At 57.6% G+C, this 214,113-nt stretch carries 203 protein-coding genes, 3 tRNA genes and 3 pseudogenes (1 of these 209 cut by a window edge); 128 read left to right on the top strand and 81 right to left on the bottom strand.

Features of this window, described 5'->3' with window-relative positions; genetic code table 11:
- Nucleotides 1-232: 232 nt before the first annotated feature.
- Together CU102_RS30935 and CU102_RS02725 are read right to left on the bottom strand one after the other, a co-directional pair.
- Nucleotides 233-355 (bottom strand): hypothetical protein, encoded by a 123-nt coding sequence (locus tag CU102_RS30935; RefSeq protein WP_245520328.1) that lies wholly within the window; start codon nt 353-355, stop codon nt 233-235.
- 99 nt (nt 356-454) lie between these two features.
- Nucleotides 455-827 (bottom strand): annotated as a pseudogene (locus CU102_RS02725) (allantoicase); the annotation flags it as partial.
- Nucleotides 828-954: 127 nt separating this feature from the next.
- Here CU102_RS02725 and galE point away from each other — a divergent pair.
- Nucleotides 955-1,947, top strand: a complete 993-nt coding sequence (galE, locus tag CU102_RS02720) for a UDP-glucose 4-epimerase GalE (RefSeq protein ID WP_106709391.1) — start codon at nt 955-957, stop codon at nt 1,945-1,947.
- Nucleotides 1,948-2,380: 433 nt separating this feature from the next.
- Here galE and CU102_RS02710 read toward each other — a convergent pair whose 3' ends face one another.
- On the bottom strand, nt 2,381-2,998 hold the full coding sequence (locus CU102_RS02710) for an FMN-dependent NADH-azoreductase (RefSeq protein WP_106709389.1): 618 nt from the start codon (nt 2,996-2,998) through the stop codon (nt 2,381-2,383).
- Between the two features lie 131 nt (nt 2,999-3,129).
- Between CU102_RS02710 and CU102_RS02705 the strand changes: the two genes are divergently transcribed.
- The 4 genes from CU102_RS02705 (at nt 3,130) to CU102_RS02690 (ending at nt 6,701) form a co-directional block, all read left to right on the top strand.
- Nucleotides 3,130-4,032: a LysR family transcriptional regulator gene (locus CU102_RS02705; RefSeq protein ID WP_106709388.1), complete on the top strand. Its 903-nt coding sequence runs from the start codon at nt 3,130-3,132 to the stop codon at nt 4,030-4,032.
- A gap of 111 nt (nt 4,033-4,143) precedes the next feature.
- Complete coding sequence (locus CU102_RS02700) at nt 4,144-4,854, top strand: GntR family transcriptional regulator (protein WP_166648281.1); 711 nt, start codon at nt 4,144-4,146, stop codon at nt 4,852-4,854.
- 76 nt (nt 4,855-4,930) lie between these two features.
- On the top strand, nt 4,931-5,788 hold the full coding sequence (locus CU102_RS02695; RefSeq protein ID WP_106709457.1) for a BtpA/SgcQ family protein: 858 nt from the start codon (nt 4,931-4,933) through the stop codon (nt 5,786-5,788).
- A 1-nt stretch (nt 5,789) separates the two neighbouring features.
- A complete protein-coding gene (locus CU102_RS02690; protein ID WP_166648282.1) occupies nt 5,790-6,701 on the top strand; it encodes a PfkB family carbohydrate kinase in 912 nt (303 codons plus the stop codon).
- A gap of 48 nt (nt 6,702-6,749) precedes the next feature.
- On the opposite strand, the gene CU102_RS02685 is transcribed toward CU102_RS02690, so the two are convergent.
- Together CU102_RS02685 and CU102_RS02680 are read right to left on the bottom strand one after the other, a co-directional pair.
- A complete protein-coding gene (locus tag CU102_RS02685) occupies nt 6,750-7,382 on the bottom strand; it encodes a sulfotransferase family 2 domain-containing protein (protein ID WP_106709385.1) in 633 nt (210 codons plus the stop codon).
- A 211-nt stretch (nt 7,383-7,593) separates the two neighbouring features.
- A tRNA-Thr gene (locus CU102_RS02680) sits at nt 7,594-7,668 on the bottom strand.
- A 153-nt stretch (nt 7,669-7,821) separates the two neighbouring features.
- Between CU102_RS02680 and CU102_RS02675 the strand changes: the two genes are divergently transcribed.
- Together CU102_RS02675 and murA are read left to right on the top strand one after the other, a co-directional pair.
- Nucleotides 7,822-8,016 carry a hypothetical protein gene (locus CU102_RS02675; RefSeq protein WP_106709384.1) on the top strand — a complete coding sequence of 65 codons (195 nt, stop codon included), beginning with the start codon at nt 7,822-7,824 and terminating at the stop codon, nt 8,014-8,016.
- Between the two features lie 119 nt (nt 8,017-8,135).
- Nucleotides 8,136-9,425: a UDP-N-acetylglucosamine 1-carboxyvinyltransferase gene (gene murA, locus CU102_RS02670; RefSeq protein ID WP_106709383.1), complete on the top strand. Its 1,290-nt coding sequence runs from the start codon at nt 8,136-8,138 to the stop codon at nt 9,423-9,425.
- Nucleotides 9,426-9,669: 244 nt separating this feature from the next.
- On the opposite strand, the gene CU102_RS29340 is transcribed toward murA, so the two are convergent.
- Nucleotides 9,670-9,990, bottom strand: coding sequence for a hypothetical protein (locus CU102_RS29340; protein ID WP_133624349.1), 321 nt, complete (start codon nt 9,988-9,990; stop codon nt 9,670-9,672).
- A 130-nt stretch (nt 9,991-10,120) separates the two neighbouring features.
- Between CU102_RS29340 and CU102_RS02660 the strand changes: the two genes are divergently transcribed.
- The 7 genes from CU102_RS02660 to yacG all read left to right on the top strand — a co-directional run bounded on the left by CU102_RS02660 (nt 10,121) and on the right by yacG (nt 14,071).
- Entirely contained in the window at nt 10,121-10,558 is a 438-nt protein-coding gene (locus CU102_RS02660; RefSeq protein ID WP_106709381.1) for a DUF2948 family protein, read from the top strand.
- Nucleotides 10,559-10,569: 11 nt separating this feature from the next.
- Complete coding sequence (gene hisD / locus CU102_RS02655) at nt 10,570-11,862, top strand: histidinol dehydrogenase (RefSeq protein ID WP_106709380.1); 1,293 nt, start codon at nt 10,570-10,572, stop codon at nt 11,860-11,862.
- A 7-nt stretch (nt 11,863-11,869) separates the two neighbouring features.
- Nucleotides 11,870-12,355, top strand: coding sequence for a UPF0262 family protein (locus tag CU102_RS02650; RefSeq protein WP_106709379.1), 486 nt, complete (start codon nt 11,870-11,872; stop codon nt 12,353-12,355).
- An 8-nt stretch (nt 12,356-12,363) separates the two neighbouring features.
- Entirely contained in the window at nt 12,364-12,840 is a 477-nt protein-coding gene (locus tag CU102_RS02645) for an arsenate-mycothiol transferase ArsC (protein ID WP_245425124.1), read from the top strand.
- Nucleotides 12,841-12,968: 128 nt separating this feature from the next.
- Complete coding sequence (infA, locus tag CU102_RS02640; RefSeq protein WP_008122731.1) at nt 12,969-13,187, top strand: translation initiation factor IF-1; 219 nt, start codon at nt 12,969-12,971, stop codon at nt 13,185-13,187.
- Between the two features lie 33 nt (nt 13,188-13,220).
- Nucleotides 13,221-13,847 carry a Maf-like protein gene (locus tag CU102_RS02635; protein WP_106709377.1) on the top strand — a complete coding sequence of 209 codons (627 nt, stop codon included), beginning with the start codon at nt 13,221-13,223 and terminating at the stop codon, nt 13,845-13,847.
- Nucleotides 13,848-13,861: 14 nt separating this feature from the next.
- Entirely contained in the window at nt 13,862-14,071 is a 210-nt protein-coding gene (gene yacG / locus CU102_RS02630) for a DNA gyrase inhibitor YacG (protein ID WP_106709376.1), read from the top strand.
- Here the strand turns inward: yacG and CU102_RS02625 are convergent.
- The gene (locus CU102_RS02625; protein WP_166648283.1) at nt 14,068-15,153 is read right to left on the bottom strand and encodes a Gfo/Idh/MocA family protein; all 1,086 of its coding nucleotides are present in this window, start codon (nt 15,151-15,153) and stop codon (nt 14,068-14,070) included. The genes yacG and CU102_RS02625 overlap by 4 nt on opposite strands.
- A 191-nt stretch (nt 15,154-15,344) precedes the next feature.
- On the opposite strand from CU102_RS02625, the gene CU102_RS02620 reads away from it, so the two are divergent.
- The 10 genes from CU102_RS02620 (at nt 15,345) to CU102_RS02575 (ending at nt 24,630) form a co-directional block, all read left to right on the top strand.
- A tRNA-Phe gene (locus CU102_RS02620) sits at nt 15,345-15,420 on the top strand.
- A 188-nt stretch (nt 15,421-15,608) separates the two neighbouring features.
- A complete protein-coding gene (locus CU102_RS29335) occupies nt 15,609-15,845 on the top strand; it encodes a hypothetical protein (protein ID WP_133624351.1) in 237 nt (78 codons plus the stop codon).
- A gap of 220 nt (nt 15,846-16,065) precedes the next feature.
- On the top strand, nt 16,066-16,425 hold the full coding sequence (locus CU102_RS02610) for a hypothetical protein (protein ID WP_106709373.1): 360 nt from the start codon (nt 16,066-16,068) through the stop codon (nt 16,423-16,425).
- A gap of 377 nt (nt 16,426-16,802) precedes the next feature.
- Entirely contained in the window at nt 16,803-18,830 is a 2,028-nt protein-coding gene (locus CU102_RS02605; protein ID WP_106709372.1) for an AfsR/SARP family transcriptional regulator, read from the top strand.
- Between the two features lie 30 nt (nt 18,831-18,860).
- Complete coding sequence (locus CU102_RS02600) at nt 18,861-19,112, top strand: hypothetical protein (protein WP_106709371.1); 252 nt, start codon at nt 18,861-18,863, stop codon at nt 19,110-19,112.
- A gap of 108 nt (nt 19,113-19,220) precedes the next feature.
- Nucleotides 19,221-19,649, top strand: a complete 429-nt coding sequence (locus tag CU102_RS02595) for a hypothetical protein (RefSeq protein ID WP_106709370.1) — start codon at nt 19,221-19,223, stop codon at nt 19,647-19,649.
- Nucleotides 19,650-19,719: 70 nt separating this feature from the next.
- Nucleotides 19,720-20,976 (top strand): YcaO-like family protein, encoded by a 1,257-nt coding sequence (locus tag CU102_RS02590; protein WP_166648284.1) that lies wholly within the window; start codon nt 19,720-19,722, stop codon nt 20,974-20,976.
- An 8-nt stretch (nt 20,977-20,984) separates the two neighbouring features.
- Nucleotides 20,985-21,725: a TfuA-like protein gene (locus CU102_RS02585; RefSeq protein WP_106709368.1), complete on the top strand. Its 741-nt coding sequence runs from the start codon at nt 20,985-20,987 to the stop codon at nt 21,723-21,725.
- Nucleotides 21,726-22,090: 365 nt separating this feature from the next.
- Nucleotides 22,091-23,317: a glycosyltransferase family 4 protein gene (locus CU102_RS02580; protein ID WP_106709367.1), complete on the top strand. Its 1,227-nt coding sequence runs from the start codon at nt 22,091-22,093 to the stop codon at nt 23,315-23,317.
- A 14-nt stretch (nt 23,318-23,331) separates the two neighbouring features.
- Nucleotides 23,332-24,630 (top strand): glycosyltransferase family 4 protein, encoded by a 1,299-nt coding sequence (locus CU102_RS02575; RefSeq protein ID WP_106709366.1) that lies wholly within the window; start codon nt 23,332-23,334, stop codon nt 24,628-24,630.
- Between the two features lie 350 nt (nt 24,631-24,980).
- Here the strand turns inward: CU102_RS02575 and CU102_RS02570 are convergent, their stop codons facing one another.
- The 3 genes from CU102_RS02570 to CU102_RS02560 all read right to left on the bottom strand — a co-directional run bounded on the left by CU102_RS02570 (nt 24,981) and on the right by CU102_RS02560 (nt 27,991).
- Complete coding sequence (locus CU102_RS02570; protein ID WP_106709365.1) at nt 24,981-25,247, bottom strand: hypothetical protein; 267 nt, start codon at nt 25,245-25,247, stop codon at nt 24,981-24,983.
- A gap of 79 nt (nt 25,248-25,326) precedes the next feature.
- A complete protein-coding gene (locus tag CU102_RS02565) occupies nt 25,327-26,004 on the bottom strand; it encodes a sugar transferase (protein WP_106709364.1) in 678 nt (225 codons plus the stop codon).
- Nucleotides 26,005-26,428: 424 nt separating this feature from the next.
- Nucleotides 26,429-27,991: a glucosamine inositolphosphorylceramide transferase family protein gene (locus CU102_RS02560; protein ID WP_106709363.1), complete on the bottom strand. Its 1,563-nt coding sequence runs from the start codon at nt 27,989-27,991 to the stop codon at nt 26,429-26,431.
- A 266-nt stretch (nt 27,992-28,257) separates the two neighbouring features.
- On the opposite strand from CU102_RS02560, the gene CU102_RS02555 reads away from it, so the two are divergent.
- From CU102_RS02555 to CU102_RS02545, 3 genes are read left to right on the top strand one after another with little or no spacing between them, the layout of a single operon-like run.
- Nucleotides 28,258-29,778: an oligosaccharide flippase family protein gene (locus CU102_RS02555; RefSeq protein WP_106709362.1), complete on the top strand. Its 1,521-nt coding sequence runs from the start codon at nt 28,258-28,260 to the stop codon at nt 29,776-29,778.
- A 50-nt stretch (nt 29,779-29,828) separates the two neighbouring features.
- Nucleotides 29,829-30,530, top strand: a complete 702-nt coding sequence (locus CU102_RS02550; protein WP_106709361.1) for a N5-glutamine methyltransferase family protein — start codon at nt 29,829-29,831, stop codon at nt 30,528-30,530.
- Nucleotides 30,531-30,565: 35 nt separating this feature from the next.
- The gene (locus CU102_RS02545; protein ID WP_106709360.1) at nt 30,566-31,669 is read left to right on the top strand and encodes a hypothetical protein; all 1,104 of its coding nucleotides are present in this window, start codon (nt 30,566-30,568) and stop codon (nt 31,667-31,669) included.
- 22 nt (nt 31,670-31,691) lie between these two features.
- On the opposite strand, the gene CU102_RS02540 is transcribed toward CU102_RS02545, so the two are convergent.
- The gene (locus tag CU102_RS02540; protein WP_106709359.1) at nt 31,692-32,174 is read right to left on the bottom strand and encodes a hypothetical protein; all 483 of its coding nucleotides are present in this window, start codon (nt 32,172-32,174) and stop codon (nt 31,692-31,694) included.
- A 4-nt stretch (nt 32,175-32,178) separates the two neighbouring features.
- Nucleotides 32,179-33,006, bottom strand: a complete 828-nt coding sequence (locus CU102_RS02535; RefSeq protein WP_106709358.1) for a response regulator transcription factor — start codon at nt 33,004-33,006, stop codon at nt 32,179-32,181.
- Nucleotides 33,007-33,641: 635 nt separating this feature from the next.
- Between CU102_RS02535 and CU102_RS29330 the strand changes: the two genes are divergently transcribed.
- The 4 genes from CU102_RS29330 to CU102_RS02505 all read left to right on the top strand — a co-directional run bounded on the left by CU102_RS29330 (nt 33,642) and on the right by CU102_RS02505 (nt 40,243).
- Nucleotides 33,642-34,565, top strand: coding sequence for a hypothetical protein (locus tag CU102_RS29330; RefSeq protein ID WP_133624353.1), 924 nt, complete (start codon nt 33,642-33,644; stop codon nt 34,563-34,565).
- A gap of 113 nt (nt 34,566-34,678) precedes the next feature.
- Nucleotides 34,679-36,727 carry a hypothetical protein gene (locus CU102_RS02515; RefSeq protein WP_106709354.1) on the top strand — a complete coding sequence of 683 codons (2,049 nt, stop codon included), beginning with the start codon at nt 34,679-34,681 and terminating at the stop codon, nt 36,725-36,727.
- A 32-nt stretch (nt 36,728-36,759) separates the two neighbouring features.
- Nucleotides 36,760-38,886 carry a type I secretion system permease/ATPase gene (locus tag CU102_RS02510; RefSeq protein WP_106709353.1) on the top strand — a complete coding sequence of 709 codons (2,127 nt, stop codon included), beginning with the start codon at nt 36,760-36,762 and terminating at the stop codon, nt 38,884-38,886.
- 19 nt (nt 38,887-38,905) lie between these two features.
- The gene (locus CU102_RS02505) at nt 38,906-40,243 is read left to right on the top strand and encodes an HlyD family type I secretion periplasmic adaptor subunit (protein WP_106709352.1); all 1,338 of its coding nucleotides are present in this window, start codon (nt 38,906-38,908) and stop codon (nt 40,241-40,243) included.
- A 24-nt stretch (nt 40,244-40,267) separates the two neighbouring features.
- On the opposite strand, the gene CU102_RS02500 is transcribed toward CU102_RS02505, so the two are convergent.
- From CU102_RS02500 to asnB, 6 genes are read right to left on the bottom strand one after another with little or no spacing between them, the layout of a single operon-like run.
- Nucleotides 40,268-41,722, bottom strand: a complete 1,455-nt coding sequence (locus tag CU102_RS02500; RefSeq protein WP_106709351.1) for an O-antigen ligase family protein — start codon at nt 41,720-41,722, stop codon at nt 40,268-40,270.
- A gap of 12 nt (nt 41,723-41,734) precedes the next feature.
- Entirely contained in the window at nt 41,735-42,778 is a 1,044-nt protein-coding gene (locus tag CU102_RS02495) for a glycosyl hydrolase (RefSeq protein ID WP_106709350.1), read from the bottom strand.
- A gap of 21 nt (nt 42,779-42,799) precedes the next feature.
- Nucleotides 42,800-43,813, bottom strand: a complete 1,014-nt coding sequence (gene nadE, locus CU102_RS02490) for an NAD(+) synthase (protein WP_106709456.1) — start codon at nt 43,811-43,813, stop codon at nt 42,800-42,802.
- The gene (locus CU102_RS02485; RefSeq protein WP_106709349.1) at nt 43,813-45,351 is read right to left on the bottom strand and encodes a class I adenylate-forming enzyme family protein; all 1,539 of its coding nucleotides are present in this window, start codon (nt 45,349-45,351) and stop codon (nt 43,813-43,815) included. Before CU102_RS02485 ends, nadE begins: the two co-directional genes overlap by 1 nt.
- Before the next feature lie 21 nt (nt 45,352-45,372).
- Nucleotides 45,373-45,642 (bottom strand): acyl carrier protein, encoded by a 270-nt coding sequence (locus CU102_RS02480; RefSeq protein WP_106709348.1) that lies wholly within the window; start codon nt 45,640-45,642, stop codon nt 45,373-45,375.
- 11 nt (nt 45,643-45,653) lie between these two features.
- Nucleotides 45,654-47,603, bottom strand: a complete 1,950-nt coding sequence (asnB, locus tag CU102_RS02475) for an asparagine synthase (glutamine-hydrolyzing) (protein ID WP_106709347.1) — start codon at nt 47,601-47,603, stop codon at nt 45,654-45,656.
- A 349-nt stretch (nt 47,604-47,952) separates the two neighbouring features.
- On the opposite strand from asnB, the gene CU102_RS02470 reads away from it, so the two are divergent.
- Genes CU102_RS02470 through CU102_RS02460 form a run of 3 tightly spaced genes read left to right on the top strand, consistent with a single transcriptional unit; the run spans nt 47,953 to nt 52,596 of the window.
- Nucleotides 47,953-49,341, top strand: coding sequence for a polysaccharide biosynthesis/export family protein (locus tag CU102_RS02470; protein WP_166648285.1), 1,389 nt, complete (start codon nt 47,953-47,955; stop codon nt 49,339-49,341).
- Nucleotides 49,342-49,365: 24 nt separating this feature from the next.
- Nucleotides 49,366-51,654: a GumC family protein gene (locus CU102_RS02465; RefSeq protein WP_106709345.1), complete on the top strand. Its 2,289-nt coding sequence runs from the start codon at nt 49,366-49,368 to the stop codon at nt 51,652-51,654.
- A gap of 21 nt (nt 51,655-51,675) precedes the next feature.
- On the top strand, nt 51,676-52,596 hold the full coding sequence (locus tag CU102_RS02460; RefSeq protein ID WP_106709344.1) for a glycosyltransferase family 2 protein: 921 nt from the start codon (nt 51,676-51,678) through the stop codon (nt 52,594-52,596).
- 63 nt (nt 52,597-52,659) lie between these two features.
- Here CU102_RS02460 and CU102_RS02455 read toward each other — a convergent pair whose 3' ends face one another.
- The gene (locus tag CU102_RS02455) at nt 52,660-52,803 is read right to left on the bottom strand and encodes a DUF1127 domain-containing protein (protein ID WP_106709455.1); all 144 of its coding nucleotides are present in this window, start codon (nt 52,801-52,803) and stop codon (nt 52,660-52,662) included.
- A gap of 190 nt (nt 52,804-52,993) precedes the next feature.
- Between CU102_RS02455 and CU102_RS02450 the strand changes: the two genes are divergently transcribed.
- The 7 genes from CU102_RS02450 (at nt 52,994) to CU102_RS02425 (ending at nt 58,813) form a co-directional block, all read left to right on the top strand.
- On the top strand, nt 52,994-54,304 hold the full coding sequence (locus tag CU102_RS02450; protein ID WP_106709343.1) for an amidase: 1,311 nt from the start codon (nt 52,994-52,996) through the stop codon (nt 54,302-54,304).
- A gap of 137 nt (nt 54,305-54,441) precedes the next feature.
- Nucleotides 54,442-54,753 carry a Dabb family protein gene (locus CU102_RS02445; protein WP_106709342.1) on the top strand — a complete coding sequence of 104 codons (312 nt, stop codon included), beginning with the start codon at nt 54,442-54,444 and terminating at the stop codon, nt 54,751-54,753.
- Nucleotides 54,754-54,758: 5 nt separating this feature from the next.
- A complete protein-coding gene (locus CU102_RS02440; protein WP_106709341.1) occupies nt 54,759-56,015 on the top strand; it encodes a glycerate kinase type-2 family protein in 1,257 nt (418 codons plus the stop codon).
- A gap of 96 nt (nt 56,016-56,111) precedes the next feature.
- Nucleotides 56,112-56,306, top strand: a complete 195-nt coding sequence (locus CU102_RS29325; protein ID WP_133624355.1) for a hypothetical protein — start codon at nt 56,112-56,114, stop codon at nt 56,304-56,306.
- 474 nt (nt 56,307-56,780) lie between these two features.
- The gene (locus tag CU102_RS02435) at nt 56,781-57,140 is read left to right on the top strand and encodes a hypothetical protein (protein ID WP_106709340.1); all 360 of its coding nucleotides are present in this window, start codon (nt 56,781-56,783) and stop codon (nt 57,138-57,140) included.
- Nucleotides 57,141-57,477: 337 nt separating this feature from the next.
- On the top strand, nt 57,478-57,675 hold the full coding sequence (locus CU102_RS02430; RefSeq protein WP_106709339.1) for a hypothetical protein: 198 nt from the start codon (nt 57,478-57,480) through the stop codon (nt 57,673-57,675).
- 124 nt (nt 57,676-57,799) lie between these two features.
- On the top strand, nt 57,800-58,813 hold the full coding sequence (locus tag CU102_RS02425) for an LLM class flavin-dependent oxidoreductase (protein ID WP_106709338.1): 1,014 nt from the start codon (nt 57,800-57,802) through the stop codon (nt 58,811-58,813).
- Here CU102_RS02425 and ureG read toward each other — a convergent pair.
- The 5 genes from ureG to ureC are packed head-to-tail and all read right to left on the bottom strand — an operon-like array spanning nt 58,796 to nt 62,825.
- Entirely contained in the window at nt 58,796-59,419 is a 624-nt protein-coding gene (ureG, locus tag CU102_RS02420; RefSeq protein WP_106709337.1) for an urease accessory protein UreG, read from the bottom strand. The genes CU102_RS02425 and ureG overlap by 18 nt on opposite strands.
- Nucleotides 59,416-60,129, bottom strand: coding sequence for an urease accessory protein UreF (locus tag CU102_RS02415; RefSeq protein ID WP_106709336.1), 714 nt, complete (start codon nt 60,127-60,129; stop codon nt 59,416-59,418). The genes ureG and CU102_RS02415 overlap by 4 nt, the downstream gene beginning before the upstream one ends.
- On the bottom strand, nt 60,077-60,592 hold the full coding sequence (gene ureE, locus CU102_RS02410) for an urease accessory protein UreE (RefSeq protein WP_106709335.1): 516 nt from the start codon (nt 60,590-60,592) through the stop codon (nt 60,077-60,079). The genes CU102_RS02415 and ureE overlap by 53 nt, the downstream gene beginning before the upstream one ends.
- A complete protein-coding gene (locus CU102_RS02405; RefSeq protein ID WP_106709334.1) occupies nt 60,589-61,101 on the bottom strand; it encodes a DinB family protein in 513 nt (170 codons plus the stop codon). Before CU102_RS02405 ends, ureE begins: the two co-directional genes overlap by 4 nt.
- An 11-nt stretch (nt 61,102-61,112) precedes the next feature.
- The gene (gene ureC, locus CU102_RS02400) at nt 61,113-62,825 is read right to left on the bottom strand and encodes an urease subunit alpha (RefSeq protein ID WP_106709333.1); all 1,713 of its coding nucleotides are present in this window, start codon (nt 62,823-62,825) and stop codon (nt 61,113-61,115) included.
- 175 nt (nt 62,826-63,000) lie between these two features.
- Between ureC and CU102_RS02395 the strand changes: the two genes are divergently transcribed.
- A complete protein-coding gene (locus CU102_RS02395) occupies nt 63,001-63,381 on the top strand; it encodes an invasion associated locus B family protein (RefSeq protein ID WP_106709332.1) in 381 nt (126 codons plus the stop codon).
- Nucleotides 63,382-63,476: 95 nt separating this feature from the next.
- On the opposite strand, the gene CU102_RS02390 is transcribed toward CU102_RS02395, so the two are convergent.
- The 6 genes from CU102_RS02390 to CU102_RS02365 all read right to left on the bottom strand — a co-directional run bounded on the left by CU102_RS02390 (nt 63,477) and on the right by CU102_RS02365 (nt 68,154).
- Nucleotides 63,477-63,782, bottom strand: coding sequence for an urease subunit beta (locus CU102_RS02390; protein WP_106709331.1), 306 nt, complete (start codon nt 63,780-63,782; stop codon nt 63,477-63,479).
- Nucleotides 63,783-63,791: 9 nt separating this feature from the next.
- Entirely contained in the window at nt 63,792-64,094 is a 303-nt protein-coding gene (locus CU102_RS02385; RefSeq protein WP_106709330.1) for an urease subunit gamma, read from the bottom strand.
- 36 nt (nt 64,095-64,130) lie between these two features.
- On the bottom strand, nt 64,131-64,961 hold the full coding sequence (locus CU102_RS02380; protein WP_106709329.1) for an urease accessory protein UreD: 831 nt from the start codon (nt 64,959-64,961) through the stop codon (nt 64,131-64,133).
- 37 nt (nt 64,962-64,998) lie between these two features.
- Nucleotides 64,999-65,814 (bottom strand): pyrroline-5-carboxylate reductase, encoded by an 816-nt coding sequence (gene proC / locus CU102_RS02375; RefSeq protein ID WP_106709328.1) that lies wholly within the window; start codon nt 65,812-65,814, stop codon nt 64,999-65,001.
- Nucleotides 65,815-65,882: 68 nt separating this feature from the next.
- Nucleotides 65,883-67,190: an O-antigen ligase family protein gene (locus tag CU102_RS02370; protein ID WP_106709327.1), complete on the bottom strand. Its 1,308-nt coding sequence runs from the start codon at nt 67,188-67,190 to the stop codon at nt 65,883-65,885.
- Nucleotides 67,159-68,154: a glycosyltransferase family 2 protein gene (locus tag CU102_RS02365; protein WP_106709326.1), complete on the bottom strand. Its 996-nt coding sequence runs from the start codon at nt 68,152-68,154 to the stop codon at nt 67,159-67,161. The genes CU102_RS02370 and CU102_RS02365 overlap by 32 nt, the downstream gene beginning before the upstream one ends.
- Before the next feature lie 123 nt (nt 68,155-68,277).
- Here CU102_RS02365 and CU102_RS02360 point away from each other — a divergent pair, with 123 nt between their 5' ends.
- From CU102_RS02360 to CU102_RS02350, 3 genes are read left to right on the top strand one after another with little or no spacing between them, the layout of a single operon-like run.
- Entirely contained in the window at nt 68,278-69,468 is a 1,191-nt protein-coding gene (locus tag CU102_RS02360) for a glycosyltransferase family 4 protein (protein ID WP_106709325.1), read from the top strand.
- Nucleotides 69,465-70,235 (top strand): WecB/TagA/CpsF family glycosyltransferase, encoded by a 771-nt coding sequence (locus CU102_RS02355; RefSeq protein WP_106709324.1) that lies wholly within the window; start codon nt 69,465-69,467, stop codon nt 70,233-70,235. Before CU102_RS02360 ends, CU102_RS02355 begins: the two co-directional genes overlap by 4 nt.
- Nucleotides 70,232-71,092, top strand: coding sequence for a DUF6492 family protein (locus CU102_RS02350; RefSeq protein ID WP_106709323.1), 861 nt, complete (start codon nt 70,232-70,234; stop codon nt 71,090-71,092). The genes CU102_RS02355 and CU102_RS02350 overlap by 4 nt, the downstream gene beginning before the upstream one ends.
- Before the next feature lies 1 nt (nt 71,093).
- Here CU102_RS02350 and CU102_RS02345 read toward each other — a convergent pair whose 3' ends face one another.
- Nucleotides 71,094-72,347 (bottom strand): lipopolysaccharide biosynthesis protein, encoded by a 1,254-nt coding sequence (locus CU102_RS02345; protein ID WP_106709322.1) that lies wholly within the window; start codon nt 72,345-72,347, stop codon nt 71,094-71,096.
- A gap of 266 nt (nt 72,348-72,613) precedes the next feature.
- Between CU102_RS02345 and CU102_RS02340 the strand changes: the two genes are divergently transcribed.
- Nucleotides 72,614-74,818 (top strand): GumC family protein, encoded by a 2,205-nt coding sequence (locus tag CU102_RS02340; RefSeq protein WP_106709321.1) that lies wholly within the window; start codon nt 72,614-72,616, stop codon nt 74,816-74,818.
- A gap of 44 nt (nt 74,819-74,862) precedes the next feature.
- Here the strand turns inward: CU102_RS02340 and CU102_RS02335 are convergent, their stop codons facing one another.
- Nucleotides 74,863-76,116 (bottom strand): sarcosine oxidase subunit beta family protein, encoded by a 1,254-nt coding sequence (locus CU102_RS02335; protein ID WP_166648286.1) that lies wholly within the window; start codon nt 76,114-76,116, stop codon nt 74,863-74,865.
- Between the two features lie 202 nt (nt 76,117-76,318).
- On the opposite strand from CU102_RS02335, the gene folD reads away from it, so the two are divergent.
- Entirely contained in the window at nt 76,319-77,218 is a 900-nt protein-coding gene (gene folD, locus CU102_RS02330; RefSeq protein WP_106709320.1) for a bifunctional methylenetetrahydrofolate dehydrogenase/methenyltetrahydrofolate cyclohydrolase FolD, read from the top strand.
- Nucleotides 77,219-77,256: 38 nt separating this feature from the next.
- Nucleotides 77,257-78,219 (top strand): GlxA family transcriptional regulator, encoded by a 963-nt coding sequence (locus CU102_RS02325; RefSeq protein ID WP_106709319.1) that lies wholly within the window; start codon nt 77,257-77,259, stop codon nt 78,217-78,219.
- On the opposite strand, the gene edd is transcribed toward CU102_RS02325, so the two are convergent.
- From edd to zwf, 3 genes are all read right to left on the bottom strand, one after another.
- Nucleotides 78,220-80,043 carry a phosphogluconate dehydratase gene (gene edd, locus CU102_RS02320; protein WP_106709318.1) on the bottom strand — a complete coding sequence of 608 codons (1,824 nt, stop codon included), beginning with the start codon at nt 80,041-80,043 and terminating at the stop codon, nt 78,220-78,222. It lies immediately after the preceding gene.
- A 69-nt stretch (nt 80,044-80,112) separates the two neighbouring features.
- Nucleotides 80,113-80,817 (bottom strand): 6-phosphogluconolactonase, encoded by a 705-nt coding sequence (pgl, locus tag CU102_RS02315; RefSeq protein ID WP_106709317.1) that lies wholly within the window; start codon nt 80,815-80,817, stop codon nt 80,113-80,115.
- Between the two features lie 18 nt (nt 80,818-80,835).
- Complete coding sequence (zwf, locus tag CU102_RS02310) at nt 80,836-82,311, bottom strand: glucose-6-phosphate dehydrogenase (protein WP_106709316.1); 1,476 nt, start codon at nt 82,309-82,311, stop codon at nt 80,836-80,838.
- A gap of 155 nt (nt 82,312-82,466) precedes the next feature.
- On the opposite strand from zwf, the gene CU102_RS02305 reads away from it, so the two are divergent.
- From CU102_RS02305 to CU102_RS02290, 4 genes are all read left to right on the top strand, one after another.
- Complete coding sequence (locus CU102_RS02305) at nt 82,467-83,942, top strand: aldehyde dehydrogenase family protein (protein WP_106709315.1); 1,476 nt, start codon at nt 82,467-82,469, stop codon at nt 83,940-83,942.
- 43 nt (nt 83,943-83,985) lie between these two features.
- Nucleotides 83,986-84,735, top strand: coding sequence for an SDR family oxidoreductase (locus CU102_RS02300; RefSeq protein ID WP_106709314.1), 750 nt, complete (start codon nt 83,986-83,988; stop codon nt 84,733-84,735).
- 124 nt (nt 84,736-84,859) lie between these two features.
- On the top strand, nt 84,860-85,702 hold the full coding sequence (locus CU102_RS02295; protein ID WP_106709313.1) for an oxidoreductase: 843 nt from the start codon (nt 84,860-84,862) through the stop codon (nt 85,700-85,702).
- Between the two features lie 156 nt (nt 85,703-85,858).
- A complete protein-coding gene (locus CU102_RS02290; protein WP_106709312.1) occupies nt 85,859-86,983 on the top strand; it encodes a beta-ketoacyl-ACP synthase III in 1,125 nt (374 codons plus the stop codon).
- Here the strand turns inward: CU102_RS02290 and CU102_RS02285 are convergent.
- The 4 genes from CU102_RS02285 to aceA all read right to left on the bottom strand — a co-directional run bounded on the left by CU102_RS02285 (nt 86,980) and on the right by aceA (nt 91,496).
- Nucleotides 86,980-88,266: an NAD(P)/FAD-dependent oxidoreductase gene (locus CU102_RS02285; RefSeq protein WP_106709311.1), complete on the bottom strand. Its 1,287-nt coding sequence runs from the start codon at nt 88,264-88,266 to the stop codon at nt 86,980-86,982. The two genes, CU102_RS02290 and CU102_RS02285, sit on opposite strands and share 4 nt — an antisense overlap.
- A 2-nt stretch (nt 88,267-88,268) precedes the next feature.
- The gene (locus CU102_RS02280; RefSeq protein ID WP_106709310.1) at nt 88,269-89,696 is read right to left on the bottom strand and encodes a glutamine synthetase family protein; all 1,428 of its coding nucleotides are present in this window, start codon (nt 89,694-89,696) and stop codon (nt 88,269-88,271) included.
- Nucleotides 89,697-89,876: 180 nt separating this feature from the next.
- Nucleotides 89,877-90,110: an SMc00767 family acetate metabolism repressor gene (locus CU102_RS02275; protein ID WP_100000043.1), complete on the bottom strand. Its 234-nt coding sequence runs from the start codon at nt 90,108-90,110 to the stop codon at nt 89,877-89,879.
- A gap of 96 nt (nt 90,111-90,206) precedes the next feature.
- The gene (gene aceA / locus CU102_RS02270; protein WP_106709453.1) at nt 90,207-91,496 is read right to left on the bottom strand and encodes an isocitrate lyase; all 1,290 of its coding nucleotides are present in this window, start codon (nt 91,494-91,496) and stop codon (nt 90,207-90,209) included.
- Nucleotides 91,497-91,743: 247 nt separating this feature from the next.
- Between aceA and CU102_RS02265 the strand changes: the two genes are divergently transcribed.
- Nucleotides 91,744-93,186, top strand: coding sequence for a helix-turn-helix domain-containing protein (locus CU102_RS02265; protein ID WP_106709309.1), 1,443 nt, complete (start codon nt 91,744-91,746; stop codon nt 93,184-93,186).
- Nucleotides 93,187-93,223: 37 nt separating this feature from the next.
- On the opposite strand, the gene CU102_RS02260 is transcribed toward CU102_RS02265, so the two are convergent.
- Nucleotides 93,224-94,093 (bottom strand): LysR family transcriptional regulator, encoded by an 870-nt coding sequence (locus tag CU102_RS02260; protein WP_106709308.1) that lies wholly within the window; start codon nt 94,091-94,093, stop codon nt 93,224-93,226.
- A gap of 95 nt (nt 94,094-94,188) precedes the next feature.
- Between CU102_RS02260 and CU102_RS29645 the strand changes: the two genes are divergently transcribed.
- The 6 genes from CU102_RS29645 (at nt 94,189) to CU102_RS02235 (ending at nt 99,588) form a co-directional block, all read left to right on the top strand.
- The gene (locus CU102_RS29645) at nt 94,189-94,344 is read left to right on the top strand and encodes a hypothetical protein (RefSeq protein WP_166648287.1); all 156 of its coding nucleotides are present in this window, start codon (nt 94,189-94,191) and stop codon (nt 94,342-94,344) included.
- An 82-nt stretch (nt 94,345-94,426) separates the two neighbouring features.
- Nucleotides 94,427-95,362 (top strand): DMT family transporter, encoded by a 936-nt coding sequence (locus CU102_RS02255; protein ID WP_106709307.1) that lies wholly within the window; start codon nt 94,427-94,429, stop codon nt 95,360-95,362.
- Nucleotides 95,363-95,537: 175 nt separating this feature from the next.
- Entirely contained in the window at nt 95,538-96,629 is a 1,092-nt protein-coding gene (locus CU102_RS02250) for a polyamine ABC transporter substrate-binding protein (RefSeq protein ID WP_106709306.1), read from the top strand.
- A gap of 67 nt (nt 96,630-96,696) precedes the next feature.
- Complete coding sequence (locus CU102_RS02245; RefSeq protein ID WP_106709305.1) at nt 96,697-97,842, top strand: ABC transporter ATP-binding protein; 1,146 nt, start codon at nt 96,697-96,699, stop codon at nt 97,840-97,842.
- 14 nt (nt 97,843-97,856) lie between these two features.
- On the top strand, nt 97,857-98,768 hold the full coding sequence (locus CU102_RS02240) for an ABC transporter permease subunit (protein WP_106709452.1): 912 nt from the start codon (nt 97,857-97,859) through the stop codon (nt 98,766-98,768).
- A 1-nt stretch (nt 98,769) separates the two neighbouring features.
- Complete coding sequence (locus CU102_RS02235; protein ID WP_106709304.1) at nt 98,770-99,588, top strand: ABC transporter permease; 819 nt, start codon at nt 98,770-98,772, stop codon at nt 99,586-99,588.
- Between the two features lie 508 nt (nt 99,589-100,096).
- Here the strand turns inward: CU102_RS02235 and CU102_RS02230 are convergent.
- The 3 genes and pseudogenes from CU102_RS02230 to CU102_RS02220 all read right to left on the bottom strand — a co-directional run.
- Nucleotides 100,097-101,977 carry an AsmA family protein gene (locus tag CU102_RS02230; RefSeq protein ID WP_106709303.1) on the bottom strand — a complete coding sequence of 627 codons (1,881 nt, stop codon included), beginning with the start codon at nt 101,975-101,977 and terminating at the stop codon, nt 100,097-100,099.
- A 117-nt stretch (nt 101,978-102,094) separates the two neighbouring features.
- A complete protein-coding gene (locus CU102_RS02225; RefSeq protein WP_106709451.1) occupies nt 102,095-102,655 on the bottom strand; it encodes an NAD(P)H-dependent oxidoreductase in 561 nt (186 codons plus the stop codon).
- A gap of 91 nt (nt 102,656-102,746) precedes the next feature.
- Nucleotides 102,747-105,095 (bottom strand): annotated as a pseudogene (locus CU102_RS02220) (histidine kinase dimerization/phospho-acceptor domain-containing protein); the annotation flags it as partial.
- A gap of 1,209 nt (nt 105,096-106,304) precedes the next feature.
- On the opposite strand from CU102_RS02220, the gene CU102_RS02215 reads away from it, so the two are divergent.
- From CU102_RS02215 to CU102_RS02205, 3 genes are all read left to right on the top strand, one after another.
- Nucleotides 106,305-106,760, top strand: a complete 456-nt coding sequence (locus CU102_RS02215) for a phasin (RefSeq protein WP_106709301.1) — start codon at nt 106,305-106,307, stop codon at nt 106,758-106,760.
- A gap of 220 nt (nt 106,761-106,980) precedes the next feature.
- Nucleotides 106,981-107,057 (top strand) — tRNA-His (locus CU102_RS02210).
- Between the two features lie 213 nt (nt 107,058-107,270).
- The gene (locus CU102_RS02205) at nt 107,271-107,741 is read left to right on the top strand and encodes a hypothetical protein (protein WP_133624357.1); all 471 of its coding nucleotides are present in this window, start codon (nt 107,271-107,273) and stop codon (nt 107,739-107,741) included.
- A 79-nt stretch (nt 107,742-107,820) separates the two neighbouring features.
- Here the strand turns inward: CU102_RS02205 and CU102_RS02200 are convergent, their stop codons facing one another.
- From CU102_RS02200 to CU102_RS02190, 3 genes are all read right to left on the bottom strand, one after another.
- A complete protein-coding gene (locus CU102_RS02200; RefSeq protein ID WP_342588732.1) occupies nt 107,821-108,294 on the bottom strand; it encodes a lysozyme inhibitor LprI family protein in 474 nt (157 codons plus the stop codon).
- Nucleotides 108,294-109,775: a DUF1254 domain-containing protein gene (locus CU102_RS02195; protein WP_245425122.1), complete on the bottom strand. Its 1,482-nt coding sequence runs from the start codon at nt 109,773-109,775 to the stop codon at nt 108,294-108,296. The genes CU102_RS02200 and CU102_RS02195 overlap by 1 nt, the downstream gene beginning before the upstream one ends.
- 204 nt (nt 109,776-109,979) lie before the next feature.
- The gene (locus tag CU102_RS02190; RefSeq protein WP_106709298.1) at nt 109,980-111,686 is read right to left on the bottom strand and encodes a SulP family inorganic anion transporter; all 1,707 of its coding nucleotides are present in this window, start codon (nt 111,684-111,686) and stop codon (nt 109,980-109,982) included.
- 451 nt (nt 111,687-112,137) lie between these two features.
- Between CU102_RS02190 and CU102_RS02185 the strand changes: the two genes are divergently transcribed.
- Entirely contained in the window at nt 112,138-112,635 is a 498-nt protein-coding gene (locus CU102_RS02185) for a hypothetical protein (RefSeq protein WP_106709297.1), read from the top strand.
- Nucleotides 112,636-112,749: 114 nt separating this feature from the next.
- Here the strand turns inward: CU102_RS02185 and CU102_RS02180 are convergent, their stop codons facing one another.
- Nucleotides 112,750-113,571 (bottom strand): helix-turn-helix domain-containing protein, encoded by an 822-nt coding sequence (locus tag CU102_RS02180; protein WP_208113781.1) that lies wholly within the window; start codon nt 113,569-113,571, stop codon nt 112,750-112,752.
- Between the two features lie 278 nt (nt 113,572-113,849).
- Between CU102_RS02180 and CU102_RS02175 the strand changes: the two genes are divergently transcribed.
- Complete coding sequence (locus tag CU102_RS02175) at nt 113,850-114,467, top strand: cysteine hydrolase family protein (protein WP_106709296.1); 618 nt, start codon at nt 113,850-113,852, stop codon at nt 114,465-114,467.
- A gap of 73 nt (nt 114,468-114,540) precedes the next feature.
- Here CU102_RS02175 and CU102_RS02170 read toward each other — a convergent pair whose 3' ends face one another.
- On the bottom strand, nt 114,541-116,310 hold the full coding sequence (locus CU102_RS02170) for an adenylate/guanylate cyclase domain-containing protein (protein WP_106709295.1): 1,770 nt from the start codon (nt 116,308-116,310) through the stop codon (nt 114,541-114,543).
- A 391-nt stretch (nt 116,311-116,701) separates the two neighbouring features.
- Here CU102_RS02170 and CU102_RS02160 point away from each other — a divergent pair, with 391 nt between their 5' ends.
- A complete protein-coding gene (locus CU102_RS02160) occupies nt 116,702-118,465 on the top strand; it encodes an adenylate/guanylate cyclase domain-containing protein (RefSeq protein ID WP_106709293.1) in 1,764 nt (587 codons plus the stop codon).
- A 40-nt stretch (nt 118,466-118,505) separates the two neighbouring features.
- Here CU102_RS02160 and CU102_RS02155 read toward each other — a convergent pair whose 3' ends face one another.
- Both CU102_RS02155 and CU102_RS02150 read right to left on the bottom strand, forming a co-directional pair.
- A complete protein-coding gene (locus CU102_RS02155; protein ID WP_106709292.1) occupies nt 118,506-118,898 on the bottom strand; it encodes a hypothetical protein in 393 nt (130 codons plus the stop codon).
- 286 nt (nt 118,899-119,184) lie between these two features.
- A complete protein-coding gene (locus CU102_RS02150) occupies nt 119,185-120,087 on the bottom strand; it encodes a LysR family transcriptional regulator (protein ID WP_106709291.1) in 903 nt (300 codons plus the stop codon).
- Between CU102_RS02150 and CU102_RS02145 the strand changes: the two are divergent.
- Nucleotides 119,978-121,261 (top strand): annotated as a pseudogene (locus tag CU102_RS02145) (aminotransferase class V-fold PLP-dependent enzyme). The gene CU102_RS02150 and the pseudogene CU102_RS02145 sit on opposite strands and share 110 nt — an antisense overlap.
- Before the next feature lie 171 nt (nt 121,262-121,432).
- A complete protein-coding gene (locus CU102_RS02140; RefSeq protein WP_106709449.1) occupies nt 121,433-122,203 on the top strand; it encodes a pyrroline-5-carboxylate reductase in 771 nt (256 codons plus the stop codon).
- A 60-nt stretch (nt 122,204-122,263) separates the two neighbouring features.
- On the opposite strand, the gene CU102_RS02135 is transcribed toward CU102_RS02140, so the two are convergent.
- The gene (locus tag CU102_RS02135; protein WP_106709448.1) at nt 122,264-122,998 is read right to left on the bottom strand and encodes an SDR family oxidoreductase; all 735 of its coding nucleotides are present in this window, start codon (nt 122,996-122,998) and stop codon (nt 122,264-122,266) included.
- Nucleotides 122,999-123,199: 201 nt separating this feature from the next.
- Between CU102_RS02135 and CU102_RS02130 the strand changes: the two genes are divergently transcribed.
- The 5 genes from CU102_RS02130 (at nt 123,200) to CU102_RS02110 (ending at nt 126,981) form a co-directional block, all read left to right on the top strand.
- The gene (locus CU102_RS02130; protein ID WP_245425120.1) at nt 123,200-124,093 is read left to right on the top strand and encodes an AraC family transcriptional regulator; all 894 of its coding nucleotides are present in this window, start codon (nt 123,200-123,202) and stop codon (nt 124,091-124,093) included.
- 167 nt (nt 124,094-124,260) lie between these two features.
- Complete coding sequence (locus tag CU102_RS02125) at nt 124,261-124,539, top strand: Atu4866 domain-containing protein (RefSeq protein WP_245425138.1); 279 nt, start codon at nt 124,261-124,263, stop codon at nt 124,537-124,539.
- A gap of 64 nt (nt 124,540-124,603) precedes the next feature.
- A complete protein-coding gene (locus CU102_RS02120) occupies nt 124,604-125,509 on the top strand; it encodes a helix-turn-helix domain-containing protein (RefSeq protein WP_106709289.1) in 906 nt (301 codons plus the stop codon).
- Between the two features lie 153 nt (nt 125,510-125,662).
- The gene (locus tag CU102_RS02115) at nt 125,663-126,409 is read left to right on the top strand and encodes an SDR family oxidoreductase (RefSeq protein ID WP_106709288.1); all 747 of its coding nucleotides are present in this window, start codon (nt 125,663-125,665) and stop codon (nt 126,407-126,409) included.
- A gap of 110 nt (nt 126,410-126,519) precedes the next feature.
- The gene (locus tag CU102_RS02110) at nt 126,520-126,981 is read left to right on the top strand and encodes a GFA family protein (RefSeq protein ID WP_106709287.1); all 462 of its coding nucleotides are present in this window, start codon (nt 126,520-126,522) and stop codon (nt 126,979-126,981) included.
- On the opposite strand, the gene pepT is transcribed toward CU102_RS02110, so the two are convergent.
- A complete protein-coding gene (gene pepT, locus CU102_RS02105; RefSeq protein ID WP_106709286.1) occupies nt 126,973-128,202 on the bottom strand; it encodes a peptidase T in 1,230 nt (409 codons plus the stop codon). The genes CU102_RS02110 and pepT overlap by 9 nt on opposite strands.
- A 163-nt stretch (nt 128,203-128,365) precedes the next feature.
- On the opposite strand from pepT, the gene CU102_RS02100 reads away from it, so the two are divergent.
- From CU102_RS02100 to CU102_RS02090, 3 genes are read left to right on the top strand one after another with little or no spacing between them, the layout of a single operon-like run.
- Nucleotides 128,366-129,043, top strand: a complete 678-nt coding sequence (locus CU102_RS02100; RefSeq protein ID WP_106709446.1) for a response regulator transcription factor — start codon at nt 128,366-128,368, stop codon at nt 129,041-129,043.
- A complete protein-coding gene (locus CU102_RS02095; protein WP_245425118.1) occupies nt 129,030-130,433 on the top strand; it encodes a sensor histidine kinase in 1,404 nt (467 codons plus the stop codon). The genes CU102_RS02100 and CU102_RS02095 overlap by 14 nt, the downstream gene beginning before the upstream one ends.
- Nucleotides 130,430-131,527: an ABC transporter substrate-binding protein gene (locus CU102_RS02090; protein WP_106709285.1), complete on the top strand. Its 1,098-nt coding sequence runs from the start codon at nt 130,430-130,432 to the stop codon at nt 131,525-131,527. Before CU102_RS02095 ends, CU102_RS02090 begins: the two co-directional genes overlap by 4 nt.
- 184 nt (nt 131,528-131,711) lie before the next feature.
- Here CU102_RS02090 and xseA read toward each other — a convergent pair whose 3' ends face one another.
- The gene (gene xseA / locus CU102_RS02085) at nt 131,712-133,295 is read right to left on the bottom strand and encodes an exodeoxyribonuclease VII large subunit (RefSeq protein WP_106709284.1); all 1,584 of its coding nucleotides are present in this window, start codon (nt 133,293-133,295) and stop codon (nt 131,712-131,714) included.
- A 107-nt stretch (nt 133,296-133,402) separates the two neighbouring features.
- Here xseA and CU102_RS02080 point away from each other — a divergent pair, with 107 nt between their 5' ends.
- Nucleotides 133,403-133,993, top strand: coding sequence for a DUF2585 domain-containing protein (locus tag CU102_RS02080; protein ID WP_106709283.1), 591 nt, complete (start codon nt 133,403-133,405; stop codon nt 133,991-133,993).
- Nucleotides 133,994-133,999: 6 nt separating this feature from the next.
- Here CU102_RS02080 and CU102_RS02075 read toward each other — a convergent pair whose 3' ends face one another.
- Nucleotides 134,000-134,956: a LysR substrate-binding domain-containing protein gene (locus CU102_RS02075; protein ID WP_106709282.1), complete on the bottom strand. Its 957-nt coding sequence runs from the start codon at nt 134,954-134,956 to the stop codon at nt 134,000-134,002.
- On the opposite strand from CU102_RS02075, the gene CU102_RS02070 reads away from it, so the two are divergent.
- The gene (locus tag CU102_RS02070; protein WP_133624359.1) at nt 134,930-135,448 is read left to right on the top strand and encodes a DUF1127 domain-containing protein; all 519 of its coding nucleotides are present in this window, start codon (nt 134,930-134,932) and stop codon (nt 135,446-135,448) included. The genes CU102_RS02075 and CU102_RS02070 overlap by 27 nt on opposite strands.
- Before the next feature lie 125 nt (nt 135,449-135,573).
- On the opposite strand, the gene CU102_RS02065 is transcribed toward CU102_RS02070, so the two are convergent.
- The 6 genes from CU102_RS02065 to CU102_RS02040 form a co-directional block, all read right to left on the bottom strand.
- Entirely contained in the window at nt 135,574-136,716 is a 1,143-nt protein-coding gene (locus CU102_RS02065) for a DUF937 domain-containing protein (RefSeq protein ID WP_106709280.1), read from the bottom strand.
- 65 nt (nt 136,717-136,781) lie between these two features.
- Nucleotides 136,782-137,720 carry a phosphoribosylaminoimidazolesuccinocarboxamide synthase gene (locus CU102_RS02060; RefSeq protein WP_106709279.1) on the bottom strand — a complete coding sequence of 313 codons (939 nt, stop codon included), beginning with the start codon at nt 137,718-137,720 and terminating at the stop codon, nt 136,782-136,784.
- An 86-nt stretch (nt 137,721-137,806) separates the two neighbouring features.
- Entirely contained in the window at nt 137,807-138,550 is a 744-nt protein-coding gene (locus tag CU102_RS02055; RefSeq protein WP_106709278.1) for an SDR family oxidoreductase, read from the bottom strand.
- 16 nt (nt 138,551-138,566) lie between these two features.
- Nucleotides 138,567-139,940, bottom strand: a complete 1,374-nt coding sequence (locus CU102_RS02050) for a glutamate--cysteine ligase (RefSeq protein ID WP_106709444.1) — start codon at nt 139,938-139,940, stop codon at nt 138,567-138,569.
- Nucleotides 139,941-140,044: 104 nt separating this feature from the next.
- On the bottom strand, nt 140,045-140,779 hold the full coding sequence (locus tag CU102_RS02045; protein WP_106709277.1) for a 16S rRNA (uracil(1498)-N(3))-methyltransferase: 735 nt from the start codon (nt 140,777-140,779) through the stop codon (nt 140,045-140,047).
- 22 nt (nt 140,780-140,801) lie between these two features.
- Nucleotides 140,802-141,239: an Lrp/AsnC family transcriptional regulator gene (locus tag CU102_RS02040; RefSeq protein WP_106709276.1), complete on the bottom strand. Its 438-nt coding sequence runs from the start codon at nt 141,237-141,239 to the stop codon at nt 140,802-140,804.
- Between the two features lie 132 nt (nt 141,240-141,371).
- Between CU102_RS02040 and CU102_RS02035 the strand changes: the two genes are divergently transcribed.
- Complete coding sequence (locus tag CU102_RS02035) at nt 141,372-142,271, top strand: DMT family transporter (protein ID WP_106709275.1); 900 nt, start codon at nt 141,372-141,374, stop codon at nt 142,269-142,271.
- Here the strand turns inward: CU102_RS02035 and CU102_RS02030 are convergent.
- Nucleotides 142,261-142,881 (bottom strand): hypothetical protein, encoded by a 621-nt coding sequence (locus CU102_RS02030; RefSeq protein WP_106709274.1) that lies wholly within the window; start codon nt 142,879-142,881, stop codon nt 142,261-142,263. The genes CU102_RS02035 and CU102_RS02030 overlap by 11 nt on opposite strands.
- Nucleotides 142,882-142,962: 81 nt before the next feature.
- On the opposite strand from CU102_RS02030, the gene CU102_RS02025 reads away from it, so the two are divergent.
- Together CU102_RS02025 and CU102_RS29640 are read left to right on the top strand one after the other, a co-directional pair.
- Nucleotides 142,963-143,658, top strand: a complete 696-nt coding sequence (locus CU102_RS02025; protein ID WP_106709443.1) for a type 1 glutamine amidotransferase — start codon at nt 142,963-142,965, stop codon at nt 143,656-143,658.
- A 190-nt stretch (nt 143,659-143,848) separates the two neighbouring features.
- Nucleotides 143,849-143,989, top strand: a complete 141-nt coding sequence (locus CU102_RS29640) for a hypothetical protein (protein WP_166648288.1) — start codon at nt 143,849-143,851, stop codon at nt 143,987-143,989.
- 9 nt (nt 143,990-143,998) lie between these two features.
- Here the strand turns inward: CU102_RS29640 and CU102_RS02020 are convergent, their stop codons facing one another.
- Both CU102_RS02020 and CU102_RS02015 read right to left on the bottom strand, forming a co-directional pair.
- Entirely contained in the window at nt 143,999-144,736 is a 738-nt protein-coding gene (locus CU102_RS02020) for a metallophosphoesterase family protein (RefSeq protein ID WP_106709273.1), read from the bottom strand.
- Nucleotides 144,733-145,509: an FCD domain-containing protein gene (locus CU102_RS02015; protein WP_106709272.1), complete on the bottom strand. Its 777-nt coding sequence runs from the start codon at nt 145,507-145,509 to the stop codon at nt 144,733-144,735. Before CU102_RS02015 ends, CU102_RS02020 begins: the two co-directional genes overlap by 4 nt.
- Before the next feature lie 205 nt (nt 145,510-145,714).
- Between CU102_RS02015 and CU102_RS02010 the strand changes: the two genes are divergently transcribed.
- Entirely contained in the window at nt 145,715-147,022 is a 1,308-nt protein-coding gene (locus CU102_RS02010) for a DUF3422 family protein (RefSeq protein ID WP_425351509.1), read from the top strand.
- Here CU102_RS02010 and CU102_RS02005 read toward each other — a convergent pair whose 3' ends face one another.
- Nucleotides 147,023-147,922 carry a LysR family transcriptional regulator gene (locus tag CU102_RS02005; RefSeq protein ID WP_106709270.1) on the bottom strand — a complete coding sequence of 300 codons (900 nt, stop codon included), beginning with the start codon at nt 147,920-147,922 and terminating at the stop codon, nt 147,023-147,025.
- Between the two features lie 139 nt (nt 147,923-148,061).
- Between CU102_RS02005 and CU102_RS30205 the strand changes: the two genes are divergently transcribed.
- Genes CU102_RS30205 through glcF form a run of 3 tightly spaced genes read left to right on the top strand, consistent with a single transcriptional unit; the run spans nt 148,062 to nt 152,106 of the window.
- Nucleotides 148,062-149,558, top strand: coding sequence for an FAD-linked oxidase C-terminal domain-containing protein (locus tag CU102_RS30205; protein ID WP_106709269.1), 1,497 nt, complete (start codon nt 148,062-148,064; stop codon nt 149,556-149,558).
- Nucleotides 149,552-150,772, top strand: coding sequence for a glycolate oxidase subunit GlcE (gene glcE, locus CU102_RS01995; RefSeq protein ID WP_425351508.1), 1,221 nt, complete (start codon nt 149,552-149,554; stop codon nt 150,770-150,772). The genes CU102_RS30205 and glcE overlap by 7 nt, the downstream gene beginning before the upstream one ends.
- A gap of 2 nt (nt 150,773-150,774) precedes the next feature.
- Entirely contained in the window at nt 150,775-152,106 is a 1,332-nt protein-coding gene (gene glcF, locus CU102_RS01990) for a glycolate oxidase subunit GlcF (RefSeq protein ID WP_106709267.1), read from the top strand.
- 74 nt (nt 152,107-152,180) lie between these two features.
- Here the strand turns inward: glcF and CU102_RS01985 are convergent, their stop codons facing one another.
- Nucleotides 152,181-152,972, bottom strand: coding sequence for a L,D-transpeptidase (locus CU102_RS01985; RefSeq protein WP_106709266.1), 792 nt, complete (start codon nt 152,970-152,972; stop codon nt 152,181-152,183).
- 179 nt (nt 152,973-153,151) lie between these two features.
- On the opposite strand from CU102_RS01985, the gene CU102_RS01980 reads away from it, so the two are divergent.
- The 6 genes from CU102_RS01980 (at nt 153,152) to msrA (ending at nt 158,578) form a co-directional block, all read left to right on the top strand.
- Complete coding sequence (locus tag CU102_RS01980; RefSeq protein WP_106709265.1) at nt 153,152-153,808, top strand: DNA-3-methyladenine glycosylase I; 657 nt, start codon at nt 153,152-153,154, stop codon at nt 153,806-153,808.
- 109 nt (nt 153,809-153,917) lie between these two features.
- A complete protein-coding gene (hisS, locus tag CU102_RS01975) occupies nt 153,918-155,432 on the top strand; it encodes a histidine--tRNA ligase (protein ID WP_106709264.1) in 1,515 nt (504 codons plus the stop codon).
- A gap of 6 nt (nt 155,433-155,438) precedes the next feature.
- Complete coding sequence (locus tag CU102_RS01970) at nt 155,439-156,569, top strand: ATP phosphoribosyltransferase regulatory subunit (RefSeq protein ID WP_106709263.1); 1,131 nt, start codon at nt 155,439-155,441, stop codon at nt 156,567-156,569.
- A complete protein-coding gene (gene hisG, locus CU102_RS01965; RefSeq protein WP_106709262.1) occupies nt 156,566-157,261 on the top strand; it encodes an ATP phosphoribosyltransferase in 696 nt (231 codons plus the stop codon). Before CU102_RS01970 ends, hisG begins: the two co-directional genes overlap by 4 nt.
- A 115-nt stretch (nt 157,262-157,376) precedes the next feature.
- A complete protein-coding gene (msrB, locus tag CU102_RS01960) occupies nt 157,377-157,871 on the top strand; it encodes a peptide-methionine (R)-S-oxide reductase MsrB (RefSeq protein ID WP_106709261.1) in 495 nt (164 codons plus the stop codon).
- Nucleotides 157,872-157,888: 17 nt separating this feature from the next.
- Entirely contained in the window at nt 157,889-158,578 is a 690-nt protein-coding gene (msrA, locus tag CU102_RS01955; protein ID WP_106709260.1) for a peptide-methionine (S)-S-oxide reductase MsrA, read from the top strand.
- Nucleotides 158,579-158,636: 58 nt separating this feature from the next.
- Here msrA and CU102_RS01950 read toward each other — a convergent pair whose 3' ends face one another.
- A complete protein-coding gene (locus CU102_RS01950) occupies nt 158,637-159,023 on the bottom strand; it encodes a DoxX family protein (protein WP_106709259.1) in 387 nt (128 codons plus the stop codon).
- Nucleotides 159,024-159,132: 109 nt separating this feature from the next.
- Nucleotides 159,133-160,524 (bottom strand): class II fumarate hydratase, encoded by a 1,392-nt coding sequence (fumC, locus tag CU102_RS01945; RefSeq protein WP_106709258.1) that lies wholly within the window; start codon nt 160,522-160,524, stop codon nt 159,133-159,135.
- 289 nt (nt 160,525-160,813) lie between these two features.
- On the opposite strand from fumC, the gene CU102_RS01940 reads away from it, so the two are divergent.
- Nucleotides 160,814-161,224 (top strand): SRPBCC family protein, encoded by a 411-nt coding sequence (locus tag CU102_RS01940; RefSeq protein ID WP_106709257.1) that lies wholly within the window; start codon nt 160,814-160,816, stop codon nt 161,222-161,224.
- Nucleotides 161,225-161,232: 8 nt separating this feature from the next.
- Nucleotides 161,233-161,586: a VOC family protein gene (locus CU102_RS01935; RefSeq protein WP_106709256.1), complete on the top strand. Its 354-nt coding sequence runs from the start codon at nt 161,233-161,235 to the stop codon at nt 161,584-161,586.
- A gap of 9 nt (nt 161,587-161,595) precedes the next feature.
- Here CU102_RS01935 and CU102_RS01930 read toward each other — a convergent pair whose 3' ends face one another.
- On the bottom strand, nt 161,596-162,273 hold the full coding sequence (locus tag CU102_RS01930; RefSeq protein WP_106709442.1) for a glutathione S-transferase family protein: 678 nt from the start codon (nt 162,271-162,273) through the stop codon (nt 161,596-161,598).
- A 55-nt stretch (nt 162,274-162,328) separates the two neighbouring features.
- Nucleotides 162,329-162,889, bottom strand: coding sequence for an NADPH-dependent FMN reductase (locus tag CU102_RS01925; protein WP_106709255.1), 561 nt, complete (start codon nt 162,887-162,889; stop codon nt 162,329-162,331).
- Between the two features lie 89 nt (nt 162,890-162,978).
- Between CU102_RS01925 and CU102_RS01920 the strand changes: the two genes are divergently transcribed.
- From CU102_RS01920 to arsH, 6 genes are read left to right on the top strand one after another with little or no spacing between them, the layout of a single operon-like run.
- Nucleotides 162,979-163,386 (top strand): winged helix-turn-helix transcriptional regulator, encoded by a 408-nt coding sequence (locus tag CU102_RS01920; protein WP_106709254.1) that lies wholly within the window; start codon nt 162,979-162,981, stop codon nt 163,384-163,386.
- 60 nt (nt 163,387-163,446) lie between these two features.
- Entirely contained in the window at nt 163,447-163,806 is a 360-nt protein-coding gene (locus CU102_RS01915) for an ArsR/SmtB family transcription factor (RefSeq protein WP_106709253.1), read from the top strand.
- Nucleotides 163,799-164,323 (top strand): arsenate reductase ArsC, encoded by a 525-nt coding sequence (locus tag CU102_RS01910; protein ID WP_106709252.1) that lies wholly within the window; start codon nt 163,799-163,801, stop codon nt 164,321-164,323. Before CU102_RS01915 ends, CU102_RS01910 begins: the two co-directional genes overlap by 8 nt.
- 2 nt (nt 164,324-164,325) lie before the next feature.
- A complete protein-coding gene (gene arsB / locus CU102_RS01905; protein ID WP_106709251.1) occupies nt 164,326-165,390 on the top strand; it encodes an ACR3 family arsenite efflux transporter in 1,065 nt (354 codons plus the stop codon).
- Nucleotides 165,387-165,803, top strand: coding sequence for an arsenate reductase (glutaredoxin) (gene arsC, locus CU102_RS01900; RefSeq protein ID WP_106709250.1), 417 nt, complete (start codon nt 165,387-165,389; stop codon nt 165,801-165,803). Before arsB ends, arsC begins: the two co-directional genes overlap by 4 nt.
- Nucleotides 165,796-166,503 (top strand): arsenical resistance protein ArsH, encoded by a 708-nt coding sequence (gene arsH, locus CU102_RS01895; protein ID WP_106709249.1) that lies wholly within the window; start codon nt 165,796-165,798, stop codon nt 166,501-166,503. Before arsC ends, arsH begins: the two co-directional genes overlap by 8 nt.
- Nucleotides 166,504-166,572: 69 nt before the next feature.
- Here arsH and groL read toward each other — a convergent pair whose 3' ends face one another.
- The 5 genes from groL to CU102_RS01870 form a co-directional block, all read right to left on the bottom strand.
- A complete protein-coding gene (gene groL / locus CU102_RS01890) occupies nt 166,573-168,219 on the bottom strand; it encodes a chaperonin GroEL (protein WP_106709248.1) in 1,647 nt (548 codons plus the stop codon).
- A gap of 63 nt (nt 168,220-168,282) precedes the next feature.
- A complete protein-coding gene (gene groES / locus CU102_RS01885; RefSeq protein ID WP_027230208.1) occupies nt 168,283-168,579 on the bottom strand; it encodes a co-chaperone GroES in 297 nt (98 codons plus the stop codon).
- Between the two features lie 304 nt (nt 168,580-168,883).
- Nucleotides 168,884-169,198 carry an ArsR/SmtB family transcription factor gene (locus tag CU102_RS01880; RefSeq protein WP_106709247.1) on the bottom strand — a complete coding sequence of 105 codons (315 nt, stop codon included), beginning with the start codon at nt 169,196-169,198 and terminating at the stop codon, nt 168,884-168,886.
- Entirely contained in the window at nt 169,195-170,217 is a 1,023-nt protein-coding gene (locus CU102_RS01875; protein ID WP_245425116.1) for a cation diffusion facilitator family transporter, read from the bottom strand. Before CU102_RS01875 ends, CU102_RS01880 begins: the two co-directional genes overlap by 4 nt.
- Nucleotides 170,218-170,335: 118 nt before the next feature.
- Entirely contained in the window at nt 170,336-171,040 is a 705-nt protein-coding gene (locus tag CU102_RS01870) for a glutathione S-transferase family protein (protein ID WP_106709246.1), read from the bottom strand.
- 136 nt (nt 171,041-171,176) lie between these two features.
- Here CU102_RS01870 and CU102_RS01865 point away from each other — a divergent pair, with 136 nt between their 5' ends.
- From CU102_RS01865 to CU102_RS01825, 9 genes are all read left to right on the top strand, one after another.
- Entirely contained in the window at nt 171,177-171,512 is a 336-nt protein-coding gene (locus tag CU102_RS01865; protein ID WP_106709245.1) for a winged helix-turn-helix transcriptional regulator, read from the top strand.
- 113 nt (nt 171,513-171,625) lie between these two features.
- Nucleotides 171,626-172,474, top strand: coding sequence for a TIGR01459 family HAD-type hydrolase (locus tag CU102_RS01860; RefSeq protein ID WP_106709440.1), 849 nt, complete (start codon nt 171,626-171,628; stop codon nt 172,472-172,474).
- 8 nt (nt 172,475-172,482) lie between these two features.
- Entirely contained in the window at nt 172,483-173,463 is a 981-nt protein-coding gene (locus CU102_RS01855) for a bifunctional riboflavin kinase/FAD synthetase (RefSeq protein ID WP_106709244.1), read from the top strand.
- A 100-nt stretch (nt 173,464-173,563) separates the two neighbouring features.
- The gene (locus tag CU102_RS01850; protein WP_106709243.1) at nt 173,564-174,406 is read left to right on the top strand and encodes a MipA/OmpV family protein; all 843 of its coding nucleotides are present in this window, start codon (nt 173,564-173,566) and stop codon (nt 174,404-174,406) included.
- 273 nt (nt 174,407-174,679) lie between these two features.
- Entirely contained in the window at nt 174,680-177,595 is a 2,916-nt protein-coding gene (gene ileS, locus CU102_RS01845) for an isoleucine--tRNA ligase (protein ID WP_106709242.1), read from the top strand.
- Nucleotides 177,596-177,793: 198 nt separating this feature from the next.
- The gene (locus CU102_RS01840) at nt 177,794-178,465 is read left to right on the top strand and encodes a hypothetical protein (protein WP_106709241.1); all 672 of its coding nucleotides are present in this window, start codon (nt 177,794-177,796) and stop codon (nt 178,463-178,465) included.
- A gap of 296 nt (nt 178,466-178,761) precedes the next feature.
- A complete protein-coding gene (locus CU102_RS01835) occupies nt 178,762-180,396 on the top strand; it encodes a hypothetical protein (protein ID WP_166648289.1) in 1,635 nt (544 codons plus the stop codon).
- A complete protein-coding gene (locus tag CU102_RS01830; RefSeq protein WP_166648290.1) occupies nt 180,387-181,349 on the top strand; it encodes an autotransporter outer membrane beta-barrel domain-containing protein in 963 nt (320 codons plus the stop codon). The genes CU102_RS01835 and CU102_RS01830 overlap by 10 nt, the downstream gene beginning before the upstream one ends.
- A 96-nt stretch (nt 181,350-181,445) precedes the next feature.
- Entirely contained in the window at nt 181,446-182,432 is a 987-nt protein-coding gene (locus CU102_RS01825) for an Lnb N-terminal periplasmic domain-containing protein (protein WP_106709238.1), read from the top strand.
- Here the strand turns inward: CU102_RS01825 and CU102_RS01820 are convergent.
- Nucleotides 182,429-182,860, bottom strand: a complete 432-nt coding sequence (locus tag CU102_RS01820; RefSeq protein WP_106709237.1) for a nucleoside deaminase — start codon at nt 182,858-182,860, stop codon at nt 182,429-182,431. The two genes, CU102_RS01825 and CU102_RS01820, sit on opposite strands and share 4 nt — an antisense overlap.
- Before the next feature lie 125 nt (nt 182,861-182,985).
- On the opposite strand from CU102_RS01820, the gene CU102_RS01815 reads away from it, so the two are divergent.
- Genes CU102_RS01815 through CU102_RS01795 form a run of 5 tightly spaced genes read left to right on the top strand, consistent with a single transcriptional unit; the run spans nt 182,986 to nt 189,122 of the window.
- The gene (locus tag CU102_RS01815) at nt 182,986-184,812 is read left to right on the top strand and encodes a pseudouridine synthase (protein WP_106709236.1); all 1,827 of its coding nucleotides are present in this window, start codon (nt 182,986-182,988) and stop codon (nt 184,810-184,812) included.
- Nucleotides 184,813-184,824: 12 nt separating this feature from the next.
- On the top strand, nt 184,825-185,382 hold the full coding sequence (gene rsmD, locus CU102_RS01810; protein ID WP_106709235.1) for a 16S rRNA (guanine(966)-N(2))-methyltransferase RsmD: 558 nt from the start codon (nt 184,825-184,827) through the stop codon (nt 185,380-185,382).
- Nucleotides 185,383-185,430: 48 nt separating this feature from the next.
- A complete protein-coding gene (locus CU102_RS01805; RefSeq protein WP_106709234.1) occupies nt 185,431-186,909 on the top strand; it encodes a M16 family metallopeptidase in 1,479 nt (492 codons plus the stop codon).
- Nucleotides 186,906-188,204, top strand: coding sequence for a M16 family metallopeptidase (locus CU102_RS01800; protein WP_106709233.1), 1,299 nt, complete (start codon nt 186,906-186,908; stop codon nt 188,202-188,204). The genes CU102_RS01805 and CU102_RS01800 overlap by 4 nt, the downstream gene beginning before the upstream one ends.
- Nucleotides 188,205-188,219: 15 nt before the next feature.
- A complete protein-coding gene (locus CU102_RS01795) occupies nt 188,220-189,122 on the top strand; it encodes a patatin-like phospholipase family protein (protein WP_106709232.1) in 903 nt (300 codons plus the stop codon).
- Between the two features lie 6 nt (nt 189,123-189,128).
- Here the strand turns inward: CU102_RS01795 and CU102_RS01790 are convergent, their stop codons facing one another.
- Nucleotides 189,129-190,967 (bottom strand): monovalent cation:proton antiporter-2 (CPA2) family protein, encoded by a 1,839-nt coding sequence (locus CU102_RS01790; protein WP_106709439.1) that lies wholly within the window; start codon nt 190,965-190,967, stop codon nt 189,129-189,131.
- Nucleotides 190,968-191,107: 140 nt separating this feature from the next.
- On the opposite strand from CU102_RS01790, the gene CU102_RS01785 reads away from it, so the two are divergent.
- Genes CU102_RS01785 through lpxK form a run of 6 tightly spaced genes read left to right on the top strand, consistent with a single transcriptional unit; the run spans nt 191,108 to nt 196,719 of the window.
- Entirely contained in the window at nt 191,108-192,451 is a 1,344-nt protein-coding gene (locus CU102_RS01785; protein ID WP_106709231.1) for a TldD/PmbA family protein, read from the top strand.
- Nucleotides 192,438-193,247 carry a 3'(2'),5'-bisphosphate nucleotidase CysQ gene (locus CU102_RS01780; protein ID WP_106709230.1) on the top strand — a complete coding sequence of 270 codons (810 nt, stop codon included), beginning with the start codon at nt 192,438-192,440 and terminating at the stop codon, nt 193,245-193,247. Before CU102_RS01785 ends, CU102_RS01780 begins: the two co-directional genes overlap by 14 nt.
- A 54-nt stretch (nt 193,248-193,301) precedes the next feature.
- Nucleotides 193,302-193,550 carry a DUF4170 domain-containing protein gene (locus CU102_RS01775; protein ID WP_106709229.1) on the top strand — a complete coding sequence of 83 codons (249 nt, stop codon included), beginning with the start codon at nt 193,302-193,304 and terminating at the stop codon, nt 193,548-193,550.
- Between the two features lie 31 nt (nt 193,551-193,581).
- A complete protein-coding gene (locus CU102_RS01770) occupies nt 193,582-194,355 on the top strand; it encodes a lysophospholipid acyltransferase family protein (protein WP_106709228.1) in 774 nt (257 codons plus the stop codon).
- Nucleotides 194,352-195,674 (top strand): lipid IV(A) 3-deoxy-D-manno-octulosonic acid transferase, encoded by a 1,323-nt coding sequence (gene waaA / locus CU102_RS01765; RefSeq protein ID WP_106709227.1) that lies wholly within the window; start codon nt 194,352-194,354, stop codon nt 195,672-195,674. Before CU102_RS01770 ends, waaA begins: the two co-directional genes overlap by 4 nt.
- 13 nt (nt 195,675-195,687) lie before the next feature.
- Nucleotides 195,688-196,719: a tetraacyldisaccharide 4'-kinase gene (lpxK, locus tag CU102_RS01760; protein WP_106709226.1), complete on the top strand. Its 1,032-nt coding sequence runs from the start codon at nt 195,688-195,690 to the stop codon at nt 196,717-196,719.
- Here lpxK and CU102_RS01755 read toward each other — a convergent pair.
- The 3 genes from CU102_RS01755 to mutL all read right to left on the bottom strand — a co-directional run bounded on the left by CU102_RS01755 (nt 196,714) and on the right by mutL (nt 199,328).
- A complete protein-coding gene (locus CU102_RS01755) occupies nt 196,714-197,142 on the bottom strand; it encodes a hypothetical protein (RefSeq protein WP_133624361.1) in 429 nt (142 codons plus the stop codon). The genes lpxK and CU102_RS01755 overlap by 6 nt on opposite strands.
- Before the next feature lie 23 nt (nt 197,143-197,165).
- A complete protein-coding gene (locus CU102_RS01750; protein WP_106709224.1) occupies nt 197,166-197,402 on the bottom strand; it encodes a DUF2093 domain-containing protein in 237 nt (78 codons plus the stop codon).
- 63 nt (nt 197,403-197,465) lie between these two features.
- Nucleotides 197,466-199,328 (bottom strand): DNA mismatch repair endonuclease MutL, encoded by a 1,863-nt coding sequence (gene mutL, locus CU102_RS01745; protein ID WP_106709223.1) that lies wholly within the window; start codon nt 199,326-199,328, stop codon nt 197,466-197,468.
- A gap of 123 nt (nt 199,329-199,451) precedes the next feature.
- Between mutL and CU102_RS01740 the strand changes: the two genes are divergently transcribed.
- Entirely contained in the window at nt 199,452-200,642 is a 1,191-nt protein-coding gene (locus tag CU102_RS01740; RefSeq protein ID WP_106709222.1) for an acyl-CoA dehydrogenase, read from the top strand.
- Between the two features lie 45 nt (nt 200,643-200,687).
- Here CU102_RS01740 and CU102_RS01735 read toward each other — a convergent pair whose 3' ends face one another.
- Together CU102_RS01735 and CU102_RS01730 are read right to left on the bottom strand one after the other, a co-directional pair.
- Nucleotides 200,688-201,986, bottom strand: a complete 1,299-nt coding sequence (locus CU102_RS01735) for an aspartate aminotransferase type Ic (RefSeq protein WP_106709221.1) — start codon at nt 201,984-201,986, stop codon at nt 200,688-200,690.
- Nucleotides 201,987-201,992: 6 nt separating this feature from the next.
- On the bottom strand, nt 201,993-202,331 hold the full coding sequence (locus CU102_RS01730) for a protein tyrosine phosphatase family protein (protein ID WP_106709220.1): 339 nt from the start codon (nt 202,329-202,331) through the stop codon (nt 201,993-201,995).
- A gap of 361 nt (nt 202,332-202,692) precedes the next feature.
- On the opposite strand from CU102_RS01730, the gene urtA reads away from it, so the two are divergent.
- The 9 genes from urtA to fdhF all read left to right on the top strand — a co-directional run.
- On the top strand, nt 202,693-203,943 hold the full coding sequence (gene urtA / locus CU102_RS01725) for an urea ABC transporter substrate-binding protein (protein WP_425351507.1): 1,251 nt from the start codon (nt 202,693-202,695) through the stop codon (nt 203,941-203,943).
- A 106-nt stretch (nt 203,944-204,049) separates the two neighbouring features.
- Complete coding sequence (gene urtB, locus CU102_RS01720) at nt 204,050-205,675, top strand: urea ABC transporter permease subunit UrtB (RefSeq protein WP_106709218.1); 1,626 nt, start codon at nt 204,050-204,052, stop codon at nt 205,673-205,675.
- Complete coding sequence (gene urtC, locus CU102_RS01715) at nt 205,672-206,856, top strand: urea ABC transporter permease subunit UrtC (protein WP_106709217.1); 1,185 nt, start codon at nt 205,672-205,674, stop codon at nt 206,854-206,856. Before urtB ends, urtC begins: the two co-directional genes overlap by 4 nt.
- Before the next feature lie 3 nt (nt 206,857-206,859).
- Entirely contained in the window at nt 206,860-207,606 is a 747-nt protein-coding gene (gene urtD / locus CU102_RS01710) for an urea ABC transporter ATP-binding protein UrtD (RefSeq protein ID WP_106709216.1), read from the top strand.
- Nucleotides 207,607-207,677: 71 nt separating this feature from the next.
- Nucleotides 207,678-208,373, top strand: coding sequence for an urea ABC transporter ATP-binding subunit UrtE (gene urtE / locus CU102_RS01705; RefSeq protein ID WP_106709215.1), 696 nt, complete (start codon nt 207,678-207,680; stop codon nt 208,371-208,373).
- 61 nt (nt 208,374-208,434) lie between these two features.
- Nucleotides 208,435-209,331 (top strand): LysR family transcriptional regulator, encoded by an 897-nt coding sequence (locus CU102_RS01700; RefSeq protein WP_106709214.1) that lies wholly within the window; start codon nt 208,435-208,437, stop codon nt 209,329-209,331.
- A 103-nt stretch (nt 209,332-209,434) separates the two neighbouring features.
- Nucleotides 209,435-209,908 carry a formate dehydrogenase subunit gamma gene (locus tag CU102_RS01695; RefSeq protein ID WP_106709213.1) on the top strand — a complete coding sequence of 158 codons (474 nt, stop codon included), beginning with the start codon at nt 209,435-209,437 and terminating at the stop codon, nt 209,906-209,908.
- Nucleotides 209,905-211,473, top strand: a complete 1,569-nt coding sequence (locus tag CU102_RS01690; protein ID WP_106709212.1) for a formate dehydrogenase beta subunit — start codon at nt 209,905-209,907, stop codon at nt 211,471-211,473. The genes CU102_RS01695 and CU102_RS01690 overlap by 4 nt, the downstream gene beginning before the upstream one ends.
- 10 nt (nt 211,474-211,483) lie before the next feature.
- On the top strand, nt 211,484-214,113 hold the 5' portion of the coding sequence (gene fdhF, locus CU102_RS01685) for a formate dehydrogenase subunit alpha (RefSeq protein WP_106709211.1). 250 nt of this gene lie beyond the right edge of the window; 2,630 of the gene's 2,880 nt are visible here — the first part of the coding sequence; the start codon lies at nt 211,484-211,486; the stop codon falls past the right edge of the window.

Raw genomic sequence — 214,113 nt, 5'->3', positions numbered from 1 at the left:
GCGCGCGGAAATTTTCCCACGATCCGTTCCAGATTAGCAAAGACCCGGTAGCGCTTTTCAGCGTGCAACTGGTCAATCGCGTCTTCGAAAAACCGACGATAGTCCATGAATTGCTCCTGTATCATGAACTTACTAGCGTTTTTGCCCGGCAAAATCCATGATGAGAATATGGGCAATTTGCCACGGCTTTGATGAAACTCTAAGCTCTAAATATTGAAGCTGGCGAAAATCATCAAACTGTACCGAAAATACGCAAACGACTCACACCCCCGTCTGGAAAAATGTTCAGGCGCACATGGGTGACCCGATTTGACCCGATCAAACCACTCGCACCGAAATCGTGTACCGCGTCCATTGAGCGTTTCTTTTCCGATAGAATTTCTGGCCAGAACATCGACGATGTGACAACCGATTGTGCCAGGTCTCCGGAGATCTGGCCGAGGTTGCTTGAGAACCCGAGTGGGCTTTGGGGCAAGATCTCCGTCCACAGGGTTGAATCGTTCGGCCGTTGTCGATCCAGCAGGCCTCGATCGAACAGGCCGGCGGAAAATTGCCGGTGAAGTGACTTGTATCGACATCGTAGCCGGAGCTGCCAGCTTTACAACCGCGAAGTCGTGGCCAGGGCCGCGCCTGCGGCGTGATTCCCAGCCGTCCATCCATTTTCCGTGATCATCATATTTGTCTGGAGCAGGGGCATCATAGAGCACGCGGTCCACCGGGGCGAAGAAGTCATCCGTCGCAAAAATGGCCTACGCACCAAGACCGGCTGATGCCAGGTTGATGCGCTTCGCTACGAATTCCGGTCGTGTATCGACGGAAGCGGCCATCCTTGTCCTTCACATCGCCCAAGATTGTTGTTGCATTATAACTACTTCGGCGTCAGCTTTGCACACCTGTTTAAATGCGGCAAGTTGCGTGCGGAATGGCACAATAGGAGATTGAGGGGCTGTGGCTATGACAGTGCTTGTGACCGGTGGTGCCGGGTATATCGGCAGCCATATGGTCTGGGAATTGCTTGATGCAGGGGAATCCGTCGTTGTCCTTGATCGGTTGTCCACCGGTTTTGACTGGGCGGTTCCCACTGAAGCGAAGCTGATAGTGGGCGATATCGCCGATCAAAGTCTCGTCCGCCACACGATCGAACGCAACTATGTTGATGCGGTCATTCATTTTGCTGGATCGGTCGTCGTCCCGGACTCCGTCCGGGACCCGTTGGCCTACTACGAAAACAACACGTCCAAGACGCGGTCACTCATCGAGGCTGTCGTCAAATCCGATGTAAAAAACTTCATCTTCTCGTCTACTGCGGCAGTGTACGGCGACGGCGGTATCGAACCTGTTGCCGAGGACACCATACCTCAGCCGCAATCCCCCTATGGCGTTTCGAAGCTCATGACTGAATGGATGTTGCGCGATACCGCCGCCGCGCACGATTTCCGATATACGGCTCTGCGCTATTTCAATGTTGCCGGCGCTGATATCAAGGGACGTACAGGGCAATCAACGCGCGGCGCCACGCATCTGATCAAGGTCGCTTGCGAGACGGCGTTGGGCAAGCGCCGTTTTATGGAAATCTTCGGTCATGACTATCCGACGCCGGATGGAACGTGTGTGCGGGATTATATTCATGTGAACGATCTCGTTGCTGCGCACCGGCTGGCCTTGGACCGTCTTCGCACTGGGGGGAGCAGCATGGTCGCAAATTGCGGCTACGGTCGCGGCTATTCTGTGAAGGAAGTGATCGAGAGTGTCGAACGTGTACACGGAAAGCCCATCGATGCCCGCTTGACGATCGCTCGTCCCGGCGATGCGGCATCGGTCGTTGCTGACAGCACAAAGGCTCGCAATCATCTGGGTTGGGAGCCGAGATACGATAATCTTGATACGATTGTTGAGTCCGCCCTGAATTGGGAGAAGGCGTTGCAGCATCGCAACAGTGGGCGGTAACAGTCAATCCTGCCGGATCCCGGGCCGGTCTTTCAGTACTTGATAGATGTCAATAAACGGCAGGTGCGGCGGACAGCCACATTGTCACAAAAGCTTCAAGTCTAGAAAAAGGGAACCAACTTTACAGAGATGGGGTTTTAGTCTGTGAAGCAAAGTTGGAGTTTGGCAAACATGGACGGTATCGACCGTACCTACGAAAAACAACTGTCACGGATCCTGAGGCGACAAATCTCCCAAGCGTCGTACAGGTCTGCAATACGCGCAGCGGGCGTATACAAGATCGAAGAAACGGTTCCCGAAAGTCTTCTTGATCAACTCAGAAGGCTCGATAAGGTTGAGCGGGCTCAGCGCAAGTAAGGCTGGAGCTGCGTATTCAAAAAACAAAAAGAGGCGGGCCAAAAAGCCCGCCTCTTTCGCGATCAGCGCCTAGCCCTTAGGCGGCAAGCGCCAGGTCGCTTGTTTGATCAAGGGCAGAAGAAATCGCCTTGGCTTCAGCTTCAGGTCCCATCGCAACGCCCTCGATACGAACCACTTCGACATCGGTCATGCCGAGAAAGCCAAGAGCGGTCTTCAGGTAAGGGGTCGCATGGTCGAAAGCAGCAGCCGGACCATCCGAGTACACACCGCCAGATGCGATCACCACATATACTTTCTTATCGGTCACCAGTCCCTTCGGGCCATCGGCGCCATAGCTGAACGTCCTGCCGGCGCGGGCAATATGGTCGATCCAGGCCTTGAGCGTCGAAGAGATGTTGAAGTTGATCATGCCGGTGGCGATGACAACGGCATCAGCGGCAAATAGTTCGTCGACGACCGCGTCCGATACGCCAACAACGCTCTGCTGCTGGACGGAGCGCGACTCTGCGGGTGTGTAGATGCCCGAAGCGTAATCTGCGTCGATATGAGGAAGCGGGTTACTTGCGAGGTCGCGGGTGACAATCTTGGCGCCCGGCGTTTTCGCCTGCAGTTTCTGGGCGAGTTCTGTTGCGACTCGCGTCGAGTGGGAAGCAGCACCGCGAGGGCTCGATGTTACGAGAAGTATAGAAGACATAGCCTAAGTTCCTTCAGTTTGATTTGTCTCGGGAGAGAACAATCCGATGGCTGTAATTTGGTTCTCGACATCCATTTAGAAAACTGGGAAAATATCGATCTAATCCATCTAAATGTTAGATAGGTATTGCCATGCAGCCCAACCCCACGCTCGATCAACTACAGGTCTTTGTCGCTGTAGCGGAGACTGGAAGCTTCTCGGCGGCCGCGCGGCGGCTCAATCGTTCGCAATCAGTCGTCAGCTACACGATTGCCAATCTGGAAGCGCAGCTTGAGTTACAGCTGTTCGAACGCGGCGGCACACGCGAGCCACGCCTGACCGAGGCGGGAAATGCCATGCTGGAAGATGCACGGAGGATGGTCTCTGTCCTGCAGGGCATGAGGTCACGCGCTGAAGGTCTCAAGCATGGCCTGGAGGCCGAAGTGGCCGTGGCAGTTGACGTTTCGCTGCCATCGCCGGTACTGACGTGTGTGCTCAAGGCATTTCAAACTCAGTTCCCGACAGTCAGCCTGCGATTGCATGTTGGGGCACTCGGGATGGTCTGGGACCTCGTTTTGAAAGGGCAGGCGGATTTCGGGATTGGCGGGCCACCGATGCAAGTCCACGACGAGCTTGTATTGGTCCAGGTCGGGCAAACGGCGATGACGCCTGTTGCCGCTCCCGATCACCCGTTGGCCCTTTATGAGGGACCTGTGCCGCTCTCCTTCATTCGCGACCATATCCAACTGGTGATCACCGACCTGAGCGAGCAGACAAAAGGGCGGGACTTTGGTGTGTTTGCCTACAAGACCTGGCGATTGACAGATGTGAGCACCAAGCACGATTTGATGCTGGCCGGCCTGGGCTGGGGTGGGCTGCCGAAGTGGATGGTAAAGGACGACCTTGCCGAGGGAAGGCTGGTGCTCCTCAATCTCGAACCCTATCCGGAGGCCGCCTACCCACTGTTGGCATTGTATCCTGTGGCCAGCCCACTCGGACCGGCTGGCTCCTGGCTGGTCGAACGCTTCAAGCAAGAACTGGAACGATTTGGCTAATCGACGACGATTGTGAATTCAAGGCGAATAGTGCTTGCTCTAAATGTCATGACGTCATATCGTTTAGGGATGATGTGGCATGAAAAGGAACTCGTGGGCGGAGCAGCGCCAATGTGGTCGCAAATCGCGGAGCGATTACGGCGCGCGATTGAAGACGGAAATTTCAAGCCGGGTGAGGTCTTGCCCGGAGAGGCGGAACTAAACAGGCGATTTGGCGTGAGCCGGACAACGTCGCGCGCGGCCCTCGACCATCTTGAGACGGCAGGATTGATTACGCGCAAATCGGGTCGCGGATCGATTGTGAATGAACATCGTGTTGAACGCCCACTGAATTGCCTGTCTTCATTCTCCGAAGATATGCATGCCCGGGGCTTGAAACCCAGCTACAGCACCCGATCTGTCCAGCTCACAATGGCCAGCGCTGCCGTTGCAGCAGAACTGAACATCACACCAAATTCCCCTGTTCTGGAGATCGACCGCACTCTGCTCGCAGATGCCAGCCCGATGGCAACGTCGCTGACCTACCTCGTCCCGAAAGTGTTCGAGCGAAGCGGGTTGCCGACAGTCGCCGATCTGGACGGCGGGTCGCTCTATGCCTGGCTCAAGGAGGCTGCGAGCATTGTCCTGGCAGGCGGGCACGAACGGATCGAAGGGGCCATCGCCGATGCGGCAACGTCGCGAAGCCTTGGATTGAAACGGCCCGCTCCGGTGCTGGTTTGTTACCGCACCTCGTGGAGTGTGGCAAATGATCCTGTCGAGTTCGTCACTTTGCGCTACCGGGCGGACCGATACAGTTTTCGCGTTGGGCTGGTCCGGCCATGACGCGCTAGTATCCAGATATGCATTTAACGGAGCAACCTCTCCAAAACGAATGCGCGATGCGCAGGAAAGCTTAGTTATGAATACCGTTTCACAACCGAAATCCATCTACCGCACCAAGCCGAACGCCATCCAGGAAATCTTTGGCCGACGTAAGGCCGTCATCGGTGTGATCCATTCGCTGCCCCTGCCAGGCTCGCCAAACTACGACGGAGATTCCATGGACGACATCGTCACCTTTGCAGTGGCGGAAGCTGTCCGCTATCGGGACGGTGGTGTCGATGGGCTGATCGTCGAGAATCATGGCGATATTCCTTTCGCCAAGCCAAATCATCTCGGTCCAGAAACCGCTGCCGCCATGGCTGTTATGACGGACGCAGTTCGCCGCCATAGCGGTTTGCCTATCGGGGTCAATATCCTCGCCAACGGGGCGGTCCAGGCGATCGCCGTTGCCAAGGCCGCCGGGGCTGCATTCGTGCGGGTCAATCAATGGTCGAACGCCTATGTCGCCAATGAAGGGCTCATGGATGGCCCTGCCGGGGAGGCTGCGCGCTATCGGGCGTGGTTGCGTGCGAAATCAGTGCGCATTTTCGCAGATGTGCATGTCAAGCATGGCGCGCATGCGATCACGGGCGACCGAACCATCACCGAACTGGCGCGCGACAATGAGTTCTTCGACGCAGACGTTGCCATCGCCACGGGCCAGCGGACGGGCGACTCGGCGACGATGGAGGAACTGCAGACCATCGCCTCGGGTACCTCTCTGCCGGTCGCGGTCGGCTCGGGGGTTACCCCAGACAATATTGGTGACATTTTCACCGTAGCGGACGCCGTCATTGTTGCGAGTTGGCTGAAGCATGAGGGCGCCTGGTGGAACCCGGTCGATCCCGAAAGGTTGCACGTGTTCATGCAGGCAGTCAAAAGAGCGCGAAACTGACATGGGGCGCGTCCTCGTTCTCGGCAATGCCGGGCTCGATCTGACCCTCCGGCTGCCGCGACTGCCGTTGAAGGGTGAGACCCTGCTCGGTGACAGCACTGGCCGCGCGCCTGGCGGCAAGGGTCTCAATCAGGCGGTGGCCGGCGTACGGACGGGCGTTCCGGTTGTGTTTCACACACCGGTTGGACACGATGCTCAGGCCGAAGAAATCGAGGCGGCGCTGAAGGCGGAAGGCTTTGCCGGGCTTGAATTGCACCGCATGCCCAATGCCAGCGATTTTTCGTTGCTGATGGTGCTGCCAGACGGCGAAAACAGCATAGCGAGCGCGGGAAGTTGCGCAGCGGCGTTCACGGCGGCAATGGCCCAAACTGTCGGCGCAACAGCGGTACCCGGCGATGTCATGGTAGTGCAGGGCAATCTGACGAGTGCGAGCACCGAGGCCACTCTGATTGAGGCATCGGACCGCGGCGCAATCACGCTGTTCAATCCTGCGCCACTCTGGTGGGATGTCGACCCGCTATTGCCATACTGCGATATCGTCGTCGTCAACCGGGGGGAAGCTCAGACCATCACCGGCCGTTCCGAGCCCGCGGAAGCTGCCGCCGACCTGTGTGATCGGGGCGCAAGGTTTGCCGTCGTCACGCTTGGAGCGGATGGATGCCTCACGCTTGATGGCGGCAGACTTCACCAATATCCGGCGCCGGTGATTGAGGCCGTGGACACAACTGGCTGCGGCGACACGTTTTGCGGCGTGCTTGCGGCAATGCTGGCCGGAGGCCGCGATCGCGAGGCAGCTGTCGCTCTTGCTCAACGCGCCGCTGCTTTGACGGCGCAACGCCCGGGTGCCTTCGCAGCCTTGCCGAACCGCGCGGAATTTGCTGCGTTGGTTGCACTATACGATGCGGGCCAGTAGCGGCAGGCGCGGACAGCAACGCGGCAGGCGTCGTGATGTCGGCTAGCGCTAAAACTCGTATCCGAATTTTTCGAGATCACGGGCCCATATCTGCTCGACCAGCTTGCGCTCGACCGGCGTATAGTAATCCTGGTAGGGACCGCGCTGGCTGGCATTCTTGCGGGCAAGTTTCGGGGACACTGGCAGGTCCAGCCGGGTGACGATATCGGCGAACGCCTCTTCCATCTGTTCGAAGCGGTAGACCTGGTCGACCAGCAATTGACCGCCGTAATCGCACAGCATCGCACTTTGGTCCCGCGGACGCCACGACGCGCGACGGCGCTCCATGCGCAGGAAATCGGCGAAACTCTGCGACTGCGCATCTTTGTGTCGGTGGTGGTCGCCCTCGCCGCGAACGAAGGCGTATCGGGAGACAGCGAGGTCGTAAGGATTGCGCACCAACCCGAATTTGAAAGCGCCGTCGAAGAAGGTGCGCGGCAGTTTTAGTTTTGCCCAGCGGATCGAGGCATGCGGGCCGAACTGAGCGTCCATACTCTCTTGGATTGGCAGATGCGACAGCAGCCGCCGCCATTGGCCGCGGGCTTTCCGCACAGCATAGGGGCGCAAAGCCTGCTTCAACGCCTGGCCACCAGTCTTGGCAACGTGAACGAAGATGAAGTTCTTCTCGACCGAAACGTACATTCACCACCTTCTTAGAGGGCTGCCTGCTAGCCGATTGAACCAGCCTGTAATCCTTGACCTGAGAATGTCCCAAAGTTTGTTGAACTACAGCGAACGCTACGCGGCCAGCCAATTTCATGTCTTCCCGCCCATGCTCAATCACCCATTGTGCAACAGAAATGGAATAGCCCCTTAAAAGTCAATTACTTTGAATGTTTTCAAGGGGATGGGATGGTGCTGCGAGAGAGGATTGAACTCTCGACCTCTCCATTACCAATGGAGTGCTCTACCACTGAGCTACCGCAGCCGATTTGCGAACGCGGCGGACTTCTGCCATATCATTACCGAAATCGCAAGCAAGCAATCGTAATCTGCGCTGCAAATTATGTGCAATGGCGCTAAACGCTGGTTCTAACAGCTGAAATGGCGCCAAAAATTCTCGGAGTTTGGAAGACAGCTTATGACTTCGTCGTCGAAAAGCCCGAATCTGGAGCAAATCAACCGCGAGAAGCGTCGCTCGGAACAATTGCGTGCGAATCTCGCGCGGCGAAAGCAGCAATTGCGCTCGCGCCGGGCGGGTAGTGCCGACGAACGCGACGAGGGAATTGTTGCAGCTGCCGAAAAACCTTCCGATTCCTCCCAAGAGGAATCATGAAAGACCCAAAATCGGGTCATAAGCCTTTCTTGAACCATTCCGTGGGATGGTTTACAGCAACCGGCTCTGCAAAGGGTCTCAACGACAGGACGGGTACTTTCCCGCGAAAGTGACACAATATGGATCGCATCAAGATTGTTGGCGGTAATAAGCTCAATGGCGTCATTCCCATTTCGGGTGCCAAAAATGCGGCCTTGCCGTTGATGATCGCGTCGCTCCTGACGGACGATACGCTGACGCTGGAAAATGTGCCGCATCTGGCCGACGTCGAACAACTCATCCGCATTCTCGGCAATCATGGGGTCGATTATTCCGTCAATGGCCGCCGCGAACGCCAGGATGGCGCCTATTCGCGAACCATCCATTTCACCGCTCGCAATATTGTCGATACGACCGCGCCCTATGAGCTGGTCTCCAGGATGCGCGCAAGTTTCTGGGTCATTGGCCCGCTTTTGGCGCGCATGGGTGTGGCTACGGTTTCGCTGCCAGGCGGATGTGCGATCGGTACCCGTCCGGTTGATCTGTTCATCGACGGCCTGCGCGTGCTCGGCGCTGACATCGAGATTGAGAACGGCTATGTCAAGGCCAGCGCCAAGGGCGGCCTTGTCGGCAACCGCTACACCTTCCCGAAGATTTCAGTCGGCGCCACCCATGTGTTAATGATGGCGGCGACCCTTGCCAAAGGCGAGACTATCCTCGAAAACGCCGCGCAGGAACCGGAAGTTGTCAATCTTGCCGACTGCCTCAACGCCATGGGCGCAAGGGTTCGAGGTGCGGGTACGCCGACAATCACGATCGAGGGCGTCACCAGCCTTTCGGGGGCACGCGTTCGCGTCATTCCGGATCGCATCGAGACAGGTACCTACGCCATGGCTGTGGCCATGACAGGTGGCGACGTCATTCTCGAAGGTGCCGACGGCAACCTCCTGAGCGCCGCTTTGGTAACGCTCGGCCAGGCGGGTGCGGAAATTTCCGAGACCAACTCCGGCCTGCGTGTTGTTCGCAACGGCCATGGCATCATGCCGGTCGATGTAACGACGCAACCTTTCCCCGGCTTCCCCACGGACCTTCAGGCGCAGTTCATGGGGCTGATGACCAAGGCAAAGGGAACATCGCATATCACCGAGACGATCTTCGAAAACCGCTTCATGCATGTGCAGGAGCTGGCGCGTCTTGGCGCCAGGATTTCCCTTTCGGGCCAGACTGCCAAGATTGAAGGCGTCGAACGCCTGAAGGGCGCTCCGGTCATGGCGACTGACTTGCGTGCTTCGGTGTCGCTCGTAATCGCCGGCTTGGCCGCTGAAGGAGAGACCACCGTAAACCGCGTCTATCATCTCGATCGCGGGTTTGAGCGTCTTGAGGAAAAGCTGACACGCTGCGGCGCAGTCGTTGAACGCATCAGTGACTGAGAGGGTCGCGCGGTTCGGTCAAGCCGGCATATAACAGTTGCCTGTCAGCCCTTGGCTCACGTGGCTGGGACAGAGTTGAGCTTCTTGTAATACTCATCCAGTTTGGAGTGTGGTTGCGCTCATCCCTTTGTTCTGGCGATGTCGGTCAACACCAGATTGCGATTGCGGAGCGCCTCGATCTCAACCCGTTCCGGGGACTTCGGATCCATCAAGAAAAGTGCCGGCCAGAACAGAACAGCGCCAGTTACACCAAACACGATGTTCTTTGCGTCTGCGCCGCTTTTCTCTTTGTTGATCGCAATGACCGAACTCTCATTGGCTTCGAACTCGCGCGCAACGCCAGCGCAATCGAATTGGGAATCGGTGCATTGGTCGTGGCAATTGGATGCGGCTCCCGTCCCGCACAGGCAGAAATGATCACAATCCCGCAAAAGCTGCCAATGGAAAGAACGCGCGAAATCTCTTCGAGTGAAAACTGAAAAAACGTGCTTTGAATACCGCCTGAAATACAAAAAGGAAATTGGAATAGTTGGAAAATATGGAATTCAAAAACCGTCTCGGCCACGCATCCTTCCACCATCATCCGATTCTACCAAGAGTATAATTCCATTTGTCTGCACTTTCCTCTAACAGGGAAGTGAACGTTGTGCCCAAGGGGCACCGCGACACCCGGTAAGTTGTTCAAAAGGGTATACATGGATACGCTGAAGCTCATCGCGCTTGATGAGGAAGACCTGCAAATTCTTTCCGCACATCTCCAGGATGCTGTTCTGAAGGTGGGTGATATCGAGTATCTGGCCGCCGAGAAAAAGCTCGTTCTCGGCGCCAATCGCTTTGTCTGGGAGTTGGCGGCCGACGGCAAGCGCCGCCGCAGCTTTGAACGCCGCCGTTCGGCATTGCTTTTCGACCGTGTCGGCAAAGTCCAGGTCACGGGCATCGACCGGCGTCACACCAACGATATCCTTGCGCTTCTGACAATCAGTTTCATTGTCACAGATGCGCCCTCTGGTTTCATCGAACTGACATTTGCCGCCGGCAAGGCGCTGCGGCTGGAAGTCGAGGCCATCGAGGCGCAATTGACCGATCTCGGGCCAGCATGGGAGACATCGTTCAAACCAGAGCATGAAGACTAGGAGCATGTAACGTGGCATCTGTGCTGAGGCAGTCCGATCCCGATTTTGAGCAGCGATTTTCCGCATTTCTTGCGACCAAACGCGAAGTGTCGGAGGATGTCGACCGCGCGGTCGCCGACATTATTCATCGGGTTCGGTCCGAGGGTGATAAGGCTTTGATCGACTACTCAAAAGCGTTCGATCGGGTCGATCTGGTCCAGCATGGCATAGCAATTACACCTGCCGAGATCGACGCCGCGGTCGCTTCTGCACCCGCCGCAACTGTCGAGGCGCTGAAACTGGCGCGGGATCGCATTCACTCGCATCACGCGCGGCAGGTGCCTCAGGACGATCGGTACACCGACGCGCTGGGTGTCGAGCTTGGCTCGCACTGGACGGCCGTTGAATCGGTTGGGCTCTATGTGCCGGGTGGCACCGCGAGTTATCCAAGTTCCGTTCTGATGAACGCTGTTCCGGCACAGGTTGCAGGCGTAGAACGCATCGTCATGGTCGTTCCGTCGCCGGACGGCAGACTGAATCCGCTTGTGCTGGTTGCAGCCCGCCTCGCCGGTGTCTCCGAGATCTATCGTGTCGGCGGGGCGCAGGCGATTGCAGCGCTGGCCTATGGCACCGAGACAATCGCGCCGGTCGCAAAGATTGTCGGACCAGGCAATGCCTATGTCGCGGCAGCAAAGCGTCGGGTATTCGGCACGGTGGGGATCGACATGATCGCCGGCCCGTCCGAGGTCCTTATCGTAGCCGATAGCGACAATGATCCCGACTGGATCGCCGCTGACCTTCTGGCACAGGCGGAACACGACAGTGCGGCGCAGTCGATCCTGATTACAGATGACGAAGGCTTTGGCAACGCCGTGGTCAGTGCCGTCGAACGCCAATTGCAGACGCTTCCACGGACAGCGACCGCAAGCGCGAGTTGGCGTGATTATGGTGCGGTGATTTTGGTGCAGGATCTCGACGCCTCGTTGCCGTTAGTCAATCGCATTGCTGCCGAGCATCTGGAGATCGCAACGGCTGATCCAGAGCGGCTTCTGGCCGGCGTGCGTAACGCGGGGGCGATTTTCCTCGGTCGTTATACACCCGAAGTGATCGGCGACTATGTGGGCGGGTCCAACCATGTTTTGCCGACGGCACGATCGGCTCGTTTTTCGTCCGGCCTTTCAGTGCTTGACTATGTGAAGCGAACCTCCATCCTGAAGCTGGGTGTAGAACAGCTGCGCGCACTGGGTCCGGCGGCCATTGAATTGGCCCGTGCCGAAGGACTTGATGCGCACGGCAATTCGGTCGCGATTCGGTTGAACCTATAGGAAGATAATGACAGCAACGGGCGATACCGATGCACGGCTGATCGATGTAGAGCTGGACGAGACCATCGGCCGTTCGACGCCGGATGTCGAGCATGAGCGCGCCGTCGCAATTTTCGACCTGATTGAGGAAAACACCTTCCGTCCCGTGAACGATGAGGGCGCGGGACCCTATCGCCTCAAGCTTTCACTCATCGAATCGCGTCTCATCTTTGCTGTTGCCCGTGAAAATGGCGACGATGTCGTCACACACATTCTCTCGCTGACGCCGTTGCGCAAGGTTGTGAAGGACTACTTCCTGATATGTGAAAGCTATTACGAAGCCATCCGCGCCTCGAGTCCAAGCAAGATCGAAGCCATTGATATGGGTCGCAGGGGATTGCACAACGAAGGCTCGCAGGCATTGATGGACCGATTGAGCGGCAAGATCGATGTTGATTTCGACACGGCGCGCCGTCTCTTCACATTGGTATGTGTGCTTCATTGGCGGGGATAGGCGAACCCATGCAGGTTGAGCCAGAGAAAGCCCGGGACGACCAGGAGGCCGCCAAAGCGGCAATACCGAGCGCGGTCTTGTTCATTTGCGGCATGAATTCCATTCGCTCGCCTATTGCCGAGACATTGGCACGCAGTCTGCTGCCGTCGACAGTCTATATTGCCTCGGCGGGTGTAGAGAAAGGCGAGCCGGATCATTTTGTCGATGAGGTGCTTGCGGAGATTGGGCTGAAACGAATCTCGGCCCTTCCCAAGACATTCGACGAGCTCGAAGATCATTATTTCGACTTGATCATTACATTGTCGCCCAAGGCGCACCATATGGCACTGGAGTTGACCAGAACGACCTCAGTACATGTGGAATACTGGCCAACACCCGATCCCACACTTGTCCGCGGCCGTCGCAGCCAGATATTGGATGCCTATCGCGATGTTCGTGAGCATCTGAGACGTCACATTCAGGAACGTTTCGGACAACCGTTCTGAGCGTCCAACAAATGCGGCGCATTTGCATCGAACTCCCTTGTTCACAAATGGTGCGCAATACTATAGGTTCCGCCCAAAATTGCGGTCGAGCACGGCCACAAATTGCCTCATCGGAGATAGAACTACGCATGGCGAAAGAAGAAGTACTGGAGTTTCCTGGCCTCGTGACGGAGCTGTTGCCCAACGCGATGTTCCGGGTAAAGCTTGAAAATGATCATGAAATTATTGCTCATACCGCTGGCCGCATGCGCAAAAATCGCATTCGCGTTCTCGCTGGCGACAAGGTCCTCGTCGAAATGACACCCTACGATCTGACCAAGGGTCGTATCACCTACCGTTTCAAATAATCAGCTCCGCGTCCCTCCGCAGGAATTGTTTTCATGAGCGATCAGCACAAATTCGTTCTTGCATCGGGCTCGCCGCGGCGTCTCGCGCTGTTGAGCCAGATCGGCATTGAGCCGGATCGCCTTTTTCCTGCGGATGTGGATGAAACGCCTCTGCGCGCGGAACATCCGCGCTCGCTGGCGCGCCGCCTTTCGCGGCTGAAAGCCGAGAAGATTGCCGAAGAGCTGAAGGGCGATGCTGATTTGGGCGAGTCTTATATCGTCGCGGCCGATACGGTCGTTGCCGTAGGGCGGAGAATTTTGCCGAAGGCGGAAATCCTCGACGATGCGACGGCCTGCCTGCGGCTGCTTTCCGGCCGTTCGCACCGCGTCTATACCGGATTGTGCCTGATTACGCCCAAAGGTAAGCTGCGTCAGGATCTGATCGAAACCCGCGTTCGCTTCAAACGGCTTTCGCGCGAAGAGCTGGAGAGTTATCTTGCCTCCGGTGAATGGCGCGGCAAGGCTGGCGGCTACGCAATCCAGGGACTCGCGGGCGGCTTCGTCGTCAAGCTGGTCGGCTCCTACAGCAATGTCGTTGGCTTGCCGCTCTACGAAACCGCGAGCCTTTTGCATGGTGAAGGCTATCCGGTCTATGCCAACTGGCAGGCTTCAAAGCACTGAACAGGACTACCCCATTGACTGACGAAAAGAAAAGCACGGGATCGGTAACGCCTCTGCGGCCGACCCGGCCTTGCCCGGAATGCAAGCGTCCCTCGCAACGCGAACATTACCCGTTCTGCTCGGCGCGCTGCCGCAACATTGATCTTAACCGGTGGCTGACTGGTGCCTATGTGCTACCGGCAGTCGAAAGCGCTGACGACAGCGACCAGGACGCGGACAATTAGAGCTTGATCACCCGCGGGGTTGCGGGTTGTGAGAGTACGATGCTGATGGCGCGTAATGCGCTTACGCTGTTGGCGAGCGGCATGACCTTCGAAGACTTTTCGCCCGTTCTTATCGCGTCCATCACCGCCATGGCCTCGAATTGCAGGCCGTTTCCCTCAAACGGGTATTCCTCGCCCTTTCTTCCGGGAACCGGAAGCCGATCGAGGATTGTCCCGACAATGCCAACCGCTCCCGGCAGCGGTCCAAAGGGTGGCCTCTGTGAGAAGCCGCGATAGCTTGTCAGCCTCGTCGCCTTCAGGAAAGGCGCGTTCAATCGCAGTGCCCCATTGGTTCCCTCAATAACGAAGTGATTTGCACCGTCCCGGTCGAATCCGCAGGAAAGTTGTGCTTCCACGCCATCATAGTGGAGCGTGATATCCGAGCGCATATCCACTCCATTGGGAGCCGCATGCCACAGACCCGAAACCTTCTGTGGCTGACCGAGGAAATGCATGGCAAGCGACACGCAATAGATCCCGAGATCGAGACTGGCACCGCCGCCGAGCGACCGGCTGAAGAAGCGGCTCTCCGGCTCGTATTCCCGCGCATGGGCAAGCTCGGCTGTAATCTTGCGGATCGTGCCGATCTCTCCCGCATCGATTTTGGCCTTGGCCGCGACGACAGCCGGCAGAAACAACGTCCAAAGCGCTTCCATGGCAAAGACATTCACCCGTGAAGCTTCGCGCTGGATGACGGAGGCTTCGGTGTGGGACGGGGCGAGGGGCTTTTCCGTCAGGATTGCCTTGCCGGACCTCACCGCCTTCAGAGCCTGAGCCAGATGCAGCGAATTGGGCGTGGCGATATAAACCGCATCGATGGCCGGATCGGCCATGAAGGAATCAAGATCGGAATAGGCACGCCGGCTACCGAATGCTTCACGAAAGTTTTCGGCTTTGGCCAAGGTGCGGGAGTGATTGGCGGTAAGCACCGCATTGGGAACGAGTGCAAGATCTGACGCGAATCGCTGGGCAATTTCCCCGCTGCCAATAATTCCCCAGCCAAAAGTCTCACTCTTGGCCGCTTTCTCCCCCATTTCATTCATGCGATGCGAATCCCGTCTCCAACACACCCAACAACGCATCAATGCATGCCCTTTGCAAGAGGCAGAAAAACGGCAAAAAATTCGCGAGTTGATGCTGGACAGTACGATTTTTAGTGTTATAACCCACGCGCTTCTGACGGAAAGCCAAGCCGTCGCCAAGGCTTGCCGGATAACGGAAACGCCGTTGAAGTGCCCAGATAGCTCAGTTGGTAGAGCAGCGGATTGAAAATCCGCGTGTCCGTGGTTCGAATCCGCGTCTGGGCACCACTCCCCTTCCAGATTCCTTGCATTCAGCCCTTACCTTCTGAATTTGTCCCACCGTCTTGTTTGCCGAAGGCTTGAAGACACCGAAATTCAACTTGCCTTCGGCGCCGCTGCATTGTGTTATCGCCGCGGCGATAATTATTTTGATCGAATGTGGAGGGCCTTTCGCCAGCCCTTTGTTGGAGAACTGGATGCGAACGTCTTTGGCTGCATTACTCGTGTTGATTTTGGCCGGTTGCCAAACCTCCCCGGATGGTATGACAAATCCGGGTGATCTTGAGCAAGCGCATGATGCGGAATGCCGGTCATTCGGCGTCCAGCCCGGCTCAACCCAGTACGATCAATGCCGCGAAACGCTCGCTACAGACGCTGCAAACGAAGCGCGGCGGCGCCAGGCTGCACCGCCCGGGACGTCGATACCGGGGTAGTAATGCCTTCACCATCTGCCACCGCCGGATATCCACATACCGAATTCGATTGAGTTGACCGAAGCGGGGCTGCCTCGGCATTATCGTAGGACACATACGAAGCGCTGACACTTTGGTTGATTCGCCTGGTGCGGACGGTCAGCACAATAATTCGCCACGTGATGAGCGATATGATAAAACAGGTGTTTGCTCGGATGTGCATCTGCAAGGAGGCGGGAACATGGGGATGTTCGGATTTTCGACGAGAAGCCTCGGGCGGGACCGAGAGACCGATTTTTCGCGCTTCACACGCATGCAGACGACACTCGGCCAGGTGCTTGCCGAAATCGAACGCGAAAAGGCCGGGTTGCGCAAGCGATTTACCGACACATCTGCGGATGCAGCCCTCACGCTGGAAGCAATGTCAGGCCAGAACGACACCAATGCCTACGAATCGCGTCTGGATGACCTGACGGTTTCAATTCAGGGTTACGAACAGCGTATCATGTTTCTTGATACGCAGCTGGAGTTCGTCGAGGGGATTCTCGGCAGCATCGGCTCGTTTGTTCGAGAGCACAGGTTGATGGGCAATAACAGCTAGGGAAGCAGGCTGTTCAGTACAAACATAGTTTCCGAGGGAAACAAAACAAGCTTCTGTTGAATACTTGCGTCCATAGTAATTTGCGTTCGGGAGGTATGCTCCCGACACTTTCATAGATCGCTGACAACTCAGCTTAACGGCAGCACCTTGTTTCAACGAAGGTGTGCTCAAAGTTTGTTTGCGCGCTTTTTTTGGAGGGAGCAAAACGCATGAAAAGCAGTGGCGCTGTTAATGCCAATTTATTAGACTTTTGTATAACATACCCTATAGAGAACTACTTAAAGCTATAGTAGAGTTAAATTGCATGGTGCATAAAAATAATGAATTCGCAGGAACTGAATACGTAAAAATCAAATAAAATCCAAGGTTTAGAACGAATGAAGCTGGCGGTTTTTGGAGAGGCAACTGTTAGTCTGGGCGGGCAACTGGTCCCGCGCGTACCCGCGAATTTTTTGCGGATCGTGGTCTACCTGCTACTGGAAAATGAAAACCATTCCGTTTCGCGTGGTAAGCTCTCGCAAATCTTCTGGTCCGACACCGATCAGGCCCACGCTTCCATGAACCTGCGCCAGAGCCTGGCGCGCATCCGCAAGTTCCAGGAACAGTACGGATTGAACCTCATCGAGGGCGATGCAACCTACGTTTATCTGAACCTGTCGCAGGTCAAGTCCGAGCTGCTTCGCATCGATCTGCTCGACTACATCAACTACGCGCGCAAGGGAGATATCGAGTCCGTCCTCGGCCTGTGCGATATCTATGCCGGCGATCTCCTCGGCCAGAACGAACCGCAGAATTCCGATTTCGACGAATGGCTGGATGTGGAGCGCGTCAGGTTGCGCGACGATCTGATCACCATGCTATTGGGGATGGTCAACAAGCCCGTCGGCGTCAGCATCGATGAAAAGCGCCAATGCGCCCGCAAGCTGATCGAGATAGATCCCTATCAGGAAGTCGGCTATCGCACATTGATGCAGACCGCATCGCAGCTCGGGCTGATTGCCAAGGTTGAGCGCACCTTCCGCGAATGCACGAAGAAGTTGCGTGATGACTTGGATGTGGAGCCCGAAGAAGAGACCATTGAGCTCTATCAGCAACTCCTGCCCAAGCTTTCGCCAGCAACAACGCGCGGGCTCATAATACCGGCGCAGCCAATCAGCCCGCTGCAGGGCAACGGCACGGAAATCCAGCTGCCACATTCGATACGTGCTGCAACCCAGATTGAACAGAACAAAGAGGCCGGGCTGCCGAGGGTGATGGTGCTCTATATGCCACGCAATCCGGCCGATCCGATGGAACAGCTCGCGGCCTCGCTGGTCGACGATATCACCATCGGCCTTTGCCGCCTGCGCACGCTCTCGGTCGTTGCACCCTATACGTCGAAAAGAGTGGTGACGGAGTCGACTGTAGATAACTTTTCAGGGCTAAACGTGCAGTTCGGTGTCAATTATGCTGTCGACAGCAAGATCGTGCGCCGCGACGGCTTTTGCTTTCTGTCGGTTAAGCTCATCGACGTTGCCACCCAGGAAATCGTCTGGGCCGAGAAACAGAAATTCGACTATGTTCTGCCCGAACAGCAATACAGGCAGCTGTCGATCCGCATCATCCTGTCCGTCGTTTCGGTTATCGAAAAATCGGAACTCGATCGTTACAACAAGCTGTTCCAGGACCCGAATGCCTACTATTGGTATCTGATCGGCAAGAGGGATTTCGAAAAGCTTGATCTGGGGAAATTGCGCCAGGCACGGCAATCTTTCAAGAATGCTCTTACCGCCTCGCCGGATTTTGTGCCGGCGCTCAGCGGTATCGCACGAACCATGCAACGAGAATGGCTTGTAAAAGCGCGAAGCGAGAAGGATATCTTGCTTGAAGGCGAGCAGATTGCCAAGAGGGCGGCGCCAGCCGATCCGGACGACGAGCGACCCCTGCGCGAACTCGGTACAATCAGCATGTACCTGGGCAAATTTGATGAGAGCCTGGAATATTTCGACCAAGGCGAGGCGATAAATCCACAACACGCTGATCTTCTGGCCGATTATGCCGATGCGTTGACGCACTATGGAGCACTCGATCAGGCACTTGAGAAGATTCGTCAAGCGATCGCTCACAATCCGCTTGCGCCGGACTATTATTATTGGGTTGGCGGTGGCGCATTGCATAACCTTGAACGGCATTCCGAAGCTATTGCCCTGCTCGAACAGATGCAAAATCCTCGCGTGGCGTCCCGTCTTATGGCGGCCTGCTGGGCCATGTTGGGAGAGCGGGAAAAGGCCAATGAGTTCAGGACTTATGCGCTCGAGGATAATCCGAATTTTCGTATCGATGACTGGATAAAAGGATTGGGCGTCAGACTGCCTGAACAACGACAAAGATACGAAGCATCGCTGCGACAAGCAGGGTTCCAGTAATCTTAAATTTCTCAACAGAAGGACTACAGCATGGCGAAGTATTTCATTATCGGTGAGACCGGAAGCGATGAACTATGGCTGATCGATGTGGATAAGCGTAGCGCAGAGCCGCTGACACAAGCTTCAAATGCAGCCAACGCTGATATTATTCAGATTATCAATAAGGCACGAAAGAACGGTATTGCCACGACGAAGGGCGTAACCATTGCTATCGCCACCAATAGTCGCTCAGATATCCAGGCTCAAATGTTCTCAGAAGATCCCGTGGGGAGTAAAAAATAAATAAAAATATTTGCTGAAATTGATGACAATGCGATTCTTCTTCTTGATCTGAATTAGAATCGTCATACCCTTGCCACGTGGGCTCTCCTTCATAGAAAGGTTATTCGCATGGCAAAGTTTTACATCGTGAATGATTCAAACAGCAACAAGCTTTGGCTTGTGGACATGGAAACACGCAGCGCAGAATGTCTCGATCGGGATGTGATCGAATCTTTGGGGCTGGCTGGCCATGAATTTCTGAACTCGATTAGCGGTTTAACCGGCAACGACATGGTTGCTAGGGACGGCCGCAGCGATCCATCGGAACGAATTTTTGCGTTCGATGGCCGGACCGATCCGTCGGAACGGGCCTTCTCGTTTGATGCCCGCAGTGATCCATCGGACCGGGCCTTCTCGTTTGACGGCCGTAGCGGTCCGTCGGACCGGGCCTTCTCGTTTGACGGCCGCAGCGATCCATCGGACCGGGCTTTCTCATTTGATAGTCGGAGCAATCCGTCGGAGCGTATGTCTTCAGCGAGCCCCGCCGGGCTAAATTGAGCTGTATGACTGTCCGGATTTTCGGATAGTTTTGTAATGGATGCGTAATTGGCAGGCTGATGGAGTGGCAATGAAACCATTAGCCGGGGTTCCGGTTCCTGACCGGCTGGCGGCAGACGAAGCAAATCTTCGCTCTGCTTTCCGCCCGGGTGAACCATCGTCTACGCGATTGATTGATGCGGATGAGACCGTGAACCGGTTGCGCCCGCATTTTTCTCGCTTGGGTATCGTGCGCATGGCCGAAGTCACCGGCCTTGATCGCATCGGCATTCCAGTCTGGATGGCCGTCCGTCCCAACAGTCGCACACTCGCCGTCAGCCAGGGCAAGGGCGTCAGCGCCGCTCACGCTCGCGCTTCCGCTGTGATGGAAGCCGCCGAGATCGCCATTGCTGAAGATGTTCCGGTCACGTCCTTTGCCGCCAGCCGCCGCGAATTGCGCGACGCTGGCCATGACGTGTTTGACGGCCGTATGCTGTTGATGCGCGGAGCTGACGAGGCCGGCCCCGAAGAGACAGACTATTGGGTCGAAGGTTTCGACCTCATAAAACAAAAGCCGGTATTCGTGCCGCGCGAACTTGTCTCGCTCGATTTCACCTCGGCGCGGCGATCCTTTCGCTACTCCCAGTCGACGGACGGCCTTGCCTCCGGCAATTGCCTGCTTGAAGCCGTCATTCACGGATTGTGTGAACGCGTCGAGCGCGACGCGACCGAACTCTGGCGCTTCCAGCGCGACGCCGGGGTAGAGGCGCGTTGCGTCGATCCTGCGGTGTTTGCCGATAGCGGCATTCATTGGCTGGCAGAGCGGATCGCTGCGGCCAACTTTGTCCTGCGGCTGTTCAACGTGACGTCGGACATCGGCCTGCCGGTGTTCATGGCGACGATCAGCCCTGCGACACACCACGCAACCTATCTGCATTTCGACCTCGCTGCCGGCTATGGCTGCCATCTGTCGCCGCGGGTGGCGGCGATGCGGGCGGTCACCGAGGCAGCGCAGACGCGTATCACCAATATTTCCGGCGCGCGTGACGATTTCGATCCGTCGGAGTATCACCAGCGTCTCGCGCCCGATCTTTCCGTCTATATTCACGCCAAACCCGCCGATCATTGGCGGTTCGATGAACCCGAACCGCATTTGCGCGCCAATCTCGAAACCTATCTCGAGCCGCTGCGCCAGCGCGGCATTACCAGCGTCGTTGCCGTGCCGCTTGGCGGCGAGGAATATGACATGTCGGTGTGCCGCGTATTGGTCAACGAGCTCGAAAGCCCGGCCGGCATACGCAAGCACCGCTTCGGCGGGCGGGCGCTCAACGCCATGTTGCGGCAATAGGAGCGGCGATGAAAATCCTGTTTGCAGGTCCAAGCCTTTCCGGAACAGAGTTCGTGCCGGTACGTGCCGGCGAAGATCGTGTCCTGCCCGAATATGCGCTGACATGCCGTGGCCCGGCGAAATGCGGTGACATTACCCATGCCGTGGATCAGGGCTTTCGCGTCATCGGCCTGGTCGATGGGCGCTTCGAGGATGTCGCCGCCGTCTGGCACAAGGAAATTCTTCACGCGCTGTCACAGGGCGCCGTCGTCTATGGCGCCGCCAGCATGGGCGCCTTGCGCGCTGCCGAATGCCACCTCTTTGGGATGATCGGTATCGGCAAAGTGTTTGAGCGTTATGCGTTTGGCGGTTTGGAAGACGATGCAGCGGTTGCCCAGGTGCACGCGCCGGCTGAATTCGGTTACGTCGCGTTCAGCGAGGCGATGGTCACGGTCGATGCAACGCTCGATGCGGCATTGGCGGCCGGAGCGATCAGTGCCGATGAGCGCGACCTCGTTCGCGCCAAAGCCGATGCTGTGTTCTTCAAGGAACGCACGTGGCGGCGCATCTTCGATGCTGTTTCGTCCGATATCGATCACGCCGCGGAGCGGCTGAAACCGCACATCCGCAATATCAAACGTGAGGATGCGGAGGCATTGCTTGATGCGCTGCTGGAGCGGAAACGTTTTGCCCCGCTCGGAGAGGTGGCCACCGATTTTGCCGGGTGGCAATTCAATGAAACCTCGCAATGGCGCAAGCTGCGCGTTTAGAAGCGTTTAGGTTGGCCTTACCCGATCGACGTACAATCCTATTGATTAGGCTGAAAATAACTAAAAATCGACGAAATTACCTTTGAGTCACGCTTGCGTAACGGGGGTGCACCTAATTTTGATCTCGTGGTCGCAAGTTTAAACGCATGAAAAAGTAATAAGAAAATCAGAACGTGTGTGGGAGCAAGCGGGCAGTCAGTGGGGGACCTACGCCGGAATTCTATTAGAATTGAATTTGGAATTCCGGCGTAGCACTACACATAATCCGTCCAGCTTTACCAATACAAAATAACAACGAAACCAGCCGCATTCTGCGCGCCTTCCCGGTGCGCGGCAGGGCTAGGTTTCAGCTGAGGGGCGATGTCGTGAAAGTAGCAATTGTCCATTACTGGCTTTTGTCGATGCGGGGTGGGGAAAAAGTACTGGAAGCTCTTAGCGAGCTCTATCCGGACGCCGACATTTTCACGCTGGTCTATAATCCGGACGCGATCTCGGGCCGCTTGAAGAACCACAAGATCACCACCTCATTCCTGCAAAAAATCCCGGGCTCCAAGAAGTACTACCAAATGCTTCTCCCTATCATGCCATTGGCGCTGGAGAGCATGAATCTGACCGAGTACGATCTGGTCATCTCTAGCGAGTCCGGTCCGGCAAAGGGGATCATACCCAAGCCCGATGCGGTGCACGTGTGCTATTGCCATTCGCCGATGCGCTACATCTGGGATCATTACTTCTTCTACCATTCGAGCGCAGGCTTCGTGAAGAAACTGTTCATGCCGTTCATCGCATCGTGGCTACGGCAGTGGGATGTATCGACCAGTGCCCGGGTAGATTGTTTTGTGGCCAATTCGCGCCACATCGCCAACCGTGTACAGAAATATTACCGGCGCGATGCGGTGGTTATCCATCCGCCGGTCTCAGTTGATGATTTCGCAATTTCCGACACCACAGAAGACTTCTATCTGTGTGCAGGACAACTTGTCGGGTACAAGCGTGTCGACCTGGCGGTCGATGCATTCACCGCGATGAACAAGAACCTCGTCGTCATTGGTACCGGCGAGGAAATGGAAAAACTGAAGAGCCGTGCCGGGCCAACCATTCGGTTCCTCGATCATCAACCCTTCGCATCGTTGAAGAGCCATATGGCGCGGTGCAAGGCTTTGATCTTCCCGGGCGAAGAGGATTTCGGCATTGTTCCAGTTGAGGTGATGGCAAGCGGTAGACCTGTGATTGCTTTTGGGCGGGGTGGAGCAGTTGATACCGTTATCGACGGTCTCTCGGGCGTATTGTTTTTCGAGCAGACCGTCGATAGCCTCACCGAGAGCGTCAAGCGCTTTGAAGCCATGGCCGACAGTTTCTCGCCGGCGGCGATCCGCGCCCATTCATTGCGGTTCAGCAAGGATAATTTCAAGAAGAAGATCGCTGCCCTTGTTCGCAAGGAGTTCGAACGGCGTGCGGTTCAGGCCACAGTGGATCAGATCGAGGCCAACGCGCCTGCGGTCGGCGAAACTTGGGTCAGGACGAACGGCCTGGTCCTGTCGATGAAAACCAAACCACAGGCCAATTCGAACGTGATGCGTCCGATCTTATAGCTGCGGAGGCTGCAATGACTCTGGAACGTGTTGTCATTATCAACGACGAGGCAGTAGCGAGCGGCGGAGCGGCAGCGCTAGCTCTCTTGTCCGCACGGCTCTTGTTTGAGGCCGGCATTCCCGTGACTTTTCTCAGCGGCGATTCCGGTGCGGATTTTTCTTTGCATGACGATGAGATCGAGGTTGCTGGGCTTGGCAGCGCACCGCTGCTGAAATTGCCCATACACAAACGCATCATCAACGGCGCCTATAATGTGGCAGCTCATAAGGCGATCCGCCGTTACATTCAGCACAACGACACGCCGGGCACCATCTATCATGTCCATGCGTGGGCGCAGATCCTGTCACCGTCGATTTTCTCTGCGCTCAAGCCCGTGCACGACCGATTGGTCGTATCGGCTCATGATTTCACGCTGGTATGCCCGAACGGCAGCTACGCCAATTTCAAACAGAACACCGTTTGTGAATTGACGCCTTTGAGCGGGAAATGCCTCGTCTCCAATTGCGACAAAAGGCGCTATGCAGACAAGTTGTGGCGTTTCACGCGCTCGTGGCTGCGCACGCAATTGCTGGACCTGTCGAATTCCTACTGCACGATCGCATCGATCCATCCAATGATGAACGCTTGGCTGGAGCGGGGTGGCATCCCCAGGGAACGCATCAAGACTGTGCTCAATCCAGTCAAGCCATTCGCAAAAGCACGCGTTACGGCGGAGAAGAACAGCGATATCTTCATCATTGGCCGGCTGGAATTCGAAAAAGGCGTTGATATCGCCGCTGAGGCTGCGCGCCGTGTCGGCCGCAAACTTCGCGTCATCGGTGATGGAGCATTCCGCACAGAATTGCTGCAGCGCTACCCCGATGTCCAATGGGAGGGATGGCGCACGCATGAAGAAATCAACCGGTTGTTGCAGGACGCGCGGTTTGTCGTCATGCCGAGCAGGCTACCCGAGCCCTTTGGGTTGGTAGCCCATGAAAGCCTGCAAAGCGGTATTCCAATTGTGGCCTTCAAGACCGCCTTCGTGGCCAACGAAGCCCACCAACTGGGTTGCGGTATCGTTGCTCAACAGCCAAACGCGTCAAGCCTGGCCGACGCCTTTGCCAAACTGGATGACGACATGGTGGTTCATAAAATGAGTGAGCTCGCCTTTGAGCTCTCGCCAAGATTGGCAAATACGCCCCAGAGCTGGTGCAACGAATTCATTGCTCTCTATCGTTCGCGTCTCGCCGAGCAAGAACGACTGGACGCAAATTCTTTCCAGGTTCGTCCGCCGGCCGCGCAATCGGCTCAGCCATTGTCGGGTTCGCTGTAGTTTTTTGGACACTATGGATTACACATTTTGAGGATACCACGTTGAACGGGCCCCTACGGCTATCCATTTATTCATATTTATGGCTTATAGTCTGTATTGAGGGGTGAGAGAGGTGATTAAATCCTTGGCGCGGCCAACATTTGGCCTAGTTCAGGATTAGATCAGCGATCTTGATCGACGAGTCCTAACTCCAGAGATCGATGCAAAATTCATCAGAGAATTTGAAATCATCCGACGACCGTCGGTCGAAGTCTTTTTTCGACATGGTCGAGGAAAAGTATCTGATTCGTTGGGCAGCCCTTTTGATCTGCGTAATTTTCTGGACTGTGGTCTGGCGCCTTATCTGACCGCTACTCTTTGGGCTCCGGTTCAGGAGCCTCGTTCTCTTCGCCTGGATCTTCGTCGTCGCCGGCCGCGAGCCATTCTTCCAGAATTGCCACAGACATCGGACCGAGATTGGGTATCAGGTTCAGATCCAGCTGCGACGCCCAAGCGCGATCCGGTTCCCAATCGGGCGGCATATTCCAGGGTGTGCCACCATTCTCGATCCACAGGGCATTCACGATGCGCGAATGCACCGTTTTTGAAGGACAAAATGTCTGCAGGCGGTGACGCATAAATACCCCGGGCAATAGTAGTTGTGTGAAATCGCATTGTCTGGTCGTACCGTCGCCGCGAGAAGGCAGGTGCTTTGCTTTAGCAACTGCCTTTCGCTAGGAACACGACCCAGGCCGTGCGTATCATGATCCTTAAATCGACCCAGATGGATCGCGTCTTGAAATAGTCGGTGTCGAGTTTAACCCTGGCTTCATAGCCGGTGCTGCTCCGGCCGCTGACTTGCCACAAGCCGGTTATTCCGGGCTTCATCGCCTTGTAGTAACGGTACGAGTCCCCGTAACGGCAGATTTCGTTCATCACGATAGGTCGCGGCCCGACAATGCTCATTTCGCCGCGAATGACATTGATGAACTGAGGCAGCTCGTCGAGGCTTGAGACGCGTAAAAATCGTCCAAGTCTGTGTATTCTCGGATCGGTCTTGAGCTTTTGGCTTTCCGTCCATTCACGCAGTATTTCCGGAGACTCAGCGAGCAATGCCGCCAGGCGCGCGTCTGCATCTTTCGCCATGGTACGGAACTTGTAACAAGTGAATTCTTTTCCGTTCAACCCGATACGTCGCTGTTTGAAGACGACCGGAAAGCCGTCATGCATTGCCAGCGCGACAATGATGCCAACCAAAACGGGGAAGAGAAAAATGAGCGCAGCGATCGCAAAAACAATATCGAGCGTCCTCTTGGCCGTTTCATAGAGAAACCGGCTTTTTACCGGCGTGTTTTCGGCCCGCTGTTCAATCAGCGGTTCTGATATGTACGACATGATGTTGGCCCCGACCCACCCTTTCGAATTTTTGAACGCCCTTCAAGCACGTTGCTTTCAGATCGTGAGATTGTCACTCCGCGATCAGCGTCACTCGTTGATACCCCAAGAACTATCAAAGCTGGATACAATACCAAGACAAGTTATACGCAATATGTACAAGTATTGTCGTTAGTGTATTGTTATAGTGTTCTTTTTTATGATTCTGCTTGTGCAAATAAGGTATAGTATATTGGTTTTCCGTCAATAATTAATAGTGATTAACGGCATACTCCCGAGCCCTAGCAATAATTACTAATGATTCGGGGGAAGATTTATGGTTGATAAAATAATCGTGAAATACTCGTCAAAAAGTCTTCAGAATCGGCAATAAATACCGGTCAAACTTCCGCTTTCGGATGGGCCGCTGCTGAATTGCCGGGTATTATTTGGCTTTGCACAGATCAATGACAAAGCGATCGCCAAGAACGTCGATGTGGTGGCATCCGACAATTCCGGACATGAAATCAGGTCTTACAAGCCTGACAACGCTCTCGGCATAATTATCGCTATCGATTTTCGTGATTTCCTGGATGTTGAGTCCGTAGCCATAGGTGCCGTTCGAATTGCATTGGGATGGCCGCAGCAAACGGCCGTCCACCATGTGGACGCGACCGGCATTTCGGGCAACGTCGCTGCCAATAAGGACGGGATTGCGCTTGTGCGGAACAACTGAACGTAGCGCTGGGCCATCGACAGCAAATGCATAAAGTTCACTGCAGTGATCCATGTAGGCGTAATGATCCGACAGCGACGTGAGCAGCCACCATTGTCCATGGGCTCGGAACATGATTGTGTCGGCCGGGCTCTGACCCTCCAGTGTCGTCGCATAGAGTTCCCATCGTAGCGGGAATTGCGTGCAACGCCACACCTCGACACGATTTGTCTGATGCGTTTCAGGTATCATGAAGATGTCGCCACCATCATTGAAGATGAATGGATATGACAAATGATAGCTCGTCCGCAAACAGGTGCCGAGCAGCTCGACCTTATTATCCGTCAATTTCGCAACTGAGATCCAGGCGTTCTGGCGGTTATTCGGAAAGCATTCGAAGAAAATATAGTCTTCGTTGTTCCAGCGGAATAGGAAAGGATCCGCGGCCCACATGCCGTCAGCGAGCTTTAGCTCGGTTGTTTGCCCGGGAGAGAAGTTCTCGACCGTCCCACGCCCGATATGGACACGCCAGCTTCTTGCATCGAGACCAAGCCTGGATCTGGCCTGGATCATGATTTTTCCAAGAACATTGCCTCCCAGTCTGAACAGGTAGGCGGCGGCATCGAGCGTGCCTGGCATGGCAGTTTTGGCTTTCAATCGCTCTTGCCGTTGAACCTTGAGTTCACGCGTATCCGCAAGCCGCCTCAATTCGCGCATCATCAGAATGACTGACTTTTCTTCGACGAACGCGCCGTTCAGTGCGGCACTGAACTTGGTGTTATAGGCTGCTGTCGCAAGTGTCTTGGGCTCGGTTTCGGAAGCCTGACGTGCATTCACTGCGGTGATCGTCAAAGGCGCTTGTTCTTTGACCTCCCAAAATCCTGTCCAATCAAAGGTTGAAGACTGTGTCTCGGTGAAACTCAAAGTCCATTCGCCAAAGCGGATGCTCTTGAGCAATTCATCCGCAAGCGGCTCGGCCGCAAGGCGGATGACAACGTCGAGATTCAAGTTCGATAAGTCATCGCCGTCAAGAAGGTTCACAACCGGTCGGGTTCGCAAGCGGGATAGCACCTGCTTGGCAGGATAAGGCGGCTGACGCGCAAATACCCGCTTATCCAAACTGTACAGCATCCGGCCTAACAATGGTGCGGCTGGTGCCGCGAACGGTTTGGTCAACAGAACCGCGCAAAAATCGAGCTGATCATCAGTCAGAATGTCGTTGAGAAGTTTGAGTTCCCAATTCCGCAATTGATCCATTGATGCCGCTAGAACGCCAATGCGAAGCTTCGACATATCGCCCCCAAAAGTCCAGTGTACTCAGGCCCCAAAAGCGCGTTTTTTTACGTCGCAATTTTTTTGGCTGAACACGATCCCAGCCTGAATGTCACACTTTACGTGGTGGTCGTCTAGGACTCCTAATCTAATTGATTAGCAAGATAGTTCCTGAATAAAGACCGCTAATCTGGTATCAATTATAGAGCGCTCATTTATGGGCCAGAGACAAAATCTCAAATGAAAACAATAAGTCAGCACGTCTATTGACCCGGTGCCATCGGAGTTTGGGCGAAATTGGGGATACTGTCCTGAAACAGGTCGTACAGAAGAACACGGAAAGCGTCTCCGCTAAAAAAGCGGCTGTGATGGGCTTTGCTGCAATGGCGTCGCGAGTTTCGGCGCAGCTTGCGCAGGTGGCTGTTTTTATCCTCGCCGCGCGGATGCTTTCGGCCGCTGAATTCGGCGTTTATACGCTAACTCTTGCTGTGGCAATTTTTTTGACGCGGGTATCCGAGGCTGGGTCCCGCGAGTTTCTCATGAGCTGTCGGGAAGACCGCTCCTTGTTTGACCAGATTGCCACCGCTGCGCTCGTGAGCGGCGCCATAGCCATGTGTGTTGGAACGCTGGCGTCCGCTGTCATGTATGATTTTTTCGATATGATCCTTGCTGGTGAGCTCCTGGCGCTGTTCTCTGTCTGGGTGGTGTTTTCAACATTGAGCGCCGTCTATGCCGGACTACTGGTACGACAGAGCCGCGCCGAATTACACTCCATTTTTCTCATGGTGGGCGAGGGCGTTGGCCTACTGGCGGCATTGTTTGGCCTCATGTCCGGCTGGGGGATATTCGCCCTGGCCTTCGGCAAATTCTGCATGCAGATTACCTACCTCGCTTGCGCGATTGTGGCGACGAAATGGATTCCGCACCTGCGCTTGCATTGGGTTGTCGTGCGCGAGCTTGCCGAATTCTCCCGCTATATTCTCGCGACGAGAATGGTTGCTTATTTCCACACCTACGCAGTGACTTTCATCATTGGCATTTTTCTCGGCGCGACCAGCGTCGGTTATTACCGGGTGGCAGAGCGCCTTGGCTCTTCCTTTGCCGAATTGATGGAAGAACCGGCCCGTCTGATCGCTTGGGTTAGTCTCAGGCGTGCCGTACGGGAAGAGCATAGCGAGAGTGAACTGAAACGAAATGTTGGTAGGGAGGCGGCGGTATTCCTGCCGGTCCTGTTGGCTCTTGCAACGCCAATCTTCATTGGACTCGCTCTCGTTTCTGAGAACCTTGTTGTGCTCCTTCTTGGCGAACAATGGCATCCAGCCGCTCCGCTCACCTCGATCCTCGCCCTCGTTTATATGCTCTATGTTCCAAACGTCCTGACCGAACCCTTGCTGTCCCTGACGGGACAGGTGCGCCGTCTGCCATTCATTTCGCTTTTGAATGCGGCCATCGCAGTGACATTCATCCTGGCTTCTGTGCCGTTTGGTACAGTTGGCGTTGCAATCGGTCAGCTGATGGCTGGATTGATTACAATTTGCGTGACGATCTGGTTGCAGAGCCATTACGGCGGTGTTGCTTGGAAGACGGTCGGAGGTAACGCCTCGATCGTTGCACCAGCGCTGATTGCGATGGTGGCAGGTGTCATCTGGGTCTCGAGTCTTCCGATTTCACCAGAAACACAGCTTGGCCTGCAGATTTTGACAGGAGCCGCGATTTACTCCGGCGTGCTCGGGACGCTGTATCTTTGTTTTTTTGGAAGCATCCACGGTTTTTTATTGAAAGGCAGCAAGGCACCCAATGAACTCTAACCGGCCGCGTCGATAGAAATCGCCCGACCGCTGACGACAGGAGAGGAACAATGCAACAGACAACGCGGACAACAGAATTTGCATCGGGCATTCCCACAGGTTCGGCGAAACTACACCGATTCCTTGGTGTGGAACTTGAGATTGCACCAGGCGTCCTCGTGCCGCGCGAAGAGACCGAATTGCTTGGACTTACTGCGATTAACATTCTGGCGAAGGAACCAACTGGCCCACTTGTCATCGACATGTGTTGCGGATCTGGAAATCTCGGCCTTGCGGTCGCTGGTGCGATAGCCAACGCGCGGGTGCTGGGAGCGGATCTTACTGATGAAACAGTTGATCTTGCTCGCCGGAACGTCGAGAGATTGGGTTTTGACCTGCGTGTTAAGATATTTCAGGGTGATTTGTTCGACGCGATGAACGGGCAAGCATTGACCGGCAAAGTGGATATGATCATTTGCAATCCGCCTTACATTTCGGCGCGGCGTCTGGAGGATGGCCTGTCGCATCTTCTCGTCAACGAGCCGCGGGAGGCATTTGACGGCGGGCCGTTCGGCATATCGATCCTTCAGCGAGTTGTGCGCGACTCGGTGCCGTTTCTTCGGCCGGGTGGCATCCTGACCTTTGAATTCGGCGAAGGACAGCATCAGCAAGTCGCGCACCTCCTCTCAAGGGCTGCAGCGTATGATCAGATCTCGTTTGTCGACAATGAGGCGGGTATCCCGCGCGTCGCGGTCGCCCGAAAACAAGTATGATTGATCAAGGAGTAGAGTGCTTGGACAGGATTGCGATGAGTGAAGTCAGAAGCATCACGCCGCGGGACATTCCTGCGGTCGCAAACATGTTCTGGAATATGTTCAAGACCTCGAAGGCATTCGTGCCTCAATCGCTCGTCGATTACCTGTCCAAACTCTACCTCAATCCGTCGCGTGGTGATTCAGACATTATTTCCCAAGTGCACATTCGCAGCGATGGTGTTCTGAACGGCTTCATCGGTTCGATTCCGCTCAGAATGTCGCTCGACGGTTCGCTTGTTCGCGCAGCCATTTGTGGTCCATTGATGGTCGAAGATCATGCCGACGACCCGCTTGCGGGGGCGCGTCTGCTGCGAGCGTTTCTGGCAGGCCCACAGGACGTCTCGCTAAGTGAGACCGCCAATGAGACTTCGCGTATCATGTGGAGCAAATTGCGCGGCACAGTGCTGCCGGCCTACAGCCTGGAATGGGTCAGAGTGTTCCGGCCAACAGCCTTTGCTATCGAACTTGCCGCCGGCCGATTTCAGGGGATGCGCCGTCTGGCGCCTTTGGCCAGGCCGCTTGATGCTCTTGGTTTCAAGCTGGCCAATGGCAGTCATCCGGAATCGGCTCCGGTTCCCGAGCTGAACGGATTTGTCGACAGTGATATCGACTACGACTCGCTTGTGGGCATTATTCCATCACTGTTGGAGCGCTTTGGCTTGCGTCCCGTCTGGGACGCACCGGATCTTAGACACATCCTGAATGAGGCGACAACCAAGTCGACCTACGGTGCAATGCACAGCCGGGTCGTCCGATCGCGGAATGGCGTGCCGATCGGAGCCTATCTCTACCACGGTTCTCCTGGACGAATTGCACGGGTGCTGCAAATTCTGGCTGTGAAGGAACGAGAGGGGGCCGTGCTCGACAGCCTGCTAAACCATGCGCGCTCCTTGGGCGTCGCGGCCATACGTGCCCGCACGCAACCACATCTCCTACAGGCAATGATGGTGCGGCAAGGGATATTTTTTCAGCGGTCGTCCACGGTTGTGCATTCACGCGATCCGCGCGTGCTGGATGCATTCTCGGATGGAAATGCGTTCTTCAACGGCCTGGCCGGCGAGGCCTGGAACCGACTGAATGGCGATGATTTTCTTTGAGAGGCTTCTCTGTGAGAGCGCTCTAAACGCTGATGTTCTTGAGCCTTATGAAGGACCAGATGGACTTGTTGACATCTACAATCGCATCGATCGTTGATTGAATTCTCAACATTTCCGCATCGTCCAGCGCTTCGACTTTTCCGTATTTCAAATTGTCGTTCATGTCGACGATGCGCATCAACTGCGTTGATGCGTTGTGTCCAGTTTCGTCGAACGAATAGATGCAGTGATTGTATTTGTTGCGCAGGCGCTGCTCACGGGTCATTCGGCTGGTGATCTGCAGCACAGCCGCCTTGGTTTCAGGCGGTGTTGATCTGATTTTCGCCAGCCGCTCAAGTAAGTCAATTCTTGCCCTGGTCGTATTCAGCGTCAGGAAAATGACCGTTGCTGCTTCCTTATTTGTGTTGAGCAGGTGGGCAATCAAGTAGATGAACAGACTTTCGGTGTTCGTCCACGTGTAATTGAGTTTGCCCACCAGCATCAGCACCTCATTGATGCGGGACATTGTTTTATACGACCCGGCCCATTTCTAGGGAACTATCTAACCGCCCGATCGGGGGGGTGTAGCCCCTAAAAGGGGGCTGGAACGCCTCCTGGTCCATGCTGTTCCGATATACCGCAGCAGCTTGTGTGCGGTTGTGAACGCGCAGCTTGCGGATAAGGTTGTGGACGTGGACCTTGACCGTGTGTTCCGAGAGCGTCAGCCGATCGGCTATGATCTTGTTCTGCAAACCCTCCGAGAGAAGTTCCAGAATCTGGTGCTCGCGTAGCGTCAATGTCTTGATCGGTCTGCCACCATTCAGGGTGTTCTTGATCTGGCCATTGTACAACTGAGGTTGACCACCGTTGCTCAAGGGCTTTTCCATCGAACGAGCGATGGTGGAAGGATAGTATTCACCGCCATTCAATAGCAGCCAGATGACTGCCAGCCAGATATCGAGTTTCAGACTGAATGGGAGAAGCCCCTGAACCAGGCGCTGATCGAACAGGCTGTTCAGCTCGTGCATGCCGGTGCTGTGCTCATCGATCATCAATGTCACAGAAGCGTTCGGAAAGCGCTGCTTGCAGCGTGCAATGCACTCATTAAGTTCGATGACGAAACCAGTGTGGACCAGAACGAGGCCAATGTCCTCGTCGAACTCATCCGACTCCAGCAGCTTGCTGGACAGGTTCACCCGAATTTCGGGGAATGTCCGTTCTAGAGATTGTACCAATCCCTGGAAAACGGCCCCTGCTTCAGCATAAATGAAGATGCCACTCTTGAACTTGGAATCACCATCAATTTTTGATCCATACTGGATATGGTCGCCGATTGTACGCGGTATATTTCCAGACATAATTGCCCCCTACGCCCTTTGATGAGAAGTATTTCTCTCAGGATTTATTTGCGTTTTCGATTTTTAGTTTCTGTAAGTTCTTTTGTTCAGTTTCTTCACCACGTCTTTAAGCCCCCGGCTAGACGTGTTGATTAACAGAGGATTAATAAAAGGAGCGTGACGCGGCCGTGACATGAGTCAAAGGGTTTGTATATTTATCGGTTCGATACGCTAGCTGCGTCGGGGAAGACAACGGCCACATTTACTTAGACCTTTACCTCGACAATATTGATTATAAATCATACAAATTGCTTCATGCCGATTTTGGGTCGATTGGGCCTCGTCCCCGCAAGCGACTGAAAAGTTGTGGTATTTCACGATTTCTGACGCGTAGCGAATTGCCGCCAAATCCCTCATTTCGGGACTAATCAGAATTGCTAGCTTACTGTATCGCTCTTTGAGTCTTAACGTTCATTGGCTTGGATATCGTGGTTTTTAGTGGGGGCATCCAAGCAACAGCACCGTAAACATCAGTCTTGTATTGCGTCTTTAGTATCCGGCTTCGCGCTGAATGCTGAATGAATGGTTGATGTTTGCTTAACGAAGAACGCTTTTCGGGCTCGCACTATAACCTCGTTGGAAATGCATAGAGGCTTTTGCTTGCTCCGAGGCACATCGGAGGATTTGTTATGTCTAACAAGAACAATCATTACAATTATCATCCAGGTGATGCATCCGCTGACGCCGATGCTGCTGCCTTCGCAGCTGCGCTGGGTCTTCAATTGCAAGCCCAGGAACAGGAACAGGAGCAGGAGCAGGAGCAGGAACAAGAGCAGGATCAGGATCAGGATCAGGATCAGGAACAATATTCCAGCTCAGAGAACTGGAATGGCAATGGCAATCTCAATGGCAATCTAAACGGCAATCTAAACGGCAATCTTAATGCCAACGGCAATCTCAACATCAACAAGAACAGCACTGAAGTCGATGTCGACGTCGACGTAGATGTAGACCTTGATGGCTATCTGCCGACCGATGATGACTTTGCCGATCTTGATCTGCACGGCAATACCTTTGATAATATATTTATCACGGAAAGTGGAAATATCGACTACGACCCAGGTAATGACGTCAATTTCTCGAACGTCTTCAACGACGCATTCGGTGGTGGAGGTAATGACACCGGTTTTGCTCTGAATCAGGTTATCGACCTCGTCGATAACGATCAGGCTCACCAGATTAGTCAGACCAATTCGGGCAGCGTATCGCTGACCGGAACTGGCGGCACGGCTCATGCCGGCGACGGCATTGACAGTGGTAGCGGCGGCTGGGGCGGCTGGGGCGGCTTGGAAAGCAGCTTCTTTGGTGGCGGCCATGGCAACAGCGGCTCTGACGGCGGCATCGAAGCAGGTCACGATGTGAACGGCTCCAGTGCAGCAAGCGCAGCAGTCAACCAGACAGCAACTGCCTTCACACAGGAAATCGTTATGGGCGCAAATCTTTCCCAAAACGCTTTCGATGCATCTGTCATCAACGGCAGCTACGAGTCCCACACCTCTGGCGACGACACCGAGGCATAACAGCAACAAGAAACAGGCAACCCTGCCTGATGTGACAATGGTCTGCGCAGCATATGCGCAGACCGCTTGTCCGAGGTGTTGCAGATTGCCAGCTAATCGGTGGGAGAATCGAAATGCTCGGATTTGGTGGTCAGATATCAGAATCCATCGCGCACTTCGTGGGCTATTTTCACACATCAATCGAGGCAGCGAGGGCGCGGGTCGAATACCGTGAGTTCGAAGCGGCGCCAGATAGCGAACCGCATCTCAATGACATCCTGACAATTCAAACGGATCCGGGCCAAAGGCTGGATCTTGGATCATTCCAACCCAATTTGAACTACGTTCCTTCACCGTGGTCTCTGGTTGGAGAGGTGGTGATGCCTTGGGTGAACTTTGATCCCATTGAACTGGACATCTCGGCGCCAAGACTGCATCAGCCCGTGGTGAAGCTGCATACATCTGGCTCCGCCGACTCAAACTCAATTTCAACCTCAGATTCGGGCTTTCATACTTCAGGTCAGGTAATTCCGAATTTCGGACCTGGCCCATCGGAGACATCGCTTGCACTCAAGCAAACCAACCACATGGAAGACAACGATGTTGTCATCATGGGCAATCATGCGCCCGTAAGCATGGATTTTGCCGACGAGGCCGCTTTCAACAGCTTATCGGAGAGCGCACTCTCGATTTCGGAGCCGTTTACTCAAGATTCCATACCTGGAACCAGCGCCGAGTTGGCGCAATTCTTTGCCAATCAATCGGCAAACATCCAGGCGGCAGCGGACGGCCCGCTCGCAACAACACCGGGTGTGTCCGTCGTCACCGCACCGGCAGGTCTCTACGTCAACGGCGCTGTAACAAACGAAGCCCCGAAGCTTGACGACTATATCCCGGAGCAACTCAAACACACCGACCAAAACGATTCGCCGGCGACGGTGACAACGACCCAATCCGTCGTCATAAACGGCGCCGAAATTGTCGGATCGGTTGAAGTTCAGGCTGGCTGCAATCTCATGATCAATGAGGTTGTCTTGACCAGTCTCGACTCCGTTGGCGCGCATTTTGCAGTGACCGGCAGTTATTATCGCATTGATGCGATAATCCAGACCAACGCCTATAGTGACAACGATACATTCGAGAACGGTTTCGGGGCGCAGCAGTCTCTCGGCCAGCCGTCAACGAATGCGATGAACGTCGCAAATTTCTTGCTGCAAGCTGACGATAGTCTGTCAGATGGTCCGTCTGACGATGCGCCAGTATTCCCGCAAGCCTGGCAAATTACTGTTTTCAATGGCGATCTGATTCAGATGAACTGGGTTTCCCAGTACAGTTTCCTCTCCGACAACGATGCCCATGTCCTCTCGGCCACTGGCTCCTATACGACAATCGTGACGGGTGGGAATATGATGTTCAACTCGGCGTCATTCGCCGAACTGTGCAATTCCTACGATCTCGTCATGATTGGCGGAAGCATGTACAACGGCAACTTCATCTTCCAGACCAACATCCTGTTTGACAATGATACCTTCACAACGGGTGGCGCTGCCGGGGCATATGACGGCGAACTGTCGACGAGCGACAACTTGCTGTGGAACGAAGCGAGCATTCAAAGCGGCAGCCCAACCAACTGGGTCACAGGGCTTCCCGAACACTACCTTCAGGCCATGAACGGGCTGTCAAATGGCAGCTTTGGTATGCCCGCCGGTTTCCACGGCGACCAGGCTCTACAAGGTATCGAGGGCCTGAGGGTTCTTTACATCTCCGGTAGTGTCTACGACGTGAACTATATCGAACAGACCAACATTCTCGGCGATGCGGACTATGTCGCGCATTACGAAGGTGCACTTTTGACCGCCTCTTCGGAAACAGTATGGGATATCAGCACCGGCTCGAATACCTTGATCAATATTGCCTCGATTGCCGACAGCGATCCGGGGGGCGGAGGGACTTCCTATGTTGGTGGTGGTGTCTACTCCGATGCTATTCTGATCCAGGCTGACATTATCTGTGTGCTGCCGGATACTGGTCAGGCTACCGGTCAAGGTCAGCAACTCGCCAACGAAGTCGTGGCATTCCTCGAAAACGAAGCAGATTCACCATGCAATGATGATCACGCTCCGCCCGTTCACGTCCCAGACACGTGCCAGTCGGTCGATGTCATGCAGACAGTTCTCGCATAGAAAAAGAAGAATGCGCGAGGAGCGCGGGAAGCATGAAATATGATGAGCAGGCTGACTTGCGGGTCATCTCCCAGAACTCGCGGCGGGCTATGGCGGGGCGGGAGCCCGAGCGAATTCAGTTGGATGAATTGTTGGCGGAGATGGAAAGCGCGATTTCCAGGATCTCACGCGAGGAAACCGAGTCGATGCAACGCGTGGAGGCCACACCGCAGGAAATTGACGATGAGCCGATAACGGAAGTTGAAGCCCCTGTCGCCGAGACCGCGCCGAATTCCGAACGGTTGATATCCGCAATTCCGGCCAGCGCGGAAGTCGGCAAAGTTATCGAAGGTGATCGTGGCCCTGTGCAGGCGCGGGCTGTCAGTTCCGGTGGGAACGGCTCCGGAAACGATCAGAACATCGTTGGCAATGGCGGTAATGGCGGCAGTTTTCATAAGCGCTCGACCACCATCAATTTTAGCGAGAGCTTCAAAAACGGCGTCAATGCCGTGCGCCGGAATCTCATTATCGCCATGGGGTTCACAATATTCCTGAATGTCCTGGTTCTTGCCATTCCCATCTATCTGTTCCAGATATCCGACCGCGTTCTCACGAGCCGGTCGACAGACACGCTTGTGATGCTGACGATTGTCATCGTGGGCGCCGTTATCGTTCAGGTAATACTTGACGCGATACGGCGCTTTATCATGATGCGGACGGCTGTCGAGGTGGCAGTCCAGTTGGGTGCTCCCATCTTGAGCGCCGCAGCGCGTGCATCCCTTCACGGCAACGGTAAGGACTATCAGGTGCTTGGCGATCTGCAGCAACTGCGCTCATTCCTCACCTCTAGTACCTTGCTCTCGTTTTTCGATGCACCGATCGCTCCGCTTTTCGTACTTGCGGTGTTCCTTGTTCATCCGCATCTCGGCTATATCGTGGTTGTTTCTGCGGTGCTTCTGTTAGTTGTCGCGGTCATGAACCAGCGCGCGACGGCAGCGTCCTTTGCCGATGCGACTACCTTCCAAAGCCGCGCCATGCTGCACCTCGACTCTATGTCGAGGAACTCACAGATTATCAATGCGCTGGCCATGATCCCTGAGGCTGTGCGCATCTGGGGACGGGACATGGCCGGCTCGTTGCGATCGCAGGTCAAGGCGCAAGATCGCAACATCGTCTTCGCAACCATATCGAAATGTTCGCGCTTGTTGACGCAGGTAGCAATGCTGGGGTGGGGTGCCCATCTGGCCATCGATGGACAGATAACGGGTGGTATGGTGATCGCCGCATCGATCATTGCTGGCCGCGCCTTGGCACCAATTGAAGGCGCGATCGAAGGGTGGAACAATTTTATACAATTCCGCTCCGCCTTTGGCCGGATTCGCAATCTCTTGCAGAACTCGCCTCTTAACTTTGAACGGTTGAGATTGCCGGATCCGCAGGGCCGCCTCGACGTCGAACGTATCCTCTACGTTCCGCCTCCCAACAAGAAGGTCATTTTGAACGGCATTTCCTTCACGCTAATGCCAGGCGAATCCATGGCCATCATCGGCAATTCCGGAGCCGGCAAAACCACTCTCGGCAAGATGCTCGTCGGATCCATTCTGCCAACGTCAGGAGGTGTCAGATTGGACCTGATGGATCTGCGCAACTGGGATCAGCGGCAGTTCGGCGAGAATATTGGCTACCTCCCTCAGGATGTGCAGCTCTTTCCGGGATCCATCAAGGCCAACATCGCCCGCATGCGCGAGGATGCCAGCGACCAATCAATCTTCGATGCTGCAATGCTTGCCGACGTGCACGAGCTGATTTCGAGCTTTGCTCAAGGCTATGAGACGATGGTCGCAGCTGATGGTGCCCCGCTATCGGGCGGACAGAAACAGCGGATAGCGCTTGCCCGCGCGTTTTTCGGAAACCCAAAACTTGTTGTGCTGGATGAGCCGAATTCAAACCTTGACTCTCAGGGCGATGCTGCTCTGACCAAGGCGCTATTTCATGCAAAGAAGCACAAGATCACCGTGGTCACAATCACACAGCGTCCTGCACTGCTAAACTGTGTCGACAAGATCATGGTCCTGAACAACGGCAGCGTTACCATGTTCGGCACGCGCGCGACTGTCATGGAAGCACTCAAGAAAAACAAACAACCAGGTTCGGTACCGAGCATTAGCGCTGCCGAATAATTGCGGAAGAGGCACGAGTATGGCCACCACAAGTGCATTGAATGATCTGGATTGGTATGAGGGCGTTCCACGTTCAATAAAGCCCTACACCAAATTCGGCTTGGTGATGGTTGTTGTCTGCTTTGGTGGATTTGGAACTTGGGCTGCGACGGCGCCTCTGGCTGCAGCCGTAATCGCTCCAGGCAGCTTCGTTGCTACTGGCCAGAACAAGGTCGTTCAGCATCTCGAGGGGGGAATTATCAAGGAGCTTCTCGTGCGCGAAGGGGATCGCGTTGCCGAGGGCGACCAACTGGTCCGGCTTGACGAGACAGCCGCCCGCGCAAACTCGCAGCAATTGTTCTTTCGTCAGGCGCGTCTCGAAGCAATCCTGGCACGGCTACACGCAGTCGTTCGCGGCGATGACCGGTATCAGCCGCCACAGATCATTCTGGACAATTTGGCCAATCCCGAAATACGGGCTGTGAATGACAGTCAGAGCGACAATTTCGAGGCAGCTCACGCAAAATATGCCAACGAGCTACAGATGATGCAGCGCAATATCTCGGCGCTGGAGTTCCGCCGCATTGGACGCAACGCCCAGATCGCCGCAACTCGGACACAAGTTGGCCTGTTGAAGGATGAATACCAGGCGAAATATTCCCTTTACAAAAAAGGCCTTATGGCCCGTTCCGAAGTCAGCGTCCTTGAGCGTGCGGTTGCAGACGGCGAGGGAACGATATCCCGCCTCGAGGCCGAAATCATGGAAGTGAATGCTCAGATTGAAAAATTTCAAAAGGAAATAATCCAAACCAAGGACACCGAAAAACAAGCCGCGCTTGATGAAATACAAAGTGCCGAAGCCGAACTTGACGCCATTCGCGAACAAATTCGGCAGGCTGACAGTGTTCTTACCCGCACGGTAGTGAAGGCCCCGGTATCCGGTACTGTTGTGAGAATGCATTACCATACAGCGGGCGGTGTTATCGAAACCGGCAAGCCAATCATTGAAATTCTGCCTACGGGCGTCCCCTTGATCATCGAAGCACAGATCCCGCGTATGCAGATAGACGAAGTGAAAGAGGGACAGGAAGCCCATGTGCGCTTGAGCGCTCTTAACCAGAGGACAACACCCGTGATCAATGGCCGGGTCGATTACGTCTCAGCCGATGCGATGACGGATACGACGACTGATGTGAAGCAGGAGATTTATCTGGCTCGTGTCAGCATTCCCGCCGAACAGCTCGCCCGTATCCACGGCTTCACACCAACGCCAGGCATGCCGGCTGATATTCTCATCCAGACTCATGAACGTACATTTTTCGAATACCTTGCCAAACCGGTCCTCGACAGTATGTCGCGGGCGTTCAGGGAACAATAAGAGAAAAAGTTCAGGAATTCGGGGTTAGCCAACAAGTCGGCCCGCGTGATGTAGCGGCTTCTGAGCGGGACCAGCCTGCCCGTCCTTTGATGCTGCCGGTGCACGGCGAACGGATGGGAAAACAGCCACAGCTGCTCCCCCGGCAAGCACATAGAACAGCATTCCGAGATCAAAGACTGTGGCGACCAGGATCGCGGCGATCAGGCTGGCTGTCATGCCGCATCGGATGGCGCGAATAATGAAATGATCCTGTGAACTGGCCTGCGGAACGGTCCGCCGGAAGAGCGTGGATAGAACGAAAAGGGCGAAACATATTGCGCCCGGGAGCCCGACATTCGAAAGCAGAACGAAGATATAGCTGGAAGCGCGCGCGCCGCCGATACCGACGCCTAGACCGAAACTGTCGATGAAATTGGTCCAGGCAACTTCGTTCCAATGACCGCGTTCGCGGCCCGAGTCGCTCGACAGCTTTCCGAACAGGCTCTCGTCGAAGAAGGTTGCAATTGCTTCCACAAACTCAGGCGAAAGTACCGCGACAAGCAGAACGATGGCGAGCACAGACAGGCTGCCAGCATAAATCAAGAGCGGCTTGCGCATTCGTCCGCCATGCATGACCGGCGCTACGGATTGGAGCATCAGCAGGGCCAGAACAATGACGAGCCCGACATATGCGGTGCCCGACGTCGACAATGCCAGTAGGATCAGGAAGGCGAGGGCAAAGAACCCTGACAGGAACGGCCGGACATTGTCGAGATAGAGACTGGCCGCAATGGCAAAAAGGATGAGGGTGAAGCTGGCAAATGCCGACGATTCGGGAAACGTCCCTGAGATACGCTTGAGGCCGCCCATTTCAACCCCGGTCATCAACGAATAATTCGCCGTGTGAATGAAATCCATCAGGTCAGCCGTTCCGGTCGCAAAGGTAACAAGGTCCAGCACGGCAAAAATGACGTTCAACCAGCAAAGCAGGAAAAAGGCACCGAGAAAATACTGATAGGCGCTCCGCATCCGGAAGAAGGCAAAGGAGGCTGCAAAACACATGACGCTGCCCAACGCATAGACCGTCTGTGTGACGTGCGTGCCGGAAAAGCCCAGGGGGTTAAGGCTGATGCGGCTTAGACCGCCGGGAAGGCGTTGCACGACCATGGTTTCGGTCATGCCAGCCATCAGCCGCGGGAAGAAAACAGTCGCCACCAAGCCGTAGACGATCAGGAGCAATAGCCAGAAGCCGGTGCTCGGATAGAGCAGGCTGCTTACCGCAGGCGCAAATCCTGTTATTCGCATAATCCGCAGCGCAAAAAAGACCATGAAGACGTTTGCAACCAGGATGGAGGCGCCACCCATTGCTGGCAATGTCACAGCGGCTGCTGCTCCGAAGAGTGTCAGCGCAAGCATGCCATAAATAGCGTACTTGTGATGCACGAACTGGATCACAAGGCCGAAGAGTATGACCAGGACACCGAAGACGTTAGTTGCCATATTTGATCCGCATCATTGGCTTTCGCTCCCGACCAGGTGCTCTCTGCGGATGACATCTCGCACGACATTATAGGCGGGTTTCGGTCCTCCGGGACGCCAGCCGCCGGCGCCATCGCTGTCGAGATGGATCAAGCCCATATAAGCCTCGAAATCCGGCGCCCAATATGTTTCGTCCATCAGTTCGTAAATATGCGCGGCCTCGATTGGGTACGTTGTGCGCAGCTCCTGGATTCGCTTCATAGCCTTTTTCAAGCCGGCCGCCTGGGCGTCTTCGCCATCGGTGCTGCCTTTGGGGTGGTTGAATTCGGTGATCCATATCGGCTTGCCAAACTTGGCCAACGCCTTGAGCGCCCATTCCGGATCTTCGCCATAGAAGTGCCAGACGGAAATATCCCACTTGATGTTGTCCTGCTGCATGCGTTGAAAGGCACCCATATGACCCCAGCCGGCGGTACCCATTGCCGTGCGGAATTGTCCCCCAGCAGCCGTCAATCCATCCGAGAGGCCCCGCAGCACGGCCCGCACCTTGTCCCAGCGTGGACCATAATAATCGAGAGGATCAAGTCCGCCCGCCGGGCCCCACTCGCAAGGATATAGCGTACCATCGTCACGCATTTCGCACGGCTGGATGATGGCAAAGTTTTCAAGCTCGTTGCCAAGTTCCCAAACCTTGATCCTGTCTTTGAGATGCGATGCGGTCACGAAAGCCAATGCGCGGGACGTAGTATAGATCGTTTCCGTGGATGCTTCTTTCAGATCAAGCGCTGGCGTGAGAACCGGCAGGATCGTGATTCCGCTGTCGGTAGCCATACTGACGAGACGATCGAGCTCTTCGAGCTGATCAAGCTTTTGAACATCAACGCGGTAAGACTTCAGGCCGAGTTCCTTGAGGTAGGCGACTTGCTGCTCCTCGGATACGCCATGATACGAGGCAAGCGGATGTCCGTTGATACCCCATGTGAATTCGGACGACCCTGCGGAGGCGGGGGGCAGCGGCAGAAACGCCGCTGCAACCATGATGATAGCGCTAAGACGCGAAAGCAGTAACTTTTTCATGGTCTTGCCCCACTTCTCTGCCTATTCGCCGTGAAAATCGGCGATTGGCGTGACCAGTTGCGGACCGAGATGGAGATAGCGTGTTGCTTTGCGCTTTGCCTTGATATCCCGCCAGACTCTGAGCACCTGCTCCTCTGTCAGTGAAGCGGCGAGCGCCACCGTGGCGGCCGGAATGCCCTCGTTCAATCCGTGCAGGCATTGGTCCATCTGGGCGTAGGGGAGGGCGAAATAGAACTCTTCCTGGGTCTGAGCCAGCTGATAGGTATCGGTCGTGGGCGGCCGGGCGCGAATTTCGGCCGGTACGCCAAGATGGGCAGCCAACTGGTAGACCTGAGACTTATAGAGATGGGCAATAGGCTTCAGATCCGCTGCGCCGTCACCGTTCTTCACGAAGAACCCCTGATCGTATTCCAGGAGGTTTGGCGTGCCAATCACCGCATAGTTCATGCGATCTGCGTGATAATACTCGATCTGTTTGCGTGTACGCTGCTTCATGTTGGTTGCGGCAACAATTCCGAGATAGACGGAACTCGGCATACGCAACTTTTCGGTACTCCCGTCCGGCCGCTGCAAGACGAGGGATGAGATATTGTAACCGTCACTCGCCAGGGCGTTGGCAATAACGATTTTCGAGGCCCAGCCCGGGCCGAATTCTGGCTCAATCTCCTTGATGAATGCATCGCGCCGCGCATAGCATCCCATGACTTCGAGCGACGCGCCAATATCTTCAATGACGCTTGCCAGTCCAAACGTATCCGCCACAAGTTTGCCGAGCCGTAGGCTTTCAGGGTCGGAGTCGTTTTCGGGCATGAACAGGCAGAGCACGTTCTGTGCGCCGACTGCACGGGCGGCGAGTGCTGCGCATACGCTTGAATCGACGCCGCCCGACAGCCCAAGCACGAGCCCGCGCTTGCGCAGCGTATGCCGCAACTGTTCGCGCATCGCATTGACGATCCGCGTCGTCTCCGCCTCGACGTCGATCTCAAGTGATAGTGGCGATGCAGAAGCGATCGTCCGGATTGTCTGGTCGTTCATCATAGAGACTCCTGTGGCTCTGCGGCCAATCTGCGGCTCACCTTGCCGGTGTCCGTCTTGGGCAAGCTCGTTCGAAATTCAACGGATTTTGGCACCATGAAATCTTCAAGGTTCTTTGAGCAGTGGCGTATGATCTCGCGATCCGTCAGCGACGGGTCGCTCAACACCACGATAGCGCGAATGGCTTGGCCCAGCACAGGATCCGGAATGCCAATGACTACAGCTTCGGCAATGCCGGGATGGGAGTGCAATACCGTCTCGACTTCCTTCGGTGCTACCTTTTCGCCGCGTGTCTTGATGATGTCATCCTTGCGGCCGACGAAGTAGAGATAGCCATCGCCGTCCATGGAGAACAGATCGCCCGTATAGAGAACTTTCTCCCATGGATTGAGACCGGGACGAAGCATACGGGCCGTGGCCTCGTCATTTTCCCAATAGCCCTGCATGACATGCGGGCCGCGGATGACCAGTTCGCCGACGACCCCAGGCGCTACCGCTTTGCCCTCGTCGTCGACCACGAAGGTCTCCGTGTTCGGAATGGCGATCCCGACGGAGCCAGGGCGATGATCAAGTTGCTGGGGAGGCAGATAGGTACAGCGCTTGCATTCGGTCAGGCCATACATCGAATAAAGCCGGACGCCCGGAAACAGTTCGCGCAGCCGGGCGATGTGTGCTGGGGGCAGTGCGGCGGCCGTATTGGTGATATAGCGCAGATCCGGCAGGAATCCCGGTTCGATGTCGCGCATCTGCAGGATCAGCGCCGCCATTGTCGGTACCAGCGGAAATCCCGTGACGTGCTCACGCCGCATAACATCGAAGATGGCTTGCGGGAAACTGAAAGAGGTTTCCAGAACCAGAGTTGCCCCGGTGCGGATTGTCATGAACAACTGGTAAAGGCCATAGTCGAACGCCAGCGGCAGCACATTGAGAATGATGTCATCCTCGACGTTTTGCACGTATGTCGTGATGGAAGTTGCTGCAGCTTCGATATTGCGGTGGTTCATCATCACGCCCTTCGGACGTCCGGTAGAGCCCGACGTATAGATCAGCATGGCGAGATCAACGTCGATGCCGCCATGCGGAACGGGCATGGGCTCGACTTGCAGCAGGCTGTCGAACGAACGGGCATAGGGAGCTGCGAGCGTTTCGTTCTTCGTCGTGACGATGAGATCGCAAGATGTTCTGTCACCCATTGCCTCGACAGCGACAGGCGCGAGCTTTTCTTGCGCAATGATTGCCCGCGCCCGGCAATTCTCGATGATGTAAGCGAGCTTGTCGGCCTTTGTTGACGCATTGATCGGGCTGAACACCGCACCGGCTTTCAGGATTGCATAGATCGCAACCGTCGCTTCCCAGCAATTGTTCATGAAAACGAGCACGCGATCACCGCGTGTGACGCCCTGCGACCACAATGCGGCTGCCAGCCGGTCGGATAGATCATCGAGCTCGGCATAGGTCAGTCGCTCGCCACCTGCGACGAGGACCGTTTTGTCGCTCAACCGTCTCGCATTCTGACGCAGAATTTCCTCGACACGCATGACAAAACTCGACTTTCCCGATCAGGCGACCGATTTTTGAGGAACAGCCTTGGTTGCGACAAAGGCGCTGATGCTGGTGATCGAATCGAGGTTGGCCGGGACAATCTCGGCGTCCTGGATGCTGATCTGGAAAGTGTCTTCCAGGTAAGTGACCAGTTCGAGAACGCCGGTTGAGTCGATGATGTCTGTTTCGATCAGCGAAGTGTCATCCTCGAGTGGATGGCTGGTGTCGCCAAATAGGTAGTTTTCAACAATGAAGTTTCTGATTTGTGCCTTGATACCCGAAGTCATGTCCGTTCCTTTCAAGCCGCTGCAACCGTTTGCCGGTTTGTCTGATTTGTGAATTTCTGGTGCCATAATTGCGTGGAAAGAATGCCGACAAACGCAGAATCGTCTCGATATCCCGTGGGAGCATTGCGCGTGCATTTTTCCAGCAATTTCGCCACGGCAGGCGCATTGAACAGTCCGGTATCAGCTATGGCGTCTGATCCCATGTGCTCCCGCACGTAGTCAGGCAGTCCGTCAGCCGTGAAAGACTGGCTGTCCGGAGCGCGGTAAGGCTGCTTCTGACGCGCCGTGATCGACGCCGGCACCAAATCTCGCGTTGCCTGTTTGAGAATGTGTTTTTCGCCTAGTCCTTTGAGCTTCATGCCGACCGGCACCCGGGAAGCAAATTCGACGAGGCGATGATCAAGGAAGGGGAAACGGCCCTCAAGGCCATGAGCCATGGCCATTCGGTCGCTCTGGCAGCAAAGAATGTAGCCTGGCAGCAGGAGAGAGGTCTCCAGATATTGCGCCTGATGCAGAGGATGCCAGCGCGCATAATCCTTTGGCAGCCCCGATGCGAGATCCTCTGTCGCATCGTAGCCCTTCAGAGCATCGCGCAGTTCCGGGGAGAAAAACATCTTCGTCGCAGCGGTTCCACGGAAGCGTGGGCGATGCGAATGTAGCGGATCGTCGAGGCCATCGACGCCTGCACCGAAGAATGCCGCCAGATACTCGGGCGTCTGTTGCTTCAAACCCGGCAGATAGGGGTAGAGCTTGCGGAATAGATGCGGGCGGATGCGCGACTGAGGTTGGCGCGCGCAAAACCGCCTGACCTTGGCTTCGCGGAAAATATCGTAGCCCGCGAAAACTTCGTCAGCGCCTTCGCCTGTCAGGACGACCTTGTAGCCTTCGCTATGGGCAAGATGCGAAAGAAGATAAAGCGGTGCCGGTGCCGTCCGGAGAATTGGCCGCTCCGTATGCTCGACGACCGCCGGAAATATGGTGGCTATATCGCTCTTGCTGCAGGACAGCGAGGAATGCCTGGTGCCGAGTGCCTCTACCATCTGCATCTGGAAGGCTGTCTCGTCATGCTCCACCGTATCGAAGCCAATGGAGAAGGTCCGCAGCTGGTCTGGGACAATGCGCGCAGCAATCGCCGATACAACTGATGAATCCAATCCGCCCGAAAGGTAAGACCCGACGGGAACGTCAGCCCTGAGGCGAATGCGCGTTGCATCGGTCAGGAGGTGTCTGAGTTCCTCGCTGACGTCGCTTTCCGAACGTCCAGCACTCACTGAGTCCCGATCCGGATAGTCCAAATTCCAATAGGGAGTCGTCTTGACCCGTTGATCTTCGACGATCATCAGGTGAGCTGGCCGCAACTCGGATATGCCCTTGAACATCGTGCGTGGAGCAATGGGTGTCCACAATGTGAATATCTGGTCAAGCGCATATGGATCGATTTCGGCGGTCATGCCCGGAACCCGCAGCAACGCCTTGATTTCCGAAGCGAAGAAGAACGTGCCTTCGTGCCAGGTGTAGAACAGCGGCCGCACGCCCATCCGGTCGCGGGCAAGCATCATGCGTCGCCGCTTCTTGTCCCATAGAGCAAATGCGAAATCGCCGTTGAGTTTCTTGACACAGTCCGGCCCCATCTCCTCGTAGAGATGCAGGATGACTTCGGTGTCACTGCCGGTGCGGAATCGGTGTCCCTGCGCAATCAGGTCGTCACGAAGTTCAACATAGTTGAAAACTTCGCCGTTGTAGCTGATGACCAGATTTCCGCTGGCGCTTTCCATCGGCTGCTGGCCATCGGTCAGGCCAACAATCGACAGGCGCATATGGCCCAGCCCCGCGCCGTCGGCTACATAGGTTCCGTTCTCGTCGGGCCCGCGGTGAGCAATCGCCCGGATCATTTGGCGCAACAGCGACGTGCCGTCCTGAGAGACGCTAACCGCTCCGCAATAGCCCGCAATCCCACACATCTGCGCGATGCTCCCCAACCATTCTTTTTGCCCACTTAGAGACCCTTGGAGAAGGGTATAATATGGACCTCAGGGGTCAATAAATAATTGGAGTTAAACGTCATGGTAATACTAGGTAGAGGAGTAACTTTTAAGCAAAGCAATTGCTCAAAACTTGGGTTTTTGCACGAGATTCCACTGGTATAATCAAAAAGGATTAAGTTGCTCGCACAATATTTGATATCAAAAGAAAATTCAGATTCTCATACGCCGAATTCATTACAGTAAATCTATGTTTGATTAATTGTCACCTGTGCTGCGCCTTATAATATTGATGGCAGATTCGGTGGCGATTGTTGTGGGGCAAAGTATGATGGGGCTAAGGTTTACAGGGTCGATCTGTTTGATCGCTCGGACCATTTTGACTGCCGCGATCGTAATACTTGCGTTCGCCGTATTCCCTGTGCCGTCACAGGCGGACGACGCCTATAGGCTTGCTCCCTACACGCGAGTAAGGTTGACGGTTGTCGAATGGGTTGCCTCGCGCGGTGAATACCGGGAATGGACGGCATTGAACGGCGAATACGCGATCTCGGAATCGGGAACCGTGCTCTTGCCGCTGGTCGGCACCATCGAAGTTTCGGCCATGGATACTGCTACCATGGCAACAGAGGTGGCAAAGCGCATCCAGAAGACCACCGGTCTCGTCGCCATGCCCAACGTCGCTGTCCAAATCGTCGAGTATCCGCCAGTGTTTCTTGTCGGCAATGTTGACCGGCCGGGAGAGTATCGGTTCCGTCCGGGGCTAACTGTTCTGCAGGCCGTTGCACTTGCGGGTGGGCGCTACCGGCCGCGCGAAGAGGCCAGGACAGTCGAGCAGATTCAGTATCTCGGAGAATTACAAGCCGTACACGGCGAGATGGTGCGTACTCTTGCCCGTATTGCCCGCTTGAAGGCAGAGGTCGCTGGCGAAAAGGAAATACAATTCCCTGACAATTTGACCGAGATGGCCGATAGCGCCAGCATCGACGCAATCTTTGCCGAGGAGCGTGCTGTCTTTGCCGCCCAGTCGAATGGGGTGGATCGCCAGCTCGAAAACCTCGAAGCATTGCGCAAGCTTTTCGCCGATGAGATCGAGGTGTTGCAGGAAAAGGTTACGGGACAAGAAAAGCAGATCAAGTTGATGGACGAGGAGCTGGAGGCTGTTAAGCCGCTCGTGGAGCGCGGCATTGCAACGACTTCCCGTCAGTCGGAACTGCAACGCATCATCACGGCATTGCAATCTGACCGCCTTGACCAGGTGACTGCGATCATGCGGGCGCGCCAGAACATCAGCCAGGCCAGCCGGGACTCGCAAAACCTCATCAGCCAACGTCAGACAACCGCCTCTACCGAACTTCAGACGGCTCAGGCAGCGCTGGACCAGCTGAAGGTGAGGCAGGAGACTGCACAACGGCTGCTTGTGGCAGCCGGGTCTATCATTGCCGGTCAGAAGCTGGGAGAAAAGCAGGAGCCGGATCTTGCATTTACAATTGTCAGAAAGACGGACGGGCTGCCCGTTGAGATGGCAGCTGATGAAGATACCGTTCTTGTCCCGGGGGATGTGTTGAGAGCATCACTCAACGTGAAATTCTCTGGAAGGACAACAGCAAGTGCCACGCCGGCGAGCCCTTCACAATCGACAAAGGGTGTCGCCGTCGCTTTGCCAATCCCTGCTGCAGCCAGCATCGGCGAGCAGCAAAATAAAAACACCCAATAAGCAATAGGGCTTTGGAAGACGTGCATGCAAAGACAAAGGCAAACTGAAGTTTCGTCGGACGACACCCAGGCCGAAGCCAACCTCATTGGTCTGCGGGATATCGTCGGGTTCCTCGTACGCAACTGGAAAACGATTGCCGGTTCGGCGATGGCATTTACGCTCTTCGGTATCGCGTACCTTTGGGTTGCGGAGCCGACATTCTCGGCCACCGCGCGTATTGTGATCGACCCCGAGCAGGCCCGTATCGCCTCGCAGGACGCCGTTTCAGGAACGATTGTGATTGAAACAGGCGAGGTTGAAAGCCAGGTGGAAATCATCCGGTCCGAAGCCATGGCCAAGAGCGTTATCGAAGAGCTTAATCTGACCGAGGATCCAGAGCTGCAGGAAGGGCTGTCATTACTGTCCTATCTTATGTTTTGGCGTCACGACGATGAGGCCGAGCCGATCGCACCTGAGTGGACAATGCGCAAGACTGTCGCTGGATTTCTGGAACGCCTGCGGGTCTGGCGCGTCGGTCAGTCTTATGTTCTCGATGTCGCCTATACATCAACGGATCCGGTTAAAGCAGCGTCTGTAGCCAATGCCACGGCGCAAGCCTATATCAAGGCCGGTCTGGAGGCGAAATCAACAGCCGCCAAGAGCGGCGCCGGCTGGCTCGAAGCGCGTCTCGCCGAAATCAGCAAACAAGCCAATGAGTCGGCACAGGCGGTCGAGGATTTCCGCAATCAGAATCATATTTCGCAGGCCGGGGCTACGTCGCTCGATGAGCAACAGCTCGCCGAAACGAATACGCAGCTTTCGGCGGCTAAAGCAGACACCGCCGCCGAAAAAGCCAAGCTCGCCATGATCGAGCGATTCTTGCAGTCGGAAACGCCGGTCGATGGTTACGTGGATGAGGCGTTGCGCAGCACGCAAATCACGGCGCTTCGTGAGCGTCTGAACGCGGCTTCAACCCAGCTTCAAGAATTGAAAAGCCGTTATGGCGATAGCGGCGTCGCAGTTCAGGCCGCAGAAGAGGAAATTGCGCGGTTGAAAGGCGAGGTGCGCCAGGAACTGGTTCGCATCGGCCAGGTCTACAGATCCAACCTGGAAGCTGCCCAGCGCCGCGAACAGTACGTAAACGAGCAGTTGCAAGCCACGATTCAGTCGGGTCTGAACAAAGGCATGGCCCGTGTCCAGCTCGGTGAGTTGGAGAGCCGGGCCGCCACCTATCGGCAGATGTACCAGAGTGTCATGCAGCAGCTGATATCGGCCTTGCAGCAGGAGTCCTTTCCGGTGGGCGACTCGCGATTGGTCTCGGCTGCTGCGACCCCTCTCGGCAAGTCATGGCCCAAGGGTTCGCTTATTCTCGCGCTTTCAATTGTACTTGGCAGCCTTGCCGGCCTTGCAATTTCGGCAGTGCGCGAAGTGAGCGACCGCAGGATCAAGACGGATAGCCGGTTGCGCCGGGAACTCGGTTTGAACCGGCTTGGCACACTGCCTTATGTCCCTGCTAGGGCGATCTCGAAATCTCCGTCGCAAGACCAGTTCAAATTGCTGAACTATGTCATGGATCATCCAAACGAAGCCTTTTCTGATGCCGTTCGCAGTACCAAGGCGTCGCTCGATCTCATAATGCGCCGCCAGGGTGCAAGAGTAATCGGCATCACGTCTGCGTTGCCGGGTGAGGGAAAGACGACGATAGCCAGCAATCTTGCCCAGCTCTACGCCGCCACCGGTTCACGAACGATGTTGATCGATGCCTGTGCGTCGAACCCAACATTGAGCCGCGTTTTTGCAACCCTTGCTCAGCCAATGCATCATCTGACTGAAGAGGTGGTCCCGACGATCGGCAAGGGTCGTAGCCGGCGCCTCGGAGCCGACAAAGACAACAACCATCAAGGTGTTGCCAAGGCAGCCGAACCTCGATCCGACGAGCCCTATCCTTCAGTGTCCGTAATCACCCCGCCCGCTTTGATGGGGGTGGATGAGATTACCCACAGCTCAAATCAATCATACCGATACCTCAACCTCCAGGCACTCGAAGCGCATCTGGACAGGCTCCGGGAACAGCACGATGTCATCATTCTTGACCTCCCTGATCTGAAGTCGACGGCCGATGCCCGTATTGTCAGCGCGATAGTCGATTGTGTTGTGCTGGCAGTTGGTGATCAGCAGCGGGTGACGCTTGATGTCCTCAACGCAGCAATCGCCAGCTGCGGAGGGCTCGACACAGACTCTGTTGGGGTCGTGTTCAACACGCTCCGGACCAGCAGGGCAACGGCCCCTGCTCCGGGATGGATCAAAAAGCAGCATGCTAAAATGTTCAACTAGCTTGTAAGGGTGGAGTACGACATGGCGTCTAATGCGAAACGTCGGCTGAGAATTGGAGTTGGCATACCTTCAACAGGACGGGCTGACATACTGGCCGCCACCGTTCCGTTGATCGACAAGCAGACGCGTCTGCCTGAGAAAATCGCTATTTGTACCCTGAAGCCGTCAGATGTTCCGGAAAATGTCGGCGATGGAATGACCGTGCCCGTCACGACACTGATTTCTACATCCGGATTGGCCAAGCAACGCAACGAGATTCTGAAAGAACTCGGCGATATGGATGTCCTCGTCTTTCTTGATGATGATTTTCTCATGGCACCCAACTATATCGCCGAAGTTGAGCGGCTATTCCTCGAGCAGACGGATATTGTCGTTGCGACAGGTGACGTGCTGGTCGATGGTATCGGGACACCCGGAATTCAGGTCGCAGAGGGCTCAGTCATCCTTAAGGCGTTCCTCCAAAAACCGGAGGAAGGTCCGGAAATTCTCGAAGAAGTCTATAACGGCTATGGTTGCAACATGTCCCTGCGCATGGACATCTTGAGGAATGAGGACATTCGGTTTGACGAGAATTTGCCGCTTTATTGCTGGCTGGAGGATGTGGATCTGAGCCGCCTGCTTGCAAAACACGGGCGCATCGTAAAATCCAACAAACAGCGAGGAATCCATTTGGGCGTCAAGAGTGGGCGAACCTCCGGTATCAAACTGGGTTATTCACAGATTGCCAATCCCCATTACCTTGCTCGAAAGGGAACAATGCTGACCTCAAAAGCCTTGGCCATGGCGACCAAAAACATCCTGGCCAATGCGGTAGGAAGCTTGTCACCGGAGTCTTGGATAGACCGGAAAGGGCGCTTGAAAGGAAATGGATTGGCGCTCCTGGATCTGGTCCGGGGCAGGATTTCGCCGGGCGGCATCCTCACCGTGGAAAAAACTGACTAGCGTCCAACGCAAACGGCGCCCGAGAGAATTATGCGGGCGCCGTCACTTGATTCCACGATGCAATTAGTTGCAGGCGGCCCAGGCGATGCGGCGAATATCGGTGCGCGCAATGCCGAGATCAGCAAGGTTGCGATCAGTGCAAAGCCGGAGCTCGTAAAGGTTCTGCCGGTACTGGCGATACTTTTGGATGCGGTGGCGAAGGCTCATTTTCATACCCCTTTGTTTTTTTGCCCTCCCTGAGAAATAATGTTGCGATTTGTATCGATTGAAAATTGCCAATGTTGCAAGGCAGCATTGATGATGCTGCATAGCAACAAGCTTTTGCGTGGGGCTTCACCCGTCAGCGTCCTCCGGCTATAGAGGGGAGAGCAGACTCTAGCATCTCAGAGAAGCGACCTTGTCAAATCAGCTACCGTCAGCCCGCGAGCGTCTCGAACACATTCTGGCCCGCCTTACCGAGCGTGCAGGCGATGAGCGGATTTTTGCAAAGCTTTATCCCGATACCGCCCGCGAGGAGGCAAATGCTGCCGACAAGCGCATGGCAGATGGTGTGCCTCTGGGGCCGCTCGACGGCAGGATTGTTTCGGTCAAGGATCTTTTCGATATCGCTGGCGAACCGACACTGGTTGGTTCGATCATTCGCAAGACCGCTGCACCTGCGCCGAGCGATGCTGAGGTCGTCGCCAGACTCCGTAGTGCCGGAGCAATCATCATCGGCAAGACTGTCATGACGGAATTTGCCTTCACCGCAGTAGGGCTCAACCCGCACTATCCGGATGCAGGCAACGCTGTCGACTCCACGAAAATTGCCGGCGGTTCATCGACAGGTGCTGGCATATCGGTGGCGGAGGGCACGAGCGAAATCGCCATAGGCTCTGATACGGGCGGCTCCGTGCGCATTCCAGCAGCACTAAATGGCGTAGTCGGCTTCAAACCCACTGCAAAACGCGTGCCACTGCGGGGCGCATTCCCCTTGTCACCCAGCCTCGATTCCGTTGGCCCGTTGGCGCGTTCCGTTGCGGACTGTGCGATTGCCGATGCCGTCATGGTAGGGGAAATGATCAAGGTCCTTGAGCCCATTTCTCTTGTCGGCCTGCGGATTGGGGTGCCGCGCGGGTACTTGTTAGCGTCGATGGACGATCCGATTGCCAGGGCTTTCGAGCGCAGCGTTGAAGCATGCGAGCAGGCAGGGGCAATCATCGCCGACTGCTCCATCGATGATCTGATCAATGCTATGGCGGACGCCACGTCGATCGGTTCGATTGCCGGCATTGAGGGGAGCCGGATCCATGCTGAATGGCTGCACGATGAAACGCTGGACGTCGACCAGCGCGTCAGGCGGCCGCTTCTGCGGCGCTTGAACGTGACAGAATCCGAATACATCAATGTCATGCAGCAGCGGCAGGAGCTCGTTCGAGAAATGGATCGGCGGATGGCCGGTTACGATCTGCTTGCACTGCCCACAACGCCTATCCTGGCGCCATCAATAGCCTCGGTCACCGAGGACGACACCTATTACAAGCAAACGGAGTCGCTGCTCCTGCGCAACACGCAGATCGCCAATCAGTTCGATCTGACTGCGATCAGCCTGCCGATGCCTGGTCTGTCGAGTCCGGCCGGGCTGATGCTTATCGCGCAGCACGGCGCGGATCGTCGGCTCCTTGCTATGGCCCTGTCCGTTGAACAGCTTCAATCCAAAGCGATGTAGTCAACGCATTGGCAAATGTTAATTTGGGACGATTGGAAATAGCGCTCGCAATTTCCGGTTATCTGGTCAGGATGCGCAACCAATATGTCAGTACGGCATTTTTCAATCGCGTCCCCGGCTAAGAGAAAGTTGCTCCCGTGATCCGCCATTGTGTGTTTCTCCGTTTCCGTGATGATGTTCCGACGACTGATCGGCAAGCCATCTATCTGGCACTTGAGGCTCTGTGCACGAAGCTGCCTGGTGCACTTGCGACGAAGGCGGGAGCGAATGTCAGTCCTGAAGCTGGAATGGACAAGGGTTTTTCCGAAGGCTTTATCCTCGATTTTTCTGATGCCGCCGCCCGTGACGCCTACCTCGTTGACCCCGAGCACCAGACGATTGCCAAAAACATCGTGGCAGCGACGGTAGGCGGTACCGACGGTGTTATCGTATTTGACATGGAAGTTTGACGCTCATGCAGGACAAGGAATTTTTCACGAAACTGTTTCAAGCGGCTGTCGACGCCGCCGACCCTGCACGGACAATCGCCGCGCATCTGCCGCCGAGACCAAAGGGACGCACCATTGTCATTGGCGCGGGCAAAGGTTCAGCGCAAATGGCCAGTGCGTTTGAGAAAGTCTGGGACGGACCGCTTGAAGGCATTGTGGTCACCCGTTATGGCTTTGGCGCTCCATGCAAGCATATCGAGATTATCGAAGCGTCGCATCCGGTTCCGGATGCTGCGGGGCTGATTGCCTCCCGGCGTCTGCTTGAGACGGTGTCGGGTTTGACCGCTGACGATCTGGTTGTCGCTCTCATTTCCGGGGGCGGCTCCGCATTGCTTCCCTCGCCGCCGGAAGGCATGACGCTGGAGGACGAAATTGCCGTCAACAAGGTCCTGCTCGCGTCAGGGGCGCCGATCTCGGCGATGAACGCAGTCCGCAAGCATTTGTCGACCATAAAAGGCGGTCGCCTCGCGGCCGCTGCTCATCCGGCACGGGTATTTTCGTTGATTGTCTCGGATATTCCCGGCGACAACCCGGCATTCGTCGCCTCCGGGCCAACCGTCACTGATGAAACCACGCGGGACGATGCCCTGCGGATCGTCGCGCGCTACAATCTTGCTCTGCCCGAGGCCGCCTTGGCGCACCTTCGGTCAGCGAAAGCAGACGCCCCCAAACCTTCCGATGCGGCTTTTGCCGGGCATGAACATCACCTGATCGCCTCTGCAGCCGTATCGCTCGAAGCGGCCGCGAAGACGGCGCGTCGAATGGGCGTTGAGGCCGTGATCCTGTCCGATGCCATCGAGGGTGAGGCGCGCGAAGTCGCCCATGTTCATGCTGCGCTTGCCAAGCAAGTGCTGGCGAAGGATCAACCCTTCACCAAGCCAGCAGTCATCCTCTCAGGCGGTGAAACGACCGTGACCGTGCGTGGCAAGGGCAAGGGCGGTCGCAATAGCGAATTCCTGCTGTCGCTTGCCATTGATATCGACGGCGCAGGTGGGATAAGCGCCTTTGCAGCAGATACCGATGGCATCGATGGATCTGAAGACAATGCCGGCGCCTTTGCCGACAGCACCACCATCGCCCGGCTGCTCGCCAAGGGTCATGATGCCTTGGGCCATCTTAACAGCAATGATGCCTGGACTGCCTTCAACGCGATCGATGACCTGTTCGTGCCTGGTCCTACCGGCACGAATGTCAACGACTTGCGCGCCATCCTGATTCGCTGAACTCTCGGATTGACGCGGTATCGCCATGATTGAATGGTCAACCGGAGCCGATTCTCTCCAGAGCCCCCGCGTGGCGCATATGCAAAGGAATGTCGAATGCGAGTAGCACTGCCCCTGGTTGCCCTGTCTCTCATGGTTATTGCAGGTTGTACAACGCAGCCAAAGGAAACCGCCTCTGGTCCATTGCCGGCCAAGGATACGTATTATGTCCCCCCGCCCAAATCATTGACGGCGCGTGCAACGCCGGAGGCGACGGCAAAGACGGCAACCAAACCTGCAGCCACACAGTAATCATATATCGATCTTTCAGCGCCGCCTTCGATCCAATCGCAGGCGGCGTTTTTGCGTCGACTGCCGTTCGCTCTCTGGCGCACAAAGTGGGGCCACGACGATGAATTTGACGTGTGTGGGGGGCAGAAACAACAAAACCCACCGCGGGAGGAGGTGCGGTGGGTTTCGTTGGTTATGGAAGGCCTTCTGGGAGGAGAAGAGGCCGTCCGTTTCGACAGTGCCGGGAGGAGGTGACGCTGCCGAAAATTCCTGATTTGAGAATAACTCAACTGCCCTGATTTAATACAGACAATATTGCATAGCAGCAATGCGTTTGGTGCAATGCAGCAATTTCTGTCATCGAAGCGTCACGCTCCAATCACGGGCAATTGACTATGCATCAGGAACGGAAAAGTCCCCCATCCGTTAATTATCTGTAAACGAGGCAAATCGCGGTCAGCGTCGGTCTCAAGATGTGATGGAAGGGGCAGGATCATGCGTTTCTCAAATTCCACGATACCCATTCTGGCAGCGGGATTGTTGGCCTCGGCTGCATTGATGCCGTCCGCCAACGCTTTCAGTATCAAGGACAAGGCGCCGGCAGCGGAAGAAATCAGCGACATCAGCAATAAAAAGTTTGAACGAGCAGCCTTGCTCGAGGCCAGAGCCTACATCTGCGGCACTGACGAAGCCAGTGACGCTACCATGAGGGCAGGCATGAAAGAGACCGGGCTGCCGGAAGACATTGCGGTCGAAATCGTATCTGATCTTGCTTCAGGGATTATCGACAAGGCCGAAGAATCCGGATCAACAGCAATATGCGGAAAAGCCAAAGTTCAACTCTCAGGCTTTTAGCATGATTTTTCGGTGGCCGAATTAAATATATTAATGCATTCATCGGCTTATGTATATTCTCGTAAAGTTTTAATTAAATTTGATACTCTCATTGAGTATTCACAAATGTCTGAAACAAAAAACGGTGTTTTCAAATCATATATTTTAAGATTAATGTGAGATATAAAGTCTTATTGTTATCAGCAAGCACAATTAACCATTGACAGAATTTTCAGCGAAAGCATCACGGAATTTGTTGATAAGCACATTGGTCGTATGGCTATTGCCTGCTCGCTGATGGAGAAGACTTTGTGCGCGTATTGACGACTGCGGTTCACGGGATGGTGGAGAGAACAGCATGACAAAGAGGGCCAAAACACTGGAATTATTAAAAGCGGAACTCTCGAAGCTGTGCACGGTTGCCGATAATGAGGGTTTTGAATTGATCGCCTATTTCATTGAAACTGCGATACGCGAAGCCGACGAGCAATTGTCGCAGGAAACCCGTGCGGTCATGGGCCTCGAATTACGTTTGCAGTCATCGCGCCCACTGTAGTTCCAGTCATACTGGTCGTAGATAGCCGGGACATTTTTCCCCATTCAACAGAGCTTCAATTTTTGTGAATCATGAAATCGTGTGCTGTCATTGTGCGCGTTAAGCGCTCGCCTATATGAGGCCAATGACCCCTTTATCCGTTCTTGACCTTTCACCGATTGCTGTTGGCAGCAACGCCGCGCAATCCCTCCGCAATTCGCTGGATCTGGCACAGAATGCCGAACGCCTGGGCTACAACCGCCTCTGGCTTGCCGAGCATCATAGTATGCGCGGGATCGCCAGTGCGGCGACCGCCGTGGTGATCGCTCATGTCGCCGCCGGTACATCGAAGATCCGCGTTGGTGCGGGCGGCATCATGCTGCCCAACCACTCCCCTCTGATGGTGGCGGAGGCATTTGGAACACTGGCATCGTTGCATCCGGACCGGATCGATCTCGGCGTTGGCCGCGCGCCTGGCACGGATCAGGTCACGGCCCAGGCGCTGCGCCGCAATCTCGATCAGGACATCAACGGCTTTCCGCAGGACGTGGTCGAGTTGATGGGCTATTTCCGCGAGCCTGAACCCGGTCAGCGTGTCATCGCCGTACCTGGAGCTGGGCTCAAGGTTCCGGTGTGGATTCTGGGGTCGAGCCTGTTTGGCGCGCAACTTGCCGCTGCACTTGGTCTTCCCTACGCTTTTGCGTCGCATTTTGCCCCGGCTGAAATGGAACGCGCCATCGAGATCTATCGCGTACGCTTCGAACCATCTGAGTACCTCAACAAACCCTATGTCATGCTCGGGCTCAACGTTTTCGCGGCGGCAACCGATGCGGAGGCGAGGCTATTGCAGAGCTCGCAGCAGCAGGCTTTCGTCAATCTGCGCACCGGCAAGCCGGGACCGCTCCCGGCACCTGTCGAAGGCTATGAGGACACGCTTGATCTGCACGCAAAGGCGATCTTGCGTCAGGCACTGTCATGCAGCGTGGTCGGTTCGCCGGAAACGGTGAAATCAGGCGTTCAGGATTTTATCCAGCGCACGGGCGCTGATGAAGTCATGGTGACCGGACAGATATTCGATCACAACGCACGGATACGCTCATACGAGATTCTGGCTGAGGTCATGATCAATCCGGCCGGGGCCTCAAGCCGCCTGGCGTAATCCACCTGCGGCTTCGATGAAGGCAATAACGTCGTCGAGGCCTTTCCGGCGCAGCATGTCGGTGAAGACGTAAGGTTTGGCGCCGCGCTGTGCCTTCGTATCTGCGTCCATCACGTCGAGATCCGCGCCAACATACGGCGCCAGATCCTTCTTGTTGATGATGAGGAGGTCTGATCGCGTAATGCCCGGGCCACCCTTACGCGGTATCTTTTCGCCCTGGCACACGGAAATCACATAAATCGTGAGGTCAGCAAGATCTGGCGAGAAGGTCGCAGCAAGATTGTCGCCGCCCGACTCGATGAAAACGATGTCGAGATCGGGGTGACGCTTGTTCATCTCGGCGATGGCCTGAAGGTTGATCGTCGCATCCTCGCGAATGGCAGTATGCGGACATCCACCGGTCTCCACGCCCATGATGCGATCCTCCGGCAAGGCCTGGAGCCGGTTGAGAATCAGCGCATCCTCCTTCGTATAAATGTCGTTGGTGACCACAGCGACCGAGTAGCGGTCCCGAAGTGCCTTGCACAACATTTCGGTGACCGTGGTCTTGCCCGAGCCAACCGGCCCGCCAATGCCAACCCGAAGTGGTCCGTTTTGCGAGATCATGAGCGAAATACCCTCGAATATTGTGTTTCATGTTGCATGGCCATGATGTCGGACATGATGGCCGCAGAACCTAGATCATTCAGGCTCGAACTGGTGGCACGCGCTGCGATCGTCAGGATCGGCTTCTCCATGTTTGCCATGAGGGCAACGCCATGGCTTTGGCCGAGCGGTACCAATCGCACCGCAGCCTGAATGAGATTGGAAAGCACCGCATGCAGGTAGGCCGCAACGGCCGGCTCCAACGCAACGCCATTCCTGGCTGCGACGGCAGCAACCGCGACAGGATAGGGGATCTCGCCTGAGGGGCCAGAGCTTTCGGCATCCCAATGCCCGATAGCCAGCAGGAACGCGTTGCCCTGCAGCATAGTCTCCATATGCCGCTCTTTCGATCCCGCCATCGCTTCGCCGAGCATGGCAATGTCTGTGACATCCGCGCCGGCGTTCGCCTCGCGCCAGCTTGCCGCAAAAAGAACGGCGTCGTTCCACACAGAGCCGTAGTTCAGGAGATCGCTCAGCCAGTTCTGCAACGAGGCCCTGTCATGGATCAACCCTTCATCCACGGCCCGTTCTACCCCATGGCTATAGGAGAATGCCCCGACTGGAAAGGCGGGAGAAAGCCATGTCATCAGGCGCAAGAGCGCCGTGTTTGAGGCAGGGTCAGCCGTGCGCATGATGATGGTGGTGTTGATGGCCGTGATCGTGGTGATCATGCGTATGGGAATGACCATGACCGCTGTGATAGGCCCCACGCAATGGCTGGAATGGCGCGACGATCTCGGCAACCTGGGCACCAAGTCCTTCCAGCATTGCCTTGATCACGCGATCGCGGAGAATCACGATCCGGTGCTCTTCAAGTTGCGCTGGCAGATGCCGGTTGCCGAGGTGCCAGGCCAATTCCGTCAGATGCTGCCGGTTGCGTGGCGTGACCTCGTAGAGCGCTTCTTCCGCTGCGATGATCTCCGCCGTCCGCCCGTCTTCGAGAACGAGCAGGTCGCCATGGCAAAACGCGATGGCTTCGGGCAAATCGACCAGAACTTGTTCGCCCTTGGACAAGGTCAGCACTTTGCGGCGCAAATGCCGTTCGTCATGCGCCAGTACGACGTGATCGAATGGGGGAACGGGGTAGCGCCCGGCGTGGCCCCCGGCATGGGCATGGTCCGTCACACGCTTCATTTATAGTCCTCCTCCTTGAAATCGTGATTCATGCACAGGAAGAAATCGATTGGCGGTGCATCGCCGGTCAATTGCGACAGGAGCGTATGCACCTGCCCGCGATGATGCGTCTGATGGTTGAAAATCTGAGTCAGCGCGCGATCGAGAGTCGATGTATAGGGTTCGCCTTCGGTGGTGATCCATCGAAGGATGCCCGTGAGTGATGCCTCGTCCATGCCTTCGATCACGTCGACGATGTGATCATCGAGGGTAATGCGTGAAGCATGAAGGTCTTCAAAGTTATCGTGAAGAATGACGTCGAGGGACGGTATGGCGTAGAGATTGCCCGTGAAACGCCCGAACCACAGCTTGTCGATTGCCATGATGTGATTGAGCGTGCCATGCACGGATTTGAAGAATGCGCGCCGGTCAGCAAAATAGTCTTCGCGGTCGAGCGCCCCCGCTGCCGCATAGATCCGCCCGTTGGCCCATTTGTTATAATAGGCGAGCCGCCTGAATTGATCCTTCATCGTGTCCTCTCTCAGAACAGGAAATAGCGCTGCGCCATTGGCAGCACGGTTGCCGGCTCGCAGGTGAGAAGTTCGCCATCGGCTCGTACCTCATAGGTCTCCGGATCCACTTCGACATGCGGCGTCGCATCATTGTGGATCATTGAAGCTTTGGAAATACCGCTGCGGGTGTTTTCGACGCCGATCAATTGCTTGTCGACGCCGAGCGACTGGCGCAGCCCGGTCTCAGCTGCGGCTTTGCTGACAAAGGTCACCGACGAATTGGCGATATTCTTGCCGAAACCGCCGAACATATAGCGGTAATGAACCGGCTGCGGCGTCGGGATCGAAGCATTGGGGTCGCCCATCGGTGCGGCAACAATCGACCCGCCAAGCAGGACCATGTCAGGCTTGACGCCGAAGAAGGCCGGGTTCCACAGAACAAGATCGGCGCGTTTGTCGACCTCGACCGAACCGACATGCCGCGAAACGCCCTGTGCAATTGCCGGGTTGATCGTGTACTTGGCGATGTAGCGCTTAACCCGGAAATTGTCGTTGTCGCCGGTTTCCTGTGGCAGGCTCCCGCGCTGGCGCTTCATCTTGTCGGCAGTCTGCCACGTGCGGATCAGCACTTCGCCCACCCGCCCCATCGCTTGACTGTCGGAGGAGATGATCGAAAAGGCACCGATGTCGTGCAGGATATCCTCGGCCGCGATGGTTTCCTTGCGGATACGGCTCTCGGCAAAGGCGACATCCTCCGGGATCGACGACGAAAGGTGATGGCAAACCATCAGCATGTCGAGATGCTCGTCAATGGTGTTCTTCGTGTAGGGACGCGTCGGATTGGTTGAAGAGGGAATGACGTTCGACAGACCGCAGATCTTGATGATGTCAGGGGCATGGCCGCCGCCAGCACCTTCCGTGTGAAACGCGTGGATTGTGCGCCCCTTGAAGGCGCTGACCGTATCCTCGACAAAGCCGCTTTCGTTCAGCGTGTCCGTGTGGATCATCACTTGCACGTCATACTCGTCCGCGACGTTGAGGCAATTATCGATCGCCGCCGGTGTCGTGCCCCAGTCCTCATGCAGCTTCAGCGAGCAAGCGCCGCCAAGGATCATTTCCTCAAGCGCTTTCGGCTGGGAAGCGTTACCCTTGCCGGAGAGACCGATATTCATCGCAATGGCATCGAAGGATTGGATCATCCGCCCAATGTGCCACGGGCCAGGCGTGCAGGTCGTCGCGAGAGTTCCATGCGCCGGGCCCGTACCGCCGCCGAACATGGTCGTGACGCCCGACATCAGCGCCTCCTCGACCTGCTGCGGGCAGATGAAATGGATATGCGCGTCCATGCCGCCGGCCGTGAGGATCTTGCCTTCGCCGGCAATGATCTCCGTACCGGGGCCGATTATAATCGAAACGCCGGTTTGCGTATCGGGGTTGCCGGCCTTGCCGATGGCGATAATCAGCCCGTCCTTCAAGCCCACATCGGCCTTGTAGATGCCGGTATGATCGACGACAACCGCGTTGGTGATGACCGTATCGACGGCTCCGTCTGCGCGCGCAATCTGGCTCTGGCCCATGCCGTCGCGTATGACCTTGCCCCCGCCGAATTTCACCTCTTCGCCGTAGACGGTGAAATCCCGCTCAATCTCAATGAAGAGTTCGGTATCGGCCAGGCGCACCTTGTCACCAGTCGTCGGGCCGAACATGCGCGCATAGGCGGAGCGGGTAATTTTAGCGGGCATGGGATCTCCCTCTTGTGTGAATGGTAACAGGGGCGGGCAGCGGCGATTGCCACAATTCCGCCGGAATATTGCCTTGGAAAAACCCGATCGCTGACCGCTTCAGATCGAATTTGGCATGTGGAGTGCGCGCGTCATCAGTAGATGATCGTTCGCCAATCACGTGAAAGGAACAACGATGCGAAAGATGATAGTCCTCGCGCTCTGTGCGGCATTCCCGCTGGCGACTTCGGTTGCCTATGCGCAGTCCGCCGCGCCGCAGGCTCCCAGTGCCCAACAGCCCGCCGCCAAGAGTGAGACCGGCCAATCGGGCGCGGCGCAGATTACCACGATCAACATCGTGGATATCAATGAACTGCCTGAAGCCACCAAAAATCAGGTCAATGAAGCGATCGCCAAGCGTAGCGATGCCGACGTTGAGAAGCTGCGCACCTCGATTGACAAATCGCCGGAAGTGTCCGCTGCCTTGAAGGAAAAAGGCCTGACCTCGTCCGCCGTGGTCATCGCGAGTCTCGATTCGAAGGGGCTGTTGACGCTGGTCACCAAGAAGCCAAGCTGACCAGTAAGTCTTTTCCGAAGCGTTTCTGTCACATGCGCTGCGATCGGCACTTATCCGGTCGCTTTTCGTCGTGGGTTTGAAGTCAAGCGTATCGGTCAAAGCTTGCCCATGATCTTCTGCTGAAACCCGTAGACAGTCCGGTTCCCGCCGAGTGGCACGAGTGCGACGTCGCGCTCCTGTCCCGGCTCGAACCGGACTGCGGTTCCAGAGGCAATATCGAGACGCATTCCTCGCGCCTGTTCACGCGCAAACTCCAGCGCCGGATTGGCTTCGAAGAAATGATAATGTGAGCCGACCTGCACCGGGCGGTCGCCGGTATTCGCCACTTTCAGCGTAATGTCGCTGGCGCCCGTGTTGAGCTCGATGTCGCCTGTGGCAGGGATGATTTCGCCGGGAATCATGGGGCCTCCTTAGCGGATCGGTTCGTGAACGGTGACGAGTTTGGTTCCGTCAGGAAATGTCGCCTCGACCTGGATATCGTGGATCATTTCCGGGATGCCCTCCATCACCTGGTCGCGGTTGATGATGTGCGCGCCCGCTTCCATCAGATCGGCGACGGAACGTCCATCGCGAGCACCTTCGACAACGAAGTCGCTGATCAAGGCAATCGCTTCCGGATGATTGAGCTTTACCCCGCGCTCGAGGCGCCGGCGTGCCACCATGGCCGCCATGGAGATAAGCAGCTTATCTTTTTCGCGTGGTGTCAGATTCATTCTTTCCTCTTGGCCTGTCGATGAATGAAATTGTGCCTAGATTGACCAGACTTTAGGCACACCTGCCTTTTCATTCATCAGTTCGATCAGTGGCACCAGTCGCTTTCTGAGCGAATAGGCATCACCATCGATGAGCCTCGCAAGAAGCTTGCCAGACCAGAAGGAAGCACCACCTTTTTTCCCGATTATTTTTCTGCTCGCGTCGAGGAGACGCTCCGCATCATTGTCGAGCAGGAGAACGGTGGCCATCGTTCGCATCCCCCCGAACAGGGCGGGACGCCCCAGCATGGACGCGGCATCCGGTCCAATAGAGAAGTCTTCCGCGTGGATCAGGACACCATTCCGTTGGATGCGCCAGCGGTCGCGAAGGATACACTTTTCGACATCTTCGCCCATCGCCTTGCGGCCAAAGACAATCGGCTCGACGATAAGGGCACGGCTGGTCCCCGCAAGCTCAACGGTCAAGCTCCGCTGCAGCGCGGATCCTTCGAAAACGATGGTTTCTTGCGGCAGCCAGGCGAGGGACGCCCGCTCACCTGCGGTCAGTTTCGTTGTCACGTGCGCGACATCGGCCGAAGCTTTGTAAATGCGCTCGCAGGCTTGTGTGGTGATTTGCGCAGTGCAATCGTCGGCAATATCGAACTGCCACTGCATCTCGTCGCCGCCGGTCAGTCCGCCCGACGTATTGATCATCACGGCTTCCAGCGAACGATCATCGGTTTCCGGCAAACGGATCTTGGCGCAGCCTTCCTGGTAGAGCGTCGCAATCCGCGTGTGGCCGTTGACCGGTTTGACGGCAAGCCGCGCCGAACCGGAGGCGCGCTGCGGCCTTACGTCCGGTGGGTCAGGCGGTGACGGAGAATTCATCCGCTTACGCTAGCGTAATGATCAACACCGCGGAACCTCATTGGCTGCCGAGTTCGATCGCGCGCTGATGTGCAGCGTCCACGGCCTTGGTCAAAAGACGCTTGAGCTCGTCATTTCCCATCAGCACGTCCAGCGCCGCTGCAGTCGTGCCCTTGGGGCTCGTCACCTGCTCGCGCAGCTTCGTCGGCGTATCCTCGCTGGAGGCAGCCAGGACGCCAGCGCCGTACACTGTCTGCATGGCCAGCAGTTCGGCCGTTTTCCGTTCTAGGCCGGCGGTGACTGCAGCCTCGGTCAGGCATTCGATGAAATGGAACACATAGGCCGGTCCGGACCCGGATACGGCCGTCGCCACGTCGATCAGGCTCTCATCATCGACTGCCGCAACCTTACCGCTGGTCTTCAACAACTGATCAACAAACTCGGCGTCGCTGTCACTCACGTGCGCGTTGCGGAACGTGACGATCATGCCCTTGCCAATTGCGGCAGGGGTGTTGGGGATCGTGCGGATGATCGCAGCCTTCTCACCGAGATATTGTTCGAAGAGCGCGACCTTGATCCCGGCGGCAACGCTGACGAAGGTCGCGTCGTCCGCGAAGCGCTCATAGGCCGGCAGGACATCGCGCATCACCTGCGGCTTGACCGCAATGAGAATGACACGCGGGTTCAAATCCTCGTCGAGCCTGCTCGCATTGGCGTGCGCATGGACGCCGAGCGTTGCAGCCCGCTCGCGCAGGGCATCGGTTGGCTCGATCACATGAACCTGGTCCGGTTTCAATATGCCTGCGTCGAGCCAGCCCTTGAGCATGGCAAAACCCATATTGCCGCATCCGACCAGTACCACATTATCGACCATTTTGTTCTCCCAGTGTTTTGCGGCACTTTGATCCGCTCCGGCGTACCGGGTCAACTGGCACAAGCAAATTATGCGCGGGTGGCGATCGGAATGCGCGCCGTCATCCGCAGGCCGAAACACGCCATCACCACCAGCAGCCAGACCGGATCGGCTCTGCGGAAGAAGAAGCTTTCGAGAAAGGCATTCATCAACGCGAATGTCAGGCACATCATGAAGAAATCAGCCATGAATACATTCTCCCGCTTTGTGATACAGCGGGCATAGTCGACAAGCGGCAGCAGGATAAGCACGACAAGCGCGCAGATCATCGCAGGGTAGCCCATGGCGATGGCGATATCGAGATAGCCATTATGGGCGTGGACAATGCCGCGCACATCCCAATCGAGATAATAGCTCGGGTTCTCCGCCTGGAGCACGACCGGCGCGTCCCAGAAGCTTTCAAAGCCGTAGCCGCGCCACGGCGTAGCCGCCAGCTTTTCCAGTGCAAACTGCCAGATGGAGGTCCGTCCGGTGAACGTTGCATCCGTACCCATCTGGACAAGCAGATCGTGCGTGGCCGGGAAAAACAGAGTGCCGATCGTGAAAAAGAAGAAGCCGGTTAAAGCGGTGCCGATCAACACAGCTGTGAGCAGGCGAAATCCGAACAGACCGGGAAACATGACGAGGAAGATGACCAGCGGTACCAGTGCCGTTGAGGTCTTCGATCCGGTATGGGCGACGAACCACAAGGCGAGCACCAGAAGAGTGGCCCCGATCCATCGCCACCCGCGACGGATCAGATAGATACCACCGAATGAAAATGCCGCCATCACGGGGCCGCCAACATTCTTGTGTGAGTATATGCCACGCCAAAGCCCTGCATGCTCGGCTTCGATCTCATCGGCAGTATGCTTTGCCAGATCAGGCACGAGGACGAGACCGGCGTATGACAGCGCCAGCACGGCAAACGCTGCGATCACCAGCGCCAGTGAGAACCCGTCGGCGTCTCGCGGCAGTGCCAATACGGCAATGACGCACCAGACCCCGATCAGCGTGAAGATGACGGCGCGTTGGGCCGCCCCAGGATCCATCGCAACAAAGGTCGAAAGCACCAGAAAGCCGAACATGACGATCCACATTGGGCTCATAAGCGCTATCAATGTGCGTGGATCGGCCAGGACCAGCATGGCAAGCAGCGATGCACCGCCCAACGCCCCGAAGCCGAGCTGATTGACAAGGTCGCCGCCACTGCCGGCGATGGCCGTGCTCGCCGGCTGAAAGGGCCGCAACGAGATCAATAGGATGCAAAGAACGAGCGCAGCGACAAGGCTGGCGACCAGGCGCATCGGGACGACACTCGCAGTGTCAGTTCTTTTCAGGTTGCCGGTACTGCTCATTGGAATATCCGAATTCCGCCAGAACGCGGCCAAGGCCAACATAGACCTGATACATGCCGATGGACAATGACCGTGTCTGCAACGCCTTTATCGCGGCGCGAAGGGGCGACACGGCGAACAGGCCCAGACTTTTCACAACAGTTTTGGCGGCGCCAAACGGTTCGCCTGCACGTCGGCGTTTCTCTATCAGTGTGGAGATCACACCATTGCGCAGCGCCCGGGCCTGGATCCAGTCAGCCTCGACGCGCCGCGCTGGAATGGTCTCGAAGACCGGGGCTTCCGCGCACCAGGCCAATGTGAAGCCCTTGACCACGCTGCGGCTGATGAAATCGGAATCGCCGCCGCCCATGAAATTGAAAGTGAGATCGAGGAATGGAAACGGCATCGCGTCGAGCACGTTGCGCCCGACCAGCAGGTTGCCTGACGAGTAGAGGATCGGGACGCGGCCGGTCTGCGTATAGTGCGGGCTGAATACCGGGTGCTTCGACCACGCCGCATGCTCAGGCTTGGCGAACACCGGGACTTGCGGTCCGCCGACAAAATCGACGCCGTAGCGCTCGCGCGTATTGCACAAGTTTTCCAGCCAATTGACATCGGCAATCTCGTCGTCGTCGATGACCAGCAGCGATGAAAAGTTCGGAAACGTATCAAGCGCCGTCAGCCATCCGGCATTGTAGGCATGACAATTCCCGCGATCATGGGCGATGATCAGGAGCCCCCGGTATTCTCCGCTCTCGAATAGCGGCTTCGCTGCATTCGCACCTTCACGTTTTTCCGCCTCGTTTTCCATGACAACAATGGCGAAACGCCGACTGGTCTGTTGCGCCTTCAGCGAAGCCAGTGTCCTCAACAGGTGATCGGGCCGCTTGAATGTCGGCAACGTCACGACAACGTCGATCGACTCCGGCGCAAGGTCCGGCGATTGCGCAACAACGCTGATATTGGCCCCAAGGTCCGGTTTCATCACCCGAATATTTACCCGTTATCTATGCTTTCAACTTATAGGAGTATGGTGTTCAACATTTCATTACATTCTGCGATCAATTCCAATAATGAGTGATAGATCGTCAACAGGTCCGGGCCTTGGATGCATTTGCTGTTCGTAACATCGCTGGTTCCAGATGGTAAGCCAACCACCGGCTATGAAATTGCCAACAAGGCGATCATCGATGGCCTGGTTCGGGCCGGCGCACGCGTGACGGTATTGGGCTTCACCTGGCCGGGCAGTACCGCGCTTGATCCTGACAATACCATCGTCCTTGGCGAAGTCGATGTGCGCAATGATACGGCCAACCTTTCTCAGAAACTGCGCTGGCTCGGCAAGGCCTTCCTGGCCGGGCTCACGGTCTCATCGGTCAAGCTGCGCATTATCTCGAAGGATACGCTGCGCGCTGTCGTTGCCTCCGCCGGGCCGTTCGACGCTTATGTGTTGAATGGTGTGCCATTGGCGGGCGCCTTCGAAGGTTGTTTTGACGACAAGCCGCAAATTTTTGTGGCGCACAATGTGGAGCATCGTTCGGCACGCGAGAATGCCGAAGCAGCGACCAGTCCAGTCCAGAAATACCTGTTCAATCGCGAGTCAAACCTGCTGGCGGGCCTGGAGAGGCGGCTCTGCGGCAAAGCCGCGTTTGTGTTCACGTTGGCCGACGAGGATATCGATGCGCTGGGACTGTCTGGAACGGGCCGCGCTGCGGCACTTCCGCTCGTGACCGGCGTCGACATGGCAAAAATGGCTGGGCGCAGTGTCGAGCGCGATCTCGGATTGATCGGCACGTGGACGTGGCAGCCGAACCGCATCGGCCTCGAATGGTTCTTGCGCAACGTCACTCCGCATCTGGACAAGACGATTGGTGTGACCGTAGCCGGTAGCACCCCGGCTGACCTCAAGGCCGCCTGGCCTGATGCGGTGTTTGCCGGGCGCGTGTCCGACGCTGGTGATTTCGTCCGCAGTTGCGCTGTCATTCCGCTCATCAGCCGCGCCGGGACCGGCGTGCAACTCAAGACCATCGAGACGTTCGAGATCGGCCTGCCGAGCGTCGCGACCGCGCTTTCCGTCCGCGGCATTGCCGATATCCCGGCAAATTGCGTCGTCACGGACGATCCCGTCCGTTTTGCTCATGCCATTAACGCGATGGTCGCACGGGTGCACGCTGGGGAGGACCTGACCTGTTCCGGCGAGGGGTTCCGCGCAGCTCAACTCACTCGCCTCGATCAGCAGATCCGCATGGGGCTCGACCGGCTTGAGACAAGTCTTGCAGATGGACGCGCCGCAGCATGAGCGCACATGGGCGCATCACAGAAGTAGAACCACCACGCCGTGACATCCTCGGCGTGCCGGTTGTGGCATTGCCGTGGAGTGTTGCCATCGAAACGATGCGCGCCATGATTGCCGAACAGCACTTCGCTCTGGTCACCTGGCTGAATGCCCACAACGCCAACCTCGCGCAGGACGATGTCGAGTTCCGTCAGGCGCTTGAACGATTTCTGATCCTGCCGGATGGAGTGGGCGTCGATATCGCGTCAAAACTGCTGCATGGCGCTCCCTTTCCGGCCAATCTCAACGGTACGGATTTTATCCCGGCGCTGCTGACAGCTGAAACCCGCCCCTTGCGCGTTGGTCTTGTCGGGGCGCGCGCTGACGTCGTTGAAAAGGCCACCGCAAGCTTCAGACAGCTCGCACCGCAGCACGAGTTTCGCGTTATCAGCGACGGTTTCTTCAAGGCAGCAGACGAGCCGCACATCCTTGAGATTCTGAAGAATTATCAGCCGCAAATTTTGTTGGTGGCGATGGGCGTGCCGCGCCAGGAAATGTTCATGGCGAGCCACCTCAGCGTTGAGCATTGCACACTCGCCTTTGGCGTCGGCGCCTTGTTCGAATTCAGGGCCGGCGTGGTGCCGCGGGCGCCAATCCTTGTGCAAAAGCTTCGGTTCGAATGGCTATACCGACTGGCACAGGAGCCAGAACGGCTTTGGCGCCGCTATGTTGTGGGCAATCCGCTGTTTCTGCTACGCGTCCTTCGAGCAAAGCTGAGGGGCCAAATATGAGAACGGCACTTGTTACCGCGAGCTACGCGCCGGATTTCGACCGGTGCAAATTGCTGTGCGAAACGATAGACCGCTTCGTCACCGGCTTCACCAAGCATTATATCCTTGTTGAGCACCGCGATGTGGCGCTGTTCCGCAAGCTTGAGGGTCCACACCGCGTAGTGATCACTGAGAACGATCTCCTCCCGCGTTGGATCAGGCCGTTTCCGGACCCCAGCAACTTCGGCCGCCGCCGGATCTGGCTGTCGCCCTACACCATGCCCTTGCGTGGCTGGCACGTGCAGCAATTCCGACGCATTGCCATCGCAGCCCACGCAGATGAGGACGCGTTCTTCTACATCGATTCCGACGTCGCTTTCCTGAAACCCTTCGACTGTGCTTCGGTTTGGCGAGGTGGAGACCTGCGATTGTTTCGCCGTGACGGCGATCTGTTGCGCCCGGGTCCCGGCGAACAGCGCATCTGGTCGGAGCATGCCGGACAGGCGCTGGGTATCGTGCCCGTCAACCCGGCAGGGCATGACTATATCGGAACACTTATAGCCTGGCGGCGGGATGCCTTGCTGAGCATGTGCGAGCGAATCGAAAGAGTGACGGGCAGGCATTGGATTGCGGCGATTGGCCGTTCACGCCGGTTTTCCGAATGCATGATCTACGGCCGGTATGCGGACGAGGTTCTGATGTCTAAGGGTCATTATCACGATGTCGCCGATTTTTGCCGGGTCTACTGGCTGGCCCCGGCGCCCACGGACAAAGAGTTTGCCGCCTTCGTGGAAGCGATGACGCCGGAGCAGGTCGCCATCGGCATGCAATCCTTCCTGGGCGACGATACCGCGCGCATTCGCAAGCTGCTGGTATAAGTCAGACCCGCCGCGCAGGCTTCTTTATTGCGCCATAGGTGAGATAAGCCGACAAGAGATAGAGTGCTGCAAACATGGCGTTCAACCAGATCATCCAGTCATGTCTGTCGAGAAAAGTCACGAGCAGCCACGACAGAAGCGCCGCCTTCGCCAATCCCAGCAGGGCCAGATTGAGCGCGCGCAAGCCAGACTGTCCACGCGCATAGAGCAATTCCGCTTGATACTCGATCAGATTGCGCAATCCCGGTACGAAAAGGACCAGCGGCAATAGCGAGACCACGGAAGCGACGTTCGCACCCAGGGCACGGGGAAAAATGTACAGGAATACGGCAAGAGCAGCCAATCCCAATGTGGAGACGACAAAGACGCCCGCCTCAAGCCCGCCCCGAATCTTGAGCGATCTCAGCATGTCAGGCGTTCGCATGAGCTTTTGCACCAGCATCATATTGAATGAGCGCACGGGAAGGGCAGTGAGGTCGACGAGGCGCATGATAATTGCATAGACACCCGCCGTCTCCGGTCCGCCAACCGCCAGCACCAGCAGCTTGTCGAGCTCCGATTGAACGTAGAACAGCACTTCCGCACCGGTCACGGCAAAGGAATCCGCCAGTCGTCTGCGATAGAGTTGCGGGACGAGGCGGAGCCGCACCCTTGGGTAGAAGAACATCACCGCGATGATGAGAGCCATGCCATTTGCGCCCGCATACCACCAGCTCCAGGCCGCAAGCGTCGTCACAGAGGAGAAGGCGAAGAGCACCGCGGCGGTGGCGCGCAGCGCCGTGCCGATGATGACGAGCAGCGCCGCACGCCCAAAGCGGTTCAGCCCGTTGTTGACGATCACCACCACTTCCAGAGACCGCCATAACAGCGCTTCGGCCGCAACGATAACGGCGAATGTACCAAGCGCGAGGTCAGCGCCGAAGAAGACCAGATGCGCTAAAAACCCTGCAAGTGCAACAATAGGCAGGGAAATGAAGACCGCCGCCAGGAAGCCGCCCGTATAGGCGCCGACCAACTGTGGTTTCACGGAGGATATCCGGTAAAGCGGCGAAACAAAGCCGAACGAGACAAGACGCGACAGCACGACACCCGCGGCGGAGGCAGTAGCAAACAAGCCGAATTCCGCGATCGATAGTGTATTGGCAAGTGCCACAAAGTAGGCAAGGGAAATAACAAGCCTTCCCGCCGATCCACTGATCACGGAAAAATAATCGCGGACGAGCCCTGCATTGGCTTTCAGAAGGTGTGCAACCAATTTGATTTCCTGTCAGGGGGGCGGGAAGCTTGAGCATTTGCTTCGGGCCCTCGTTCGGCGGATTTCTATATCAAAAGGCTTAACGGCTTGTGTTGCCGGTTCCAAGCCTGTGCTATGCAGCATAGTCAACAGGTAATGTGCTCTGGGACTTGGTTATGCCGGCAATTAACCATTTATTTTCCATAGAACTTTAAGTTGAATTAACCGTGGATCGTTGGGTCCGCTTTTGAATCGCGCTGATCGGCGGTCTTGGAGTTAGGGTACGGATGGGTAATCGCGAAAACGAGACGGCAAGGCGGCCGCGGCGGTCGCTTCTCTCGTTTGCCAATCAGCCTGACACGGCGGCGGAGACACATGTCGATCCCGAACCCGTTGCGACGCCGCCACGCCACGAAGACAGCCTCGATCACTATCACCGCATGCGCGCCCTGCGTCTGGCGGCAGGCAGCGAAATCTCCCAGCCTGCTCCGAGCGAGATTCCTGCGAGTTTGACGCCCGAAGAGGCCGAACAGGAAGCGATCGATCGCATGCGCGCCGACATGGCCGCCATCAAGGCGGAGCTCAACCGCCGCGTTGATGCTGCCGAGCGAGAGCAGGTGGTCCCGCTGCACCACGTGGCGGCGCCTTTGCGTGACGAACCCGACCCAGTATGGCCGGAGACGCCCATAATCGCGGAGCCCGCCGAGCCCGAACCGGCGATAGCCCCAGCTCCGGCTCACCGGCCCGCACCACGCCCGGTCGAGGTGCGTCAAGCTGAGGTTCAGAGCGACGAATGGAGACCGCTTTTTGATCCGCGCATCGTGATCAATCGCGTGGCGCGTTCCAAATCGCTGATCATCGCAACGACGATCATCGGCACGCTCCTTGGCGTCGGGTATGCCATGACCTTGCCGAAGCTCTACGCCTCCACGGTCGAAGTGCTGGTCGATCCGCGTGATCTCAAGATCGTCGATAAGGAAATATCGTCAAGCCAGCTGCCCGTCGACGCTTCGCTCGCCATTGCCGAAAGCCAGCTACGCGTGATCCAGTCGAGCAGCGTCCTTACCAAGGTGATCGAACGGACCGGATTAGCAAAGGATCCGGAGTTTAACGGCGATCTTGCGGATCGCGGGCTTCTCGCCTCCATCGGCGATCTGTTCTCGACCGACAGCACGCCCGATGCCACCGCGCGCGAAACATTGCTCCTGCGCAACCTCTACGATCATCTCGATGTTGAGCGCAGCACGAAGAACTTCATCTTCAACATCACGGTCAAATCGCGCGACCCTGAAAAGGCGGCCTTGATCGCAAATACGGTATCGGATGTCTTCCGTGAGGAGCAGGGCAATATTCAGTCCGACACGGCCCGGCAGGCAACAGAGTCGCTGACGGCACGGCTCAACAATTTGCGCACAGGTGTCGAAGCGGCCGAAAATGCCGTACAGAAGTACAAGGCCGATAATGACCTTGTCGATGTACAGGGTCGCCTGATCAGTGACGATGAAATCTCGCGCACCAATGATGAGTTAACGGCGGCGCGCAACCAGACGATCCGCCTCAACGCCCAGGCTGCGTCTATCCGCAATGCCTCGGTTGAAGGCGTGCTCGGCAATACGCTGCCGGAGGAGTTCCGCTCGGGCGTCATCGTTGCCCTTCGCTCGCAATATGGTGCGCTGAAGCAGCAGGCGGACGGACTTGCCACGAAATTGGGTCCACGGCATCCGCAGCTCATCCAGGCACAGTCGCAGGTCAACGGTATCCGCAGCGAAATCCGCTATGAGCTAAGCCGCATTGCCTCGTCGGTGCAGGTTGAGTTGAAGCGTTCGGTGCAGCAGGAACAGGACCTTGCGGCGCGGTTGGCGCAGCTCAAGGCGCGTACGGCCAGTAACAACGAAGACATGGTCAAATTGCGCGAGCTGGAGCGCGAAGCCACCGCCAAGCGTGAAGTCTACGAGGCCTTCCTCCTGCGTGCCAAGGAGACCGGCGAACTCGAAAGCATGAACACGACCAATATCCGCGTGATATCGCCGGCGCGTCCTGCGCTTGAAAGCACCGGCGGGTCGCGCAAGCTGGTTGCCGTCGCTGGCCTGCTAGGTGGACTATTGACCGGTCTCGGCATCGCGATCCTGCTCGGCATGATCGACAGCTTCCGTGCCGGCAACCGTCCTGCAGTTGAAGATGGCGCGCCGGTCGATCCGACACCGCCATCCGGTGGCACGAGGACAAAGCCCGAAGAACCTGCGCCCGCCGCTCCATCTGAATCCCGACTCGGGGCCGCCATCAGACGCGCGCAGTCTCGGACGATGGCGTTGGATGAGGTCGAAGATGAATCGGTTGACGATGAGGTCGCGATTGCAGAGTTCCTGTATGCCTATGCCGATATGATGCTCGCGCCGCGTCACCATGACAATTCCAATATCGAGGACATGTTGAGCGATATCGCCGAGATCCGCGAAGCGCTGCGGCTTCGGGCCGGGCGGCAAGCGAGCTGATCACCTTGGTTATCTCCCCGTTGTGGGGGAGAGATGATGGTCACCTAGTGCAACCTGGGAGTTGGGCCTTGCCCTTTGTCGTCAATCACATAGCCGCGATAGAAGCGGTCGAGCGTAAATGGCGCCGAGAGCGGGTGCGGTTCGTCCTTGGCGATGGTCCAGGCAAAGCACTTTCCTGAGATCGGCGTGGCCTTGAAGCCGCCATAGCACCAGCCGGTGTTCAGATACATGCCTGGCAGCGGGCCGGTGGTGATGATGGGTGAACCGTCCATGGTCATGTCCATGATGCCGCCCCAGGATCGCAGCAGCTTGACGCGCGCCAGCGCCGGAATGAGTGCGACAAACTCGCTCATCACGTCCTCGACCACCGGCAGGTTGCCGCGCTGCGCATAGGAATTATAGCCGTCGATGTCCCCGCCAAACACCAGACCGCCCTTGTCGGATTGCGCGAAATAGAGGTGTCCGCCGCCGAAGGTTGCTACCGTATCGACGACCGGTTTCAATGCTTCTGAAACGAAGGCCTGCAACACATGCGATTCGAGCGGCAGCCGCTCGATGCCCGCGCGGCGCATCAGTTCGCTGGTGTGCCCGGCAACCGCGCATGCCACCTTCTTTGCAGTGATCGGTCCGCGCGTTGTCATGACGCCGGTGACGGTATCGCCATCCTTCAGGAAGCTCGTTACTTCACAGTTCTCGATGATATCGACGCCCAGCTGATCGGCGGCGCGCGCATAGCCCCAGACAACCGCATCGTGCCGCGCGGTGCCGGCGCTGCGCTGCATCAGGCCGCCAAGGATGGGAAAGCGTGCCGTTGTACTGATGTCGAGCCCGGGAATCAGCTTCTTGATCTGCTGGGGCGTCATCAGTTCACAATCGATGCCGTTGAGCCGCATCTGGTTGCCACGTCGTGCGTACACGTCGAGCTGCGGCAAATTATGGGCGAGATTGACCACGCCGCGCTGCGAGAACATCACATTGTAATTCAGATCCTGGGATAGTGTTTCCCACATCTTCATTGACGCTTCGTAGAAGTGCTGATTCTCGGTCAGAAGATAGTTCGAACGGATCGCAGTGGTGTTCCGGCCGATGTTTCCCGAGCCGAGCCAGCCCTTTTCGACGACGGCGATATTGCGGATACCGTGTTCCTTGGCGAGGTAATAGGCTGTGGCGAGACCATGGCCGCCACCGATGATGACGACATCATAGGATGGTTTTGGGTCGGGTTTACGCCAGGCAGGCTTCCAGTCCTTGTTGCCTTTGAGGGCTTGTCTGAAAAGGCTGAAAGCTGAATAGCGCATAAGGGATTCCAGATTCGGGTGATGATTATCGATCATGCTTGGCTTTTTGGCCATCGCCAAGCCCTGCTGCGTATCATCGCATTGCGGTTATTGGTCGCTTTCGCTATTGCGTCAGTGAACGCCGCTTTGACGGTATTATTCGGCCACAAAATCACCAGTATGTTGAACCAATCCACCAAAGCTTGATGTCCAGGAGCAGCACATGACAGTGACGATCAATGGCAAGGAGATTGCCGAGGACGTGGTTTCGAGGGTCAAGGCGTCAGCAGCCGACCTGATCGAAACGAGCGGAATTACTCCCGGCATTGCCGTTGTCATTGTCGGCGAAGACCCTGCCAGTCAGGTCTATGTCGCCTCCAAGGGCAGGAAGGCGCGCGAGTGCGGCTTTCATTCCGTCCAGCATACTTTGGCGGAAGAGACCTCCGAGGAGGAACTGGTTGCACTGGTCGAGAAGCTCAATGCCGACCCGCTGATCCACGGCATCCTGGTTCAGTTGCCTTTGCCGAAGCACATCGATTCCGGCCGCATCATCCAGACGATCTCGCCGGACAAGGATGTCGACGGGTTTCATTTCATCAATGTCGGCAAGCTTGGCACCGGCGAGATCGAAACCGCTTTTGTACCCTGCACGCCGGCAGGATCCATGCTGCTGATCGATCGCATTCTCGGACGTGATCTCTCGGGCCTCAACGCAGTGGTCATTGGCCGCTCCAACATCGTCGGCAAACCGATGTTCAACTTGCTGCTCGCCCACAATGCAACCGTCACCATCGCGCACAGCAAGACCAAGGATCTCGCAAACATCTGCCGTAACGCCGATATTCTTGTCGCTGCGGTCGGCAGGCCGCAAATGGTCAAGGCGGATTGGGTGAAGCCCGGAGCAACCGTCATAGACGTTGGCATCAATCGCATCCCCGCGCCGGAAAAGGGCGAGGGGAAGACGCGCCTCGTCGGCGATGTTGACTTTGAGGATGCCTCGACCGTCGCCGCGGCCGTTACGCCAGTCCCTGGCGGCGTCGGGCCGATGACCATCGCCATGTTGATGGCCAATACGCTCGTTGCCGCCTACCGCTCGGCAGGCAAGACGCCGCCTCGCTTCTGATTCATTTGCTCTAAAGGGGAATCCGGTTAGAACAGCGCATGCCTGAAACCCTCAAAGCCACGAGAACCTTTGCCTTTCTGCTCGTTGACAGATTTCCGATGTTCAGCCTTGCAGCGGCCATCGATACCATGCGCACGGCCAATCGCATGTCCGAGCAGGCCTACTATTCGTGGATCACCGCATCCGCCACTGGCGCCGCGGTGACCGCGTCGAACGGTCTGCAGATTAATGTGCAATATGCGCTGGCGGAATTGCCCAACGCCGACATCACCTTCATTTGCGCCGGCCTGACGACTGAGTTTGAAGACAAGACCAAAGTCATCGCCACCTTGCGCACCCTGGGACGTCGCGGTGCCGTGCTCGGCGGACTGAATGTAGGCAGCTACATTTTGGCGGAAGCGGGCCAACTTGAGGGCCATCGCTGCACCATCCATTGGGAAAATCGCGCCGGATTTCAGGAACGGTTTCCGCAGATTGATTGCACCGGCAACGTTTTCGAGATCGACCGCAAGCGTTATACGTGCGCGGGCGGCACCACTTCGATCGACCTGATGCTGGAAATCATCAAGCAGGATTTCAGTCCGGCACTTGCCAATGAAGTGGCGAACCAGTTCCATCACGAGCGCATACGCTCGCAGACCGATCGCCAGCGCATCGGGCCGGAACGTGATCTCACCGGCAAGTCAGAAAAACTGCGCAAGATTGTCGAGCTCATGGCGGACAATCTCGAGCAGCCGAAATCGGCTGTGCGTCTTGCCAAGGCGGTTGGCCTGTCTGTACGGCAGGTGGAGCGGCTGTTTCTGCGCCATCTCAACATGACGCCGGGCCGTTATTACATGAGCCTGCGCCTGGAGCGGGCGCGCGAGCTACTGCGCCAGACCCATTCGCCCATCCTGGACGTGGCGCTGGCGACCGGCTTCACGTCGCATTCCTATTTTGCCCAGAGTTACCGTGCGCAGTTCGGGCGCTCACCCTCGGACGAGCGCCGCACGACCTACTGATCAGCCGAAAACCGATGCGCCGTTCTCAGCCTTTCCGACAACATTGCGGAAGGCAGCGAAGAGTTCGCGTCCCATGCCGTAGCTGTTGTGGTTGATATCCACTTCCGGCGTCGGTCGCGCTGCGAGCACATCCGGATCTTCCAGCACGTCGAGCGTACCGATTTCCGCATCGAGCCGCACCACATCGCCATCGTGGATCTTGCCGATAATGCCGCCATCAAGCGCTTCCGGCGTCACATGGATAGCTGCCGGAACTTTGCCGGATGCACCGGACATGCGCCCGTCCGTGACGAGTGCAACCATATGGCCGCGATCCTGCAGCACACCGAGGGCAGGGGTGAGCTTGTGCAGCTCGGGCATGCCATTGGCGCGGGGCCCCTGGAAGCGCACGACAGCAACAAAATCACGGTCGAGCTTTCCAGCCTTGAATGCATCCTGGAGCGCCGCCTGGCTGTCGAACACGATCGCAGGCGCTTCGATGATGTGCCGGTCGGCCTTGACCGCCGATGTCTTGATGACTGCGGTGCCGAGATTACCCTTGAGCATCTTCAGCCCGCCCGTAACCTGGAACGGCTGCTTGCAGGTGGAGAGCACTTTCTTGTCGGCGCTCTCTGCCGCTACCGGTTCACGTACCACCGTGCCGTTTTCGCCGAGTTTCGGCTCAATCGTATAGGCGCGCAGGCCATCGCCACCGCCCCATACGGTCTTGACGTCCTCGTGCAGGAGGCCGCCGTCCAGCAACTCGCGGATAATGTAACCCATGCCGCCGGCTGCATGAAAATGGTTCACGTCGGCCAGACCATTGGGATAGACGCGGGCAAGCAGCGGAACCACGTCGGACAGGTCGGAAATATCCTGCCAGGTCAGCTTGATACCGGCAGCTGCCGCCATGGCGACCAGGTGCATGGTGTGATTGGTCGAGCCGCCCGTCGCATGCAGGCCGACGACGCCGTTGACGATGGACCGCTCGTCGATCATCTCGCCAACAGGGGTATATTCATTGCCGAGCGCCGTGATCGCGAGAGCACGCTTTGCTGCCTCGCGGGTCAGCGCATCGCGCAGTGGTGTGCCTGGATTGATGAAGGACGAACCCGGCATGTGCAGGCCCATGATTTCCATCAGCATCTGATTGGAATTCGCCGTACCATAGAAGGTGCAGGTGCCGGGTCCATGATAGGATTTGGACTCGGATTCGAGCAGAGCCTCGCGGCCGACCTTGCCTTCCGCATAGAGCTGGCGCGTCTTCGCCTTCTCGTCATTGGGGAGGCCAGTGGTCATCGGACCAGCGGGAATGAAGACGGCAGGGAGATGACCGAAGGTCAGCGCGCCGATAACAAGCCCAGGCACAATTTTGTCGCAGACACCGAGATAGACCGCGGCGTCGAACATGTCGTGCGAAAGTCCAATGGCGGTTGCCATGGCGATGACATCGCGCGAGAACAACGACAGTTCCATGCCCGGCTGCCCCTGTGTCACGCCATCGCACATGGCCGGAACACCGCCCGCAACCTGTGCCACCCCGCCAGCTTCTTTGGCGGCCGCTTTGATCAGTTGGGGATAGGTCTCGAACGGCTGATGTGCCGACAGCATGTCATTATAGGAGGTGATAATGCCGAGGTTCGGCACCACATCGCCAGCGAGTGCTGCCTTGTCGGAAGGGCTGCAGGCGGCGAACCCATGGGCGAGATTGGCACAGGCCAGCGCCGAACGCTTCGGCTTGCGGCTGGCCGCCTCTCGCAAATGATCGAGATAGACATCGCGTGTCGGCTTCGACTGTTCGCAGATGCGATGGGTAATGCTTTTCACCCGTTGCAGGACGGTCATCTTGTATCTCCTCTAGGCGTCTATCCGGAAGTTTGGGAGCCTGTCCGGATGGATCACACGCTCCGGGCTTCAAGGGGCCCAGAAAATCTCAAGCTCGATGGGCTCGTGCCGCAGCACCGCCCTTATCGGCATATCGCTGGTTTCGCCGCCTTCAAGCGCTTGTCCAAGGACGGCCTTTTTCCCGGCGCCTTCAATATGCAGGGCTGCGAACCGCGCCTTGACTATGACCGGGAGCGTCAGCGTCAATCTCGGTTCACCGGCGCCTTCCGCCCGCATTGGCAGGACGAGCGCCCGCTGGTTTGGCGAAATGGCATCGGCCAGACGATCCCCGCCCGGGAAGAATGATGCCGTATGTCCATCGCCGCCCATGCCGAGCGTGACAACGTCGAACGGCTGCCCAAGCTCGGCGATATCCGCGGCCGCTATTTTAGCACCTTCTTCCACGTCCGGCGCGTCGTTGTAGAGGCCAACGAAGTTCGCGCTTGCCGCGTCGTTCTGCAGAAGCATTCCGGTGACCAGCTTCTGGTTGGAGCGGTCGCTGGATGGCGGCACGAAGCGCTCATCAACCAGTGTCACCGTGATCCTCTCCCAAGGCAACTTCTTGACAGACAGGGCCTTGAAGAAGCGGGCAGGGGTCGTGCCGCCTGATACGGCAAGAACGGCCTTGCCGCGCTCATCGCATGCAGCGCCGAGCCGGTCTGCCACGGTCGAAGCAAGCGCCTCGGCTAGCTCATTGCCGTCCGCGAAACTGTGCAACTTATGCTCCGTACCCATAGCAGGCCGCTTCACCCTTCATGCCTCAGCTTCATGCCAGGTTCGGCCGTCGCGCTCGATCAGGGCAATCGATGCTGATGGTCCCCACGTCCCGGCCGTGTAGCCATAGGGTGGCTGTTCGTTGTCGGCCCATGCCTTGAGGATGGGGTCGATCCACTGCCAGGCAGCAACCACTTCATCGCGACGCATGAACAGGGTCTGATTGCCCCGGACCACATCCATGATCAGGCGCTCATAAGCATCGGGGCTACGGGCCTGGAAGGATTCGGCAAAGCTCATGTCGAGCGGAACGTGGCGCAAGCGCATGCCGCCTGGACCCGGGTCCTTGATCATCATCCACTGCTTGACGCCTTCATCCGGCTGCAAGCGAATGACGAGCTGATTGGCGACAACACGCCCAGCGCTTTCGCCAAAAATGGAATGCGGAATCGGCTTGAACGAGACCACGATCTCGGATGCGCGCGTTGCGAGCCGCTTGCCCGTGCGCAGATAGAACGGCACGCCGGCCCAGCGCCAATTGGCGATTTCGGCCTTGATGGCAACGAAGGTCTCCGTGTTACTCTTGCTCTCCAGTTCGTCCAGGTAGCCCTTGACCGCGCCGCCGGAGGAAGCACCGGCGCGATACTGGCCGCGCACGGTCAGTTCCTCGTAATTCTTCGAATCGATCGGGCTCAGCGAGCGCAGCACCTTCAGCTTCTCGTCACGCACCGCATCGGCGTCCATCGAGGATGGCGGTTCCATCGCCACGAGGCAGAGGAGCTGCAGCATGTGGTTCTGTACCATGTCGCGCAGTGCGCCGGCCTTGTCATAATAACCCGCGCGGTTTTCAAGCCCGACGGCTTCGGCCACGGTGATCTGCACATGGTCGATATGGGCCGAATTCCACAGTGGTTCGTACAGGGCATTGGCAAAGCGCAGTGCCATCAGGTTCTGTACTGTCTCCTTGCCGAGGTAGTGATCGATGCGGAAGATCTGCTGTTCGTGGAAGACGTGGCCGATCGTGTCGTTAAGGGCAATCGCCGATTCAAGATCGCGGCCGATCGGCTTTTCCACGATGATGCGCGTATGATCGTGAACGAGCTTGTAACTCTTCAGGCGGCTGGTGATATCCCCGAACAATGAGGGGCTGACCGCCAGATAAAACGCGCGGATGCGCTTGCTGTCATTGCCGACCTCGGCCTTGAGGTCTTCCCAGCCATTATCTGAGGTGGCATCGACCGCAACGTATGAAAGGCGCTCCAGAAACTTGTCGAGCTGCTTTCCGTCGATTTCCGCAGCCTTCACGTGCTCCTTGATCGCCGCTTCCGCGAATGTGCGATAATCCGCAGTGGACATCGGCGAGCGGGATGCGCCGATGATGCGGGTCGGCTCGGAAAGCTGGCCGTCGCGCTGGCGCTGGTAGAGCGCCGGGATCAGCTTGCGCTCGGCGAGATCGCCAGTGCCGCCGAATACGATGCAATCAAAAGGATCAACCGGGATAATCTGACTGGTCATGGGGAAGTCTCGCTATGCCTGAATTGCGCATCCGTGGATGCGGGGTTGTATAATCTAATCGATTTAAAATGACCAGTCCCGATGTGTGAACTGCGTCAAAATGCATTTCCAATTCATTCCATTTCCAATAGGCTTGCAACGAACAGGAAGCAGTCATGTTACAGAATCTATCCAGAGTTGTCGCACAGGATAAGAAATTCCTGAACATCATCAACGGCAGCAACGTAGCTGCACTCTCGCAAGAAACGATCACTGTTTTGTGTCCGTCGGATGGCCGGGCGTTTGCCACTATTCCTGCGAGCAAGGCGGAGGATGTTGATCTGGCGGTGCGCGCGGCGCGCCGGGCTTTCGAGCATAATCCCTGGTCGCGGATGCCGGCGTTCGAGCGTGGCCGGCTACTGACGCGTCTCGGCCAGCTGATTGAGCATCACGGAGACGAACTCGCCGCGCTCGAATCACGCGACACCGGCAAGCCGATCCGGCAGGGCAAGGCTGATGTGGCGGCTGCCATGCGCTATTATGAGTTCTACGGCGGCGCCTGCGACAAAATTCACGGCGATACGATTCCGTTTCTCGATGGTTACACGGCACTGACCCTGCGCGAGCCGCATGGCGTCGTCGTGGGGATCATTCCTTGGAACTACCCCATGCAGATCATGGCGCGCGTGGTCGGCGCCGCGCTTGCCATGGGCAATACCCTGGTCATCAAGCCGGCAGAAGACGCTTCACTTTCGACAATCCGCGTCGGTGAACTCGCCATCGAGGCCGGTTTTCCTGATGGCGTCCTCAATGTGATCACCGGTTATGGCCGTGACGCTGGAGCAGCACTTTCCTCGCATCCGGATATCGACTATGTGACTTTCACCGGTTCACCGGTGACCGGCACCGCCATCCAGCAGGCGGCGGCCACCAACAATCGCGGTGTCACCATGGAGCTTGGCGGTAAGTCGCCGCAGATCGTCTTCGCCGACGCCGATATCGAGAAGGCGCTTCCCGTCCTCATCAATGCGATCATCCAGAACGGCGGCCAGACCTGTTCGGCTGGAAGCCGCATTCTTATCGAGCGCCCCATATATGATGACCTCGCATCGGCGCTGGGCGAGCGCTTCAACAAGCTCGTCGCCGGTCCGCATGATGCCGACCTCGATCTTGGTCCGATGATCAATCCGGCACAGAAACGCCGTGTGGAGAATTACGTCGCTCTGGCGACCGAGGCCGGAATCGGTGTCATCGGGAGCGGCTCGATCGATACCAGTGCACCTGCAAGCGGATTCTATGTCACACCAGTGCTGTTCGGCGCCGTCGATCCGGCAGCGGTCATTGCGCAGGAGGAAGTTTTCGGCCCTGTGCTTTCCCTGTTTCCATTCGATGATGAGCAGGATGCCATCCGCCTTGCCAACAGCACGGAATATGGCCTCGTCGCCGGCGTGTGGACCAGGGACGGCGCACGCCAGCACCGCGTTGCCAAGCGCGTTCGTGCCGGGCAGGTCTATGTCAATGCCTACGGAGCGGGCGGCGGAGTCGAACTGCCGTTCGGCGGCTTCAAGAAATCCGGACATGGCCGCGAGAAGGGCTTCGAGGCCCTTTACGATATGTCCGCGACCAAGACGATCATCTTTCGCCACGACTGATCGCACCACATCAAAATCACATGAGCATGTATGAGGAGAAGACATGACCCGTTTGGCAGGCAAGACAGCGATCATCACCGGTGGAGCTTCAGGTTTTGGCGAGGGGATGGCCAAGCGCTTTGCCGAGGAAGGCGGCCAAATTGTCGTCGCAGATCTCAATCTCAAGGGCGCGCAGAAAGTAGCGTCAGCTATAGGCAAGGCTGCGATCGCGGTGCACGCCGATGTCTCGCGCAAGGAAGAAGTCGATGCGATGGTGCACGCGGCTATGAACGAGTTTGGCCGCGTTGACATCATGGTCAACAATGCCGGTTTCACCCATCGCAATGGCTCGATGCTCGGTGTCGACGAAAGCACCTTTGACCTGATCGCTGGCGTCAACATGAAGGCGATCTATTATTCGGCGCTTGCGGTTGTCCCGATCATGGAAGTGCAGGGTGGAGGATCGATCATCACGACCGCTTCGACCGCAGGTCTGCGTCCGCGCCCGGGCCTGACCTGGTACAATGCGTCGAAGGGCTGGGCCATCAGCGCCACCAAATCCATGGCGATCGAGCTTGCGCCCAAGAACATCCGCGTCAATTGCCTCTGCCCTGTGGCGGGTGAAACGCCGATGCTTGGCCTTTTCATGGGCGAGGACACGCCCGAAAAGCGAGCGCAGTTTAAGGCAACGGTACCGCTTGGCCGTCTGTCGACGCCGCTCGACGTTGCCAATGCCGCGCTGTGGCTTGCCTCCAGCGAAGCCGATTTCATCACAGGTGTCGCGCTTGAAGTTGATGGCGGCCGCTGCATCTAGGAAATAAGCCTGCAAGCCTTGAAACCATAGCGGGGTGGGCTACATTGTTGGTGTAGCCCATCTTCCCACAGCGCTGTCCTGGCCAATGTGACCCATGGCGCTCCCACCTTTCAAGGACATTAACATGACATCGAAACCTGTCTGGTTCATCACTGGCTGTTCAACCGGTTTTGGCCGCGAACTGGCGCGCCATACGCTTGAGCTTGGTTATCCGACCGTCGTCACCGCCCGCGACCCCAAGCAGGTCGAGGATCTCGCCAGGCAACATGGCGACAATGCCCTCGCCCTGAAGCTTGATGTAACCAGGGGCGAAGACATTGCCAGCGCCGTTAGCGCCGCCGAGAAGCATTTCGGCCGTATCGACGTTCTCGTCAACAACGCCGGGATCGGCTATTTCGGCTCGCTCGAGGAAAGTGACATCGACGAAGTCCGGAAGATGTTCGAGATCAACGTCTGGGGCCTCGCCAACATGACGAGAGCCGTCCTGCCGGGAATGCGCAAGCGGCGGTCTGGAACCATAGTGAATATCTCCTCTCAGGGCGGACTGGTCGCCAATGTCGCCGTAAGTTTCTACGCCGCAACCAAATTCAGTGTCGAAGCGCTGTCGGAATCGCTATCAAAGGAAGTTGCGCATCTCGGCATCAAGGTGCTGATCGTCGAGCCAAGCGGTTTCCGCACTGATTGGGCCGGCCGCTCCGCCAACGAGGTGCCGCAGACCATGGAAGATTATCAGCCCTCTGCCGGCGCGCGGCTGAAAATGCTGCGGGAATTCAGCGGCAATCAGCCGGGCGATCCCGTCCGCGCGGCGAAGGCGATCGTTCAGGCGGTGGAAGCCGAGGACCCACCGCTGAGGCTGTTGCTCGGCAAGGAGGCGCTTCTGAACGCCCGCAAGAAGATCACCGAACTGCAACGCGACTTCGATGCCTGGGCCGAAGTGACGGAATCTGCTGACGCCCCGAAGGCCTGACCCGCAATTGAGAAGAATGTGGCCGGCGTGAGCCGGCCATTTGCATCCTGATATGTTGCGAAGCAGCAGCTACGACCGCGTGAAACCCGATGACAGCTTGCACGACGCGCCGGGAATCTCTATCGCTTTCCGAAGACAAGAAAATCTGGAAACGCCATGCATAAAGTTGTCCTCAGCGGTACGGGCGTTTTCACGCCGGAACAGTCCATCAGCAATGCCGAACTCGTTGCGGCGTTCAACACCTATGCCAACCGGCAGAACGAGATTCATGCCGCTGAGATTGCCGCTGGAACACGTGAACCGATGACGATGTCAGCGGAGGACTTCATTGTCCGCGCGTCCGGCATTGAAAACCGCTATGTCCTCAACAAATCCGGTATCCTTGATCCGGAGATCATGCACCCGGTCCTGCCCGAGCGCGGAGACGAGGACCTGTCCGTCATGGCGCAGATGGCCGTGCATGCGGCAAGCCTTGCCCTCGCCAAAGCCGGGCGGGATGCGTCGGAAGTCGATGCTGTGATCTGCGCCGCTTCCAATCACGAGCGCCCCTATCCGGCCATTGCCATCGAGGTGCAGCAGGCACTCGGGATCGAAGGCTTCGGCTTCGACATGAATGTCGCCTGCTCGTCGGCCACCTTCGGTATCCAGGCCGCTGCCGACATGATCCGCTCCGGCTCGGCCCGCGCGATCCTCATGGTCAATCCGGAGATTTGTTCGGCGCATCTCGAATGGCGCGACCGCGATTGCCATTTCATCTTTGGCGATGTTTGCACCGCCGTGCTGCTCGAGCGCGACGATCTGGCCACGGCAAAAGACCGCTTCGAGATCGTCTCGACCCGCTGCCTGACGCAATTCTCCAACAATATCCGCAACAATAATGGTTTCCTGCGCCGCACGCGCGAAGGCCACATGGCCGACCGGCGCGACATGCTGTTCAAGCAGGAAGGCCGCAAGGTATTCAAGCAGGTGGTGCCGATCGTCTCCGACCTCATTCTCACCCATCTCGCCGACGAGAATATCGCACCGGCACACCTGTCGCGGCTCTGGCTGCACCAGGCCAACAAGGGCATGAACGACCTGATTGGCGTCAAGGTGCTCGGCCGCGAGCCGGAGCCCGGTGAACAGCCCAACATCCTGCAGGATTACGCCAACACGTCGTCCGCCGGCTCGATCATCGCCTTTTCGAAATATTCCGACGATCTGGCTCCCGGCAGCCTTGGCGTCATCTGTTCGTTCGGCGCGGGGTATTCGGTGGGAAGCGTGATTGTGCGGAAGATCTAAATCCGGTCCACCAGCGCGTACCAGCTGAGCGCAAGAAACAACAGCGGCGCCCGGAAGGTGCGCCCGCCCGGGAACGCGGGTACTTTCAGCTCCTCCAGCAGTTTCAGCCGGTCGCGGTTGCCGGCAACCGTCTCGGCATAAAGCTTGCCGACGAAGTTCGACAGCATCACCCCATGCCCCGAATAACCACCCGCCGAGATCACGTTCGGCATGACCTCGCGCACGAAGGGTTGGCGCGGCAGGGTAATGCCCACCGACCCACCCCAGGCCTGGGTGATTTCGACGTCGGCGAGCGCCGGGTAGATCTCGGCGATCTGGCGACGGATATGGGTGCTGATGTCGAGCGGATTGTCCGCCGTATAGGCTTCGCGCCCGCCAAACAGCAGCCGCCCGTCCTTCGAGCGGCGGAAATAGCGCACGACAAAACGTGAGTCATCGACGCTCTCACCGCCCGGCAGCACCGGACTATCGGGTCCAAGCGGCACCGTCGCGCCGATAAACGAGCGGATCGGCATCACATGCGAAGCACTGATTGGTTCGAGATTCCCGCCATAGGCATTGACGGCGATCAGGCATTTCGCCGCGGTCACGTTGCCGAAAGGCGTCGTGACAGTCACGCGGCCGTTTTCGGATTTGATCCCGGTGACCTTGCTGTTCTCGTAGAGGTGCGCGCCCGCCTGCGCCGCTGCCTTTGCTGTGCCGACGACCAGCTTCATCGGCTGTATATGGCCGGTGCCCTTGTCGTATGTTCCGCCCAGATAGCGCGTCGAACCAAGGCGTTCCGCGGTCTCCGCGGCGTCCATGTAGTGGATATGCGGATAGCCGAAGCGCTCCGCCATCAGTTCCGCGTGCGCCTGATAGTGCTTCAGGTAACGCTTCTTGTGCACGACGGACATCTGTCCCGGCACATATTCGATGTCGATCTTGTGCGCCTCGGCAAATTCGATGAGGTGGCTTTTCGCCTCTTCGGCAAGATCGAAGAGCGCCTTTGCCCGCGTGAAACCATATTGCTCTTCGAGTTCTTCCGCCCAGGCGCGCTGACCGGTGCCGAGTTGGCCGCCATTGCGCCCCGATGCGCCGTCGCCGAAGCGCCAGGCTTCGAGCAACACCACGTCGACACCTGCCGACGCCAGATGCACGGCAGCGGAAAGACCGGTAAAGCCGCCGCCGACAATGACGACGTCGGCGTTGCGCGATCCATCCAGCGCCGGATATTCAGTTCGATCGGGAACCGTGGCCTCGTACCAGGAGATGCCGGGGGAAATCGGGGATTGATAAGCCATTTTCACACATTCAGCAGCAAAAACTCACGCTCCCACGGGCTGATGACCTCCATGAAGGTCTCGAACTCGGCGCGTTTGATGGCGGCATAGGTGATGGCAAAAGGCTCGCCCAGCATGGCAATCAAGTCCTTGTCGTGCTCGAACAGGATCGTCGCCTCGATCAGCCCGCGCGGCAGTTCGATCAGGCTGTCATTGACCGTGGTCGAAGCCGGAGCGTCTGGCTCGATCCTGTTGTTCATGCCGATGAGACCGCAGGCAAGCGAGGCTGCCAGCGCGAGATACGGGTTGGCATCGGACGAGGGAATGCGGTTCTCGACGCGGCGCGCGGCGGGATCCGAGCGCGGCACGCGAAAGGCGGTGGTGCGGTTGTCATAGCCCCATTTGACGTTGACCGGCGCGGAAGCGGCTGGCGTCAACCGCCGGTACGAGTTCACATAGGGTGCGAACATGACAAGCGAGGCCGGAACATGCTTCTGCATGCCGCCGATGAAATGGCGGAAGGCATCGCTCTCCGTGCCGTCGGGGTTGGAGAAGACGTTGCGGCCGGTTTTCTTGTCGACGATCGACTGGTGGATATGCATGGCCGATCCCGGCTGGCCCTGAATCGGCTTGGCCATGAAGGTCGCATACATGTCGTGCTTCAGCGCCGCTTCCCTGATCGTCCGCTTGAACAGGAACACCTGGTCGGCAAGCTCGATCGGATCGCCGTGACGCAGGTTGATTTCGAGCTGCGCCGCGCCCTCTTCGTGGATGAGCGTGTCGATCTCGAGGCCCTGGCTCTCGGAGAAGTGGTAGATGTCGTCGATCAGCTCGTCGAACTCATTGACGCCGGCGATGGAGTACCCCTGGCCGCCGCCAATGGCGCGGCCCGATCGTCCGACAGGCGGCGTCAGCGGATAGTCGGGGTCCGGATTCTTCTTGACCAGATAGAACTCGATTTCCGGGGCGACGACTGGCTTCAGGCCCTTCTTGTTGTAGGCGGCAACGACGCGCTTGAGGACGTTACGCGGCGTGAATTCGACGGCCTGGCCGTCCTTGTTGACGAGATCGCAGATGACCTGTGCAGTAGGGTCGGCTTCCCATGGCACTTCCGAGAGCGTCGAAAGGTCCGGCATCAATTTCAGGTCGCCATCATCTTCCGGATAGGAGAACCCATGGCCGTCTTCGGGATAGGAGCCTGAGATCGTTGCCATGAATACGGCAGAGGGCAGGGCAAGTGACGTATTGGAGGTGAATTTCTTCGACGGCATCATCTTGCCGCGCGCAACGCCCGCCTGATCCGGCGTGATGCATTCGATGTCTTCGATATCCCGCCAGGCCAGCCACTCGGAAGCTTCGCGCCAGTTTTTCACGCCGCGGGTTGACTTGACATAGGCGGGCGTACGCCGCCGGGTCCGCGCGGGCTTTTTTTCAGGGGTTTCGGAAGGCATCAATCACCAGAATTCGTTACGATGCCAAAATGATAGAACAAAATATGACAGGATGGGAGGCAGGGCGGAGAAAATAGTGTGGGTGCCATTTCCCAAACCAAAACCGCCCGCAATTGCTTGCGGACGGTTCTGCGCACCGTGCTGGCCCCAGACCGAAGCCAGAGAAGGCCACGGGCGAGATTATTGCCGGGTCACGACGACCGGGATCAAAAGGTCGCCCCAGTTGCCGTCGCCGCCATGATGGCGGGCGGAGCGCACCAGCTCCACGGACACGCCGGCGTCAACCGCCTTCATCACGGATTGGTTGAGGCGATGCAGGTCATTGGCGACCATGCGAATGACAGCCTGCTGGTCTGTATTCATGGCCGATGATTGCTCCTCGGCCCGTTCCTTAACGCGTGTCTGCGGTGCCATGATCTTCTCCTTTTCTGGCGTTGCAGCGGACAATCCCTTGATCGTCCGGGTGGACAGGCGGCAGATGTGGGCCGTGCCGCCTGACCGGGTTCCGTATTACTCTGCAGCCGGGCGGAACTGATCCGCCTCGGTTGATTCCTTCATGGCTGTCGTCGAGGACTGGCCGCCACTGATTGCCAGCGACACTGCATCGAAATAGCCGGTACCGACTTCGCGCTGGTGCTTGGTCGCTGTGTAGCCGTTGACCTCGGCGGCGAATTCCGCCTCCTGCAGTTCCGAATAGGCGGCCATCTGCCGGTCCTTGTAACCACGCGCGAGTTCGAACATGCCGTAGTTGAGCTGATGGAAGCCGGCCAGCGTGATGAACTGGAACTTGTAGCCCATCGCTCCGAGCTCGCGCTGGTACTTGGCGATCGTTGCATCGTCGAGGTTCTTCTTCCAGTTGAACGACGGCGAGCAGTTGTAGGCGAGCTTCTTGCCCGGATGCGCCTTGTGCACGGCTTCGGCAAATTTGCGGGCCTGTTCGAGATCCGGCTTGGACGTTTCCATCCAGATCAGATCGCAATAGGGCGCATACGCGATAGCGCGGGCAATGCAGGGCTCGATGCCGTTGCGGATCTGGTAGAAACCTTCCGCTGTACGGCCGGCATCCTGGTCTACGAACGGCTGGTCGCGCTCATCAATGTCCGAAGTCAGCAGTTTCGCAGCTTCCGCATCGGTGCGGGCAATGATCAAGGTGGGCGTTCCCATGACGTCGGCGGCAAGCCGCGCGGCGTTCAGATTGCGGATATGCGCCGCGGTCGGGATCAGCACCTTGCCGCCAAGATGACCGCACTTCTTTTCGGAAGCCAGCTGGTCTTCGTAATGGACACCGGCAGCACCAGCCTCGATGAAAGCCTTCATGATCTCGAAGGCATTGAGCGGGCCGCCGAAACCTGCCTCCGCATCCGCAACGATCGGTGCAAACCAGGTCTCGACCGAAAGACCCTTGCCCTCTGCCGTCTCGATCTGGTCGGCGCGCTGCAGAGTCTTGTTTATGCGCTTGGCCAGCTCCGGCGCCGCATTTGCCGGGTAGAGCGACTGGTCAGGATACATAGCTGAAGCTGTGTTTGCGTCTGCAGCCACCTGCCATCCGGAAAGATAAATTGCCTTGAGGCCTGCACGAACCATCTGCATGGCCTGATTGCCCGAGAGAGCGCCCAGCGCATTGACGAAACCATCTTCGTGGATGAGCTTCCAGAGCCGGTTGGCACCGTTCTCAGCGAGAGTATATTTGATCTGAACCGAGCCTCTGAGGCGCTGGACATCGTCAGGTGTATAGGGGCGTTCGATACCATCATAGCGGCCCTCCGGTGCGTTTGGTACGAGGTTGTAAAATTCAGTCATTATCATCTCCACAAAGAGTTTTATCTCGCCGCAGCCCGTCTGATAGGGAGGTTGTACGGCTGCGTTGATATGACTAGATTTACATTGCAGCGCGATATGATCCAGAATTATCGCGCATTTTGGCGGTTTTATCGAGTTATGCTGTTGTGTATTTGACAAATCCTGTTTGTAAATTTGTAAACTTTGTAATATTGAGATATGGTGATGAACTATGTAAAATCTTGTCAAGGAAGCGGAGGCCCATGCCATGGCTGAAGGCAAGATATTCGCCGGACCGCGCATCAGGCGCATCCGCAACGAGCGCGGCCTGACACAGACGTCCATGGCCGAGGCGCTCGGCATTTCGCCGTCCTACCTCAACCTCATCGAGCGCAACCAGCGACCACTCACGGTCCAGCTCCTGCTCAAGCTCTCCTCCACCTACAAGATCGAGCTCGACACGCTGCAGATGGAGACGGGCTCCTCCATGGCAGCTTTGAAGGAGGTATTTTCCGACCCGCTGCTCAATGGCGAACTGCCGGGCGATCAGGAGCTCATCGAGATCAGTGATGCTGCGCCCAATGCCGCAACGGGGATCATCAAGCTCTATCGCGCCTACAAGGAGCAATTGGAACGCCTCTCGGACCTCTCGGAACTGCTGGCCAAGGATGGCCGGGCGCCATCCCTGTCAGCGACGCGTTTGCCGCTGACCGAAGTCCGCGACGTGCTCGATCGGCGCGCCAACCACTTTCCCCGCATCGAGGGCGAGGTCGACAGTTTCATCGGCCTTATCAAGCCGGGAGACGATCTCCTCAGCGCGCTGAAGGCCTGGCTGAAAGCCGAGCACGGCATAACGGTACGCATCTTGCCCGTAGTAACCATGCCGAATTGGCGCCGCCGCTATGACCGCCATTCGCAGCGCCTGTTCATCTCCGAGCGGCTGTCCCCCTTCGACCAGCTGCGCGAAGTGGCAATGGAGGCGGCGCTTATGCGTATGCAGGTGGTGATCGCCGCAGAAATCCAGGACCTGAAACTCTCTTCCGACGAGGCGCGGCGCATCGCACGCTTCGAGTTCGGCCGCTATGCTGCCCATGCGCTGATGATGCCGTATCAGGCGTTCCAGACCGCCGCCGGCCGTGCCCGCTATGACGTCGACGTGCTTCGCTCGCGCTTCCATGTCTCGTTCGAGCAGGCCACCAACCGCCTGACGACGCTCGCCGGCAAGAACGACATCCCTTTCTTCATGCTGGAGGTTGACCACGCCGGCAACCGCTTCCGCCGCGCCGGCGCGCAGGGCTTCCCGCAATCGCGCTTCGGCGGCGAGTGCCCGAAGCTGCCTGTCCACGCCGCGTTCGCCCAGCCCGGCCAGATCCTCGTCGAGGCAGTGGAGATGCCGGACGGCGCCGAGTTCATGACTATTGCGCGGACGCTGGAAGGCCCGCAGGGCGCCTTCAATGAACGGCCGCGCCGCACCGCAATCCTGCTCGGCTGCGACATCGAACATGCCGACCAGACAGTCTATGGCAGCGCCATCGGCAACCGCAGCATCAGCGCCCCGCCGCTTGGGAAATTCGTAGGTTCAACGCCCGTCGGCCCCGCCTGCCGCCTGTGCGAGCGCTCCGCCTGCCTCTCCCGCGCCGAACCTCCGGTGACGAGACCGCTCGGATTGGACGAGATGGTGACTGGCTTGAGCGCGTTCGATTTTCAGTAGGCGGGCCTGCAACGGGACATGCGTAACCGCCATCCGCTCAAGTCCGCGGTCTCTGTCCCCGGAACAGCGGTTGTTGTTTCTCGATCAGTTGCGCCAGCCGCTCGACCAGCGTTCTGATTTCTGGACGGTGCCGGTCGTCATTGTGCATGACAATCCATTGCCGGTGATAGAGATCCTTGATGTCGTCCCCGGCACGCAGCAATGCGGGGTCTGCGTCGCCCACGAAACAAGGGAGCACGCCTCGCCCTGCACCGCTGCGCAGCAGGTCGTGCAGCATGCGCGGTGTGTTTGCCCAGACCGTTACCCAAAGATCCTTTTGCGCAAGCAACCAGCGCGCAGAGGGGGTCACGGCATCGTCGGCGCCGATGCCGACCCAATTGCAATCCCGCACCATGTTGAAGTGGCTTGCACAATAGGGCGCGTAGGCGACGTCGCCGATGGGCCGGGCGGCGAGGGTGTTACCTTCCGGATAGCGGTTGCGAATGCCGATCTCGGCCTCGCGATGTGCAAGATCAAGCCGGATTTCAGCTGTCTTGAAGCAGATGCGAAAAGGATCTGCCGGCGTCCACAACTGATCCAGATTAACGGCCATGAAATGCGACATCCAGCTGCCCGCTGAAATCCGAACCGCCGGCAGTTGGTGGACATGCTCGTTCCAGGCGCCAATCGACTGGGCGACGTCGTTCATTGCGACGACATGTGTCAGCAGCGCCTGACCATCGCGGGTCAGCGAGTAGCCGGTCTGCCGCCGCACGAACAGGCCCCTTCCCATGTGACGCTCGAGCGCTAGCAGGCGTCGTCCTATTGTGGCCGGACTGACGCCAGTCTTCTCCGATGCACCCGTCAGGCCGCCCTCGCGCGCGACATGAAGAAATAGCTTAAGATCGTCCCAGTTCTCATTTTTCATTTTCAAAAAACGCGTTTCAGTCGTGCCGGTAGAATTCCCGGAAATTCTGGTCAAATTAAGCGTCTCCAGCAAGTGATTTTTCATTGGAGATAGACATGGACGCTTATTTGCTTTGGGCATTCGCGCTTCGGCAAATCGCCGGTCATCAGCCGCGCACGTTGACGGAGGATGAATTCTACGCGCATTCCGGTTGGAGTAAGGGCAGGATTTCAATCCAGATCCAGCGCATGATACGAACCATTGTCAGCTAACTCACGACACATGCCGCGAAACCGACAATCCCTCGTCGCGTTCCGCTCTTGACCCCGGATATAAGCTTGGCATTGTGCGCGCATGAGTATCTCCGCCGTCCCCTTGCCGCCTGTTACCGGGCCAAACCCCGCCAAGAGCTCTTCGGAGGTCGCGGTCGGCTGCCTGCTCGTTGCGGGCGCGGCGATTGCCTGGAGCACTGGCGGCGCCTTGACCCGCTTCGTCGAGGCGGAGGACAACTGGACCATCGTTTTCTGGCGGTCGTTCTTTGCCGCGCTGTTTCTGCTCTGCTTCATGCTGGTGCGCGACGGCCCGCGCGGCACCTGGCGTTTGTTTCAGCACATGGGGCTGGCTGGCCTCGGCGTCGCCATCTGCTTTGCCACCGCCTCATCCTGCTTCATCATCGCGTTGTCCTATACGACCGTCGCCAACGTATTGCTGTTGCAGGCTGGCGTGCCGCTGTTTGCGGCGTTGATTTCGTGGGCGCTGTTCCGCGAAAGGGTCAGCACAGCGACCTGGATCGCCATCGCCGTGGTCATTGCCGGTGTCGCCATCATGGTGTCGGATTCGCTCGATGGCGAGGTCTCGCCGATCGGTGACATGCTGGCGCTGCTGATCGCTGTCTGCTTTGCCTCAGCTACCGTCATCACCCGCCGTCATGCGCATCTGCGCATGACTCCGGCCGTTTTCCTCGGCGTTGTCATAGCCGCAGTCGTCGCCTCGCTTATGGCCAGGCAATTCTCGGCAAGTGCACGCGATTTCGGCCTGCTCTTTGCCCTCGGCGCAGTCAATCTCGGACTCGGCCTTGCGCTGTTCGTCAGTGGTGCGCGGCTCATTCCCTCTGCGCTGGCCGCGCTGATCAGCACGCTCGAGCCGGTGCTTGGCCCGGTCTGGGTCTGGCTCCTGCACAATGAGGTTCCTGCGCCGCGAACCGTCATCGGCGGCGCGATCATCCTTTGCGCTTTGCTTATGCATCTCGGCTGGGAATATCGCCGCCAGAGGCGGGCTTTACCCGCCTGACGGGTATTGCCGGCGGCGCTTCAATCGCGGTGCACAAAAAGATCACGATCCTGCAGAATTCGGTGACCGAGCAGCGCCAAGCCAGTTGACGAAGTCATCGCAATCTAAAAAGGTAGGCCAACTACGGGAACCACGGCATTGCTACAGTAAGCATGCCGGCAGCATGGAGACATAAATGGGTATAAAGTCTGTTCTTTTGACGGCCACACTCGCGCTCGGCCTTGCCTCGTCGGCTTGGGCTCAGGAGCGTGTCGTCAATGTCTATAACTGGTCCGATTACATCGACCCTTCCATCCTGGAAGAGTTTACCAAGGAAACCGGCATCAAGGTCGTTTACGACACCTTCGACAGCAACGAAATTCTTGAAACCAAGCTCCTTGCCGGCGGCTCAGGCTATGACGTTGTTGTGCCCACCGCATCGTTCCTGCAGCGGCAGATCGCGGCGGGCGTGTTCCAGAAGCTCGACAAGTCGAAGCTGCCCAATCTCTCCAACACCTGGGATGTCATCAATCAGCGCATCGCGACATATGATCCCGACAATGAGTATGCCGTCGACTACATGTGGGGGACCACCGGTCTTGGCTACAATGTAGCCAAGATGAAGGAAATCACCGGGTCGGATGAAAAGCCCACATGGGACGTGCTGTTCAAGCCTGAAGTCGCGGCGAAGTTCAAGGATTGCGGTATTCACATCCTCGATTCCGCCTCCGATGTTCTGCCATCGGTGCTGGCATATCTGGGTCTCAATCCCGACAGCAAGGATCCGGATGAATTGGCCAAGGCAGGCGCGCTGCTTGAAACGATCCGTCCCTATGTGCGCAAGTTCCATTCCTCGGAATATATCAACGCGCTGGCCAACGGCGATATCTGCCTTGCTCTTGGCTATTCCGGCGACATCCTCCAGGCCAAAGGGCGTGCCGAAGAGGCCAAGGCTGGCGTGAACGTCGACTACGCCATCCCGGCACAGGGTGCGCAGATGTGGTTCGACGTCATGGCGATCCCGGCCGATGCGCCGCACGTGGCGGAAGCGCATGAATTCATCAATTACATCCTGAAGCCTGAGGTTGCGGCAAAGGCAACGGACTTTGTCTCCTATGCCAATGGTAACAAGGCCTCTCAGGCGTCGATCGACAAGGCCATCCTTAACAATCCGGCGGTATATCCAACGCCGGAGGTCCTGGCCAAGCTGTTCACGGTGACGCCTTATGACACGAAAACGCAGCGTGTGGTCACGCGGCTATGGACGAAAGTAGTCACAGGCCAGTAATTCTCAAAAGACCCCGGCAGCCAATGCCGGGGTCTTTCACGTAATGCATAGTCAGACAGGGGACCTCATGAAATCATTGGGAAGTTTTCGTCGCAAGTTCGCACCCTGGAACGATCCGGAAGCAAAGCCCTTCATTGCCATCGAAAACGTCACCAAGAAATTCGCTGATTTCACTGCCGTCGATGATCTGTCCCTGAATATCTACAATCGTGAATTCTTTGCACTGCTCGGCGCATCCGGCTGCGGCAAGTCAACGCTTTTGCGCATGCTCGCCGGGTTCGAGGAGCCAACGGCCGGCCGTATTCAAATCGACGGCCAGGATATGCGCGGAATCCCGCCCTACAAGCGCCCGGTCAACATGATGTTCCAGTCCTATGCACTGTTTCCGCACATGACCGTCGAGGGCAATATCGCATTCGGCCTCAAGCAGGATGGCATGCAGAAGGGCGACATCGAAGCTCGCGTCGCCGAAATGCTCAAACTGGTCAAGCTTGAACGCTTCGCCAAACGCAAGCCGCACCAGCTCTCCGGCGGCCAGCGCCAGCGTGTAGCGTTGGCTCGTGCTGTCGCCAAGCGTCCGAAGGTTTTGCTGCTGGACGAACCTCTCGGCGCGCTGGACAAGAAGCTGCGTGAAGAGACCCAGTTCGAACTGATGGACCTGCAGATGAAACTCGGCCTGACCTTCGTGGTGGTGACCCACGATCAGGAAGAGGCAATGACCATGGCCGATCGCATCGCAGTCATGGACAAGGGCAAGGTCATGCAAGTGGCGACGCCAGCGGAAGTCTACGAAGCGCCAAATTCGAAATTTGTCGCGGATTTCATTGGCAATGTGAACATGTTCGAGGGTACGACCGCAGCGGTAGGTAATGGCAAAATCGATATCGCCGTCGCTCCTGAAAATTTGACCATTCGCACCGAAGCGTCGAGAAGTTGCACGATCGGCCAGCCTGTCGGTTTTGCTATCAGGCCGGAAAAGATCCGTATCAGCCGCAAACAGCCGGCGGATTCATCTATCAATTCCGCCTACGGCGAAATGTGGGACATTGCCTATTTCGGCGACATGACGGTTTTCCACGTGAAGCTCGAAAGCGGCAGGATAATCAAGGCGGCCAGTCTCAATGCTGTGCGCACGGTCGAGGAGCCTCTCGGTTATGACGATATGGTCTGGGTCAATTTCGATACCGACGCCGGTATCGTTCTGACCGCGTGAACGAGGGCGATGTCATGCAAAGATTGATATCGTCAATTGCCAGCCGCCTGGTCATCGCGGTCCCCTACCTGTGGCTGCTGATCTTCTTCCTCATTCCCTTCATTATCGTCTTCAAGATTTCACTGTCGCAAGGGGCGACGTCAATCCCGCCCTATGCGCCGACTTTCGATTTGTCAGCGGGTTGGCAGGGGCTGAAGGATAGTTTTGCGCAATTCTCATGGGACAATTACGTCTGGCTGGTCGAGGATCCACTCTACTACAAGGCCTATCTTTCAAGCGTGCTGATTGCCGCGGTATCGACGCTCCTGACCCTCATCGTCGGCTACCCCATCGCCTATGGCATGGCGCGCGCGCCGACCACGATAAGGCCAACACTGCTGATGCTGGTCATCCTGCCGTTCTGGACCAGCTTCCTGATCCGTGTCTATGCCTGGATCGGCATTCTGAAGCCCGAAGGACTGCTGAACCAGTTCCTGATGTGGGCGCATGTGATCGACACGCCATTGAACATCCTCAACACCAACACAGCTGTATTTATCGGCATCGTCTATTCCTATCTGCCGTTCCTCGTGCTGCCAATCTATTCGGCACTGGAAAAGATGGATTACTCGCTTGTTGAGGCTGCGGAGGATTTGGGCTGTCCGCCCATCCTCGCCTTCTGGAAAATCACCTTTCGCCTGTCGATGCCCGGTGTCATTGCCGGTTGTTTTCTGGTGTTCATTCCGGCAGTCGGCGAATTCGTTATTCCTGATCTGCTCGGCGGATCGCAGACCCTGATGATCGGCAAGACGCTGTGGAGCGAGTTCTTCTCAAACCGCGACTGGCCGGTCTCATCCGCGGTTGCCGTGGTCCTGTTGTTGTTGCTGGTCGTACCGATCGTGCTGTTCCAGCGCGCCGAATCGCGTGCACGGGAAAGCGAGAAATAACATGAACACCACCTGGTCTCGCTTCAATATTGTCTCACTGGTTCTCGGCTTCGCATTCCTCTATTTGCCGATCGTTCTCCTGGTCGTCTATTCCTTCAACGAATCCCGCCTGGTGACGGTTTGGGCCGGATTCTCGACCAAATGGTACGTTTCACTCTTCAACAATCAGCCCTTCATCGATGCCGCCTGGGTAACGATCCGCGTAGGCCTCATCTCGGCTACAGTCGCGACAGTGCTTGGGACACTGGGCGCATTGGCCATGACCCGCTATACCCGCTTCCGCGGGCGGCTTCTGTTCTCGGCAATGATATACGCGCCGCTGGTCATGCCCGAAGTCATCACCGGTCTTTCCATGCTGCTGCTGTTTGTTGCGATTGGCTTCGACCGTGGCATCTGGACCATGGTCCTCGCCCACATAACCTTCTCCATGTGCTTTGTCGCGGTCGTTGTCCAATCGCGGCTGGTCACTTTCGACCGCTCCCTGGAGGAAGCTGCAATGGATTTGGGTGCAACGCCGGTCACCACCTTCTTCAGGATCACATTGCCGGTGATCCTGCCGGCCGTTGTCTCGGGGTGGATGCTGGCCTTCACCCTGTCGATCGATGATCTGGTTATCTCGAGCTTCACGTCGGGGCCGGGCGCAACCACCTTGCCGATGCGCATCTATTCGCAGGTCCGGCTCGGTGTTACTCCGGAGATCAACGCCGCCTGCACCATCCTGATCGCAATTGTCGCCGTCGGTGTGATCATTGCATCCATCGCCAACAAGCGCCGCGAGGTTCAGAAGGCGCGCGACGAACAGGCGGCCGCCAGAAACTAGCAATCGGTAGCAACCTCAGAACCCTTCGAGCGCATGCAGATGCAACTCTGCGTGCGTTGTCGCTCGCCCCAAACTCGGCCATAAATCAGGATTGGCGTTGAGGCGCGATTAGTTTGAGGGCAGGAGCAGGGAGCACGGGGCCAGCGGTGCATCGGGGAAGATGGGCCTCCCCGACCTCAGGGCAGGGGCCATGCCTTCAAACTTGTGACGCGATGTGGTTTAGACCGCTGAGCATCACCCTGGAAATGAAAAGACCCGGAATGGCTGGCAAGTCACTATCCGGGTCCATTTCATTTGCTAGGAACGGGAGGGTGGGCGCAAGCTCATCCTCCTGCTCCAAGGACAGTATATGATTTCCATCCTATTTCCAAGGGTTGTCCCGGGGCGTCCTGCGAACTCGTGACTACGATCTGCCATAGAAATTCCGCGCGGCCAACCGGCCGCTGGCGGGCATCGCGAGCTGGACATGGTCAATTCCTTTGATCGCCATCGCAGCTCCGCATCAGTCCTACTGCGAAACGATTGGCGAAATAAAGGGATTGTCCCATGAGCCGCCAATGAAGAACCGCGTGTGATTGAAAGTCGGTTCCGGCTTCGGCGCGTCGGCGGTAGTACCCTCTGGCGGTGCCGGCGCGGCAACAGGTACCGCGAAATCCCCGGTCAGCGCGAGGCTCTTACCGATCAGCGTCACGATACCCGCAAAACTGAGGGTGCCCTGCTTGTTCTGGATTTGCGCGGTATCGAGCGCTGCGACGCCGTCCATGATATTGGCTTTGATTTCCAATCTGTCGAAAGCCAGCCAGGCATCCGTCTTCTCGTTGAGGCTGAAGAAGCGGTCGGTCTTGGCCTTGCTGAGCAGACTGTTGAAGTCGAGGCTGCGAATCTGGCCGGAACCAAACCGCATGCTCAATGTTCCCTTGGCACTGGCCAAGGCCGTGGACCAGCGCGATATGGGTCCCTTCAGCACAAGCGACATCGTACCCTTGCCGAGTTCGAAGCGGTTTCCCAGTCCAAGCAGCGATGCGATGGAAGCGCTGTTGACATCGGTGCCGTTGAGACGGAGTTCTCCGAGAGCAGCTCCGTCGCCTTCGTCCGCAAGCTGGAAGCTGGCCGCGACCGAGCCGTCGAAGGCCGATGCCTCGCCAATATCGAAAATGGCCCTTCCGTTGCGGATCTGAGCTGTTGCCGCCACCTTGGCAAGATTGACCGGACCCAACGATGCGTTCTGAGCTGAAACACGCAGGTCCAGGTTGAGCTGATTGAGGAAAGCCGTATCGATCACGGCATCCGCAGCGGTCGTGCCACCAGGCAGGGGCATGAAACCGGAAAACACCGAATGAAGATCCAGTGTTTCGAAAGCAAGTGTCCCCGCAACGCTTGGTGTTCCCTCATCAAGCACGACCTCGATCACACCCTTTGCCGGATTGTCGTTGAGCGTCGCCGTCAGGCCATCCAGTTTCATCCTGTTCGCTGAACCCGACACGGATGCGTCCAGCGTAAAACTGCCAATTGGCGCCCCCGGTATCGTCGCCATTCTTGACCATTCAAGCGTTCGGCGCAGCGATGGCGAGGTCAGCGACAACGTTCCTTCAAAGAACTGGTCCTTGGAAATGTCGGCCGATCCGTTGAACGAAAGTGTTAGCGGCGTTGAACTCAGATTCATCTGCAGCGGGCTGGTTCCTCCCGCTAGCAGCAGCAAGGCCCTGGTAGCGGAACTATCGACTTCCGTCTCCTCGCCATGCCATATGGCTGTACCGCGGAAACTGGCGACACCGGATGTCTGTGGCCAGTCAAAGACACCGCTGATGCTTGATATCTGTTCTTCCGCGCCATTGATCGGCCGTTTGAACGTGACCATCGCATCTTCGAGACGCACCCGCCCGAACGGCTGCGATGACACGGCACTCATGTCTGGTTTCCCTGGATTGGCCTCGACAGCCGCGCGGGCCTCGCGCACGACATCGCCAATCCGTCCGTCGCTTTTGGCAAGAGACTCGCCAATTTGCGACAGGCTCTTGATCGGTTCATCAATGACAAACCGTGGCCTGACGATCTTGGTTTCCGTGAATTCGATGTTGCCAACGAGGGCCGAGAGCAGCGACAGGTCGACTTCGATCCGTTCGGCCTGCATGAACGGCGCGCCCTCGCTCTGCCATGGATTGCGAATGCTCACATCACCCAGCGATGCACTGAAAACAGGAAAGAACGATATCTGTGGCGACTGGCGGGATTCGACGGTGTAGCCAGTCCAGTTGCTGATTTCCTGGATCAACCGTGCCCGGATCAGATCGGTGCTGACGAGATAGGGCAGGGCAACAAGGACTCCTCCGGCAACGAGGGCCATCATCAAGATCGTTAGGAGAAGGTTCCTTGGCCTGTACCAGGACATGAGCGTTTCCGATACTCCACAATCCGCAGGTCGCTAATCCCGCGGAGTTTTTATGCATTGTCATTGACGGTTTAGCGATCATGCGTGGCAATTCAAGTCGTTAAGGGCCGTTTAAGGTCAAATTGTTGCATATTGTAACAATTGCGTGCTCGGCGAAGCCAGTCTGCGGGCATAAGCGCGCCCCGCCTCTCGCAATTCATCGTCCGAAGCCTTCATCGTCTCATATACTGCAAATGGTTCGGACCACGGCAGGCCGCAACGATTGGCCGTCACGCGCAGCGGGTTCAGGATTTCTCCGAGGGGCAAGAGGTTCGCGCCGTGCAGGGAATAGGCGGGCGCCGTATTGCCTGCTGTCACTGCGACCGTTAACGGCTTGCCCTCCAGCACCCGGCCTTCGGTCTCGTAGTTGATGTAATACATCCGGGTCAGAACGGCGTTCTGCCACGCCTGCAGTATCGGCGGCGCCGAATACCATTGGATCGGGAACTGCAACACGATCTGCTCGGCGCCAAGCAGCCTCTCGACTTCGGCGGCCACGTTGATCTTGTTGTCAGGATAGGCCGCTTGCACGTCGAAGATTTCCGTATCGGCAACCAGCGAGGCTGCATCAGCGAGAGCGCGGTTGGCGCGGGAGCTGTTGAAATCCGGATGGAAAATGAGGATCAGGGTTCTTGGCATTGGCATGTCTCCTTTGGTTGATTGGAGAATGCCAAGGGTGACAAGATCATTCCAATGGATGATCAATATATCGTATTATAGATTTCGTGGATTATTCGGCGAGTACGCGTGTCGAAGGAAAGGTTATCTCGACCATCGTCCCGCGTCCTGGCGTGGAATCGATCGTGAAGTTTGCGCGATTGGCTTCGGCCATCGCCTTGGTCAGCGGCAGGCCAAGGCCCGTGCCATCGCTGCGCGCATGTTTCGGCGTGGTGATCTGCTTGTAGGGCCGCAATGCCTGCTCGACTTCCTGCCGGGTCATGCCAATACCAGTATCGCGCACGCGCAGCAGCACATCGCCGCTCGCTTCATAACTTGTGGAGACGATGACCTGTCCGCCCGGTCCGGTAAAGCGGATGGCGTTGGACAAAAGGTTCAGCGCGATCTGCGTGATCGAACGATGGTCTGCAACAATGTCGGGCAGTCGAGATGTCAGGCTCGAGCGGATGATGACCCGCTCGCGGTTCGCTTGCGGCTGCATGATCGCAACGGCTTCCGTCAGTGCTTCATTGAGCGATACCGCCTCGAAATCCATTTCCACTGCACCGGCCTCGATCTTCGAAATATCCAGAAGATCATTGACCAGCGACAGGACGTGATTGCCGGAACGGCTGATGTCATTGAGGTAATCGCGATAGCGTTCGTTGGCGATCGGGCCGAATTTCTCATCCGCCATCAATTCCGAGAAGCCGATGATCGCGTTGAGCGGCGTGCGGATCTCATGGCTGATCCGGGCAAGGAATTCGCTTTTCTGGCTCGATGTCCGTTCTGCCTCGCGTTTGGCGCTTACGAGCTCCTCTTCCGCCCGCTTCCAATGGGTAATGTCGCGCAGCACGGCGCAATATCCCTTGGACGCATCGAGTTTGCCGATTGTCATGAACAAGGGAATGAAGCGGCCCTGAGCCTCGCGGCCGATAACCTCACGCCCGTCATTGAGCAGGCTGGCGACGCCATTGTCGGAAAGGCTGTTCAGGTAATCCATCGCCGCCCGCTGGCTTTCGATGGCGAACAGCAGCGAGAAGGCCTTGCCAGTTACGTCTTCCGGTTCGTAGCCGAAGAGCGCTGCAGCGGAATGATTGATCGAACGAATTGTGCCAGTTGAATCGAGCAATACGACACCATCGGTCGCCGTATCTAGAATGGCGTTGAGCTCGTCGACGCGCGTCTGCAGCAATTGCCGTTCGCTCTCGTCGAAATGGGTGCCGGCAGCAACCTGCGGCGACAGCGCCAGCAGCAGAGCGCGCTCACCATTCTCAGCGCTGTCATCCCAGCGAACCGCCTGCAGATGGGCCTGAACTCGCGTTGTCGAGCCATCGCTTCGCCGCAGGTTCATGCCCCCTTCGTCTTCGTCATCGCTGTCCGGCCCGTCGGCGAATAGGGTGCTCAAACCGCCGGCTTCATTGATCGCGCCGGCACTTTCGTACCGGATTGTCTCCAGCAGCGCCGGGTTCGCATAAAGGAGCTCGCCATGGCGGTGGATCAGTACCGGCAACGGCAATGCCGCAAGGATGGACGTGTCCACACCCTGACGCGCTTGCGTCCGGATATGTTCGGCAAAGTCTCCGGCAGGAGCTTCCGCCGCCGTCGTCTCTGTCGATTCGTCGATCGCCTTCGCTGCTTGCTGGGGTTCAAATCCCGGGCCAACGACCTCGGCGTCCGGAATAGTCGCCTTCTCGGCAGACGGCTCTGGTGCGACAGGCTGCTGGGTTACATGCACGGCCGACTCCGTCTCGGCGTCCCGGCCAGTTCTCGGATTGTCGCTCAGCACCTCCCGGCGCAACCGTTCGGCAATTTCGCGGAACGCATTGCGCTCGGCATCGTTGAGGCGGCCGTCATCACGCAGCGGCCGCTGCGTCTTGAGCGGAATGACATTGCCCTCGATGCCTTCGAGGTGCGCGCCAGGACGTTCCTGAGTACGTGGCGTGATGGCAATCGCCGGCGTTTCCCCGTTAAAGGCGTCGACTTCTTCAGCGGTCCCCATAGGCACGGCCTGGTCGTCCCTTGCCTCAGGCGTCTGTTCGGTCGGTGAGTCCGGCGCTTCCACAAATGTCATGCCGACAGCCTTGGGGTCGACGGCCACGTCGCCCACGCGCACCACGCCGAAACCGCGGAAGCCGATGAAGACGCGGTCGCGCGAATAAATGGGCAATGCGGCCAGTTCTATGGGCGCACGCAGATTGGTGCCCTCGATCGGCCACAAGACCGTGCGGCCCGACCAGGTGTCCCGCCGTTCCAGAAGTTCAGCGATTTCCTCGTTGGTGTCGAGCCCGTAACTCGCGGCGACATCGCGAAAGGATCTGCCAATGACCGCAGCCGATGCCGGTCCGACTGCCGCGGCAAATTCCGGTGAGATTTCACTGAAATGGGCCTGCGCATCGACCTTCCAGGCAAAGCGGACCGGTGCTGTCGATGGCGTATATTCAAAGCCATCCGGGGCCCTTGCGAAATGCCCCTCGGAAGCCGCGTGCTCGTTCGCCGGTTCAAATGCGAGCGACGTCCACGCTTCGCTTTCCTCTGCGAGAGGGGTGGCCTCGATGTTATTGGCGGTGCCGGGTGCCGGGTGTTCCGGGGATTGAGGCAAGCTGGCACCAATGGATGGCGCATCTTCGCTGGCAACCGCGGCTGCCGGCTCTTCCTCCGGCTCGATGGCAAACAGCAGATGCAGGGCAGGGCTGTCGGTCAGCCTCGCTATGCCCGTTGGCACTGCACCCTTCACCGTTTGCACCGGGCGCTTTACCAGCCGGTTTCGCTCAAGCCGTACTTCGCGCACGAGATCGCCGAGGATCTTGTCATGGAATCCGAGCCTGTGGAAATGTTGCGACGCGGCAATGACCGCACCGACAGAATTGATGATGGCCGCATGGGCAGACCGGTCACCAAAGCCCTTGATTGCCAGTGTGGCGGTGCTTTCCGCCGAGCTCGTCCGGTCGGTATTGGCGATGGATAGAAGGATGGCCTGCTCGCCGCGCGGCAAGGCAAGATCGCTCGCCTGAAATGTCAGAATGCGGCTCGAAAGTCCGAAGGCGACACGGAGCGTTATCGTGCGTCCATGACCGATGGCGGGAAAACCATCGAGCGCCATGAGCTGCCGCCGTGCCTGAATCCCGAGTACATTGTCGCTGTTGAGAATATCGTCGATCGATCCATAGCCGAGCATCGACGCACCCTGACCATTGGCCCAGATGACCCGCGCAAGATCCGGCGAGATGACAACAAGCGCGTCGCCATTGGCGAAATGCTCGCGGATCTCGTCCAGGACGGCGATGTCGATAAATGGGTAGGTTCCAGACGCCATATGTTAACCAGCATTCCCCAGGTCGTGTGGACCTACGCAATCGACCGCATTCATGCGGCCGTCTTAATACTTTGTTAATAATGATCCAGCCGCCGCTCGTCCACTCACAGCCCCTTATCTTACATGTCTTTCTCTTGGTTTAGTTAACTTCCGCAACCGCGGCGCAACCGTCCACATAATAATTTTGATGTAGAAACATGCATTTGATTGTGCGCTGCAAAATAAATGTTGCAATGCACAAAAAGTTCGATTATATAGCGTTTATCAAATCAGTTGCAGAGGCAGTGACCGTCTGCACCAAGGAAGGACACCAAAATGAGCAAGACCACCAAACAGACTGCTGATGCGTTCTCGATCCCTACTTTTGACGCCACCGCTGTAACCGACCAGGTTCGCGAGTTCACCGAGAAGGGCGTTGCTCAATCCAAGGAAGCTTATGCCAAGATCAAGGATCAGGCTGAAGCTGCACAGAAGACCCTCGAAACCACTTTCGAGACCGCTCAGTCCAACACTGCTGCTCTTTCGCTCAAGGCCCTGGCTGCGCTCCGCGCCAACACCGAAGCCAGCTTCGCTCATATCGAAGCTCTGATCGGCGTAAAGTCCTTCGGCGAAGTGATCGAACTGCAGACCGCATTCGTTCGCAAGCAGGCAGAAGCCATCTCCGGCCAGGCCAAGGAATTCCAGGCTGTTGCCACCAAGGCCGTTGAAGAAATCTCCGCACCGGTCAAGTCGGCTGTCGAGAAGGCAATCAAGGATGTCAAGGTCGCCTAATCAGGCATCTGACAACAAGCAACACTGCAACGGCAATTTCCCCCCAGCCGTTGGAGACGCGAGACTCTGGATCCTCCCACCGGATTCTCGCACCAATAGAAAAGGCCGGATCCATTCCGGCCTTTTTCTTTTTTCTGTGAGTTTTTGTCTTTGTTGCATCGAGTGCTTGCAAAAAGCGTCAATCCTCCGTATGTGACGCCTGTCAAAAACTTGGCGGTACGCGGTCGTAGCTCAGTTGGTTAGAGCGCAGGATTGTGGCTCCTGAGGTCGGTGGTTCGAGCCCACCCGACCGTACCATTCAGCTAAGTCAGCAAATCATTCAAATTCGGGTATCTGTATCAGTTTACGCGCAAGCATGGTCCGCATGCTCTGCCTACCCGGACTGTTTCAAAAGGCAAGCGTCACTAAGCGAGTTAATATAATTTATCATGATATTAAACATAATAAATTTTACTTATCCATGCTTTGCTGGTTCCATACCTCCTGGGCGAGGAGCCAGGGAGAGAAACCATGACAACAGCACCACCAGACGCATCAAATCCTGTGCGCAATGCGGCAGTGCTCATCGCGCTGCAGTTCAGGTCATTGCGGCTTCGGGGGATTTTCACTTCGCTTATGGGGCGCGGCCTCGCAGAGGTTGAGCAGGCTATTCTTACCTTCATGCGCTCAGATGCGTTCCTGGGGTCCGAGTGGACTCCCAGAGAACTGCATTTTTTTCTATCCGAGACGCTATATGGCAAGAGCGACGATGCGGACCGCGCTTGGAAGAGCCCAGCTCTTGAGGTGTCCATTCGCCAGGCGCTGGCTTCACTGCAGCACAAGGGTCTGGTCAAAAAGCATACTGTGCCGCGTCAAGGGTGGTTAGGCTCGCCGCTCGAAATAAAGTGGAGCTTGGGTGACGCGGAGATGAACGAGGACAACGCTGAAACCAGGGCCCGCAAGCTTGTGCGGAAACGGTGGCTTGCAGCATTGATCGGTTAAGGGGATCCTTCAACCACACCAATGGTAGCATGCCTATGACCATGATCGCTCACGGTATCATCTTGCGGACCTAAGATGATCAGTTTGCCGCTGGTACCGGGCAGTCCAGATCGCCTTCATTGCACTGCAGATAACCCTTGAGCTCGTTGATGCGCGTTTTGGTCATCTCGGCAAGGCAGGTATTGCTGATGAACGGATAGGCCGTTCCACCTTGCACGGTGGAACTTGAGAAAGCGCATTCGGCATCACGGAAGCCAACCCAGCCCCGTTGAGCTTCAACCAGCAGCTTCTTGGTGTCAGCATCATCCTTCAGCCGGCCTTCGATTTCCTTGTAAACCTTGTTCAGCTCATCATCAGCCTTGCTGTACTGCTGGCCCGAACAAATGTTCATGTCAGTCTGGTTCGTCTTATCTCCGCAGTTTTCCTCAGCAAACGCAGGCGCTGCCAGAACCAGGGCAACCGACAGTAACAAAGCTCTCATCATAGTCCTTTCTCCACATAAGATAGTCAGCCATGAGCCCGCGCGAGTGATCAGAATCGATGCGAGGGCCATTATCCGTTTGTTTCCACAGCAGGAGGGGACCAAACGCCGTTCGTCACCTCCACCTTTGGCCAGTAGGCACGGATATAGAGCGAGAATGCACCTGTTTTCGGGGCTGGCAGCCAGTTGCTCTCGAATTCTTTCTTGGGCGGCTCAGCTTGGACGTAGATCGTCAGGGAGCCGTCTTGGTTGTATTTGAGAGACTTGTTCTTGGTGCCAACGGAATAGCGTTTGAGTGCGTTCGGCTCGAAGAAATGATGCTCGTTGTAAAGTGTCAGTGACCAGAAGCCGTTCACTGGTGGCGTCTCGCCCTTGGGGAAGGTCACCGTGTATGTCTTCGACGCGCCCAGCCGTTTCCCGTCCTTGTCCAGGTCCTGGTAGAAATATTTCGTCTCGATTGGGGCGTTAACGAAGATATTGGATTTGGCGACGGCGGTACGGGTGAAATAATCCGTCCCGAAGGCCGCGTTGTTGGATGTAGTTGTCCAGTTGTGCGGCAGAGGGAGTCCGTAGTTCCGAAACTCAAACAGCGGCTCGACAAGACGTTCGTTGGCATCTGCAGCAGCCTTGTCCACTGCCTCCCTGATTTTCGGGTCGGACTTGGCGGCGTCGATGACACTGAGAACCTGGGCGTAACGTGCTTCCTCACCAGGCAGGGGTGGTGCATCGGCAAGCGCGACGGCCAGGCTGTCAAAGAACGATTTGGCAGGTACCCATGGTGTCTCGGCACTCCCTTCGCCTTCGGCAGGCAACTTCTTCACCTTGCTCCAATCGACCGATTTCATCTTGCCGTCGAACTGGTCGAGCGGATACATCATGATGCCGCTGAGGACGGACTGGATACTCTTGCGGTCTTCGGCAGTATCGTCCTGGAAAACACGCGGAATGACATTGCCTGTGTTGGTTGACGATCGGAATACTTTGGTCACGCCCTTCGGGGTGTCGCCCTTCCAGTCCGGTCCAACCAGCATGTAGAATCCGGGCTGTGTCCCATACATCTTCCCCAACTGCGCAAAGCTGTCGGTCCTGAGGTCGACAATCTGGTAGACCCAGAAACGGTCACCGAAATCCGGTACCTGAATAATGACTGGCGACTTGTCGAGGGCGATCAGACCAGCTCCGTAGACGACATCCTGATTGGGGCAAGCCACTGCGCGTTCGTCCGGCTCGATATAGTCGGTCAGCATTGTCAATTGGTTCAGCGGGGCCAATGGGGCACCGCCCGAGATGACGTTTTCGGGCAGCTGCGAGAACTTGATGCGCCGATTGGTCATGTTCACGAGTGGCCAAGCCCACAGGAACGCGTCGCGCGCCACCAGTTCCGCATATTCCGATGTGATGCGTGTTCCTGCCACCGGCCCAGTCGGCATCGTGGCACCCCATCTGGGGGAAAGCCCAATTGGATCAGCGCTTGCGGACAGACTTCCGGAAAAGGCAATTGCGATAACGGTCACTGCCAGGCTCTTGAAGCCGTTGGTGTCTTTTCGTAGCAATTGCATCTCCATGTGTTGGAAGAAGTCTGTTGCGATCCCGGTAGATTCGAGAACGCTACCAAGGCTACATTTCGGGACGGCCAAGGAAAGTACGTTACAGTTACCAAACGGGTAGTTTGAATGCGCAATGATACGAGGCGAGAATTGCTCCCGATACTCTTGGCTCATGAAAAGCGTTCGACCTGTGCGACAGTTCGACGGCGGTCAGGCCTGATCATTCTTTGATTTGGAGGGGGCACTTGTAACCATCGTGGGCGCGGCGGTATCGAGATATCGCCGGAGGCCGGCTTCGGCATTACGAAACATGCGATCCTCACCAACGCGGTCGGCAAGGCCTGACCTTCGTATAAACCCGAGGACGTCCGGATTGAGGCCGGCCAGCCAGATTGAGATTCCCTCTTCCGCGAAGCGGCGTTCGCCATCGATCATCATTTGCAGCGCGGAATACTCAACATCGAAGACGCGGCTAAGGTCGAGCATAAGGACTCTTGGTTTATGATCAGCAACGAGTTCCCGGATCCGGTCGGCGACCTGCTGGGCGTTCGCAAAGAAGAGCCTTCCTTCGGGACGCACGATCAGGAGGCCCTCGAAGGTCTCGTCATCCGGATGCTCTGGCGATATTGGGCGCAGCAGGTCCTCGCCCCGTTTGCGGCCGATCACATGGATGCGCGGATGCGCCGCCTGACTGGAGAGCCCAAGCAGCGACAGCACGATCGCAACGATGATGCCTTGAAGCGTACCGAACGCGAGTACGCCGAGGAAGGCCGCGAGTGCCCACCGGAATTCCATTGTTCGGACTTTGCGGATCGACGCGAATTCAAGCGGCTGGATCAGACCAATCGAATAGACGATCACGATGGCCGCGAGCACGGCCTGCGGTAGAAGCCCCAACAGCGGGGCCAGAGCCAGCATGGTTGCCGCCGAGACCGCAGCGGTAACGAGAGACGCCTTTTGTGTCCGCCCTCCGACGGCGCGCACCACCGCGGTCTGCGATGTCCCGCCACCAGCCGGCATGGCCCCGAAGAAAGCGCCAGACAGGTTGGCTGCGCCAATGGCGATAAGTTCCCGGTTCGCCCGGATCGGCGGCTCCGACGGGGCAGCGAAGGCCCGGCCGGCGGCGATCGTCTCTGTAAAGCTCATGAGCGCTATGCCGATCGCCCCGGGGAGCAGCATTATCACGAGGTCGGGCGTTGGCAGCGTTATGGATGGCAATGATTGGGGAATGTGGCCGACTGTTGCCACACCAGCCCCACTCAGGTTGCCGAACCAGGAAATGGCGATGCCGGCAGCGACCACCGCCAGCGGCGCCGGCGAGTGCGGCCAGATGCGCTCCGTAATGAGAAGCAAAACGAGGGCTGTCAATCCAAGTGCCAGCGTGACAAGGGAACTCTCCGGAAGATGCTGGATGAGGCTGAGCACGTCGCGAAGAAAACCCTCTTTTGCTATGTGGATGCCGAAAAGCTTCGGCACCTGATCAAGCACGATCACGAGACCAATGCCGGCCTTGAAGCCGATCAGCACCGGCGCTGAAATCAGATTTGCAACGAACCCGAGACGAAGGACAGAGGCCATGATAAGCAGGGCCCCGGTCAGGGCCGTGAGCGTTGCAGTCGCTGTTATAAGCTTCGCCGGGTCTCCGTCCGGCACCACCATGCCCAGCTCTGCGGCGGTGAGTATTGCCAGCGTCGTTGTTGAGCTGGTGCTCAGGACCCGTGATGTGCCCAGAAGGGCATAGACGATCATCGGAACAAAGGCCGTGTAGAGCCCGACGCTGACTGGCAGGCCAGCGACTGTCGCATAAGCCATGGCTTTGGGCAGGACAACTGCCGCCGCCGTGAGGCCCGCGACCAGGTCGGGACGCAGCCCGAAGTCGGGCCGGTGGGATGGATGATCCATGCCGTGGGATGCCATCACGTAACGCCCCCTATTGTCCGCAGTGTAGCTGCCTAACTAAAATAACACACAGGTTGAGAAAAATACTGACCCTTATAAGAACTTACCGCGACACGCGTGTGAGAGCCAATATCGCAACGCGTCAATCGGATCCTTGTCGATTTCGATCGCACATTATCCGGCCAACACAGCTATTCCATTCACCCGCACGGGTGAAAGTGTTTGCCCCGATGCGTGCTATCCCTAAGCAGCATTCGCCTCCGGCGAATCCATGGGGTGGGGTTCATGCCTTTTGCGGCCCGTCTTGGCGGTGGATGGGTCCCTGCAGATCGTTCCTGCTCCTGATGCCGGGGAATAACGCCTCGCGGCCAATTCAAATTTTTAGGACGAACCCAAACATCTTGAGATTTGATGCGTCTTCGAACATCGTCGCGTCGTACTCATTCCAAGCAGAACACAGGAGGAGATCATGCATTTATTCGCTCGGACTGCCCTGGCAGTTGCGGTCCTCACCGTTCCATGTGAGGCCCAGGTAACGTTCAAGAAATATGGCGCGGCGGCCGGTTGGGACATATTCGTCAACGACAAGATGGGGCCTGGTTGCCTTATCGCGCGGCAAAACCCCAAAGCTGGCGCACAGGTGGAGATTGGCATCGATGCGACCGCCGACCTGCGCGGCTACCTGGCGCTTTACTCCAAGAAACCCGAAAAGATTACGGAGGGTGAAAAGCTCTCGGTGGTATTCGATATCGATGGTCAGCAGTTCACGGGCGTTGCTACGGGACAGGAGATCGAGGGATTCGACGGCGCTTCTGTTCCCTTCAACAATCTCGATTTCATCTATGGTCTTGCCAAAAAGAAAAAACTGACGATCACCGCGAAGGGACGGGACCCCATTGTGGTGGACCTCACCGGCACCGAGGCTGCGTTCAAAGCATTGCGGGAGTGTCAGGCCGCACAGAAGTAGGCAGCGGCGGCGTTTACCGGCGACAAATGCCAGCATTCAATGGGGAGTGAGCGTACCGTTTCGATTGAGCGCGGCGACTGCAAGGGCGCTCCTTGGCCGCTGCGCCGTTCGCTCTTATTGAATGTCCTGCAAGGAGGGCTTCTTCCTGAATTGCCGGCGATAGCTCGCTGGCGAGATCGAGAAAACCCTGGTGAAATGCTGCCGTAAGGATACGGTCGACCCGAATCCCGCCATCTCGGCAACCCGGTCGATCGAACATGAGCCGGTTTCGAGCAGCCGCTGCGCCGCTGCAAGCCGATGATTGAGCAGCCATTGGGTGAATGTGGTGCCGGTTTGCTTCCTGAAATGCCGCGTGAAGCTACGCAGGCTCATGCCAGCTCGCTCGGCGAGTTGCTCAAGGCACAAAGGTTCATCCAAATGTTCGATCGCCCAATTGATCGTTGCACCAAGCTGATCTTGGCTGCCGGACCTCTCCAATGGCTTCTCGATATATTGGGCCTGACCGCCATGGCGATGCGGCGCAACGACCAGCCGCCGCGCTATGCGGTTAGCGATTTCAGCGCCATGGTCGCTGCGCACGATGTGGAGGCAACAATCAATGGCAGCTGCCGTCCCGGCCGACGTCAGTACGTCGCCGTGATCAATGTAGAGTGCATTCTGATTTAAGCTGACCCGGGGATAATTCCGTTCGAACTCTTTCGCCCAAGCCCAATGGGTGGATGCCGCGCGGCCATCCAACAGTCCGGCCTCAGCCAGCACGAAAGTGCCGAGGCACAGGCCCACAAGGCGCGCACCGCGCGCATGGGCCGTGCTGAGAGCTTGCAGCAAGGCCTCAGACGGCCGCTCATCCGGATCACGCCAGGCCGGCACGATGACCGTGTCCGCCTCTGCCAGACTGCCCAGATCATGCTGCACATCGATTTGAAACCCGGACATGGTGGGGGGGTCGGCCCCGTCTTCTCGCCACAGATCAGCAGGCGGTAGCGAGGCGCACCGAGCTTCATGAGCTCGTCTCCGAATACGATGCAGGGAACCGACAGGTGAAAAGGGCTGATGTCTTCAAAGGCGATAATGGCGATCGTGTGCATCGGTGAAACAATCTCGGCCGGGTGATTTTGGCCGGAACCTATCACATATTGTCAGTTAGGCCACTTTCCCAACTCGCCTAAATTCGCGAACCTCGCGCCACCATTATCGGCACGAAAGGTACCTCCATGGCACATCCAACTATCCGTAGCATCGTCGGCGCGAGCGCCCCTCAGAGCCTCGATCCGGCGAGGACGGCACTGCTGGTCATCGACTTCCAGAATGAATATTTCGAAGGCAAGATGCCAATCCCCGACGGGGAAAAGGCGCTGGCCAACGCCAAGCGGCTGATCGAGCGTGCTGATGCCGACGGCATCAGGATTTATCATGTCCAGCACATCACGCCGGCGGGAAGCCCGGTTTTCGCTGAGGATAGCGAGACCTCGAAGTTCCACCGCAATATCCAACCAGCTCCTGACCATACTGTCGTGCGCAAATCGTCGGTGAGCGTTTTCCCAACCACCGATCTCGATCAGCGCTTGAAGCAGGCCGGGGTCGATACCCTGGTCATCGCAGGACTCATGACGCATGCCTGTGTCGCAGGTGCTGCACGTGACGCGGTGCCGCTCGGCTACAATGTAATCGTGGCGAACGATGCCTGCGCGACACGCGAACTTGACATCAACGATGGCGAGACCATCTCGCATCACGCGCTGCACCGCGCCGCCCTGGCTACGATCGACGACACCTTCGGCGATATTCTGACAACCGATCAGATCGTGACTTTGCCGCTGATGCGCAAGTGAACGGGTTCCGGGCAATGGCCTATTGGCTTCTCCTGACACCGCGTCAGGAGGAGCCATGCGACCGAAATAGGTGCTACGGCGCAGTGGAGTCGTTCGCTGCCGGAAAACCTTCGTTGCCTTCCGCTTTGACAAGCCCGTCGCGGATATGTTCCACGTCGGATTGCTGAGCGTAGTGCAATGTGGCGAGGAAGGATTCGACAGTGAATTCGGGGTGGAGCGTCCTAACCTTCTTCATATGCGCTGCAGCGGCGATCTTGTCGCCAAGCCAGCCGTAACATGCAGCGACGAATGCGTGCTGGACTTCATCCATGACCGACAGGTGCATGAATGCTTCGATCGCTTCGCCATACTGACGAGCTGCGAAGTGCGCCTTTCCAAGATGACTCCAGAACCTTTCGGGGTGATGTGGGTTCAGCCGCATCGCCTTGCGGATCCATTCGATTCCCTCGTCAGGCTGCCCCAACCAAGTCAATAGCTCCCCTTGCTGGACCACCACAAGGTCGTAGTTGGGATTGAGGGAAAGGGCACGCTCCTGGTGATAGCGGGCCGTGGTCAGGGTGTTGTTGTTCACGTTCACCGCGGCCAGAATGCGGTGCACGTCGGCATCGTTGTCATCCAGCGCCAGCGCCCGATCCAGCGCAGCAACGATTTCGTTCCAGACAGCGTCCTTGTCTTCGCACCAGCCGTGGACCCAGGCCTGGCCGAGAATGCACGCACGCCACGCATGGGCATGGGCATAACCCGGGTCGAGCGCGACGGCCCGGTCTATCAGGATCTGCGCCTGCTCATTGTCCGCAACGGTGCCTCTGTGATGCAGCACCTTGGCGGCGAGCGCGCACTCGTAGGCGGCCATGTTTGCAGGTTTCGTCCGCGCAAGCTGGTCGCGCTGGGCCGCCTCGACGCGCCCGGGCAAGGTTGCTGCTATCGCGGCTGTTATCTCATCCTGGATCGCAAATATGTCGTCCAACTTCCGGTCGTATTTATCCGCCCAGATATGAGCATCATTGGCTGCGTCGATGAGCTGGACTGTGACGCGCACCCTATCGCCGATCTTCCGGACGCTTCCCTCCACCAGGTATTGAGCCCCGAGTTTCTCGGCGACTTCGCGCACATTTACGGCCCGGTTCTTGTAAACGAAACTGGAGTTGCGCGAGATGACGAACAGCTCGTGGCGGCGAGACAGTTCCGCGAGGATGTCTTCGGTAAGGCCATCCGCGAAAAACTCCTGATCGGGATCGCCGCTCATGTTGTTGAAGGGCAGAACCACGATCGAGGGTTTGGAGACAGATCGCTTTGCATCGAAATCCGCCGGTTGAGCGGCCAAGGAGTATTCAAGCCCGATTCGAAACAGATGAACGGGACGGCTGATGTTTTTCAGCGTCTTTTCACCCAGATCCTCGACGGAGACTTCAAGACGATCGGCAATTTGTATTGCCACCGCGGCGGTAACACAAATACCGCCTACGTCGGCAAGCTGCTCAATGCGGGAAGCAATATTCACACCGTCGCCGAAAATATCGTCGTCTTCGAAAATGATGTCGCCAAGATTGATGCCGATCCTGAACTCGATCCGCCGATCCTGGGGCACGTCCGAATTCCGCCGATGCATGCGCTGCTGGATCTCCACGGCGCACTTTACTGCATCGGTCACGCTCTGGAACTCCACGAGCATGCCGTCGCCCGTCGTCTTGATGATCCGGCCCTTGTTCTTTGCGATGGCGGGATCGATCAATTCAATCCGGTGCGTTCTGAGGCGGGCGATCGTGCCTGCTTCGTCGGCCTCCATCAGCCGGCTATAGCCTGCCATATCGGCTGCCAGGACTGCGGCTAGTCTCTGTTCCATCGGGCGATTTTATAGCACCCCAATGAAATCACCTATCTAATTCAGCGACCGTTTCTCAATGAAGCTCGGTGCCGCGAATTGAGAGGAGCAGTTGCTCTCAATATTCGCCGACAGTTCGGGACCAAACGGCATCAACTTCGGCGGATGGATCCCTTCGAAAAACGAACGTTCCGTTCTCTCCTTGAGGCGACGAGCGCATCCGCTCCGTTCACCGGAGCCGCGTCGAAGAACCGGTTCGGAAGCGAAAATTCTCGTCCGTCCCTTCAACGGAGATAGCGCGCCGCGCAAACGGATGTTTGGTTATTGACAATGGCCAGCCTCAGCCAAATAGACACGGCAGCAATACAGCAGTAACATTTGGCCAATCGGTGCTAGGAAGGCGCCATCGCATATGGCCAATGAATCCATCAGACGTCGGCTTGCTGCTATTTTGGCCGCTGACGTGGTCGGTTACAGCCGTCTCATGGAGCGGGACGAAAGAAGCACCCACGCGCTGCTCATGGCGCGGTTGAAAGAGGTGCTGGAGCCGCTCGTTGCAATACATCAGGGCCGCGTCTTCAAAAGGACCGGCGACGGTGTGCTTGTCGAGTTCGGCAGCGCAGTCAACGCCGTTGAATGCGCTGCAGCAATTCAGCAGGCCATGGCCGCCGCGAACACAGACATGCCGGAGGACCAGGCTATCGTGCTCCGCGTCGGTGTTAACCTCGGCGACGTCATGGTCGAGGACAGCGATCTATACGGGGACGGGGTCAATGTGGCTGCCCGTATCGAGGCGCTTGCCGATCCTGGCGGCGTAGCAATTTCGGATGGAGTTCATGAATACGTGCATGGTCGGGTCGGCCTCGATTTCGTCGACGCCGGTTATTACGAGGTCAAGAACATCGAGCGCCAGGTTCACATTTGGCGTTGGTCGCCGAACGATCGCACGAACGGTCCTAACAAGACTGCTGCAGAACCCCAGCCGCAGCTTCCAAAGAAGCCATCGATAGCCGTTCTACCGTTCGACAACATGTCCGGCGACCCGGAGCAGGGTTATTTCGCCGATGGCATCACCGAGGACATCATCACGGATCTTTCAAAGGTTTCCGGTCTCTTCGTGATCGCCCGGAACTCATCCTTCGCCTACAAGGGCAAGGCACCTGACATCCGCAAGGTGAGCCGGGAACTCGGCGTCCGCTACATCCTTGAAGGCAGCGTGCGCAGGGCCACCGACCGTATCCGCATCAACGCCCAGATGATCGACGGTACGACCGGCGGTCATCTGTGGGCCGAGCGCTACGATCGCGGACTGGAGGATATCTTTGCTGTTCAGGATGAAGTGACCCGCACAATCGTCAACGCGCTCAGAGTGAAGCTGACGGCCAGCGAAGAGCAGCGGCGAGAGAGCCGCGGCAAGGTTGATCCGGAAGCCTACGACTTGCTCGTCCGTTCCCGTCAGTCCATTCTGCAGTTCAACTCCATATCATCCACGGAGGCGCGCAGCATGTTGGAGCGCGCCATCGCAATCGATCCAGGGCTAGCGGCCGCCTATGCTTGGCTCTCGATCATCGCCTTAACCGACTTCATGAACCAGTGGAACGGCGCGACGCCTGACAATCTCACACAAGCGTTCGAATTGGCAAACAAGGCTATCGATACGGACGATACCGAGCCGCAAGGCCATCACGCGCTCTCGCTTGCCCTTGCCTTTATGCGACGTCTCGATGATGCGGAGCGCGCTGCAGAGCGGGCGATGGAACTGGACCCTAATTCGGCCAATACTTATACCGCGCTTGGCGGTATCAGGGATTTCCAAGGGCGGCACGAAGACGCCCTGGCGCTGTATACACAGGCCCACCGGCTTGACCCGCAATTCGACCTGTCGCTGCATTTCCTGGGGAGGGCGTTATTGAACCTCGGTCGCTTTGACGAGGCCGAGACCGCTTTCAAGCGTCGGCTATCGCTTGCGCCACGATCGGACATGACACGCTTTTATCTCGCCTGTCTCTATGGTCGAATCGGGCGCCACGAAGAAGCGCAGCGCTTTTGGCGTGAAGTACAGGAGGTTAACCCGAACTTTTCCATCGAGCACCTCAAGCGGGCTTTACCCTACCGGGATCCCAATCTGTTCAATCGGCTGGTGGACGGACTCCGCGAGGCCGGAGTCTCCATCTAGGGTCAGGACCCTAAATACCAAGCGGGACAGACACGCGTCTTCAGGCGCGACGCATGTAACCCCTGAAGCTCAGGAAGGCCCCAAGTGTGCCAGTTATCAGCGCCACCACGACGGTAGAGGTGCGGCCACTATATATGGTCGAACCTACTCCAATCGCGATCTGCGGCAAAACTATGCGGAAGATGCCGCCGATTGTCATTAGCCAGCCCAGCACAGTGATGATCACACGCCAGTCCATCTGCCATCTATTGTGCAGATTGACGATTGCGAGGCCAGCAAGCAACGACAGTAGACCGGATAGATAGAACAGGACGCCGGGGTGCAGCCCCTCCGCGATCATGCTCTCGTACATGCCCAGATTGATCAGCATGCCGAATGCGACCGCCACGAATGTCGGCCCCAGAAGTCTGGCGAGAAACAATGATCGATCCAAGAGGCACCTCCTCCTCCCCCGCCACCAATCAATATATAGGTGTAGAAGTCGGTGCGTCAAATGTGGTGACTGGTGTGCGGCGGCGTCATGCGTCCGAAGAATCAATAAGTGCGATCACGCAGACCTTCATCAAGAATTGTGCAAAATATCCTCTCCATTGCAGTTGGGAGATTGCGCAAGATGCTGCACCGCCGGTTAAGCCGCGGTTAGGCCCTGTTGAGATACCAAGACGGCGCCCTGCGCCCGAGATAAGGTCGCTCCTTTGAATAGCTTGACCTCGGTCAATTTAGGTATGACTGGAACTGCCCGCTCTCGCAGCTCCCTTGCGAACCTCTCGATCTGCGTAGATCTTTTCGATCAGCCACTTTAGCCAAGCCGTCGCCGGATCGCCCGCCATCTGCTTGTGTATGATCAACGATATGGGCATCGAGGGGAGCTCCAGCGGGGCCTTTACGAAGCTTACCTGACTATGCTCGTCAAGGAGCAGGACAATGCTATCGGCGCAATGGGTAATCAAGCCCGATCCTCTCAGCACCCAGGGTATGATCAAATAATTTGGTATCGTCGCTGCGACCTTTCGTTTGAGCCCCACCTCCCGTAAAGCTTTGTCGGCCAAGCCTTCAGATCGGCCATCGGCGGACATCTGGATGTGAGTGGCTTCCAGATAACTTTGCAGCGTCAGCGGCTGCCGGGCCAGTTCACTGCCGCTCCATATGGCACAAACTAATTCATCTCGACCGACCTCGGACAATAACAAGTTCGGGTCCGGCCGGTCGAAATTCGGAGTGATCGCACAATCCATCTTTCGACTGAGCACCAGTCGGCCAACCTCTTCCTTCGACGAGGGCATGACATGCAGGGACGCATGCGGTGCCTCAACGCGAAAGCGCTTAATCAGTTCCGGAACGACCATCGCTCCGTGGTAGTCGAGAAGCCCGACCCGGAAGATCCGCTTCGTTTCCGAGGGGACGAATGACTGATAGCGATCGATCGTCGCTCGGATGCTTTCCAGTGCATCTGAGATTTCATCTGACAATTCCACGGCCCGCGGGGTGGGTTTCATTGATCTGCCGTCACGAATGAAAAGCTTGTCCTTGAACAAAGCGCGCAGCTTTCCGAGAGAATGGCTGACTGCTGATTGCGTGCGTCCGAGTCGTTCGGCCGCCGTTGTTACAGTTCCTTCTCGCATCAGCACGTCAAATACACGAAGCAAATGCAGGCGGAGCGTGGTGATGGCAGATCATGATTTGGATGAGTTGCGCAATGACATCCCTTACTTGATCAAGGGAATTTACGTTGACAATGCTTCGGTATCGCCGCTCTCCACGCGCGTGCGCCTTGCCAGCGAGCACTACAACCCAATCATCGCGGAACAACTCCGCGACGCTAAAGAGGTCGCCAAGCCATACTTCGACAAAGGTCGAGAACTTGCTGCGAAGCTTGTCGGTACGTCATCGCGGAACATCGCGTATGTTCAGAACACCTCCCACGGCCTGTCCTTGGTGGCCCTCGGCCTCGATTGGCAACCGGGAGACAATCTGGTCGTCTGCGCACAGGAATTCCCGTCCAACTACCTTTGCTGGACCCAGCTGGCATCCAAGGGCGTGGAGGTGCGTCAGATATCGTCGCCGAATGGGCGGTTGGAACCGGATCAGGTTCGTGAGGTAATGGACAGCCGGACACGCGTCGTCGCGGTGAGCCATGTGCAATTTTACAGCGGCTTTCGGGTCGACTTATCTGCGTTGGCAGATATCTGCTCGATATGCGGCGCTCTCCTCGTCGTGGACGGCACCTAGTCGATCGGCGCTCTTCGTTTGGACTTTGCAGCCACAGGCGTTGATGTCCTCGTTGTGAGCGCTCATAAGTGGCTTATGGGCCCGCGCGGTATCGGTTTTGCGGCTTTTTCCGACCGGGCGTTGGCCCAGGTATCTCCCCGGATTGTAGGCTGGTTGAGCGTGAATGATCCCTTTGCTTTCCATAGAACACTTGATTTTCTCCCTGATGCGCGGCGGTTTGAACCTGGCACACCGGATGGGTGCGGCATCCTTGGACTTGCGGAACGCCTTGCTCAGATCGATAAACTAGGGATCGAGTGGATCGAAAACAGAATTCTGAGCCTGAATGAGATGCTCTGCGAAATTGCGCTCTCCAACGGGATTGAACCGGCTTACCGGTTTGAGTGCCAATCGCGCTCCGGCATCACCCTTTTGCAAAAGCCCGGAACAGTCGCTGCAGACATGCACGCATCTCTAACCAAAAATGGGATCTATGCGAGCAAACGTAATGGCGCGATAACGGTCTCTCCGCACTACTACAACACGCCTGATGAAATCGAGCGCATCGTATCCATTATGGCTGCCTGAACATTGCCCTTCAGGGCAGCCATCAGTTGTCGCGAAATCTTTACGAGCTGTGCGGTCGGACGCCCGCAATGACTGCATCTGGCCCGGAGCTGGCATCCGGTCGTGGCGTTTTTCGTGGCCCGATGACTTCATTGCGTTATGATGGACGTACATCAAACACTGCGGGGAACGATGAAATTAGGTTTTGTAGGATCGGGTGCCATAACCGAGGCTGTTGTCACTGGCCTGATGAAATCAAGGTCGGATATCAGCGCTGTTGTCGTTTCTCCTCGTAGTCCGCACGTTGCGGCACGATTGGCAGAGATGTTTCCAATCGTGCGCGTCGGCGCCGACAATCAGGATGTCGTGGATAGCGCCGAGATCGTGTTTCTTGCAATAAGACCGCAGATCGCGGAGGAAGTGGTAAGAGAACTCAGTTTTCGAAAAGGTCAGCATGTGGTGAGTTTTATTGCTGCTGTCCAGATCGAGGCACTCGCCGGCTGGATTGACGTACCCACAACGATTACCCGGGCGATTCCCCTTCCATTTGTCGCTGAGTTGCGGGGAGCGACTGCAATTTATCCGCCCAATGATCAAATAGCTGACCTGTTTTCGTCCCTTGGAACCGCGCTTCAAGCAAAAGACCTCAAACAGTACGATCTGTTTGGCGCAGCGAGCGCGTTGATGGCCACATATTTCGGTTTGTTGGAAACAAGCGCCCGTTGGCTCGAAGCGGAAGGCATGTCCTATGACCAGGCGAGCATGTATCTGAAACAGCTGTTTGGCGCCCTGTCCCACGTAACGGACACATCAGGGGAGCAATCGTTCGTGGCAATGGCTTCTGAGTTTTCGACCAAGGGCGGTCTGAACGAGCAGGTTTTCAGGGAGTTTACCGAGAATGGTGGAACAAAAGCGCTGACGCTTGCTCTCCAATCCGTTCTCAAGCGCATTGAACAGAGCTGATTTTGCTTACGCACCTGCCGCAGGGCAGCGGAGCCGACGCTGCAAGCGCCGGCTTCTGTCTCAGTAGGGGCTCGCCGTCGGACGGACGATCAGTTCGCTGACGTCAACTTCGGATGGCTGCTCGATGGCATAGGCGATAGCGCGCGCAATCGCATCGGGCTTGATCGAAATCCGTCTGAATTCCTTCATTTCGTTCCGGCCTTTTTCGTCCGAGATGCTGTCGGCAAGCTCGGATTCGACAACACCTGGTGAAACGACGGTTACGCGAATCCTGTCAGTCTCCTGCCGGAGCCCGTCCGAGATTGCCCGGACGGCGTATTTTGTCGCGCAATAGACCGCCGCCGTGGGGGAAACGGCGTGCGCTCCGATCGAAGCAATATTGATGATCTGGCCGGAGCCGCGCGCTTCCATTCCCGGCAGCACCGCGGCGATGCCATGCAGCACACCGCGGATGTTTACGTCGATCATACGGTTCCACTCGTCGACCTTGAGCGAGGCAAGCGGCGAAAGAGGCATGACGCCGGCATTGTTGATGATGACGTCGACGTGCCCGAATTCGGCAATGGCGAAATCCGCAAAGTCCTGCGTGTCTTCAAGGCTTGTGACGTCAAGCTTGCGGATGCGAACAGCACCGCCCTGGGATTCGATGCTTTCTGCCAGAGCGCTCAGGCGATCGGTGCGCCGGGCTCCGAGCACGATTTTGGCTCCGCGTTGCGCAAGCAGCCTTGCAGCCGCTTCTCCGATGCCGCTGCTTGCTCCGGTGATGAGAACAACTTTGCCGGTAATGCCGTCCATAACCTTCTCCTTCGTAACCATCGATCATTCGGTTGTTTCGATGCAGCTGGAACGTCGCATGAACGACCGGGACCCAGGTAGAATAAAGCGCCGCATGTCTTGCCTGATCCTCCGGAGAACCGAATTCCCTGCAAATCACTTTGAACGCGGGAGGCAGCTGGCATAGATAAACTGCGATTGAGCGTGATGGAGGGTTTTAGCGTGATCGACAGACTTGCTGCCATTCTGGCAAAATACGCCGAGAAGGACGGAGCCACGGCGACGGAGATCCCGCGTGTTCACACCCTGCGCTCCACGCAGCCGACGGAGCCGATCCATATCCTGCACCAGCCGGCGGTTTGTTTCGTGGCCCAGGGCCGCAAACAGACGCTGCTGGCGGATGAAGTGTATTTTTATGAACCGCCGCAATTTCTTATTGTCAGCGTTGACTTACCAATCGTGGGACAGGTTGTCGAGGCATCGGAGGACAAGCCTTATCTGTGCCTGCGCCTTGATCTCGACCCGGCGGTCATCAGCGAAGTCATCACCGAAGTTCCACCCTCCGCATTACGCAGCAGCCCCCCGGCCAGGGGGATAGACATCAGTACGGCCCCGGCCGAACTGCTTGATGCAGTGGTGCGGCTGGTGTCGCTGCTTGATGCCGAAAGAGATAGCGACCGGAAGGTTCTCGCGCCGCTGATTGAGCGGGAGATTCTTTACCGGTTGCTCATGGGCGATCAGGCCGCCCGCCTGCAACAGATAGCCTATGCGGAGAGCAAGCTCTCCCAGATCGGCAAGGCCGTCGCCATGATCAAGAGCAATTATTCACGGCTGATCAGGGTGGATGATGTCGCCGCGCATGTGAATATGAGCGTCTCGTCTTTTCACCAGCATTTCCGGACAGTGACTTCGATGAGTCCGCTCCAATATCAGAAGCAGATACGGCTGCAGGAAGCACGCAAGCTCATGCTCGCGCAATCGCTCGATGCTGCAACGGCCGGCTTCATGGTCGGCTATGAAAGCCCTTCGCAGTTTTCCCGTGAATACTCGCGCCTCTTCGGTCTCTCACCGAGGCGCGACGTCGACAAACTCAGGAACCTGCCCGATTTTGTGTGAGAAGCCGGGCCATTCGTAGAATTGTGCAATGGTTTTGGAGCCCTGTTCTACCGTCATTTCGCGGCGGGAGTGCACGTTTTTGTCGGTAAAACGCAATGAGGAGCGCGGCTATGCCAAGGCCAAATGGGCTCCTGATCGCATCCATGTCGGCCGCATTGACAATCTCAATGCAACTACTCGTCGCTCGAGCCGAGGAAAAAACGATGTCCGATACACAACACCCCTATGTCGGCATGTGGGTCACTGACGATGGTTACATCCGCCACGAACTGCTGCCCAACGGGCGCTATGACGAGGCCCGGGGCAAACGCAAGAGCGCCTATCAGGGCCAGTACCGCTTAACCGGTGATCATATCGATTATGTCGATGACACCGGCTTCACTGCCGATGGCGATTTCATCGATGGCGTGCTTTATCACGCCGGAATGATCCTGCGCCGCGAATGAGATGTTCGGTTTTCCGGGCAGGGGAGTATCGAATGCCGGCCGTGCTGTGCTCTAATGCCCTGCCATGGACAATGATCGCGCGCACAGACGTACTTCTGCCGAATCGCTGAAAGACCATCTCAACGGACGTCTCTTGACGAAGAGCGAGGGCGAGGCCTGGAACAAAGTTCTCGTTCACCTCCTGTCGCATCGACCGCAGGAAACCAGTCTGCTTGTGCCCGCCGTCGCCGAGCCGTTGCTGGTCTGGATAACGTCGGGTGCCGCGATAATCGAAGAGCGGGAGCTGAATGGCGAATGGCTGGGCAGCGAGGTCAGTGCCGGTGACTTCTTCCTGACGCATTCGCCAACGCCCTATGAGATGCGCTGGACTAGCAGGGGTCCGGATCCTTTCCAGGTCATGCATGTCTATCTCGGTCGTCCAGTATGGGATGATGCTGTTGCGGAAATCCGGCCCGGGGGGCAACTGCAGCTGCAGGATGTTTCCGGCAAGCGCGACGATCAGATTTCCAGCTTGCTTGGCCTTATCGGCACCGAGCTGACAAGCCCGCATGATCCCAGCGAAATGTATGTTCAGGGTCTCGCTCACGCACTCGCCATCCATCTGGTCCGGACCTATAGCGATGTAAACGCCAAGGTGCCGCGCAAACGAGGGGCGCTGCCGGCGTTCAAGCTGCGCCGTGTGACCGATCTCATGCAAAACGCGCTCGACCGCGAGTTCAGTCTGGAGGCGCTTGCCGCCGAGGCTGGTCTCAGTCCCTTTCATTTCAGCCGGGTATTCAAGCAATCGATGGGATTCTCCCCATCCGCATATTTCATCCGCATGCGAATGGCCGAGGCCCGCAGATTGCTCAGGGAAACCGACAAGGCGATCATCGAGATCGGCCTCGATGTCGGCTATTCAAGTCCGAGCCATTTCGCCCAGGTGTTCCGCAAGGAAGTCGGTGTGACGCCATCGGAGTACCGGGATTAGCTCCAGCTTCGGAACAGAGCGCCACCGATTACCGCAATATCCCGACAGTGCCAGCAAGAGGCCGAGCGAGCAGCAACCAGCCCTTTTCTAGATTGGCTTCCGTCAACAACAGCCAAAGACGCCAGGAGCGTCTGGCCATGAAAGGAAGTCAAAATGTCTATCAAAGGAAAAGTAGCGCTTGTAACTGGAGCATCGAGTGGTATTGGCGCCGCCACAGCACTGAAGCTTGCCGCCAACGGCGCAACCGTCGGTCTGGCTGCTCGCCGCATAGACCGCCTGAGCAATCTCCAGGCAAAAATCGAGGCCGGGGGCGGCACGGCCATCGCAATCGAAATGGACGTCGTCGACGCGGCGTCGGTCACCGCTGGTGTCGAGAAGCTCGCCAGCGCGTTCGGCTCGATTGACATCGTGTTCAACAATGCCGGCCTGATGCCGATTTCGGATATGGAGGCATTGAAGACCGATGAATGGCACCGCATGGTCGATGTCAATGTCAAGGGTCTCCTGAACACCGTCGCTGCCGTGCTGCCCCATATGGTCAGGCAGAAATCCGGCCATATGGTCAACACATCCTCGATCGCGGGGCGGAAGGTTTTCCCTGGACTGGCGGTCTATTGTGCCACCAAGCATGCTGTGACTGCATTGTCGGAAGGCATGCGGCTGGAACTGTCGAAGAAGCACAATATCAAGATAACATGCGTCCAGCCTGGGGCGGTTGAAACCGAATTGTTCGAGCACATCTCGGACGGTGACTATCGCCAGCAGATGGAAGCACTCAAGGACCAGATGGAGTTCCTCAAGCCAGAGGATATCGCCGACACCATTCTTTACGCACTGCAAGCGCCTGACCGCGTCGATATCGCTGAAGTGTTCGTCATGCCGACCCAGCAGCCCTGGTGAGGTGAACCAGATTTTACCCCTCCGGCCTCCCCGGAGGGGTAAAACTTTGTCCCTTTGACAGTTAAAGCTGCTCCCGTTTATCGTTGGCCGAACCAACTGGGAGAGCGATCATGAGCGGATTAAAGTTACCTCAGGAAGGCGGATGCCGTTGCGGACAGGTGCGTTTCAGGGTCACGGCCGAGCCACTCCTCACCATGGCTTGCCATTGCACCGGCTGCCAGCGGATGACTGCCAGCGCCTACTCGTTGAGCGCGGCCGTCCCGGCTGAAGGCTTCTCCGTCATCAAGGGCGAGCCCGTCATTGGTGGTCTTCACGCCGAGCCTCGCCATTACTTCTGCCCGCACTGTATGAGCTGGCTGTTCACACGGCTCGAGGGATTTGACTGGTTCGTCAATGTTCGGGCAACCATGCTCGACGATCCCCAAGGGTTCATACCCTATGTTGAAACCTGGACGAGCGAGAAGCTGCCCTGGGCGACCACGCCGGCAGTGCACAGCTTTGAAGCACTGCCGGCGCTCGAACAGTATGAGGATTTGACCAGGCAATATGCGCAATGGTCGAAATCACTGTGATCGTTCCTCCCAGATTTTCGCCAGTTCGACGATCGTCTGTGCGGCTTTCTCCATGTCCTGCCGGCTGACCCATTCGAGCGGTGAGTGAAAGGCGTGGCCGCCGGCGAAGAGGTTGGCGCAAGGCAGGCCCATGAAGGACAGCCGCGAGCCATCGGTGCCGCCGCGGATGCTGCCGCGTACGGGCTCCATCCCGGCACGCCGGATTGACTCGACGGCGTATTCGACAATCTCAGGATGACGGTCGAGGATGGCCTTCATGTTGCGATATTGCTCCTTGACCTCGAAGGTGTAGGAGGAGCCGGGATAGTCAGCCATGACCTCCTTGACGATCTTTTCGAGCATGGCTTCTTTAACGGCGAGGCCATCATCGTTGAAGTCCCGGACAATGAAGCTGAGCTCTGCCTTTTCCATCGAACCGGTAACGCCGGTTGGATGAATGAAGCCGTCCCGGCCGGCAGTTGTCTCCGGTGCAATGTCCTTCGGCAACCGGTCGATAATCGCACCGGCGATCTTGATGGCGTTCTCCATCTTTCCCTTGGCGAAGCCTGGATGAATGGCGACGCCGGCAATGGTGATCTCGACGCCATCGGCTGAAAACGTCTCGTCTTCGATATGGCCGGCCGTCTCGCCATCGACCGTGTAGGCGAATTGTGCCCCAAGCTTTTTCAGATCGGCCTTGTCGACGCCGCGACCTACTTCCTCGTCCGGCGTGAAAAGAATCTTGATCGTTCCATGTTTGATATCGGGATTGTCGACGAGGAATTTTGCGGCGGTCATGATTTCGGCAAGGCCTGCCTTGTCGTCGGCCCCAAGCAGGGTCGTGCCGTCCGTCGTGATGATGTCATTGCCAATTTGATCGCGCAGCGCCGGATGGTCGTCGACGCGAATGACCTGATTTGGGGAGAGCTGGATATCGCCGCCGCGGTAGTCCTTCACCATTTGTGGCTTGACGTTTGTCCCTGTGAAGTCTGGCGCCGTATCCACATGTGAACAAAAGCAAATCACGGGTACCGGCTTGTCGGAATTCGATGGAATGGTGGCAAAAACATAGCCGTGCTCGTCAAGATGGGCATCGGCGAGACCGATCGCCAGCAGTTCCTCGACGAGCAAGCGGCTGAGGTTCTTTTGCTTCTCGGTCGTGGGTTGCGTCGTTGATTTGGGGTCCGATTGGGTGTCGATGACGACGTAGCGAAGGAAACGATCGGTAACAGAGTCGGTCATGGGCGTGATCCAATATTTGCTTCAGCGATGCATTGCTGTAACGCCTGCCGGCGTCGGCGTGAATAGATTTTCGTTCTGTGGGCAATTTTTGCAGCATGGCTCCAGCGGGCCGCAATGACGCTTCACGTTGCGGGCTTTGATGTTTCATGCCAATGAAAACGCCATGCGTATATTGCTCGTAGAAGACACGCACGATGTGGGGGAAGCCATCTGCAAACGTTTCGAGGCGACTGGCCATGCCGTCGACTGGGAAACCAATGGGCGTGACGCAGCTGATATCATCGATTTCACCGAATATGCCCTGATCATCCTCGATGTCATGCTGCCAGGCATGGACGGTTTTGAAATCCTCAAGCACATCCGCAAGTCGGGCAATGCCGTGCCGGTCCTCGTCCTGACGGCACGCTCCGAAATTGACGACCGTGTCGGTGCGCTCGACCTTGGAGCCGACGATTATCTGGTCAAGCCTTTCGACTTCAGGGAACTGGAAGCGAGGGCCCGCGTGCTGATGCGCCGGCACACCGGCGGCGAGGCCACCAACCTGATCAAATGCGGTGATATCGCCGTGGACCGGGCGGCGCGGTCCGTCCATGTCGGCAAGCGCGAGGTGCAGCTGAAGCGCCGCGAATTGACCCTGCTTGAAGTACTCGTCGCCCGGCCTGGGCGGGTTTTCAGCAAGGACGAACTGCTCGATCAGATTTTTGGCTTCGACGAAGCGGCAAATGCCAACGCGATCGAGCTCTATATCGGCCGCCTGCGCAAGAAGCTCGAAGGCGCCAGGGCCCGCATCGTGACAGTGCGCGGCCTCGGTTACCAGCTGGTGTCCGATGATGCGCCCTGAGATTATCAAACATGAGCCATCGCTCTTCGCGCGCCTCGCGCGGCGCATTTCGGTCGTGTTGGGCATCGGCGCGGCACTGCTCGTCACGGCAGCGTGGTATTATGCCGAGACGGCGGCCAACAAGGCCTATGATCGCCTGCTCGTGGGTGCGGCATTGCAGATGGCCGAGAGCCTTTCTGTAGAGGATGGCACGCTCACAGTCCGCTTGCCTACCTCCGCCTTTGAATTGCTCGGGCTCGCCGATCGTGACCGGATTTTCTATCGCGTCATCGACACTCACGGTCAGACCCTGACCGGTTACGACGACCTGCAAAGTCCAGCACCACTTGATGGCACTCGCGATGTATCGAGCGTGGAGGAGGGCGTCTACAAGGGGGAGCCGGTACGCATTGCCCGTGCGACCCGTGTGCTCGCCGACCCGGCCGTATCGGGCGAGGCCTATGTCATCGTGGCGCAGACCAACGAGGCGCGGTCGGCACTGACCCGCGAATTGACGTTGCGGGCAACGATCCTTGTCCTGGTCATGAGCCTTCTGGCTTTCGTAGGTGCCATGCTCGCCATCCGTTATGCGCTGCAGCCGGTGGAGCGGCTCGGCACCGCCGTGCGCCGTCGCGACCCGCATGATCTGACGCCGGTTTCCGTCGATGTGCCGCGCGAGCTTGATCCCTTCGTTGGCTCGATCAATCACTTCATGGGCCGGTTGAACGAACGTGTCGACCTGCTGCAGCGCTTCATCGCCGATGCAGCCCACCAAATACGCACACCGCTGACGGCACTCTCGGCACAGATCGATCTTCTCGGTGCTGACAAACTCGACAAGGCCGGACGCCAGCATTACGAGCGTGTGCGGGAGCGGACCGGTGAACTCGCGCGTCTGACCAACCAGCTGCTCAGCCATGCCATGGTGATCCACCGCGCCGATTCCGTCCAGCTGGAGCCGATCAGTCTTGTCGACGTGGCGCGGCGTGCCTACCGCGCCGCCATCCCGGTCACCGTCGATCCCGACATCGTCATCTCGTTCGAGGCGCCGGACGACCGGCCCTTCGTGCTTGGCGATGCGGTCAGCCTGCGCGAGGCAATCGTCAATGTCATCGACAATGCCCTGCGGCATGGGGCCGACCAGCGGCTGGAGGTGCGCGTTCGCGCGACGGAGGCAGAGGCGTTCGTCGAGGTCGAGGATGACGGCCCCGGCATCCCGCCGGAAGGCTGGGAGAAGGCAACGCAGCGCTTTGCCACGTCAAAATCGCATGAAGGTAGTTCCGGCCTCGGCTTCGCCATCGCCCAGGAAGTGGCAAATGCCCATGGCGGCACCTTGAGCTTCCGGGCACGCGATGAAAGAGGCTTTACCGTGGTTCTGACCCTGCCGCTCCTGAAGGGAGAGCCGAAATGATCAGGTCCATGCTCGCCGTGATGATAGCCCTGTTGATCAGCTCGCCGGCCGCTGCCGCCGAGGATAACACGACGCAGTTTCCTGCGCCTCAGACCGAATCCGGAAGGCTGACCATATATTCGACGACGGATCTGGCTGCCATGAAGCCGCTGATCGAGGACTTCCAGAAATCTTCTCCCGACGTGGCGATCGATTACATCGAGTATCTCACCAACGAGCTGAATGCGCTGGCGGCCGAGGCTTGCCGCAAGGAGGAGCCCCTTGGAGATCTGCTCCTTTCCTCTTCTGTCGATCAGTTGCTCAAGCTGGCCAATGACGGCTGTGCCGAAGCCCATACGTCGCCCGAGACGGCGCGCGTTGCCGAATGGGCCAACTGGCGCGACGAGGTCTTCGGTTTCACCTACGAACCCGCGGTCTTCGTCTATAATACCCGCCTGGTGCCGCCAGCCGAGGTGCCACGCACCCATGTCGAACTCGCCGACCTGTTGCGTGAGCGGCTGGACTATTACCGCGGCCGCGTCGGCACCTATGATATCCGACTGTCGGGCATCGGCTATCTGCTTGCATTTAACGACGCGCGGCAGACCACCACGGTGTTCGGCCGCCTGCTGGAAAGCATGGCGCGTGCCTCGGCCGTTGCGCGCTGCTGCACCGGCGAAATCCTTGAAGAAGTCGCCAAGGGCAATCTCTACATCGGCTACAACATGTTAGGCTCCTATGCCTATCAGGCGGCGCTGCGCCACCCGGAACTTCGGGTGGTCGTGCCACGTGATTACACTTTGGTGCTCAGCCGCGGCGCGCTCATCCCCAAGGGTGCGGCGCGTGCCGATCTCGGCGCACGATTCCTCGATTATCTCTTGTCTGAGCGAGGCCAGTCGATCGCCCGCACGAATGCCTTCTACTTCTCCGAGACCGGCAGCCTGCCGCCTGATGTCGATGGGCCGCAAAATTTGAAGGAGTCGGGTATCGCCCAACCGATCCGTATCGGACCGGCGCTGCTGGCCGTCCAGGATAGGGCACAACGCCAGCGCTTCATTGAAGATTGGGCGCAATCCCTGATTGAATTGAACAGCCCGGCCTGGACCCGGGAATAGCAATTTCCGAACTTTGAACGGCCCACAGATTTTTGAGATGGCTTTTGTCCAGGAACGTCCCAAATGCGTACGAGAAATCGCCAAACGCGAACAATAATCGGCGATTTTGGTACAGGAATCTCAACTGCAGCTTGAAAAATTGGTGTGGTGACGCGAAACGCGCTAGAGCCTCAAAATCGGGCTCTTAGAACAGCGATCCCTGCGAACCGCTCGGCACTGGCGGCTTCTTGGCTGGCGTCGGGCGCTCCACCTTCGGCCGCGCTGGACGCTCTTCGCCCTCTTTCGCTACGGCCTGCACCTCGCCATCCTGGAAGCGCAATGTCAGATCGTCACCTTCAGCAATAGCTGCAGCGCGCTTGATGGGGGCGCCGGACCGGTCAAGGACAATGGCGAAACCCCGCTCCAGAACACTTTGATGCGACAGGGTTTTCATCAGCCGCTCCAGCTCGCTGCCGCGCCGTTTTGCATGGGTCAGAATGAGGTCGACGGCCTGCGTCTGACGGCGATCCAGCTGCTGCAGATGCTGGCGGCCGCGCTCTGCGATCCGCGCTGTCGGCTCTATGGAGAGACGGCCTGCACGCCTTGCGTAGAGGGACCTTCGATCGCGCACGAAAACCTCCAGCCCTCGGGGCAGACGTGCCGATAATATGCTGATTTCACGGCGTTTTTCCCGAAAACGCTGCAAGAGCAGCCGCGGCGCCAACTGCCTCGCACAGCCGTCGAATTCGCCACGTTTCTTCTGGGTATTGGCCTGCAGAGCCCGGCCCAGACGCGCCGCCGTTTCATCGAAATGCCGGCGTGGCAGGGCAAGCAATTGATCCGCCGTGGGCAGGGCGCGCGCCAGCGCCCGTTGCGTCTGGCGGCGGCGATCGAGATAGCGTGACATGCCGGCAGAAAGCCGGGCGCCCAGTGTTGCCACCGTCGCCTGAAGATCGGCTCTGACCGGTACTGCCATTTCCGCGGCACCTGTCGGGGTCGGCGCGCGCATGTCGGCGGCAAGATCGATCAGCGTCCAGTCGGTCTCGTGGCCAACGGCGGAAATGACCGGGATCCGCGATGCGGCTACGGCGCGGACCACCGCCTCATCGTTGAAGCCCCAGAGGTCTTCAAGGCTGCCGCCACCCCGCGCCACGATCAGGACGTCAGGACGGGGCAGGGCGCCGCCTTGCGATAACCCATTGAATCCATTGATGGCATTCGCAACTTCGGTGCCCGAAGTTTCACCTTGGACCCGCACCGGCCAGACCAGAACGTGCAGCGGAAAACGATCGGTGATGCGATGGATTATATCGCGGATGACCGCCCCGGTTGGTGAGGTAACGACGCCGATGACGCGGGGCATGAAGGGCAGGCGCTGTTTGATTGCCGGGTCGAACAGACCTTCGGCGCCGAGCTTGCGCTTGCGCTCCTCGAGCAGCGCCATCAACGCGCCGGCACCTGCCGGCTCCATCTGCTCGATGACAATCTGATACTTCGAAGAGCCGGGATATGTGGTCAATTTGCCGGTAGCGATGACCTCCATGCCTTCCTCGGGCTGGAAGCGCAGGCGGCTCATCGCGCTGCGCCAAATTACAGCTTCGATGCGTGCCTTGTCATCCTTCATCGAAAAATAGGCGTGACCGGAGGAATGCGGGCCGCGATACCCTGAAATCTCGCCACGAACCCGTACATGCCCGAACGTATCCTCGACTGTGCGCTTGAGCGCTCCGGAGATTTCGGAAACGGTATATTCGGCAACATTCGATGCAGATTCGGGCTTTTCGCTCATGCCCTATTCCTAGTCGCGTGGTGAGCTAGGTCAAGCCTTGGCAATCGTCGATTGCAGCATTGCCAGAGCGCAGAAATTCGACTTTAAGTGGGGAAAAGGGAGTCGACATGTCAGTAACCGCATCTGCTGCCGCCAAGCGTTTGAAATTGCGCCATTATTTGTTGATCGGAGCGGTGATGATTGCCGCTGCCGCCGCGATTCTCCTCTTGATGGGGCGCAATCCCATGTGCACCTGCGGGACCATAAAGTTGTGGGTAGGTGAGACGAACTCACCCGACAACTCACAGCATATCGCTGACTGGTACACGCTTTCGCACATTATCCATGGCTTCCTCTTCTACGGGATTCTTTGGCTGGTTGCCCGCAGATGGCCGGTCGGGCCACGCCTGCTGATTGCCATTGCGGTCGAGGCGGCCTGGGAGATCTTCGAAAACACGGACATGGTCATCAACCGCTACCGCGAAGCCACCATTGCGCTCGGCTATGTTGGCGACAGCGTTCTGAACTCCGTCAGCGATATATTGTTCATGGTGCTGGGGTTCTTCTTCGCCGCCCGCGCTCCAGTCTGGCTGACCGTTGTCCTGGCGATTTTCTTCGAACTTCTGGCCGGGTGGGTCATCCGCGACAACCTCACCTTGAACATTGTCATGCTGCTCTACCCTCTGGATGCGATCAAGGCGTGGCAGAGCGGGATGTAATTCCGCCTACCAGCCTGGGACGAGTTCGGTGGCGCGGACCTGACGCAGCCTCTGGTTTGCCAGAATTGGTGCGGAAGCCTGCGTAATGCTGACTGGCGTTGGCATCGAAAGATTATCGAGGCTTTCGACGATGTGCTGAGCAAGAGCGTCTACGATCGCCGAAGGCTTGGTATGTCCGCGCATGATACCAATGCCGAATTCCGGCAGACGGCCGAATCCGTCCGCTTCCGTCAACACCCGCATTCCTGGACGCAAGGCGCATTCCGGCAGGATCGAAACGGCAAGGCCGGCCAGTACTGCTGCTGCCAGTACTGTTGCCGACCAACTGGTGAAGAGAATGCGGTAGTCGTGATGCATGGAATTCAGCACGTCGACAGCCGCTGCGCGCCAGATGCAGGTGGGGCGCCCGACTGCCAGTGGAAGTACTTGTTCTTCATGCACATTATGGTGAGCCGAGGTCACCCACAACAACTGCTCGCTGCGCACGACTTCCGAACGCCGATGCTCGTCGCACTGGGTTACCAGAGCGATGTCAAGCTGGCCCTTGCGGATCATCTCGTCGAGATTGACCGTGGGCTCGCAGACAACAGAAAGTTCGACGCGCGGGTTGGAGCGCGAGAATCGTGCCATGATTTCCGGCAGGAACCGGTCGGCGTAATCGTCGGGAGTGCCGATGCGGATATGGCCCTGCAGCTGCGTATCATCAAAAGCTGCGATGGTTTCATTGTTGAGCTGCAGCATTCGTCGCGCATAGGCCAGCAGGCGCTCGCCGTCCTCGGTCAGCCGGTTCGTACGCCCGTCCCGTTCGAACAGAGCCTTCGAAACGCGCTCTTCCAGCCTGCGCATCTGCATTGATACGGCTGATTGGGTCTTGTTGACCTTGTCGGCGGCCCTGGTGAAGCTACCGAGATCGGCGATGGCGGTGAATGTCTGCAATTGGTCGAGGTCAAGCGGTGCGTTCATGACTGTGCTCCCAGACGGATTGATCCATCATTATTATTGAACGTTTACATTAAAAACATTCGTTTGAATAATCAATTTTTATGGATCAATCTGCAGATGTTCAGGAAGCGCTGGTGTCAGAAGATGCCAAGCGTGGTGCGTGAAAAGTGGTTTTTCACGCGGTTTAACTTTCTTGATCAGCGCCATTCAAAAGGAGTAACGGCGATGACGACGACTACGAGAATGACTGAAGGTACTGGTTTCACCCGCTCGATCGCAGCTTTTGCGTCGCAGGCTGCCAACTTTGTCAACCGAGTGATCGTCGCGCGTCGCAATCGTAAAACGATCTTGAGCCTTGGCGAGTGGAATGACGAAATGCTGCATGACATCGGCATCACGCGTGCTGATCTGCATTCGGCCATTGGCACTTCGCTGCTCGATGATCCGAGCGAACGGCTTGGCGCGCTGGCCGATGTCAGGTCCCGCCTTCGCGCTGCTCGTTCGATCATCTAGGTCGACGGTTTGACTGTTTAGCAGGCGCCCATTCACGCCGGAATCCCCTCCCGGCGCCAAGCCTGCCTCCTGCCCGGCCCACCTTGCACATGCAACGTGGCCGGGCTTTTTCTTTGTCCGCTAAATCAGCGACTGCGGTCCATGCCGCGCAGGTACTGATCGAATATCGATTCCAGGCCTTTTTGATACTGGTCATTGGCCTGCTTGCCGGTATCAAACATCTGGCCGAGTATATCTTTAAGCGGATTATCAGAAGGGGCCGATTGTGGTGGTGCGGCTCGCTTCTGGGCCTGTGGCTGCGTTGGTTGAGGCGCTGAACCTTGCTGCGCACTTTTCATCATTTCCTCGAAGATCTTGCCGAGCGGATTATCTCCAAAGGGATTTTGACCCGGCGCCGTGTCTTGCGGCGCTTCCTCCTGTGGCGCGGTGCGACGTTGGGTCGGTGCCTGCTGCGAGGCGCCACCTTTCATCATTTCCTCAAAAATCTTGCCAAACGGATTATCTCCAAATGGATTTTGTGCGGTGTCTTGAGGCGCATCACCTTGTGGTGCCCTTCCCCGCGGGGTCGGGGCTTGGGGCGTCGTGCCTCCCGGAATGCCGCCACGCATCATCTCTTCGAAGATTTTACCCAACGGATTGTTGCCGAGCGGATTTCCTTGGCCGCCCTGCGGTTGCTGGCCAGCGGCACCTCCACCAAACATCCCTTCCAGTATTTGCCCCCAGGGGTTACCGGACGCGCCGCCGGGGGCGCTCTGCGGATTTGCTGATGGTTGCCCGCCACCTGGCCGCATCATCTGCTCGATCAGGTCGCCAATGACATTGCCGCCGCCAAGGCCGGCCGCCGCAAACTGCCCGGTCGATTTCTTGTAGAGTCCCCCCATCATCATGGACGCGACCACCGGCAGCATCTGCTTCAGTGTGTCGGCGCCAACGCCTGCGGCATTGGCGGCATGATCGGCGACAGCCCGGGACAGATCTTTCGAACCGAAAAGCTGGCCAAGCACATAGTTGCCGTCGGCAATGCCCGACGGATTGAAGGCAGCTTGCGGATTATCAAAATAATTGACGTTTTGACCGGTCGAAAGCGCCTGGACGAAGGCGCCGAACCCCATAGGGTCGGCGGCATTGCGCTGCAAGCCTTGCGAAAACGCCGGCATCAGTGCTTCAAGAGCGGCAACAGTCTGCTGGTGGGACAGGTTGAACTGGCGGGAGAGAGCATCGATGTTCTGGCCCCCTTGTCCCTTCAGGAACATATCTACGAGATTCATGGCAACGATCCTCCTTCGCGCTGGGCACGGTGGAGATTAGCGCAGACTTCAATGCTTTTATAGCGTTAGAAATAGCGCGAGAGATTGCCGCGGATGCGTTCCAGGGGGTCGATTGCCGGATCGCCTGCCTCGAATGTCCGGTTAGTGATCGTCTCGTAGGCCTGGACATAGACCTTGGTGGTTGCGTCGATCACGTCTTCGGGGATTTCCGGAATATCATCCTTGTAAGGGTTGCAGCGTTCGACGACCCAGTTGCGGACGAAATCCTTGTCGAAGCTCACCGGACGCTTGCCGGGTGCATAGCTGTCGGCAAACCAGTAGCGGCTCGAATCCGGCGTATGGATTTCGTCCGCCAGCACGATATTGCCCTCATCGTCCGTACCGAATTCGTATTTGGTGTCGGCAAGGATCAACCCGCGAGATGCAGCGATTTCCTGACCGCGAGCAAAAAGCTTCAACGCATAGTTCGAGACGGTGTCCCACTGCTCCTTGGTAAGCAGCTTCTGGTTCAGAATGGCATCGGCGGTCAGGGGCTCATCATGGCCGCCGTCGAAGGCCTTGGAGGTCGGAGTGATGATCGGCGCAGGAAGCTTCTCATTGTCCTGCATACCATCAGGCAGTGTGAAGCCGTACATCTCACGCTGACCTGCCTTGTAGAGGGTCAGGATCGATGTTCCGGTCGTGCCTGCCAGATAACCCCGCACGACGATCTCGACCGGCAATATGGTCAGCTTTCGGCACACAAGCACGTTCGGATCGGGATATTCGATGACGTGGTTGGGGCAGATATCCTGCGTCTGCTCGAACTGAAACCGCGCTGTCTGCGTCAGAACCTGCCCCTTGAGCGGAATGGATGCGAGAATACGGTCAAAAGCGCTGATCCGGTCCGTGGCGATGATGATACGGCGGCCATCGGCGAGATCGTAATTCTCGCGAACCTTGCCTTTGTAGTAATTCGGCAGCTCGGGAATAAAGGCGTCGGACAGAGCTTTGTGTTTCGGCATGGGTCAGAAATCCGCTTGAATGATCAAGACTCCGCATAACACATATGGCGGCCGACGGGAGTCAAAATTGTCGGTCCAGCAGCGTTTCAGCGTCCGCCAGTCACGTCGAGGAGAGCGCCGGTCACGTAAGACGACGCGTCACTGAGCAGCCAGACGATCGACTCAGCAACTTCATCCGCCGTACCGGGCCGCCCGAGGGGAGCTGTAACGCCGAGGCGCTGAGCCCGATCTGGCTGGCCGCCGCTCGCATGGATATCTGTTTCGACCAGCCCGGGGCGGACGGCGTTGACTCGGATACCATCGGGGCCGACTTCCTTGGAAAGCCCGATTGTCAGAGTATCCATAGCCCCTTTCGATCCGGCATAATCGACGTACTCATTCGGTCCGCCGAGCCGTGCCGCTGCCGATGACAGGAGAACAATTGAGCCGCCATTGCCGCCCCGTGAACGGGCGAGGTGACGGACAGCTTCGCGCGCGCAAAGATAAGCGCCGAGGATATTGACGTCGAAGATGCGGCGCATGCGTTCGATGTCCATATCGATCAAGGGTGAGGCAGGGGCAACAATGCCGGCGTTGACCACGACACCGTCCAGCTTGCCAAGTTCTGCCGCCTGCTTGAATACTGATATGACATCTGCTTCCACGGCGACATCGCCTTGTATGGCCTTCGCCTTGCCGCCCGCTGCAATGATGGCGTCGACGACTTCATCGGCAGCGCGTTTGTTGCCCACATAATTGACGCCGACGGACCAGCCTTTTTGACCGGCAAGAATCGCCGCCGAACGGCCGATGCCGCGGCTGGCACCCGTGATCAAAACAGTCTTCGTCATGGAGTGGACCTCCCGGCTAGTAAGCATACTCGAGAAAGGCTGGCTCGACCGACGCACCCCAAGCCGTATTGTACTGGGACAACATCTGCTCGGCTGAAGTGGTACCGCGGGCGACAACTTCCTCCAACGAGGAGAGGTAATGCGTCTCGTCAAAGCCCTCGCTGTTCAATCGTGCTCGATTCTTCAGGCCGAGGCGCGAAATTGCCAGGGCATCCCTTGCGATATCGTGTGCCGAAAGGTTGCGGAATGTCGCCCGCAGGCCGTTCGCAGGAACGTCATCGCGCAGAGCCTGGACCTCAGGATAAGTCCAATCACGCGTCAGCGCTTCCGCCGCATTCAATGCCTCCGCATCGTAGAGCAGACCGACCCAGAACGCAGGAAGCGCACAGATGCGCCGCCATGGACCGCCGTCGGCACCGCGCATCTCGAGGAAACGTTTCAGGCGCACTTCCGGAAACAGCGTCGAGAGGTGGTTGGCCCAATCGCCCATGTTGGGCGTGCCTTCGGGCACGCTGTCTTTCAGCGCGCCGTTCATGAACTGACGGAAGGTCACGTGCGTGCAGTCGTGGTATCGGCCGTGACGCATGACGAAGTACATCGGCACATCTAGTGCCCATTCGACATAGTCTGCAAAACCGAAACTCTCGCTGAAGATGAATGGCAAGACGCCTGAGCGGTTGTTGTCGGTATCGCGCCAGATGTTGGAGCGCCACGAAAGCAGTCCATTGGGCTTGCCCTCGGTGAAAGGCGACATGGCGAAAAGCGCTGTTGCGATGGACTGCAGCTTGACCGAGACCTGCATCTTGCGGCGCATATCGGTTTCGGATGCGAAGTCGAGGTTCACCTGTATCGTACAGGTCCGGTACATCATGTTCAGCCCGTCCTTGCCAACCTTCGGCATATAGTTGGACATGATGTTGTATCGCGATTTGGGCATCCGCGGCGTCTCTGCCAGCGTCCATTTCGGACTGCCGCCAAGTCCGAGGAAGCGGATGCCGAGCGGTTCGGCGATTTCGCGCACCTGCGCCAGGTGGGCATTGGATTCGCGGCAGGTCTGGTGAATGGAAAGGAGCGGTGCGCCCGAAAGCTCGAACTGCCCGCCCGGCTCCAAAGAAATGGCGCCCTGGCCGGTTGGTTCAACGAGGCCGATGATGTTGCCTCCGTCGATGATCGGCTCCCAGCCGAGCTTGGATTGCATACCTTCGAGGATCGCACGAATGCCCCTAGGACCGTCATAGGGAACTGGGCTGTTGTCTTCCGTATAGAACGGGAACTTTTCGTGTTCGGTGCCAATGCGCCAGGCGGATTCCGGCTTGGATCCTTGCGCAAGATAGGCGGCCAGTTCTTCGGTGCCCGTGATCGGTGTTTCGTCTGTCGTGTCGCGCGCCATGGATGGTGCTTTCCGATAAGATGAGATGGTTGCGCGTGATTGGCGGTTTTCGGGCATGAGCGCAAGCAAATTTCGCTTATGCTCCTATCAAGAGAATTTGTAACTCACCAATCGCCGATTGTCGCCTGAATCAAGGCGAGCGCCGCAACGGCGGCGGTATCTGCTCGCAGGATGCGCTGGCCGAGTGGAATCGCGGTGACAAAGGGAAGTTTGCGTAAGATCTGGCGTTCCTGCTCGGAGAATCCGCCTTCAGGCCCGATGAGGACGCCGAGTGGTCCCCGCGATAGAGATTGCAAAAGTGGGAGGGGGTTGTGTGTGTCGTGTCCCTCATCACAGAAGATCAGACGGCGCTGTCCATCCCACCCTGCGAGCAGGTTCTCGAGCTTAACCGGCTCGCGCGTCTGCGGAATCGCCAATACGCCGCACTGTTCAGCCGCTTCGATCGCATTTGCCTCGATTCGTTCGATGCCGATGCGCGCGACCTGTGTGTGCTGGGTGATGACGGGCTGCAGCACGCCCGCGCCCATCTCCACAGCCTTCTGGACGAGGTAGTCGAGCCGGCCCTGTTTCAGCGGTGCAAAGCAATAGATGAGGTCAGGCGCGGCTGGCTGCTCGCGCGTGAGTTCCTGTGGCTCCAGGAACAGCTTCTTCTTGCTCTCGAAGCGAAGTGCCGCGCGCCACTCCCCGTCGCGTCCGTTGAAAGCCAGGATCTCGTCGCCATCCTTCATTCGCAGCACATTGGCCAGATAGTTGACCGCTTCGGGAGCAGTTTCCGCACGTTTTCCGAAGCTGAGATCGGCGGTGACGTAGAGCCTCTGCATTTTGTAGTTTGCGCGCATGATATATCCGGAGGGGAAGAGTTCAGGAGAGCGGCGGAAGGCGGCGTTTGACCGGTGAAGCCTTGACGATCGAGGTGTTTGTCTCGGCCTTTTCCGCCAACCGGTCAAGAATGGTATCGAGCTGTTCCATGGTCCGGAACTGCAGCTTGCCGATGAAGCAGTCGTCCCCAGTCACCTTGTCGCATTCGGTTATTTCCGGGGTTTCCTTGATGAGCTTTTCGACGATATGCAGCATGCCGGGCAGCGGGCGAACGCGGACGATTGCAGTCAAACTGTAACCGAGAGCGACCGGATCAATGTCTACGGTAAATGCCCGTATGACTTTCTTTTCTTCGAGCCGTCGCAACCGCTCGGAAACACTCGGCGAGGACAACCCCACCTTCTGGCTGAGTTCCTTCAGCGATATTCGCGCGTCATCGATGAGAATTTCGAGGATGGTTCGGTCAAGTTCGTCGAGCATCGATCACCTGTAAGGCTGTTCGCCTGGTTAACCTGTATTAAATAGGCGAAAGGCGATTTTCACCTTACGCTACATATATCAAATCCGGCGTCCGCCGCATAGTCTTCAACGAGCAATCGAAGGAGCGACGGCATGGAAAAGGATATCGTCAGAGGCAGTGTCGAAATGACCGCCGCCATGATCATCTCGGGAACGATCGGCTGGTTTGTGCTGATGTCTGGCCAGCCCGTCCTGTCGGTTGTGTTCTGGCGCTGCGCCATCGGCGCCATCACGCTTCTCGTAATCTGTGCGGCATTAGGATTGCTGCGGCCCGGCGTGATCTCGCGCAAGCTGTTCGGTCTTGCCGTCATTGGCGGCGTTGCAATCGTCCTGAATTGGGTCCTGCTTTTCGCCGCCTATTCCCGTGCCTCTATCGCCATTGCCACAACAGTCTATAATGTCCAGCCGTTCATGCTGGTTGGTCTGGGCGCATTGATCTTCAAGGAAAAGCTCACCGCCACCAAATTGTTCTGGCTGGGATTTGCCTTTGCCGGGATGCTGCTGATCGTGCAGGCCAAGCCGGGCGGCACTTATAGTGGTTCGGGCTATATGACGGGCATTGCATTGTCGCTCGGTGCGGCCTTCTTGTACGCGATCGCGGCCATTGTCGCCAAGCGGCTGAAAGGCACACCGCCCCATCTCATCGCTCTCATTCAGGTCAGCGTCGGTATCGTCATGCTCGCTCCGTTGGCCGACTTCACCAGTCTGCCGCAAAGCACTGGCCAGTGGGCCAGCATCGTAACGATCGGCGTGGTCCACACCGGCCTTATGTATATCCTGCTGTATAGTGCGATCCAGAAGCTGCCGACGCATATCACCGGCTCGCTCTCCTTCATCTATCCGATCGCTGCGATTCTGGTCGACTACATCGCATTCGGACATGCTTTGCAGCCGAGCCAATTGATAGGATCAGCGGCAATCTTGATCGCGGCCGCCGGTACCAGCCTAGGTTGGACGTTTCGCAGGCCGGTGCCTGCGAGCTTCAAGGTGTGATTGGTAGGCGTATGACCGGGCTATAGCCCGCTCGGAGCGCTCGTACGGTCGAAGGCGGCGTCAGCAGCGTGACGTTATCAGTTTTAGGGTTTGATAGCGTATAGCCATTCCATGACCACAAGTGCGTCTTGCCACCCTTGATCACATAGGCATCATCGCCCGCCGCGATCATTGCCCCGTCGGGCAAACCGGCAAGGGAGCCTTCGATGGGATGGCGCCTTTTGCCGCCTCTGGCATCAAGCCTTTCACCATGCAGGATCGTGTCCATTGCAGGTGCCGATAGAGGAGGGGTCGCATTCCCATCCGCCCAGGCTGCCTGGAATGCCTTTGCCCGTTGGCTCTGGCAATAGAAGCATGGCCGATGGCCTGCCGCGAGCGCCGCAGCTTCGTCGAAGAAGAACAGTTCGGTCCAGCTTCGCCGCTCCATTACCTCGCGGCGCGCGCCCTTGAAATCACAAACGCAGATGATCCAGGCCCGGGTTGTCCAGCGTCTTTTCAGCAAGGTGCGGGTAGAGGGGTCGTGAATGATGCCGCGATTGCCCATCATTGTTCCGCGCTGCGGAACTGCGACGATCTCGCCAAATGGAGTGACACGGTTTTGTAGGGGCATTTAGACAGGCTCTAACACTTCCGACTCGTAATGCCCCATGCTATCCGGGAATTCGGGTCAATGCGATATCAGGCAGGTTTCATGCGCGTACTCGTCGTTCAGAATTACCAGGATACCGGGTTGGGGCAGGTTGGCCGCGCATTGCAGGAGGTGGAAGCACGCATCGATCTGCGTCAGGCCTACCTTGGCGAAGCCTTGCCCGCCGACGACGCGGATCATGATGGCTTGGTTGTGCTGGGCGGTGATCAGAATGCGCTGGCCGATGACGATTACCCCTATCTTCCAGCGCTGGCACGGCTGATCAAGACCTTCGGTGATGGCGGCAAGGCAGTCCTTGGCATTTGTCTCGGCAGCCAGTTGGTCGCGCGGGGCTATGGGGCGGAGAACATCATTGGCCGGCCAACGGAATTTGGCTGGCACCAGGTAACGCGCGCGGCGGGGGCCGCATCCGACCCGGTACTCTCCGCAGTCCCGCACCGTTTTCCAATCTTTCATTGGCACAGCGATACATTCTCACTGCCGGACGGGGCGACGCACCTTGCGTCGAGTACCATGACCGCCAACCAGGCTTTCCGCATCGGCCGTGCCGTCTATGGCATCCAGTTTCACTTCGAGGCCGACACCAAGCTCGTGGAGCAGTGGACGCATGTTTTCCGCGATCAGATCGCGAAAATTGATTCAGATTGGCTCGACCATTACGGGGGCCATATGGAAGAAGACGGCCCTGCCGATGCTGCCGGTCTGGCACTCGCACGCGCCTGGGTCGCGCTCATCTAGCGTCCCGACTTAAGTATCATTGACCATTCAGTTGCAACTCTGCAACAGCCCAGCTCTGAATCCGATCCTCCTTTAGGATTCATGTCGAGCGTGTCTTTGCTTCACTAGTTGGTAAGCATTGTGTCCTGTAGTGGCCTCACTGGTTAACTGGCATCAAGCCAGGCCAAGACAAGTGATGGAAACGCCCGCAATGACCACCAAGAGTGCTGCACTTTTGACCGCCGTAATGCTCTCAGCGATCCTCTTCATGGGCGTAGGGCTGTTTTCGGTCGACGCCGGTGGACACACGGTTTCCAGCGACGGTTACGGGATCAGCACTGCTTCTCGCTGAAGCAGGTTTTCATACGACCGCTTCCAGAAAAAACTTCTGATCAACGTCGATCGCTATCGCGCTGAGCCTGCCGCTGGCATAGGCGCCGGTGTCGAGATTGACCCGGTTGGGACGCTTATCAACATCGCTGACTGGCGTGTGCCCGTGAACGATGACCTTGGGATGCAGACGCGGATTTTCCAGGAACTCCCACCTTATCCAGATCAAATCGTCAGGATCCTGATGATCGAGGTCGACACCGGGTCGGATCCCGGCGTGGCAAAAGAAGAAATCGGCGAACACTATTGACCGCTGAAGACCGCGTAGAAACTGGATGTGCGACGGAGGCATCGCCTCGACAAGCGCTTTTTGTCCCGCTGCAACAGAATCCGGATCGTTGAATTCTATGCTGACGCCATATGATAGTGCCGTTTGCCGCCCGCCATTGCGGGCAAAAAGTCCATAGGCATCGCCTGTTTCTAGGAACTCAAGCAAGCCGACATCGTGATTTCCAGCCAGCGCGAGCATCCGGTGTGTGTTCTTCTGTAGATTTACCAGCAGGTCGAGGACCCCCTTTGAATCGGGGCCTCGGTCGACATAGTCACCGAGGTGAATAACGACCCAATCAAAAGGCGGCGATTTCTCATTTTCGGCCAGGATGCGGCGATGCATTGCCTGCAAGAGGTCCAGTCGGCCATGCACGTCACCAATGGCGTAGACCCGCAACTTGTCCGGGCCGCGTGCGTGCTTGAAGTCGACTGTCTTCATTCCGGCTCTCGCTGATTACGCCGCAGGCGAGAGATGTTTTGCCGTGCGCTATCGCGTGTCGCATCTTGCTGTGCCTGCTCGATGAAGTCGATGTGCTCGCCGACGGCCTTTCGTGCCGCTGCGGGGTCCGAAGCCATGATCGCGTCGAAAATCGCGCGATGCTGCTCAAGCAGCTTCGCCCGCGCGCCAGGAAAACCATAGATCACGGTACGGTTATAAAACACGTCATCCGCCAGCAGCCGGTAGCAGGAACGCAACGTATGCAAGAGGATGATGTTGTGCGCACACTCGCCGATGGCATTGTGCAACTCGACATCGAGTTCGGCTTCCCGCCTGAAGTCGGCGGTCTCATAAGCCTGTTCCATCGCCGTCATGATGCGGCTGAGCAAAAGCCGGTCATCTTCGGTCGCGCGTTGCGCCGCATAGTCGGCAGCAATGCTTTCAATTTCCCGGCGATATTCGAGATAGTCCGCGGCTGCACGGCGATGGCTGGCGATCAGATCCATCATTGGCTTGGAAAAAACCTCGCCAATTACGTCCGCCACGAATGTTCCACCGCCGTGGCGGGTCGTGAGTAAGCCTTTGCCTTCCAGTGTCTTGAGCGCACTGCGAAGGATTGGGCGGGATACGTCGAACTGGACCGAAAGATCGCGTTCGCCGGGCAGACGATCGCCAACCCGCAGCACGCCTTCGAGGATGAGCGTCTCGATCTGGCCGACAATATCGTCGGCAGTGCGCGAAGATGGAATGGGGGCGAAGATGGGTCCGCTCATGGGATGAATGTGTCCGCAGGAATGACTTACCTGTGTACCGTATCGGCAAAGCAGGAAACTGGTCAATTAATTGATCCAGTTTCTGAAGCCGTCGTGGTCCTATTTGCCGCAGCCTTTGGTACTGGAAACTGTTGAAAGCTCAGCCCGATCCGTTCACGATCCTGTGACAACAACCGATCAAATAAAAGAGACCGGTCAGGGGATGATGGGGAAAAGATTGAAGCAAGCAACAACGCTCGCGGGCGTTGCGCCAAGTCCAGGCGGAGTCATGGGGTTTCCTGCGCATGCGGAGCGTGCCGTAGCGCTCGGCGAAGTCCACGCCCGGCCGTATCCACTGGTGGATACACCGCGCCTGCTGATCCAGCTGGCCTTCATGACAGAAGGCGGATCGACTGTCGATCACGCCGTATTGGGTGAACTCAGCCGAAGCATTGGGATCGCGCCACCGGCCCGCGACGCACGTCATCACATCATGCCTTGGGGCAACGGGACTCTCCGTTGGGAGCGGCATACGGAGTTCTCGACCTATCTTTGGGAAGGTCCGATGCCGCGCGACGGTAGCACCGCCCAGCACCCTTTCGGTCACGGGTTCAACCCTCCAGGCACGGTGATCGACGGCGTGCGGCTGGAGATCATCAAGAAAGATCGCAGCGCTCACGCATTGATTTCCGAATTCGACCCGGCCAGCCTCTGCTATAGCGACGTGGAAAATGGCCTAGCCTCGATCGTCACCGATTTCCGGCAAGATCGCGACGGGATGACACGCATCCTGATCCTCGACAACGGCCTGTCGCCCGCACGTGCAGGTGCGCTGTCGCAGAGGGTCATCGAAATCGAAACCTATCGCACGCTCGCGATGCTGGGCCTGCCGCTGGCTCATTCGCTGTCGCCGCGTATCCGGCGCATTGAAGACAGGCTTGCTGGTCTCACCAATGAAATGCGCGATTCGACATCGGACAGCCACAAGCTGCTCGATGAGTTGACTTCACTGGCCGCGGAGCTGGAAGCCGACGCCGCATCTAGCCTCTATCGCTTTGGTGCAAGCCGCGCCTACAACGGGATCGTTCTGGAGCGATTGGCGGCGCTACAGGAAGAACCTGTGACCGGCTATGAGACCTGGGGCGCGTTCATCCAGCGGCGTATGGCACCCGCGATGCGGACCTGCCGCTCGGTCAGCGGGCGACAGGAGAGCCTGTCTGAAAAACTCTCGCGCGCCGCGACCTTGCTGCGCACGTCCGTGGACGTCGAACTCGAACGCCAGAACCGCGATTTACTCAGCTCGATGGACAAGCGTGCCCAACTGCAATTGCGTCTGCAGCGAACGGTCGAGGGCCTCTCGGTGGCAGCGATTTCCTATTATGTCGTCGGCCTGTTCTATTATCTGGCGAGGGGAGCAGAAACCTATATCCCCGAATTGCATGCTTCGGTGCTGACCGCAATCTTCGTGCCCATTGCCATTCTGGCCATGTGGTATGTGGTCAAAGCCGTACGCAAAAAGCATGCAGAGGACTGATCAGTTTCGATCCCAGGGAGCAACTGGTCCGTACAGGCCCGCCAGATAATCGATGAACAGGCGCACCTTCGCGGGTAGGAACTGGCGCGAAGGATAGACGGCATAGATCGCGATGTTGCGCGAGGCGGCATAGTCTTCGAGCACACGCACCAGCAAACCGGCGGCAAGCTCGGGACCGATATCCCAGGTGGAGCGCAATGCGATCCCCAGGCCGCCAAGCACTGCTTCGCGAACGACTTCGCTTGAGTTCGTAAGCAGCGGGCCTGTCGGTCGCCATGTGACCGCACCAAAAGGCCCAATCAGGCGCCACGGGTCACCACTATGTGCAGCTAAACAGACATGGTTCTCGAGATCGGAAAAGGATTGCGGCAGTCCATGCTCAGCAACATACCGTGGCGCAGCGACAAGAAAGCGTTCTACCGGTGCAAGCTTGCGCGCAACGAGACTGGAATCGGACAATTCGGCGATCCGGATCGCGAGGTCATAACCTTCGCCAACGATATCGACGAATTCATCGGCGAGGACCAGATTGACGGCAAGGTCGGGGTTGGTCCGCATGAAAGGTTCGAGATGCGGGGCGATATGCATGCGTCCGAAGGTGGTCGGTACCGCGACCTTGAGCATCCCATGTGCCTGCTCGGACCGGCGCGATACGAAGGCCTCTGCCTCCTCGACGCCTGAAAGGATCGCCAGCACCCGTTCATAATAGCCTTGGCCCGTCTCGGTGAGGGCAATTTGCCTCGTCGTGCGCTGCAACAGCCGCGTGCCCAGCCTCTCTTCCAGCCGCCGCAGCCGTTTGGAAACGACGGCGGGTGATAGGCCGAGTTCCCGGCCCGCTGCCGACATGCTTCCAGCAGAAACGACACGCGCAAAGATTTCCATATCGTTGAATTCACTCATGCACGCACTCTTTCTATCAGGGGATGATAAGGTCAAGCTCAAATGCTAACGTGGTTTCGTGCGCGCCTTTACAAACTGGAACAGCGAGAGGTAAAGATAGTTTACCAGTTTTGACTGAGTGGTTGGGTAGGGAGGTTCCATGTCCGGGTTGACAATGCCGAAAGCCGATGAAGCGACAATGTCGCGGCGCTCGGACATTGTGGCGGCTTTGCGGACCATCGTGCCGGGTGAGGGCGTTGTCGATGTTACCAACGAGATGCGTGCCTTTGAAACCGACGGCCTGACCGCCTACCGGCAGCTGCCGTTGGTAGTTGTGCTGCCGCAGACCGTGCAGCAGGTCTCGCGTGTTCTCCAATATTGCCATGAGAACAATGTGAAGGTGGTTCCGCGCGGCTCGGGAACGTCATTGTCGGGCGGTGCACTGCCGCTCGAAGACGCGGTGCTCCTGGTCATGTCCCGTTTCAACCGCATCCTCGAAATCGATTATCCGAACCGCGCTGCCGTCGTGCAGCCGGGCGTAACCAATCTCGGAATCACCAAGGCCGTCGAACACGAGGGGTTTTACTATGCACCCGATCCATCGTCACAAATTGCTTGCTCCATCGGCGGCAATGTCGCTGAGAATGCGGGCGGTGTGCATTGCCTCAAATATGGCCTGACCGCCAACAACGTGCTCGGTCTGGAAATGGTGCTGATCACGGGTGAAGTCGTGCGGCTTGGCGGTAAGCATCTCGACTCCGAGGGCTATGATCTTCTTGGGCTGATGACGGGCTCGGAAGGCCTGCTCGCCGTGGTTACCGAGGTCAGCGTGCGCATCCTGCAGAAGCCAACCACGGCTCGCGCGCTGATGATAGGCTTTCCGACAAGCGAGGAAGCCGGTCAGTGTGTCGCCGATGTCATTGCGGCAGGCATCATCCCCGGCGGAATGGAAATGATGGACCGGCCAGCCATTCATGCAGCCGAGGATTTCGTCCATGCGGGATACCCACTCGACGTCGAGGCATTATTGATCGTCGAACTCGACGGACCCGTGGTTGAGGTCGACCATCTCATTAATATGGTCGAGGCCATTGGCAGGAGGAATGGAGCAACGACGTGCGTGGTCTCACAAAGCGAAGAAGAACGCATGGCGTTCTGGGCGGGCCGCAAAGCCGCGTTTCCGGCGGTCGGCCGCATCTCGCCTGACTACCTCTGCATGGACGGGACTATTCCTCGCAAGGAGCTGCCGAAAGTGTTGGCCGGCATGCGCGAACTGTCCGATAAATATGGACTTCGTGTCGCAAACGTCTTCCACGCGGGCGATGGCAATCTCCATCCGCTCATCCTTTACGACGCGAATATTCCTGAAGAGCTGCACAAGGCAGAAGATTTCGGCGCAGATATCCTGCGGCTCTGCGTCAAGGTCGGCGGCGTGCTGACGGGTGAGCATGGCGTTGGTGTGGAAAAGCGGGATCTCATGCCGGAAATGTTTAATGAAGCCGATCTCAACCAGCAGATCCGCGTCAAATGCGCCTTCGACGACAAGCACCTGCTCAACCCGGGCAAGGTCTTCCCGCAATTGCGTCGCTGCGCCGAACTCGGCCGCATGCATGTGCATCGCGGGCAGGTGCCGTTTCCCGATATTCCGAGATTCTGAGCGTGACGACTATTACCCCCACAACGGAAAACGAGATTGTCGAGGCCGTGCAATGGGCGCTTGCAGAGCAGGCGCCCGTTGAAGTCATTGGATATGGCTCCAAACGGGACCTTGGCCGTCCCTTGCAGACCGAACATACGATTGCCCTGTCGGGCTATGCGGGCGTTACACTCTACGAACCGGACGAACTGGTGTTGAGCGCCAGGGCCGGAACCCCCATGGCGGAGCTGGAAACCCTGGTCGCTGAAAATGGTCAGGCATTCCAATTCGAGCCAATGGATTATGGACCGCTGCTCGGGCAACCGGCAGGGCAGGGCAGTCTCGGTGGGCTCCTTGCCACCAATCTGTGCGGTCCTCGCCGCCTCAAGGCCGGATCCGCCCGCGATCACGTGCTTGGCGTGCGTGTCGTTTCGGGACGCGGCGAATTGTTCAAATCCGGCGGCCGCGTCGTCAAGAATGTTACCGGTTACGACCTGTCGAAGGGGATGGCCAATTCCTGGGGTACGCTCGGCATCGCCACGGAAATTACCTTCAAGGTTCTGCCGACGCCAGAAACGGAAACGACGCTGGTCATTCGGGGCCTCGCAGACGATGAGGCGGCGCGTGCCATGGCCATTGCCATGGGATCGAGCGGCGAGGTGGCTGCTGCTGCGCACCTGCCGGGCAACGTTGCCGGACGCGTCATTGATGGTGCATTGAACGGCGCGGCCTCGACCTTGCTGCGCGTCGAAGGGTTTGCACCCTCCGTTGCTGACCGGGCCGGCATGCTGAAAGGTCTGCTGGCCACCGCCGGGGAAGTTGATGCCCTCCCGCAGGAAACGTCGCGCAGGCTATGGCGCGAGGTTCGTGATGTCATTCCATTTGCCGATGCTACGGAACGTCCTGTCTGGCGCGTTTCCATGGTGCCGATGCAAGCTTATAAGCTGGTTGCCTCGTTGCGCATGGGTGCAGCAGTCGATGCCTTCTACGATTGGCAGGGTGGTCTCGTCTGGTTGCGGATGGAGGGTGATCCGGAAGCTGAGGCTGTGCGCGCGCTGATCCGCACGTATGGTGGCGGCCATGCGACGCTGGTTCGTGCTCCAGCCAGCGTGCGGGCGGCTCTGCCGGTGTTTGAACCGCAACCGGCTCCACTTGCCGCCCTGTCGAAGCGCTTGAAACAGCAGTTCGACCCGAGCGGGATTTTGAACCCGGGCCGCATGGTCGCAGGAGTATAGACGTGCAGACAAACTTCACCCCCGAACAATTGCTCGACCCTGGTGTCGCAGAGTCGGAAAAAATCCTGCGCAAATGTGTGCATTGCGGGTTTTGCACTGCGACTTGCCCGACCTATGTCACGCTCGGCAACGAGCTCGACAGCCCGCGCGGCCGCATCTATCTCATCAAGGACATGCTGGAAAACGGACGTCCAGCCGATGAGCAGATCGTCAAGCACATCGACCGCTGCCTCTCATGCCTCTCCTGCATGACGACCTGCCCTTCGGGCGTCAACTACATGCATCTGGTCGATAACGCCCGCGCGCATATCGAGAAGACCTACAAGCGCCCGGTCTTGAATCGCCTCACGCGGGCCATGCTTGCGTTCGTTCTGCCTCATCCCGGCCGCTTCCGCTTCGCGCTCAATGCCGCAAGAGTCGGCCGTCCCTTTGCCCCGCTGTTCAGATCTTTGCAGGCCTTGAAACCTGTCGCCGCAATGCTTGAACTGGCACCGACATCTGTTCCTGCGAGATCGCGATTCGCCGAGCCCGGCTCACATGTGCCGCGTGCGGCAAGGAAGGGCAGGGTTGCGATCCTCACCGGCTGTGCGCAGCCGGTTCTGAAGCCCGGCATCAACGAGGCAACGATCCGCCTCTTGACGCGCCTCGGCATCGAAGTCGTGGTGCCGAAGGGCGAAAGCTGCTGCGGCTCGCTGGTGCATCATATGGGCCGTGAAGAGGCGGCGCTTGACGATGCTCGCCGTAACATCGATGCTTGGATGCGCGAAATCGACCAGGGCGGTCTCGATGCCATTGTGGTGACGACCTCAGGCTGCGGCACCACGATTAAGGATTACGGCTACATGCTGAGGCTTGACGCGCGCTACAAGGACAAGGCTGCGCGTGTTTCTGCATTGGCAAAAGACGTCACCGAGTATTTGACGATGCTCGACCTGCCGGCACCGAGTCAGCCGACCGGCCTCACGGTTGCGTATCATTCCGCCTGTTCGATGCAGCATGGTCAGAAGATTATCCGGCAGCCGAAGGATCTGCTCAAGGCCGCAGGTTTCGTTGTAAAGGAGCCGGCTGAGGGACACCTCTGCTGCGGGTCGGCCGGTACCTACAACATCATGCAGGCAGAGATCGCTCGAACCCTGCGCGACCGCAAAGTCAGGAACATCGAGGCAACGGGCGCCAGCCTCATAGCTACTGGAAATATCGGGTGCATTACCCAGATCGCTGGCGGCTCCAAATTGCCGATTGTCCATACGGTGGAGTTGCTTGACTGGGCCTATGGTGGCCCAAAGCCTGAAGGTGTCCAGGTACCCCGGACATCCTATCAGCCTGCGGAATAGAAAGAGGGCAGCGGTTCAGGTGAACCGCTGCCCAGTTCCCGGCACCGCCCCCGGTGCCGGCCCCCACTAACTCCTTATCTGACGATTACCTTGGTACCGACATTGACCCGCTCGTAGAGGTCTGTGACGTCTTCATTGCGCATGCGGATGCAACCACTGGACACCGCGTGGCCGATAGTCCACGGCGCGTTGGTGCCGTGGACCCGGTAGAGCGTTGAACCGAGATAGAGCGCGCGTGCTCCGAGAGGATTGGCGATACCGCCTTCCATATGAGCTGGTATGTAGTGGCCCTTCTGTCTCTCGCGTTCGATCATCGACGCAGGTGGATTCCAGTCCGGCCATTCAGCCTTACGGCTGATTGTATTGGTGCCCGACCAACCGAACCCTTCCTTGCCGACGCCAACGCCGTAGCGTTGGGCAGTCCCGCCTGCTTCGATCAGAAATAGAAAGCGTTGCGACGTGTCGATGACGATGGTGCCAGGCTTTTCCGGGCCATCATAGGCAACGGTCTGCGGTAGGAAACGCGGATCCATCGCCGGCTTTTTTGGCCGTTGTTCGCTGGCGGGTGGTTCGGGACGCTGGAATGAAACTTCGCGTACGGCGGGGTTTCCTGCGAGGTTCTGCCTGGCGGTTCGTCGGTCCCGCTGCTTGGCGACGCCACGCGACGGAGGTTCGCTGAAAACTACATAGTTGCGCGGATTGACTGGCGATCCCACCGGCCTTGCGCGCAATTGCATTACCCAGGGCGCCGAGAGGTCAGGGCTCATGACGACGGGCGCTCTCGTTGCATAGCGCTCGCTGGCCACAGCGCCTGTGGCCATGGCTGCGGTCAGACAGGTTGTCATGAGCAGTCGGGTAATTCTCATCTGTATTGTTCTCAGCGCACGCTGCTGACAGGGTTTGTCAGTTTTCGGATTGAGTTTGCCTGTGCTGAGGTAGAAAAAAGTGAATCAGGATCAATAAAATGCGATTCATTGCCGAAACTATTTGGTGTGGTTACCGGCAGGTTTGCAAATCTGGTTAACGATGGGAAAAGGGTGGCGACATGCAAGATGATACTCCGGTCAAGACCGGCCTGATCGCCGGCGAAGATGGTGACAACCGTTGTTTCTGGCCCGGAACCTTGCCGGAATATGTCCATTATCACGACTACGAATGGGGCAGGCCTGTCACCGACGACACCCGGCTCTTCGAGAAAATCTGCCTCGAAGGATTTCAGTCGGGGCTGTCCTGGCTGACGATCCTTCGCAAGCGCGAGAATTTCCGCAAGGCATTCGATGGCTTCGATTATCATCGCATCGCCCGCTACGGTGAGAAGGACGTGGATCGACTGCTTGCCGATGCCGGCATTATCCGTCATCGCGGCAAGATCAATTCCGCCATCAATAACGCCAAGCATGCCATTGAGCTCGTCAAGGAAACCGGGTCGCTTGCCGCCTATTTCTGGCAGTTCGAGCCGCCGGCAGACGAGCGCCCGAAGATCGTCGACTATCCGACGCTGATCGCCAATCCAACGTCGCCGACCTCGATCCGCCTGTCGAAGGATTTGAAGAGGCGTGGTTGGAGCTTTGTCGGCCCCACGACGATGTATGCGCATATGCAAGCGATGGGTTTGGTCAATGACCACATTGAGGGCTGCAAATGCCGCGAGGAGATCGAGCGTCTGCGCGCCAGGTTCAAACGACCGGTCCCGGCTTCATAGAGTGGAGTATCCTTCATCAGGATCATCAATCCTTGCCCTTGAAGCCTTGATAAGCTAGAGCAAACGCGCTCCGGCAATCGCTAGTTTTTCAAAGGTTTGGATCATCATCATGGCAACGAAGGCAGACAGGATAAAGGCGCGGCTGCCGCGCGGGCTCACAGACCGTGCGCCGGACGATCTGCGCGCTGCCGAAAGGATGATGGCTGAAATCCGCAAGGTCTATGAACTCTATGGCTTCGAGCCTGTCGAAACGCCGCTTATCGAATACACGGATGCATTGGGAAAGTTCCTGCCGGATCAGGATCGGCCGAACGAAGGCGTTTTTTCCTTCCAGGACGATGACGAGCAGTGGTTGTCGCTGCGCTACGACCTGACCGCACCGCTGGCGCGGTTTGTCGCCGAGAATTTCGAAAGCATCCCGAAGCCTTATCGCAGTTATCGCGCCGGCTGGGTGTTTCGCAACGAGAAGCCGGGTCCCGGCCGCTTCCGCCAGTTCATGCAGTTCGACGCTGACACAGTCGGTGCCCCATCCGTCTCGGCGGACGCTGAAATGTGCATGATGATGGCCGATGTGATGGAAGCGCTGGGAATCAAGCGCGGCGATTACGTTATACGCGTCAACAACCGCAAAGTTTTGGACGGCGTGCTTGATGCCATTGGCCTTGACGGAGACGAAAATGCCGGACAGCGCCTGAACGTGCTGCGTGCCATCGACAAGCTCGACAAGTTCGGGGTCGAAGGTGTCCGCGAATTGCTCGGCAAGGGCCGCCTCGATGAAAGCGGCGATTTCACCAAGGGCGCAGGCCTCAATGAAGCTGCCATCAAGCAGGTTTTGGATTTTACATCTGCCGGTGGTACTTCGGGCGGCGAAACCATTGCCAATCTGCAGAGTGTCATCGCTGGCAACGAAAAGGGCACTGAGGGCGTTGCAGAACTCGCTACGATCGAAGCGCTGTGTTCGGCCGCCGGCTATGAGGGCCGCGTCAAGATCGACCCCTCGGTTGTTCGCGGTCTCGAATACTACACAGGCCCGGTCTTTGAAGCTGAACTGACCTTCGACGTCACCAATGAAAAGGGCGAAAGCGTTGTCTTTGGCTCGGTTGGCGGCGGTGGACGCTACGACGGCCTTGTTTCACGCTTCCGCGGGGAGCCTGTGCCTGCGACCGGAATTTCGATTGGCGTATCCCGTTTGATGACGGCGCTTAAGAACCTCGGCAAGCTGGATACGTCCGACAATATCGGACCGGTCGTCATCCTGGTCATGGACCGGGATACGACCAGCCTCGGCCGCTACCAGGCGATGGTTTCAAACCTGCGGCAAGCGGGTATTCGTGCAGAGATGTATCTTGGCGGTTCGGGCATGAAGCCACAGATGAAGTACGCCGATCGCCGCGGCGCCCCTTGCGTTGTCATCCAGGGCTCGCAGGAGCGTGACAATGGCGAGGTGCAGATCAAGGATCTGATCGAAGGCGCTCGCCTCGCAGCGGAAATCGAGGACAATGTGACCTGGCGCGAAAGTCGCCCGGCGCAGATCACCGTCAAGGAGATCGACCTCGTCGCCGAAGTACGCAAGATACTTGAGGCGCAGGCCGAGGACCGCGCCAATGCCTCGAAGACCGTGTAACCGCTGATGACCGGCTCTCGCGCTCCCGCCTTTTCTGCTGAACTCGCCGCGCTGATTTCAGGTCGGGATGCGGAGCTTGTCGACATCCCGGTCATACAGCCTGCCGATCAATTCCTCGACATGGCCGGTGAGGACCTGCGTCGCCGCATCTTCCTTACTGAAAACGAGAATGGGACTAGCCTGTGCCTGCGGCCGGAGTTTACCATCCCGGTCTGCCGCAACCACATCGAGCTGAATGCTGCGACGCCGAAGCGATATGCCTATCTCGGTGAAGTATTCCGCCAGCGTCGCGAGGGTGGCAATGAATTCTTCCAGGCCGGCATCGAGGATCTCGGCGATGCCAACCGGGCCAGAGCCGACTCGCGTTCGCTGGCCGACGCGCTGGCGGCAATCCGCCTTGTCGCACCGCATGCGGAGCTCGAGACCTTGCTCGGTGATCAGGCCATTTTTGAAGCCGTGCTGGCGGCACTCGGGCTGCCGCGAGGCTGGCAGAAGAAGCTGGCGCGCGCCTTCGGCAATCCCGGACAATTGAAGGCATTGCTGGCAGATCTTTCTTCAGACCGTCAAAATAGTGCGCTGCCCGATCGTCTCGCCACACTCGTGGCAAAGAGTGATGAAGCAAAGCTCGCCATAGAACTTGAACAGGATATGCAGGCGGCCGGCATTTCGCCGGGCGCAGGGCGTGCGCCGATCGAGATCGCGCGCCGCTTGATCGAGAAGGCCGCACTGGCCTCCGTTAAGTTGCCGGGCAAGGCATTCTCTGCCCTGGAAACCTTCCTTGCCATCCGGGTACCACTTCAAACGGCTGCCGGACAACTGCTTGCCTTTGCGCGTGCCAACGAGTTTGACCTCGGTCCGGCACTCGAGCAGTTCGAGGCGCGCGCAGCTTCTGTCATCGAAGCTGGCATCGGGCATGAAACCATTGTTTACGACGCTGCCTTCGGCCGCCCGCTCGACTACTACACCGGGCTGGTTTACGAGACCCGCGCGCTGGAACATCCCGAACTGGGCGCTATCGTTGGCGGCGGGCGCTACGACCGGCTGCTGACCATGCTCGGCGCCATGGGCTCAATTCCGGGCGTCGGTTTTTCCATCTGGCTCGACCGGCTTGAGCAGATTGCCGGAGATGCGCAATGACAATCACCTTAGCGCTCCCTTCCAAGGGCCGTCTCAAGGAGGAGGCGCTTGGAGTCCTAAAGAATGCCGGGCTGAGCGTGATCCTTCCCAAGGACCAGCGCAACTATCGGGCACAAGTAAAGGGCGAAAGCCAGATCGACATCCTGTTTCTTTCCGCCTCGGAGATCGCCCGTGAGCTTGGCTACGGCAGCGTTGATCTCGGGGTGACAGGCGAAGACCTGATCCGCGAAACCCTGTCTTCCGCTGACGAACGGGTGCAGATTGAGGCCCAGCTAGGCTTTGGTCATGCGGACGTTGTCGTTGCTGTACCGGAGGTTTGGTACGATGTGTCGACGATGGCGGATCTCGACGACGTTGCCGCCGATTTCCGCCAACGCCACGGCCGTCGCTTGCGCATCGCCACCAAATACTGGCGACTGACGCAGCAGTTCTTCTCGCAGATGCATGGCATCCAAGTCTATCGCATTGTCGAGAGCCTGGGTGCGACCGAGGGTGCTCCGGCCTCCGGCTCCGCCGACATTATTGTCGATATCACCTCGACAGGCTCGACGCTGCACGCCAATCATCTCAAGGTGCTGGACGACGGAGTGATCCTGAAGTCGCAAGCGTGTCTCGTTTCGTCTCGCGACACAGCGGACATCAAGGCGGTTGAAGAGCTCACCCGGCGTATCAAGGCCGCATTGGCAGGCTGATCCCTATCAACTCTATGTGATGTAGGGCCGGTTCTGTAACCTTTGCGGCGGACCATACGTATTTCCCTGCGGAAGACCGGAAGAAGTTCGGTATAATCACGTTGGGAGATTAGTCATGATGACACGTCGAACGCTCTTTGGCGGTGTGTTGGCAGGGCTTGGCGCATTCGTGGCGACGCGGTTTGCAGAAGCGCCGACCGCCCGTGCGGCAGGTACTTTTGAAGTCGAGCACACTGACGCCGAGTGGAAGAAGCTGCTAACTCCGGAGCAATATCATGTGTTGCGCGAGGAAGGCACCGAGAGGCCATTCACCAGCCCGCTCAACCATGAGAAGCGCAAGGGCACATTTGCCTGCGCTGGCTGCGATTTGCCGCTGTTTGATTCAGACACCAAATTCGAGAGTGGCACGGGGTGGCCAAGCTTCTGGTTGCCCATCAAGGGCTCGGTCATCGAAATATCAGACAATTCATTTGGCATGACGCGCACGGCGGTCGAATGCCATCGCTGCGGCGGTCACCTCGGTCACGTCTTCGACGACGGGCCGAAACCCACCGGTCTGCGCTATTGTATGAACGGCGTCGCCCTGAAATTCAAACCGGCAGCAGCCTGAGCTCAAAGGATATCCCTATGAAACTTCATCACCTATTGATCGCTGCAAGCATCATGCTGCCTCCGGGCCTCGCACTTGCCGGCGAAACGGTCACCATAGTCCCGCCGCCTGCACTCGATCAGAAAACGTCGGCAAAGTCCCAAACCGTCGTTCTTGCGGGCGGCTGCTTCTGGGGTGTCCAGGGCGTTTACCAGCACATGAAGGGCGTAACCAGCGCGGTGTCCGGCTATTCGGGCGGCAATAAGCAAACAGCAAACTATGACGCCGTAACTGGCGGCGATACTGGTCATGCCGAGTCAGTCGAAGTGACCTTCGATCCGACGGTCGTCAGCCTCGGGAAGATACTGCAGGTCTATTTCTCGGTTGTCCACAATCCAACCGAATTGAACCGGCAGGGCCCGGATTCCGGGACACAATACCGATCGGCCATTTTCACGACCAGCGCAGAGCAGGCAGAAATCGCCAAGGCCTATATAGCGCAGATCGGCAAGGCCAAGGCCTACTCGAAACCGATTGTCACAACAGTCTCGTCGCTGGAGAAGTTCTACCCGGCCGAAGCCTATCACCAGGACTATGCGACGATCCATCCATCGCAGCCCTATATCGCCTACTATGATCTGCCCAAGATCGAGAACCTGAGCAAGCTGTTTCCCAAGGACTACCGGGCAAAGCCACTTCTAGTCGGCCAGGCGAAGGCTTCGAACTGAATCGCTGAAACAAAAAAGGCCGCATAGAGCGGCCTTTTTTCTATCGGTATAACGTCGATCAGCCGCGCTTGGCGTCGATCGAAAGTGCACCCGCGCCGTGCTGGGCAAGAACGAAGAAACCGCCGGCGATGGCGAGGTTCTTGAAGAAGTTGATCTGGTTGGCCTGATCAAACGGCACGAGATGACCGACAAATGCCGCGCCAATGGTGAAAAGACCTAACAGGATCGCAGCATAGCGGGTCTGGAAGCCGACGAGGACGGCCAGTCCACCGAGAAGCTCGACCAGACCGACGATGACAGCCGTGACTGTTGGCAGAGGCAGGCCTTTGGAGGCGAAATAGCCCGCTGTGCCCGCAATGGCGGTCAGCTTGCCGAAGCCGGCGGGGATGAACAGGATCGCAAGCAGGATACGGCTGACAAGCGTAACAATGGCATTGTTGGACATAAGAAAACTTCTCCGGGGTTTGTTGTGACCGCCTAGTAGCTAAATCCGATTGTCAAGCAAAGCCACTATTTTCTCGACAGATTGTTCACAATAGAATGATTTTCCAATGTTACTCTGGGGCAATCATCCGTTCTGGTCGAACAAGGCGATCATAATCCTCGGCCGAGACATGACCGCTGGCGAGTGCCTCCTCGCGCAAGGTCGTGCCATTCTTGTGAGCGGTCTTGGCAATCTTCGCTGCGTTATCATATCCGATCGCCGGTGCCAGTGCTGTCACAAGCATCAGCGAGCGTTCAAGCAGATCCTTGATACGAACTTCATCCGCTTCGATACCTTCGATGCAATTGTCGGCAAAGGAGACCATGGCATCGGAGAGAATACGGATCGACTGGAGAACATTGAGCGCAACTACAGGCTTGAATACATTGAGTTCGAAATGGCCTTGGCTGGCAGCAACGGTCACGGTGGTGTTGTTGCCGAACACTTGCGCGGCCACCATGGTCAGAGCTTCGGCTTGAGTCGGGTTGACCTTGCCTGGCATGATCGATGAGCCCGGTTCGTTTTCGGGCAGTTTCAATTCACCAAGGCCGGAGCGAGGACCGGAGCCGAGGAAGCGGATGTCATTGGCAATCTTGAACAGATCAGTCGCAAGCGCATTCATGCTACCGTGGAAGTTCGTGAGTGCGCCGTGGCTTGCCAGCGCCTCGAATTTGTTCGGGGCAGTTTTAAAGGGGAGGCCGGTGATATCGGATACGGCTTCGGCGAAACCCGTGTCAAAACCTACGGGCGCATTGAGACCAGTGCCCACCGCTGTACCGCCCTGCGCCAGCAGGAAGATATCGGCAAGGCCTTGTTCAACACGCGTGCGGGCAAATTCCAGCGCAGCGCGGTAGCCGGAGAATTCCTGGCCCAGTGTGACTGGTGTGGCGTCCTGAGTGTGGGTACGGCCGATCTTGATGATATTGGCAAACGCCTTTTCCTTCTTGGCCAAGGCTGCAGTCAGATGCTCCAGCGCAGGATAGAGGCGTTCGGTTGCCTCAATTGCGGTCGCGATATGAATCGCAGTCGGGAATGTGTCATTCGACGACTGGCTCATATTGACGTGGTCATTTGGATGAACAGGCTTCTTGGAGCCCTTGGTTCCGCCGAGCATCTCGATCGCACGATTGGAGATAACTTCATTTGCGTTCATGTTCGATTGTGTGCCCGAACCCGTCTGCCAGACAACAAGCGGGAAGTGGTCATCGAGCTTGCCTTCAATGACTTCTTCGGCAGCGACCGTGATGGCACGGCCGATCACCTCATCGAGCTTGCCCAGCGCCATATTGGTTTCGGCGGCGGCCCGCTTTGCAATGCCAAGAGCTCTCACCAGTGGGATCGGCATCCTCTCGCCGCCAATCTTGAAATTATGCAGGGAGCGCTCTGTCTGCGCGCCCCAATATTTGTCTGCTGCCACTTCGATGGGACCAAAAGTATCTGTTTCGGTACGGGTAGAGCTCATCGTGTATTTTCCTGTTGGGAGTTGGCATGAGCACTACTGCGAAGCTTTGCCAGAGGCAAGGTTCGAGCATGGAATGTTCCGGTGGAATTCACTCGCCTTCAGGATAAAATCGATTATAGACCGTGCGGCCAAACATTGCTTCACGCGCATGTTGCGCCCGACCGCGGCTCTTGCCGGTGCCGTCCGATCACGCTCGAACAACAATTTGCTGCCTGATTGGCCTTTTTGATCAAGACAGATAGTCTTTAGGCGCATAAAATTGTCTTCAGCATTGTGGGGAGGACAAACCATGGCCACGCATGAAGCGCGAACCCTTCAGATTTCCATCGGGCGCAACTGGCGCGATGTCTACGATTACGCCAGCGTTCCGGACAACCTGCCGAAATGGGCGTCAGGTCTGACATCCGGCTTGCAAAAATCCGGGGACGAATGGCTGGCAGATGGCCCAGCCGGCAAACTCAGACTGAGATTTGCCCCGCCCAACAAATTAGGCGTTCTTGATCATTGGGTAACCACCGAAACCGGTGAGGAGGTCTATATCCCATTACGGGCAGTTGCCAACGGCGAAAGCTGCGAGGTGATCTTCACGCTTTTCCGGCTGCCAGGCATGGATGATGAGAAGTTCGCCGCTGATGCCGCATGGGTAATGGGCGACCTGCAAAAGCTCAAGGATCTGCTCGAAGCGCAACTGATAGAGTGAGGAATGATATGGCCAGTTCAGGCAAGGACAGACGCATCGATTATATCGAGTTCAATGTCAGCGACATCGCACGCGCCCGTCAATTCTACGGCGAAGCGTTTGGCTGGACGTTCACGGATTACGGTCCGAGTTACTGTGAATTTTCTGATGGCGGGCTGAAGGGCGGCTTTACGACTGAAGGTAAAGTTGGATCGGGCGGGCCGCTGATCATCCTCTTTGCTGACGATCTTGCGGATACGCTCAGGCAAGTCGAGAAAGCTGGAGGACAGATCGTCAAGCCTGTCTTTACTTTTCCTGGCGGTCGGCGCTTTCATTTCGCCGACCCGGATGGATATGAACTTGCAGTCTGGTCAGACAAATAGAGTCGCTGATCAGGCTGCCCGAGTCAGCATGTAGGCATCGTACCTTTCCATGAACTCGCGCAGCAGCTGCGGGTATTCCGGAGTGACCGCGCCTTTCACGCTGGGGCGTGCAGCAAGTGCTTTGCGCCATGCCTGAACCTTGGGGTAGTTGGAGAACACGCCAAGATCAACGATCTCGTCGAAAGTATCGAAGTACCGGAAGATCGGCGCGTAGACTGCATCAACGAGACTGAATTTAGCACCTGTGAAGAACGGGCCCTCGCCCAGCACGTCTTCAACGCGGCCGAATTTCTCAACAAGCGCCTTGCGCTTTTCTTCGAACACACTCGCCTCTTTCGTCGTTTCCAGGCCCCAGATGTCGGAGAGGATCGAGGAGCCATATTCCATCCAGCCGCGATGACGGGCGCGAGTGAGTGCGTCTTCCGGGTGCAGCCGCCGCCCGGGCTGGCTCTCATCGATATATTCCGCGATCACGGAACTTTCGAACAGGATGGCCTCGCTGCCATCTGCCTGCGGCACCTGAAGCAGCGGGACCTTGCCGAGCGGCGAAATTTTCAGAAACCAGTCCGGTTTGTGCTGCAGATCGATGTAGATCTTCTCGAATGTCACGCCTTTTTCGGCAAGAGCAATGGCTGCACGTTGTACATAGGGACAAAGAAGATGGCTGATAAGGGTAAGCGACGGCATGATATCCTCCACAGAACAGTGAGAGGAGCGGCTGCAAAGCAGCCGCTCCGTACGATTAGGCCGCGCGGGCAGCCTTCAAAGCATTCGTCCACCAGACGAGCTGGTCGAGTTGATTGGTTGCTGCTTCGTTAAGGTGAGCGTAATCGCCAAGCTTCTTCTCGCCTTTGATTACGGTCAGGTATTCTGCGTAGGAGATATGCACGCCAGTCTTCACCGAGGCTGAGCCCATCTCCACGAATACCAAACGAAGCTGCTCGATCGCGCGAGCTCCGCCCACGCCGCCATAGCCGACAAAGCCAACTGGCCGCTGCGTGAATTCACCCAGGTCGATCGCGTTCTTCAGAACCGCGGTCGGTCCGTGATTATATTCCGCGACTGTAACAACGAACCCGTCGAATTCACGCAGCTTCTTCTTCCATACCTCCGCGGTTTCGTTCTGTGCTGTTGTCGTACGTTCTTCACCGAAGAAGTTCATCGGATAGTCGAGCAGATCGATGATCTCGACCTCGACGTCCCCTCGGTTGCCGGCAAGTTCAGCGATCCATTTGGCAGGAAATTCGGCAAATCGGCCGATACGAGTACTGCCGACAATGATGCCGATTTTAGCTTTTGCCATGTTCAGAATTCCTTTGTCTTGGGGTGGTAACAATTTGTGACCGGCGCTATATAAGTGACTGTTCGAAATCGTCGCAAGGAGGCACTTTTTTGAAACCAGATCACTTTGAAGTAACCCCCGCATGTACGGCGGTTCATCATCTTTTGGCGCGTGTTGGCGACAAATGGACTGTGATGGTCGTGAAATATCTCGGTAATGGTTCAATGCGGTTCAATGAGCTGAAGCGCACCATCGACGGGATCTCGCAGAAGATGCTGACGAGCACATTACGCGGGTTGGAACGCGACGGGTTTGTCACACGGACGGTCTTTCCCACCATTCCACCACGGGTGGATTACGAGCTGACCGACCTCGGGCGTGATCTTCTCGTGCCGGTCAAGGCGCTCGGTGATTGGGCGATCAAGAATGAGCAGCGCGTCCGGGAAGCCCGCGCGCGCTTTGATGCTGCGCGTGCCGGGAAGGAACATCATTCGCCGTTCGCAGACGCTGCCGAATAGCATTTGCGAAGCGGGTGAGAGGAAGTTGATGTATATCGATAAATCTGGTTTTCTAGATATATGGATATTAATAATGCACTTGAAGCGCTTGACGCCATTTCTCAATCCACAAGGCTGGATATCTTTCGCTTGCTTATCAGGGCTGGAGAGAGCGGGCTCGCTGCCGGTGAAATTGCCGAGGCTATTGACGGACGGCAAAACACCACCTCGACCAATCTCTCGATCCTTGCCAGATCCGGATTGATTGGTGCGGAACGGGATGGCCGGAACGTCATCTATCGCGCAAATCACGCCGTGATTCGTGATCTCATAGCGTTCCTGCTTGAGGATTGCTGCGGGGGACAGCCCGAAATCTGTGCACCTCTGCTGCAGTCATTATCTTGTCTCAACACAACTTCGGGAGCCTGCTGCGATGCCTGACGCTTATAATGTGCTGTTTTTATGCACCGGGAATTCAGCCCGTTCGATCATTGCCGAATCCATCCTCAATACGGAGGGCAAGGGTCTCTTCAGGGCTTACTCTGCAGGAAGTCAGCCTAAAGGCACGGTACACCCGATGGCCCTGAAAGTCCTGGATGCCATGGGCTATCCGAACGAGGGCTTTAGCTCGAAGAGCTGGGATGTCTTTGCGGCGTCCGACGCCCCGCAGATGGATTTCATCTTCACGGTCTGCGACGATGCTGCAGGAGAGTCTTGCCCCGTCTGGCCGGGCCATCCGATGACAGCCCATTGGGGTATCGAGGATCCTGCCACATTCGAAGGAAGCGAAATCGACAAGGAGACTGCCTTCTCGACCGCTGCGCGCTATCTGAAGAACCGCATCATGTCGTTTCTCAATCTACCGCTGGAATCGATTGATCACATGTCCTTGCACACGCATCTGCACGGTATCGGCTCGCTCGATGGATCAACGGCCGCCAGGCGACAGGCCACCTGATCATGTCCTTATTCGGGCGTTATCTGACCCTTTGGGTTAGTCTCTGCATCTTTGCCGGCATCGGACTTGGCCATCTGATGCCAGGAGTTTTTCATGCTATCGGGTCGGCCGAGATTGCCAGGGTCAACATCCCGATCGCAGTCTTGATCTGGTTGATGATCATCCCGATGCTGTTGCGGGTCGATTTTGCAGCTTTGAGGCAGGTGGGGCGCTTCTGGCGCGGCATCAGCGTCACGCTTTTCATCAACTGGGTCGTGAAGCCATTCTCCATGGCCCTTCTTGGCTGGCTCTTCATCGGCTGGCTTTTCCGGCCATATCTGCCGGACGCACAGATCGATTCCTATATCGCAGGTCTGATCATTCTTGCGGCAGCACCGTGCACGGCCATGGTTTTCGTCTGGTCGAACCTCACAAGGGGAGAGCCCAATTTCACCTTGAGCCAGGTGGCGCTGAACGATGCCATCATGATCGTGGCTTTCGCGCCTGTTATCGGACTGCTGCTCGGGCTCTCTTCCATCACGGTGCCGTGGGATACGCTCGTCATCTCCGTCATTCTCTACATCGTCGTACCGGTCATCGTGGCGCAAATTCTTCGGAGACGCATTCTGGATGGAAAGGGCGAGGGTGCTCTGAACGATGTTCTGAAAATTATCCAGCCTTATTCCCTCCTTGCGCTGCTTGCCACCCTTGTCCTCCTGTTTGGCTTTCAGGGCGAGCAGATCATTGCACAGCCGCTGATCATCGCTTTGCTCGCCGTTCCGATCCTTATTCAGGTCTATTTTAACTCGGGCCTGGCTTATCTGCTTAATCGCGTCTCGGGCGAGCAACATTGTGTAGCCGGTCCGTCGGCGTTGATCGGCGCCGGCAACTTCTTTGAATTGGCGGTCGCCGCCGCCATCAGCCTCTTCGGCTTCACGTCGGGTGCAGCGCTTGCTACGGTTGTTGGCGTACTTATCGAAGTTCCCGTCATGCTGTCAGTCGTATGGATCGTCAATCGCAGCAAAGACTGGTACGAGCGCGGCCCCGCCGTGAGCGGTAAACTGAAACCCGAGAGTGTATCCCGATGACTATCACGATCTATCATAATCCTGCCTGTGGCACCTCACGCAATGTCCTCGAAATGATCCGTCAGAGCGGAGAGGAACCGGTAGTCATCAACTATCTGAAAGCGCCGCCGAGCCGGGAGAAGATCGTGGAGTTGATCGCAGCGATGGGCGGCAGTGTTCGTAGTATTCTGCGAGAACGGGGAACACCTTATGCCGAGCTCAACCTGGACGACCCGAAATGGAGCGATGACCAACTCATCGATTTCATCGGTGAGCATCCGATCCTTATGAACCGTCCGATTGTTGTGACCCCCAAGGGGACGAAGCTGTGCCGTCCGTCTGAACTGGTGCTGGAATTGCTTGATAATCCCATGGAGCAATTCACCAAGGAGGATGGCGAGGTTGTAACGTCGAAGGGAAGGGACCGTGTCTGACCTTCCGAATGTGGACAGTGGAAGCTTCGACGCAATCGACAGGGAAAAACTGTCCGTCCCGTTTTCAGCCCATGCGCCGCGTATCCTTCTGCTCTACGGCTCGCTGCGGGAACGGTCCTATAGCCGGTTTCTCGCGCGGGAGGCCGAGCGTCTGTTGAAAGCCCTCGGGGCAGAAACCCGAGTGTTCGATCCCTCCGGTCTGCCGCTTCCCGACGGAGCACCGAGCAATCACCTCAAAGTTCAGGAACTACGTGAACTCTCTCTTTGGTCGGAAGGACAGGTCTGGGTCAGCCCGGAGCGGCACGGAGCGATGTCGGGCGTGATGAAATCCCAGATTGATTGGATACCCCTTGCCATGGGGTCGATCCGCCCGACGCAGGGGCGGACGCTTGCTGTGATGCAGGTTTCCGGCGGCTCGCAGTCTTTCAACGCAGTAAACCAGATGCGGGTTTTGGGGCGCTGGATGCGGATGATTACCATCCCCAATCAATCATCGGTTGCCAAAGTTTACCAGGAGTTTGACGAGGCCGGGCGTATGAAACCGTCATCCTATTACGACCGGGTTGTCGACGTGACGGAGGAATTGGTCAAATTTACTCTTTTGACGCGCGGTGCATCATCTTACCTGACCAGCCGTTACAGCGAGCGCAAGGAAGATGCGGCGAAACTGGAAGAGCGCGTAAAGCTCAACTCGATCTGAACGAAACTGCTCAACAAAAAAAGGCGGGTCGAAACCCGCCTTTTTCTTACATCGCTGGGACAGGACTTCTTAGAAGTCCATGCCGCCCATGCCGCCCATTCCGCCGCCTGGCATCTGGGGAGCGCCGCCATTGTCCTTCTTCGGAGCTTCGGCGATCATGGCTTCGGTGGTGACGAGAAGACCAGCTACCGACGCCGCGTCCTGCAGAGCAGTACGGACAACCTTGACCGGATCGACGATGCCGAGAGCGATCAGATCGCCATACTCGCCGTTTGCAGCGTTGTAGCCGAAGGTTTCTTTCTTGTTGTCGAGGATCTTGCCGATAACGATGGAAGCTTCATCACCTGCGTTGGTAGCGATCTGGCGAGCCGGAGCCTGCAGAGCGCGACGAACGATGTTGATGCCGGCGTCCTGATCGGCATTGGCACCCTTGAGGGTAAGACCAGCCGAAGCACGCAGGAGTGCAACACCACCGCCAGGAACGATGCCTTCTTCGACAGCCGCACGGGTTGCGTTGAGGGCGTCGTCGACGCGGTCCTTCTTTTCCTTCACTTCAACTTCCGTTGCACCGCCAACGCGGATAACGGCAACGCCGCCAGCGAGCTTAGCAAGACGTTCCTGTAGCTTCTCGCGGTCGTAGTCGGAAGTGGTTTCTTCGATCTGCTGCTTGATCTGGCCGACGCGGGCGTTGATTTCGCCCTTCTTGCCATTGCCGTCAACGATCGTGGTGTTTTCCTTGGTGATCGACACCTTCTTGGCGCGGCCGAGCATGTCGAGCGTAACGCTTTCGAGCTTGATGCCGAGATCTTCGGAAATGACCTGGCCGCCGGTAAGGATGGCGATGTCTTCCAGCATGGCCTTGCGGCGATCGCCGAAGCCAGGAGCCTTGACAGCAGCAATCTTCAGGCCGCCGCGCAGCTTGTTGACCACGAGCGTAGCAAGTGCTTCGCCTTCAACGTCTTCAGAAATGATAACGAGCGGCTTGGAGGTCTGAACGACAGCTTCAAGAACCGGCAGGAGAGCCTGGAGGTTCGAGAGCTTCTTCTCGTGGAGAAGAATGTAGGCGTCTTCGAGGTCAGCAACCATCTTCTCAGGGTTGGTGACGAAGTAAGGCGACAGGTAGCCGCGGTCGAACTGCATGCCTTCAACGACTTCGAGCTCGGTGTCAGCCGTCTTGGCTTCTTCAACGGTGATGACGCCTTCGTTGCCAACCTTCTGCATCGCCTTGGCGATCATTTCACCGATTTCGGCTTCGCCGTTTGCAGAGATAGTGCCAACCTGCGCAACTTCTTCCGAGGTCTTGATCTTCTTGGCGCTCTTGCCGAGCTGCTTGACGACTTCAGCAACAGCAAGGTCGATGCCGCGCTTCAGATCCATCGGGTTCATGCCAGCAGCAACAGCCTTGCCGCCTTCCTGAACGATAGCCTGGGCAAGAACAGTAGCAGTCGTGGTGCCGTCGCCGGCGATGTCGTTCGTCTTCGAAGCGACTTCACGAACCATCTGTGCGCCCATGTTCTCGAACTTGTCTTCAAGTTCGATTTCCTTGGCAACGGTCACACCGTCCTTGGTGATGCGCGGAGCGCCGAAGGACTTGTCGATGACAACGTTACGACCCTTCGGGCCGAGCGTTACCTTGACAGCATCTGCAAGGATATTGACGCCGCGCAGCATGCGCTCACGCGCGTCGCGGCTGAATTTGACTTCTTTGGCAGCCATTTTATCTCTCCTGGGGTTGATCCCGGTTTGATGAATATTTGTTGAGTATGGAGCAGTCGGCGATTAGCCGAGGATGCCCAGAATGTCGGATTCCTTCATGATCAGCAGGTCTTCGCCGCCGATCTTGACTTCCGTACCGGACCACTTGCCGAACAGGATCAAATCGCCTGCCTTGACATCGAGTGGTACGAGCTTGCCGGCTTCGTCACGAGCGCCGGTGCCTACAGCGATGACTTCGCCTTCCTGTGGCTTTTCCTTGGCAGTATCCGGAATGATGATGCCGCCTGCAGTCTTTGCTTCGGATTCGACGCGGCGCACAACGACGCGGTCATGAAGCGGGCGGAACTTGGTTTTGGCCATGGTTAGAACCCTTGATGTTGGTGTCAAAACGATGTCGCGAACAGCTGGCCATTCGCGTTATTAGCACTCGGCGTGGGTGAGTGCTAACTGCGGCCGGAGATAGTGGGATGGCGCTGAAGAGTCAAGGGAAAGCATCGCTTAAATCTTTTTCTACGAGCCGGAAATTCCGGAAAGGTCACTGTCAGCAAATGCGACAACGGCGACTCATTCCACACAAATGTGAAACGACGATGAAGCAGTGAAGTTGCAGTGGTGGATATCAGCGTAGTCACGGACGGCAATGATACAAGCGGTCCGGAAGGTCCTATTCCTCGCCGCTTTCTTCGCATACGTGATGGGCCATATCGACGAGCATGTCGCTGACGTGCTTGTCGGCAAGTTCGTAGAAGATTTGCTTTGCCTGCCGGTTGCCACGCACCAGCCGTGCACCGCGCAGCAGTCGCAGGTGATGGCTGACGAGCGACTGCGAAAGGTCGAGGCTTGCCGCGATGTCACCCACTGACCTTGGTGATTCCAGACAGAAGAACAGGATACGCAGGCGCGTTGAATCGCCGAGCAGGCGGAATGTTTCGGCCAGGATCGTCGTATCAAGCTGAGAGGGGACCGTCGGCTTGCTCAATGCTTGTGGCCTTCGTGACTATGGGCATGGACCCCATGATCGTGATCGCTGTGGTCGTCTTCGTCATGATGATGGCTGTGGCCATGATCGTTGCCTGCGGTCGCATTCGCCCCAAGACAGCAATCATCGGCGGCGGTATCCGGCCAATCGATGGCGATGGTCGCGTGCTCGATGTCGAACTTCGCCACTAGTTCCTTCTCGACAGCCTTCACCAGGAGTCGCGGGTCGGCATCCGGCTGCGGCTGCACGTGCAAAGTGGCCAAGGCCTTGCCGGATGTGATCATCCAGACATGCACGTGGCGGACATTGGCAAGACTGGGAACTGTGCTCTTCAGGTATTGCTCTATCTCCTCTGGCGCGGCATTTGCCGGCGCACCTTCGAGAAGGATATGCAATGAATTTCGCAACAGTGCCCAGGCACTGCGCAGGATCAGCAGGCAGACGAAGACCGAGAGGATCGGGTCGATCGGCGTCCACCCTGTATAGTAGATAACAATGGCGGCGATGATTGTGCCAACGGAGCCGAGCAGATCGCCGAGGACATGCAGCACGGCGCCCTTGATATTGACGTGTTCACTATCGCCGCGGGTCAGGATCCAGAACACTGCCATGTTGACCAGCAGTCCGATCGTTGCCACCACAAGCATTGGACCGGCCAGAACTTCACCCGGATTGCGGAAGCGATCGATCGCTTCGATCGTGATCCAGACCAGAATGGCGAAAAGTGCAATGGCGTTTATCAATCCGGCAATGACTTCGAACCGGAGATAACCGAAGGTTCGGCGTTCGTCTGCCGCGCGCTTGCCAAAATGAAATGCTGCAAAGGCGAGGGCGAGGGCGGCGGCATCGGTCACCATGTGGCCGGCATCGGCAATCAGAGCGAGTGAGCCCGACAGCAGCCCGCCAATGACCTCGACGATCATGAACACGAAGGTAATGAAGAAGGCAATCAGAACCTTGCGCTGATTGTCCGTGGTGATTTTCGGTGTGTGATCGCGACCTTCGTGGGAATGCGCCATGGCTCGCTCTTTCATTTGACGAACATATCGATACTTGTTCATATGTATGTTGTCAATTGGAAGCACGCTGCCCATTGATCCACCGGCGTTTGGCCGATGGATCGGGGTCGAAATGCGCTCAGGCCGCGAGGCGCGGCGCGATGTCATCAAGTCCGATGTGGCCGAGGAACTGGCCGCTTGAGACGGCCGGTTTGCCGTCCTCGATGGCATGGGCGAAGATCACCGCCTTGTCGGCCTCGAGCTTATGCAGATAGCCGTAAAGTTCCGGATATTCACGCTTCAGGTCGAAAAGCTGCAGGTCCTCTCCCCAGCGGGCTATGCCAATGAGATAGGCATCGGCGATTGTCTTGTTCTCACCGACGAGCCATTCGCGGCCGCTCAGGTGCGACTGCAGGAAAGAATAGCCCTCCGCTGCTTTCTCCCGAGCCAGGTCACGCAGCAACTGGATAGCCGGGTCGCCTTCCATAAGCTTGAAAGCCGTCCAGGCCGGTGCAAAGGCCGAGTGGAAGCTCGTATGCAAATAGGCGAGCATCTGGTTAAGCCGGTCGTGCCCTTCCGTTCCCTGAGCGAAGCCCAACTTCCGGGTGAGATCACGTGCAGCGATGTTCTGCAGGATAGCGAAGCTCTCGCTGAGCGGCTTGCCATTTTCCAGAAGCAGTGTGGGCGTCTGCTGCTTGCTGTTGAAGCGTGCGTAGATGTTGCTTTTCGACTTTGCCAGCATGTCGATCCGGCTCAGGCGATACGGTTGTCCGAGCCATTCGAGAGCAACGATCGATCCGAAGGAGCAGCCATGCGGCACTCCATAAAACAGTACAGGTTCCATTTTCCAATTCCTCGAATTTGAGTTGTCGAACCGCGGTGAAAAGCAACATGGCGATGGCGGTTACTATTGTAAAGAAGGCACAAAAATGTCATGATGGTACAAATTTTATACCAACATAACAAACGGTTAGAACGAAATGAAAGAACTGGTTTCGCATTGCCCCGTGGAGAACGCCATGCTGGTGCTTGCCGGACGCTGGCGTATCCTGCTGATCTATTATCTGCTGGAAGGCACGAAGCGCTTCAGCGATCTCCGCCGCGACATGCCTAAGATTTCGCAGCGTATGCTGACGCTGGACCTGCGGGCGCTCGAAGAAGCGGGCTATGTGAGACGGACCGTCTTTCCCGAAGTTCCGGTGCGTGTCGAATACAGTCTCACCGAGGAGGGGCAGCGGCTGCGAACGCTGGTCGACGTGCTCGGCGAATGCGGTGAACGGCTAACGCGGCGTCGCGCCACGAAGGCGGCAGCCTGATCTAACCCTGACAATACAATCCCGCGTGACACGATTGGCCTGATCGGCTAAGCGATGGCATCTCCCGGACCTGGGGTCACTACCCGTCTTCTGAAAGGATTGGCATGAACGCCATGCTACATTTGCAGCGCCTCGACGCATTGATGGATCGCTATGATGTGCTTCTGTGCGACGTCTGGGGTGTTCTGCACAATGGTGTCGATTCGTTTACGTCCGCGTCTGAAGCCTTGTCGCGCGCGCGTCAGGCCGGTCTGACAGTCGTGCTCATCACCAATGCGCCGCGCCCTTTTGCCGGTGTGGCTCAACAGATCCACTCTCTCGGCGTGCCCGAGACGTCCTATGACCGCATCGTGACTTCAGGCGATGTGACGCGCGAGCTGATCCGGAACGCGCCGCGCCATGTGTTCCATCTCGGACCGGATCGCGACGAAAGCCTGTACGACGGCCTGGATATTGAGCTCGTGGAAGAGCGCGAAGCTGACGTCGTCGTTTGCACGGGCTTTTTTGACGATGAGACGGAAACGCCGGAAGACTATTCCGAGATGCTGACCCGCTTTCGCTCGCGCAATATGCCCTTCATCTGTGCCAACCCGGATATCGTCGTCGAGCGCGGTGATCGGTTGATCTGGTGTGCCGGCGCGCTCGCCCGCGATTATGGTCAGCTTGGCGGTCGTACCTTGATTGCAGGCAAGCCGCATCGCCCCATCTACGACGCCGCGGTTGCTGCCGCCGAAGAAGTTCGGGACAAGTCCGTCGATCGTTCCCGTGTCCTTGCCATCGGCGATGGTATGCTGACGGACATCAAAGGTGCCGACCTCTTTGGGATAGACGCGCTCTATATCTCCGGGGGCATTCACGCAGGCGATTACGTCATGGGCGGTGTTCACGATCTTGAAAAGATGCTCGCTTTTCTCGAAAAGCATGGCAGCAATCCCGTGGCGACCATGCCCGCTCTGGCCTGAGGAATGTGATGCCCATCCTTCGATTGACCGATCCGTCCCATTTGCCCGAACATCTCAAAGGCGCAGTCGTGGCAATCGGCAATTTTGATGGCGTGCATCGTGGTCATCAGGCTGTGCTTGAGCGTGCACTGGAAGCGGCGCACGGTGTAAAGAAACCCTCGCTCGTTCTGACCTTCGAACCCCATCCACGCAGCGTGTTCGTCCCCGACCAGCCGGTCGACCGGCTGACACCGGCTCCGGAAAAGGCGTTGATACTGGAAGCACTCGGCTTCGATGCGGTCATCGAATGCCCCTTCACACGCGAATTCTCGCAATTGACTGCCGATGTCTTTGTTGACCGAATTCTGGTTGGCGGCCTGGCTGCCAGCCGTATCGTCACCGGGTTCGATTTCCATTTCGGCAGGAATCGCCAGGGCGGTCCGGCATTCCTGATGGACGCGGGCGAAAAACGCGGTTTTCACGTCACCTTAGTCGACGCTTTTCGCGATGAGGGTGGACAGGCGATTTCTTCCAGCCGCATCCGCGAACTTTTCGGTGAAGGGGAGGTCGTCGAAGCTGCGGGCCTCCTTGGCTATCGCCACCGCATTCGGGCTGAGGTCATAGGCGGCAGGAAGCTTGGCCGCACGATCGGATTCCCCACGGCCAATATGGTTCTGCCACCCGAAACTCATTTAAAGCACGGCATATACGCTGTGCGTTTCCGCCGTGCGGACGGCACGCTTTACGATGGCGTTGCAAGCTTCGGCCGCCGGCCGACGGTCGATACTGACGGCGAACCACTGCTCGAAACCTACGTCTTCGATTTCAGCGGCGATCTCTACGGCGAAAGCTGCGCTGTGTCATTCTTTGGTTATTTGCGCGGCGAGGAGAAATTCGACGGTCTGGAGCCGATGATGCAGCAGATCAAGCGTGATGAAGAGGAAGCACGGGCACTTCTGCAGGGTGTGCGGCCATTGTCAGCCCTCGACCAGAGGATCAATTTCGATTGATTGGTAAATTGTTTACCAAGAGAATGAAGCCAATTTTATCTATCTTTCAGTAGTTTGCCCCAAAGCTTGCCACCTCCCAGGCAGGTCCCGGAGTGATTTCATGTCTATTCGTCTTATTGGCGCTCTCTCGAGCGCATTGTTTTTTGCGGGTTCAACAGCAGTTCTTGCCGATGAGTATTATCCGGACAATCAGCCAACCAGCAGTACCCGCGGCGATCATTGGTGGTCAGGCGACTGGTATCTGACACTCGGCGCGAAAGGGTTCGTCGCGCCCCGCTATGAGGGCGCCACCGAGTACCTCCTGAGAGCGGCTCCGGTCATTTCACTCGGCCGTGCGGGAAGATCGGTTCGCTTTTCGTCGCTCAACGACAATGCCTCGATCGGCTTTGTTGACACAGGTGTCTTCCGTGCCGGTCTTACGGGCAAGTTGATCACTGGCCGTGACGACGGCGATTCCGACGACCTCAAGGGACTGAACGATGTCGACTGGGGATTCGAGCTCGGTGGGTTTGCCGAGTTCTACCCGACAGATAATATTCGGGGCCGTGTCGAGGTGCGTCGTGGTATTGGCGCCCACGACGGCGTCGTGGCCGATGTCTCAGTCGATGCCTTCAAGGACCTGACGGAGACCGTTCGCGTTTCGGCTGGTCCGCGCGCCACCTTCGCAACCGAGGAATACTTCCAGGAATATTATGGTGTGAACGCGACCGAGTCGGCTGCATCGGGCCTCAAACAGTATTCGCCGGGCGGCGGGCTGAAATCTTTGGGCATCGGCGGCCAGATCACCTGGCAGACGACCGACAAGGTCACCACCAGCGCCTATGCCGAATACAACCGCCTGATGGGACCGGCGGCTGACTCAAGCCTTGTGAAGGAACGCGGTTCAGCTAATCAGGCCACTTTCGGCTTGCAGGCGACGTACCGTTTCGATTTCTCGCTGTAGATAGTGCAAGGCAGCGCACGCGAAGTTTATTGCGGCTGCCTCTTTATTCTCGCAGGCTTGATTGCTAAAAGCGCGGTCATGAAAACCGTTTGCTGGACTAATGCATTGTCCATACCTATTCAGACGATACGAATTACTGGCCCGGCCTTACCGCGTTCCTGAAGCCTCGGCTTGCGGTGCGGAAGGTCCGGGAGGCGCTCTTGCGCTTTATTGTGATTTCTTCAAATCCATGCCTGCTGCGATCACGCGCGGGCCTTTGTACAAGCTGGAAAAATGACCGATACGTCCACGACAATAGACTATTCGAAAACCCTCTATCTGCCGCAGACGAATTTTCCGATGCGTGCGGGCCTGCCCGCCAAGGAACCGGAGTTCGTTGCACGCTGGCAGGAGATGAACCTCTACAGGAAGCTGCGTGAGGAGGCGAAGGGGCGCCCGCTCTATGTCCTGCATGACGGCCCGCCCTATGCCAATGGTAACATCCATATCGGCCACGCGCTGAACAAGATCCTCAAGGACGTCATCACCCGTTCGTTCCAGATGCGCGGCTACGATTCCAATTATGTGCCTGGCTGGGATTGCCATGGCCTGCCAATCGAATGGAAGATCGAGGAGCAGTACCGCGCCAAGGGCAAGGACAAGGACGACGTGCCGATCAACGAGTTTCGCAAGGAATGCCGTGAGTTCGCTACCCACTGGATCAAGGTCCAGTCTGGCGAGTTCAAGCGGCTCGGCATTGAAGGCGATTTCGACAATCCCTATACCACCATGGCTTTCCACGCCGAGAGCCGCATCGCCGGCGAACTTCTGAAGTTCGCGATGTCGGGCCAGCTCTATCGTGGCTCCAAGCCGGTCATGTGGTCGGTGGTCGAACGCACGGCACTCGCCGAGGCTGAAGTTGAGTATGCTGATATCGAAAGCGATACGATCTGGGTAAAGTTCCCCGTGGTTAAGGGGCCGGAGGATCTTGGGCAGGCCCATGTCGTCATCTGGACGACGACGCCTTGGACCATCCCCGGCAATCGCGCTGTGAGCTACTCGCCGCGCGTTGCTTATAGCCTTTATGAAGTCGAGTCGGTCGAGAATGATTTTGGTCCTCGTCCAGGCGAGAAGCTGATCTTTGCCGACGCTCTCGCCGAAGAATCGGCGATAAAAGGCAAGATGACGTTCAAACGCATCAGGACGGTTTCGGCTGATGAGCTTGCGTCGCTGACGCTTGCCCATCCATTCCACGGTCTCGGCGGCGGTTACGAGTTTGCGGTTCCCATGCTCGACGGCGATCACGTTACCGACGACGCCGGCACGGGCTTCGTTCACACCGCACCCGGCCATGGCCGCGAGGACTTTGAAGCCTGGATGAATGCAGCACGCGACCTCGAAGTGCGTGGCATTTCTCCCGCAATTCCCTTCGCGGTTGACGATGCAGGTTACTATACCAAAGACGCTCCGGGTTTCGGTCCTGATCGCGAGGGCGGCGCTGCTCGTGTCATCGACGACAACGGCAAGAAGGGCGACGCCAACAAGGTCGTCATCGAAGAACTCATCGCCCGCAACATGCTCTTTGCCCGTGGCCGTCTGAAGCACTCGTACCCGCACTCCTGGCGCTCGAAGAAGCCGGTGATCTTCCGCAACACGCCGCAATGGTTCGTCTACATGGACAAGGACCTCGGCGACCAGACCACGTTGCGTTCACGTGCGCTCAGCGCGATCGACGAAACGCGCTTTGTGCCGGCGGGCGGCCAGAACCGGCTGCGTGCCATGATCGAAGACCGGCCAGACTGGGTCCTGTCGCGTCAGCGTGCCTGGGGTGTGCCGATCTGTGTCTTCGCTGATGAAAACGGCAATGTCCTGCAGGACGAGGCGGTCAACGCGCGCATTCTTGCAGCGTTCGAAGAAGAAGGCGCTGACGCATGGTTCGCCGAAGGCGCGCGCGAGCGCTTCCTCGGGGAAAAGGCGAACGAGCCGTGGACGCAGGTGCGCGACATTCTCGATGTCTGGTTCGACTCAGGATCTACCCATGTCTTCACTCTGGAAGACCGGCCGGATCTGAAGTGGCCCGCTGATGTCTATCTTGAAGGTTCGGACCAGCATCGTGGCTGGTTCCATTCTTCGCTCCTGGAAAGCTGCGGCACGCGTGGCCGCGCGCCGTACAATACGCTCGTCACCCATGGTTTCACCATGGACGAGGAAGGGCGCAAGATGTCGAAGTCGCTCGGCAATACGGTGACTCCGCAGGATGTGATCAAGGATTCCGGCGCGGATATCCTGCGTCTCTGGGTGATGACGACGGACTATTGGGAAGACCAGCGCCTCGGCAAGAACATTATCCAGACCAATATCGACGCCTACCGCAAGCTCCGCAACACAATCCGCTGGATGCTCGGAACACTCGCGCACGACGAGGGCGACGAGATCGCCTATGCCGACATGCCTGAGCTTGAAAGGCTCATGCTGCACCGCGTCGCGGAACTCGATGAGCTGGTACGTTCGGGCTATGACGCGTTCGAGTTCAAGCGGATTACCCGTGCGTTGATCGACTTCATGAATGTCGAGCTCTCGGCGTTTTATTTCGACGTTCGCAAGGATGCGCTCTATTGCGATGCACCGTCGAGCACCAGGCGCAAGGCCGCGTTGCAGGTCGTGCGCCACCTTTTCGATCGCATTGTCACCTGGTTGGCACCGATGCTGCCGTTCACCACCGAGGAAGCATGGCTTGAACTGCACAAGGATGCAGTATCGGTCCATCTTGAGCAGTTCCGTGATACGCCTGCAGAATGGCGGAACGAACAGCTTGCCGCCAAGTGGCGCAAGGTGCGCGATGTCCGCCGCGCCGTTACCGGTGCGCTGGAACTCGAACGTGCAGACAAGCGCATTGGCTCGTCGCTCGGGGCCGCCCCTGTCGTCTTCATCACGGATCCCGAATTGCTTGCGGCGGTGAAGGATATCGACATGGCCGAAGTCTGCATCACCAGTGCAATCACGATCAAGGACGAAACTCCTCCCGCGAACGCATTCGTTGCCGAAGATGTCAAAGGCGTTGCGGTCGTCCCAGAACGTGCAACGGGCACAAAATGCGCCCGTTCGTGGCGTTATACCCACGACGTTGGCTCGGACGCCGCTTATCCCGACGTTTCGGCGCGTGATGCCGCTGCCTTGCGTGAACTGGCTCAACTCGGGAAGTTGGCTTGAATAAAGATGTAAAGATGGCGGGTCACGATTTCTGTGATCCGCTTCATTCTTAACAAAATCTTTCATCGGCTTGCTTAATATAGTTAGCCTCATGTAAAAGGCTTGCCATTGAACTGCCTGATTTAAGAGGCAGGGCATTGATCAAGCAAATTTGATCAGCAGGCGGATCTGCACAGTTTCGGGTTGGAAGTGGCAAGCATGGATTTGAACGGACGCATTACAGTTCTCGGTGCATTGATCGCGTCGTTGGCGCTTGGCGGCTGTGTTTCCTCGCCAACCTATGGCACCGACAAGACGGCCGGCAGCCAGCTCCTCGACGATGTTTCTAACCTCGCTTCGTTCGGTCCGAAGAAGAAGAACCAGATTGCTTACAATCCCCGTCCGGAACTCGTACGTCCTGGCGAGGGCAAGGCACCGCAATTGCCAGCGCCGCAAAACAATGTCGTTGCAGAAAACAGCGCAGCGTGGCCGGAGTCGCCGGAGGCGCGCCGCAAGCGGATTCGCGATACCGCAACAGCCAATCAGAACAATCCGAACTTCACACCTGAAGTCGAGAACGACATGCCGCTGGCTAAGGCGGACACGAGCAAGTCAGATTATGGCTTCTTTGGTGATAAGACGCCAAAGGTTGTGCCGCACGGGGCAACGGACCAGAGCGCCGAGTTTCGTGCCCGCAAGCTTGCCTCCACTGCAGGCTCGCCGACGACACGCCGCTATCTGAGCGAGCCGCCGCTGGAATACCGTGCACCTGCACCAACCGCCGCTACTGACGATCTGGGCGAGGATGAAGCCAAGAAAGAGCGCGAGCGCAAAGCCGCCGCCCGTAAGGACAAGGGCTTTAGCTGGAAGAATCTTATTCCCTGGGAATAGAAGATTCAGAGATCCCGCGACGCGTGGTTCTTAGATCCGCAACTGTTTAACGCCACATTCTTGACGAACGCTTGATGTGGTCAAGAACTGCAACTAATTGCAACTAAGACGATATTTGCGCACTTTAATGCTAAAGTGCTATTGTTTCTAACACGAATTGAAACCTTCGAACGTTGATCGGATGTTCGGATGTTAGGACAACGGATAAGACCACTCCTGCCTTGCGCATGGGTCTGACAGCGATTTCTTTTTGCTTTTTTCTCCTACCTGCGAATCCGGGCATCGCACAACAGATCGTGACAAGCGATCAGGTCGAGAGTGGAATCCTGTCGATTCCCGGGCCACAACACAGCCCTTGGGATGTGGGATTTCTGCTTAACGTTGGCCGTGATGCTCAAGGGGAATTGATCATACGCGATGGCGGTGTTGCTTTTCTCACGCGCGTCGATCCGATTGTGGTTCGAATGGTGACAGAAGCCGGTGGGGATGTTGGCGGTATCGGCAACATGCTGGTGACAGGCGCAGGCTCGTCCTTGGACTATGGCCATGAAATGCGGATCGGCGGAGTCGGGACAGGCTCTGTTGTCATTGAGAATGGTGCAAGGGTCTTCGATGCGGGCCCAGATTTCAATGGTAATGCTCCAGCAACAGCGATCGGGGTAGGACCCGGTGGCTCGGGTTCAGTCCGCGTTGCCGGCACGGGCTCAATTTGGGAAGCCGGAGCGCGGTTGAGCGTCGGCACTCAAGGCGCGGGTTCCTTGGATGTTGTAGAAGGTGGTCGCGTATCGAGCGATACGGCTGTCATCATTGGACGATTGCCTGGGGGCAACGGCACCGTCCTCGTTTACGGCGCGAATTCGGTACTCGATCCTGGAAGCTTCCTGTTCGTCGGGCTTGGAGGCGCTGGACTGCCTGCACAGGGCATTGCGGCTGGCGTGGGGACGGGTAACGTCATTGTCTCGGGCGAAGGATCCGCGCTTGCCACCGGATCGGTATTGAACATAGGCAATTCCGGTACCGGAACTTTGACTGTCGGTACTGGCGCCACTGTAACAAGTCCCGCCGTAACAATCGCATCCGAACCTGGTTCGTCCGGCACGCTCAATGTACTAGGCGGAGCCTTGCAAACGGGCACCATTGTCTTTGGCGCAGGAAGCGGCAAGTTCAATCTCGACCCCGCGACGGACTATAATCTCACCGCTCAATTGAGCGGTGCGGGCACATTCAACGTTCTTTCAGGCAAGGTGATCCAGACAGCAGACAGCAGCGGCTTCACTGGCAATACAAATGTCGCGGGGGGCAATCTGATCGTCAATGGCACGCTCGGCGGGGTGATCGTTGTTCATGAGGGTGGTCTGCTCGGCGGAACGGGCACCGTAGGCTCCACGTCGATCAACGATGGTGGTCTCCTGGCACCGGGTAGTTCGATCGGTGCGCTGCACGTCAACGGCGATCTCGCATTCAACGAAGGGTCCATCTATCGGGTCGAGGTTGACCTAGCTGGCACCAATGACCAGACCCTGGTCTCCGGAGTAGCAATGTTGAGCGGCGGACATGTGGATGTCATCGCGTCAGCTGGCAGTTGGCGTGTAGGCACCGTTTATACCATCCTTACGGCTGCAGGCGGATTGAACGGCAGCGAGTTCCTCGGTGTGTCGTCGAATCTCCAATTCCTCGATCCGACGCTCACCTACGACCCTACCAACGTCATGCTGATGCTGCGCCGCAACGACATCGACTTCTCCGATCTGGCGAAGACACCCAATCAGCGCCGGGCGGCAAAATCCATCGATGACTTTGTCGCGCAGGATCCTCTACCAGACGACAATCCTCTCATCGGAAAATTGCTGGGATTGGACAAGGCGACCGCGCCGCTGACGATCGCCCAGCTTCCCGGCGAAATTCACGTTCTCTCAAGAGTGTGCTGTTAGATGACAGTCGTTTTATACGCGATGCTACCAACGACCGACTCCGTGCGGCGTTCGACGGTGCCGCGCCGCCGTCGGTGCCGGTTCTGGCCTATGGGCCATACGGCATCGAGCCTCAGGCTGCCGCAAGCGATCGCTTCGCGGTTTGGGGGCAGGGGTTCGGGTCGTGGGTCGATTGGAACAGCAATGACCAAGTACCCAGCCTCGACCGAACGGTCGGCGGCTTTCTGGTTGGCGGTGACGCGCCGTTCGGTGAATATGCCCGCATCGGTGCGCTGGCCCATTACAGCCGCACCAGTATTGACGAAGCGAGTCTGGATGCTTCAGCCGATATCGATAGTTATCATCTTGGCATTTATGGCGGTGCCGAGTTCGGGGCTTTGAACCTGCGCTCGGGTGCAAGCTATACGTGGCATGCCATCGACACGGATCGTTTGGTTCAATTCACAGGCTCGCAGGAACATCTGACGGCCGGCTACGACGGTGGAACGGCACAAATCTTTGGCGAACTTGGCTATGAAATTCAGGTCGAAAGCATAGATCTCGAGCCCTTCACCAATCTGTCTTATGCCAATCTACATGTCGACAGTTTCGATGAAGAGGGTGGTTCCGCAGCGCTGGCCGGTGCTTCATCGGACACCGATGTGACATTCTTCACGCTTGGATTGCGAGCCTCAAAACAACTGCGGTTGGGCGATGCCGAGGCAAAGCTGCGAAGCATGGCCGGCTGGCGTCATGCTTTTGGCGATGTCACGCCGTTATCATCGCTTGCATTTGCCGGTATGGAAAGCTTCGAAATATCGGGATTGCCGATCGCCCGGGATGCTGCGCTGGTCGAGGTGGGAGTCGATTTCAATCTGGCGCCCGCCACAACGTTTGGCCTCTCCTATCGTGGGCAGATCGCCAGCGAAGTGCAGGATCATGGTGTCAGGGCGGATCTGACGGTGCGATTCTAACAACGGGAATTGTGGAACGGATTGGTGTCCGGTCCGTTGTTTTCGTCTACAAGGGAAGCGCGCCGCTTCCATCCTTCCAATCGAGGACCGCAACAATTGTTCATCCTGCGCTTTCTTGGCCTGATCCTGCTTGTCCTGCTGACGCTCTTAGCCTTTCTGTGGGGCGGATTTGCACTCTGGTATCAATTGCCGTTTGGAATTGTCGGTAACATTGGTTGTCTCTTGCTCTGGGCCGCTATCGCTTTCGCGGTCCTCTGGCTCGAATTCAATGGCCGCCCTTGGCGGGCGCTGATCGTGCTTTTGCCGGTCATGATCGGCCTCGGATACTGGTGGAGTACGATCAAACCGTCTTTGAACCGCATATGGGCCGATGACGTCGCCCAGACGGTAACCGGTACGCTGGGCGGCAACTATGTAACGCTGTCCAATGTGCGCAATTTCGAATGGCGAAGCCAAACCGACTATACGCCGCGCTGGGAGGTTCGTACCTACGATCTGGACGATCTGAATTCGGTCGACGTTTTTCTGTCCTATTGGTCCAACCCCGCCATCGCCCACACACTCGTGAGTTTCGGCTTTGACAATGGCGACCACGTTGTGTTTTCGGCCGAGATACGCAAGGAGCGTCACGAGCAATTCTCGGAAATCGGCGGCTTCTTCAGGGAGTTCGAGCTTGCGATGATCGCCGCGGACGAACGCGACATCATTCGCCTTCGCACCAATATCCGCAAGGAAGACGTCTATCGTTATCGCATCAATCTCAAGCCGGAGATGCGGCACGCATTGTTCCTGTCCTACCTCAACAACGCCAATCAACTCGTAACGACGGCAAAATTCTACAACACGATTACAGCAAACTGCACGACTGTCATCTTCGACATGGTGCGCGCGCTCACACCGGATATTCCCATCGACTATCGCATTGTACTGTCGGGTTATCTGCCTGGTTATCTCTATGACCGCGGTGCCATCGATCACCAGAAGCCCTTGGACGACGTGATTAAATCGGCTTCGATCAACCAGCGCGCCTTGGCTGCCGACACAGATCCGGATTTCTCCGCAAAGATCAGGGTCGAAAACTAGGGCCTCTTGGCACGGAAAAACGCTTTCAGGATGGTTTCTGCTTCCTGTTCCTTGAAGCCTGAATAAACTTCCGGTGCGTGCAGGCAAGTGGGCTGCGCAAAGAACCGGGCTCCGTTTTCCACCCCGCCGCCCTTGATATCCTGGGCGCCGTAGTAGAGCCGTCTGATCCGGGCGAAAGAGATGGCGGCGGTGCACATCGTGCAGGGCTCGAGCGTCACATAGAGATCGCAACCGGTCAGGCGTTCGTTGTCGAGAACCTTGCAGGCTTCGCGAATAACGAGAATTTCTGCATGAGCGGTCGGATCGTTCAACTCGCGCGTTCTGTTTCCTGCGCTCGCAAGAATCGTTCCGTCCTTGACAAGCACAGCCCCGATCGGCACTTCGCCGCGCGCCGCAGCGCCATGCGCCTCCGCGAGGGCCATACTCATTGGATCAGTTTCTTGGTTCACGCCGTGCTCATCATTTATCGACCGTTTACGAAAGGGTCGCTTAGAATTTACTCGCAAGAACACCTCATAGCTGGTAGTGAGCGCTGCTGAAAGGCAAACATTCCATGACAAGTTCAAATGACAACGGGAAGGGCGGCAAACGCTCCTTTGAAAAGCGCGGCTTCGACAAGAAGGGCGGCGACGCTGGCCGTTCCGCGCATAAGGGACCGCGCAAGTCCGATGCCGGCGCGCCTGCAAAGCGCAGTTTCAAATCATCGCATGTGGACGTACCCGTTGAAGAGGGCGAGCGTATCGCCAAGCGGTTGGCGCGCGCCGGAATAGCGTCGCGCCGTGAGGCCGAAACGATGATTGCGGCGGGCCGCGTCTCCGTTAACGGCAAACGACTGGAGAGCCCGGCAATCAACGTGATGCGCACCGATCGCATCGAAGTGGACGGCAAGCCGCTGCCGGAAAAGGAACGGACGCGCCTTTGGCTTTATCATAAGCCGGCTGGCCTCGTGACCACCAATCGCGATCCCGAAGGTCGCCAGACGGTTTTTGAATCGCTGCCAAGGGACATGCCACGCGTCCTGTCCGTTGGACGGCTCGACATCAACACCGAAGGCCTCCTCCTCCTGACCAATGACGGTGGGCTATCGCGTGCGCTGGAACTGCCGTCGACCGGCTGGCTCCGTCGCTACCGGGTCCGTGCCCATGGCAGCGTGACCCAGGAGAAACTCAACACGCTGAAGGACGGCATCGCTGTCGACGGCGTTTTCTACGGCGCTATCGAAGCGACGCTGGAGCGCGAGCAGGGATCGAATGTCTGGATCATGGTTGGCCTGCGCGAAGGCAAGAATCGGGAAGTCAAGAACGTACTTGGCGCGCTCGGGCTTTCGGTCAATCGCCTCATTCGTATTTCCTACGGTCCGTTCCAGCTCGGTGACCTGCCGGAAGGCGCCGTACGCGAGATGAACGGCCGTACCCTGCGCGATCAGCTTGGCGAGCGTCTGATCGAAGAGTCGGGTGCCGATTTCGACGCGCCAATCATAAATGTGTTCTCCAACGATGCCGTAAAGGGAGAGGCTGTGCAGCCTGCTGAAGCACGCGAACGGCCTGTTCGCGGTTCTTCCGAATGGATTTCCAGCGCACCCGTTGCCAAAAGCCGCGGACCCCGCAAATCCAAGGATGAAAAGCGCGAAGAAACGCTTTCGCGCTGGACGACCGACCGTAACGACCGTCCTGCTGCGGCGCGCGGTGCCCGTGATGACCGCCCAGCGCGCGCGCCCCGTGACGATGATCGAAAGCCTCGCGCACCGCGCGACGCTGCGCCAAAGGCAAAACGCGGCAAGGCAGAAGAAGAGATTTCTGAGCGCAAATCCCGCTCCGCCAATGTGTGGATGGCGCCTGGCGCGCGCCCAGTCGGCAAGCCGCGCGCGAAGGCCGAGGCGGAGCGCGGCGAACGCACCCGTTCCGATAGTCCACGCACGGACAAGCCGCGTCGCTCCGGCGAAGGCTCCAGCCGTCCGGCAGGCGATCGCCCCTACACAGGACGTCCCGCGGGTGAACGCTCTTCCGCTGGCTATGGCGGAGACAAGCCGCGCAGCTATTCTACCCGTCCGCCTCGCAGTGAAGATGAACGATCGGAGCGCCCCAAGCGGTCCTTCGGATCTGACCGGGAGGACGGCTCGCGTCCTGCCCGTCCGCCGCGTGTTGGCAAGCGCGAGCGTGCTGCATTGAAGGAACAGGAATCCGGAGGCGCCAAGCCATTCCAGTCTGAGCGACCGAACCGTTCCGAACGTCCCTACGGGGCCAGCGGCAAGCCCAGTCGCGGCCCTGGCCGTCAGGACGGCAGAAGCGGCGATCGTCCATATGGTGGTCCAAAAGGAGCTCCGCGAGGTTCGAGTGGTGGTGCTGGTCGGCCCCCACGCGGCAACAAACCAAAGTCATAAGAGCGTGAACTGATGCGGATTGTCGGCGGAAAATTTCGCGGGCGGGCGCTGGCAACACCAGCGTCCAATTCAATCCGTCCAACGACGGACCGGACGCGTGAAAGCCTTTTCAACATTCTGGTACACAACTATCCGGAAAAGTTTGAATCGACCCGTGTGCTTGACCTGTTTGCCGGCACAGGAGCTTTGGGTTTGGAAGCCATGTCCCGTGGCGCGCGCTATGGCGTATTCATCGAAGAGTCGACAGAGGGGCGTGGACTAATCCGCACGAACGTCGAGACATTCGGTCTGCTCGGCAACACCAAGATTTTCCGCCGTGACGCCACTAAGCTTGGTGAAGCCGGGACCATAGAGCCGTTCGACCTGGTTTTCGCTGATCCACCCTACGGCAAGGGTCTGGGCGAAATGGCTTTCAAGTCCGCGCTTGACGGCGGTTGGCTCAATCCCGACACACTTCTGGTGCTTGAAGAAGAAGCCGAGGCGATGGTCGATCTTGATCCGCGATTCTCGGTTGTCGAAGAACGCCCCTACGGCGGAACAGTCATAAGGCTTGTTACATTGAAGACGTAAAGGCCCGGATTGTATCGCCGTCGTGAAACAGAACTGGATCGATCTGAAATGTCCTTCGCCCTGAGCCGCAACGTTGCGGCAATTTTCCTGGCCGGTATCGTCGTTGCATTGCCTCCCGCTCTGCCGGCAAGAGCGGAAACCGCATCGCAAGCGCCCGCGGCGGCCTCGACAACTGACAAGGACGATGTCTCGTCATTCAATCTGGAAAATGGTCTTGAAGTCGTCGTGATCCCGGATCATCGCGCGCCGGTCGTAACGCACATGCTGTGGTATCACGTTGGATCGGCCGATGAGGAACCAGGTAAATCCGGCATAGCACATTTTTTTGAACACCTGATGTTCAAGGCCACGAAGACCTATCCTGCAGGCGAGTTCTCCCGCAAGGTCGCCGAGATTGGCGGTCAGGAAAATGCCTTCACCTCCTACGACTACACGGCCTTCTATCAACAGGTCGCGCCCCAGGCGCTCGAAATGGTCATGACCTACGAGGCCGACCGCATGGAAAACCTCATCCTCAACGATGATGTGGTCAAGACGGAGCGCGATGTCGTCTTGGAGGAACGCCGCTCGCGTGTGGATGGCGATCCCGGGGCTCTGCTCGCCGAGGAAGTCAATGCAACCCTCTATCAGAACCATCCATACCGCATGCCTGTGATTGGGTGGTTGCATGAAATGCAGCAGCTCAATCTCAAGGATGCGCTCGCCTTTTATGAGAAGTATTACACGCCCAACAATGCAACACTCGTCGTCTCGGGTGACGTCGATCTTGAAACCGTGAAAGCCCTGGCCGAAAAGACTTATGGCAAGCTACCGCGGCGCGCCGAACCAGGAAACCGCGTGCGACCGCAGGAGCCGGAACAAAACACCAAACGCACCGTTTCCATGGCCGATCCACGGGTCTCGCAGCCAAGTTTCCAGAAGATGTGGCTCGTGCCATCCTACACAAGCGCCAAGCCAGGCGAAGCGGAAGCGCTGGATCTCCTCAGTGAGATCCTGGGCGGTTCGACGCGCAGCCGGATTTACCAGGCATTGGTCGTGCGCGATGGTTCCGCTGCCAGCGCCGGCGCATATTACCAGGGTGGCTCGCTCGACGACGGCAGTTTCGGTATCTATGGTTCGCCGCGGGGCTCCGCGACGCTGGAGCAGGTCGAAGCCGGTGTTGACGCCCAGATCGCCAAAATCATCAAGGACGGCGTGACGGCGGACGAGCTTGAAAAAGCGCGAAACCGCTTCCTCAAGAGCATGATCTTCGCCCGTGACAGCCAGTCGAGCATGGCCCGCATCTATGGCTCGACCCTGTCCACCGGTCAAACAATAAAGGATATCCAGGAATGGCCGGATCGCATCCGCGCCGTGAAGGTCGAGGACATTCAGGATGTGGCCAAGCGTTATCTCGTCGATAGCCGTTCGGTCACTAGTTACCTGATGCCGGAAGACGGCAAGCCGGACCAGAAAGTAGAGGAAGAGACACCCGCCTCTGAAGAAACTCAACAACCGGAAGAGCCAGCGCAGGGAGTCGTTCAATGATCAAGAGATTTGTTGCCACACTGCTGCTGGTCCTTTTTGCCGCTGCCCCTGGCTATGCCGTGCAGATCAAAGAGGTTGTCTCGCCCAAGGGCATCCGCGCCTGGCTGGTGCAAGACGATTTCGTGCCCCTGATTTCGATGCGCTTTTCGTTCAAGGGTGGATCGACCCAGGACCCAGAGGGCAAGGAAGGCCTCGCCAATCTGATGACCGGGCTCTTCGACGAAGGTGCCGGCGATCTCGATTCCAATACTTTTCAGGAACAACTCGACGATGTCGGGGCTGAGATGAGTTTCAACGCCGATGATGACCGCATTACCGGTTCCGTGCGCATGTTGGCGGACAAGCGGGACGCGGCGGCCGAATTGCTGACCCTTGCAGTCAACCAGCCCCGTTTTGATCAGGCGCCCATCGACCGCATCCGCCAGCAGGTCGTTGCCGGGATCAATGCATCCGAGCGTGATCCGAACACGATTGCCGGCCGCAAATTTGCCGTGGCCCTCTACGGCGACCATCCCTATGCGCGCCAGTCGGATGGTACCGAGCAAAGCCTGAACACAATCACCCGCGACGATCTGGTTGCCTTCCACAAACGCAACTTTGCACGCGACAACCTGATTGTTGGAGTAGTCGGTTCAATCAGCCCGGAGGACTTGGCGCCGCTTCTCGACAAGGTGTTCGGCGATCTGCCTGAAAAAGCCCAGCTCGAACCGGTAAGCGACGCCCAGCTCGGCTTCGGCCAGACGACACGTTTTGATTACGTGTTACCACAGACCTCAATTTCGATGGTCTACCCCGGCGTCCGGCGCCAGGATCCGGATTTTTTTCCGGCCTACATCATGAACCATATTCTGGGCGGCGGAACATTCTCCTCGCGCATCTACAATGAAGTGCGTGAAAAGCGCGGCCTTGCCTATTCGGCAGGTTCCAACTTGATCAACCGAGACCACATGGCAGCCCTGATGGTCTCGACAGCAACACGAGCCGACCGCGCCAACGAGACGTTGCAGATTCTGAAAACAGAAATTGCCAGGATGGCCAAGGATGGCCCGACGGAAGAGGAGTTGGCCGAGGCCAAGAAATATCTGGTTGGCTCCTATGCCGTAAACAATCTCGACTCGTCATCGGCCGTTGCCAGTACGCTTCTTGGCCTGCAGGACGAGAATCTTGGGCGGGACTACATCGACAAACGTGCGGATTTGATCAACGCTGTTACACTGGATCAGGTGAGGGCAGTGGCCGGGAAGCTTCTTGAAACAGAACCAGCCGTTCTTATTGTCGGACCGCCGCAGTCCTGATTGAGGAGAAACGTCATGATCGCGCGCGATCTGGCAGATGCCGACGGATCGACCGGCGCCATAGGTAGCGCCGGCACTCCCACCTTCGCTGTCGCCTTCGGCGGTGGCGGGGCGAGGGGCCTTGCGCACATCAATGTGATTGAAGCGCTTGACGAACTTGGCATCCGCCCGACGGCGATTTCCGGATCTTCTATTGGTGCGATCATCGGCGCAGGAATGGCGGCAGGCATGTCCGGGCGCGATATAAGAGAGTATGCGATTGCGACGCTGTCGCGCCGCGCGGAGATTGCCGCTCGTCTGTGGCGGTTGCGTCCGGCGAGTTTCGGCGAAATGTTCGGTGGGGGTATCCGCCTCAGCCAGTTCAATATCGAGAAGATCCTGAGGAACTTCCTGCCAGACACTATCCCGGACACGTTCGAGGACCTGCAGATTCCGTTGAGCGTGACTGCTACCGATTTTTACGGGCAACAGGAAGTGCCGATCGCCGAAGGCGATCTTTATAGTGCCATCGCTGCGTCAGCGGCCATACCGGCGCTGTTCAGGCCGGTTCGCCGCGATGATCGCATCCTGATCGATGGAGGTATCTATAACCCCGTTCCCTTCGATCATTTGAAGGACAAGGCGCAATTTGTCATCGCCATTGACGTCGTGGGCGGGCCCGAGGGTGACATCGGCAAGCTTCCCTCATCGATCGAGGCCATGTTCGGCGCGAGCCAGCTGATGATGCAATCGATCATCGCCACACGGCTGCGCACGGACCCGCCGGCCATTTTTCTGCGACCAAGCGTTGTCAAGTTCGGTGTGCTGGATTTCCTGCGCGTTGAACAGGTCCTGCGCGACTCTGCGGGCATCAAGGATGAGCTAAAACGTGCCGTCGACGCGGCCATCACCTATGTCGAACACAAAGAGCTGGAATAACAACGCTCACTCGGCCGGCGTCACGTCGGGTTCGACCGCAACGTCCATCTCGCCGTCGGCAATTGTGTCGATCCGCTTGGCTTCGCGCGTCGGTTTGATCAACGGTTCCGGCATTACCGGGCGTGTCAGCAAGAGATCATTCCCCGCGGTCAGGCCTTCCGAAGCCTGGATATGCAGCCTGTCCTCATCCCGCCGCCTTATGTCCTGCATGATTTCATAGGCGAGTTCTTCGCTGACGCCGAGCTCTTCCAGCGTCCGGCGGCCAAACACTAGACCGGACTCGAACGTTTCGCGCAACTCATAGTGGACGCCGCGTGCCCGTAGTTTCAATGTGTGGATGCGATCATAGGATCGCACGAACAGTTTGATGTCCGGATATTCCGTCTGGATGAGTTCGACGATTTGATCTGTCGTTTCCTTTTTGTGCGTGCATACGGCAACGATCTTCGCCTGCCGGATGCCAGCGGCCTCCAGCACGTCCTTGCGGGTACCGTCGCCGAAATAGATACGAAATCCAAATCGTCCGGCCGCTCGGATACGGTCCGCGGAAGCATCGATGACCGTCACATCGCTGCCGCCTGCCAGCAGGATCTGCGCCGCTATCTGCCCATAGCGCGAGAAACCGATCATCATCACGTCGGCGCCCGCGCCCTCGAAATCTTCATCGATCTCATCGTGCGTGTCGTGCGTGACCAGAAATTTGTCTCCAAGTGCAACCGAGAGCGGCATGACGGCCATCGACAAGGTTACCACGGCAATCAACTCGGAGGCCGTCGAACTGGTCATCAGGCCGGCCGCGGCCGCTGTCGAAAACAGGACAAAGCCGAACTCACCGCCTTGCGGCAGGAAGAATGCAATGCGGATCGCGTCATTGTGGCTGGAACGAAACAGCCGCGCGAGAACGTAGACGACAATTGCCTTGATCGCCATGAAGACGGGAACGGCAAGCAGAATAGTCTTCCAGTTGTCCAGAATGACCTCAAGATCAAGCGAGAGTCCGACCGCAATGAAGAACAGTCCGAGAAAAACACCGCGGAACGGCTCGATGTCAGCCTCAAGTTCGTGGCGGTAGGATGATTCTGCCAGAAGCACGCCAGCGATAAACGCGCCCATGGCCATCGACAGTCCGGCAAACTGCATCAACACCGCAGCACCAATCACGACGAAGAGTGCAGCTGCGATCATCACCTCGCGAGCTCCTGTATTGGCGATGAAGCGGAACAGCGGATTGAGCAGATAGCGGCCAACAGCCACGATTGCGCCGATGCAGATCACCGCAATGAGAAGTTGTCCGAGCGGATCAGCCTCGTGCTGTGCCGAACCAGGCGCAAGGACCGGGATCATCGCCAGCAACGGAACGATGGCCAAGTCCTGAAACAGGAGGATGGCGAATGAAGTCTGCCCGTGTTGCGTCGCAGTTTCCCCGCGTTCTTCCAGAATCTGCATGGCAAAGGCCGTCGATGACAGCGCAAGGCCAAAGCCGGTTATCAGGGCCGCCTGCCAGACCATGAGATCGAATGCCAGAAGCAAGCCTGTCAGGGCTGCGCCTGTTACGATAACTTGTGCAGCGCCCAACCCGAAAATCGCGTGGCGTAGTGTCCACAGCCGTGAAGGCTTCAGTTCCAGGCCGATAACGAAGAGCAGGAACACCACGCCAAGCTCTGAAAAATGGAGGATCTGTTCGCCGTCGGTAATGAGGTTGGCAAGCGGCCCGATCAATAAGCCCACTGCGAGGTAGCCAAGCACCGTTCCCAGGCCAAGGCGCTTGAACAGCGGGGCGGCAATGATCGCTCCGGTCAGTAGTGCCAGTGCCTGAAAATAGAGGTTACCGCTTTGCGAGAGCATCTGTTCGTGATCCGGACTGTGAGATTGTTGGGCGTGTTTGCCTTGATAGACCCCAATTTGCATCATATAGGAAGGAATGCATCTGACCTTCGTCGGATAAGTCCTTGCATCCCATCATGCAATCAACCTTAGGGACGATTATGACAGAGCCGGTAAATTCGCGCGAATTCGTAGACAATGCTGCTGCGCTTGTCGAAGCGGCGAGGCGCGCCGGTGCAGATGCTGCCGATGCTGTCGTCGTGCGGTCGCGTTCCACCGGGGTTAGCGTGCGGTTAGGGAAGGTCGAGTCGACAGAATCGTCGGAAAGCGATGAGTTTTCTCTGCGCGTCTTTGTTGGACGAAAGGTCGCGAGTATCTCGGCGAACGCCGGATCCAACCCGGATGTGCTTGCGGAACGTGCCGTTGCGATGGCGAAAGTTTCACCCGATGATGCCTATGAGGGTCTGGCAGCGTCCGAGAACCTGGTTCGCAATATACGCGACCTCGACCTCTACGACGCAACGAACATCGATGCTGCACAGTTGACCGAGGCCGCGCTTGCTGCCGAAGCGGCTGCTCTCGCCGTTGAGGGCGTTACCAATTCGAGCGGCGCGTCCGCCTCCGCGGGCATGGGTGGTCTGGTCCTCGTCACGTCAGGCGGATTTTCAGGGCAATATATGGGCTCACGCTTCTCTCGGTCCGTCAGTGCCATTGCCGGGGCCGGCACGGCGATGGAACGCGACTACGATTTTTCGTCACGCATTTACTTCAATGAGTTGGAAGACGCTGCCGTGATCGGCCGTTCCGCCGGCGAGCGTGCGGTCAGGCGCCTTGGCGCGCGTCAGGCCAAGACTGGCCGGGTAAACGTTGTCTACGATCCGCGCGTGGCGCGTGGCATCGCCGGACATCTGGCGGGTGCCATCAACGGGGCGTCTGTGGCCCGGAAGACAAGCTTCCTCAAGGATCGCATGGGGACCAAAATCCTGAGCGACGCGATCAATGTCACTGACGATCCGTTGCGTGTCAGGGGAGCGTCGTCACGTCCGTTCGACGGTGAAGGGCTCGAAGGCATGCCACTGAACATGGTTGAAAACGGCGTCCTCAAACATTGGTTTCTCTCAACGTCGACGGCTAAGGAATTGGGCTTGACCACAAACGGCCGCGGTGTCCGTTCGGGTTCCACCGTCGTCCCATCGTCGACAAACTTTGCCATCGAGCCAGGCGAAAAAAGCCCGGAAGAGCTCATCCATAGTGTCGGGACAGGCTTCTATGTGACGGAGCTCTTCGGGCACGGTGTTGATATGGTGACGGGGGAATATAGCCGCGGCGCCTCGGGGTTCTGGATCGAAAATGGTGAAACCGCATACCCGGTAAGTGAGGTCACGATCGCCTCCAATTTGAAGGACATGTTCCTCAATATCACGCCAGCCAATGACATCGACCGCCATTTCGGCGTTGCCAGCCCGACCCTCGTAATCGAAGGCATGACACTTGCCGGCAAATAGCAAAAATCGCTCAGACCTGGAACTGATACGTGAAGCAGCGGAAGGTGCGGGCAGGATTGCGCTGTCCTATTTCAAGCAAGCTCCACAAATCTGGATGAAAACGGGCAATTCTCCGGTTACGGAGGCCGACCTTGCCGCCGACAAGTATCTCAAGGACATGCTGCTGACGGCTCGCCCCGACTATGGCTGGATTTCGGAAGAAACCCATGACGAGCGGGTCGCTTCCCGGCGCCAGCGCTTCTTCGTCGTTGACCCGATCGACGGGACCCGCGCCTTTATAGAAGGCTCTGATGTCTGGTGTGTCAGCGTTGCTGTCATCGAGAATGGCCGCCCTGTCGCGGGCGTTCTGGACTGTCCTGCGCGGGGCGAGATACTCACAGCATTACCGGGCCTTGGCGCCGAACAGAATGGCAATGCCATTCACGTTCAGGCTGAAACGCGCCCGTTCAAGGTTGCGGGACCAGGCGCGTTCCTGAAGCAGCTCCCCGAGCACTTCCTGCAGTCGATTGAGCACGCTCCCTACGTCGCATCGCTCGCCTATCGTATTGCCATGGTCGCGCGCGGCGATATTGCCGGCACATTCGTGCGCCCCAATTCGCATGATTGGGACCTGGCCGCCGCCGATCTCATTCTTTCCGAAGCGGGCGGCCAAGTCTTGACAGCAGATGGCAAAGCGCTCACCTACGGTGTGCGAAACACCAACAAAGGCGATTACCGGCACGGCGCGCTCGTCGCAGCAAGTGGTCTGCTTATGGATAATATGTTGGACGTTGTCGCCGAAACCGCCTTCGGATAAACAAGCTAGGGTCCTGACCCTCATCCTCATCGATCATTTTCTGGACGGGCAACCATGAGTGAAAACACATCTGAGCCAAAACAACTGCTGCATCTGGTTTTTGGTGGTGAACTGAAGAAGTTGGGCGGCGTCGAATTTCGCGATCTCGACAAGCTCGATATCGTCGGCATCTATCCGAACTTCGAGACCGCGCAGCGGGCCTGGAAGTCCAAGGCGCAACAGACTGTCGACAATGCCCATATGCGCTACTTCATCGTCCACATGCACAAGTTGCTGGACCCCGACACGGGCAAGGCAGGTTGATCGCGCATCGCGGTCACGAATTGATATCGGCATGATTGAAAACAGCTCAGCGACGGCCAAGGCCACCCGGCGAAAGGGTGGAGCACTGAAACGTTTTTGGCGTTCTGTACGCGGACCGCTGGCGAATTCGCCAATGGTCCGCACCATGATCGTTTGGCTTATCACCCAGTTTTTCCGGCTCGTGCACCTGACCAATCCGAGACTTGCGGGATCGTCGGACCTTGAGGACATGAAGCGTGGCGGCGAACCCTTCATTGCTGTCGCCTGGCACGGTCAACACCTGATGGCGCCGTTTCTCATGCCGCGCGGTGTTCGTTTCGTAGCCATGTTCTCGAAGAGCAAGGATGCCGAACTCAATGCGCGCGTTGCCGAGCGCTTTGGTGTCGAGATTGTCCGCGGCTCCGGCGGAAGGGAGCGGGCAAGAGGCACGGAGAAGGGCGGTGCCAGAGCCCTGCTTGTTCTGAAAAAGGCTTTGAATGAGGGCAAGACTGCCGCAATGATTGCTGATATTCCCCATGGGACGCCGCGCGACTCCGGATTCGGGGTCATCCTCCTGGCAAAACTGTCAGGGCGTCCTATCCTTCCGATATGCTATCTGACCACACGCCGGAAAGTTCTGGAGAAGAGCTGGGACAAGACGACGATCCCCTTGCCATTCGGCAAATCGGGGTTGATTGTCGGCGACCCGATTTTTGTTCCCGAGAATGCAGATGATGCGATGCTGGAAGCGAAGCGTATCGAGTTGACAAATAGCCTGAATGAAAACACCAGGCGGGTACATCAACTGGTGGATGGTTTGGCATGAGTGAGAAGTGGGCTCGTCTTGTCCTCAGCACCTACCGATGGGTGGGTGCCGCGACCTTTCCGATCGTCGGCGCCTATGTCGCGTTCCGTGCCAGCAAAGGCAAGGAAGAACGCGGCCGTCATGGTGAGCGCTATGGTGTAGCCAGTGTTGCGCGCCCTTCCGGCCCGCTGATCTGGGTTCATGCGGCCAGCGTCGGTGAGACTTCGGCGGTGACGCCGCTGGTCGAGGCGATCGTCGATATGGGCATTCATGTCGTCCTGACGACGGGCACGGTTACATCGGCCAAAATGGTTCAGGACCGGCTGGGCGACCGTGTGATCCATCAATATGTTCCACTGGACCTGAAGCCTGCCGTCGATCGCTTCCTTACTCACTGGCAGCCAGATCTTGCGGTTATCTGCGAATCCGAAATCTGGCCAATGACGATTCTCGAACTCGGAACCCGGCGGGTACCGCAGGTCCTCGTCAATGGACGCCTGTCGGACCGCTCTTTCGCCAACTGGCACAAACGTCCGTCTATTGCCGAGGCGCTTTTTGAGAACCTCGCGCATGTGGTTGCGCAATCCGATATCGATGGCGAACGATTCCGGGCCCTCGGCGCCAGACCCGTCACGGTGTCAGGTAACCTCAAGGTCGATACGGCGGTCCCACCGGTAAACAATGGTGACCTGGCGGCCATGCAGCGCATGATCGGGTCGCGCAAGACCTGGGCCGCAATCTCGACGCACCAAGGCGAGGAAGATATTGTTGCTCAGGTTCATCACATGTTGAAGGCCCGGCATCGCGATCTGCTAACGATCATCGTGCCACGTCATCCCGATCGTGCAGCGGAAATAGCCGAGACGATCGAGAAGATGGGTATGAAGGTTGCCCTGCGCAGCCGTGGTGATCAGATCGAGCCGGACACGGACATTTATCTCGGTGATACGATCGGCGACATGGGCCTCTACCTGCGCCTGACCGAAATTGCCTTTGTCGGCCGCTCTCTCACTGCGCAAGGCGGGCAAAACCCGTTGGAGCCGGCCATGCTCAAATCAGCCATCCTTTCAGGGCGCAACGTCCAGAATTTCCGCGATTCCTACCAGCGTCTCATCAAGAATGGCGGTGCCAAGCTGGTGCGGGACAAGGATATGCTGGCCGGTGCGGTCAATTATCTTTTCAACAATCCGGCCGAGCGCCAAGTGATGATCGATGCCGGGTTGAAGACGGTCGAAGATATGCGCGGCTCGCTGAGCCGCACCATGACGGCGTTGGAACCATTCATCCAGCCGCTTGTGTTGAAAGCAAGGCTGAGCAGTCGTGAGGGCGGTTGGAAATGAACGGCGGGGTGGAATGACAAGTGAGGCGCCTCCGTTCTGGTGGGAAAAGCCGGACTGGCGTTCTCGGGCTCTGAGTCCTCTGTCGAAGATATATGGCACCGTTGCAGGCCGGCGTATTCGCCGGGCAAAGTCACCGGCGGTGCCATTGCCTGTCCTGTGTGTTGGCAACTTCACTGTCGGCGGTGCCGGCAAGACCCCTACGTCAATCGCCTTTGCGAAGGCCGCGACTTCGGCGGGTCTCAAGCCGGGCATCGTTTCTCGCGGTTACGGCGGGGTGTTCTCCGGCCAGCACCGGGTCGATCCCGACTACGATAGCGCCCGCCATGTAGGCGACGAGCCGATGCTGCTGGCGCGGCATGCGCCCGTCGTCGTTTCTGCCGATCGCTTGGCAGGGGCTTTGGCTTTACAGGAGGCTGGCTGCGATTTCATTATCATGGATGATGGCTTTCAGAGCGCGCGGCTTCACTTCGATTATGCGCTTATGGTCGTCGATGCGGGGCGTGGCATCGGCAACGGCCACGTCATTCCTGGGGGGCCGCTGCGGGCGCCTCTAACGGACCAGCTTGTTCGCACGGACGCACTGTTGAAGATCGGTACGGCCAATGGCGCTGATCAACTTGTCCGCAGCGCGGCACGTGCTGCGAAGCCCATCTACGAAGCTGTGCTGAATCCGAAGTCGACAGCAGACATTTTGGGCAAGCAGCTGCTCGCCTTCGCTGGAATCGGCGATCCATCCAAGTTCTTCAGAACCCTGCAAGAGGCGGGCGCTGCCGTTGCCCAGTCCAGATCGTTTCCCGATCATCATCGTTATACGGATGAGGAGCTAAACGATTTGGTCAACTTGGCCGAGAAGGATGGTCTCACATTGATTACCACGGCGAAAGACCACGTAAGACTGCTGGATGGCGGTACCTTCGCGAAAGAGTTCGCCGCACGCACCTTGGTGCTTGAGATAGAACTTGCCTTCAGCCATCCGCAAACGGCATCGCGCATTATTCGCGAAACGCGTGATCGGGCCCGAACACGCGCGATCAATTGCTCATAATCTGCCGCGCAGTTTCAGTTTCGGCGGTGCCTCGCGCATGGGAATGTCGAGATTGGTGCCGGTCGTCTGGCTGTACCCACGATCGTTGGAGAAGATCACCGCACCTGCACGGCGAATTTCAATCGCCAAGGCAACACGTTTCGGCCCGGTCGCCGGCACGGCAATCTCATAGCCTACGGGAAACGTGCCGTTGCGACCGAGAGTGAAGCTTGTGGACGCGATCTTGGGCATCGGCGCGGAATTTCCGCCGGTGGCATCATGGGCCGTCACGAACACCACCGAACTTGCGGTGAGCTGATAATAGGGCGGCCCCTGCAAGTAGCCACGAATGGTTTTCGTCGGACCGCTATAAGCTGGAGCTCGGTTTGCTCCGTCGGTCGTGCAGGCGCCTGCAAGCAACTCGGCGGCGATTATTGAAATCATGGCCGCGCGCCGGGATGTCACTGTCAGGCCTTCGTTCGCTGGCGCAGGGCTGGATTCAACTGGATTTCCCGCTCCAGTGAAATGCGCGCATCCGCATAGGCTTCCTGGCGCGCGACGCTCCAATATTTGAGCTCGTCGAGTGGAATCTTCTCCGAAGTCACGGCACAGAGCACAAAGGAACCCGGCGACAGGACTTGGAAGTCGCCATCCAGATAGCGAATTTTGGCTTCGCGTGAGCCCGGTCCCTCAAATCTGTTCATTCAATATGTTCCATTTCAATCAATTCAGGCCATTTACGCGCCACTGGTCATGCCGGTCAAGACTCAGCGGCGGCCGAACAACCGCTCGATATCGCTCAGCTTGAGCTCGATATAGGTTGGCCGGCCGTGATTGCATGTCCCGGAACCCGGCGTCTCCTCCATTTGGCGCAGCAGCGCGTTCATCTCATCCGGCTTCAGCCTTCTGCCGGATCGGACCGAGCCATGGCAGGCCATGGTCGCAGCAACATGGTCGAGAATGGCCTTCAGGCCATTGGACGTGTCATGCTCGGCGATCTCATCGGCGAGATCGCGAATGAGCTGCTGCGTGTCGATTTCTCCCAGCATTGAAGGTGTTTCGCGCACGGCAACAGCGCCGGGTCCAAACGATTCGATCCCGAGTCCGAAGCGCGAAAGCGTTTCCGCGTGGGCAACCAGATGTTCCACATCCTCTTCCGGCAGGTCGACGATCTCGGGTATCAACAGCATCTGGGCCGGCAGGGGCCGCGAATGCAAGGCGTTTTTCAGAGCTTCATAGACCAGGCGCTCATGTGCAGCATGCTGATCGACAATGACCAGACTGTCCTCGGTCTGCGAGACAATATAGTTGGCGTGGATCTGTGCCCGCGCCGCGCCAAGCGGCGTCGATAGCAGCTCCTGTGGAACCTCGGCTGCTCCCGCTCGCGTGTCTGCCGCAACGGCCTCTGCCCCATCGTAAAGGAAAGCCTGAACCGTCTCGTCGAAACCATTGCTGTTTCGCGTGGAGGCTGGCTCTGCCTCGAACGGGCGATAGGGCGACTGGGCAAGATCGTATTTCTGATTGACTGCCGCCGCACCCTGCCAGCGCAGTCCTGCACCGGCCGAGCGGACCGGTTCGACACCGCCAAGCCGGAATGAATTCAGCATCGCCTCGGCGCCGCTCGTTGCTGCCCGAATGCCGGATCGACCAAGCGCTTCGCGGATGGCGCCGACGATCAGGCCGCGCACCAGCCCGGGATCGCGGAAACGCACGTCGGCCTTGGCCGGATGGACATTGACATCGACGAGGGCTGGATCGAGGTTGAGAAAGAGCACTACCACCGGGTGGCGGTCGCGGGAGATCACATCGGCATAAGCGCCTCGGATCGCTCCCCATATTTGCTTGTCACGGACCGGACGGCCGTTAACATAGGCAAACTGATGCAAACTGTTGGCCCGGTTGAACGCGGGGATACCGGCAAAGCCAGTCAGCCTCACACCGTCCCGCTCAGCGTCGATAGCTATTGCGTTCTCCGTAAACTCCTTGCCGAGCACCTGCGAAATTCGCTCCAGCATGCCCGCCGAACCCACGCCGGTCGCGCTGAGCTCTAGCGGCGTGCGGTCGCTGCCAGCGATCGAGAAGCGGATATGGGGAAAGGCGATAGCAACGCGCTTTACCACATCGCCGATTGCAGACGCTTCCGCCCGGTCGGTCTTCATGAATTTCAATCGCGCAGGCGTCGCAAAGAAGAGATCGCGCACTTCCGCGATCGTCCCGCCATTCATTGGCGTCGGTCGCGGCCCCTCGACGCGTCCGCCATGCACGCCGATTTCGAAACCGGAATCGGCATCTGCCGTACGTGATTTGAGCGAGAGACGCGATACCGAGCCGATCGATGGCAGTGCCTCACCTCGAAACCCGAGCGCCCGGATATCGTGCACATCGTTGGTGAGCTTAGAGGTGCAGTGCCGTGAAACGGCAAGGGCAAGTTCATCGGACGCAATTCCCGAGCCATTGTCGGTAATCCGAATCAGATTCTTGCCGCCGCCGGCGGTGACGATTTCGATCCGCGTTGCGCCAGCATCGATGGCGTTCTCGACGAGCTCCTTGACCACGCTAGCGGGGCGTTCGATAACTTCACCTGCGGCGATCTGGTTGATGATGGTCTCAGTGAGCTGTTTGATGGGCATTAAAGAGATATAGTGGATTCGGCTTCACTCCGAAATCCGGCAGGCCCGGAAGTGCCCAGAAAACATTCTGGCAATCGGGCCGGTATTGATGATAGGTCTTTTCCAAATCAAGGAGGAAACCCCATGGCCAATTCGAAGCCGTCCTTTGTCTGGACTGATCCCTTTCTATTGGAGGATCAATTGACCGAAGACGAGCGGATGATCCGCGACAGCGCTCGCGCCTTCGCGCAAAGCGAACTCTTGCCGCGCATTGAAGAGGCCTATCTGGAAGAAAAGACCGACCCCGAACTCTTCAGGCTCATGGGTGAATCCGGTCTTCTTGGCGTCACCCTGCCGGAAGAATACGGCACTGCCGGTGCATCTTATGTTGCCTATGGTCTTGTGGCGCGCGAAGTCGAGCGTGTCGACAGCGGCTATCGCTCGATGATGAGCGTGCAGTCATCGCTGGTCATGTACCCGATCTATGCCTATGGTTCGGATGAGCAGCGCAAGAAATATCTGCCGAAACTCGCATCTGGCGAATGGATTGGCTGTTTCGGACTCACCGAGCCTGACGCAGGTTCCGATCCTGCCGGCATGAAGGCCCGCGCCGAAAAGGTAGCGGATGGCTACCGCCTTTCTGGCTCGAAAATGTGGATCTCCAATTCCCCGATCGCCGATGTCTTCGTCGTCTGGGCGAAATCCGATGCGCATGACGGTCAGATTCGCGGCTTCGTCCTTGAAAAGGGCATGAAAGGCCTTTCTGCGCCGAAGATCGACGGCAAGCTGTCATTGCGTGCCTCGATCACAGGTGAAATCGTCATGGACGGTGTCGTGGTCGGCGAGGAACAATTGCTGCCGAATATCTCCGGGCTGAAGGGGCCGTTCGGCTGTCTCAACCGCGCCCGCTACGGCATTTCCTGGGGCGTGTTAGGCGCGGCCGAAGATTGCTGGCAGCGTACGGTGCAGTATGGGCTCGACCGCAAACAGTTCGGACGGCCGCTTGCCGCCACCCAGCTCTTCCAGAAGAAATTCGCCGACATGCAGACCGAGATAACGCTCGGCCTGCAAGCCTCGTTGCGCGTTGGCCGTCTCTTCGACGAAGGCAAGGTAGCGCCCGAGATGATCAGCCTCGTCAAGCGCAACAATTGCGGTAAGGCGCTGGATATTGCCCGCGTCGCCCGCGACATGCACGGCGGCAATGGGATCCAGATCGGTTACCATGTCATGCGCCATGCGCAGAATCTCGAAACGGTCAATACCTACGAGGGCACGCACGACGTTCACGCGCTCATCCTTGGGCGCGCGCAAACCGGCATTCAGGCTTTCTTTTGAGGACGACTGACCATCGGGCGTGATGGCTTCGTCGTTCCACAGTCGTCAGGCATTGTGAGCAAGAGGCGCGGCGTCGTGCTTTTCGAGTGCAGCCAGAAGAATGCACAGTGCAATGCCCTCTGACGCCTGCTGGACCTCACGAAGCGACGGATAAGTCGGTGCAAGACGCAACGTCCGATCATGCGGGTCTCGTCCGTAAGGCGAGGTTGCGCCCGCGGGGGTGAGGACGACGCCAGCCTGTCGTGCAAGGTCGACAACATGCTTGGCCGTGCCTTCCATTCCATCCACGCAGATGAAGTAGCCACCTTCCGGCTTCGTCCAATGAGCAATGCCGGTTCCAGACAGGCGTTTGTCAAGTGCATCGATAACCGCGTCGAACTTCGGCGCGATCAAGGCGCGGTGCGCTTCCATATGTTCGTGCAAGCCCTCGATGTTCTTCAAGAAGCGCACGTGCCTGATTTGATTGAGCTTGTCTGGTCCGATTGTCCGCTTGCCCGCCCGCGCTAGATACCACTTCACGTTTGCCGCAGAAGAGGCAAAAAGGGCAAGACCCGCACCGGCGAGCGTCACCTTGGATGTCGAGGCGAAGACGAAAGCGCGATCCGGGTTACCCGCTTGCGCGCAAAGTTCAAGAATGTTGGCAATCTCGTGCCGTTGCGGGGTCAGATGGTGTACGGCATAGGCATTGTCCCAGAACAACCGGAAGTCAGGCGCCCCTGTCCGCATTGCTGCAAGACGCTCGATGACTTCGGTCGAGTAGATCTCGCCCGATGGATTCGAATATTTGGGAACGCACCACATGCCTTTCACGTCGGGGTCGGCTGCAAGTTCCTCGACGATGTCCATATCTGGTCCATGGCCGGTTAAGGGAACGGGTAGCATGCGGATGCCATATTCCTCGCAAATGGCAAAATGCCGGTCATAGCCTGGTACAGGGCAAATGAAGGCGGGCGTGCCCGATTGCTGGGACCACGGCTCCATTTCGTTTGAAACGCCCTTGAACAGCGACCAGACGAGACAATCATGCATGAGGGCAAGGCTGGAATTGTCGCCAACGACGACGCGCTCCGCCGGCGCGCCCATCATCGGCGCAAACAGCGCGCGCACCTCGGGCAGGCCCTGCAGCCCGCCATAATTGCGTGCGTCCTCTCCAGCTTCGGTAAAATGATCACCATTGCCCGGCAGCGCGAGCATGCCATTGGCAAGGTCGAGCTGTTCGGGACTTGGTTTGCCCCTGGTCATGTCGATCTGGAGACCGCGGGCACGAAAGGCCTCATATTCACCCAGGACCCTATTCCGCAATGCCCGGAGGTCCTCGGCGCTCAAATCAGCAATGCCATTCATCCCAGGTTAGCCCTTTTGCTGCTGAACGATGCCGTAAATATTCGTCGACCGAGCGCCCGAGCGGCAATAGGCGAGGACAGGTCCTTCCGCTTCTTCCAGCGCTTTGGCCATGGCGTCGACGTCGTCTTGGGTCAGCTGGCCGGAGACAACCGGAACGTAATAGATCGGAATGCCTGCTTTTTCGGCAACTTGGGCGATCTCGGCAAAATCCGGCTGATCCGGCGCTTCGCCGTCCGGACGGTTGCAAATGAGTGCATGATAGCCTGCAGCAGCGATATCGCGCACTTCATCAGGTGAAATCTGGCCAGTCACGGCAAAACCTTCGTCAATCTGACGGATATCCATTTTATGTCCTTGGAGAGAGTTGGTATCGAAGCACCATACATCAAACGCAGGCCAATGCCACATCAAAGCATCTTTACGCCGGGCATTGCTTATTAAATATGCACATTGAGAGATGTGACTAAAGTATGAGCTATCATGGGTTTGGTGACAGTGGCCGGCTTGAACGTGTTGCGAAAGTGCGTCGATCAGAAAAATCTGTAATATGCTGATAATTTTTAACAATTTAGATGTCTTCAATCGACGCGAACGACTTGGCACGGTCGTTGCTTAGAACTCCTTCGGTACCAACAACCAAAAAGAGGGGTTCACCTGAATGTTCAATTTACCAGCCAGATTTATCGGGACCTTGGCGGCCGCAGCAATGGGTGCGTCACTGGCCATGTCGCCCGCGAGCGCCGCGGATGACACGATCAAGGTCGGCATTCTGCATTCGCTCTCCGGGACGATGGCGATTTCCGAGACCACCCTCAAGGATACGATGCTGTTCCTGATCGACGAACAGAACAAGAAGGGCGGGGTGCTTGGCAAGAAGCTGGAGGCCGTCGTCGTCGATCCGGCATCCGACTGGCCGCTCTTCGCCGAAAAGGCACGTCAGCTGATTGAACAGGACAAGGTTGCAGCCGTTTTTGGTTGCTGGACCTCGTCGTCGCGCAAGTCCGTCCTGCCGGTTTTCGAAGAATTGAATTCTCTGCTGTTCTATCCCGTTCAGTATGAGGGCGAAGAGAGCTCGCGCAACGTGTTCTATACCGGTGCGGCTCCGAACCAGCAGGCCATTCCTGCTGTTGATTACCTCGCCAAGGAAGAAGGCGTCGAGCGTTGGGTTCTCGCCGGTACGGACTATGTCTATCCGCAAACCACCAACAAGATTCTGAAGGCCTATCTCAACGCCAAGGGCGTCAAGGATGAGGACATCATGATCAACTACACGCCATTCGGTCATTCCGATTGGCAAACGATTGTTTCCGACATCAAGAAGTTCGGTTCCGCAGGCAAAAAGACCGCCGTTGTCTCGACCATCAATGGCGATGCCAATGTGCCGTTCTACAAGGAACTAGCCAATCAGGGCATCAAGGCCGAGGACATACCGGTCGTTGCCTTCTCGGTCGGTGAAGAGGAACTTGCGGGTCTCGACACCAAGCCGCTTGTTGGTCACCTTGCTGCCTGGAACTACTTCCAGTCGGTCGATGCCGATGTCAACGCTGATTTCATCAAGGAATGGCACGCTTACATCAAGAACGACAAGCGCGTGACCAACGATCCCATGGAAGCGACCTATATCGGCTTCAATATGTGGGTGAAGGCCGTCGAGGCCGCTGGCACAACCGACTCCGGTGCCGTCATAGACTCAATTGTCGGCGTTTCTGTTCCAAACCTGTCTGGCGGGTCATCGACGATGATGCCGAACCATCACATCACCAAGCCGGTCCTGATCGGCGAAGTCCAGGACGATGGCCAGTTCGACATCGTCTATCAGACACCTGGCCTCGTCGTCGGTGACGAATGGTCCGACTATCTTCCGGGTTCGAAGGACCTCATCTCCGATTGGCGCAAGCCAATGGCGTGCGGCAACTTCAATATCGCCAGCGGCAAGTGCGGCGGCGTCACGAACTAGTTCCTACTCCCAGGCTTCGGGTCGGGGCATCATCCGAAGCTGGCACCACCTCCGCCATGGCGGGGGTGGTGTTCCCGCCACAATTCTTGAAACGCAGGATAGATTGATGCAATTCATCCGCTTGTTGTCTGCACTGGTCCTGATGCTCGGCATTTTTCATCACACGGTCGAAGCGCATGCGCAGACTGTTGATGAAGCAACGTTACGGCCGCTCGTCCAGGCGCTCGCTGGAGACAATTTCGACGATACGACCAAAGCGATTTCGGACCTCGTCAGGACCGGTGATACGCGGGTCTCCGCTCTCTTGAACGCCCTTGGCGCAGGCGATCTCTACGTTTCCAAGGCCGACAAGTCTGTATTCCTCGGCAAGCGCGAAGGTACGGATTATGTCGCAACCGATCCGGTGACGGGTGCGAAACTTGCTCCAGTACCACGTTCGGCGGCCGAAAAGATCAAGGTGAACAACCGCCTGCGCCGCGAAATCGCCGCTGCAATCGGCGGACTGACCCTGATGAGTGAGAATGCCGGCGAACGCCGTTCGGCCGCTGAGGCAATCCTGAAGACCAGGGATCCGGAATCGATCCCGCTACTGGACCAGGCGATCGCCGCGGAGAAGGATCCAGGCATCAAGGCACTGATGAGCCAGGCCAAGGCCGCTGCCATTCTCAATTCCGACGTTCCCGACGCGGAAAAGATTGCAGCGATAACTGAAGTCAGCGCCGGCAACGGACGCGACGCGCTGGGTCTGTTGACCCCGCTTGAAGGTGCCGAGGGTCCGGTTGGTGAAGCCGCGCGGTCGGCGATCAGCAGCATCAATTCCGAACTTGCCGTGTGGAACGCTGTGCAGAATATCGTCTATGGTTTGTCGCTGGGATCGGTGTTGCTCCTGGCCGCCATCGGCCTTGCCATTACCTTCGGCGTCATGGGCGTGATCAATATGGCGCACGGCGAGATGGTAATGATCGGCGCTTACACGACCTTCGTCGTTCAGCAGGTCATCCGTGCCACGGCACCTGGGATCTTTGACTATTCGTTGTTGATCGCGCTACCGGCCGCCTTCCTGGTTTCCGGGGGCGTTGGGGTGCTTATCGAGCGGAGCGTCATTCGCTTTCTCTACGGCCGACCGCTGGAGACGCTGCTCGCTACCTGGGGCATCTCCCTGGTTCTGCAGCAGGCGATCCGTTCGTGGTTTGGTGCCTCCAATGTCCAGGTCGGCAATCCATCCTGGATGGCTGGCTCGTTTGAACTTGGCCTGCTGACCCTGACATGGTCCCGGCTGTGGATCATTGTCTTTGCCTTGTCGGTGTTTGCAATCCTGCAACTCGTCCTGAAGAAGACCATGCTGGGCCTGCGCATGCGGGCCGTTACCCAAAATCGCCGCATGGCATCCTCGATGGGCATCAGGACACCTTGGGTCGATGCGCTTACCTTTGGTCTCGGATCCGGCATTGCCGGCATTGCCGGCGTGGCGCTCAGCCAGATCGACAATGTCAGTCCAAATCTCGGACAGGGTTACATCATCGACAGTTTCATGGTCGTGGTCTTTGGAGGTGTTGGCAATCTCTGGGGCACACTTGTCGGAGCCATGTCGCTCGGCATTGCCAACAAGTTCCTTGAGCCCTTCGCCGGTGCTGTCCTCGGCAAGATACTCGTCCTCGTGCTGATAATCCTGTTCATCCAGAAGCGTCCACGCGGTCTTTTCGCACTCAAGGGAAGGGCGATCGAGGCATGATGACCCAATGGTTTTTCTTACATGTCGACCGGCGCGGCAGCATTGTCATCGCACTGCTCGTTGCTATTGCCGTGTTGGTGCCCCTGTCCAATCTCCTGCTTCCGGTCACGTCACCCCTCCACGTCCCGACCTATCTCGTTTCACTGATCGGTAAATATCTCACCTACGCCATGCTGGCAGTCGCGCTCGATCTGGTCTGGGGGTTCTGCGGTATTCTCTCGCTCGGCCACGGCGCCTTCTTTGCGCTTGGCGGCTATGCCATGGGCATGTACCTGATGCGCCAGATTGGTCCGCGCGGCGTCTATGCCGACCCGGTTTTGCCGGACTTCATGGTCTTTCTTAACTGGAAGGAACTGCCGTGGTTCTGGTACGGTTTTGACAGTTTCTGGTTCGCCGCGTTGATGGTGGTGTTGGTACCAGGCGTCCTTGCCTTCGGTTTCGGCTGGCTGGCCTTTCGCTCACGGGTGACCGGGGTGTACCTTTCGATCATTACCCAAGCGCTGACCTATGCACTGCTCCTCGCCTTTTTCCGCAATGACATGGGTTTTGGCGGCAATAACGGCCTGACCGATTTCAAGGACATTCTGGGTTTCAATATTCAGGCCGGCAGCACCCGCTCCGTGTTGTTCGCTGCGACAGCCCTTTTCCTGGCGCTGGCCGTCTTCGTGACCAGCTTCATTGTCCGCTCCAAACTGGGCAAGGTGCTCGTCGGCGTGCGCGATGCCGAGAGCCGCATGCGCTTCCTCGGCTATCGTGTCGATCGCTACAAGCTCTTGGTCTGGACGATCTCGGCCATGATGGCGGGGATTGCCGGCGCGCTCTATGTGCCACAGGTCGGAATCATCAATCCGTCGGAATTCGAACCGGCCAATTCCATCGAGGCCGTCATCTGGGTGGCGGTTGGTGGACGCGGAACGATCATCGGTCCAATCATCGGAGCCGTTCTGGTCAACTTCGGCAAAACCTATTTTACCGCGGCATTCCCGGAAATCTGGTTGTTTGCCCTCGGTGCTCTCTTTATCGTGGTCACCCTGTTCCTCCCCAAGGGCATCCTCGGCCTTTACGGCATGTGGAAGGGCAAGCGTGCCGATCGTGCCGCGCGCAAAAAGGATGTAGCGCCGCCGCCCGTTGCGGCTGTGAGCGGTCGCTCGCCAATCCCCGAACCTCAAGCGGCGGAATAGATTATGAACGCTCACGACACTTTGCTCTATCTCGATGGCGTCTCGGTTTCATTCGACGGGTTCCGCGCCATCAACAATCTTTCGCTTGTACTGCAGGCCGGAGAGATGCGCGCGATCATCGGCCCGAACGGCGCCGGCAAGACCACAATGATGGATATCATCACGGGCAAAACCCGGCCGGATGCCGGTGACGTCTACTTCAATGGTGAAGTGGATCTCACCAAGCATGACGAGGCGGAAATCGCGCTGCTCGGTATCGGCCGCAAGTTCCAGAAGCCGACCGTGTTCGAAAGCCATACCGTGGAAGACAATCTGGTACTGGCGCTCTCTGGGCCAAGATCGGCGTTCTCGACGCTTTTCCATCGCCAAAGCCGGGATGAGATCGACCGGATCCACGAAATTCTTTATACGATCCGTCTCTATGACAAGCGCGTTTGGCTTGCTGCGAATCTCTCGCATGGGCAAAAGCAATGGCTGGAGATCGGCATGCTGCTCGCGCAAGACCCCAAACTGCTTCTGGTCGATGAGCCGGTTGCAGGGATGACCGATGCAGAAACCGCCGAAACGGCGAAGCTCTTGCGCGATATAGCCAAGACCCGCTCAGTGCTCGTGGTCGAACACGACATGCATTTCGTGCGCGAACTCGGCGTGAAGGTGACGTGCCTGCACGAGGGCTCGGTTCTCGCCGAGGGTTCGCTCGACTTTGTCAGCAACGACCAGCGTGTGATCGAGGTCTATCTTGGCCGGTAAAGCGCAATTCCAGGAAAAGTGGAGCCCGGATCTCCGTCCGGAATTGCTTCCAATGAATAAGGAAACGTCCCATGCTGACAGTTGAGAATGCTTCCCTGCATTATGGGGCGGCCCAGGCATTGCGCGGTGTGTCGCTCGAGGTAAAACCGAAATCGATCACCTGCGTTCTCGGCCGCAATGGCGTCGGCAAGACCAGCATGCTCAGGGCCATCGTCGGGCAGCACCCGCTGTCTTCCGGCTCGATCAGCTTCGACGGGTCACCCCTCGGCAAGAAGCCGCCCTATGATCGAGCACGCGCCGGCATTGCCTTTGTGCCGCAAGGGCGCGAGATATTTCCGTTGCTGACCGTTCGCGAAAATCTCGCAACCGGTTTTGCTGCAGCAAAGCGTGGAGATCGCAACGTGCCGCCGGAAGTCTTCGAACTGTTCCCGGTCCTGAAAACCATGCTGGGACGACGCGGCGGCGATCTGTCCGGGGGGCAGCAGCAACAGCTTGCGATCGGCCGGGCGCTGGTGACGCGGCCCAAGCTGCTTGTCCTCGATGAGCCGACCGAAGGCATTCAGCCATCGATCATCAAGGATATCGGGAGGGCCATCCAGTTTCTGCGCGATCAGGCGGGCCTCGCGATCATGCTTGTCGAGCAGTATCTCGACTTCTGCCGCGAGCTTGCCGATCATGTCTACATCATGGATCGCGGCGAGATCGTCCATTCCGGCGACGCAGCGAGCCTCGACAGGCCGGATGTGCGCAAGTTCTTGACGGTTTGAAAAACTTGCCTTGCCGCTAACCAGCGATCCCCATTAGGGTCATTCCGGAGGAGCGACCCGGATGATCGACAAGCTGGAATTTTTCATCGCCTTGGCGCGCCACCGGCATTTTGGCCGTGCGGCGGAAGAATGCGGTGTGACCCAGCCCACGCTGTCAGCCGCAATACGCCAGCTTGAAGATACGCTCGGCGTCGTCCTGGTTCAGCGCGGATCGCGCTTCAAGGGCCTGACTTCGGAAGGCCAGCGGGTGCTCGAATGGGCGCGGCGCATCGTTGGTGACACGCGCACGATGCGCGAGGAGATCCGCGCGGCCCGTTTCGGTCTCGCCGGTCACGTGAAGATTGCGGCGATCCCGACGGCGCTGGCCATGGTCTCGCGGCTGACAACACCATTCCGCGAAAAACATCCCGATGTGACCTTCTCCATAACATCGCGAACGTCTCTGGAGGTGCTGACACTGCTCAGCAACTTCGAGATCGATGTTGGCATCAGCTACCTCGACAATGAGCCGCTCGGACGCGTCACGTCTGTGCCGCTCTATTCAGAGCGTTATCAGCTCATTACCTCGGCAGGGAATACATATTCCGACCGGAAGTCCGTCACCTGGGCTGAGGTGGGCCAATTGCCACTCTGCCTCCTGACGATGGACATGCAGAACCGCCGCCTGATCAACAAGCATCTGGAGGAAGCAGGCATCGAGGTTCATCCCACGCTCGAATCAAATTCCATGATCGTCCTGTTCTCGCACATCCGCACGGGAAAATGGGCCAGCATCATGCCGCTCAATCTCGGCGAGTCATTGGGATTTGACGAGCCTATCCGCTCGATACCGATCGTGGAGCCCGATGCACGCCACCTTGTCGGCCTTGTTGCCGCAGACCGGGAACCCCATACGCCGCTGGTTTCGGCCCTTCTGCACGAGGCGCGCGCGCTGGCCATAAGCTTGAATATGGTTTGATAGGATATTTCTATCGTTCAACGAGTCTGCTATATTGATATCGGCCGCCATTTTTGATCTGTTCTAAGAAACGGGGAGAAAACAAGGGAGGGCCCTGCACGATATGCAGCTCGCAAGTACCGATATCGCCAAAAGGGCGATAGGCATTATCGATCAACTGAAGGGCAAAGAAGGCCCTCTGCTTCCTATCCTGCACGAGCTGCAGGATGAGTTCGGCTATGTGCCGCAGGAAGCTTTGCCGTTGATTGCGCAGGCCCTCAATATCTCCCGCGCCGAAGTGCACGGCGTGTTCACTTTTTACCATGATTACCGCGATCACCCCGCCGGCCGGCATGTCTTGAAGCTTTGCCGTGCAGAGGCCTGCCAATCCCTGGGTGCTGAGGCGCTAGCCAACAAGGCGCGCCAATTGCTCGGCGTTGACTGGCATGGCACGACAGCAGACGGGGCGGTCACACTCGAACCGGTCTATTGCCTTGGTCTGTGTGCCTGCGGACCTTCGGCGATGCTTGACGGCGAAGTCATTGGCCGGCTCGATGCCGAGGCACTCGAGGAAATCGCGGCGGAGGTGCGGCTATGACAATCACCTTCTATGTTCCGCGTGACTCAGGTGCGCTTGCTCTTGGTGCCGAAAAAGTCGCGAGGAAACTCCAGGCTGAAATCGAAACGCGCAACCTCGATGCGCGGATCGTGCGTAACGGTTCACGTGGGCTGTACTGGCTCGAACCCATGGTCGAGGTTGAGACACCAAACGGGCGTGTCGCGTATGGCCCGGTCAAGGCATCGGATGTCACAGCACTGCTCGACAACGGTATGACCGGGGGCAGGGTGCACCCGCTCTGGCTCGGCCTCACTGATCAATTGCCGTTCCTTGCAAGACAGACTCGTTTGACGTTTGCCCGGTGCGGCATCACCGACCCGGTCTCTCTCGAAGACTATCGTGCCCATGATGGCCTGAAGGGGCTGGAACAGGCGCTCAAGCTGTCGCCTGCCGAGATCGTGGCACAGGTGACCGAATCCGGCTTGCGCGGCCGCGGCGGTGCGGGTTTTCCAACTGGCATCAAATGGAAGACGGTTCTCGATACTGCCGGGACACAGAAATATATCGTCTGCAATGCCGACGAGGGCGACAGTGGAACCTTCGCAGATCGCATGATCATGGAAGGCGACCCCTTCGTCCTGATCGAAGGCATGGTGATCGCCGGCATCGCGGTCGGAGCGACCAAGGGCTACGTCTACACGCGCTCGGAGTATCCACATGCCATCGCAATCCTGAACGAAGCGCTCGAGGTCGCCCGCAAGGCCGGTGTCCTGGGTCCGTCCGTGCTTGGATCCTCCCATGCCTTTGATATGGAGGTGCGCGTTGGCGCAGGCGCCTATGTCTGCGGTGAAGAAACGGCACTCCTCGAAAGCCTCGAAGGCCGTCGTGGCATCGTCCGCGCCAAGCCGCCGCTGCCCGCGCACAAGGGACTTTTCGGCAAGCCGACCGTGATCAACAATGTGATCTCGCTTGCGTCCGTCCCCATCATCCTCGACAAGGGCGCAGCCTTCTACAAGGATTTCGGCATGGGCCGCTCTCGCGGCACGATCACGCTGCAGATTGCAGGTAACGTCAAATATGGCGGCCTGTTCGAAACGGCCTTTGGCCTCACGCTCGGCGAGATCGTCGACGATATCGGCGGCGGCACGGCAAGTGGCCGGCCGGTCAAAGCTGTGCAGGTCGGTGGTCCTCTTGGCGCCTATTTCCCGCGCGAACTGTTTGATACGCCGTTCGACTATGAAGCCTTCGCCGCCAAGGATGGCCTTATTGGCCATGCCGGTTTGGTGGTGTTCGACGATAGCGTCGATATGCTCAAACAGGCGCGTTTCGCGATGGAATTCTGCGCGATCGAATCCTGTGGCAAGTGCACGCCCTGCCGCATTGGCTCGACCCGAGGGGTCGAGGTCGTCGATCGTATCTCGGCCAACATAGAGCCTGAGAAGCAAATCGAAGTTCTGACCGATTTGTGCAATACAATGAAGTTTGGCTCGCTCTGTGCCCTGGGCGGCTTCACGCCCTATCCCGTTATGAGTGCGCTGACGCATTTTCCTGAAGATTTTCGGCCCGCGCCCATGATCGCACTTGGCGCGGCTGCGGCGGAATAGGAGCTTCATAATGTCTCTGATTGAAGAAATCGATTACGGTACACCCGCCGGCACCTCGGAAAAGATGATCACGCTGACCATCGACGGCAACGAGGTCACTGTACCCGAAGGCACGTCGATCATGCGCGCCTCGATGGAGGCCGGCATCAAGGTGCCCAAGCTCTGCGCCACCGACATGGTCGATGCGTTCGGCTCCTGCCGCCTTTGCCTGGTTGAGATCGAAGGTCGCAATGGCACACCTGCCTCGTGCACGACGCCCGCAATGGAAGGTCTTATTGTCCGTACCCAGACGCAGCGTCTGAAGGACATCCGCAAAGGCGTGATGGAACTCTATATTTCCGACCATCCGCTCGATTGCCTGACCTGCGCTGCCAACGGCGATTGCGAATTGCAGGATATGGCGGGGGCTGTCGGCCTCCGCGATGTGCGTTACGGCTATGAGGGCGACAACCACGTTTTCGCCAAGGCCGGAGGCGTTGCGAACGATCGCTGGCTGCCGAAGGACGAATCCAATCCCTATTTCACCTATGATCCTTCCAAATGCATTGTCTGTTCGCTGTGTGTCCGCGCCTGCGAGGAAGTGCAGGGCACGTACGCACTGACCATCGAGGGACGCGGCTTCAACAGCCGGGTTGCTTCTGGCGCTCATGATAATTTCATCGACAGCGAGTGCGTCTCCTGCGGTGCCTGTGTTCAGGCCTGCCCGACGGCGACGCTCACCGAAAAGTCGGTCATCGAAATCGGCCAGCCGGAGCACTCCAAAGTCACCACCTGCGCTTATTGTGGTGTGGGTTGCTCATTCAAGGCGGAAATGCGCGGTGAAGAACTCGTGCGTATGGTGCCCTGGAAGGATGGCAAGGCCAATCGCGGCCATTCCTGCGTCAAGGGCCGCTTTGCGTATGGTTATTCGACCCACAAGGATCGCATCCTCAACCCGATGATCCGCGAGAAGATCTCGGATCCGTGGCGTGAAGTCACTTGGGACGAAGCATACAAGCACGTCGCGAATGAATTCCGCCGCATCCAGTACCAGTTTGGCCGCAATTCCATTGGCGGCATCACATCCTCCCGCTGCACCAATGAAGAGACGTACCTCGTCCAGAAGCTGGTTCGCGCAGGCTTCGGCAACAACAATGTCGACACTTGCGCCCGCGTTTGCCATTCACCGACGGGTTATGGCCTCAGGCAGACCTTCGGCACCTCCGCCGGCACACAGGATTTCGACAGCGTCGAGCACACCGATGTGGTGATGATCATCGGTGCGAATCCGACTGACGGCCATCCAGTGTTCGCCTCGCGGCTGAAGAAGCGCCTGCGCAAGGGTGCGAAGCTGATCATCGTCGATCCGCGCCGCATCGACCTCGTGCGCACGCCCCATGTGGAAGCGTCGTATCATCTGCCGCTGCGTCCCGGCACCAATGTGGCTGTGGTCACGTCGATGGCGCATGTCATTGTCACAGAGGGCCTGTTCGACGAAAAATTCATCCGCGAGCGCTGCGATTGGGACGAATTCCAGGATTGGGCCGCCTTTGTGTCCTCCCCGGAACACAGCCCCGAGGCCATCGAGCAGATTTCCGGTGTTTCGCCGCAATTGCTGCGTGAGGCAGCACGCCTCTTCGCCACCGGCGGCAATGGCTCAATCTACTATGGCCTCGGCGTCACCGAACACAGCCAGGGCTCGACAACGGTCATGGCCATCGCCAATCTCGCCATGGCGACCGGCAATATCGGCCGCAAGGGCGTCGGTGTGAACCCCCTGCGTGGCCAGAACAATGTGCAGGGTTCCTGCGACATGGGCTCGTTCCCGCATGAACTGCCGGGCTACCGCCATATCTCGGACGAATCCACACGCGACATCTTCGACAAGCTGTGGGGCATCAAACTGCAGGATGAACCCGGACTGCGCATCCCCAACATGCTTGACGCCGCCGTCGACGGCACGTTCAAGGGCATCTACATCCAGGGCGAAGACATTCTGCAGTCAGATCCCGATACCAAGCACGTTGCCGCCGGTCTCGCCGCGATGGAATGCGTGGTCGTGCATGACCTCTTCCTCAACGAAACCGCCAACTATGCCCACGTCTTCCTGCCGGGATCGACCTTCCTCGAGAAGGACGGCACCTTTACCAATGCCGAGCGCCGCATCAATCGCGTGCGCAAGGTCATGAGCCCGAAAAATGGCTATGCTGACTGGGAGGTCACCCAGAACCTTGCCAAGACGATGGGCCTGAACTGGAACTACACACATCCTTCCGAGATCATGGATGAAGTTGCATTGACGACGCCAAGCTTTGCCGGTGTGTCCTTTGATCTTCTGGATAGGGAAGGTTCAGTGCAGTGGCCGTGCAATGAAAAGGCGCCTTTGGGAACGCCCGTCATGCACATCGAGAGCTTCGCGCGCGGCAAGGGCAAGTTCATCCGCACCGAATATGTGGCTACCGACGAGCGTACTGGACCGCGCTTCCCGCTGCTGCTCACCACCGGCCGCATCCTCTCGCAATACAATGTCGGTGCGCAGACGCGCCGCACGGACAATGTCATTTGGCATGAAGAAGACCGGCTTGAGATCCATCCGCACGATGCGGAACAGCGCGGTATCCGGGATGGCGACTGGGTGAAAGTCACCAGCCGTTCCGGTGA

This window comes from Phyllobacterium brassicacearum (assembly GCF_003010955.1).
In the GTDB taxonomy this organism is placed as follows: Bacteria; Pseudomonadota; Alphaproteobacteria; order Rhizobiales; family Rhizobiaceae; genus Phyllobacterium; species Phyllobacterium brassicacearum.
Note: the sequence above shows the minus strand (reverse complement) of the source record. Positions and strands in the feature narration are given on the sequence as shown.

What these genes read in the sequence shown, in the direction of transcription:
- CU102_RS02710 (WP_106709389.1), bottom strand. Translation starts at nt 2,998, where the DNA reads ATGTCTTCTATACTTCTCGTAACATCGAGCCCTCGCGGTGCTGCTTCC.
- CU102_RS01800 (WP_106709233.1), top strand. Translation starts at nt 186,906, where the DNA reads ATGATCAAGAGATTTGTTGCCACACTGCTGCTGGTCCTTTTTGCCGCT.
- nadE (WP_106709456.1), bottom strand. Translation starts at nt 43,813, where the DNA reads ATGAACGACCAGACAATCCGGACGATCGCTTCTGCATCGCCACTATCA.
- CU102_RS02535 (WP_106709358.1), bottom strand. Translation starts at nt 33,006, where the DNA reads ATGTCTGGAAATATACCGCGTACAATCGGCGACCATATCCAGTATGGA.
- CU102_RS01730 (WP_106709220.1), bottom strand. Translation starts at nt 202,331, where the DNA reads ATGGATATCCGTCAGATTGACGAAGGTTTTGCCGTGACTGGCCAGATT.
- CU102_RS02690 (WP_166648282.1), top strand. Translation starts at nt 5,790, where the DNA reads ATGGGGCGCGTCCTCGTTCTCGGCAATGCCGGGCTCGATCTGACCCTC.
- CU102_RS02685 (WP_106709385.1), bottom strand. Translation starts at nt 7,382, where the DNA reads ATGTACGTTTCGGTCGAGAAGAACTTCATCTTCGTTCACGTTGCCAAG.
- CU102_RS02135 (WP_106709448.1), bottom strand. Translation starts at nt 122,998, where the DNA reads ATGGACGGCATTACCGGCAAAGTTGTTCTCATCACCGGAGCAAGCAGC.
- ileS (WP_106709242.1), top strand. Translation starts at nt 174,680, where the DNA reads ATGACCGATACGTCCACGACAATAGACTATTCGAAAACCCTCTATCTG.
- CU102_RS02610 (WP_106709373.1), top strand. Translation starts at nt 16,066, where the DNA reads ATGGGGATGTTCGGATTTTCGACGAGAAGCCTCGGGCGGGACCGAGAG.
- groL (WP_106709248.1), bottom strand. Translation starts at nt 168,219, where the DNA reads ATGGCTGCCAAAGAAGTCAAATTCAGCCGCGACGCGCGTGAGCGCATG.
- CU102_RS02405 (WP_106709334.1), bottom strand. Translation starts at nt 61,101, where the DNA reads ATGAAGGATCAATTCAGGCGGCTCGCCTATTATAACAAATGGGCCAAC.
- CU102_RS01700 (WP_106709214.1), top strand. Translation starts at nt 208,435, where the DNA reads ATGATCGACAAGCTGGAATTTTTCATCGCCTTGGCGCGCCACCGGCAT.
- CU102_RS02120 (WP_106709289.1), top strand. Translation starts at nt 124,604, where the DNA reads ATGGACAATGATCGCGCGCACAGACGTACTTCTGCCGAATCGCTGAAA.
- CU102_RS01875 (WP_245425116.1), bottom strand. Translation starts at nt 170,217, where the DNA reads ATGGCGCATTCCCACGAAGGTCGCGATCACACACCGAAAATCACCACG.
- CU102_RS02435 (WP_106709340.1), top strand. Translation starts at nt 56,781, where the DNA reads ATGCGTTTCTCAAATTCCACGATACCCATTCTGGCAGCGGGATTGTTG.
- CU102_RS01930 (WP_106709442.1), bottom strand. Translation starts at nt 162,273, where the DNA reads ATGCCGTCGCTTACCCTTATCAGCCATCTTCTTTGTCCCTATGTACAA.
- CU102_RS02360 (WP_106709325.1), top strand. Translation starts at nt 68,278, where the DNA reads ATGCATTTGCTGTTCGTAACATCGCTGGTTCCAGATGGTAAGCCAACC.
- mutL (WP_106709223.1), bottom strand. Translation starts at nt 199,328, where the DNA reads ATGCCCATCAAACAGCTCACTGAGACCATCATCAACCAGATCGCCGCA.
- CU102_RS02295 (WP_106709313.1), top strand. Translation starts at nt 84,860, where the DNA reads ATGACATCGAAACCTGTCTGGTTCATCACTGGCTGTTCAACCGGTTTT.
- CU102_RS02465 (WP_106709345.1), top strand. Translation starts at nt 49,366, where the DNA reads ATGCAAAGACAAAGGCAAACTGAAGTTTCGTCGGACGACACCCAGGCC.
- CU102_RS02585 (WP_106709368.1), top strand. Translation starts at nt 20,985, where the DNA reads ATGAAAATCCTGTTTGCAGGTCCAAGCCTTTCCGGAACAGAGTTCGTG.
- CU102_RS02010 (WP_425351509.1), top strand. Translation starts at nt 145,715, where the DNA reads ATGGGGAAAAGATTGAAGCAAGCAACAACGCTCGCGGGCGTTGCGCCA.
- CU102_RS02030 (WP_106709274.1), bottom strand. Translation starts at nt 142,881, where the DNA reads ATGCCCCTACAAAACCGTGTCACTCCATTTGGCGAGATCGTCGCAGTT.
- CU102_RS02235 (WP_106709304.1), top strand. Translation starts at nt 98,770, where the DNA reads ATGAACACCACCTGGTCTCGCTTCAATATTGTCTCACTGGTTCTCGGC.
- CU102_RS02150 (WP_106709291.1), bottom strand. Translation starts at nt 120,087, where the DNA reads ATGCGAGAAGGAACTGTAACAACGGCGGCCGAACGACTCGGACGCACG.
- CU102_RS02060 (WP_106709279.1), bottom strand. Translation starts at nt 137,720, where the DNA reads ATGCCGAAACACAAAGCTCTGTCCGACGCCTTTATTCCCGAGCTGCCG.
- urtE (WP_106709215.1), top strand. Translation starts at nt 207,678, where the DNA reads ATGCTGACAGTTGAGAATGCTTCCCTGCATTATGGGGCGGCCCAGGCA.
- CU102_RS02205 (WP_133624357.1), top strand. Translation starts at nt 107,271, where the DNA reads ATGACAACAGCACCACCAGACGCATCAAATCCTGTGCGCAATGCGGCA.
- CU102_RS02115 (WP_106709288.1), top strand. Translation starts at nt 125,663, where the DNA reads ATGTCTATCAAAGGAAAAGTAGCGCTTGTAACTGGAGCATCGAGTGGT.
- CU102_RS01840 (WP_106709241.1), top strand. Translation starts at nt 177,794, where the DNA reads ATGGATTTGAACGGACGCATTACAGTTCTCGGTGCATTGATCGCGTCG.
- pgl (WP_106709317.1), bottom strand. Translation starts at nt 80,817, where the DNA reads ATGGGTACGGAGCATAAGTTGCACAGTTTCGCGGACGGCAATGAGCTA.
- waaA (WP_106709227.1), top strand. Translation starts at nt 194,352, where the DNA reads ATGAGTGAGAAGTGGGCTCGTCTTGTCCTCAGCACCTACCGATGGGTG.
- CU102_RS02500 (WP_106709351.1), bottom strand. Translation starts at nt 41,722, where the DNA reads ATGGCAACTAACGTCTTCGGTGTCCTGGTCATACTCTTCGGCCTTGTG.
- CU102_RS02025 (WP_106709443.1), top strand. Translation starts at nt 142,963, where the DNA reads ATGCGCGTACTCGTCGTTCAGAATTACCAGGATACCGGGTTGGGGCAG.
- CU102_RS02700 (WP_166648281.1), top strand. Translation starts at nt 4,144, where the DNA reads ATGTGGTCGCAAATCGCGGAGCGATTACGGCGCGCGATTGAAGACGGA.
- CU102_RS02035 (WP_106709275.1), top strand. Translation starts at nt 141,372, where the DNA reads ATGGAAAAGGATATCGTCAGAGGCAGTGTCGAAATGACCGCCGCCATG.
- CU102_RS02460 (WP_106709344.1), top strand. Translation starts at nt 51,676, where the DNA reads ATGGCGTCTAATGCGAAACGTCGGCTGAGAATTGGAGTTGGCATACCT.
- CU102_RS29335 (WP_133624351.1), top strand. Translation starts at nt 15,609, where the DNA reads ATGCGAACGTCTTTGGCTGCATTACTCGTGTTGATTTTGGCCGGTTGC.
- CU102_RS01735 (WP_106709221.1), bottom strand. Translation starts at nt 201,986, where the DNA reads ATGAATGGCATTGCTGATTTGAGCGCCGAGGACCTCCGGGCATTGCGG.
- CU102_RS01690 (WP_106709212.1), top strand. Translation starts at nt 209,905, where the DNA reads ATGACAATCACCTTCTATGTTCCGCGTGACTCAGGTGCGCTTGCTCTT.
- CU102_RS01805 (WP_106709234.1), top strand. Translation starts at nt 185,431, where the DNA reads ATGTCCTTCGCCCTGAGCCGCAACGTTGCGGCAATTTTCCTGGCCGGT.
- CU102_RS02600 (WP_106709371.1), top strand. Translation starts at nt 18,861, where the DNA reads ATGGCGAAGTATTTCATTATCGGTGAGACCGGAAGCGATGAACTATGG.
- murA (WP_106709383.1), top strand. Translation starts at nt 8,136, where the DNA reads ATGGATCGCATCAAGATTGTTGGCGGTAATAAGCTCAATGGCGTCATT.
- CU102_RS01795 (WP_106709232.1), top strand. Translation starts at nt 188,220, where the DNA reads ATGATCGCGCGCGATCTGGCAGATGCCGACGGATCGACCGGCGCCATA.
- groES (WP_027230208.1), bottom strand. Translation starts at nt 168,579, where the DNA reads ATGGCCAAAACCAAGTTCCGCCCGCTTCATGACCGCGTCGTTGTGCGC.
- CU102_RS01695 (WP_106709213.1), top strand. Translation starts at nt 209,435, where the DNA reads ATGCAGCTCGCAAGTACCGATATCGCCAAAAGGGCGATAGGCATTATC.
- CU102_RS02635 (WP_106709377.1), top strand. Translation starts at nt 13,221, where the DNA reads ATGAGCGATCAGCACAAATTCGTTCTTGCATCGGGCTCGCCGCGGCGT.
- CU102_RS02260 (WP_106709308.1), bottom strand. Translation starts at nt 94,093, where the DNA reads ATGAAAAATGAGAACTGGGACGATCTTAAGCTATTTCTTCATGTCGCG.
- urtA (WP_425351507.1), top strand. Translation starts at nt 202,693, where the DNA reads ATGGGTGCGTCACTGGCCATGTCGCCCGCGAGCGCCGCGGATGACACG.
- CU102_RS02240 (WP_106709452.1), top strand. Translation starts at nt 97,857, where the DNA reads ATGCAAAGATTGATATCGTCAATTGCCAGCCGCCTGGTCATCGCGGTC.
- CU102_RS02250 (WP_106709306.1), top strand. Translation starts at nt 95,538, where the DNA reads ATGGGTATAAAGTCTGTTCTTTTGACGGCCACACTCGCGCTCGGCCTT.
- CU102_RS29640 (WP_166648288.1), top strand. Translation starts at nt 143,849, where the DNA reads ATGACCACCAAGAGTGCTGCACTTTTGACCGCCGTAATGCTCTCAGCG.
- ureE (WP_106709335.1), bottom strand. Translation starts at nt 60,592, where the DNA reads ATGAAGCGTGTGACGGACCATGCCCATGCCGGGGGCCACGCCGGGCGC.
- CU102_RS02280 (WP_106709310.1), bottom strand. Translation starts at nt 89,696, where the DNA reads ATGCCTTCCGAAACCCCTGAAAAAAAGCCCGCGCGGACCCGGCGGCGT.
- CU102_RS02255 (WP_106709307.1), top strand. Translation starts at nt 94,427, where the DNA reads ATGAGTATCTCCGCCGTCCCCTTGCCGCCTGTTACCGGGCCAAACCCC.
- fumC (WP_106709258.1), bottom strand. Translation starts at nt 160,524, where the DNA reads ATGAGCTCTACCCGTACCGAAACAGATACTTTTGGTCCCATCGAAGTG.
- CU102_RS02350 (WP_106709323.1), top strand. Translation starts at nt 70,232, where the DNA reads ATGAGAACGGCACTTGTTACCGCGAGCTACGCGCCGGATTTCGACCGG.
- CU102_RS02485 (WP_106709349.1), bottom strand. Translation starts at nt 45,351, where the DNA reads ATGCGTGTCGAGGAAATTCTGCGTCAGAATGCGAGACGGTTGAGCGAC.
- CU102_RS02390 (WP_106709331.1), bottom strand. Translation starts at nt 63,782, where the DNA reads ATGATTCCCGGCGAAATCATCCCTGCCACAGGCGACATCGAGCTCAAC.
- galE (WP_106709391.1), top strand. Translation starts at nt 955, where the DNA reads ATGACAGTGCTTGTGACCGGTGGTGCCGGGTATATCGGCAGCCATATG.
- CU102_RS02290 (WP_106709312.1), top strand. Translation starts at nt 85,859, where the DNA reads ATGCATAAAGTTGTCCTCAGCGGTACGGGCGTTTTCACGCCGGAACAG.
- xseA (WP_106709284.1), bottom strand. Translation starts at nt 133,295, where the DNA reads ATGAGCGAAAAGCCCGAATCTGCATCGAATGTTGCCGAATATACCGTT.
- CU102_RS01870 (WP_106709246.1), bottom strand. Translation starts at nt 171,040, where the DNA reads ATGGAACCTGTACTGTTTTATGGAGTGCCGCATGGCTGCTCCTTCGGA.
- CU102_RS02265 (WP_106709309.1), top strand. Translation starts at nt 91,744, where the DNA reads ATGGCTGAAGGCAAGATATTCGCCGGACCGCGCATCAGGCGCATCCGC.
- CU102_RS02065 (WP_106709280.1), bottom strand. Translation starts at nt 136,716, where the DNA reads ATGAATCTCGTAGATATGTTCCTGAAGGGACAAGGGGGCCAGAACATC.
- CU102_RS02125 (WP_245425138.1), top strand. Translation starts at nt 124,261, where the DNA reads ATGCAACTACTCGTCGCTCGAGCCGAGGAAAAAACGATGTCCGATACA.
- CU102_RS02110 (WP_106709287.1), top strand. Translation starts at nt 126,520, where the DNA reads ATGAGCGGATTAAAGTTACCTCAGGAAGGCGGATGCCGTTGCGGACAG.
- asnB (WP_106709347.1), bottom strand. Translation starts at nt 47,603, where the DNA reads ATGTGTGGGATTGCGGGCTATTGCGGAGCGGTTAGCGTCTCTCAGGAC.
- CU102_RS01740 (WP_106709222.1), top strand. Translation starts at nt 199,452, where the DNA reads ATGGCCAATTCGAAGCCGTCCTTTGTCTGGACTGATCCCTTTCTATTG.
- CU102_RS02045 (WP_106709277.1), bottom strand. Translation starts at nt 140,779, where the DNA reads ATGCGCGCAAACTACAAAATGCAGAGGCTCTACGTCACCGCCGATCTC.
- CU102_RS29325 (WP_133624355.1), top strand. Translation starts at nt 56,112, where the DNA reads ATGCGAGTAGCACTGCCCCTGGTTGCCCTGTCTCTCATGGTTATTGCA.
- CU102_RS01980 (WP_106709265.1), top strand. Translation starts at nt 153,152, where the DNA reads ATGCAAGATGATACTCCGGTCAAGACCGGCCTGATCGCCGGCGAAGAT.
- CU102_RS02075 (WP_106709282.1), bottom strand. Translation starts at nt 134,956, where the DNA reads ATGAACGCACCGCTTGACCTCGACCAATTGCAGACATTCACCGCCATC.
- ureG (WP_106709337.1), bottom strand. Translation starts at nt 59,419, where the DNA reads ATGATCTCGCAAAACGGACCACTTCGGGTTGGCATTGGCGGGCCGGTT.
- CU102_RS02300 (WP_106709314.1), top strand. Translation starts at nt 83,986, where the DNA reads ATGACCCGTTTGGCAGGCAAGACAGCGATCATCACCGGTGGAGCTTCA.
- CU102_RS02540 (WP_106709359.1), bottom strand. Translation starts at nt 32,174, where the DNA reads ATGTCCCGCATCAATGAGGTGCTGATGCTGGTGGGCAAACTCAATTAC.
- CU102_RS02055 (WP_106709278.1), bottom strand. Translation starts at nt 138,550, where the DNA reads ATGACGAAGACTGTTTTGATCACGGGTGCCAGCCGCGGCATCGGCCGT.
- CU102_RS02675 (WP_106709384.1), top strand. Translation starts at nt 7,822, where the DNA reads ATGACTTCGTCGTCGAAAAGCCCGAATCTGGAGCAAATCAACCGCGAG.
- CU102_RS02480 (WP_106709348.1), bottom strand. Translation starts at nt 45,642, where the DNA reads ATGACTTCGGGTATCAAGGCACAAATCAGAAACTTCATTGTTGAAAAC.
- rsmD (WP_106709235.1), top strand. Translation starts at nt 184,825, where the DNA reads ATGCGGATTGTCGGCGGAAAATTTCGCGGGCGGGCGCTGGCAACACCA.
- CU102_RS01970 (WP_106709263.1), top strand. Translation starts at nt 155,439, where the DNA reads ATGACCGGCTCTCGCGCTCCCGCCTTTTCTGCTGAACTCGCCGCGCTG.
- CU102_RS01950 (WP_106709259.1), bottom strand. Translation starts at nt 159,023, where the DNA reads ATGTCCAACAATGCCATTGTTACGCTTGTCAGCCGTATCCTGCTTGCG.
- urtB (WP_106709218.1), top strand. Translation starts at nt 204,050, where the DNA reads ATGCAATTCATCCGCTTGTTGTCTGCACTGGTCCTGATGCTCGGCATT.
- CU102_RS02185 (WP_106709297.1), top strand. Translation starts at nt 112,138, where the DNA reads ATGCATTTATTCGCTCGGACTGCCCTGGCAGTTGCGGTCCTCACCGTT.
- CU102_RS02570 (WP_106709365.1), bottom strand. Translation starts at nt 25,247, where the DNA reads ATGCGTCACCGCCTGCAGACATTTTGTCCTTCAAAAACGGTGCATTCG.
- CU102_RS02015 (WP_106709272.1), bottom strand. Translation starts at nt 145,509, where the DNA reads ATGAGCGGACCCATCTTCGCCCCCATTCCATCTTCGCGCACTGCCGAC.
- CU102_RS02285 (WP_106709311.1), bottom strand. Translation starts at nt 88,266, where the DNA reads ATGGCTTATCAATCCCCGATTTCCCCCGGCATCTCCTGGTACGAGGCC.
- CU102_RS02335 (WP_166648286.1), bottom strand. Translation starts at nt 76,116, where the DNA reads ATGCGCTATTCAGCTTTCAGCCTTTTCAGACAAGCCCTCAAAGGCAAC.
- CU102_RS02090 (WP_106709285.1), top strand. Translation starts at nt 130,430, where the DNA reads ATGATCAGGTCCATGCTCGCCGTGATGATAGCCCTGTTGATCAGCTCG.
- CU102_RS02415 (WP_106709336.1), bottom strand. Translation starts at nt 60,129, where the DNA reads ATGATCACCACGATCACGGCCATCAACACCACCATCATCATGCGCACG.
- CU102_RS01925 (WP_106709255.1), bottom strand. Translation starts at nt 162,889, where the DNA reads ATGGCAAAAGCTAAAATCGGCATCATTGTCGGCAGTACTCGTATCGGC.
- CU102_RS02215 (WP_106709301.1), top strand. Translation starts at nt 106,305, where the DNA reads ATGAGCAAGACCACCAAACAGACTGCTGATGCGTTCTCGATCCCTACT.
- CU102_RS02505 (WP_106709352.1), top strand. Translation starts at nt 38,906, where the DNA reads ATGGCCACCACAAGTGCATTGAATGATCTGGATTGGTATGAGGGCGTT.
- CU102_RS02170 (WP_106709295.1), bottom strand. Translation starts at nt 116,310, where the DNA reads ATGGAACAGAGACTAGCCGCAGTCCTGGCAGCCGATATGGCAGGCTAT.
- CU102_RS02430 (WP_106709339.1), top strand. Translation starts at nt 57,478, where the DNA reads ATGACAAAGAGGGCCAAAACACTGGAATTATTAAAAGCGGAACTCTCG.
- CU102_RS29645 (WP_166648287.1), top strand. Translation starts at nt 94,189, where the DNA reads ATGGACGCTTATTTGCTTTGGGCATTCGCGCTTCGGCAAATCGCCGGT.
- arsC (WP_106709250.1), top strand. Translation starts at nt 165,387, where the DNA reads ATGACTATCACGATCTATCATAATCCTGCCTGTGGCACCTCACGCAAT.
- CU102_RS01985 (WP_106709266.1), bottom strand. Translation starts at nt 152,972, where the DNA reads ATGAGAATTACCCGACTGCTCATGACAACCTGTCTGACCGCAGCCATG.
- CU102_RS01790 (WP_106709439.1), bottom strand. Translation starts at nt 190,967, where the DNA reads ATGCTCTCGCAAAGCGGTAACCTCTATTTTCAGGCACTGGCACTACTG.
- lpxK (WP_106709226.1), top strand. Translation starts at nt 195,688, where the DNA reads ATGACAAGTGAGGCGCCTCCGTTCTGGTGGGAAAAGCCGGACTGGCGT.
- CU102_RS02575 (WP_106709366.1), top strand. Translation starts at nt 23,332, where the DNA reads ATGACTCTGGAACGTGTTGTCATTATCAACGACGAGGCAGTAGCGAGC.
- hisS (WP_106709264.1), top strand. Translation starts at nt 153,918, where the DNA reads ATGGCAACGAAGGCAGACAGGATAAAGGCGCGGCTGCCGCGCGGGCTC.
- CU102_RS02515 (WP_106709354.1), top strand. Translation starts at nt 34,679, where the DNA reads ATGCTCGGATTTGGTGGTCAGATATCAGAATCCATCGCGCACTTCGTG.
- CU102_RS02370 (WP_106709327.1), bottom strand. Translation starts at nt 67,190, where the DNA reads ATGAGCAGTACCGGCAACCTGAAAAGAACTGACACTGCGAGTGTCGTC.
- CU102_RS02140 (WP_106709449.1), top strand. Translation starts at nt 121,433, where the DNA reads ATGAAATTAGGTTTTGTAGGATCGGGTGCCATAACCGAGGCTGTTGTC.
- aceA (WP_106709453.1), bottom strand. Translation starts at nt 91,496, where the DNA reads ATGACTGAATTTTACAACCTCGTACCAAACGCACCGGAGGGCCGCTAT.
- CU102_RS01770 (WP_106709228.1), top strand. Translation starts at nt 193,582, where the DNA reads ATGATTGAAAACAGCTCAGCGACGGCCAAGGCCACCCGGCGAAAGGGT.
- CU102_RS02095 (WP_245425118.1), top strand. Translation starts at nt 129,030, where the DNA reads ATGATGCGCCCTGAGATTATCAAACATGAGCCATCGCTCTTCGCGCGC.
- ureC (WP_106709333.1), bottom strand. Translation starts at nt 62,825, where the DNA reads ATGCCCGCTAAAATTACCCGCTCCGCCTATGCGCGCATGTTCGGCCCG.
- CU102_RS02080 (WP_106709283.1), top strand. Translation starts at nt 133,403, where the DNA reads ATGTCAGTAACCGCATCTGCTGCCGCCAAGCGTTTGAAATTGCGCCAT.
- CU102_RS02020 (WP_106709273.1), bottom strand. Translation starts at nt 144,736, where the DNA reads ATGAAGACAGTCGACTTCAAGCACGCACGCGGCCCGGACAAGTTGCGG.
- CU102_RS02605 (WP_106709372.1), top strand. Translation starts at nt 16,803, where the DNA reads ATGAAGCTGGCGGTTTTTGGAGAGGCAACTGTTAGTCTGGGCGGGCAA.
- CU102_RS02100 (WP_106709446.1), top strand. Translation starts at nt 128,366, where the DNA reads ATGCGTATATTGCTCGTAGAAGACACGCACGATGTGGGGGAAGCCATC.
- CU102_RS02695 (WP_106709457.1), top strand. Translation starts at nt 4,931, where the DNA reads ATGAATACCGTTTCACAACCGAAATCCATCTACCGCACCAAGCCGAAC.
- CU102_RS01910 (WP_106709252.1), top strand. Translation starts at nt 163,799, where the DNA reads ATGCCTGACGCTTATAATGTGCTGTTTTTATGCACCGGGAATTCAGCC.
- CU102_RS01750 (WP_106709224.1), bottom strand. Translation starts at nt 197,402, where the DNA reads ATGAACAGATTTGAGGGACCGGGCTCACGCGAAGCCAAAATTCGCTAT.
- CU102_RS02040 (WP_106709276.1), bottom strand. Translation starts at nt 141,239, where the DNA reads ATGCTCGACGAACTTGACCGAACCATCCTCGAAATTCTCATCGATGAC.
- CU102_RS02660 (WP_106709381.1), top strand. Translation starts at nt 10,121, where the DNA reads ATGGATACGCTGAAGCTCATCGCGCTTGATGAGGAAGACCTGCAAATT.
- CU102_RS01935 (WP_106709256.1), top strand. Translation starts at nt 161,233, where the DNA reads ATGGCCAGTTCAGGCAAGGACAGACGCATCGATTATATCGAGTTCAAT.
- msrB (WP_106709261.1), top strand. Translation starts at nt 157,377, where the DNA reads ATGATGACACGTCGAACGCTCTTTGGCGGTGTGTTGGCAGGGCTTGGC.
- hisG (WP_106709262.1), top strand. Translation starts at nt 156,566, where the DNA reads ATGACAATCACCTTAGCGCTCCCTTCCAAGGGCCGTCTCAAGGAGGAG.
- CU102_RS01865 (WP_106709245.1), top strand. Translation starts at nt 171,177, where the DNA reads ATGAAAGAACTGGTTTCGCATTGCCCCGTGGAGAACGCCATGCTGGTG.
- CU102_RS30935 (WP_245520328.1), bottom strand. Translation starts at nt 355, where the DNA reads ATGGACGCGGTACACGATTTCGGTGCGAGTGGTTTGATCGGGTCAAAT.
- pepT (WP_106709286.1), bottom strand. Translation starts at nt 128,202, where the DNA reads ATGACCGACTCTGTTACCGATCGTTTCCTTCGCTACGTCGTCATCGAC.
- CU102_RS02560 (WP_106709363.1), bottom strand. Translation starts at nt 27,991, where the DNA reads ATGTCGAAGCTTCGCATTGGCGTTCTAGCGGCATCAATGGATCAATTG.
- CU102_RS01940 (WP_106709257.1), top strand. Translation starts at nt 160,814, where the DNA reads ATGGCCACGCATGAAGCGCGAACCCTTCAGATTTCCATCGGGCGCAAC.
- CU102_RS02595 (WP_106709370.1), top strand. Translation starts at nt 19,221, where the DNA reads ATGGCAAAGTTTTACATCGTGAATGATTCAAACAGCAACAAGCTTTGG.
- CU102_RS02275 (WP_100000043.1), bottom strand. Translation starts at nt 90,110, where the DNA reads ATGGCACCGCAGACACGCGTTAAGGAACGGGCCGAGGAGCAATCATCG.
- CU102_RS02495 (WP_106709350.1), bottom strand. Translation starts at nt 42,778, where the DNA reads ATGAAAAAGTTACTGCTTTCGCGTCTTAGCGCTATCATCATGGTTGCA.
- CU102_RS01820 (WP_106709237.1), bottom strand. Translation starts at nt 182,860, where the DNA reads ATGAGTATGGCCCTCGCGGAGGCGCATGGCGCTGCGGCGCGCGGCGAA.
- CU102_RS02705 (WP_106709388.1), top strand. Translation starts at nt 3,130, where the DNA reads ATGCAGCCCAACCCCACGCTCGATCAACTACAGGTCTTTGTCGCTGTA.
- CU102_RS02650 (WP_106709379.1), top strand. Translation starts at nt 11,870, where the DNA reads ATGACAGCAACGGGCGATACCGATGCACGGCTGATCGATGTAGAGCTG.
- CU102_RS02565 (WP_106709364.1), bottom strand. Translation starts at nt 26,004, where the DNA reads ATGTCGTACATATCAGAACCGCTGATTGAACAGCGGGCCGAAAACACG.
- CU102_RS01785 (WP_106709231.1), top strand. Translation starts at nt 191,108, where the DNA reads ATGACAGAGCCGGTAAATTCGCGCGAATTCGTAGACAATGCTGCTGCG.
- CU102_RS02225 (WP_106709451.1), bottom strand. Translation starts at nt 102,655, where the DNA reads ATGCCAAGAACCCTGATCCTCATTTTCCATCCGGATTTCAACAGCTCC.
- CU102_RS02005 (WP_106709270.1), bottom strand. Translation starts at nt 147,922, where the DNA reads ATGAGTGAATTCAACGATATGGAAATCTTTGCGCGTGTCGTTTCTGCT.
- CU102_RS02230 (WP_106709303.1), bottom strand. Translation starts at nt 101,977, where the DNA reads ATGTCCTGGTACAGGCCAAGGAACCTTCTCCTAACGATCTTGATGATG.
- CU102_RS01850 (WP_106709243.1), top strand. Translation starts at nt 173,564, where the DNA reads ATGTCTATTCGTCTTATTGGCGCTCTCTCGAGCGCATTGTTTTTTGCG.
- CU102_RS02470 (WP_166648285.1), top strand. Translation starts at nt 47,953, where the DNA reads ATGATGGGGCTAAGGTTTACAGGGTCGATCTGTTTGATCGCTCGGACC.
- CU102_RS01860 (WP_106709440.1), top strand. Translation starts at nt 171,626, where the DNA reads ATGCTACATTTGCAGCGCCTCGACGCATTGATGGATCGCTATGATGTG.
- zwf (WP_106709316.1), bottom strand. Translation starts at nt 82,311, where the DNA reads ATGACCAGTCAGATTATCCCGGTTGATCCTTTTGATTGCATCGTATTC.
- CU102_RS01855 (WP_106709244.1), top strand. Translation starts at nt 172,483, where the DNA reads ATGCCCATCCTTCGATTGACCGATCCGTCCCATTTGCCCGAACATCTC.
- CU102_RS02625 (WP_166648283.1), bottom strand. Translation starts at nt 15,153, where the DNA reads ATGAATGAAATGGGGGAGAAAGCGGCCAAGAGTGAGACTTTTGGCTGG.
- folD (WP_106709320.1), top strand. Translation starts at nt 76,319, where the DNA reads ATGACAGTGACGATCAATGGCAAGGAGATTGCCGAGGACGTGGTTTCG.
- CU102_RS02180 (WP_208113781.1), bottom strand. Translation starts at nt 113,571, where the DNA reads ATGTCCGGGTTTCAAATCGATGTGCAGCATGATCTGGGCAGTCTGGCA.
- CU102_RS02380 (WP_106709329.1), bottom strand. Translation starts at nt 64,961, where the DNA reads ATGAATTCTCCGTCACCGCCTGACCCACCGGACGTAAGGCCGCAGCGC.
- infA (WP_008122731.1), top strand. Translation starts at nt 12,969, where the DNA reads ATGGCGAAAGAAGAAGTACTGGAGTTTCCTGGCCTCGTGACGGAGCTG.
- edd (WP_106709318.1), bottom strand. Translation starts at nt 80,043, where the DNA reads ATGACCGTCCTGCAACGGGTGAAAAGCATTACCCATCGCATCTGCGAA.
- CU102_RS02440 (WP_106709341.1), top strand. Translation starts at nt 54,759, where the DNA reads ATGCAGGACAAGGAATTTTTCACGAAACTGTTTCAAGCGGCTGTCGAC.
- CU102_RS02545 (WP_106709360.1), top strand. Translation starts at nt 30,566, where the DNA reads ATGAGTGAAGTCAGAAGCATCACGCCGCGGGACATTCCTGCGGTCGCA.
- CU102_RS02395 (WP_106709332.1), top strand. Translation starts at nt 63,001, where the DNA reads ATGCGAAAGATGATAGTCCTCGCGCTCTGTGCGGCATTCCCGCTGGCG.
- CU102_RS02455 (WP_106709455.1), bottom strand. Translation starts at nt 52,803, where the DNA reads ATGAGCCTTCGCCACCGCATCCAAAAGTATCGCCAGTACCGGCAGAAC.
- arsB (WP_106709251.1), top strand. Translation starts at nt 164,326, where the DNA reads ATGTCCTTATTCGGGCGTTATCTGACCCTTTGGGTTAGTCTCTGCATC.
- CU102_RS01775 (WP_106709229.1), top strand. Translation starts at nt 193,302, where the DNA reads ATGAGTGAAAACACATCTGAGCCAAAACAACTGCTGCATCTGGTTTTT.
- CU102_RS02340 (WP_106709321.1), top strand. Translation starts at nt 72,614, where the DNA reads ATGGGTAATCGCGAAAACGAGACGGCAAGGCGGCCGCGGCGGTCGCTT.
- CU102_RS02200 (WP_342588732.1), bottom strand. Translation starts at nt 108,294, where the DNA reads ATGGCCCTCGCATCGATTCTGATCACTCGCGCGGGCTCATGGCTGACT.
- msrA (WP_106709260.1), top strand. Translation starts at nt 157,889, where the DNA reads ATGAAACTTCATCACCTATTGATCGCTGCAAGCATCATGCTGCCTCCG.
- urtC (WP_106709217.1), top strand. Translation starts at nt 205,672, where the DNA reads ATGATGACCCAATGGTTTTTCTTACATGTCGACCGGCGCGGCAGCATT.
- CU102_RS02590 (WP_166648284.1), top strand. Translation starts at nt 19,720, where the DNA reads ATGAAACCATTAGCCGGGGTTCCGGTTCCTGACCGGCTGGCGGCAGAC.
- CU102_RS02245 (WP_106709305.1), top strand. Translation starts at nt 96,697, where the DNA reads ATGAAATCATTGGGAAGTTTTCGTCGCAAGTTCGCACCCTGGAACGAT.
- proC (WP_106709328.1), bottom strand. Translation starts at nt 65,814, where the DNA reads ATGGTCGATAATGTGGTACTGGTCGGATGCGGCAATATGGGTTTTGCC.
- CU102_RS02425 (WP_106709338.1), top strand. Translation starts at nt 57,800, where the DNA reads ATGACCCCTTTATCCGTTCTTGACCTTTCACCGATTGCTGTTGGCAGC.
- CU102_RS02325 (WP_106709319.1), top strand. Translation starts at nt 77,257, where the DNA reads ATGCCTGAAACCCTCAAAGCCACGAGAACCTTTGCCTTTCTGCTCGTT.
- CU102_RS02160 (WP_106709293.1), top strand. Translation starts at nt 116,702, where the DNA reads ATGGCCAATGAATCCATCAGACGTCGGCTTGCTGCTATTTTGGCCGCT.
- CU102_RS02510 (WP_106709353.1), top strand. Translation starts at nt 36,760, where the DNA reads ATGAAATATGATGAGCAGGCTGACTTGCGGGTCATCTCCCAGAACTCG.
- urtD (WP_106709216.1), top strand. Translation starts at nt 206,860, where the DNA reads ATGAACGCTCACGACACTTTGCTCTATCTCGATGGCGTCTCGGTTTCA.
- CU102_RS02050 (WP_106709444.1), bottom strand. Translation starts at nt 139,940, where the DNA reads ATGGCGCGCGACACGACAGACGAAACACCGATCACGGGCACCGAAGAA.
- CU102_RS02190 (WP_106709298.1), bottom strand. Translation starts at nt 111,686, where the DNA reads ATGGCATCCCACGGCATGGATCATCCATCCCACCGGCCCGACTTCGGG.
- CU102_RS30205 (WP_106709269.1), top strand. Translation starts at nt 148,062, where the DNA reads ATGTCCGGGTTGACAATGCCGAAAGCCGATGAAGCGACAATGTCGCGG.
- CU102_RS02175 (WP_106709296.1), top strand. Translation starts at nt 113,850, where the DNA reads ATGGCACATCCAACTATCCGTAGCATCGTCGGCGCGAGCGCCCCTCAG.
- CU102_RS02305 (WP_106709315.1), top strand. Translation starts at nt 82,467, where the DNA reads ATGTTACAGAATCTATCCAGAGTTGTCGCACAGGATAAGAAATTCCTG.
- CU102_RS01755 (WP_133624361.1), bottom strand. Translation starts at nt 197,142, where the DNA reads ATGATTTCAATAATCGCCGCCGAGTTGCTTGCAGGCGCCTGCACGACC.
- CU102_RS01915 (WP_106709253.1), top strand. Translation starts at nt 163,447, where the DNA reads ATGGATATTAATAATGCACTTGAAGCGCTTGACGCCATTTCTCAATCC.
- CU102_RS02550 (WP_106709361.1), top strand. Translation starts at nt 29,829, where the DNA reads ATGCAACAGACAACGCGGACAACAGAATTTGCATCGGGCATTCCCACA.
- CU102_RS02355 (WP_106709324.1), top strand. Translation starts at nt 69,465, where the DNA reads ATGAGCGCACATGGGCGCATCACAGAAGTAGAACCACCACGCCGTGAC.
- CU102_RS02385 (WP_106709330.1), bottom strand. Translation starts at nt 64,094, where the DNA reads ATGAATCTGACACCACGCGAAAAAGATAAGCTGCTTATCTCCATGGCG.
- CU102_RS02645 (WP_245425124.1), top strand. Translation starts at nt 12,364, where the DNA reads ATGCAGGTTGAGCCAGAGAAAGCCCGGGACGACCAGGAGGCCGCCAAA.
- CU102_RS02365 (WP_106709326.1), bottom strand. Translation starts at nt 68,154, where the DNA reads ATGAAACCGGACCTTGGGGCCAATATCAGCGTTGTTGCGCAATCGCCG.
- CU102_RS01815 (WP_106709236.1), top strand. Translation starts at nt 182,986, where the DNA reads ATGACAAGTTCAAATGACAACGGGAAGGGCGGCAAACGCTCCTTTGAA.